The organism is Gordonibacter pamelaeae (assembly GCF_003340385.1).
Taxonomy (GTDB): Bacteria; Actinomycetota; Coriobacteriia; order Coriobacteriales; family Eggerthellaceae; genus Gordonibacter; species Gordonibacter pamelaeae.
On the sequence record NZ_PPTS01000003.1, the window covers coordinates 285,550 to 476,924 of the forward strand.

A 191,375-nucleotide genomic window follows, 5' to 3' on the forward strand; every position below is an offset into this window, starting at 1 on the left:
CTCGTCCGGTTGCTCGCGTATCGCCCGCCCGAGCTCCTCTAACGCCCGAACATCGCCGTCTCGGGCTCCTTCCAAGGTTGCGGCGAAAGCCTCGCCAACGGCGGCGGAATCGTCCGAGAGCAGGGAGAGGCCCCGGGCGGCGGTCTCGGGCTGGTGGTCTATGTCCAGGCCGACCACATGGAGCTTCTCCTGGTCGGGCAGTGTTGTGTTGTACTCACGGAGCCAATTCCAGAAATCCCGCTCCTCCAGGGTATAACCCATCGTGCCGTTCAGTTGCTCCAGATAGAAATCCAGTTCTTCTGCATCGCCCGTCTGGAGGTACTGGTCCAGCAGCAGGCCGCTGCCGAAGCCGGTCTCCCAGAGGAGGTAGCGTACGCCTTCGTATTCGTGGAAGTAGCGCACAAGCAGCTTTTCAGCTTGTTTGTCCTTTGCCTTCGTGTGGGTTTCCCCGACAAGAAACACCCGGTAGCCGTCGACGTTGCCGACGGCGCCGTTTGCGAGCGGCTGATCCAGGTCGAGCGGGTTTGCCTGGCTTTCGAGGTACTCGCGCGCGGAATCGGGGACGCCGGTTCCGCATCCGGGCAGGGCGAGCAGCGCCGCTGCGAGCGCTATTCCGACAATTGCTCTCATCTGGTCCCTCCTTAGAGGACGGGTGCAATCCGAAAGGCCATGCTTAATAATGATGGAGGGGGGGGGCGTGTGTCAATGACTGTCCGACGAATGAGGCGAGGGGGGGGGTCGCCTACCTTGCTGCCCAGGCGGAATTCTTGTTGAACAGGTTGTCGTACTGCACCGTGGCGTAGGCGCGCAGGGCATCCAGCGCGCCGGGGTTCCCGCCGTCCTCGTCGCCGAAGCCGTGCCAGGCTCCGTCGGCGGTCAAAAAGCCGTTGAGGTTGATGGCGGGGACCGCCTCGCGCACGGCCAGCAGGAAGCGCTGGTAGCCCGTCGTGGGCAGGCCCGCGGCCTCCACCAGCTTCGATCCCAGGTAGTTGAGGCTCGTGCGCCCGTTCGCGCCGCTGTCTGGCGCGTGCGCGCCCTGTGCGCGGGCGGCATCGTTCGCCCAGATGAGGTACGGCACGGTGTAGCGTTCCTGCACGGCCTCGAGCCCCAGGTCGTCGGCCGCCGAGCCGTGGGTGGCCTCGAACAGCCAGTCGCTGAAGCCGGGCTGGTGGTCGCCGAAGAAGCACAGCACCACGGGCCGGTCGAGCGCGTTCAGCCTGTCCACGAGGTAGGCGAGGTCGCGGTCGGCCTGGCGGATGACGCTCGCGTACTCGTCGAGCTCCGACGACGTGCTGCCGTCGCCGAGCGGCACGCTCACCGCCAGCTCGTCGGCGAGGCCGCCCACGTCGTAGCCGCCGTGGTTCTGCAGCGTCACGTCGAAGACGAACTGCGGGCGCTCGTCGGCCTCAAGCAGGTCGAGCACGTAGTCGTACGTCGCGCGGTCGGTGGTGAGCCCGCGCAGCGTGTCGGCGCCCTCGAACGCGGCCTGGTCGGCGAACTGGTCGAATCCCAGCTGGTCGTACACGCGGTCGCGGCGCCAGTTCGTGTTCTCGGCCGGGTGGACGGCATGGGTCGCGTAACCCAGCGCGTCGAAGTACGACACGAGGCTCTCGGCGCCGTCGAGGTCGTACAGCACGTAGGGGTACACGCCGCCGCCGAGGTGCCCCATGCTCGAGCCGGTGAGGAACTCGAACTCGCTGTTGCATGTGCCGCCGCCGAGCGCCGACACGTACGCGTCGCCCGCCTCGAGCGCTTCCGCGGCAATCTCGTAATAGTGCGCGGGGCGGGCGTCGGTGCCCGCGAGGCCGGGATAGCGCGACAGGTCCGCGAACGTCTCGTTCATGACGGCTATCACGGTGGGGGCCTCGGTCTCGCCGGCCGTCTCGGGCGCGCCGCCGCCGAGCCCGCCGATCAGCGCCGCCACGCCGTCGGCGTCATAGCCGTCCGGTTCCGCAGGGCTTAGGTCCTGCACGCGCTTGAGGAAGCAGAGGGTCGATCCCTGCTCGGCGTACGACTCCTTCACACCCCAGACGTCCACCGTGCACGCGTACGCCTCCTCCAGGTCGTAGGAGCCCAGCCACCAGCCGAAGCATGCCGCCACGGCCACGGCGCACGCCGCGTTCGCCGCGACCCGCCGCGGCGAGACCGTCGCCCTCGGCAGGAGGGAGAGCGCCGCGAGGCACAGGGCGAGCACGGCGGCAGCCTCCAGCAGCCGTGCGTCGAGCGCGAACGTGTAGCCGGATCCCACCGAGGCGGCCGTCGAGAGCGCGAACAGGTCGGCCGGCACGATGGGCTGCCCCTTGAACGCGATCACGAAATGGTTCGCCGTGCCCGCCAGGAAGCAGGCGGCCAGGAACAGGGCCACGGCCGCGCGCGAGCGCTGCCCGGCGAAGTACACGACGGCGAGGAGCAACGCGAGCACGCACAGGTTCGCCGCCGCATAGTAAGGGTCCATGGCGAGCAGGGCGTTGTTCCACGGCCGTTCCAGCAGGTAGAAGCCCGCGGGTACGGCAAGCGCCACGACAAGGGGGCGCACCGTGCCCGCCGCCCGCCCGCTCGTGCCCGGGATGCGCCCGCGCCCGAGCGACACGCAGCCGCAGGCGGCCAGCAGCAGGGCCGTGAAGGCCGTTTGCGGCCAGGGCGCTTCGACGAGGCCGGCCGCGGCGTAGAGGCACAGGCCGAGGGCCGCCAGGCAGCCGGCCAGGGCGGCGGCGAGCGCCAAGGGGCGCGGGTGCGCAGGTGCGTTGGGCGCCCGCGCGGCGGATGCGGGCTCGGTCGGGACGGCAAGGCGGGTCTGCCGCTCGGTCATAGGTACTCCTCGGTGAAAGACGGCGCTCGTCCGATACGATGCCCGTCCGCGTGCATAAGGGGATATTCCATCATACCCCTTTTCCCGCCGCCCGCACCGCGGGCTCTGGCGAGCGGTCCGCGCAGGGGCGAACCGTAACCGACGAGCAGGCCGATTGGAACGTACCTCCAGAAAACCTCGATTTCCCCTTCACATTATCTCCGAATCCCCTAGAATAAGGCAGTTGCTATCTTCCCACCACAATGCCCGGTGCGAAGGCAGCATCGTCATAACGGTCGAACCAAGGAGGAAGACACGTGACTACTGCAGTCGCATGGATGGCCCCCGTGTGCGCCTTGATTGGCATCTGCATGGCGGGCTACCTGGGTTCCTGGGTGCTCAAGCAGGACCCGGGTCCCGACAAGATGAACAACATTTCGCTGAAGATCCAGCAGGGCGCCAAGGCGTTCCTCATGAGCGAGTACAAGCTGCTCGTCATCTTCATGGTGATCGTCGCCATCGTCATGGCCGTGGCGCTGTCGCCCATCACGGCGCTCGCGTTCGTCACGGGCGGCGTCATGTCGGCCGCCGCGGGCTACGTCGGCATGCACGTGGCCACGCGCGCCAACACCCGCACGGCCCATGCCGCCGAGGAGTCGGTGGCCAAGGCGCTCAACATCAGCTTCAAGTCCGGCCTGACCATGGGCCTGTGCGTGGCGTCGTTCGCGCTGCTGGGCTTGTCGCTGTGGCTCATCGCCATGGTGTTCGGCATGGCCGCGGGCGTGGACATCAACGCCGAGCTCGCCGGCCTCATGCACACGAACATCGGCATGGTCGAGGGCTTCGCCACCGGCGCTTCCGCCGTTGCGCTGTTCGCCCGTGTGGGCGGCGGCATCTACACGAAGGCGGCCGACGTGGGCGCCGACCTCGTGGGCAAGGTGGAAGCGGGCATTCCCGAGGACGATCCCCGCAACCCCGCCACCATCGCCGACAACGTGGGCGACAACGTGGGCGACGTTGCGGGCATGGGCGCCGACCTGTTCGAGAGCTACACGGGCGCCATCCTGGCCCCCACCATCCTGGCGGCCACCTTCGGCGCGCTGGGCGGCTACTTCGCCACGGGCGACCTCGTGTGGGCGCTCGTGACCCCGGTCATCATCGCCGGCTGCGGCATCATCACGTCCATCATCGGCCTGTTCGCCGTGCGCGCCAAGGAAGGCGCCGCGCTGCACAAGGCCCTGAACCGCGGCACCTACGTCGCGGCCGGCATCGAGATCGTCGTGATCTTCTGCCTGTTCTACGCGTGGAGCACTCAGTCCGTCGACGCGCAGCCGCTGTGGCTGTTCGGCTCGGTGCTGTGCGGCCTGGTGGCGGGCCTCGCCATCGGCAAGATCACCGAGTACTTCTGCTCCGACAAGTACAAGCCGGTGCACAAGATCGCCGACGCGGCCGACACCGGCGCCGCCACGGTCATCATCGAGGGCATCGGCACGGGCATGCTCTCCACCATCGCCCCCATCGTGCTGGTGGCGCTGGCCATCATCGGCGCGTACACGTTCGGCAACCTGGCCTTCCCGCTGGCTTCGGCCGAGGGCGGCATCGCCGTGGGCCTGTTCGGCGTGGGCCTGGCCGCCACGGGCATGCTGTCCAACACCGCCATCACCATCGGCGTGGACGCCTACGGCCCCGTGGCCGACAACGCGGGCGGCATCGCCGAGATGGCGGGCCTGCCCGAGGAGGTGCGCGACCGCACCGACGCCCTCGACGCCGTGGGCAACACGACGGCCGCCATCGCGAAGGGCTTCGCCATCGCGTCCGCCGGCCTGTCGGCCATCTCGCTGTTCGTGTCCTACCAGGCCACCATGCACCATGCCATTCCGAACTTCGAGCTGACGCTCACTGACCCGCTCATCGTGGCCGGTATCTTCATCGGCGCCATGATGCCGTTCATGTTCGCCGCCCTCACCATGGGCGCGGTGTCGCGCGCGGCCCACGCCATGGTGGAGGAAGTGCGCCGCCAGTTCCGCGAGATCAAGGGCATCATGACCTACGAGGCCGAGCCCGAGTACGACAAGTGCGTGGCCATCTCCACGTCCTCGGCGCTGCGCGAGATGATGCTGCCGGGGTGCCTGGCCATCATCGTGCCGGTTGCCATCGGCTGCTTCAACCCGGCCATGCTCGGCGGCTTTTTGGCCGGCGCCGTGGCCACGGGCATGCTCATGGCCATCTTCATGTCCAACGCCGGCGGTGCGTGGGACAACGCGAAGAAGTACATCGAGCAGGGCCATCACGGCGGCAAGGGCTCCGAGGCCCACAAGGCCGCCGTCGTGGGCGACACCGTGGGCGACCCGTTCAAGGACACCTCGGGTCCGTCCATGAACATCCTCATCAACCTGATGACCATCGTGTCGCTGACGTTCGCGCCGCTGTTCATCATGATCCAGAGCCTGTTCTAGACCTTCCTGCAGAAGCGTTCTTCTCGGGGACCCCGGCGCCAAGCCGGGGTCCCCGTTGTTTTTCGGGGGCGGGGCGGCCGCCTCGCGGGCCGGAGGACCCCGCCCTGCCAGCCAGCCCCAAGGGATGTTACGGCTGCTTTACTGGGGGCAAATGCTCCGGCTTCCCCTTTGATGCATAGTTGATGATCGCGGTCGTGCCGCATGCGCAAAGCGCCTTGCGCATGCCTGCGGCGATTCGATATATGATTGAAAGGGTAAGGGACAAAAAGGCTCGGTAATCTATAGATTTCGGACGGAAACCAAGGGATGGCGAATGTGGTGTTTGCGAAACGCCTGGTAGCAGCCTCGGTGTTTCAATTATCTTTTATTCAGAATAACGACAACGGCCCCTTTTTGTCCACGGCACCGTATGCACCGTGTGTCGAGCGCCTCCTTCGAGGACCACTGCACGCAAAGGTTGTCATATTGTGCTCATCAGCCGATTGTGCGCCAAACGGGGAGTCAGAACAAATGTTTGTCCATTGCCGTATTCTATGGTATGTTCGGAGAGCACGCTGTTTCGCGGAGGAGGCTGCGCGTGATCGTCAGCGCATCGCGGCGCACGGACATACCCCGGTTCTTCATGGACTGGATGCTGAACCGCCTAAAGGAGGGGTACGCGCTCGTGCGCAACCCCATGTGCCGCACGCAGGTGAGCCGCGTGGCGCTCGGCGCAGGGGCGGTGGACTGCCTGGCGTTCTGGACGAAGGACCCCACGCCGCTGCTCGCGCAGGCCGCGCGCTTGGAGAGTGCGGCGCCCGCCCCGTACTTCGTGCAGTTCACGCTCAACGCTTACGGCGCGGACGTGGAGGCGGGGCTGCCGCGCAAGGCTGAGCTCGTGGAGACGTTCCGCGAGCTGGCACGCCTCCTGGGCCCCGAGCGCGTGGTGTGGCGCTACAGCCCGATCCTGCTCGGCGGCTCCGGCGGTCGCTACACCGAAGGGCACCACCTGCGCTACTTCGAGACGTTCGCCCGTAAGCTGGAGGGTTCCACGCGCGCGTGCCGGTTGAGCTTCCTGGACGTGTACCCCAAGATCGCGCCCCGCATGCGGGCGCTGGGCCTCTTCGGCGTGCCGGAGGGGCGGAAGGCCGCGCTCGCGCTGCGTCTGGCCGAGATAGGCGCCGCGCACGGCATGGAGGTGGGCGGCTGCGGCGATGCGGCCCTCGCGCAGGCTGGCCTGGCGGGAGCCGGCTGCATCGATGCGGCACTCGTCGCGCGCGTGGCCGGGGTGGATGCGCGCGCTGGCTCGCCGGCGGCGCCGGGGGCGTGCCGCTGCGCGCCGAGCGTGGACATCGGAACCTACGATACGTGTGCCAACGGCTGCGTGTACTGCTATGCGAACCCGGGCGCGCGACGGGAGGGCGTGGGGCGGGGGCCGGCGAGCCCGGACGGCTATCCGGGGAAGAGGGGCGACGGCGACGGCCGGGCAGGCGGATGTGCGGCGCCGGGCGGTCCGGGGGCCGTGCAGACGGGGGACGGCGCACCCTGGCGCCTCGCGCGCTACGATCCGACCGCGCCGATGCTCTGCGACGCCCTGCGGCCGGGCGACGTCGTGACCGAGCGCGCCATGCCGCCGCTGCCGAAGGCCACGCTGCCGCTGTTCTGACCCGGCGGGAGGCGGCGCGGTCGGCTGGGCCGCCCGCGGGCGCCGGGCAGGGAGGCGGGTGGATGCGCCTGCTAGCGCAGGTCGCTCACGTGCTGGCAGGCGTCGCCGTAGGGCACGTAGCGGTAGGAGGCAACGACCTCCTGGCCGTTCGCGGGATCGAGCGCCACGAAGTTGTCCAGCGTGAGCGCGTCGGGGTCTTGCGCATCGCGGTAGCCGATGAGGCAGATCCAGTGCTCGCCGTAGGGGCCGGACACGTGGGCGACCGTGGGGCGCCCGGCCGCGATCTCGTCGTAGGCCTCGCGCAGGAGCGCCGCGTCGGAGCCGAGGGAGCGGAACGACGAGTTACCGCCGCCCCAGCCGGGCCACGTGCAGCAGCCGCAGCCGTAGGCGGCGTGGTCGTTGGCCTTCCCGGTGAGCACGGCGTCGCCGTAGGCGCAGGCGTAGCCGGGGCAGCACACGGCATGCCCGCCGGCGCTTTGGTTCCCAATGGCGGCTATGAGGGCCGGGTCGTAGGCGAGCACCTTGTCGGTGCGCTGCGCGGCCGCGGCCGCCGCCCGCTCGGCCTGCTGCTGCTCGTAGACGGCCTGCGCCGTGGCGAGCACCTGCAAGTCGGACGCCGGGGACGCCGCAGCGTCGGCCCCGGGTGGGGCGGGCTCGCTTGCCGAGAGCGTTGCAGCGAGGAGCGACGAGGGCGAGGGGAGGGGCGAGGAGGAGGCCGCCGCCGACGGGGCGACCGCCGTCGCCGGGGCCGCATCTGCCCGGTCGGCAGACGGGAAAAGCAAGAGCAGCAAGGCGAGCGCCGCAAGGTATGCGGGCGCTGCCGAAAGGGCGCGCGATGCCATGGAGCAGCATCCTTTCCACGGCTGTGTCGGGTTCGTTTCGGGGGTGTTTGCAGCCGTCGGCATCCGATGGTAACGAAACGGCAACGTCCGAGGTAGCGGACCGGGTTGAAACCTGCCGAAGCATCACATCGGGCACACGTCATCCCCACAGCCCCTGCAACGATTCTCCACGGTCGCCGTGCGCCCTCGGGCGCGCAAGGGCGCTGGTCCGCCCGATCAAAGCTCGGGCGGACCGGCTTTGGCTCGGTCAGGCCGGCTCCGGCACGGCGGGCCGGTTTTTCGGCGCGGCAGCTTACGGCAAGTATGCGGCGGGCGGCCCGCGCGCCGGCAGGGGCGGGCCATGCGCTACAATGCGGGAAGGGCGCGGCCGTGCGGGCGCGGCGCCGCGCAGGGAAGCGAAGGAGGCGCGCCATGGGCGCACAGGACACCGACGTCGTCATCGTGGGGGCCGGCCCCGCCGGCATCTTCTGCGCGTTCGCGCTCGTCGAGCGCGGGTTCGCAGGGCGCATCGTCATGCTGGACAAGGGGCTGGCCGTGGAGGACCGCACGTGCCCCAAGCAGGCGGGCGGGCCGTGCCTCGGCTGCGAGCCGTGCCGCATCACCACGGGGTTCTCGGGCGCGGGCGCGTTCTCGGACGGCAAGCTGTCGCTGTCGAGCGAGGTGGGCGGCGATTTGCCCGACCTCATCGGCCACGAGGCCGTGCAGGCGGCCATCGGGGAGGTGGACGGCGTGTACCTGGCGTTCGGCGCCGACGGCCGCGTGGAGGGCGCCGGTCCCCGCCCGGAGGTGGACGGCATACGCCTGCGCGCCATCAAGGCGGGCCTCAAGCTCGTGGACTGCCCGCTGCGCCACCTGGGCACGGAGCGGGCGCGCGAGCTGTACGCGCGCTTGGAGCGCCACCTGGTCGACGCGGGCGTGGACCTGCGCTTCCGCACCACCTGCACTCAGGTGCTCGTGGACGGCGATGCCTGCACGGGCGTGGCGGCGGAGGGCCCCGAGGGCGCCTACGAGCTGCGCGCCCGTCACACGGTGGTGGCCACCGGCCGGCGCGGGGCCGACTGGCTGGAGCGCATGTGCCGCGAGCATCGGATAGCGCACGGCCCCGGTCCCGTGGACATCGGCGTGCGCGTGGAGGTGCGCAACGAGGTCATGCGCACGGTGAACGACGTGCTGTACGAGAGCAAGCTCATCGGCTACCCCAAGCCCTTCAAGAACAAGGTGCGCACGTTCTGCCAGAATCCCGGCGGCTTCGTGAGCCAGGAGAACTACGACGGGGGCCTCGCCGTGGTGAACGGCCACTCGTACAAGGAGCGGAAGTCCGCGAACACGAACCTGGCCATCCTGTGCTCGCACAACTTCTCCGAACCCTTCGACCAGCCCATCGCCTATGCGCAGAAGGTGGGCGAGCTCACGAACATGCTGGGCGACGGTCGCATCCTCGTGCAGCGCCTGGGCGACATCCTGGACGGGAAGCGCACCTGGGACAAGGAGCTGCGCCGCAGCAACGTGGCGCCCACGCTGGGCGATGCGGTGGCCGGCGACATAACGGCCGCCATGCCCTACCGCGCCATGACGAACATCCTGGCCTTCATGCTGGCCGTGGACGAGGTGGTGCCCGGCTTCGCCGCCCCCGAGACGCTGCTGTACTCGCCGGAGCTCAAGTTCTACAGCAACCGTGTGAAGATGGACGAGGGCTTCCGCACGAGCGTGCGGGGCCTGCGCTGCCTGGGGGACTCGAGCGGCTGGACGCGCGGGCTCATGATGGCATCCGTCATGGGCTATTTGGCGGGACGTTCGCTTGCCGACGCCTAGAACAGGGGAAACGCGCGCGTACTCCATCTGCATGACACGGTGCGCGCAGGCTGCATGACGAAAATCAGCCGTCTGCACGATAGCCGGGCGGCGTGCAACGGCCCATACTGCGGAGCTGTTTGAAACCGATGGGGACGATTCCCCGCGCATTGGAGGCGTACTATGAAGATCCTCGGTATGGGCATGCCCGAACTGCTCATCATCCTCGGCGTAATTCTGCTCATCTTCGGCCCGAAGAACCTGCCGAAGCTCGGCGCCGCGCTGGGCTCGACGGTGAAGAACCTGCGCGAGGGCCTTGGCGGCGACAAGAAGGTCGAGAGCGTCGACGACGACGCCGAGATCGTGGAGTCCGAGGACGAGGACGCCGCCGAGGGCGACGAGCCCAAGGCCGCGAAGAAGGTGCGCGCCCGCAAGGCCGCCTAGGCACGCAATCCCGCGCGCTGCGCGCAAGCGCATGCGCTGTTCCTTCCCTTGAGCGCGAACTCCCTCCTCGCGCTCGGCCATGCGCCTGTGCAACCGCACGGGCGCATGGCCGTTTCAGGGGAGGGGTCGCGAGCCCTCCGTCCCCCCGCGAGTCGGCCCGCTCCCGCTCTCGCGAGCCGGCGCGAATCGTGCGTGCTGGGGGAGCGATCCGGCGCATCGGGAAGTCCCCGAGGTCGACCGCATGCGCCGGGCGGCCGCCTTCGGACGCGGGCACCCGGCCGGCTGGTGCGAACGGTCGGATGCTCCCGTCTCCCAAGCCTTCTCCTTGCGGCTCGCTCCCTGGCGCGATCCCTCTCGCTTGTTGGGCTGGATCCGCTTCCCGTGCTCGTTTTGCGGGTGCGCGCGCTGCGGGGCCGGCCGCGGGCCGGCATGCGCTATCATGGTGCTTCCGATATCCGCAGGGGAAGGGAGGCCCGGGCATGGGCGCGCATCGCCGTGGCGGCAGGGCCTCCCTGCGCGCCGTCGCAGGGTTCGCCTGCAACCAGGGCTTCGTCTTCTCGCTGTTCTACATGGGCGCGAACCGGGCGTTCGGCGAGGGCATCCTGTCGTTCGAGCGGGCGGACCTGTTCGGCACGCTGCTGTTCATGATGGTTTCGTTCGGCCTCCTGCGCGTGGCCTCCCCCAAGGCGCGCGGGGCGCTGCTCGCGCGGCCGCTTCTGTGGTGCTACGCCGTGCTGCTCGTGGTGGGCTCGATCGTGCCGGCGCTCGCCGGGAATCCGGCTCCGGCGAGCCTCGCGCTGGAGAGCGCGCTCGTGGGCCTGCCCGCCGGGCTCATGCTGGCCGCGTGGGGCCGTGCGCTGGGCGGGCTGCCGCTGGACCGGGCGCTGCCGGCGGTGTTCGTGGGCTCGGCCGTGGGCGCCACGGCCTGCTTCGCCATGGCGACGGTGCCGGTGGAGGGCGCCGCCTTCTTGTTGAAGCTGCTGCCGCTGGGCAGCGCCTGGGCGCTCCAGGCCCTCGTCTGCGCGGGTGCCCGGCCCGGCAGGGGCGGCGGCGCTGCGGCGGCCGGCGCCGGCGCCCACGATGGCGAGGCCCCTGCGGTCGGCAGGGCTGCAGGGGCCTCGGCCGTGCAGGCCGCCTCGGCCGCCTGCGCCGCCGGGGCCGCGTCCTCGGCCCGCGCCCCGCAGGGCGCCGAGCCCCCGGAGTCCCCGCTGTCGCTGCGGGTGCTGCTGGCCACGCCCGCCGAGCGGGCGCAGGCGGCGCGCCTCTCGCTCAAGATGGTGGCCGGCACCGTGCTGTTCGGCTTGGCGGCGGGCTTCATGGAAACGTACGGCTCGGACCCTGGCATGGCGTCCACGCCCGCCTTCCCCGCCACGCTGCTGCTGTTCGTGCTGTTCTGCATCGCGGCCCTGCAGCTTCTGGCCACAGGAGGCCTCGACCTCGAGGCGGGCCCGGGCGCGGCATCGGGAACGGGCGCCGCCGGCGGCCCGGGCGCGGCGACCCCCGACGACGGCGCGCCCGCCGAGCCCGAGGGGCCGCTCGACGACGTGTACCGGCTGGCCGTCCTCGTGATGATGGCGGGCTTTCTGTTCGTGCCCGTGCTCGGCGACTTCGGCGTGCCGGGCGAGGCCATCGTGCTGGCGGGCTACCTGGGGCTGTCGGCCGTGCTCGTGTCGCTGTTCCTGGTCATGGCGCGCATCACGGGGCAGGATGCGGCGCAGTCGTTCGCCCGCGGCTTCACGGCCCTGTTCGCGGGCGAGATGGCCGGCGTGGCGCTGGGCAACGTCATCGACGTGGTGGCCGGCACCGAGCAGACGCCCTACGTCGTGGTGGCCTGCGCCGGCCTCGCGGCGCTCTACGCGTTCCTCTTCCTGTTCACCGAGCGCGACTTCCGGGCGCTGTCCGTCATCGCGCGCGACGCCGACCGCTTCGACGACGCGTGCTCGCTCATCGCCGCCGAGAACGGCCTGTCCAAGCGCGAGGCCGAGATCCTCCCGTTCGCGCTCAAGGGCCGCACGGGCGAGCGCATCGCCGCCGAGTTCTACATCTCGAAGAGCACGGTGTACACCCACCTGCGCCGCATCTACGCGAAGTGCGGCGTCCACGGCCGCCAGGAGCTCATCGACCTGGGCGAGCGCACCGAGCGCCGCCTGTCGGGCCGCTAGGGCCCCGCTTGGGCCCATGCCCTGCGGCAGCCGGGCCCTCCGGGCGCCCGCCCGCCGCGCCCTGCGCCGCCCTGGCGCAGAACGCGGGCCTTCCGCGCATCCCGTCCGCTCCCGCACGTCTGCGCGGGCCCGGATAGGGTACAATCGGTTGTCGAAGGTGGGGGAGCTGGCGCAGCGGGCGCCTTGGCGAGGCGAAGGCGGGAGCGTCGCATGGGACAGGAGAGAAGGCGGGGCCCCGGCCGTTGGAGCCGGGTCGACGTCCAGGTGTCGATGGTCGCGGCCGCCGTCGTCGCGCTGTCGTTTCTGTGCGTGTACGTGTTCAACTACCAGATAACCTATCGGGACATGATATCCACGCTCAAGGAGCGCTCCGACAGCATCTACGGGTACGTCGAGGACGCGCTGGACAAGTCCACGTTCCTCGCCATCGAGGGCGCCGACGACGTCGACGGCGACGACGATCCGGCCCGTCCCGCCTACCGGGAGATGAAGGAGTCGTTCAAGGAGGTCAAGGCCGCCACCGGCGTGCGCTACCTCTACACGGCGAAGCGCGCGGCCGACGGCACGCTCGTCTACCTCGTGGACGGCCTCCCCTCGGAAAGCGACGACTTCCGCAATCCGGGCGACCCCATCGAGCAGGAGATCGTCGGCGATATGGAGCGCGCCCTGGCCGACGAGGTGGTCTACCCGACCGACATCAAGTCGACCGACTGGGGGCACATCTTCGTGTCGTACTATCCCATCCACGACGAGGGGCGCGTCGTGGGCGTCGTGGGCATCGAGTTCGATGCCGAGCGCCAGTTCGAGACGTTCCGCACGGTGCGCATCGGCACGCCGCTCATAGGGATCGCGTTCTGCCTCGCGGCCGTGGCCGTGTCGGTGGTGCTGTTCAGGCGCATCTCGAACCCCGCCTACCGCGATTTGGCGAACACGGACTACCTGACGGGGCTCAAGAGCCGCAACGCGTTCGAGGTGGACGTGGCGAACTGGAACCGCACGGGCGCCAGGGTTGCCGGGGTCGTGGCCGTCGACGTCGACGGGTTGAAGGCGGTGAACGACGAGCTGGGGCATGCGGAGGGCGACGAGCTCATCCGCGCGGCGGCCGGGGTCGTGTCCTCATGCTGCGGGGGCTTGGGGCCGGTGTACCGCGTGGGCGGCGACGAGTTCGCCGTCTGCTGCTTCGAGCTGGACGAGCGCGCCGGACGCCGCATCGCCGACGACCTGCGTGCCGCCTGCGCCGCCGTGGGCGTGGCCGGCCGGCCCCTGTCGCTGTCCGTGGGATGGGCGGTGCGGGAGACGGGCGAGGACATCATGCAGGCCCACCGCCGCGCCGACGAGCGCATGTACGAGGACAAGGCGCGCGCCCACCGCGACCGCAGGTCGGGGGAGCATGCCGGGGGCTCCGGGTTCGGCGAGGCGGCGGGATCGCCGGAGCCTCCGCCGCCCGGAGGCCGAGGCGCCTGATGCGCCCCGGCACGGCCGACCCCCGTCCCAGTCCGGCCGGGGCCGCGCCGAGGCGGGGGTCGGCCCCTAGCGTGCGGGCATCTCGAAGCCTTCGAGCGCGCGGTTGAGGAAGTCGTTCAGCGGCTTCATGCGCTCGAACTCGCGTGCGGCCGCCTCGGCGAAGCCGGGCGCGGCCACGTCCTCGTCGGGCACGGGCAGCTCCAGGTACCAGCTCTTGAACTTGAGCCAGCCGGCCTGGGGGTGCGCCGCATCGAAGCCCTGCGGCACGCGCTTGAGGGCCTCGCCCTCCACCTGCAGGGGCGCCAGGCCCTCCACGACGCGCTCCCAGGCGTCGCCGTCCGCCGCGATGGCGCGCCGAACGCGGTCGGTGGCGTCCTTGAACATGGCTGCGAACAGCCCTCCTCCCAGAAACGAGCGGCCGCCCGGCCTGACCATGAGGTAGTAGCCCACGGGCACGGGCAGCTTGCCCGCCGGCCCCACATGGGCGCGCAGCGACGGGTTGTAGGGCGATTTGTCGTTGGAGAAGCGCGTGTCGCGCGTGAGCTTGAACGTGAGCTTCTTCGGGTCGTGGCCCAGCACGGCGGGGTCGAACGCGCCCACGCGCTGCTGCACGTCGGCGACGAGGACGTCGAAGGCGGCGAGGGCACCGGCGCGCTCGGCCTTCGTCTCGGCGAACCAGGCGCGGTCGTTGTGGGCCTCCAGCTCGGCCAGGTAGGCGAGCGCCGCGCCCATCCCGGCATCGGCGCCGGCGCCCTTCGCGGCGCTCATTCGGACACCGCCTGCGCGAACACGTCCGAGGCCACGAGGCTGCGGGCGAACGCGGCCGCATCGGAGGGGCAGCGGTAGCGCGGCAGCGACGCGAACACGCCCGACGCGTCGTCGAGCAGCTCCATGGCGTCGGTCCGCGCCTCGGCCGACGGGGCCCCGCCGCGCCCGCCCGCCGCAACCGGCTCGCAGGCGTCCTCGGCCAGCGCCTCGAGCGCCTGGAAGCCGGGGCGGGCGGGATCGATGCGGTGCGTGGCGATAGCGTAGTCCACGCGCCGCGCGCAGCGGCAGGGCCCGCCGGCCACGCCGCAGTAGGCCGTGAGGAACTCTGCCATGCGCGCCCGCGCGCGCGAGAGCCGCTGGCGGTACGCCTCGGGCGTGATGCCGAGCGCGTCGGCCGCGGCCCGGCTGTCCATCTTGAACATGGTGCCCAGCACGAACGCGCTGCGCCCCTCCACGTCCAGGCACTGCAGCATGCCGTGCATGCACGATACCTTTAGCTCGCGTTCCAGCAGGCTGCGGTCCGCGCCGCCGGCCAGGTCGGGCACGTCGTGCTCGCGTCCCGAGGCGATGTCCTCGCCGTACACGTCGAAGCTCACGGGACGCTGGGCGAACAGGCCCTTGCGGTAGGTGGCCAGGTGGTTGAGCGCGATGCGGAACACCCAGGTGGAAAACGCGCTCTCGCGGCGGAACCCGGACAGGCGCGTGCACGCCTTCACCAGCACCTCCTGCGTGGCGTCCTCGGCGTCGGGCACGGTGCCCAGCATGCGCAGCGCCAGGTTGAACACCTGGTCCTGCACGCTTGCCAGCAGCTTGCCCAGGGCCTTCTCGTCCCCAGCGAGCGCGGCGTCGATCAATGCGTTCTCGTCGGTCATGCGGTTCCCCTCTCGTTCTCGTCGGCCGGATGGGATGCGGGCCGCTGCGCGGGCAGCCGCAACGGCCGCCGCGGGCGCGCCCGCGCCCTCTGGTGCATTGGACGCGCCTGTGCACCCGCGTGTGACAGGGAAATCGAAAAATTCCGGGAAAGGTGCGATTCTCGCATGCCGCCAGGGCGGAACGCGGGGGCTGGCCGACGCGTTCCGGCGGCGGAACCCTGCGCGCCGCCGGGCGAGCGCACGCGGTTCGCGCCGGCATCGGCGGGTGCCGTGCCTCGCCCCGCGCCTTACCAGCCGCCTTCCGCGAGCGTCTCGCCGGCGAGCGACTTGAGCGCGAACGCCCCGTGCTCGTACACGGTGTAGCCCGCCGCGCCGTCCTTCGGGATAGATGTGCTGCCGGGGTTCGCGAACAGCACGCCGCCGCGGTCTTCGAGCGCCTTCACGTGGGTGTGGCCGGTGAGGAGCGCGCTGCCGGGCGCGAGGGCGGGCGGGTCGTCGGGCGTCATGCGCGGCACGTGGCCGTGGGTGAGGTACAGCAGGTGCCCGTCTGCCTCCACCAGGGCGTAGTCGGCCAGGCAGGGGAAGTCGAGCACCATCTGGTCGACCTCGGCGTCGCAGTTGCCGCGCACGGCCGTGATGCGCGCGGCCATGCCGTTCAGCACGCTCGCAACCTCCCGGGGCGCGTAGCCCTCCGGCAGGTCGTTGCGCGGCCCGTGGTACAGCAGGTCGCCCAGCAGGAGCACGCGGTCGGGCGCCTCGGCCTCGATGCGCGCGGCCAGCGAGCGCACGGCCGGCGCCGCGCCGTGCAGGTCGGATGCGATGACGAGCTTCATGGAACCTCCGATCAGTGGGAAGCCCCCAGTGTAGCGCACCGGCTCCCGACACGCGATACCGCCGTGCCGAGACCGTCCGGCGGCCAAGGGCCGCCTTCGGTCTTCCTCTTCCGGCTCATCCCAGGTCGGCGCAGTAGCCGCGGGTGACGGTGCGCAGGGGGCTCTCGGGGAACAGGTGGGCGAACAGCGACGTGAAGTAGCGGTCGGTCATGGACGCCAGGTAGTCCACCACGATCTGGTTCGGCTCGCCGGCCAGGTACTCCTCGGGCGTTATGGTGGCGGAGCGGGCGGCCAGGCTGCGCACGTGGTGACGGAAAACCGGCGAGCCCTCGTCGCCGCGCACGAGGTCGCCGAGCAGGCGCGCGTAGAGTTCCTCGAACATGGCGCCCACCACGTTGCCGTCGTTGCCCGCCATGCCCTCGCGCGCGTAGATGAGCTCGTAGTTCTGCCGCTTCGCCTGCTTGAGGTCGTTGAAGGCGGCCTCGGAGAGCGCGATGCGGTCGGTCCCGTAGCTCTCGTTCACGATGTCCACCGTGAGGTTGTTGATGATGCGGGCGTTGTCGCGCCCCAGGTAGTCCGACTCGAACGCGTCGAGCGAGTCCACCACGCCCAGCTCGATGGCGTCGTAGCGGTCCTTGCCCACGTAGGCGATCATGTCGGCCACGCGCACGACGCAGCCCTCGAGCGTGGAGGGACGCAGCCGGCCGATGGCGCCCTCGTCGGCCGTGCAGGCTTCCACCAACGCATCGAGCTCGTCGAAGGAGGCGGTGCTCCCCGTGCGCAGCACCTGCTGGGCGAACTCGCCGTTGTGGCAGAGCACGCCGTCGAGCGTCTGCAGGCTCACGTTGCGCCGGTACAGCTGGTCGAGCACGCGCACGGAGTGCACGTTGTGGTTGAAGAAGCGCCCCGTGCGCGCATGGTAGCACTGCGACAGGTAGCGCTCGCCAGCGTGCCCGAACGGCGTGTGGCCCACGTCGTGCCCGAGCGCGATGGCCTCGATGAGCTCGCAGTTCAGCCCCAGCAGGCTGCCGATGCCCCGCGCGATGCGGCTCACCAGCTGCACGTGCAGGCCGCGCCGGCAGATGTCGTCGTTCTCCACGAACGAGAACACCTGCGTCTTGTCGGCGTAGCGGTTGTACGCGGGCACGTTGAGGATCTTCTCGATGTCGCGCGCGAAGGCGGGGCGGGCGAGCGTGGCCTCGTCGTGGGGCTTCGGCTCGCGCCGCACGACGTCGGCGTCGTCGAAGGCGCGCGGGTGCCGCCGTCCCGCCTTCCGGTCGGCGCGGATGGCGGCCTCGACCTCGGGGTCGAGCGTGCGGTAGGGGATGCTCGTGCGTTCCATAGGCGTCCTCTGCGAAGAAGCGCCGCCGCGGCGGCGCGCGTCGTGTTCGTCGGGGACATTGTAGCGCACGGAGGCGCGTCCCGCCGCCTGAACCGCGCAGCGAACGAATGTTTCACGTGAAACAGGCAGGCGGCGAGAGGGCGCCGAACCACGATACGGGTGTTCTGACGTCCCCTTTGACGCATGGACGGTGATGCGGATCGTACCGCATGCGCAAAACGCCTTGCGCATGCCTGCGGCGATTAGATATATGACTGAAAGCATAAGGGACAAAAAGACCCGGTAATCTATAGATTTCGGACGGAAACCAAGGGATGGCGAATGCGGCGTTTGCGAAACGCCTGGTAACAGGGCCGGTGTTTTAATTATCTATTATCCAGAATGAAGAAAACTGCCCCCTTTTGTCCACGGCACCGCACACCCCGTGCATCGAGGGGGATGCTGCGAGAGGTGCGCTGCGCCATGATGATGCCGCCGAACGTGCGACCGGCCCTGCGCGGCGGGCTTCGCGGAACCCGCCGCGGCCGAACCCGGGCCTCCTGGCTCGGCGCCAAGGGGGCCGCCTCGATCAGTACCGGTACAGCGCCGCCATGCCGGAGTCTCCGGGGATCTTCTCGGGGGCGAGCTCGAACACCTCGGCGTCCTGGGCGAGCGCGGCGCGGGCGAAGGCGTCGGCCAGCTCGGGGCCTTGGAAGCGGCCGTGCGGCTCGCGTTCGAACAGGAACACCTCGCCGGTCTCCTCGTCGAAGCCGCCGGGTATATAGGCGCCCTCGGCCACGAACAGCGCGCGCACCTTGCGCTCGACGAGCGCCAGCCCGATGGCCGAGAGGTCGGTGGAGCCGCCGCCGTGCGGCGCGGTGTCGCCCAGCTTTTCCAGCAGCTCGTCCGCGCGCGCCTCGCGCACGTGCTCGATGACGGCCTTGGCGTCGGCCAGGAGCTCGGGCGCCTCCATGCCGCCGATGTCCTTCTCGATGCCCTCGTTCAGAAGGCGCGGCACGGTGGAGATGCGGCGGAACGCGGTCTGGTGCTCCGGCAGGCTCACCAGGATGACCGGCAGCTCGGTGCCCTGCACCAGGTACTCCGTCACCACCTTGTTCACGTGCTGGAAGAACTTCTCGGCCTCCTCCTTCCGCACGTCGTTGCGCGACTTGTAGCCGTGGTAGGGAGGCAGGTGGTTCTCGAGCGACGAGTAGTCCAGCGCGCCCTCGGTGCCGTCGTACACGAGGGGGAACTCCTCGCTGAACTCGTCGAGCACGTGGGCGGGCAGCTCCACGCGGTCGAGCGAGCCGAAGTCGCCGTGCACGAACGCGAAGCGGTCGGCTGAAAGCCCCAGCAGGAAGTAGCGCGAGCCGAACGCGAAGTTCTTGAGCAGCGGTCGCAGGTAGAAGCGCTCGCCGACGAAGGCGTGCGGCCCCGCCTCGTAGCCCAGCTGGTAGACGTAGGTGCGGTCGTTGCCTGCGAGCACGGCCAGGCTGCCGCCGGGCGCGGGGCTCGCCAGCTCCTCCAGGCGCGCGGCCGCCTCGTCCAGCCGCGCGTCGACGCCCGTGTGCTCGCGGTGCGCGAACTCCTGCGCGAGCTTGCCGCGCGCCTCCTCCACGAGGTTCTTGAACCCGATGCGGTCCTCCTCGGCGCCGGCGCGGCCGTGCGTGGGCAGGTAGAGCGATACCAGGGGAGGCTCCTCGTGCTCGAAAAGGGCCGAGTCGAAGTCCGCGAGTACCGAGATGCCGTCTTCCATGGGGAACCTCCCGTGTCCGTTTGCTTGTCCGTGGGCGTGCGGCGGCGCTCCCGGCCCGGACGCCGGGGCGCGACGCATCGGCCCAGCATAGCAACGCACCCGCACCCCGTCCGACCCCGCGCCCCTCTGTAAGCATCCGGTTGGCAAGCTGCTGACAACTCGGCGCGGACGCGCTTGCGCTATACTGTGCGGGAAGGGCGGGACGGACGAGACGGAAGGGCCGTGCATGAGGAACCGGGAATGGGTGTACGCGGCGATCGCGGTGGCAAGCTTCGTCCTGATGACGGGCAGCCTGGTGCTCGCGTACATGAACGCGGGCGAGGGGCAGCTCGGGCCGGGCGAGTTCGTGCCCGCCATCGGGTTCGGCCTCCTGTTCCTGGTGAACCTCGTGCTGGCCAAGCAGAACAAGCGGAGGTAGCGGGGGCGCATGGCGGGCACCATCAGCGAAGAGGACATCCAGAAGGTACGCGAGGCGTCCGACCTCGTGGCCATCATCGGCGAGCGCACGCCCGTGAAGCAGCGCGGCCGCGACTTCTGGTGCTGCTGCCCGCTGCACAACGAGAAGACGCCCTCGTTCAAGATCGACCCCGTGCTGCAGCTGTGGCACTGCTTCGGCTGCAACGAGGGGGGCGACGTGTTCGGCTTCCTCATGAAGACCGAGGACCTGTCGTTTCCCGAGGCCGTGCGGAAGCTGGCCGAGCGGGCGCACATCGACATCGCCGACACGGGCGGCCGCGGCGGCGTGCCGAGCTCCAAGAAGGCGCGCCTGAAGGCCGTGTGCGAGGCGACGGCCACGTTCTACCACACCCAGCTCATGCGCAATCCGGACGCCGACGCGGCCGCCGCCCGCAGCTACCTGGCGGGCCGCGGCCTGGGCGGCGACGTGCCGCGCCGCTGGCGGCTGGGCTTCGCGCCGGGGCGCGGGCAGCTCGTGCGGCACCTGTCCGCGCAGGGCTTCTCGGCCGAGGAGATGGTGGAGGCGAACGTGGCCATGAAGGACCGCGGCGGCAAGCTGCGCGACCGCTTCTTCAACCGCGTGATGTTCCCCATCGGCGACGCGCAGGGCGAGTGCATCGCGTTCGGCGGGCGCGTCATCGGCAAGGGCGAGCCGAAGTACCTGAACTCGCAGGAGACGCCGGTGTTCCACAAGTCGCAGGTGCTCTACGGGCTGGACCACGCGAAGGCGGCCATGGCCGCCATGGGCGTGGCCGTGGTGGTGGAGGGCTACACCGACGTCATCGCGCTGCACGAGGCCGGCATCGGCAACGCGGTGGCCACGCTCGGCACCGCGCTCACCATGCGCCACATACGCCTGCTCGCGCGCCACGCGCAGCACAAGATCGTGTACCTGTTCGACGGCGACGAGGCGGGGCAGCGCGCCGCCGACCGCGCGCTCGGCTTCATCGACGACTCCATGACGCCGGAGGCGGGGCGGGCGAAGGTGGAGCTGGCCGCCGTCACGCTGCCGGACAACCTGGACCCGGCGGAGTTCGTGGGCGCGCGCGGGGCAGACGCGCTGCGCGAGCTCATCGCGCGCGCCCAGCCCCTGCTGAAGTACGGCATCGAGCGCCGCCTGGCCGCGCACGACCTGGGCAGCGCCGAGGGTCGCTCGCGCGCGCTCGTCGACGCGCTCGCGGTGCTCGCGCCCATCAAGGACTCGCTCCTGGCGAAGGACTACGCCGTGCAGATAGCCAGTCGCTGCCGCGCACGCGAGGAGGACGTGCTCGAGCAGCTGGCGCGCCTGGAGCCGCCGCGGCGCGCCGCCGAGGCGGACGACGGCGCGCCGGGCCGTGCGGGCGCGCCCGCAGGCGACGGGCGCCTTCCCGCGGCAGGCCCGGGGGGCGGGCCCGTGCCGCCCGAGGGCGGCGCGCGGCGCGCGGGGCTGTCCCAGCCCGAGGCGAACCGGCGCCGCTTCGAGCGCGAGTTCCTAAGCCTCGCGGCGCAGCACCCCGAGCTCGCCCTGGCGCATGCCGACGCGCTCGCCAGCACGCAGTGGCACGAGCCGGTGCACGCCACGCTCGCGCAGAGCATGCTGGCCACGCTGGCCGAGGACCCCGCCGCGCCCGCGGCGCGCGTCATCGGCGATGCTGCGCGCGTGCTGCCGCAGGCGTCGGGCATCCTCACGTCCGGCTCCATGGCCGGCTCGGCCGAGCCGGAGCCGCTCGCGCGCTTCCTGGCGGAGGAGCTGGCCATCGGCGACGCCGAGGACGCCGTGGCCGCCCTGCGCGCCCAGCTGTCCGACCCGTCCGCCCTGCCCGCCGACGAGTACGAGATGCTGTTCCAGACCGTGACCGCCATGCAGAAGGACCTCACCCGCCGCCGCCTCGCGCACAAGGCCGTGTAGGCTTCTCTTTTATCGTCGGGCGGCAAGAGGGGGAGGCGGGCGCCGCCGGGCTGGTGCCGACAGGCCGACGCCGACAGGCGGGTGCCGACGAGCGGCGCGCTTCTTGCCCGCCAGGCTTTTTTTTCATCAGGCGGCCGAGGCCGTATGTGCCGGGCCGGCCTGTCCGCCGCATCGAGGCGTGCCCGAGGACGATCAGATGCGCCGGACAACCGCTATCGCCCGCACGCCCCCGACCGGCTCATAGGGGCGAGGCCCCTGGCCGACGATGGGGGTGCATGCCCTTGGTCGTCCGGGAGGTGCCGCACCTCCTCGCTTGCCTGGCGCCCTCCCGCTTTCCCGTCCGGCGCCGCCATGGCGCAGCAGGCGGCATGGTATACTCAAGCAAAGAGAAAGGAGTCGCCATGAGTCCCTTCGTCTGGCTGGGCGTCGCCGCCGTCATGGGCGTCGTCGAGATCGTCTCGCTCGGCCTTATCACCATGTGGTTCGTCGTGGGCGCGCTCGTCGCGTTCGTCGCGAGCCTGCTCGGCGCCGACCTCGTCGTGCAGCTGGTCGTGTTCCTCGTCGTCTCCGTGGCCTGCCTCGTGGGCCTGCGCCCCGTTTTCGTGAAGTACCGCGACCGCGGGAAGCTCGAGGAGCCCACCCATGTCGGCCAGACGGCCGTCGTGGTGGAGGGCGTCGACAACGACGGCATGACCGGCCGCGTGGAGACGGACAACCGCATGACCTGGGCCGCGCGCTCCGCGGACGGGCTCCCCATCCCCGCGGGCGAGGTCGTGCGCATCGTGGGCCAGGAAAGCGTCAAGCTCATCGTCGAAAGGAAACGCTGATGTTCCCCTTGAACCCCCTCACCATCGCCATCATCGTGGTCGTCGTGCTCGTGGTGCTGTTCTCCGTCACGTGCATCAAGATCGTGCCGCAGGCGCAGGCCGCCATCGTGGAGCGCCTGGGCTCGTACCTCACCACCTGGAACAACGGTCTGCACGTGCAGATCCCCTTCATCGACCGCGTGCGCGCGGGCATCACGCTCAAGGAGCAGGTGGCCGACTTCCCGCCCCAGCCCGTCATCACGAAGGACAACGTGACCATGTCCATCGACTCGGTGGTGTTCTTCAAGATCATGGACCCGAAGCTCTACGCCTACGGCGTGGAGAACCCGCTCGTGGCCATCGAGAACCTGGCCGCGACCACGCTGCGCAACATCATCGGCGACCTCGAGCTGGACACCACGCTCGTGTCGCGCGACACCATCAACGCCAAGATGCGCTCCATCCTGGACGAGGCCACCGACGCGTGGGGCATCAAGGTGAACCGCGTGGAGGTGAAGAACATCACGCCGCCGGCCGCCATCCAGCAGGCCATGGAGAAGCAGATGAAGGCCGAGCGCGAGAAGCGCGAGGCCATCCTCCTGGCCGAGGGCGAGAAGCAGTCGGCCATCACCGTGGCGGAGGGCAACAAGCAGGCGCAGATCCTGGCCGCGGAGGCCGAGAAGCAGGCCGTGATCCTGGCCGCGGAGGCCGAGCGCGAGAAGCAGATCCGCGAGGCCGAGGGCGAGGCCGCCGCCATCCTGAACGTGCAGCAGGCCACCGCCGACGGCATCCGCATGGTGCGCGAGGCCGGCGCCGACAACGCCGTGCTCACCCTGCAGGCCTTCGAGGCCCTGAAGACCGTCGCCGACGGTCAGGCCACGAAGATCATCATCCCCTCCGACATCCAGGGCGTGGCCGGACTCGCCGCCAGCCTGAAGGAGATCGTGGCGGACAAGTAGCCATTCGGCGCGCGGCGGGGCGAAGGCGGGAGCCAATCGTCCCTCCGCGCGGGCGATCCCTCGGGCGCTTGCATTCTTCCCCTTCTCACCTTGGGTTTTGTGGATGTTTCCCGCATGCTACTGGACAAGGGGCAGCCGAAACCGCACAATGTCCCCACAAGGAACTTTTCCGCGTCCCGGCCTGCGCCGGGACGCGTGCGATAAGGAACGAGAGGGACGTGTCTTCGTGATAACCATCGTGCAATCACCGAACCCGTTGCTGAACACGGTCTGCGAGCCGTGCGACCTGGGCGACAAGGGCCTGAAGAAGCTGGCCAGGCAGATGGCCAAGGCCATGTACAAGAACGACGGCTGCGGCCTGGCCGCGCCGCAGCTGGGCGTGACGAAGCGCCTCGTGGTGGTGGACTGCGACCAGGCCGAGTCCGGCGAGCAGGACCCCATCGTGCTGGTGAACCCCGTGCTCGTGGACGCCCAGGGCGACCCGGTGGTGGAGGGCGAGGGCTGCCTGTCGTGCCCCGGCATCTCCGTGCCCATCGCGCGGCCGCCGTGGGCGCGCGTGCGCTACTTCGACCTGGATGGCGAGGAGTGGGAGATCGAGGGCGACGGGCTCTTGGGCCGCTGCCTCCAGCACGAGCTGGACCATCTGGACGGCATCACCATGTTCGAGCGCTGCGACCCCATCGCGCGCATCCAGGCGCTGCGCGACTACGAGCTGGCGCGCGCCGCGGGCGCGAAGCCGGGCGAGACGTCGCTCGATACGCGGGTGCGCTGATCATGCGCGTCGTGTTCATGGGCACGCCGGAGTTCGCGGCCACCATACTGGAGGACCTGTCCCAGCAGCACGAGGTGGCGGCCGTGTACACCCGCCCCGACGCCGTGCGCGGGCGCGGCCGGAAGCTGGAGCCGTCGCCGGTGAAGCGCACCGCCGAGCGCCTGGGGCTGCCCGTGCTCGAGCCGCGCACGCTGCGCGACGAGGCCGTGCAGGCCGAGCTGGCCTCGTTCGAGCCCGACGTCATCTGCGTGGCCGCCTACGGCGCCATCCTGCCGAAGGCGGTGCTGGACCTGCCGCCCTTCGGGTGCCTGAACGTGCACGCGTCGCTCCTGCCGCGCTGGCGCGGCGCGGCCCCGGTGGAGCGCGCGATACTCGCGGGCGACGCCGTGGCGGGCGTGTGCATCATGCGCATGGAGGAGGGCCTGGACACGGGCGCCTACTGCGTGTGCCGCACGGCGCGCATCGACGGCAAGACGGCCCCGGAGCTCACCGACGAGCTGGCGAACCTGGGCTCGCATGCCCTGCTCACGGCCCTCGTGCACGTGCAGAACGGCGCGGCCGAGTGGACGGAGCAGGACGAGTCGCAGGTCACCTACGCCTCGAAGGTGGGAAAGGGCGAGCTGGACCTGGATCCCCGGGACACGGCCGAGGCGGCCGTGCGCAAGGTGCGCGCCTCGAGCGGCGCCCATCCCGCGCGCGCCGTGGTGGCCGCCCGCCCGGTGACGGTGCTCGCGCTGCGCGCCGTGGAGGACGACCGCGGGCGCGAGCTGGCCGGCGGGCTGGCGGCGGGGGAGGTGCGCTTCGCCGGCAAGCGGCTGTTCCTGGGCTTCGCCGACGGCGCGGCCGAGGTGGCCTCCGTCAAGCCCGACGGCCGGCAGGCCATGGACGCCAAGGCGTTCGCCGCCGGCGTGCAGGGCATCAAGCAGGAGACGCTTTCATGGGAGGCAGCGCATGAGTGACGACAAGACCGCGGGCCGCCCGTCGAAGGCGAGTCCGGCGCGCCTCGCGGCCCTCGCCGTCTGCGGCGACGTGCGTCGCCGCGACGCCTACGCGCAGGACGTCATCGCCCGGCGCGTCGACGGCTCGCCTATGGCACGCGAGGACCGCGCGTTCGCCACGCGCCTTGCGCTCGGGGTGGCGAGCAGCTGGGGCACCCTCGACGAGGTGCTGGACCGCGCGCTCGACAAGCCCGGCGACGTGCAGGACGACGTGCGCGACGCGCTGCGCATCGCCGCCTACGAGATACTGTTCCTGGACAAGACGCCGCACGCGGCCGTCGACCAGGGCGTGGAGCTCGTGCGCTCCGTGCAGCCCCGCGCCGCCGGCCTCGCCAACGCCGTGCTGCGCCGCGTGGTGGCCCTGAAGCGCGAGTTCCCCTTCGGTGACCCCTCCCGCGACGTGGCGGCGCTCGCGCGCCTGCATGCGTTCCCCCTGTGGCTGGCCAAGCGCCTCATAGCCGACCTGGGCCCCCAGGCGGCCGTGGACCTCATGCGCGCCTCGAACGAGCCCGCGCCGCTGTTCGTGGCCGCGAACGAGGCGAAGGCGACGGCGGACGAGGTGCGCGCGGCCCTGGCCGAGGCGGGCGCGGACGTGCGCCCGGTGTCCATCGACGGCGTGGAGGTGCCGGGCTGCCTGCAGGTTGCCGAGCCGCGCGCGCTGCAGGACGGGCGCGTGCGCCGGCTGTTCTCGCAGGGCAAGCTGCTCGTGTCGGACGCGGCCTCGCAGCTCGTGGCCGCGAGCGTGCTTCCCGCGCACATGCCCGCGTCGTTTCTGGAGATAGGGTCCGGGCGCGGCACGAAGACCATCCTTTTGCAGAGCGGCGCCCTGCGCGCCTACGGCAGCCAGATGGAGCTCGTGGCGCTGGACAACCACGCGTTCAAGACCGACCTCTTGCGCGAGCGGGCCGAGGAGTACGGCGTGCACGTGGCCGACGCGGTCACGGGCGACGCCACCATGCTCGGCGCCGTGCTGGGCGGCCGCCGGTTCGACGCCGTGTTCATCGACGCCCCCTGCTCGGGCCTGGGCACGCTGCGGCGGCATCCCGAGATACGCTGGCGCCTGACCGAGGAGCATCTGGGCGAGCTGGCCGCGCTCGGCCTGTCGCTCCTGCGTTCGGCGGCCGGCCACGTGGCGCGCGGCGGCCAGCTGGCCTACGCCACGTGCACCGTGACCCATACGGAGAACAACGCCGTGGTGAAGCGCTTCCTGGAGAGCCCCGAGGGAGCCGACTTCGAGCTGGCCCCCATCGCGGGCAAGGCGTGCGTGGCCACGCGCCTCGCGCCCGGCACCCCCGACGCGCACTTCGCCGTGCGCTTCGCGCGGAAGCGGTAGGGAGGGTTCTCGGGCGCGCGGCCGACGGCTGCCGTCTGAGGGCCTTCGGCGAGCCGAGGGCCTCTTCTTCCATCGACGTTCGAGAGAGGTGGCATGGAGCGGAAGACGACGCTGTTCGAGTACGTGTACGGCGACCTCGTGCGCGAGATAACCGGCGGCGCCCTGCGGCCCGGCGACACGCTGCCCTCCATGGGCGAGCTCGGCAAGCGCTACCGCGTGGGCGCTCGGACGGTGCGCGACGTGCTCAAGGCGCTCAAGGACGATGGCTATATTGCCACCGAGGAGCGCCGCCGCGCAACCGTGGCGTTCCGCTCCTCGGACGACGACGTCGAGCGCGCGGCGCGCTCGTTGCTGGCGCGCCGGGACGAGCTTCTGGCCTGCTACCGCACGCTCGAGCTGGTCATGCCCCCGCTCTACGCGTTCGCTGCCCGGCACTGCCGCGCAGACGAGCTCGCGGCCCTCGGCCGCGCCCTCGAGCGCGCCGACGTGGAGAACCGTTCGGGCGATTGGCGTCTGTCGCGCTCCTCCCTCGTGCTGCACGAGCTGCTGGACAAGGCGGGCAACCCGCTGTTCTCCGAGTGCTACGCCGGCCTGGAGCGCGCGAGCGCCGTGCCCGCCCTGCCCGGCTTCGCCGACCCCTACGTCCGGGCGACCGAGGAGTCGGACAACCTGCTCGGCTGGATGTTCGCCTCGCTTTCCGGGGACGATCCCGCGGAGGTCCAGCGGCGCTTCGGCCTGCTGTACCGCGGCACGGCCGAGTACGTGGAGCGTTACCTCGACGAGCTTGACGCGGCGTACCCCGGCACGGAGGGGGGAGGCCGCGGGTTCTCCTGGAACGCGCGCACCGGCCGCTCCTACGTGCATGCGCAGATGGCGCGCGACCTGGTGGAGCGCATCGCGGTGGGAGAGTTCCCCGACGGCTCGCTCCTGCCCTCCATCGCGAGCCTGGCGCAGTCCTACGGCGCCTCCGCCTCCACCGTCCAGAAGGCGCTCGGCGTGCTGAACGCCATGGGCGTGGCCTCCACCTCGAACGGGCGCGGCACGCAGGTTCGCACCTCGGATGCGCGCTTCGACCCCCGCGCGCTCGCCGACGGCTCGTTCCGGCGCGACCTGCAGGTGTTCGCGGACGCGCTGCAGATGTTCTGCATCGTGCTGCCGGCCGCGCTCGGCACCGTGGCCGACCGCATCGACGGCGTGGCAGGCGATGCCGAGCGCGCGCTCGGGCGGGAGGCGGGCCCATGGGCCGTCCCCAAGGCGCTCATGGAGGGCTTCCTGGGCAACGTGCCGCTCGATCCGCTGCGCGACGTGCTGGGAGAGCTGAACAGCCTGCTGCTATGGGGCTACTTCCTCGTGTTCTTCGGCCCCTCGGGGGCGAGCGCGCCGGTGTTGGAGGCGCTGGGGGAGCAAGGGCTCGAGGCGCTGCGCTCCCGCGACGCCGTCGGCTTCGCCCGGGCCATGGACGGGTACTACCGGCTCATGCTCGCCGCCGTGCGCACGTTCCTGGAGGCCGCCGGCATGCCGGGCACCGAGCGGCTGGCCGAGCCCGCCCCCGACGCGACCGCCCTTGCGCGCGTGTCCGCCCAACGCTCGAACTCGTCGAACGGCAAGGGCTCCGCGAAGACGTAGTCCTGCACGAGGCCGCAGCCCACGCTTTGCAGGAAGGCCAGCTGGCGCTCGTCCTCTATGCCCTCGGCCACGGTGTCCAGGCCCAGCTTGGCAGCCAGGCGCACCACAGCCTCCACCACGTCGCGGGCGCGCGGGGTGTCTTCGCGGAAGAACCGGCGGTCCAGCTTGAGGGCGCTCACGTCGAACTCCTTCAACAGCCCGAGCGACGAGTAGCCCGAGCCGAAGTCGTCGAGCGAGCAGGAGAACCCGGCGGCGCGCAGGTCGCGCACGGCGCGCTTCACGTTGTCGATAGCCTCGTCGTCGAGGAAGATCGACTCGGTCAACTCCATCTCCAGCAGCCCGCGCGGCACGCCGAGCCGGTCGGCCGTGTCGGCGAAGCGCGCGAGGAAGCGGGGGTCCTCGAAGTGGCGGCGCGAAAGGTTGACGGACACGGGCACGGGCTCCCGGCCTTCGCGCAGCCAGCGTGCCAGCCGTTCGCACACGCGCTCGAACACGTAGAGGTCGAGCGCGCGCACGGCCCCGCTGCGTTCGAGCACCGGCACGAACTCGGACGGGTAGATGGTTCCCTCGCGCGGATGGAGCCACCTGGCCAGCGCCTCGGCGCCGGCCACGGCGCCGTCTGCCAGGCGCACCTTGGGCTGGAGCAGGACGGAGAAGTCGCCGTTGGCAAGGGAGCCGTCCAGCAGGTCCGCCAGCTCCCTCTCGCGTCGGAGCCGGTCGAGGGCCGCGCCGTCGGGAGCGCCTCTGCGCGCCCGACGGTCGCAGGCGCGCAGCATCGCGCGGTCCGCCCGGCGCCGCCTCCAAGGGGCGAGGTGGGCTACCTCGTGCTCGCGCGCCATCGCTGGTCTCCTCCTGTCGCTTAGCTTACTGGTAACGTACACAGAAAGGTACACGAGAAGGGTATCAAAGAGCGGTGCGGGCCGCAAGCGTTGCCGTGGCGTTTTCACCGGCGCATGCGCACGGGGCGGGGCGGTGCGCGGTGGTTTGCGCGGCCGCCTGCGGAGATTTCGGCCTTCTGGGGGCGAAGCCGACCGATTTGCTATACAATGGGAAAACTTTTTACCAGACAAGGCAGGCCGCCCTTTATTCGAAGCGACGCTGCCGCGACGTTGAGAAGGAGGTCAAGCGACTATGGAGCCGAATATCGAAGAGGTGGCAGGGCGCATTCGGGCGCTGCGCGAAGACCTCGAGATCACCCAGCAGGAGATGGCCGACGCCACCGGCCGCACCCTCGCCGAGTACGCCGCCCAGGAATCGGGCGCGCAAGACCTGTCGTTCACGTTCCTCTACAAGTGCGCCGAGCGCCTGGGCGTGGATGTCATCGAGCTTTTGACCGGCGAGAACCCGCACCTGTCGGGCTACTCGCTCACGCGCGCGGCCGACGGGCTCTCCATCAAGCGCCGCGCGGGCTTCGAGTACCTGCACAAGGCCCCCCACTTCAAGAACAAGCTGGCCGAGCCGTTCCTGGTCACGGCGCCCTACCTCGAGGAAGAGCAGGACGCTCCCATACACCTGTCCTACCACGTGGGCCAGGAGCTCGACTTCATCCTGTCGGGCAGGATGCGCTTCGCCTACGAGGACCACGTCGAGGAGCTGGAGGCCGGCGACCTGCTCATGTACGACTCGGGCCGCGGCCACGGCATGATCGCCACCGGCGGCGAGCCGTGCACGTTTTTGGCCATCGTCATGAAGCCCCACGGGGACGCGATTATCTAGGCGCCGCCGTCCCGTCCCGCCTCGCCGCATCCGGCGGCCCGGGGCGGGCGTCCGGTCAGGCGCCGTCGCATCGATGATCGTATCCGTCTCGCGGCGGATCCGCCCGCCGCATTGCCTCCCAGGAAGAGAACACCCATGAGAAACATCAACCTCCGCTTCGTCGAAGAGACCTACGACGAGGAAGGCCTGCTCGTCGATTTCGCCGTCAAGTGCCCCGCGGGCTTCAACTTCGGCTACGACGTGGTCGACGACATTGCCGAGAACGACCCCGACCGCCGCGCCATGGTGTGGTGCAACCCCGAGGGCGAGGAGCACGTGTTCACCTTCGCCGACATGAAGCGCTGGTCTGACAAGACCGCGAACTACCTGGCCGCCCACGGCGTTGGCCGCGGCGACTACGTCATGGTCATCCTGCGCCGCCACTACCAGTTCTGGTTCGTGGCCACGGCGCTCGCGAAGCTGGGCGCGGTCATGGTGCCGGCCACCTTCATGCTCAAGGAGCACGACCTGGAGTATCGCCTGAACGGCGCGTCCATCAAGGCGATCATCGCCACCTCGCTCGGCGACATCGCGGACGTGGTGGACAACGTGGCGGGCGCGTGCCCCACGCTCGAGGTGAAGATGCTCGTGAACGGCGCGGGCGGCGGGCTCACGCCCGAGGACGCGGAGGGCAACCTGGTGTTCCCAGACGACGGGCTGCCGCTCGGCGCGGCGCTCTCCGGCCCGGACGGCGTGTGCGCCGCGCCCGTGGAGCGCGCGGGCTGGCTCGACTTCAACACGGGTGTGAGCGCGGCGAGCGCCGACTTCGCGCGCGTGGAGACGCTGGCCGCCGACCCCATGCTCATGTACTTCTCGAGCGGCACGTCGGGCAACCCCAAGATGGTGCTGCACGACTCCGAGTACGCCATCGCCCATTTGGTCACGGCCAAGCACTGGCACAACGTGCAGCCCGACGGCCTGCACTTCACCATCGCCGACACCGGCTGGGGCAAGGCCGTGTGGGGCAAGTACTACGGCCAGTGGCTCATGGAGGCGTGCGTGTTCACCTACGACTTCGACCGCTTCCATCCCTCCGAGATACTCTCGCTCATCGGCAAGTACGGCATCACGACGCTGTGCTGCCCGCCCACGATGTACCGCATGATGATGGCCGAGGACGTGGACGCCTACGACCTGCACACGCTCATGTACTCCACCACGGCGGGCGAGGCGCTGAACCCCGATTTGTTCGACTTCTGGAAGGAGCACACCGGCCTCACCATCTACGAGGGCTTCGGGCAGACCGAGACGCCGCTCACCATCGCGAACCTCACGGGATCGGTGCCGCGCCCGGGCTCCATGGGCAAGCCGGTGCCGCTGTACAACGTGGAGATCCAGCGCGAGGACGGCAGCCGCTGCGACACGGGCGAGACGGGCGAGGTGTGCATCGACGTGCACGAGAAGGCCGCCGGCATCATGCTGGAATACTACCGCGACCCGGAGAAGACGGCCGCGGCCGTGCACGACGGCTGGTATCACACCGGCGACACCGCCTGGTGCGACGAGGACGGCTACTTCTGGTACGTGGGCCGCAACGACGACGTGATCAAGTCGAGCGGCTACCGCATCGGGCCCTTCGAGATAGAGAGCGTGCTTCTGGAGCACGAGGCCGTGCGCGAGTGCGCCGTCACGGGCGTGCCCGACCCGGTGCGCGGCAAGGCCGTGAAGGCCACGATCGTGCTGGCCGAGGGCTTCGCCGGCTCCTCCGAGCTCACGCGCGAGCTCCAAACCTGGGTGAAGAAGCGCACCGCCCCCTACAAGTACCCGCGCATCGTGGAGTACGTGGACGCCCTGCCCAAGACCGTGAACGGCAAGATCCGCCGCGCCGTCATCCGCCAGGAGGACGAGAAGCCCAAGACCCCCGAGGGATTGGTGTGACGGCGCCCGCCTGGGCGCCCGCCGCGCCCGTCCTCGTGATCACCGGGCACTACGGGGTGGGCAAGACCAACCTTGCGCTCAACCTGGCGCTCGATGCGGCGGCGCGCGGGCTGGAGGTTACGGTGGTCGACCTGGACGTGGTGAACCCGTTCTTCCGCTCGAGCGACTACCGCGCGCTGCTCGACGAGGCGGGCGTGCGGACGATCGCGCCCGTGTTCGCCGGCACGAACCTGGACGGGCCGAGCCTGTCGGGCACCATCCTGCCGGCCATCGAGCAGGCGCGCGCGGGGGAGGGGCGCCTGCTCATCGTGGACGCGGGCGGCGACGACGTGGGCGCCACGGCGCTCGGGCGCTTCGCGCGCGCGGTTGCGGCCGGGCCCTACGAGATGCTCTACGTGGTGAACCGCAGCCGCAACCTCACGCAGGAGCCGGCCGAGGCGGCAGAGGTGCTGCGCGAGATCGAGGCGAAGTCGCACCTCGCCGCCACCGCCGTGGCCAACAACACGCACCTGCAGGGCGACACCGACGAGGCCGTGGTGGCCGCGGGCATCCCCTTCGCCCAGGAGGTCGCGCGCCTCGCAGGCCTGCCGCTCGCCTTCACCACGGTGCCGGCGGAGACGGCCTGCCAGGACGCTGACCGGCAATTTCCCCGCTTTGGGCGGGACGGAGGGGCGGGGGAGGCCTATCCTGTGCGAGTATATGTGAGAACTCCCTGGCAATAAGACGAGAGAGCGGCGGCGCTTCGGCGGCGCCGTATGCGCATACAGACGAGACGAGGAAGGCGGATCATGGCGAGAATCAGCGTAGACGACTCCTTCTGCAAGGGGTGCGGCCTGTGCGTGGACGCATGCCCCGTGCATATCATCGAGCTTGACGAGAACACGATCACGGCGAAGGGCTACCATCCGGCGCACTGCATCGACCTGGACGCGTGCACGGGCTGCGCGTCGTGCGCGACGATGTGTCCCGACGTGGCCATCACGGTGGAAAGGTAGGCTGCTCATGGCAGAGAAAGTGCTCATGAAGGGCAACGAGGCGCTGGCCGAGGCGGCCCTGCGCGCGGGTTGCCGCTTCTTCTTCGGGTATCCCATCACGCCGCAGACCGAGCTCGCGGCCTACATGTCCAAGCGCATGCCCAAGGTGGGCGGGACGTTCCTGCAGGCCGAGAGCGAGATCGCGGCCATCAACATGGTGTACGGCGCCTCGGCCGCCGGCGCGCGCGTCATGACGTCGTCCTCCTCGCCGGGCATCTCGCTCAAGGGCGAGGGCATCTCCTATATGGCCGGCGCGGACCTGCCGGGCGTCATCATCAACGTGCAGCGCGGCGGCCCGGGCCTCGGCGGCATCCAGCCCTCGCAGGCCGACTACTGGCAGGCCACGCGCGCGCTCGGCCACGGCGACTTCCGCGTGGTGGTGTACGCGCCCTCCACGGTGCAGGAGATGGCCGACCTCGCGTTCACGGCCTTCGACGTGGCCGACCAGTACCGCACGCCCGTCATGATCCTGGCCGACGGCATGCTCGGGCAGATGATGGAGCCCGTGGTCATGCCCGAGCCGCGCGACGAGCAGGTCGAGAAGCCCTGGGCCACCACCGGCCACAAGCATAAGCGCCCCCACAACGTGGTGAACTCGCTCTACCTCACGGCCGACGAGCTGGAGCGCCTGAACGTCGAGCGCTACGAGCGCTACGCCGTCATCGAGCGCGACGAGCAGCGCGCCGAGACGTTCCTCGTCGAGGACGCCGACGTGGTGGTCGTGGCCTTCGGCGCGAGCGCGCGCGTGGCGCGCAGCGCCGTGGTCGAGGCGCGCGCCAAGGGCGTGAAGGCCGGCCTCATCCGCCCGATCACGCTCTGGCCGTTCCCCGTGGACGCGCTCGAGGCCGCGGTGCCCACCGCCAAGGCCTTCCTCACCGTGGAGATGAACATGGGCCAGATGGTGGACGACGTGCGCCTGGCCGTGAACGGCCGCCGACCCGTGGAGTTCTTCGGCCGCACCGGCGGCGTCATCCCGACGCCGGTGGAGGTGCTGGCCCAGATCGAGGACCTGAACGAACGCATGTTGAAGGGAGGGGAGTAACCCATGGCCGATAAAGAGACCAACGTGGTGTTCGAGCGCCCGCACGCGCTCCTTCCCGTGGTGACCAATTACTGCCCGGGCTGCACGCACGGCATCATCAACCGCCTCGTGGCGGAATGCCTCGACGAGCTGGACGTGGAGGGCGATGCCGTGGGCGTGGCCCCCGTGGGCTGCTCCGTCATGGCCTACGACTTCTTCGGCTGCGACATGATCGAGGCCGCCCACGGGCGCGCGCCGGCGGTGGCCACCGCCGTGAAGCGCGTGCACCCGGGGAACGTGGTGTTCGCCTACCAGGGCGACGGCGACCTCGCCTCCATCGGCATGGCCGAGACCATCCACGCGGCCACGCGCGGCGAGAACATCACCGTCATCTTCATCAACAACGCCATCTACGGCATGACGGGCGGCCAGATGGCCCCCACGAGCCTGCCGCACCAGGTGACGCAGACCTCGCCGTACGGCCGCGACACGGACGCCGCCGGGTTCCCCATCCGCGTGTGCGAGCTGTTGAGCTCGCTCGACGGCGTGGCGTACCTGGAGCGCGTGACGGCGGACAGCCCGAAGAACGTGCGTAAGGCCAAGAAGGCCATCAAGAAGGCGTTCCAGACCCAGATCGACGGCGCGGGCTACTCGCTGGTGGAGGTGGTGGCCACGTGCCCCACGAACTGGGGCATGACGCCGCAGGACTCGTTCGCGTGGATGCGCGAGAACATGCTGCCGTACTACCCGCTGGGCGTGTACAAGGACGTGCGCGCAGACGGCTTCGCGAATGCGGCCGAGGCGGCCGCCGCGCGCGCTGCGGACTGCCCGATAGCGAACCCCGCGCCGACGGAAGGGGGTGCGCGATGAGCCGCTCCCTGAACATCGTGCTCGCCGGGTTCGGCGGCCAGGGCGTGCTGTTCGCCGGCAAGCTGATCGCCTACGCCGGCCTTCTGGAAGACCGCGAGGTGTCGTGGCTTCCCTCCTACGGCCCCGAGATGCGCGGCGGCACCGCGAACTGCAGCGTGTGCCTCTCCGACGACCCTATCGGAAGCCCGCTCGTGCTGGCGCCCGATGCGCTCGTCGCCATGAACCAGCCCTCGCTCGACAAGTTCGCCGGCGCCATGGCCGAGGGCGGCGTCGTGGTGGCCGACTCCACGCTCATCGCGAACGTCCCGGACATCCCGGGCGTGCGAATGTGCGCCCTTCCCGCCACCGCCATGGCCGAGGAGGCCGGCTTCAAGAAGCTCGCGAACATCATCATGGTCGGCAAGCTGTTCGCCGAGACGCGCTTCTGCGCCGAGGACACGCTCTGGAAGGCCATGGAGAAGTGCGTGCCGGCCAGCAAGGCCGCCATGCTGGAGATGAACAAGAAGGCCCTCACGTTGGGCATGGACGCATAAGGAGAGCGCATGGTAACCGAATTCGCCGAGATCGGCCTGCGCATCAAGGGCCTGCGCGAGGCGTGCGACGTCACGGTCGAGGACATGGCGCGCGAGCTCGAGGTGCCGGTTGGGACGTACGAGGAGTGGGAGGCCACGGGGGCGGACGTGCCCATCTCGGCCATCTACCACATGGCGCACCACTTCGGCGTGGAGTTCACGGAGATACTCACCGGCACGGCCGCCAAGCTGCAGACCTACCAGGTGGTGAAAAGCGGCGAGGGCCGCGAGGTCGACCGCTACCCGGGCTACCACTTCGAGGATCTGGCCTGGCGCTACACCGGCAAGATCATGCAGCCGCTTCTGGTGGTGCTGGACCCCTCCGACGAGCCCGCGAAGCTCGTGACCCACACCGGTCAGGAGTTCAACCTGGTCATCGAGGGCACGGTGATCGTGACCTGGGAGGACAAGGAGTTCGAGCTCAACGCCGGCGACAGCATCTACTTCAACCCCGAGCACCCGCACGGCCAGCGCTGCGGCGGCGACGTGCCCGCAAAATTCGTGACGATCATCGCAGAGTAGGAAGCACAGCCCGTGAACCACATCCTGAAAAAGTACTGTCCGCGCATCGAGTTCGACTCCTACGAGGACTTCTTCGAGAACTTCCGCATCGACGTGCCGGAGGCGTTCAACTTCGGGTTCGACGTCGTGGACGAGTGGGCGCGCGTGGAGCCCGAGAAGCGGGCGCTCGTGTGGTGCGACGACCACGACGACGAGCGCACGTTCACGTTCACCGACCTCATGCGCCTGTCGAACCAGGCGGCCAACGCGTTTTCCAAGCTGGGCATCGGCAAGGGCGACGTGGTCATGATGATCCTGCGCCGCCGCTGGGAGTACTGGGTGTGCGCGGTGGCGCTCTGCAAGCTGGGGGCCACCATCATCCCGGCTTCGTTGCAGCTCACGAAGAAGGACATCGTCTACCGTGCCAACTCGGCGCAGGTGAAGATGGTCGTGTGCGTGGACGATGCCTACGTGTGCGGCCAGATGGAGGAGGCGCTTCCGGAGTCGCCGTCCATCGAGAACCGCATCATCGTGGCGGGCGAGCGCGCGGGTTGGATGCCGTTCGACGGGCTGATCGCGGGCGAGTCCGACCAGTTCGAGCGTCCGTGCGGCCCGGAGGGCGTCACGAGCAAGGACATCATGCTCATCTACTTCACGTCCGGCACCACGGGCCTCGCGAAGGCGGTGTGCCACAACTTCGCGCACCCCTTGGGGCACATCATCACCGCGAAGTACTGGCAGCAGGTGGAGGAGGACGCGCTGCACATGAGCGTGACCGACTCCGGCTGGGCCAAGTTCGGCTGGGGCAAGATCTACGGCCAGTGGATCGCCGGCGCGACCATCTTCGTCTACGACATGGACAAGTTCGTGCCGACGAAGCTGTTGCAGAAGATCCAGGACTACCGGCTGACCACGTTCTGCGCGCCGCCCACCATGTACCGCTTCATGCTGCAGGAGGACGTGGCGGCCTACGACCTGTCGAGCGTGAAGAACTTCGCCACGGCAGGCGAGCCGCTGAACGCCGAGGTCACGCTCGCGTGGGAACGCCTGACCGGCAAGAAGATCCGCGAGGGCTTCGGCCAGACCGAGGGACCGGTGCTCCTGGCCACGTTCCCGTGGATCGAGCCGCGTCCGGGCTCGATGGGCAAGCCCTCGCCGCTGCTGAACGTGAAGCTGCTCGACGACGACGGCAACGAGGTGCCCGACGGCGAGGAGGGCGCGATCTGCGTGACCGGACTGGCGGAGGCGTACCCGCCGGGCCTGTTCGTGGGCTATTACCGCGAGCCGGAGCGCACCCGCGAGGCCGTGGGCGGGGAGTACTACAACCTGCACGACATGGCGTGGCGCGACTCGGACGGCTACTGCTTCTTCGTGGGCCGCAACGACGACGTGATCAAGTGCTCGGGCTACCGCATAGGCCCCTTCGAGGTGGAGAGCGCGCTCATCGAGCATCCGGCCGTGGTGGAGTGCGCCGTGACGGCCGCACCCGACCCCATCCGCGGCAAGGTGGTGAAGGCCACCGTCGTGCTGGCGCGCGGCTACGAGCCCTCCGACGAGCTGGTCAAAGAGCTGCAGAACCACGTGAAGCACACGACCGCGCCGTACAAGTACCCCCGCATCGTGGAGTTCGTGGACGAGCTGCCCAAGACCATCGGCGGCAAGATCAAGCGCAAGCTCATCCGCAACAACGACGGGATAGAGGACTGATCTGTTCCGGCGGCCTGACGGCCGCCGGAACTCCTTGACGCTACGAGGGGACTTCCCGCTGCCTTACTACGCCAACCTGCGCGTTTGTTTTCGCCCTGTCGCGCGAATTGCATGAACCTGCGCTATCATGGCCCTCATGGATTCCAGCCAGCCGACATACCGGGACTTCGCGCGATGGGCGCAGATGGCGCTCGAGGAGCTTGCGCGCGACTGCGATGTGCAGGTGTTCCGTGCGAGCGGGCCGGGCGGACAGTGCGTGAACACCACCGACTCCGCCGTGCGCATGGTGCACCGGCCGAGCGGCATCGCCGTCACCTCGCGCGAGTCGCGCAGCCAGTTCCGCAACCGGCAGCTGTGCCTACAGAAGCTGCGCCGCCTGTTCGAGGCCAAGGCACGCCCGCCGAAGGTGCGCCGCGCCACGAAGCCCTCGCGCCGCGCCAAGGAGGCGCGCCTGGCCGACAAGCGCCGCCGCGCCGAGACGAAGGCGCGCAGGCGGCCCGTGGACGGGGAGTGAGGGACCTGCCAGGCCGAACAGCGCCTCGGTCCTTTCCAACGATGGTGGCCTGCCCTCCGGAACCGGGAGCCCCCCTTGCCTCTGCCGGCTGACGTGGAAGGCGAGCAAGACGGCCGGGAAGCGGCTATTCCGTCTTGCTTGCTGCCTGCCCGTCGGCGGGTTGCCGTGCTTCCATCGGCTTGACCCGCCGCTCGCGTTGGATCGGTTCGACCCCTCATTGCGCACCTTGAAGCAGGCTCCAAGTCAAGCCGGCGTAAGCTGGCGGGATCGCTAGCGGCGCCTGCCGAAGCCGGTGGGGTTGCGGCGCAGGGAGCGCGAGAACGCGGCGCTGCCCCTGGTGGTCTTCGACACGAACCGGTTCGCGAGCGCTCGCTCGGCTTCCGTCGCGTCGTATCCCTCCACGGCCAGCGTGGGGATCTTCGACCCCAGCAGCTTCTCGATGTCGAGCAGCTGCGCCTTCGCCTCAGGGCTCACGAACGAGATGGAGCAGCCGGCCTCCCCGGCGCGGCCGGTGCGGCCGATGCGGTGCACGTAGTCGTCGGGGTTCTCGGGCAGCTCGTAGTTCACCACGTAGGCGATGTCCGGCACGTCGATGCCGCGGGCCAGCACGTCGGTGGCCACGAGCACGTCCACGTCGCCCTTGCTGAACGCGGCGAGCGCGCGCTTGCGCTGCGCCTGCGTCTTGTCGGAGTGGATGGACTCCGCGCGGAAGCCCGCGCGCTTGAGCTGGCCTGTGCAGATCTCCGCGCGGGTCTTGGTGTCGGTGAACACGATGACGCGCTTGCTTCCGCGCTCGGCGAGCAACAGGCGCAAAAGGCTCGCCTTCTGCATCGAGCCCACGGGGACGATGAACTGCTCGATGGTGTCGGAGGTCTCGCCCTTGTGCGCCACCTCGACGAACGCGGGATCGCGCAGGATGGCCGAGACGCTCTGCATGACCTTGCGGTCGAGCGTCGCGGAGAAGAGCAGCGTCTGGCGCGAGGAGGGCGTGGCGGCCACGATCTTCTTCATGGTGGGCCAGAAGCCCATGTCGAGCATGCGGTCGGCCTCGTCGAGCACGAGGATCTCCACGTCGCGCAGCTTCACGTCGCCGCGTTCCATGAGGTCGTGGAGGCGCCCGGGCGTGGCCACGAGGATGTCCACGCCGCGCGAGAGCTTCGACAGCTGGCCCTTGTAGGGCACGCCGCCCACCACAGTGACCACGCGCAGGCCCGAGCCCTTCGCCAGCTGCGTGCAGGCGGCGTCGATCTGCAAGGCGAGCTCGCGCGTGGGGCTCACGACCAGCGCGCGCGGCGACCCGGGCTTCTTCGCGCGGTCGATGCGCTCGATGACGGGCAGTGCGAACGCGGTCGTCTTGCCGGTTCCCGTGACGGCGGCGGCCACGACGTCGCGGCCTTCGAGCGCGAGCGGGATGGCCTGCTCCTGCACGGGGGTGGGGGCGTTGTAGCCCATCTGTGCGACGGCGGCGAGGGTGGTCTCGGACAAGCCGAGGTCTTGAAACGTCGAACTCAAAGCGCATCTCCAAGCGTTGCAGAACTTGATGGCGGGCGACCGGGATCGGTTCGCATCGTATGCGGCGCGGAAGAAAGTTGTGCCGATCACCTGCATCTATGATAGCGCATCGGAGCCGTTCGCGGGAAGCTATCGCGAACATGAAGCAAATTAGCATACGGGAAGGAGTTGTAGCGAGCTCCAGCCGATAGGGTAGCAGGAAAACGCACGCGAAAGGAGCCCCGATGGACGAGCGCGGCCTGTTCTCGATTACCTGTTCTCTAACTACTGCTTGACTTGGAGTTCGCTCCAGGAGATACGATGGGCCTGCAACCGATACGGGTAGAAGGAGCGTGCATCATGGAAAACGGCAAGAAGATCCTCGTCGCGTACTTTTCAGCAAGCGGCGAGACGGAGCGGCTGGCGCGCACGATCGCGAGCGCGACGGGCGGCGACCTCTTCGAGATCGTGCCCGAAACGCCCTACACGGCGGCCGATCTCGACTGGAACGACAAGCGGAGCCGCAGCAGCGTCGAGATGAACGACCCGGCGTCGCGCCCGGCCGTCGCCAGCCGCGTGGCGGACATGGACGCCTACGACGCCGTGTTCGTGGGCTTCCCCATCTGGTGGTACGTGGCGCCCACTATCGTCAGCACGTTTCTCGAGGCCTACGACTTCTCCGGCAAGACGGTCGTGCCCTTCGCCACGTCCGGCGGCAGCAACATGGGCGGCACCGAGGCGATCCTGCATGCGTGCTGCTCGCCTGCGACGTCGTGGAAGCCGGGCCGCCGCCTTGCCAGCCGTGCGAGCGAGGGCGAGGTGCGTCGCTGGGTGGAGGGCCTGGGGCTGTAGAAACGCCCTGCGCCGATGCGAGCGCCCCTGATGGCGGCATCGGCGCAGGCGAGCGAGCGCGTGCGTGCGGTCGGTCACGCCTTCCGCACGGGGCGCACGTACTTGCAGAAGCGGGCGGGGTCGAAGTAGAGGTAGATCACCTTGCCGGGCGTCGTGTCGAACGCCCAGCCGTTGTCGGCGGCCTCGAACGCGCCCATCGCCGCCTCGATCTCGTCCTCCATGGTGCGCATCTGGCGCTCGTAGTCGAACGGCCCGTGCTCGAACACAACGTACTCGCCGGCGGCCACGTCCATGAGCTGCAGGTTCGGCGGCACCTCGCCCTCCCAGTCGGCGGGCAGGCGTGCGCCGTGGCATTCGACGCGCGGGAAGCCCCAGGCGCACAGGCGCCCCTCCGGGTCGCTCACGTAGGCCATCACCTGGCCGCCGCCGGCGTTCGCCTTGGGGCCTCCCTCGTCGTCGAGCTTTCCCTTCACGCTGTCGAGCAGCCCGCAGACGGTGTCCCTGTCCTGCCCGGGGATCGCCGCCTGCTTCTGCCAGAAGTCCCAATAGCCGTTGCTTTCGCAGTTGCGCACGTGCAGGAACCTGTGCGCGGGCACCGTGATCAGGTACTGCTCGATGCCGTCGTCCGTTTTCTCCATGCCGATCTCTCCCATCCCTAGCACGTAGCGGTCGAAGGCGGTGATCTTCGTACGCAGCACCACGGGCCGCGGATCTTTGCGGTAGGCGCTCGGCGTCGTGCCGAACGCGCCTTTGAACGCCCGGGTGAACGCCTCGTGCGACGAGAACCCGTGGTCGAGCGCGATGTCGAGCAGGGCCTTGTCGCCGTCCCGCACCTCCTTCAGCGCGAAGGCCAGCCTGCGCGTGCGCAGGTAGTCGCGCAGCGGCATGCCGGACACTTCCTTGAACTTCCGCGTGGTGTGGAACTCGGAGTACCCGAGCCGTTCCGCGAGCGCCCGCAAGGCGAGCGCCTCGTCATCGCGGTTCGCGATGCTCTCGTCGATCGCGTCGACGATCGTCTGTACCTGCCTCCGCCACTCGTGCATGTCGTATCGTTCCTTCCTGGTAGCGCGCGCTGGGATCACTATAGGGGAAGGAGAGGGGCCGCGCTTGATCGGGCTTGCGGACGTTGCGCGCGCGTCGCCCGTGCTTTCACGCCGTGCCAACTCGAAGCGGGTCAGGGACGTGGCGCTGAAGCCCTCGCGCAGCTCATGGCGGCCTCGGTCTCGTAGACCAGCTCCCCGGTACGCGGCCTCCTGCCGCATGCGCAACTGTGCTTGCAGCGGTAAAGGAACGAGGTGCTTCATGTGAAACATATGTGCTGGAATACCTGATGTTTCACGTGAAACATCGTGTACGAAGACCGCTTTCGCGCGAAGGCCGGAGCGCGGCCTGCGCATGCGCTGCCCTCTGACCGCTGGCTTTCGTGCGAGCGAACCCGGGAAGCGCAACCCATGGAGCGAGTGCCTTGACTTCCCGACCGCCGCCGCGTATCTTATGAGTGAGAAAATGTTCATCCAACGGGAAAGCGGGCGTCCATGCCGAAGTCGGCGGAGAAGTGCGCAGCCATGCGCGACGAGATGCGGGAGCGGATACTGCGGGAGTCGCTGCGCTACTTCGCGCGCAACGGCTTCGCGGGCACGAGGATCGCCGATCTGGCACGGGGCATCGGCATCGCGCAGGGGACGATCTACCGGTACTTCGACTCGAAGGAGGACCTGTTCGCGGCCCTGCGCGCGCTGGTGGCGAACGGCGAGGACGTGCGCGAGCTCAAGCTGCTCGCCCGGCTGCCTCTGTCCGCGAAGGCGAAGATCCGCCGCCTGTCCGCCTCCGTCCTCGGGCGCCTGGCCGACGACGAGCTGTTCGCGGCGTCGGTGGTGCTGAACGCGCAGGCCATGCTGGAGGAGGAGCCGGGCGCTGACGGCCGCCCCGCCCCGTACCGCTCGGAGTTGTACGCGCTCACGGCGCGCATCGTCGCGCAGGGCCAGCGCGAGGGCAGCGTGGCGGCGGGCGACCCGTTCAAGCTGGCCGACTACTACTGGGGCGTGGCGTACCTCTACGCGCTCAAGCGGCTGTTCACCGCAGGCTACGACATGATAAGCGCGGCCGATCTGGACCGCACGCTGCTGAAGGGCGGGCGCTAGCATGGGCGCGCGCATCGCGCTGGTCACGGGCGCGACCGGCGGCATCGGGCGCGCCTTCGCCGAGCAGCTGCTGCGGGACGGCGACGTGGACGAGCTTTGGGCCGTGGCCCGCACCCACGAGAAGCTCGAGCGCCTGCGCGACGAGCTGGGCTGCCGCACGGTGCCGCTCGCGGCCGACCTCGCGACCGCCGAAGGGCTGCGGGCCGTCGAGCGGGCCCTCGAAGAGGCGCGACCGACGGTGGCCTATCCGGTGAACAACGCAGGCGCGGCGAGGATGGGCGCATGGGACGGGTTCTCCGTCGGCGAGATCGAGCGCACCGTCGCCCTGAACTGCACGGCCGTCGCCGCGCTCTGCCGCGTCTGCCTGCCGTTCATGGGGCGGGGGAGCCGCATCCTGAACGTGTCCTCCGCGTCGGCCTTCCAGCCCACGCCCTACCTCGCCTTGTACGCGGCCACGAAGGCGTTCGAGCTCAGCTACTCGCGGGCGCTCGGCGCGGAGCTGGCGGGCTCCGGCGCGACCGTGTGCGCCGTGTGCCCGAGCTGGGTGGACACCGACCTGCTCCTGCGCGAGGTCAACGGGAGGCGCGTGTCGTTTCCCGGCCTCGTGCCGCCTGGGAAAGTGGCCGCCCGCGCCCTGCGCGACGCCCGCCGCGGCCGCGCCCTCTCGGTGTTCCCCCTGTACGCGAAGTACCTGCATGTCGCCGCGAAGGTCGTGCCGCAGCGCCTCGTCATGGCCACGTGGCTGCGTATGCTCAAGCGCTACGGGGGCTAGGGGCGGCCGGCGAGGCGCCCGCCGCCCGGTTTGTGCTCAAGTCCCAACAACCGGGTGACGGTTCGCCCGCGCCGGCCCGCACCGGGTGCGACGGCCGGTAGAGTGGGCGCATACGCGAAGGCAAGGGCGCGCCGCAAGCCGCGCGATCGGGGCGGCGCGCCTGCAAACGAGGAGGCACTCATGGCAGACCTGCAAAGCCCGCAAGACAAGATCACCCTGCGCAACGGCTACGGCGTGCCGTGCATCGGGTTCGGCACGTGGAAGATGCCGGACGGCGAGGTGGGCATCGACGCCGTTCACCAGGCGCTCGCCAACGGCTACCGCCACATCGACACGGCGGCGGCCTACGACAACGAGGAGACGGTGGGCAAGGCCCTGGCCACGTCGGGCCTCACGCGCGAGGAGCTGTTCGTGACCACGAAGGTGTGGAACACCGACCGCGGCTACGAGCCCACGCTCAAGGCGTTCGAGGAATCCCGCAAGAAGCTGCACCTGGACTACGTGGACCTCTACCTCATCCACTGGCCGGCGGCGCAAGGCGCCGAGGACGACTGGCAGCGCACGAACCAGGAGACGTGGCGGGCGCTCGAGACGCTCTACCTGGACGGCCAGGTGCGCGCCATCGGCACGAGCAACTTCAAGCCCCACCACCTGGAGCCCCTCATGGGCGCCGCCGAGATACTGCCCATGGTGAACCAGATAGAGCTGCACCCCGGCTGCAACCAGGAGGCCACGCGCGACTTCTGCAACCGCAACGACATCGTGGTGGAGGCCTGGTCGCCGCTCGGCGCGGGCCGCGTGCTGGAGAACCAGCTGCTCATCGACATCGCGGCCTCGTACGGCTGCACGGTGGCCCAGCTGTGCATCCGCTGGTGCCTGCAGCGCCGCGCCATCCCGCTGCCGAAGTCCACGGACGCCGGGCGCATCTCCGAGAACGCCCGCGTGTTCTGGTTCGACATCACCGACGAGGACCTGCAGCGCATCGACGAGCTGGACCCCCTCGGCCAAAGCGGCCTCGACCCGGACACCATCGACTTCTAGGATGCCCTTCCCTCGCATCCCCGACGAGGGCGGCGGGGGCCTCCACCGCTCTCGTCGTCCGGAAAGCCCTTGTTAGCGGGGGTTTCCGCTCCTGTCCCGCTGACGGGAACTTAGCTGCCAGCTAATGTTTTGGCGGGGCGGTTTCGATACCCTTGTTCCGATGGATAAACCGGAGCAAGGAGGGACCATGAGGAAGAAGATCGGAACTTTGGCGGCGGCCTGCGCCCTGGCCGCATGCGTCGGGCTGTTCGGCTGCTCGTCGGGCGGCTCGGAGGCGCCGAGCGGCGAGAAGGCGGACGACGCCGCGCAGGCCGCGCAGAAGGAGCCCGAGCAGAAGGAGTCCAAGTACGCCGTGAGCATCGACGAGTGCACGGTGGTGCAGGACTACGCGGGCAAGGCGGCCATCGTGGTGACGTACACGTTCACCAACAACGCGGAGAAGGCCGTGCCGTTCTTCACGGCCGTGTCGGCCAAGGCGTTCCAGAACGGCGTGCAGCTCGACACGGCGATCGTGAGCGACATCGATTCCCAGAGCTCCATGAACGAGATCAAGTCGGGAGCCACCACGACCGTCCAGCAGGCCTACCTGCTTGACGACCAGTCGCAGGTGAGCGTGGAGTGCACCGAGCTCATCAGCCTGGACGACACCGTCCTCGCCGAGAAGACGTTCGACGTGGCGTAAGGCCGTGCCGGCCGCCGGAGCCGGGGCGGGCGCCCTCGCGGCGCCTTGCCCGGCCGGCTCCGGCGGCCGTCTGATACCATGAGACCGGACACGAAACGAAGAAGAAGGAAGCGCCGCGTGAAAGAGCCTTTGACCGACGAGCTGCTGCAGGAGCTGCTGGACGCGCCGGACCCGCGTGCGTTCGCCGAGCGGCACCGCATCGGCAGGCGCAGCCTGCCCGACTACCTGCAGCAGCTGCTCGACGAGAAGGGCCTCGAGCGGGCCGAGGTCGTGCGGCGGGCGGGCCTCAACGACACGTTCGGCTACCAGATATTCATGGGGCAGCGCGGCGCGTCGCGCAACAAGGTGCTGCAGCTGGCCTTCGCCCTGGGCCTCACGCTCAAGGAGGCGGACCGGCTCCTGCAGGCGGCCGGCGCCAGCGGGCTGTACTGCAAAGACCGCCGCGACGCCATCATCATCTTCTGCCTCGACCACGGCTACAGCCTGCAGAAGACCGACGAGGAGCTCTACCGCTTCGGCGAGGACACGATCTGCTGAGGCTGCGGGGAGCCCGCGCGAACCTCCTCGGCGTCCGGTGCGCCCCCGGCTCCTTCTGCTACCATGTACCTGTCATGGACGAGCTCTCCGAACATCTCGATGCACTGGCGCGCGACGGCTGCTATCGCGTGGACGCCGTCATGAAGGAAAGCGCGTTCGAGACCACGCAGCTCGTGTACTTCGTGGGGGCGAACGGCTCCGAGCAGGGACCGTACGTGCGCAAGTACCTGGACGGCGATGCGGGCCTCGGGGCGGCCTACGAGCGGCTCTGGCGCGCCCAGCGCTCGGGCCGGCGGTTCCTCCACCTGCCCTTGGTGCTCGACTGCCATGCGGTGGGCTCCCGGCGCGTCGTGGTCATGGAGTTCGTCCGCGGCGAGACGCTCGCCGACGTCGTGTACCGCTGCGACCCGTCCGTCGCCCTCGCATGCGACGTGTTCCCGAAGCTCTGCGAGGCCGTTCGCGAGCTGCACGAGGCGTTCGACCCGCCGCTCATCCACCGTGACCTCAAGCCCTCCAACGTCATGCTCACGCGCGACAACCTCACCCTCATCGACTTCGGCATCGCCCGCTCCTTCGATGAGGCGGCGGAGCAGGACACGCACCATTTCGGCACGCGGGCCTATGCGCCGCCCGAGCAGTTCGGCTACGGGCAGAGCGACGCGCGCACCGACGTCTACGCGCTGGGGATGCTGCTGTACTTCTGCCTGACGGAGAAGACGCCGGACGCCAAGGCGCGCCGTGCGGGCTACCGCGGCGCGGGCGTCCCCGAGCCGCTCCGGGCGGTGGTGGAGCGCGCGGCGGCGTTCGACCCGCGGGACCGTTACGCGAGCGTGCGGGAGCTCGAGCAGGCGTTCGGGGAGGCGGTGCGCCGCCTGCTCCCTTCCGGCGGCAACGGAGCGGCGGGGAACGCGGTGGAGGCGGCGAGGAACGCGGCGAGGACGCCTTCGGGACGATCGGCAGCGGCCGCGGGCGAGGCGAAGGGCGCGGCGTCGGCGACGGAGAGGATCGAATCCGCGGGCCCTGCGGCGGGATGGCGGCCGGCGGCCGCGCCCGAGGCTCCGGGGGCTGCGCCTTTGGCGGCTCTGCGGGCCTATCCCGACCTGCCTGCCCCGGTTCCCCCCTCCCCGCGCGCAGCGGTGCGCGGGGAGGGGGCGTTCTGGGGGCGCGTGCCGCGCTGGGCGGGCATCGTGTGGGACGCGGCGCTGGCCCTGCTCTCCGTGCTCTTCCTCTGCGTGGCCACCGACCTGGCGTTCTCGCCGGAGCCGGGGGATGTCGGCTACGGCGGCCCCCTGCCCGCGCGCATCGCGGCCTACTACGGCATCGCCGTCCTCATGTTCCTGCCCGGCTTCTTCCTGGCGAGCGACCGCCGACCGCTCGTGCGCCTCGTTCCTGCGTTGGGCCGCATTCCGCTCAAGGCGCAGGTTGTCGTCTGCCTTGCCCTGTTCGCGATCGGCTTCGTCGTCGCCGCCGTGGCCACGGGCTTCCTGCCGCGCACCTAGGGCGCCTGCCGGCCGCGAGCCCCGTCAACGACCGCGCCACGGGTCGTTGACGGCGCGTGGTTGCGCCGGGGCGGGCGCGCCGGGGACGCTAGAGTGGGACGGACGGCCGGCCGACGGGGCCGGCGGGCGCGCGGTGCGCGCGCCGTTTCCGACCTGCCGAAAGGAGCCGGCCCATGGCGAACGCCCCCTCTGCGCCGAGCAGCGCCCCCTCGAAGGGGGGCTCGGGCAAGCCGAAGCTCACGCGGGTGCTCAGCGTGCCCGACATGATCGTGTACGGGCTCATCTTCATGGTTCCCATCGCGCCGTTCGGCATCTACGGCGGCGTGTTCACCGAGTCGGGCGGCATGCCGGCGCTCGTCTACGTGGTGGGCACGCTGGCCATGGTGTTCACGGCGCTGTCCTACGGCATGCTCATCCGCGAGTGGCCGGTGTCCGGCTCGGTGTACGCCTACACGTCGCGCGGCCTGGGCAAGGGCATCGGGTTCGTGTCGGGGTGGACGCTGCTTCTGGACTACCTGCTCATCCCCGTGCTCATGTACGTGGTGGCCTCCACGGCGCTTTCGGGCATCGTGCCGGAGGTGCCGCCGTGGGCCTTCTCCATCGTGTTCGTGGTGGCGAACACGTTCGTGAACATCCGCGGCATCGCGCTCACCGACATCGTGAATCGCATCGCGCTCGTGCTGGAGGTGCTGGTGCTGGCCGTGTTCGTGGTGCTGGGCGTGCGCTGGCTCCTGTCGGACCCTGCCTCGCACGGCTTCACGCTGCAGCCCCTCTACAACCCCTCCACGTTTAGCCTCCCGCTCGTGTTCAGCGCCGTGTCGCTGGGCGTTCTGTCGTTCCTCGGCTTCGACGGCATCGCCACGCTGTCCGAGGAGGCCAAGGACGGCCGCCGCGGCCCCGGCCGCGCCATGATGGCGTCGCTGGCCATCGTGGGCGCGCTGTTCGTGCTGCAGACCTACATCGCGGGGTGCATCAGCCCCGACGGCGCCGTGTTCGCGCACGACCAGGGCAACGCCTTCTACTTGGTGGCCCAGGTGGTGGGAGGGCGGTGGCTCTACGTGGTGTGCGCCGTGGCCACGGCGCTGGCCTGGGGCATCTTCACGGCGCTCGCGGCGCAGACGGCCGTGTCGCGCATCCTCTTCGCCATGGGGCGCGACGGCGGCCTGCCGCACGCGCTCGCGCGCATCCACCCGAAGTACCATACCCCCTACGTGGCCACGCTCTTCGTGGGCGGGCTCACGCTCGTGCTCGTGCTGACGTTCGGGCAGCTGGGCACCGACACCATCTCGCTCTTCGTGAACTTCGGCGCGCTCACGGCGTTCCTCTTGCTGCACGTGACCGTCATCTGGTACTTCTTCGTGAAGAAGCGCGACGGGCGCTGGGTGGCGCACCTGCTGGTGCCGCTGGCCGGCCTGGCGGTCATCGGCTACACGTGGTGGGGGCTCGACGTGCCCGCGAAGGTGCTCGGCGTGGTGTGGATGGCCGCGGGGACGGCCTACTACCTCGTGCTGCGTTTCGTGCTCAAACGGGAGGTGACGCTGGGCGGATGAGCGCGCGGCCTCCCTCCACGCGTGAAGAGCGTAAACAGCCTTAAAATCTGCGAAATTGGCACTGGACAGCGGCGTACCCGAAGTCGGACAATAAAAAAACGTGATTGCGTATACTGGGTACACACGAGGAGGACGGGTTTGAGGATCGCGCTGTGCGACGACGACGAGGCGCAACGGGAGAAGTTGAAGGCGGCCGTCGACCGGCATCTCGTATCCCGCGGCTACCGTCCCCGCTACGAGGAGTACTCGGGGGGCGGGCCGCTCGTTGCCGAGGTGGCCGCGGGCACCGACCCGTTCGACCTCGTGTTCCTCGACGTGTACCTCGAGGGCGATGACGGCATCGCGGTGGCGCGGAAGCTGCGCGAGCACGATCCCAGCGTGCCCCTCGTGTTCCTGACCGTGTCGCGCGAGCATGCGGTGGAGAGCTACGAGGTCCAGGCTACGAGCTATCTCGTGAAGCCGGCGGAGCCGCGCAAGCTGGCCGCCGTGCTCGACCGCGTGCTGCCCGTCACCTCGCCTCGCCTGGCGTTCCGCGTGGGCTCCGCGCGCCGCTACTTCGACTACCGCAACATCGCCTACCTGGAGAGCCGCGACCACGCGGTGCTGCTGCACCAGGCCGACGGCTCCTGCCATCGCAGCCTGGCGAAGCTCGACGACGTGGCCGACGAGCTGAGCGACCCCCGCTTCCTGCGCTGCCATCGCAGCTTCATCGTGAACATGGACTTCATCGTGGACGTGCGCGACGACTTCATCCTGCGCGACGGCACCTGCGTGCCCGTGCGCGTGAAGGAGCGCCGCAAGATGCACGAGGCCTACTACCGCTACTTCACCGACGCCCTCTGCGCCGGATAGGGGAGGATCGCCCATGGCAGCGCCCTTCGATGTGCCCGCCGCCGTAGCGGCCATGACCCTTGAGGAGAAATGCGCGTGCCTCGCGGGCGAGGGCTACTGGGAGCTGGGCGGCTGTCCGCGCCTGGGCGTTGCCCCCATTACCGTGTCGGACGGCCCCCATGGCCTGAGGCGGCAGGCGGGATCGGCGGACAACCTGGGGCTTGCGGGAAGCGAGCCGGCCGTGTGCTTCCCCACGGCGAGCGCCGCGGCATGCTCGTTCGACGCGGACCTCGTGCGCACGATGGGCGAGGCGCTGGGCGACGAGGCGCGCGAGCAGGGCGTGGCCGTGGTGCTGGGGCCTGGCGTGAACATGAAGCGCAGCCCCTTGTGCGGCCGCAACTTCGAGTACTACAGCGAGGACCCGCATTTGGCCGGCGAGCTGGCGGCCGCCTACATCGAGGGCGTGCAGAGCCGGGGCGTGGGAACGTCGCTCAAGCACTTCGCCTGCAACAACCAGGAGACGAACCGGCTGATCGTGGACGCGGTCGTGGACGAGCGCGCGCTGCACGAGCTGTACCTGGAGCCGTTCCGCATCGCGGTGGAGAAGGCCCGGCCCTGGACGATGATGACGGCGTACAACCTGCTGGACGGCGCGTACTGCTCCGAGGACGCCGGGCTTCTGGCGCTCGCGCGCGACGAATGGGGCTTCGACGGCGCCTACGTGAGCGACTGGGGCGCCGAGAACGACAACAGGGCGAGCCTGCCCGCGGGCCTCGACCTGGTCATGCCGGGGCCGCGGGCCGACTACCGCGCCGACGTGGCCGCGGCCGTGCGGGCGGGGGAGGTATCCGAGGGACAGCTGGACGCGGCCGTCCGCCGCATCCTGGAACTGCACGCCAAGCATGCGGCCGCGGAGGGGACGCCCGTCGCACGGAGCCTGGACGAGCGGCTCGACGTGGCCCGCGCCGTGGCCGAGGGCTCGGCCGTGCTTTTGGAGAACGACGGCGCGCTGCCGCTCGACCCGGGCGCACGCGTGGCGGTGGTCGGGGCCTTCGCCCGCGAGCCGCGCTACCAGGGTGCGGGGTCTTCGAAGATAAACCCGGTTTCGCTCGACTGCGCCTGGGACGCGCTCGCGGCAGCCGGCGTGGCGGCCTCCTACGCCCCGGGCTACGATGCTGCCACGGGGGAGACGGACGGCTCGCTGCTGGACGAGGCCGCGCGCAATGCGTCCGCGGCCGACGTGGCCGTGGTGTTCGTCGGCCTGCCGGACGCCTCGGAGTCCGAGGGCGCCGACCGCGCCGACATGGCGCTGCCCGCCGGCCACAACGCGCTCGTGGAGCGCGTGTGCGCCGCGAACCCGAACACGGTGGTGGTGCTGCAGGGCGGCTCTCCCGTGGAGCTTCCCTGGCGCGGCCTGCCGCGCGCCGTCCTGCTGTGCTACCTGGCCGGCTGCCGAGGCGGCCAGGCGGCGGCCGACCTGCTGCTGGGACGGGCGAACCCCTCGGGCAAGCTGGCCGAGACGTGGCCGGTGCGCCTGGCGGACACGCCGTGCGCGGCGTACTTCCCCGAGAAGGGGCGCCAGGCGCGCTACCGCGAGAGCGTCTACACGGGCTACCGCTACTACGATGCCGCGGGCGCCGAGGTGGCCTACCCGTTCGGCCACGGGCTGTCGTACACGGAGTTTTCCTACCATGATCTGCGGGTTGAAGAGGCGGACGACGGCTTTTCCGTGTCGTTCGCCGTGCGCAACGACGGCGCCCGTGCCGGCAGGGAGGCCGTGCAGCTGTACGTGGCGCCGCTCGAGGCGGGCGCGTTCCGCCCGCCGCAGGAGCTCAAGGGCTTCGCGAAGGCGGCGCTCGCGCCGGGAGAGGCCCGCCGCATGACGCTTCCGCTGCCGAGGCGCGCCTTCGCCTGCTACGACGCGGACATGCGTGCTTGGGAGGTGGAGGGCGGCGCCTACGAGGTGCGCGTGGCCGCCTCGAGCCGCGACGTGCGCCTGAGCGCGCGGGTGGAGGTGGCGGGCTCGCCGCGCCGCGAGGACGGCGCCCCGGAGGCCTACCATCGCGTGCGGCCCGGCGGCTTTTCGGACGAGGCGTTCAGGCAGCTGTACGGCCGCGTGCTGCCGAAGGTGGTCGTGCCCCTGCGACCCTACACGGCCAACGCCACGGTGGGCGATCTGAAGGCGTCGCTCGTCGGGCGCGCCGTGCACTACCTGCTGCGCCGCGAGTTGAGGCTGCTCCTGCCCGGCGATGCCGGCCGCCGCGCCCAGGCCGAGCTGGCCATCATGGAGACGCCCCTGCGGACGCTGGCCATGTCGGGCATGGACATGAACCTGGTGGGTGCTGCCGTGGACATTCTGAACTACCGATTCGTGCGCGGTTTCAAGAAGCTGCGTGCGCTCAAGCCCGCCCCGCCGTCCAGCGGCGCGGCGATACCATCCGAGGGGGAAGGGGACGACGCATGACCGAAGACCGCAAAGACGAGGGGCGCATGCCCGACGGGCAGCGCGTGCCGTTGCCGCTTAAGCTGTTCGGCGCGCTGTGCGTGCTGGGGGGCCTCGCCTCGCTCGGCGACCTGGTGCCGGTGGCCGGATCGTTCGTCCAGGGGCTGGGGGGCGACGGCTACCGCACGGCCTCCGTCGTCATCTTCGCCGCGCTCATGGCGGTGCTCGCGGCATCGGCCGTGCTGTTCGTGTTCCTGGGCGTGCGCCTGCTGCGCAACCGTCGGAAGCACGCCGCGGCCACGGCGAACACGCTGGCGGCGCTCACGGTGCTGTCCATCATCGGCACCCTCATGCTCTTCGGCCTGTCGGCGCACCATATCGGGTACCTCGTGCAGCTCGTCATCCTCATCGCGGTCACGAGCTACCTGGACCCATCGCTTGCCGAGGAGTGCGCGCTGCAGCGCAAGCTGCGCAAGATGGACAAGGAGCAGCGCCGCGAAGAGCGGCGCCGAGCCGCCGAGGCTAAGCCGAAGCGCGGGTTCATCACGCTGAACTTCTTCAACCTGTTCTGGATCTTCGTGGTGTGCTGCGTGCTGGGGCTCATCATCGAGGTGCTGTTCCACTTCGCGCTGTACCACGAGTACCAGGATCGCGCCGGCATGCTGTTCGGGCCGTTCTCGCCCATCTACGGCTTCGGCGCGCTGCTCATGACCATCGCCCTCAACCGCTTCCACGACAAGCCCGTGTGGGTGATCTTCCTCGTGAGCGCCGTCATCGGCGGGGCGTTCGAGTACTTCACGAGCTGGATCATGGAATTCTCGTTCGGCATCCGCGCGTGGGACTACTCGGGCACGTTCCTGTCCATCGACGGGCGCACGAACTTCGTGTTCATGGTGATGTGGGGCGTGCTGGGCGTGGCGTGGATCAGGCTTTTGCTGCCGCAGCTGCTGAAGCTCATCAACCTTATCCCGTGGAACTGGCGCTACGGCGTGACGGCGGTGTGCGCGGCGCTCATGCTGCTGGACGGCGTCATGACCATCCAGTCCATCGACTGCTGGTACGGCCGTATGGCGGGCAAGGCGCCCGACACGCCCATCGAGCGGTTCTACGCCGAGCATTTCGACAACGACTACATGCAGAACCGCTTCCAGACCATGACCATGGACGTGGACGACGCCACCCGCATCGGCCGGTAAGGGCGTGCCCGGGGCCGCCTGTGCCTCGGGGGAAGTGCAAACAAACTGCCTCGATTTGCCAGAAGAGGAGCGAAGCTGCTTGGCGGCCTCGCTCCTTTTGCATTCCCTGGCGTTCTTCCCGGGGTGCCAAAACCCATTTTTCAACAGCATGAAATCGAACCCGAGGGTCGATCTGCCCTCGGTATTGCACGGACACCTCTTAGCCTGTTTCCCGTGATGCAAGCGACGGGAGAATCGGAGGGGCCATGGCATCGACGATGTACGGCTACGCGCGGGTGAGCTCGCGCGAGCAGAATCTGGACAGGCAGTTGGACGCGCTGCGCGCATTCGGCGTAGAGGACGGGGCGGTGTACGCCGACAAGGCGAGCGGCAAGGACTTCGAACGGCCCGCGTGGCATCGGCTGATGGGCGAGCTGCGGCCGGGCGACGTGCTGGCAGTTAAGAGCATCGACCGGCTGGGACGCGACTATGCCGAGATCTTGGACGTATGGCGCGACGTCACGAAGGCGCGCGGCGTGTTTGTCGTGGTGCTCGACATGCCGGTATTGGACACGCGCGAGGAGCGCGACGGCATAACGGGGGTGCTGATAGCGGACATCGTGCTGCAGCTTCTAAGCTACGTTGCCCAAATCGAGCGTGAGAACATAAGGCAGCGGCAGGCCGAGGGCATAGCGGCCGCCAAAGCCCGCGGGGTGAGCTTCGGGCGTCCGAGGAAGAAGCGCCCTGCGAACTACCAGGAGACGCGGGAGGCCTTCTGGGGTGGACGCATAACGCGGAAAGAGGCCGCCGCGCGCTGCAACATACGAACATCGCTCAAAAAGCTTGGGTTGGGGCCATTGGGAGCGATATCGTGACGGAAGGGGCGTAGTTCATCAGGGTACTAGGGCGAGCGAATCTTGGAAACACATTTTCTATGATAACAGAATGTTGAGACCATGCTGCTATGCATGTCCCTATACTACGACAAAGAGAAACTCCAATATAACTATAGCCGATTACTGGGGACTAAGCGGCACAGAAAACCAGGCCTTTAAAGATAGGTTGGGTGTCTCGCTCGTTTTGGCGAACAATTCTGAGGGGCTTGAATATTTGCGTTGCTGCAATGTGGATTTACGCGCATCGTCGCTTGATGAGGCGCTGTCAGGCAATCCGATGCTCTCGCATCCTTCGAGCTTTTCAGGATGTCGCAAGAATTTATGGGAACAGTTTTATTCGCATGGCTATGAGTCATTCTTGAAGAATGCCGGTTTTATCGAAGACCCTTTGCGTCATTTTTCGCATATGGCAAAGTTGCACGTTAAGCGTTTGCTGAGAAAAGCTTGAGAAGGGTGATTGATTTGAAGCGTTGTTTTGCGAAGCCAGACAACTCAATTTATTCGTATCGCGACGGTTCGCCATTGATCGTTGCCGAAGGATATCATCCGCATACATCGACGAGGTTCAAGAACTGGATGAAGGCCTTGCCGACCGCGCGGAAGACGTTGCCAGAGTTGTATTCGCGACGCCATGAGTGCTGCGGCTGTACAGCATGCGTGTTCGAATGTCCAAAAAAAAGCGATATCGATGGAAGTCGACGAAGAAGGTTTTCTGTATCCGGTTATCGATGCTATCCGTTGCATCGGATGCGGCCGCTGTCTCAAAATCTGTACGTTCAAGTTGCGAATAAAAACAGCCATCGATAATTGAGACTGATTCAGCCGTACCGAAAGAATCGATCGGCGCCCTCCCTCGAAGTGCTTCAAAGCTTAAACCTAAGTACTTTATGACAGCCTGTTAACCTCTTTGCAGGTTGAGGAGTTATCTCTGTTTGCGACCGCCTTGGTCGAGGAAAGGCGATTCGCATAGGGGATGAGGTCGATGGCGCGCAGAAGCAGGATAGGCGGCGAGTGCCGTTTATGGCGACATTGTGAGCAAACCAGACAGTTGGATAAAATTGTTAAAAGCAGGTACTTCTGAGAGTGCAAGGAGGAGTGCCCAATTTCTTGCGAATGAAAAGCGCCCAGGCCTCGGGGGAGGCGCGGGCGCTCGTGGTTTCTTTGGCGGAGATGCGTGCGAATCGAACACACCCGAGACGTTCTGCGCGCCTCACAACGGCTTTGAAGGCCGCGGGGCCCACCAGGACCCATCCATCTCCAAGAGCAAAAGAACAACGTTGACTATAATAAGACAAAACGGCCGAAAACGCTGCAAAATGCAAAAAAATCGGCATCTTGCCGGAAGGGGGCCGTTTCCGAAGGGGCCTGCCGCAAACAGGCTTCCTTCCCGACCGGGCCGAGATGGCTAGTGCGTTGTCTCAGCGGGGGGAACTCGCACAGAAATCACCGATTATTGCGGATTCGCGGGCGCAACATGCTGCCGTTGTGCAGATCCGGACGTTTGCGTCTGGCGTTTTCCCTGATGGTGAAATGATGGGTGCCCGATTTGCCGATCGAGGGCCGACGATGCGTAGAAAACCGGTAATTACTGTGCAGAAAGGCCGGTGGGGCGAGGCTCCCCGCAGGGAACCAGGCCCCCCGTAGGGAATCCGGGCGGCATTCGCCCTCAGGCCCCGCGACGGAGTGCGGCGCCGTCGCGGGGCCTGAGGCGGGGCAGGGCTTACGCGCGCTTGGGGCCCAGCACGCGCAGGTCGCCGTCGCGGCGCGTGACGCCCTGGGCGTCGAAGTGCTCCAGCAGCGGAATGGCGTACTTGCGCGTGGTTCCCATGGCGTCGCGCAGCTCGGCAGCCGTGGCGCCCCCCTGGGCGCGCAGCAGCGCGACGGCCGCCTGCTCGAGCGTCTCGTAGGCGCTCGCGTCGAAGGCGAGCTCGCCGCTCACGCGCCGGATGCGCCCGGCCTTCTCGAGCGCGCCGAGCGCGCGGTGCGCCACGGACGCGTCGACACCCGCCTGGGCTGCGAGCTCCGACACGACGGGCGGGGCGGCCTGGGCCGCCCCGAGGACGGCTGCAAGCGCCTCGGCCGCCTGCTCCTCGAGCTTGCGCGCGCCGCCGCCGGCGCGCGGGTGGCCGATGAGGCCGCCGTCCACCACCACGCGCCCGTCCGCGCGGGCGCGCTCCACAAGCGCGTCGACGCATGCGCCCGTGAGCGCGCCGGGGAGCCGCGCGGCGAGCGCTCCCTTCGAGATGCCCGTGGCCGCCGGCTGCTCGGCGTGGAAGCGCAGGAGCGCGTTCTCCAGCGCGCTGTCCAGCTTCTGCAGCAAGGCGCGCTCCGCGAAGTGCGCGCCCGCCCCGTCGCCCAGGCGCACGAGGCCCTGCTTGCAGCGCTCCTCGAGGCGCCGCTTGGCCGCCGCGGCCGAGATGCCCGCCGCCGCGGCCAGCACGTCGGCCGTGACGGGCGCCGCGGCAAGCGCGAGCGCCGCGTCGCAGGCGCCGTCCTCGTCGCCGGCGCGCAAGACGTTGAGTAGCGCCTTCTCGCCAGGCTTCAGGTTCGTGCGCCGGCGCGGGTGCGCGTGCAGCACCTGGCCGCCGCCCACCACGTGCGCGGGCGTGAGCGAGCGCACGACGAAGCGGTCGCCGCGCGACGCCGGCAGCGGCTCGTCCAGGCGGATCTGGGCATAGGCGCCCTCGCGGGCACCGAGCGCCGCGCGTCCGTCCATGAGCAGCACGCGTCCCGGCACCTCGGTGGTGCCGTGGGCCACGCGCACGCGCGTGCCTGTCTCCAACGCCTCCGGCGCGCCGGGCGCCCCCAGGTACGTGAGCCAGGCGTCGAAGCGGTCGGTGGGCTCCACCGAGCCGGGCTGCGCAAGCAGCATGCCGGGGCGCACCTCCCCGGTGTCCACGCCCGCCAGGTTGAGGGCCACGCGGTTGCCGGCCTCGGCGCGCTCGACCGGCTGGCCGTGGATCTGTGTGGAGCGCACGCGCGCCCGCGTGCCGCCGGGCAGCACCTCCAGCTCGTCGCCCGGTGCCACCTGCCCGCTCCAGAGCGTCCCCGTGACCACGGTGCCCGAGCCCTTGATGGTGAACGCGCGGTCTACGGGCAGGCGTGCCGCCGAGCCGTCCTTCGCACGCACGAGGCCGTGCGCAGCGGCAGCCAGCGCGGCGCGCAGCTCGTCCAGGCCCTCGCCCGTGCGCGCCGACACCGGCACGACGGCCGCGTCGGCGTACGGGCCGCCCGCCAGGCGCCCGCGCACCTCGTCGGCCATGAACGCGGCCCATTCCGCGTCCACCAGGTCGCGCTTCGTGAGGGCCACCACGCAGCGCGCGATGCCCAGAAGCTCCAGCACGGCCAGGTGCTCCTCGGTCTGCGGCATGACGCCGTCGTCGGCCGCTATGCACAGGAGCGCCAGGTCGATGCCTGTGGAGCCCGCGATCATCTGGCGCACGAAGCGCTCGTGGCCCGGCACGTCCACCACGCCGAGCGCGCTGCCGTCCGGCAGCTCCAGCTGCGCGAACCCGAGCTCGATGGTGATGCCGCGGCGCTTCTCCTCGGCCAGGCGGTCGGGGTCCTCCCCGGTGAGAGCCTGCACGAGCGTGGACTTGCCGTGGTCGATGTGGCCCGCCGTGCCCAGCACGACGCGGCGCCCGCCCGCGGCGGCGCTCATGCGCCCGCTCCCGCCGAGCCCAATCCCTCGAAGTAGGCGCTCACCGCGTCGGCAACCTCGGCGATGTCGTCCTCCCCGATGGTGCGCGCGTCCAGGAGCACGGCCTCGTGCTTGATGCGGCCGATGACGGGCACTGCGCGCTTCGACACGAGGAAGGCCTCGCAGCCCTGCGCATCGCCCTGCTCGAAGGCGATGCTCGCCGCGAACGTGGGGATGTCGCACAGCGGCAGCGCGCCGCCGCCGGCCCGCGCCACCTCGGGGACCACCTCGATGCGCGCGCAGCCTGCGGGCACGGCGCTGCGCAGCGCATCGGCCAGGCGCTCGGCGCGCACGCGCACGGCGTCGTCGGGTTCCGAGAGCATGCGCAGCGTGGGGATGGAGGCGAGCGCCCGCTCGGGGTCCAGGTACAGGCGCAGCGTGGCCTCGAGCGCGGCCAGCGTCATCTTGTCCAGGCGCATCGCGCGCGCGAGCGGGTTCTTCTTCAGGCGGCCGATAAGCTGCCTCGACCCCACCACAATGCCCGCCTGCGGCCCGCCGAGCAGCTTGTCGCCGGAGAACGACACCAGGTCGCATCCCCCGCGCAGCGACTCGGCCACGGTGGGTTCGGCATGCGCGCCGAAGCAGGCCAGGTTGATGAACGCGCCCGATCCCTGGTCCTCGTACACCAGCACGTCGCCCTCCGCGCCCGCGGCGCGCCGGCGCTCGTTCTCCGCGTCGGCCAGCGCGCGCAGCTCGCGCATGCCCACCTGCTCCGAGAAGCCGACGATGCGGTAGTTGGAAGGGTGCACCTTCAGCAGCATGGCCGTTTCGGGCGTGAGGGCCCGCTCGTAGTCGGCCGCGTGCGTCTTGTTCGTGGCGCCCACCTCTACCATGCGGGCGCGCGAGAACGCCATGATGTCGGGGATGCGGAACGACCCGCCTATCTCCACGAGCTCGCCGCGCGACACCACGGCCTCGCGCCCCTGGGCAAACTCGGCCAGCACCATGACCACGGCTGCCGCGTTGTTGTTCACGGCGATGGCGGCCTCGGCGCCGGTGAGCGCGCAGAGCAGGCCCTCCACGTGGTCGTGGCGGCTTCCGCGGGCCATCGCGTCCGTGTCGTACTCCAGCGTGGAGTAGCCCCGCGCCGCCTCCGTCACGGCGTGCACGGCCTCGTCGGCCAGCGGGCTGCGCCCCAGGTTCGTGTGCACTACCACGCCCGTGGCGTTCACCACGCGCCGCAGCGAGGGGCGCAGGCAGGCCAGCGCCCGGGCGCACGCGTCGTCGGCGAGGGCACCCCCGTCGACCGGGGCCCGGCTCCCGTCCAGGATGGCGCCGCGCACGGCGTCGACGGCATCGCGCACGCAGTCGGCCAGGATGTCGTGCGGCAGCAGCGGCGCCAGCGCGCTCACCTGGGGGGAGCGCAGCACCTCCTCCACGGGGGGCAGGGATCGTAGCAAGTCGCGGGCGGGCGTGGGTGCCATGGGATGCCTTTCTCGATAAGCGGGCCGGATGCTTGGTTTCCCGAGCAGTATACCAATGTCGGGCCGGGCCGCCGGCCCGAAACGGCGGCGTGCGGCGAATCCCCGCAGGGCGGGGAGGGGAGGGGAAGGGCGCATGCGTTAAAGGAATTGGAAGAAGGGAAGGAAGACGGTGGGAATTTATCCGGCGAAGCCGCCCGGAATCTGCGATAATGACACGTTTGCGGGCCGCAACGCCCGCCGAACGCGCTCCGGCGGGCGTTGCGCACAGTAAGGGAAAGCAGGGAGAAGGGGATTCGACGTGGCGGCGATGCAAGAAGGCGCGGGGCTCGGGCTGGAAGCCCTTTCGCCCACCGAGGTGGAAAAGCGGGTCGAGGACGCTGCGTGCGCGAAGGCGGCCCTGCCGACAGGCAGGTGCTTCGTCTCGGCGATGCTCGCCGGGGCGTTCGTCGCGTTCGGCGGCATGTTCTTCTGTCTGTTCCTCTCCGATGCTACGCTGCCCTTCGCCGTGCAGCGGCTCGTGGGCGGCGTGTGCTTCTGCCTGGGCCTCGTGCTCGTGCTCTGCTGCGGCGCCGAGCTGTTCACCGGCAACGTGCTCATGGTGTGCTCGAGGGCCTCGGGCCGCGTGCCGTGGCGCGCGGTGCTGGGAAACTGGGGCCTGGTGTGGCTGGGGAACCTGGCCGGCTCGCTTCTGGCCATGGCGCTCGTGCTGCTGGCGAACGTGCAGGGCATGAACGGCGGCGAGGTGGGCGCGACGTTCGTGTCGGTGGCCGCCGCCAAGGCGTCGCTCGGCCCCGTGGAACTGTTCTTCAAGGCCGTCATGTGCAACGCGCTGGTGTGCCTGGCGGTGTGGATAGGGTTCGCGTCGCGCACGGTGACGGACAAGGTCGTGGGCATTCTGCTGCCCATCGCCGCCTTCGTGGCGTGCGGCTTCGAGCACTGCGTGGCGAACATGTTCTTCCTCTCCACGGGCCTTGCGTTGAACGTTCTGGGCGGCGTGGGGGCCGCCGGGGCCGTGGCGCTGGGCGGTGCGGCGGCGAACCTCGTGCTGGCCACGCTCGGCAACGTGGCGGGCGGCGCCCTGGTGGGGCTCGCGTACTGGTACGCCTACCGGGGCAAGGAAGCGCGCTAGGGGATAGCCGTGCCCGTCTGGCGCAGGAGCCCCTCGCGCTTGGCCGTGCGCTTGCGGGTGGCGTTCCGGACATCTGCGAGGGCGGTTCGGCGTTCCATGGAATGCTTCTCTCTCGATCTGGCGATATCGCCAATCCGGCCGTCTTCTGCAGCCCGCTTCGCCTCGCTTCGCGACGGCGTGCGGCGCGGGCTCCGAGCGCCGGTGGTCGGCGGTTCCCCAGGTTCGGGCAATGCCCTGCTGGCGGGCATGCGGCCCTGCAAGATGGGGTAGGAGGTCGAGCTACGGTAATGGATTCGCAATTTTTCCCGATATATTACCGAACCTCGGGATCTCCCGTCCGAAAGCTCTCGCCCGATGCCCGATATCCGGCTTTTCGCGCTGATTTAGGCGATTATCTCACCTTAAAAGGGGGTTTCGGAACCCTCGTCGTTCGCCACGGTAATATATCGAGAATTTTCTTCGATTCCATTACCGTATCCGAAGAGACAGGGCGATGCGGGCGGGCGTCGCCGCGCGATCGCCGGCTTGCACGGCGCCGTGCCGCTCGGGATGCGCGGCGATCCGTTGCGGACCCGGGGAACCGCCGATCGACGCTCCTGCCGCGCGCGCTTCGCAGGGCGGGCGCCCCGTGCCTGCTGCCGAGTCGGGAGAACGCCGCGATCGAGCGGCAAGCCCGGGGTGCCTGCCCTGCGAAAAAGCCGAATCCGAGAATTAATCAGTGGTTCCCTAGGCGGCGCACCCGGCGCCTTCTGGCGCAAAGGCCCCTGCGTGCGGCTGCATCGCGGCGAGCACGCGCGCCCTCGAGCCGCGGGCCGCCGCCGAGCCCCCGCGCCGCCGACGGCCCGCTCGGGCGACATCTGACCGAGCGGATCATGATCGTCCCGCGCGGGGCGGGCCCCTGCGCTATACTGGTTTCCGACGGCAGCCCGCCCTCCGGACGCGCACCTTCTGCCAAAGGCGCGTCCCCCTTCTGCATCGGGGCCGCATCGCCGTCCACCCACCGCGCTTCAAGGGAAGCCGGCGGGCGCGCCTCTGCCACCGCGCCCGCTTGTTCTGCACCGCCGTTCCCGGCGGCGTTTCCGCCTGCCCGGGCACGGCCCCAACCAGACGAGAAGACAAGACGCAGGCCCCTGCGAGGAGGATTGCCCCTATGACCGACTACCGCCAGATGTGGACCGATTTGGACATGGACCTGGAGACGCACGACCAGCTGTGCGCCGTGCTGCCCGCCGCCTTCGGCGACACGTACCTCTCCCAGGAGAACCGTCCCGAGAACATGGCCTTCTACGACTTCGTGGTATCCGAGATACACGGCGTGCGCCCCGCCGAGCTCATCGAGCTGCAGAAAGAGGGCGGCAAGGTGTTCGGCACGTTCTGCGTGTTCGTGCCCGACGAGGTGGTGGTGGCCTGCGGCGGCGCCGTGACCGGCCTGTGCGGCGGCTCGCAGTTCTGGGTGCCCGAGGGCGAGAAGGTGCTGCCCAGCGACATGTGCCCGCTGGTGAAGGCGTCGCTCGGCGCGCACTTCGGCAAGACCTGCCCCTACTTCAGCGTGGCGGATATGTACGTGGGGGAGACCACGTGCGACGGCAAGAAGAAGGCCTACGAGATACTCGGCGCCGACAAGCGCACCTACGTCATGGACATGCCGCAGATGAAGCGCCCCAAGGACATCGAGAAGTGGACGGGCGAGATCGCCGACTTCGCGCACGAGGTGGAAAGCGTCACCGGGCGCGCGCTCACGCCCGAGGCCCTGGGCGCGGCCATCAGGCTGATCAACGACAAGCGCCGCGCGCTCGCGCGCGTGTTCGAGGCGCGCAAGGCCGAGGGCTGCATACCCATCAGCGGTAAGGATGCCCTGCTCATGATGCAGATCGCCTTCTTCGACGACCCGGCCCGCTGCGCCGAGATGGCGAACAAGCTGGCCGACGAGCTGGAGCAGCGCATCGTCGACGGCGTGAGCGTGTTCCCGGCGGGCACGAAGCGCATCCTGGTCACGGGCACGCCGCTGGCCATCCCAAACTGGAAGCTGCACCATATCATCGAGACGAGCGGCGCGGCCGTGGTGTGCGAGGAGATGTGCACGGGCACGCGCTACTTCGAGAACCTGGTGGACGAGTCCGCCGACACGCTGGAAGGCCAGTTCCAGGCCCTCTCCGAGCGCTACATGAAGAACAACTGCGCCTGCTTCACGCCGAACCCCGGCCGCATCGCCGACGTGGTGCGCATGGCGCGCGAGTACCACGTGGACGGCGTGATCGATGCAAACCTGAAGTTCTGCACGCTCTACGACGTGGAGAAGCCGAGCCTGGCCGCCGCGCTCGAGGCCGAGGGAATCCCCTGCCTGGCGCTGGAAACCGACTACACCGACAACGACGCCGAGCAGCTGCGCACGCGCGTGGGCGCGTTCGTGGAAATGCTGGGGGAGTAGGCCCGTGGAGCCCGTCGGCAACGAGTCCGCCGCCTCCGGGGTGGAAGGCCGGGACGGCGCCACGCAGCCGGAGGCGCCCGTGGACTGCTACGTGCTGTTCCGCAGCCACACCGACGGGCTCGCGCTGTACGGCGCGCTGAAGGGCGCCGGCGTGGGCGCGCGCATCTCGCCCACGCCGCGCGCCGCGCGCGCCGAGTGCGGCATGAGCCTGCTCGTGTCGTGCGACGACGAGGAGCGCATCCGCGCGGTCGCGCGGGGGTGCGGCGCTCACATCGAGGGCGTGGCGCGCCTGCCGCGCCAGATCAAGCCCGACCGGGACCGCTACTGCTGAGGGCGGCGCCTCGTTCGAGCGCCCGGCCCGGCTGCTGCCCGGCCGGGCGCAGGGCGGGGGCCGTGCCCGTGCCGACGGGCGGAGCCGATGCGCGGCGCCGGCGCGGGCGGGTCTTGCCCCTGCGGCGCGAAAACCGCGGCGGGCCGCGGTTCCAGAGGGTTTCAAGGACGGTTCATGGAAAGGAAGGCCATGCATTACGTGGGCATCGACGTGGGGTCCACCGCCACGAAGGTCGCCGTGCTGGACGGGGGCGGCGCGCTCGCGCGCACGCTGCTGTGTCCCACGGGGTTCAGCAGCGTGGACGCCGCGCGGCGCGTGCGCGCCCTCTTGGACGAGGCGGGCATCGACGTGGATACGGTCGCGGTTGTGGCCACCGGCTACGGCCGGGTGGCCGTGCCCTACGCGAACAAGGTGGTCACGGAGATCACCTGCCACGGCCGCGGCGCCGCGCGCCTGTTCGGGCGCGACGGGGTGGTGGTGGACGTGGGCGGCCAGGACACGAAGATCATCGCGCTGGCCAACGGCGTGGTGAAAAAGTTCGTCATGAACGACAAGTGCTCGGCCGGCACGGGGCGCTTCCTGGAGATCATGGCCGACCGCCTGGCGGTGGACCAGGACGAGCTCGCGCGCCTCGCGCGCGCCGGCACCCCCACTGCCATCTCCAGCATGTGCACCGTGTTCGCCGAGTCCGAGGTCATCTCGCTCGTGGGCGCGGGCGAGCCACGGGAGAACATCGCCAACGGCGTCATCGAGTCCGTGGTGGCGCGGGTGGCGGCGCTCGCGGCGCAGATGCCGGGCGGGGCGTACTTCCTCACCGGCGGCCTGTGCGACAACGTCTACGTGGTGGAGCGCCTGGCCGCGCGCCTGGGCAAGCCGGTGGACACCTGCCCCGAAGCCCGCTTCGCCGGCGCCCTGGGCGCGGCGCTCTGCGCGTTGGAGCTGCGGGCGGAGAGGGGCTAGCGGCGTATGGATGCGGCGCTTCCCCGCACGTTCGAGGAGTTCGACGAGGCCCGCAGGCAAGCCTTCGTCAGGGTGATGGACTACAAGCGGACGGGCGGTCGTCTGGTGGGGTACCTCTGCTCCTACACCCCGCTCGAGGTGATCGACGCCGCCGGGGCGGCCGCGGTGGGCCTCTGCGGCACGAGCCCCGAGACCATCCCGGCGGCGGAGGCCGTGCTGCCGGCCAACCTGTGCCCGCTCGTCAAGTCCACCTACGGGTTCGCCCTCTCCGACAAGTGCCCGTTCACGTACTTCTCCGACCTCATCGTGGGCGAGACCACCTGCGACGGCAAGAAGAAGATGTACGAGCTGCTGGGGGAGCTCAAGGACACCTACGTGCTGCACCTGCCGCCGGGCCGCGGCCGGTCTTGGGAGGCCGACGCCTGGCACGAGGAGGTGCGGCTGCTCAAGGAGGAGCTGGAGCGGCGCTTCGACGTGGAGATAACCGACGGCGCCCTGCGCGAGGCGGCGCGGCGGCGCAACCGCCTGCGCCGCGCGGTCGTGGAGGTGCTCGGCCTGCAGCGCCCCTGCCCGCCTGCCCTGGGCAGTACCGAGCTGCTCTCCACGCTGATGGCCGGCTCGTTCAGCCTCGACGTGGAAGCCTACGCCGCCCAGCTGGAGGCGCTCGCGGCCGAGCGGCGCGCCGCCTGCGAGGTGGGGGAGGGCCCCGTGCCTCCGGGCGCGAAGCGCCTCATGGTTACGGGCTGCCCCTTGGGCGGCGTGCTCGACAAGGTGGGGAAGACCATCGAGGAATGCGGCGGGGTGGTCGTGTGCCCCGACGACTGCGCGGGCGAGCGCGCGGCGAGCATGCCCGTTGACGAGGGCGCGCCCGACATCCTGCGCGCCATCGCCGACCGCTACCTGGCCGTCGACTGCTCCGTCATGACGCCGAACGACGCTCGCCTGGAGGGCATCCTGCGAAGGGTCGGCCAGTACCGTGTCGACGGCGTGGTGGAGGTGGTGCTCACGGCCTGCCACACGTTCAACGTGGAGAGCGCGCGCGTGGCTGCGGCGGTGGAGGGGAGCGGCGTGCCGTACCTGAAACTGGAGACCGGCTACTCGCACGGTGACGCCGGCCAGGTGGGGACGCGCATCGCCGCGTTCATTGAGACGCTGTGAGGCCGTCCAGGGGCAGGGCCCGCGAACGCGCAGCCCGGCCCTCGTGGCGTGCCGGGCGGCCTGCAGGTGCCCGGCGCGGCGGCGGGGCGCGCCGGGCCCGCCCGGCGAGCTGTCGGTTCCGTATCGGGCGCGCCGCGCGCGCGGCCGCGGAGGGGGAAACTGGTATGATGCGGTCGATGAAAGGAAGGCTCCTGCCATGATCTACTTCGACAACGCAGCCACCACGCGCGCGAAACCGCCCGAGGTGGCCGAGGCCGTGGCGCGCGCCATCGGGTCGTTCGGCGGCGTGGGGCGCGGCGTGCACGAGGCGTCCATCGACGCCGGCATGGCCGTGTACGACGCACGCGACAAGGTGGCGCGGCTTCTGGGGGCGCCCTCGGCGGCGCGCGTGTCGTTCGCGGCCAACGCCACCATGGCGCTGAACATCGCCATCGCGGGGCTTCTGCCCGACGGCGGCCGCGCCGTGACGACGGCCGCCTCGCACAACTCGGTGCTGCGGCCGCTGCACAAGGCACGCGACGAGCGCGGCTGCACGGTGGGCGTGGCGCCCGTCGGCCCGGACGGCTCGCTCGACCTCGCCGCCTACGGGCGCTTGCTCGAGGGCGGCGCGGACCTCGTGGCTGCCACGCACGCGTCGAACCTCACGGGCGACGTGTACGACGTGGCCCGCATGGCGGCGCTCGCCCACGAGGCCGGCGCGCTGTTCGTGCTCGATGCCGCGCAGACGGCGGGCGCGCTGCCGCTCGACATGGGCGCCCTCGGCGCCGACGTGGTGTGCTTCACCGGCCACAAGGGCCTCTACGGCCCGCAGGGCACGGGCGGCCTCGCGGTGGCGGAGGGCGTGGACGTGCCGCCGCTTCTGGAGGGCGGCTCCGGCACGCACAGCTTCGACGAGCGGCATCCGCGCTTCATGCCCGAGGCGCTGGAGGCCGGCACGCTGAACGCGCACGGCCTGGCGGGCCTGGCGGCCGGCGTGGCCTATTTGGAGCGCACGGGCGTGGACGACGTTGCCGCGCGGCTGCGGGCGCTCACGGGGCGCTTCGAAGCTGGTGCCGCCGCCATGCCCGGCGTGCGCGTGCTGGGCGGGCACGGCGGCATCGACCGGTGCGCCATCGTGGCCGTGGACGTGGCGGGCGCCGACTCGGCCCTCGTGGCCGACCGGCTGTCCAGCGACTTCGGCATCTGCACGCGGGCGGGCGCCCACTGCGCGCCGCTCATGCACCGCGCGCTCGGCGCGGAGGAGCGCGGCGCCGTGCGCTTCAGCTTCTCCAGCTTCACCACGGAAGGCGAGATCGACGAGGGCCTTGCGGCCCTGGAGGCCGTGGCCCGCGCCGTGCGCTGACGGCGGAGGGCCGGCCCGCGCCGCGTCCCGTCGCCGCACCGGGCGAGCCGGCGGCGCGGGATGCCCGGCACGCGGGCGGCTCCGAGTCCTGCGCGGCGCGCTGTGCAGGCTGCGAGAACGGGAAGATGAGACGAAAGGAACCTACCATGAAGATAATCGACGCCTTTGGCATGCAGTGCCCCAAGCCGCTCGTGCTGGCCAAGAAGGAGATCGACGCGGGTTGCCGCGAACTGTCCGTGCAGGTGGACAACGAGACGGCCGTGAAGAACCTCACGCGCCTGGGCGGCAAGACGGGCCTGGCCGTGGCCGTGGACGAGATCGAGGGCGGCTGGCTCGTGTCGTTCTCCGAGGGCGACGGCGTCGCGGCCCCGGCATCCGAGGCGGTCCCTGTTGCCGCGGGCGCGTCGTGCGCGGCGGGCGGCGGGTGCGGCTATGCCGTGTTCGTGGGCAAGGACCACGTGGGCGAGGGCGACGGCGAGCTCGGGCACAACCTCATGAAGATGGCGTTGTACACGCTCTCCGAATCCGACGACGTGCCGGCGTCGCTCCTGTTCATGAACGCGGGCGTGAAGCTTGTGGCCGGCGGCGAGCAGCAGGTGGTCGACAGCGTGCGCGCGCTCGAGGAGAAGGGATGCGAGGTGCTCGTGTGCGGCACGTGCCTGGACTTCTACGGGTGCAAGGACCAGCTGGCCGTGGGCGAGGTGTCCAACATGTACGATATCCTGGGCCGCATGCAGGAGGCGGCCAAGGTCATCACGCTGTAGGGGCCGGCCATGCCCCGCTACCTGCTGGCCTTCGAGTCCACCCATGCGGCCATGGCCGCGAACAAGGCGCTCGCCGCCGCGGCTCCCGCCGTCATCCCCACGCCGCGCGCCATCACCGCGAGCTGCGGCATGACGCTGCGCTTCGAGGCCGAGGGCGCTGCCGAGGCCCGCGCCCTCGCCGCCTCCGTGCCCGAGGCTCGCGGCCTGGCCGCCCTCTACGCCGACGAGGCGGGGGAGTACACGCTGGTCGAGAAGCTGTAGGCGGGCTGTCCCGCCTCATTCGGCGAAGCGGATCGCTCCCGCCTCGCCGGCCTCCACGCGCCCGATGCGCGCGGCCGGCCGTCCGGCGCGCGCCTCGAAGGCGCGCTCGAACGCTCCGGCCGCCTCGGGCGGCACGGCGGCCAGCAGGCCGCCGGAGGTCTGCGGGTCGCAGACCACGGCCAGGCGGTTGTCGTACTCCTCATCGGAGAGCGCGCCCTGCGCCACGTAGCCCTCGGCCTGGTCCATGATGGTGAACAGCCGGTTCGGCCGGCAGTAGGCGCGCGCGTGGTCCCACACGCCCTCGAACAGCGGCAGCGCCCCGAAGTCGAGCGCGGCGGCGCAACCGCTGGCCTCCAACAGCTCGTGCAGGTGCCCGGCCAGCCCGAAGCCGGTCACGTCCGTGGCCGCGTGCACGCCGGATTCCGCGAGCGCGGCGGCGCCGGCGGCGTTCAGCTCCATCATGGACTCCACGGCCGGGCGCAGGCCCGCGTCGTCCACGAGGTCGCACGCGCGCGCGGCCACCATGATGCCGGTGCCCAGCGGCTTGGTCAGGTACAGCGCGTCGCCCGGCAGCGCTCCGGCGTTGCGCACGATGCGGTCGGGGTGCACGGTGCCGAACACGGTCAGGCCGTACTTCGGCTCCGCGTCGTCGATGGTGTGGCCCCCGGCCACGAAGGCGCCCGCTTCGCGCACGGCGTCCGCGCCGCCGCGCAGGATGTCGCCGGCCACGCCCGCGCCCAGCGCGCAGTCGAGCGCCAGCAGGTTCAGCGCCACGTGCGGGGTCGCGCCCATGGCGAACACATCGGAGAGCGCGTTGGCCGCCGCGATGCGCCCGAACTCGTAGGGGTCGTCCACGATGGGCGTGAAGAAGTCCACGGTGAGCACGGCCGCGGAGTCGTCCGAGAGCCGCCACACGGCGGCGTCGTCGCACGTGTTGAAGCCGAGCAGCAGCCGCCCGGCCCCGCCGCCCGCGCCGTCGGCACCGTCCGGCCCGCCTGCGCCCGCCGCGCCGCCGGTGGCGGCGGCAAGCGCGCCCAGTATGTCGTCGAGGTCGCCCGGACCCCACTTGGCCGCTCAACCGCCCTTCGACGTGAGCTTCGTCAACCTGATGCGCTCGATCTCGTCCACGGTGCCTCCTTCCGCATACCGCGCCCCGCCGCCTCGGGCGGGCCTCTTCCGTCGTCGGACAGTATAGCAGCCCGCCGTGCGCCCCCGCGCCGCGCCCGGCAGCGGTCAGCCGCCTGTCACGTGCCCCGTCGGCGGGCAAGCGGCCCGGGGCGCTCTCCGGCTACGCCTTCTCGCTCTCGCGGCCGCGCTTGTCCGGCACGAGGAAGATGAACACGAGCGAGCTCGCCAGCAGCAAAAACGGGTAGAACAGAAACGGTATGATCTGGAACGCCGACACCGCGTAGCCCAGCTCCGCCGCCGCCGATATGGCCACGAGCATCTGCGCGCCGTAGGGGATGATGCCCTGGAACACGCAGGAGAACGTGTCGAGGATCGACGCCGTCTTGCGCCGCGAAATATCGTAGGTCTCGGCCATGTCGGCGGCGATGGGGTTCGCGATGACGATGGCCACGGTGTTGTTGGCGGTGGCGATGTCCATGGCGCCCACGAGCAGGCCCATGCCCAGCTGACCGCCCTTCTTGCTCTTGAACAGGCTCTTGATGCCGTTCAAAAGCGCCGTGAAGCCGCCGTACTCGCGGATGAGCGCGCAGATGGCGCTCACGAGCACGGCCACCATCGTGGTCTCGAACATGCCGGCCGCGCCCGAGCCCATGCTGGCCAGCAGGTCGGTAGCCGCGGTGGCGCCGGTGGCCACCATGATGAGGGAGCCGGAGAGGATGCCCAGCAGGAGCACCACGAACACGTTCACTCCCACGATGCCGCCCACGAGCACGATGAGGTACGGGACGAGCTGGATCAGGTCGTAGTCATGGCTCACGGTGCCGTTGATGTCGGAGCCCAGCGACAGCGCCAGGATGATGGCGAGCGTCGCCAAGGCGGCCGGCACGGCTATCTTGAAGTTCTCGCGGAACTTGTCCTTCATCTGGCAGCCCTGGCCCTGGCACGCCGCGATGGTGGTGTCGGAGATGAACGACAGGTTGTCGCCGAACATCGCGCCGCCCATGACGCTGGCCACGCACAGCGGCAGGTCGAAGCCCGAGGCCGCCGACACCGCCACGGCGATGGGCGTGATGAGCGTGATGGTGCCCACCGACGTTCCCATGGCCAGCGACACGAAGCAGCTCACCACGAACAGCACCAGCACGGAGAACTCCGCGGGGATGACGGAGAGCATGAGGTAGGCCACGCTCTCGGCGCTGTCGCGGCCCACCGTGCCCACGAAGATGCCGGCCGCCATGAAGATGAGCACCATGGTGACGATGGTCTTGTCGCCTATGCTGCGCCCCATGACGGCCAGCTTGTCGTCGAAGGGCAGCTTGCGGTTCTGCACGCACGCCACCAGAAGCGCCACCAGGAATATCACCACGATGGGTATGTTGTAGAAACCCATGGGGATGCCCATCCCGTATTCGAACAATACGCCCAGCCCCAGATACAGCACCAAGAACACCCCGATGGGCAGAAGCGCCTTGACGTTGCCCTTCTCCATTGAACTTCCCCTTCCTTCGAACCAGCAACCCGCCTATTGTAGCGCAATGCGGCGCACGTGCGTCCCCGACCCGCTCATCGACGTTTCGCGCCGCCTGCGTGTTTCCGCTTGCCGTGCAACCGGCTCCCTTTACCTGCACGGTAGGAGCCGCTCGCCCTGGGTTGACTGCCGTTCGCCCTGATGGGAATGGGTTCGTGCGCCGTTCGCCGAAAGGCCTGCAAAGGAGCCGCGGCGTGCAGGGAGGGCCCCGTGCAACCTCTATGGTACGATCGGCGCGCCGGGCGACGAGGGCATTTCCCCGGTGTCACCACCGGGATCACGCAGCGGGGCCGGGCGCCCTCCCATGCCCTCGGGCTCCCCGCCCTGCCGCGCGATCCGCTGCACGTTTCCATAGGACGAGAAGGAAGGAGAGAGAGGACATGAACCTGTCACGCAGGGGCTTCTTCAAAGCCGCCGGTGCTGCGTTCGCCACGTCCATGGCGTTCGAGCTGTCCTCGAAGTCGGAGACGCTCGCCGTAGAGCCGTCCGCCGACTGGAAGCTCGTGAACACCGAGGAGTACACGAACATCTGCTGTTATTGCTCGGGCGGATGCGGCGTGATCTGCTCCACGCGCGACGGCGAGCTCGTGAACATCGAAGGCGACCCCGACCACCCCATCAACGAGGGCGGCCTGTGCCCGAAGGGCGCCACCATGTTCCAGCTGCGCAACGTCGTGGATCCCGAGACGCGCGAGATCATCAAGAACACCAACCGCAAGACCCGCCCGATGGTCCGCCGCCCCGGCGCCTCCGAGTGGGAGGACATCACCTGGGACGACGCCGTCGCCGAGATAGCGCAGTGGGTCAAGAAGACCCGCGACGAGACCTTCGAGACCATGCACGACGGCATCACCGTGAACCGCTGCCACGGCATAGCCAGCCTGGGCGGCAGCCAGCAGAACTCCGAGGAGGAGTACCTCATCAACAAGATGATGAGGTCGCTAGGGGTGATAGCCATCGACAACCAGGCTCGTGTTTGACACAGCCCCACGGTTGCCGGTCTGGCAGCAACATTCGGTCGCGGTTCCATGACGAACCACTATTGCGACATGCAGAACGCCGACGTCATCATGACCATCGGCTCCAACAACGTCGAGAACCATCCCGTGTCGTCGAAGTGGGTGCAGAAGGCCCTCGACCGCGGCGCCACGTGGATCGTCGTCGACCCGCGCTACACCCGCTCGGCCGAGATGGCGGACATCTACTGCCCCATCCGCTCGGGCACCGACATCGCCTTCTACGGCGGCCTGTTCAACTACATCATCGAGCACGACCTGTGGCAGCACGAGTACGTGCTGAACTACACGAATGCCTCCTACCTGCTGGACGAGCAGTACTCCTTCGACGTGAACGAGGGCATCTTCTCCGGCTTCAACGAGGAGACGGCCACCTACGACAACCACTCCTGGCACTACCAGGTCGAGTCCACGAAGACGTGGGACACCTCCGAGGGCGGCGCCTACGCGTGGGCTGCAGCTCCCGGCGTGCCGGAGTTCACGCCCCCGACCGTCGAGGTGCCCAAGCGCGACATGACGCTTCAGGACCCGATGTGCGTGTTCCAGCAGATGAAGAAGCACTACTCCCGCTACGACCTTGACACCGTGTCCAGCGTGTGCGGCATGGACAAGGACCTGCTGGAGAAGGTGTACGCCACCTACGCCTCCACGGGCGCGCCCGACAAGTCCGGCACGATCCTCTACGCCCTCGGCCAGACGCAGCACACCTACGGCGCGCAGAACTGCCGCTCCATGGGCATCCTGCAGCTGCTGCTCGGCAACGTGGGCGTGGCCGGCGGCGGCGTGAACGCGCTGCGCGGCGAACCCAACGTCCAGGGCGCCACCGACATGGGCATGCTCGTGGCGAACCAGCCCGGCTACCTGAACTGGCCCACCGAGTACGGCACGCCGTCTTTGCGCAAGTGGTGCGAGAAGGAGACCTACTCCGACGGCTACTACACCAACAAGCCCAAGTTCGTCGTCTCCGCGCTCAAGGAGTGGTTCGGCGACGCGGCCACGGTGGACAACGACTACGGCTACGACTGGTGGCCGAAGGTGCCGAAGAGCCCCGACTACTCCATCATCGGCTCGTTCGAGCTCATGAGCCAGGGCGTCATCAAGGGCTACTTCAACTGGGGCATGAACCCCTGCCATTCCGCGCCGAACGCGAGCAACGTGCGCAAGGCCATGGCGAACCTCGACTGGCTCGTGGTGGCCGACTGGGTGGAGACGGAGTCCGCCTGCTTCTGGAAGGCGCCGGACATGAATCCGGCCGACATCGACACCACGGTGTACTTCCTGCCGGCCGCGCTCATCTACGAGAAGCCGGGCATCATCCTGAATTCGGGCCGCTGGCTGCAGTGGCGCTACCAGGCCGTCGAGCCGTGGGACGAGGCCAAGCCCGACTACGAGATCTGCGACGTGCTGTGGACGGCCATCGTCGACCTCTACAAGAAGGAGGGCGGCGTCGCGCCCGAACCCATCGTGAACACGAAGTGGGACTACTACGTGGACGGCAAGATCGACCCGCGCCCCGTGGCCTGGGCCCTCAACGGCTACGTGTACGACGGCACCGAGTGCGACACCACCTCGGCGGCCCCGAAGACCGAGCTGCTCTCGTCGTTCGCGAACCTCAAGGCCGACGGCTCCACGGCCTGCGGCATGTGGATCTACACCGGCTTCTGGGCCAACAACGACGCGCCGCTCGACCCGGCCGAGCAGGCCGTCGGCAGCCGCGTGGCCGACGACCCCACGGGCCTCGGCCTGCATCCCAAGTGGTCGTTCGCCTGGCCGCTCAACCGCCGCATCATCTACAACCGCGCCTCGGCCGACATGCAGGGCAAGCCCTGGAACCCGGACCGGGTGCTCGTGGAGTGGACGGGCGAGAAGTGGGTGCAGAACGACGTGGGCGACTTCGTGGCCGTGTCCAACGGCACCCCCGTGCCCCCCAACGACAAGGCGTTCATGATGCTCTGGGAGCAGAACGCGCGCCTGGAGAGCTACGGCATGGGCGACGGGCCCTTGCCCGAGCACTACGAGCCCTTCGAGAGCCCGTCCGACAACCAGATGAACGGCCGGCAGAACTCGCCGTGCGTCCGCTTCGCCGAGTTCGAGTCGGTCAAGCGCGGCGACCGTTCCGAGTTCCCCATCGCGGTGACCACGTACTCCGTCACCGAGCACTGGCAGACCGGCGGCCAGACCCGCACCTGCCCGGCCCTGAACGAGGCCATGCCCCAGCAGTTCGTGGAGATGTCGCTGGAGCTGGCCGAGGAGAAGGGCATCAAGAACGGCGAGAAGGTCCGCGTGCGCAACAACCGCGGCGAGGTCGAGGTCATGGCGCTCGTCACGCCGCGATTCAAGCCGTTCACGGTCAACGGCGAGACGGTGCACCAGGTGGGCATGACGCACCACTTCGGCTGGGCGGGCGAGTACGCCACGGGCGACATCGTCAACGACCTGCCGCCGAACGTGGGCGACCCGAACTGCTGGGTGCCCGAGTACAAGGCGTTCCTCGTCGACATCGAGAAGATCTAGGGAGGTGTTGAATCATGAGTGACAAAGCCATACTGTTCGACACCTCGCGCTGCAGCGCATGCCGCGGCTGCCAGGTGGCCTGCAAATGCTGGAACGATCTGCCCTCGACGCTCGAGAAGAACGGCAACCCCCCCACGGGCTCCTACCAGAGCCCGATGGACCTGAACGGAGACACGCGCATCCTGATCTCCTTCAACGAGGAGGCCGGCGGCAGCAAGGGCGTGAAATGGGCCTTCGGGCGCCGTTCGTGCCAGCACTGCACCGATGCCGCGTGCGCGACCATCTGCCCGGCGGGCGCCATAACCAAGCACGAGGCCACGGGCCTGGTGACGGTGGACGACTCCAAGTGCATCGGCTGCCAGTACTGCTCCACGGCCTGCCCGTTCGACGTGCCGCGCTACCAGGAGGGCCTGCGCACGACGGTGAACAAGTGCACGGGCTGCGTCGACCGCATCGAGCAGGGCCTGGAGCCCGCCTGCGTCACCACGTGCCAGCCGGACGCCCTCGTGTTCGGCGACCGCGACGAGATGATCGCGCTGGCGCACGAGCGCGCCGACTTCCTCAAGGCCCGCGGCTACGAGGACGCGGTGGTCTACGGCGAGGACGAGATGGGCGGTTTGCACGTCATCCAGGTGCTGAAGTACGGCGTGGCCGCGCACGGCCAGGTGGAGAACCCGCAGGCGAACCCGGTGGTGGGCCTCACGCAGATCATGAAGCCGGTCACGGGCGCGGTCACGGGCCTGACGGTGGCGGGCTTGGCGGCCATGTTCGTGCTGGGCATCGGCTACAAGCGCGACAAGCTGGCGTACAACCCCGAGACGGAGGACACGATCTCCGTCGACACCGGCCAGGTCGTCAAGCATGGCGACGGCCAGGACGAGGAGACGGTGATGGAGCATATCACCGAGAACCTCCCGGGCAAGAAGGGAGGCAACTGATGAGCAAGGGACCCGTCATGGTTTCCGCCGAGGAGACCGCCAAGAACAAGGCGTTCATGGAGCAGATGGCGGCAAGCGGCACGGAGCGCTACATCCGCCGCCACTCCAAGCAGGCGCGCTGGACGCACGGCATCACCATCATCGCGTGCATCCTGCTGTGCATCTCCGGCTTGTTCGTGTTCGTTCCGGCCCTGGCGGCCGCGGTGGGCGCGGACACGGTGTTCGCCATCCGCATGTCGCACCGCGTACTGGGCGTCATCTTCGTGCTCGTGCCCTTGATCAGCGCCATCATGGCACCTAAGGGCGTGAAGCACATCTTCAAGAACCTGTTCGACCGGTGGGATTCGGACGACAAGAAGTGGATGATGCTGTTCTTCCCCTATCTGTTCATGGCCAAGTGGATCCACATGCCCGACCAGCGCGAGGTCAAGAGCGGCCAGCGCTTCGCCGACGGCATGCTGTGGTTCTCGGGCGCGCTCATGGGCATCACGGGCGTTTTCCTGCTCCTGGGTACGACGCTGTTCGATTTCGGCGGCGGCGTGTACGGCGTGATGCTGTTCCTGCACGACATCGGCTTTTTGCTGATCGCCGTGTTCGGGCTGGCGCACATCTTCCTGGGTGCGGGCATCTTCCAGCCCTACCGGGGCACGGCCAAGCTGATGTTCGGCGACGGCACGGTCTCCGAGTCCGACGCCCTGTACCACTGGGGCCACTGGGCTCGCCAGGAGATCGCCTCCGGCGAGAACGTGATCGAGAAGAAGGCTTAAGGGAGCTGCTTTTGCGGGGCTGCCGGGGCGGATCGTGCCCCGGCGGCTCCGCTGGCCGTTCGCAGGGGCGCTTGGAGGAGAGCCCCTGCGAACGGCCAGCGCCAAGGGCGCGCCGAGGAAAGGCCTGACAGCGCGGGCGGGTGAAACAACGCCGGCGGCTCGGGCGGCATGGTTCGATGCAACTGACTGACAAGGATACGGCATGAATTTGAAAGCGATCGACGCGGCCTTGGCCGCTTACCGCGAGAAGCTCGACGAGGGCGATGTGGCGCGCCTCGAGTTCTTCCGCAAGCTCTGGGGCGCCCTGGACGAGGCGGCGGCCGATGCGCCCGCCGCGGAGGGCTGGGACGCGCCGCGCGCGGAGGATCTGCGCACCTGGTTCGCGGCGGGCGAGCCGGTGCTCGCGCACGCGCCGGCAACGGTGGGGGCCGCCCCGTTCGCGGCGGCGCTCGAGCGCGCGTCCGCCTGCGCGGCCGCGCACGGCGGCTTCGCCGCGGGCACGGCGGAGGCGCTCGGCCGCACGAGGTGGGACCGCATCGTGGCCGCGAGCCCGCTCGAGCAGGCCGGAAGCGACCCGGCCGCCTACCTGGGGGCGTTGGCCGAGCTGCTGGTGGACGACGGCATGACCGAGGACCAGGCGCGCACGGCCGCGCTCGTGGCCGCGCTCGCGCTGCGCTCTCAGCTGGAGGAACCGGCCCGTGCGGCGGCCCGCGCCCTCGAGCAGGCAGGCTGCGACGCGCCGCATCCCCTTGCGTGCCCGGTATGCGGCGGCGCCCCGGTCGCGGGCCGCGTGGGCGGCGAGAGCTTCACGCAGGGCCGCGGAAAGACGCTCTGGTGCGCGCAGTGCGGCACGTCGTGGGAGGTCGAGCGCGTGCGCTGCGCCCGCTGCGGCACGCAGAACCAGGCGCACCTGCACTACTACAACGTGGAGGGCGACGACGCCCACCGCATCGCCACCTGCGACGAATGCGGCGGCTACCTGCGCACCGTGTACGCGGACGACGCGCTCGCGCCGTTCTCGTTCGAGGTGGAGGACGTGATCATGGCCCGGCTCGACGCCATCGCGGCCGAGCGGGGCTAGGGAAGGGGGGACGCATGGCCGTCATCGAGTACCGGGCAGCGGCGCCGCGCACGACGGCCGAGCGGCCCATCCGCATATTCCTGAACGACGCGCCCGTGGCGGTGAGCCAGGGCAGCCCATACGACCTGGCGGAGCTCGCCGTGGGCTATCTCCTGTCCGAGGGCCTCATCGCCGACCGCGAGCGCTTCGTGGAGGTGACGGCCGACCCGGAGGCGGCGGCCGTGTACGTGGCCAGCGGCGAGCGCGCCGCGGAGGGCTACGTGCCGCTGCACCGGGTGACCTCGGCCGGCTGCGCCCGCTCGGCGCTGCTCGCCGCGGGCGACGGCGTGCCGGCGCCCGCGCGCCTTCGCACGGAGGCGCGCTTCGACGCCGACGCCCTGCTCGCCCAGATGGACGAGCTCTGCGAGCGCAGCCCGCGCCGCAACACCGGCGAGTGCGTGCACGGCTGCGGCCTGGGCGACGGCCGCGCGGGCGGCCTCCTGCTCGTGCGCGAGGACATAGGGCGGCACAACGCCATGGACAAGCTCATCGGCCAGGCGTGGCTCGACCGCGTGGCGGTGGGCGACAAGGCCCTGTTCATCACGGGACGCATCAGCTGCGAGATGGCCCTCAAGGCCCACCGCGCCGGCTGCCCCGTGCTCGTGAGCCGCAAGTCCGCCACCGACGAGGCGGCCCGGCGCGCCGAGGAGCTGGGCGTGACGCTGGTGTCCCACTGCCGCGACGGCTGCCTGCGCGTCCTGTCCTGCCCCGACCGTATCGCGGGGTAGGCTTCGGCGGATGGGGCGCCCGGCAACGCTTGCGTGCCGGATTCCCTGCGGGGACGCGCAAGGCTCGCGGGGCGCGGCCCGGCGTTGTACAATGGCGGAAAAGCGCCCGCCAGCCTCCGAGCCGGACGTGCCGTGCGGCGGGTCGAGCCTGCAAGGTTAGGAGCCGCCCATGAGCATCGTCGCCGCCTACGTCGTACCGCATCCCCCGCTCATCGTGCCGGCGGTGGGGCACGGCCAGGAGCGCGCCATCCAGGCCACCGTCGACGCGTACGAGGAGGTGGCCCGCCGCATCGCCGCGCACGCGCCCGACACCATCGTCGTGGTCTCCCCGCATGCGCCGCTCTACTACGACTGCTTCCACGTCTCCACCGGCGACGCCGCCCACGGGGACATGGGGCGCTTCGACGCGTGGGAGGCCGCCATGAACGTGCCGTGCGACCCCTCCTTCTCGGCCGCGGTGTCGGCCTGCGCCCGCGCGCGCGGCGTGCCCATCTGCGGCAGCGGCATGCGCGACGGCGAGCTCGACCACGCCACGTTCGTGCCGCTCCACTTCGTGAACGAGCGCTATGCCGGCTACCGCCTGGTGCGCGTGGGGCTCTCGGGCCTGACCCCGGCCGACCACCGCGAGGTCGGCCGCTGCATCGCCGAGGCGGCTTGCGACTTGGACCGCACCTGCGTGCTCGTGGCCTCGGGCGACCTGTCCCACAAGCTCAAGGAGGACGGCCCCTACGGCTTCGCGCCCGAAGGCCCCGTGTTCGACCGCACGGTCACGGGCCTCCTCGACGAGGGCGACCTCGAGGGGCTCTTCTCGATCGATGCGGCGTTCCGTGACGCAGCGGCCGAGTGCGGCCTGGGATCGTTCCAGATCATGGCCGGCGCCTTGGACGGCGTGCCCGCCACCCACGAGCTGCTGAGCTACGAGGGGCCGTTCGGCGTGGGCTACGCCGTGGCCGCCTTCGAGGTGCAGGGGCCGACGGGCGACGGTGCGGTTGCCGCGGGCGTGGACGCGGAGGCCGACGCGCGCGGGACCGAGGACGAGGCCGCCGCGGAGCAGGACGGGGCCGACCCGTTCGTCGCGCTCGCACGCGCCGCGGTGGAGGGCTTCGTGCGCACGGGACGGCCCCTCGCGCGCCCCGACGGCCTGCCGCCGGAGCTCGCCGACGTGCGCGCCGGCGTGTTCGTGTCGCTGCACGAGGGCGGCGACCTGCGCGGCTGCATCGGCACCATCGAGCCCGTCACCGGCTCGATCGCCGACGAGATCATACGCAACGGCACGGCCGCCGCGAGCGAGGACCCGCGCTTCCCGCCGGTGGGCGCCGGCGAGCTCGATGCGCTGTCGTACTCCGTGGACGTGCTGTTCCCGCCGGAGCCCGTTGACTCGGAGGCCGCGCTCAACCCGGCACGCTACGGCGTCATCGTGACGCTCGGGCGCCGGCGCGGCCTTCTGCTGCCGAACCTGGAGGGCGTGGACACGGCGACCCAGCAGGTGGCCATCGCCCGCGCAAAGGCGGGCATCGCGCCCGACGAGCGCGGCGTGCGGCTCGAGCGCTTCCAGGTCGTGCGCCATGACCGCGGCGGGGAGGCCCGTCATGGGTGAGTCCGCGGCCTCGAGCGCGGCCATGCCCGCAGCAGCCCCCGAGGATGCACCGCGCGGCGGTCGGGCCGTGTGCGGCGTGTGCCCGCACGCCTGCGCGCCCGCCGAGGGGCGGCGGGGCCTCTGCCGCGCCCGCGTCGCCCGCGGCGGGCAGGTGGTCTGCGAGAGCTACGGCCGCGTCACCTCGCTCGCGCTCGACCCGGTGGAGAAGAAGCCGCTCGCGCGCTGGCGTCCCGGCTCCCTCGTGCTGTCGGTCGGCTCCTACGGCTGCAACCTGCGCTGCCCGTTCTGCCAGAACGCCTCCATCGCCTGCGCGGGGCCCGACGACGTGCCGTGGCGGGAGATGGCCCCCGTCGAGCTGGCCGACCTCGCGCTCGAGGCGCGGGGACGCGGCTGCGTGGGCGTGGCCTACACGCACAACGAGCCGCTCGTGGGCATCGAGTTCGTGATCGACGCCGCGCGGCTCGTGCGCGAGCGGGGGATGGCGAACGTGCTCGTGAGCAACGGCATGGTCAACCCGGGCCCGCTCGCCGGGCTCGTGCCGCTCCTGGACGCGGCCAACATCGACCTCAAGGGCTTCTCGCAGGCGTTCTACGAGGTGGCTGGCGGCGACTTCGAGGCCGTGAGGCGCACCATCGCCACGTTGGCCGCGGCTCCCGCCTGCCACCTGGAGGTGACAACGCTCGTCATCCCCGGCCTGAACGACGACGGGGCGACCATCGACGCGGCCGCCGCCTGGCTCGCCTCGCTCGACCCCGCCATCCCGTACCACCTCACGCGCTTCTTCCCCTGCCATCGCATGGCCGACCGCCCGCCCACGCCCGTGGCCGACCTGCACCGCCTCGCCGCCGTGGCCCGCCGGCACCTGGGCGACGTGCTGCTGGGCAACTGCTGAGCGCCATCCCCGCGGTTCCGCTATACTGGCTCCTAACCTGCGAACCGAGGAGAGCCATGCTGCGCTATTTCAAGAAGTACGTCTGGGCCGCCTACGCGCTGTCGGTGCTGATACCCGCGGCGTCGCTCGCCGCCTTCTCCGTGGTGATGGGCGGCAACGTGGTCAAGACGCTGCCGGGGCTGTTCTCGTCGCTCATGTTGTTCTTCGCGTGCCTGTACGTCATGCCGCGCCTCATGGGGCAGCTGGCCGACCGCAAGGCCGAGCAGCTCGTCTCGCTCTACAACGACGGATGCGACCCGGACGCCTTCCGCGCGCAGGCCGCCGCGCCCGCCCGCGCCATCGGGGAGCCGTATACGGAGGCGGGCTCGTGGTTCCTGTCGTTCTACGCGCTGGCGCTGGCCGATGGCGGCCAGGTCGAGGAGGCGGCGCGCATCGGCGAGGGCTTGAGCGCGAGCGCCGCGCAGGCCGAGGGCGAAGGCGAGCGCGCGGCGCTGCTCGTGAACATGGAGCCGGTCGTGCAGAGGCTGCTGGGCGAGCGCCCGGCGCTCGGGGCCGTGGAGGAGGCCGAGCGGCTGCTGGAAGGCGACGCGTCTGCCGAGGCCGTCCAGCGGCGCAAGTTCCTTGCCTGGGAGCGCGGCGTGCTGGAGGCCCGCCTGTCCGGCGACGACGGCCTGCTGGCCTCGAAGCTCGCGCACGTGCGGGAGACCGACGGCTACCCGCTGCGCATGCGCGTGCTGGCCGCGGCCGACGAGGCGGCCGCCTGCCGCCGCCAGGGCGACGGGGCGCGCGAGCGGGAATGCCTGCGGTTCGTCGTCGGGCACGGCGAGCGCCTGCCCGCCGTGCCCGCCGCCCGCGCCCGCCTCGCGGAGCTGGGGGAGTGACGGGCGCCCGCACGCCGCACATGCCCGGATAGCCTCCCCTGTCCCGGTGGCCCCCGCTCCTCCCGCCGCCCCGCCGCCCCCGCCCCGTCGCGCCGCGCGCACGGGGCGGGGGCCGGTGTGCTAAACTGGGGGCATCGAATCGTCGAACGAGACGGGGCAGGGCGAAAGGGCGTCTGCAATGGAGCTCGACAAGACGGGGTTGAACGACCGGGCCTTCGAGGCCTTCGCGCGCACATCCGATCGCGAGTACTTCTACCTGTGCAACATGCAGACCGACGTTTCGCGCTGGTCGCGCAACGCGGTGGAGCGCTTCGGGCTGCCGGGCGAGTACCTGCACGCCGCCGGCGCCGTCTGGGAGCAGCACATCCACCCCGACGACCGCCCCCTCTACGTGGCCGACATCGAGGCCGTGTTCGCGGGCCGCAAGCTGCGCCATGACCTCCTGTACCGTGCCCGCGACCGTCACGGCGACTACGTCACCTGCAGCTGCCGCGGAGTGGTGCTGAAGGGGGAGGGCGGCGAGCCGGACCTGTTCGCCGGCATGATCACGAACCACGGCATCGTGGAGAGCATCGACCCGGTCACGGGACTCTACAACGGCTACGAGTTCCTCCGCGCCCTGAGGGCGTCCATGCGGCTTAGGCGTCGCCAGCTCGTGCTGCTCGTGGGGGGTGAACGAGTTCGGCAACGTCAACCAGATACACGGCTACCCGTTCGGCAACCGCCTGCTGCGCGCCTTCGGCGAGCGCTTGGCCGACGAGGTGCGCGGCCGCGGCATGGCCTACCGCATGGACGGGACGAAGTTCGCGCTCGTCGTGCCCGAGGCCGACGAGGCGCAGGCGGCCGAGCTCTATGCGCGCGTGCAGGAGATCGCCCGCGCCGACCTCTCCGTGGACGGCGCCTTCGTGCCGCTGGGCGTGTCGGGCGGCGCGGTGGTGGTGCGCAACTTCAGCGGCGACGAGCACGCCGTCCGCTCGTGCGTCGTGTGCGCCGTGGCGCAGTCGAAGCGCGTGCGCCACGGCGAGCTCGTGTTCTTCGACAACGAGGACGAGGGCGACAGCCGGCGCAACCTGCAGCTGCTCGACGCCGTGCGCACGAGCGTGGCGAGGGGCTTCGCGGGGTTCTCGCTGCGCTACCAGCCCATCGTGGACGCCCGCGACGGCAGCCTCGTGGGCGCCGAGGCGCTTCTGCGCTGGAGCGGCGAGCCCTACGGCGAGGTGCTGCCCGGGCGCTTCGTGCCGTGGCTCGAGCAGGACCCGTGCTTCTACGATTTGGGCAACTGGATCATGGGGCGGGCGCTCGAGGACGGCGTGCGCATGGTGCGCCGGCATCCCGGCCTGCGGCTCAACGTGAACGTGTCGCACACGCAGATCGGGCGCACCGGCTTCCGCGATGCGGTGGTGGGCGCGCTGGGCAGGACGGGCTTCCCGCCGGAGAACCTGTGCATCGAGCTCACCGAGCGCTGCCGCGCGATCGACCGCGACACGCTCATGGCCGAGATGGCGTTCTTCCGCGCCCGGGGCATCAAGGTGGCGCTCGACGACTTCGGCACGGGCGCGGCATCGCTGAACCTGGTGCGCAACCTTCCCATCGACCTGCTGAAGATCGACCGCTCCTTCGTGTCGAACATCCGGGAGAGCGTGGCCGACCAGGCCATCGTCGACGCCGTGGTGAGCTTCGCCGGGCGGCTGGGCATCGAGGTGTGCATCGAGGGGGTGGAGGACGCCGGCATCGTGGAGTTCATCGCCGGCCTTCCCGTGGCGAGCCACCAGGGCTTCCACTACGCCCGCCCGCTCGACTTGGAGCACCTGCTGGCCTTCGGGGACTGAGCTGCCGGCCGCGCCCCGGCCGCGCGGCCCGTCGGTTCTTCCGTCCTCCCCACGCGCCCTTGCCGGGCCGAGCCTCCCCGCCCCTTTCGCTGCGCAGCGCCCCGGTTTCGCCCCGCTCGTTGACGGCGGCGGCCGTCGACGTCTAGGATAGGTCGGATTGCGTCCGATGCGCGCCTGTTCGCGGCGTGCCGAGTGGGAGGATGTTCGGTGGAGAAGCGTCCGGCGCGGCCACGGGCCGCCGTTGTCCTGGCCGTCTTGCTCGTCGTGCTGCTGGGGGCGGCGGCGTGCGGCTTCGGCTTCCTGGTGTGGCAGCAGCGGCAGATAGACCGCGCCGTGGCGGAGGTCGCCCAGACGCCGCTGCCCGCCGTCGAGCCCACGGTGGAGGCCAAGGAGGCCGAGCCGCAGAACCCCATCGACTTCGCCGCCCTCCAGGCGGAGAACCCCGACCTGTACGCGTGGATCTACGTGCCGAACACGAACGTCAACCTGCCGGTGGCCCAGCGCACCGGGGACGACTTCTTCTACCTGGACCACGACCGGCGCGGCGACTATGCCGTGGAGGGCACGGTGTTCTCCCAGACGGCGAACGCCCTCGACTTCTCCGATCCCGTCACGGTGCTCTATGGGCATAACATCGTGGACGACGGCATGTTCGCCACGCTGCACCGCTTCGAGGACCCGTCGTTCTTCGCCGAGAATGGGGAGTTCTACCTGTACACGCCGGGGCACATCCTCGTGTACCAGGTGGTGGCGGCCTACGAGTACGACGACCGCCATATCCTGAACTCGTTCGACTTCGCGGACCCCGCGGTGCGCGAGGCCTACTTCGCCTCGGTGCTGGCTCCCGACGACCCGCAGGCGAACGTGCGCGACGGCGTCGTGCTGCACGCGGACAGCCGCCTCGTGCAGCTGAGCACCTGCCGCTCGGCCCTCACGAGCGATCCGGTGCGCTACCTCGTGACCGGCGTGCTCGTGGAGGATCGCCCCACGGCGTAGCCGCCGCAAGGCGCCGCGAGCGGCTGCGGCGCCGCATCCGGTTTCGCAGGGGAGGAGCCCTCTTTCGCCCAGCGGGTTGCGCCGGGCGCGGGCGTGCCGCAGCATGGGAGTGCTGTGGTTTGCCCGAGCGCTCTTTTGCGGGGGCGCGACGACGAGAGAGGTTATCATCATGAAGAAGAGACTGGCGGCGCTCCTGTGCGCCGCGATGCTGACGGCCGCCCTGCCCGTGCTCGCATGGGCCGACGAGACGCCGACCGCGGCGCCGGGTGCGACCGGTGGCGACGGGGGCGCTGCCCCGGTCGCGGGGACGGCGGACAAGCCGATCGAGCCTCGGCAGATGAGCGCCTCCGCGAACAGGTCCGAGCTGCACGGCGAGACGACTGCGTCGGACTTCGGCATCGCCTGGGTCACCGAATCGATCGACGATTCGCTAAGCGAGCAGGACACGTACCGGGTCGTAGCCAAGCAGGCGACCAAGAAGATCGCTTTCGCCGTTACCCCCTCGGGCGAGTTCGCCGATTGCGCCAAGATCGAGGTGCACGTGAAGCCGGACAGCAGCACCGCGGGCGTCGCCAAGACGTTCGAGGTGACGAGGCCCTCCAAGGATGCGCCCTTCAACTTCACGTCCGAGATCTTCAACCTGGGCGACCAGACGGGCGACAATACCTACAACGCCGACTTCCTCGTGGCGATCGTGCCTTCCGAGGGCGGCTTCGACGAGCCGGCCCCGGATGCCGCCTCCGGCATCGACACGGGCGCGAAGTCGCCCAAGACCGGCCTTGCCACCGGGGCCGTCGCCGCGGGCTCCGTTTTGCTGCTGGCCGCTGCAGGCGGCGTCGCCGTCGCCCTGCGCAGGAAGCTTGACGCGTAGCGCGCAGCCAAGCGATCGCAGCCGCCTGCACCATGCAGGCGGCTGCGCCGTTCTTTCGGGAAAGAGGCACCCTTTTCCCGATTTCTGCATAAAAGGGGTTACCAAACTGTTTCAAACCGCCTATACTGCCCCCAGTCCTTTAAAAGCGGTACAGAGAGACCGACAAGGTAACACCCAGCAAGCGCTCACCTGAACAAGAGCGCGCGCACGATGTGAGCCTTTGTCTGTCGCGGAGGCTTTTTTCATGCCCGGCGACGGACGCCCGCGAGGCGGGGGAGCGCGAAGGCGCGAGCCGGCAAGGCGGGACAGGGTCGCCTGTACCATCCCGAACGGAAGGGGTGGGTGCATGACCGAAACAGGCACGGTCAAGACCGTCTGCATGGATGCGGACGAGATCGAGCGGTCGTTGACGCGCATAGCGCATCAGATCCTCGAGGCGAACAAGGGCGCGGGCAACATTGCGCTCGTCGGCATCGTGACGCGGGGCGATCTGCTCGCCAAGCGCCTGGCCGAGAAGATCGAGGCCATCGAGGGCACGAAGGTGCCGCTCGGCAAGCTCGACATCAGCTTCTACCGCGACGACTTCGCGACGCACTTCGCCCCCGAGGTGCACTCCACCGACATCTTCTTCGACCTCGACGGCAAGGACGTCGTGCTCGTGGACGACGTGCTGTACACCGGCCGCACCATCCGCGCCGCGCTCGACGCGCTCATGGACATCGGCCGCCCCCGGACGGTGCAGCTGGCCGTGCTGGTGGACCGCGGGCACCGCGAGCTGCCCATCCGCGCCGACTTCGTGGGCAAGAACGTGCCGTCGGCCTCCGGCGAGAACGTGCGCCTCTTCCTGGAGGAGACGGACGGCAAGTCCGAGGTCGAGATTCTGGAAATCGCACCGGGTTCCCGCGCGGGCTCGGCGCCGCTGGGAGGTGAATAGGGCATGGCCTTCAACCACAAGCACCTGATCGATATCACGGAGTACTCCGCCGACGACATCATGACCGTCCTGGAGACCGCCGTCCGCTTCAAGGAGGTCAACGAGCGCCGCATCAAGCAGGTGCCCACCTTGAAGGGCGTCACCGTGGTCAACATGTTCAACGAGCCGTCCACGCGCACGCGCTCCTCGTTCGAGATCGCCGAGAAGCGCCTCTCCGCCAACAGCCTGAACTTCGGCGGCAGCTCCACCTCCACGGTGAAGGGCGAGAGCCTGGTGGACACGGTGGAGACGCTCTGCGCCTACAAGATCGACATGATCATCGTCCGCGACAAGCACGCCGGCGTGCCGCGCAAGATCGCCGACGTCTCCGGCGCGCACGTCATCGACGCGGGCGACGGCAAGCACCAGCACCCCACGCAGGCGCTGCTCGACCTGTACTCCATCTGGGAGGTCAAGGGCGACCTCGCGGGCCTCAAGGTGGGCGTCGTGGGCGACATCGGCCACTCCCGCGTGTGCGGCTCGCTCATCCCCGCGCTCAAGATCATGGGCTGCGAGGTCACGGTCATCGCACCGCCCACGCTCCTGCCGGCGCGCCCCGACGTCCTCGGCGCGGACCACGTGACCACGAAGCTCGACGAGGCGCTGCCCGAGCTCGACGTGGTGTACATGCTGCGCATCCAGCGCGAGCGCCTCGAGGGCGCGCCGTACCCGAGCTTGCGCGAGTACAATATGCTCTACGGCCTCACGAAGGAGCGCGAGCCCCTCATGAAGCCCGACGCCCTCATCTGCCACCCCGGTCCCATCAACCGCGGCGTGGAGCTCGACAGCTACATGGCCGACCACCCGAAGCGCTCGGTCATTCTCGATCAAGTCTACGCCGGCATCCTCACGCGCATGGCGGAAATGTATCTTCTTTTGGGAGGGAGCGAAGATGGCCTTACTGCTTAAGAACGCCCACGTGATCGACCCGCAGGTCGGTCTGAACGAAACGGCCGACATCCTCGTGCGCGACGGGAAGATCGTCGAGATCGGCCAGAACCTGACCATGGAGAAGGGCGTCGAGCGCGACCTGGCGGGCAAGATCGTCGTGCCCGGCCTCGTGGACATGCACGTGCACCTGCGCGAGCCCGGCTACGAGCAGAAGGAAGACATCGCCTCCGGCACGCGCGCCGCGGCCCACGGCGGCTTCACGGCGGTGTGCTGCATGCCCAACACGAAGCCCATCATCGACAGCGCCGTCGGGGTGGAGTACGTGAAGTCCCGCGCGGCGGCGGTCGGCAAGTGCCGCGTGCACGTGGCCGGCTCCTGCTCGCAGGGCCTGGCGGGCGAGACCCTCTCCGAGATGGGCGACATGGTGGCCCACGGCGCCGTCGCCTTCACCGACGACGGCCGCGGCGTGCAGGGCGCGGGCATGATGCGCCGCGTCATGGACTACGCCGCCCAGTTCGACCGCGTGGTGATGAGCCACTGCCAGGACGAGGACCTCGTGGGCGCCGGCCAGGTGAACGAGGGCGTCGCATCCACGCGCCTGGGGATGCTCGGCTGGCCGGCCGAGGGCGAGGAGATCCAGATCGCCCGCGACATCGCCATCTGCCGCCTCACCGGCTGCCCGCTGCACGTCCAGCACCTCTCCACCGCGCGCGGCCTGGAGCTCGTGCGCGCCGCGAAGGCCGAGGGCCTGCCCGTCACCTGCGAGGTCACGCCGCACCACCTGTTCCTCACCGAGGACGCCATCGGCGACGACTACAACACCTTCCTCAAGGTGAACCCGCCGCTGCGCACGGCCGAGGACGCCGCCGCGCTTATCGAGGGCGTCGTGGACGGCACGGTGGACGCCATCGTCACCGACCATGCGCCGCACACCGAGTACGAGAAGAACTGCGAGTTCGAGCTGGCGCCCTTCGGCATGACCGGCTTGGAGACGGCGCTCGCGCTCGTCATCACCAACCTGGTGGCGCCCGGCAAGATCACCTGGGAGCGCGCCGTGGAGCTCATGGCCGTGCGCCCGCGCGCCATCCTGCGCGTCGAGCGCGTGGCTCTCGAACCGGGCGCCGTGGCCGACCTCACGGTCGTCGACCCGGAGGCTGCCTGGACGGTGGAGGCCGACGGCTTCCTCTCGAAGGCGACGAACTCGGGCTTCATCGGCGCCGAGCTCACCGGCCGCGCCACCGACGTCTACGTGGCCGGCTACGCCACCCTCGAGGACGGCGCCATCGTCGAGTAGGCGCGTGCGCGCGCAACTATGCGCTGCCTGTCTGCACTGCGAGCGGGGAGTTGGGCGATCGCCCAACTCCCCGCTTCATTATGGTTTCGCACCAGGTGCTTCTCGCGGATTGGGTGCCGGTTGGGGATGGGCGGTTCGGTTAGCTGTCTATCAGGTAGGGAATGGTGACCATGGCGACATTTCGGCGTCCTACCAGGGCTGATTCAAGCATGAGCGTCGTCTGGTTGTGCAGGGGCATCTGCCATATTTTCGTCACGAGCTGGGGTATCACGATGGTAAGGGTCTCGTGTTTTTCCAGCTCGCCCAACTTCTCGTCGATGTGGTCGAGGAGCACTTCGTTCACGTTACGGTAGGGTGCCTTCTCTATAACCAGGGGAATGGAGATCTCCAGTTTCTGATAGTCGGCTTTGAACCGCCTTGTAGCCTGGGCGCTCACTTTTACATGGTAGACCTCGATGTTGTCGCTCAGCCCGCGCGCGTAGTTGAGGGTCTTTATGAACGGCTTGTTGATGGCGTAGGCGGGTATGATGATGCGTGCCTTCGGAGCCTCGGCTAAGAGCAACCGCTTAGCTCTTTCGTTGTCGTTGAGGCCGAGCGCTTTCTTCACGTTTTGATAGTGGTGGAAGATTGCGTTCATTGCCCACGCAGCGCAGCCTATAGCAAGCAAGGATATCCAGGCGCCGGCCAAGAAGTTCGATGACACGATGATCGCGAATACGAGGGCAGTTACCGCGGCGCCTGCACCGTTGATGAGCGCCTTGCGCATCCACGATCTACAGCGCTTGCGTCGCCAGTGAATTACCATGCCTCCTTGCGCAAGGGTGAACGAGAGGAAAACGCCTGCTGCGTACAGGGGTATGAGCAGGTGGGTGTCGCCGTTGAAGGCGACAACGAGCACGATGGCGAACGTCGAGGCGAACACGATGCCGTGTGAGTAAACGAGGCGGGATCCTTTGTCCGCGAAGCGCTTGGGGAGGAAGCTATCCTGTGCCAAGAGTGACATGAGCTGGGGCAATCCGTTATAGGCGGTGTTGGCGGCAAGCAGGAGGATGAGCGCGGTGGTTGTTTGGATAAGATAGAAGCCAATACTGTCGCTGCCAAATACCCCCGCTGCAATCTGGGCTATCACGGTCAGGTTGTCGGCAGGCGCGGCGTGGTAGAGCATCGCGAGGGCGCACGAGCCCCCGAAAATGCACAGGACTATCAGGCCGAGCGCGACGAGGGTCACCTTTGCGTTGCGGCGCGAGGGGTCGGAGAAGTTCGGCACGCTGTTGCTGATGGCTTCCACGCCGGTCAGTGCGGAGCATCCTGATGAGAAGGCGTGCAGGAACAAGAAGAGGGTTAGATCTCCGGTTGTTTGAGAGAGCTGGGCTGCCTGCTCGGCGGGCTCGACCTGGCCGAGCGCGGCCTTGACCGCGCCAATGGCGATCATCGCGAGCATCGACGCCACGAAGAAGTAGGTCGGCAGGCCGAACGCTTTGGACGATTCGCGCAATCCCCGCAGGTTCCCCACGGTGAGAAGCAAGATAAACAGGACGATCAGGGGCACCCTGAGGGGTTCGACCTGCGGGATGGCCGAGACTATGGCGGCGGCCCCTGAGCACGAGCTTACGGCGATGGTCAGCATGTAGCCTATGATCAGCCCCGATGCGGCAATAAGGGAGGGGATGCGCCCGAGGTTCTCCCGGGCAACGCTGTAGGCGCCTCCCCCTTGCGGGTAGGCGTCGATGACCTGTCGGTAGCAGAGTATGAGCATGAACAGGAGCCCGATGATAACCCCTGCCACACCGAGCATGGGTGTATAGGCCGCCATGCCCAGCACGGGCACGAGCACAAGAAGAATTTCCTCGGTGGCGTAGGCGACAGAGGAGATGGCATCGCTTGACAAGACGGGCAGACCCCATAAAACTCCGTATCTCTGGGCCTGGAGCTCGGAGCTTCGTAGCGGCTTGCCTATCAGGCGGTACTTCAGCGCGTTAGCGTTCATCTTCGTCCCTGTTGAAAGGCTTCTCAACTCGGCGCTGGCGATGTCGAATCAAGAGCGGATGCTCCCATATCGGAATCAATGAAGGGTTTACTCCTCCTTATTCGGAAGGTCAAGAGAAAAGCGGTTGACGCACTGAAAACCAAGTCTACGGTCTTTTAATCGCAATTTTCCCTTGTCGGGCGAAGGGTCCGACAAGTGTTCCGGGTGCAAAGGCCAAGGCGCTCAACCCAGAACGGCATTCTACGCCTCCTCGCCGCCCGCCCCGGAGCCCTTGCGCGCGAGGTCGATGAGCTCCTGCTGCGAGTGCACGCCGCACTTGGAGAAGATGCTGCGCACGTGCGAGCTCACCGTGTTGATGGACACGGTGAGCTCGTCGCGGATGTAGGGGCGGCTGCGCCCGGCCAGGAGCAGCGCCGCCACGTCCGTCTCGCGGCTTGTCAGGTCGAAGGACGCCTGGAGCGCGCGGGCCTCCTGCTCGAACAGGGCATCCAGGTTGGGCCCCGCACCGTCTGCGCCCGTCGCGCCCGCCGCGCCGTCCTCGCCGCGGCTGCGGGTGCGGTTGAACACCCACTGCGGGTTGAAGCCCGTGACCATGATGGCGAACGCCACGGCCGTGAGCAGCACCGACGACAGCACCATGAGCCCCTTCTCGTCCAGCGAGAGCACGGCGTAGAGCCCTGCGAGGCAGCCGAGGAAGATGCCGAGCCCCTCGCCGAGCGCGTACACGCCGAACACGGTGAGCGCCGGGGAGCCGGTGCGCCGCAGGTACTTGCAAGCGCCCAGCCAGCAGCCGAACTGCACGCCGAACATCCCCAGGAAGTTGATGGCGTAGGCTGCAAGGCGCAGGGTGGGGTTGCCGTAGTCGATGAAGATGGGCACGTAGCTCAGCATGAACAGCGGCAGGATCCAACGGTAGGCGAGCGAGATGTTCAGGTAGCGCGACAGCCGCAGGCACAGTGCCAGCATGACGAGCGACAGCACGCAGGCGCACGTGAACGGTATGAGGAAGTGGGCGATGCGGTCGCCCATGATCTCCGGCGTGGCCACCACGCGGAAGAACGCCACCTGCACCCACGACACGCATGCGAGCACGCCGAACGAGAGCAGCCCGCGGTGCGCGCGCGGCCGCGGGCGGGCTGCCGGGGCCGGAGGGCGCCCCTCGCCGCGGCGTCGGCAGGCGAGCCAGAACGACAACGCTATCATGGCGAGCAGCAGCACGAGGAAGGGGATGGAGCCCCGCTTCGTGAGCAGCAGCACGAAGTAGAGCGCGAAGGCCACCGTGAACGACAGGGGTATGGCGAACTCGACGTGGGCCTCGTCGTAGGAGCCCAGACGGTCGCTCCACAGCATGGCGAACAGCGCCACGGCGATGCCCGTGAGGGCGCCGCCCGGCACATGGAACGCCCAGACGGTGCCGAACCGGTCGGTCCAGGCGAGCCAGGTGAGCATGTTGCCCGCCACGGCGCAGGCGAGCGCGGCGGCCCCGAAGCCGCGCCGGCGCACGAGCGCCGCAGGGTCGGGCACCAGGCGCGCCGCCACGATGCCGCCCAGCCCGCCAAGGCCCTCGAACAGGCCGCTCACCATCCAGATGCGCTCCAGGTTGTAGTTCGTCAGCGTACCGTCGATGGCGGCGTCGTGCGTGGCCAGCCCGCAGCCGAACAGCGTGCAGAACACCCAGCCCAAGAAGAGCGCGAAGCCGATGGTCTCGCGCCGGTACAGCGGAAGGTTCCGCCGATAGTACTCTCTCAAACGCCCTCACCTCCCAGCGGCTGATTATAGTACAGGCGTGCCTGCGATCCGCGCGCAACCTGCGGGCCCTACTCCACCCAACTAGAGTCCAAGCAGGCAAAACGGAAACATCACCTGGATCAGGTGAGGGGTTTAGGCGGGATTGTCCAGCCAAAACGCCTCGATAAGGTGATGAAGTGCGCCGGCCCGGCGCCTAGGCTTGAAAGCTGTTGTGTTCGTTCTCTGGCATAAGGAGGAGGAGAGTATGGGATCTATGGACATCGACCGGCGCACGTTCGTCGGCGCGATGGGCGCCCTGGGCGCGCTGTCGGCCGCGCTCGGCAGCCAGCCGCGCGCGGCCGTTGCGGCCGAGTCGGCGTTCCCGGCACCGGCCAAGGGCAAGCCCGTCGAGGCGAGCGTCGACCCGAAGACCGGCGACGTGACCGTCAACGAGGACGTGGTCGTGCGCTATTCCGGCTGCGTGGGGTGCTACTGCTCGTGCGGCAACCGCGTGAAGCTCGACCGCGAGACGGGCAGCGTGCTGGGCGTGGGCGGCAACCCCTACAACCCGGCCGATGCGTACCCGTTCCTGGACTTCGAGGCGCCCCTCACCGAGGCGTACCAGTCCTTGAGCTACGCCAACGGCAAGGGCAACCAGCTGCGCGGCACCGTGTGCGGCCGCGGCAACGGCACGTTGGACGGCTACACCCAGCCCGACCGCATCACCGTGCCGCTCAAGCGCGCCGGCAAGCGCGGCGAGGGCAAGTGGAAGGCCATCGGCTGGGACCAGCTCATCAAGGAGGTCACGGAAGGCGGCAAGCTGTTCGCCGAGATCGGCGAGGACCGCGAGGTCATGGGCTTCAAGGAGCTCCATGACACGAAGACGCCGATGAACCCCGACGAGCCGGGCCTCGGCCCCGTGTCCAACCAGCTGGTCATGCTGGGCAGCCGCTCGGACGGCCGCGGCAACTTCAGCAGCCGCTTCGCCTCGACGTTCGGCACGATCAACGCCTACGGGCACGCCAGCAGTTGAGCGGTCGCCAACTCAGCGAGTTCGCTGGCACAAGCAGGTAAGAACGGCCTCACCCCCGAGCCGGAGGAGGCCGAGTACGCAATCTGGCTGGGCGCCTTCCCGGGCGGCAGCATGATCAACTTCCAGAGCTCCGGCAAGCGCACGCTCAAGAACCTCGCGGCCGGGAAGCTCAAGATCGACGTGCTCGACTGCACGCTCGCCAACGGTTCCGTGACGCCCACCATCCCGGGCATCAACTGGATACCCATCAAGCCCGCCACGAACGCCGCGTTCTGCGCCGCGCTCGTGCAGAAGATCATCGCCGACAAGACCTACAACGCCGACGCCATCTCCTTCACCACCCAGAAGGCGGCCGTCGAGGGCGGGTACGGCGCCTACACGAACGCCACGTACCTGGTCATCGTCGACGAGAACCATCCGAACTACCGCAAGCTCATGCGCGCGGCGGATGCGGGCATCGACGCGCCCGAGGAGAAGGACAAGGACGGCAAGGCGGTCGAGCAGTACGTGGTCATCGACGCTGCCACCGGGCAGCCGGCGCTGCACTCCGCGTGCAGCAAGGGCACGCTCGAGTTCGAGGGCGAGGTGAACGGCGTCGCGGTGCGCACCGGCTTCTCGCTCCTCACCGAGACGGTGAACGAGTACACCATGGACGAGTACGCCGAGATCACCGGCGTGTCCGTGGAGGACCTGGAGCGCATTGCCCGCGAGTACACCTCGCACGGCACCCGCGTGGGCATCTGCCACAAGGGCGGCTCGGCTGCCTCGGTCAACGGCATCGACACGGTCATGGGGGCCGCGGTGCTCCATGCCATCGTGGGCGCGAACCAGATGATCGGCGGCAACGCCCCCAACAGCCCGGCACCTACGACGACGGGCAACGGCAAGCGCTACAAGCTGGGCGCCATCGAGGGCAAGCCCGACGTCTCCACGAAGAACGCGTGCTACATCTCGCGCACGGTGAAGGCCTGGAAGAAGACCGACGAGTACAAGAATCGCGTGGCGGCCGGCGAGAAGGACCCCAAGCCGCTCATGCCCTGGTTCGCCAACGGCGCGGCCTCCGACAGCCAGGCGCTGCTCTCCATCGTGAACAAGTACCCCTACCAGGCGAAGATCCTCACCTCCTTCATGTGCAACACGATCCAGGCCACGCCGGGCGCCATGCGCGACGAGGTCGTGGAGCGTTTGTGCGACCCCGAGGTGCTGCCGCTGCACATCGTGTGCGACGTGTTCGTGGGCGAGCACGCCCAGTACGCCGACTACATCGTGCCCGACGTCACCCCCTACGAGAGCTTCGGCCTGCCCACCACGGGCACCACGTTCACCGGCTACGGCACCACCGTGCGCTGGCAGGTGAAGGAGCCGGAGAGCATGAAGCTGGCCGACGGGCGCCATGCCAGCTGGGAGACGTTCCTGGCCGACGTGGCCGAGGCGTGCGGTCTGCCCGGATGGGGCGAGGGCGCCATCAAGGATGTGGACGGCAAGGCGTGGCCGCTGCGCGATGCCGCCGACTTCTACCTGAAGGCGGTCGCGAACCTGGCCTACGCCGAGGAGCCGGTGGCCGACATCGACGCGCAGGAAGCGCACCTCCAGGGCCTCGACGAGCTGCCCGACAGCTTCAAGGCGGCCGTGTCCGACGAGGAGTGGCCCAAGGTGCAGAGCGTGCTCTCGCGCGGAGGGCGCTACTGGCCCATGTCCTACGTGCACGACGCCGACGGGAGGCGCAGCCGCGGGTACCAGGACGAGAACCAGGCGTACTTCTACAGCGAGAAGCGCGCGACGAACAGGAACTGCTACTCGGGAAAGCAGCTGCCCGGCACGCTGCGCTACAACCCCGAGACGTTCACCGACCTGTCGCCCATGGAGGACCACTTCTCGCGCGAGGAGTACCCGTTCGGCGCCTCGGAGCACAAGCCGCGCTTCCGCTCCATCTCCATGCTGTCGAACAGCCCGGTCATGCGCGACCTGTGCAGCCACAACTACATCGAGCTCAACCGCGAGGACGCGGCCGAGCTGGGCATCAAGGACGGCGACTTGGTACGCGCCACCACGCCGCTCGGCGACGTGAGCGAGGGCGTCGCCATGGTGCGCGCCGGACAGGTGAAGGGCGCGTTCGCCCTCGCGTTCGGCTACGAGCACCAGAACTACGGCGCCCAGGACATCGAGGTGGACGGCAAGGCCACGAAGGGCGACCCGGCCATCGCGGCAGGCGTGCGCATCCACCAGATGCTCGACCCCACGGTCACGGGCGTCACCGGCGACGACGTCATCAGCATCATCGCCGAGAACGACGCGGCGTCGCCCGGCCGTTGCGGCGGCATGTTCAAAATCGAGAAGGCTTAAGGGGGTAAGCGATCATGAACGAGAAAAAGCTTGGCATGCTGATCGATCTCTCCCTGTGCATCGGCTGCAACGCGTGCACCGTGGCCTGCAAGCGCGAGAACGACGTGCCCCTGGGCGCGTTCAACACCTGGATCGAGAGCTTCGACGTGGAGCGTCCCGACGGGCGCATCGCCCGCGCGAACGTGCCCAAGCAGTGCAACCACTGCGCCGACGCGCCCTGCGTGAAGGTGTGCCCCACGGGCGCGAGCTACCGCGCCGAGGACGGCACGGTGCAGATCGACCAGGACAGGTGCATCGGCTGCAAGTACTGCATGGCGGCGTGCCCGTACCAGGTGCGCTACCAGGTGGAGACCGGCGAGGTGCAGAAGTGCACGTTCTGCCATCACCGCACGGGCGTGGGCCTGCTGCCCGCCTGCGTGGGCACGTGCGTGGGCTACGCCCGCACCTTCGGCGACCTGAACGACCCGGAGAGCGACATCTCGAAGCGCCTGGCCGAGGCGAACGGCGGCGACGTCCTGTACGAGGACCTGGGGCTTAACCCCTCGCTGTACTATATCGGACTCAAGGAAACCGAGGCCATGCCGGTCGCGTCCGCCATCCACCGCGGCGGCAACGTCATGAAGCCGTACGAGGGGTGATGAAGATGGTTTGGGATGCATTCATAGCTGTTTACCTGTTCCTGGCCGGCCTGGGTGCCGGGGCGTTCGTCCTAGGCGCGCTCACGAACTGGGCCAAGACCCCGGCGCCGCGCATGAAGAGGATCGCGTTCGTCATCGCGCCGGTGGCCGTGGCCGTGGGCACGCTCGTGCTGGTGGTCGATGCGAAGGCCGGGTTCGCCAACCCGCTGCGCTTCTTCCTGCTGGTTTCCAACCTGAACTCCGTCATGGCCTGGGGCGTCATCATCTTGAGCGTGTTCTTGGCGGTGAGCGTGGTGGACTTGGTGCTGCTGCTCGTGCGCAAGAAGACGCCGAAGGCGCTCGACGTGGTCGGCATGGTGCTGGCCGTGTGCGTGGCCGCCTACACGGGCGTGCTGCTGGGCGACGCGGGCCTCGCGTTCCCGCTTTGGAACATGGCCATCCTGCCGTTGCTGTTCGTGGTGTCGGCCGCTTCCACCGGCATCGCCGCGGTGCTGCTGGTCACGTACCTTGCGGCGCCCGACGAGGTGGAGGCTCTGCCGTTCCTGCCCAAGGCGGGGCTCGTCCTGCCGGTGCTGGAGCTGGTGCTCGTGGCCGTGCTGCTGGGCGTGACGGCCGGCTCGTCGGGCTCGGCGGCTGCAGCCGGCGCGGCCTCGGTGGCGAATCTCGTGTCCGGCGCCTACGCCGTGCCGTTCTGGCTCGGGTTCGTGGTGGTGGGCTTGGTGCTGCCGTTCGCGCTCGAGCTCGCGCGGCATCGTGGTGCAGGCGCGCCGAAGGCTGCTGCGGTCGTTGGCGCTGCCGCACCGGGCGCCGGTTCGGACGGCTCCGCTGCCGCCGCAGCGGCCGGCTCGGGCAAGGCGCTCGCCCTCGTGGGCGAGGCCGGCGTGCTCGTGGGCGGCTTCATGCTGCGCTACCTGGTGATCATGGCCGCGCTGGCGGTCGTGTTCGCCTAGCGTATGCTATGCTGGGGGCGGGGGCCTGCGGGCCCTCGCCCCCGCCCGTCTTGCCCGGCACGGCCGGCGGACGCTCGGGAGGGCGCCCGCCGGCCGTGCCGGACGGACCCGTTTTCCCCAAGGCAATGGAGGTACTTCCCGTGGACGATGCAACGCCCCTTTCTTCCGATGAGCTGCGCGGCTTCGCCGTCATCGCCGAGGCCTGCGCCGAGGCGTTCCTGAACGAGCCCTCCGCGCAGATCGTGGACGACGTGGCCCGCGTGGCGCAGGCGCTCGGCGACGGCCGCTTCGACGGCGTCGTGGCCGACGAGGCGCTGCGGCAGCGCTACAGCGAGCGCTTCTTCGTGCCCACGAGCCCGCTCTACGTTCCGCTCTCCGAGTGCAGCGTGCGCGGTGCGGCCGGAGAGGGGGGCCGCGTGCGGTACGCGCCCGCCTCGGGCGCCCAGGCCGACCACGTGCTGAAGTGCTACCGGGCCGTCGGCTTCGACTACCGGGCGCTTGCGGGATTCGGCCCGGCCGTGGGCAGCCTGCACCCCGACTCGCTGGCCGCCGAGCTCGCGTTCATGGCGTTTTTGGCCCGCGCGGCCTCCGAAGCGGCGGGGGATGACCCGGCGGCGTCCGGGCGCGCGGCGGAGCTGCTGTGCCAGTTCGCCCGCGAGCATGCGAACGCGTGGCTGCCGAAGGCCGCCCGCCTGCTGGCGGCCGGCGACGACGACCTCTACGCCCGCGCCGCCGCCCTGGCCGCCGATGCGGTTGGGTCGATCGCCGGGTAGGCTTGCCCTTCGCGAAGGGTTCCCTTCCGGCGGCTCGCCGCGTGACGGCAGGTCGCCGGCAGGGGAGGGGGCTCAGTCCTCGCTGTCGCTGCGGGCATTGCGTGCGAGCACCATGAGCTCCTGCTGGGAATGCACGCCGCATTTCGCGAAGATGCTGCGCACGTGCGTGCTCACCGTGTTGATGGACACCACGAGCTCGTCGCGGATGAACGGCCTGCTGCGGCCTTCGAGCAGCAGGGCGGCCACGTCCGTCTCGCGCTCGGTGAGGCCGAACCGGTTTTGCAGGTCGACGGCCTCGTCCAGGAAGATCGCCTCGGGCGCGGCCCGCGAGGCGGACGCGGCCTTCGGGTCCTCGGGCGCTCGGCCGCGTGGGGCGTGGCTGCCGTGGAACACCCAGTTCGGGTTGAATCCCGTGGCCATGGCCACGAACACCACGAGCGACATGAGCGCGATCGACAAGGCGACGATGCCCTGCATGTCGAGCGACTTCACGGCGAACAGGCCGCCGAGGCTGCCGAGGAAGATGCCCGCGCCCTCGCCGAGCGCATAGCGGCTGAACAGATCCACCGTGCCGCCGCCCTTGCGTCGAAGGTACTTGCATGCGCCGATCCAGCATCCGAACTGAACGCCGAACATGCCGAGGAAGTTGATGGCATAGGCCAGGATGCGCAGATCGACGTTGCCGTAGTCGATGATGATGGGCACGTAGCTAAGCATGAACAGCGGCAGGCTCCACCGGTACGCCAACGACACGTTCAGGTAGCGTGACATGCGCATGCACAGCAGCAGCATGACGAGCGACGTCACGCAGGCGAACGAGAACGGGATGAGGTAGTGGGTGAACCGGTTGCCCGACAGCTCGGGCGTGGAGAGGACGCGGAAGAACGCGATCTGCACCCATGAGGCGAACGCGAGCAGGGTGAACGATCGCAGCCCGCGATGGCCCGCCGCGCGGCCCTCCGCCCCGGCGTCAAAGGGAGGGCATGCATCGCCGCCGCGCGCAAGGTGCATGGAGCCGAAGCACATGGCGGCCACGAGCAAAAGCACGACGAGGCCGCTTTCCTTCGTGAGGAGGATGACGAAGTACAGCAAGAACGTGCAGCAGGCGATCGACTCCGGGCAGCTTGCGCGCGATCAGCATGCCCGCGATGCCGCCGAGCGCCTCGAACAGGCCGCAGGTGAGCCAGATATGCTCCAGGTGGTACGTGGTCGGCACGCAGGCGATGGGCTCCTTGGCCGAGGACAGCCCGCAACCGAACAGGGCGCAGTACACCCACGCAAGAAAAAGCGCGAAGCCGATGGTCTCGCGCCAATGGGCCGATAGATTTTCACGGAAACGATCGATCATGCGCCCCTCCCTCGTATGGCGTAAGTATACCGGAGCGCCCTTGCCTGCCACTGTCGAAGTTGCGCACCAACAAGTTCCCGATCAGGTAAAACGATAATTTCACCGGATTAGGTGAGGCGTTCACGTTCAGGGTTCCGGACTTCTCGATCCGCAAAACACCCCGATCAGGTGATGATCTGCGCCTGATTAATCCGTAGACTCCACTGCGTCGTATCCAAGGACAAGGAGAGAGGCAAGGAGGAGGATATGGTTCAAGCGAACATGGATCGAAGGACGTTCGTCGAGGCGCTCGGCGCCTTGGGAGCCCTGTCGATCGCCGGCGTGGGGATAGGGTCCCAGCCGTCCGTGGCGGTGGCTGCGGAATCGGCGTTCCCGCCGCCGCAGACCGGCAAGCCCGTCGAGGCGAAGGTCGATCCCAAGACGGGCGACGTGTCCGTCAACGAGGACGTGATCGTGCGCTACTCGGGATGCGTGGGATGCTACCAATCGTGCGGCAACCGCATCAAGCTCGACCGCGCTACCGGCCGGGTGCTCGGCGTGGGCGGCAACCCCTACAATCCGTCGGGCGCCGTCAAGCCGCTTCCGTTCGAAGCGCCGCTCGAGGAGGCGTACCGTTCCATGAGCTACGCCAACGGGGCGGGAAACCTCACGCGCGGCACGATCTGCGGGCGCGGGAACGGCACGCTCGACGCGGTCAGCCAGCCCGGGCGCATCACCACGCCGCTCAAGCGCGCCGGCAAGCGCGGCGAGGGCAAGTGGAAGCCCATCGGCTGGGACCAGCTTCTCAAGGAGGTAACCGAGGGCGGCAAGCTGTTCGCCGAGATCGGGGAAGACCACGATATCGAGGGCTTCAAGGCCGTGCACGACACCGTCACGCCCATCAACCCCGAGCAGCCCGACCTGGGCCCGAAGTCCAACCAGATCATCATCTGGAACACGCGCGCCGACGGGCGTCGCCAGCTGAACGCGCGCTTCGCGCAGACCTTCGGCACGGTGAACAACTTCAGTCACAACTCCAGTTGAGGCGCTGCCGGCGGAGCGAGTTCGCTCTACAAGAACAGCAGCAATGGTTGCGGCCTCGATATCGACGAGTCCGAGTACATCCTTTGGAGCGGTGCCTTCCCCGGGGGCAACGGCGGGCTCCAGACGAACAGCAAGCACCTGATCCCCCGACTGCTCGACGGCTCTCTGAAGGTAGACGTTCTGGACCCGACTTTGGCGAACGGGCTCGTGACGCCCACGATGCCCGGTATCAACTGGATACCCATCAAGCCGGCGACCAACGGCGCGCTCTACGCCGCCATCGTGCAGATCATGATGCGCGACAAGACCTACAACGCCGACGTCCTGTCCTTCCCCCAGCAGAAAGCGGCCGAGGCCGCCGGGTACGGGGCGTTCACCAACGCGGCCTATCTCGTCATCGTCGACGAGAACCATCCGAACTACCGCAAGCTCATGCGCGCGGCCGATGCCGGCATCGACGTGCCGGAGGAGAAGACGGCGGACGGCATGGCGGTGCAGCACTACGTGGTCATCGACGCCGAGACGAACGAGGCGGCGGCCCACACCTCCTGCGACAAGGCCGTCTTCGACTACGAGGGCGAGGTGAACGGCGTGAAGGTGCGCACCGGCTTCGCCATGATGCGCGATACGGTGAACGCCTACACGCTTGAAGAGTATGCCGAGATCACCGGCGTTCCCGTCGCGGAGATCGAGCGCATGGCGAAAGAGTACACCTCCCATGGCGTGAAGGTGAGCGTCAACGCCGGGGCGGGCTCCACCGCCGGCGTGAACGGGTTCGACACCCCGAACGGCCGCGAGGTGCTCCGCGCGCTGGTCGGCTCGAACCAGATGACAGGCGGCTCGTTCCCGTCCGGCATGCCGAACGTCGAGGGCAAGGGCGCGGCCCGGTACGACCTGACCACGGTCAAGGGCCAGCCGGGCGTCACGACGAAGAACGCCACCATCCTGTCGCGCGGCGGCAAGGCATGGGAGAAGACCGACGAGTACAAGAACCGGGTGGCCAAGGGCGAGAAGGACCCCAAGCCGATGCTGGAGTGGTTCACGACCGGCACGCAGTCCGACTCGCAGGCGCTCATGTCCGTGGTCAACCAGTACCCCTACCAGTGCAAGATCATGATGACCTGGATGTGCAACGTCATCCAGGCAACCCCGGGCGCCATGCGCGACGAGGTCGTCGAGCGTCTGAAGGACCCCGCGGTGCTTCCCCTGCACATCGTGTGCGACGTCGTCATCGGCGAGATGGCGCAGGTGGCCGACTACATCGTGCCTGACGTGACGCAGTACGAGAGCTTCGGCCTCCCCTCGGGCGGCGGCAGCTACGGCGCCGAGGTGCGCTGGCAGGCGAAGACGCCCGAGACCCCCGAGCTCGAGGACGGGAGCTACCTGTGCTGGGAGACGCTCCTGATCGACGTGGCGAAGGCGTGCGGCCTGCCCGGCTGGGGCGAGGACGCGATCCCCGATGCCGAGGGCGCCATGCACCCCTTCAACAATGCGGCCGATTACTATTTGAAGGCGGTGGCGAACCTCGCCTACGCCGACACGCCCGTCGCCGACATCGACGAGGCCGAGATGAGGCTGCAGGGGCTCGACGAGCTCCCCAGGAACTTCAAGGCCGCGGTGAGCGAGGAGGAGTGGCCGAAGGTCCTCAACGTGCTCTCGCGCGGGGGCCGTGCATGGCCCGACGAGTACGTCCGGGGCGCGGACGGGCGGTACCGGTTCCTGAAGCCCTTCGAGACCTACATCTACAACGAGAAGCGCGCGCTGATGACGAACTGCTACTCCGGCAAGCGCCTTCCCGCCACGCTTGGCTACAACCCCCCGATGTTCAGCGACCTGTCGCTCATGACGGACCACTATTCCGTCGAGGAGTTCCCGTTCACGAACTCCGAGCACAAGCCCCGCTTCCGTTCCATCTCGATGCTCTCGAACAGCCCCATCATGCGCGATATCTGCGCGCACAACTACCTCGAGATCAACAAGGAGGACGCGGCGGAGCTCGGCATCAAGGACGGTGACACCGTGCGCGCCGTCACCCCGCTCGGGGACGTGTCCGAGGGCGAGGCGATGGTCCGCGGCGGCCAGGTGAAGGGCGCGTTCAGCGTGTCGTTCGGATACGGGCACAGCAATTACGGCGCGCAGGACATCGACATCGACGGCCAGGTGGCCAAGGGCAACCCGGCGATCGCCGCCGGCGTGCGCACGCACCAGATGCTGGACCCGCTCGTGTCGGTGGACGGCGTGCTCGGCATCCTCTCCGACCATGACGCGTCGAGCCCTGGGCGTTGCGGCAGCATGTTCAAAATCGAGAAGGCGTAAGGGGGTATGCGATCATGAGCGAAAAACGACTCGGCATGTTGATTGACCTTGCCCTCTGCATCGGCTGCAACGCCTGCGTGGTTGCGTGCAAGATGGAGAACGACGTGCCGCTGGGCTGCTTCAACACGTGGGTGGAGAGCTGGGATGTGGAAGACGGGGAGAGGACCCGCCGCGCCAACGTCCCCAAGCAGTGCAACCATTGCGAGAATCCCCAGTGCGTGAAGGTGTGCCCCACGGGCGCGAGCTACGTGGCGGACGACGGTACCGTGCAGATCGACGCCGAGAAGTGCATCGGATGCAAGTACTGCCTGGCCGCATGCCCGTACCAGGCGCGCTACGCGACCGAGTCCGGCGAGGCGGGGAAGTGCTCCTTCTGCCACCACCGCACCACGGAGGGAATGCTTCCGGCCTGCGTGGGCACCTGCGTGACGAGCGCCCGCTACTTCGGCGACCTGAACGACCCGGACAGCGACATCTCGAAGAAGCTCGCCTCCGGCAGCGGCGAGGTGCTGAACTCCGACCTGGGCCTGAGCCCGTCGCTGTACTACTTCGACCTGTCCGCTGCCGAGGCCATGCCCGTCGTGTCCGCCGTGCACCGCGGCGGCAACGTCTACAAGCCGTTCGAGGGGTGATCCAGATGGTATGGGATGGATTTGTCGCGTTTTACCTGTTCCTCGCCGGGCTCGGCGCAGGGGCTTTCGTTCTGGGGGTGCTCGCGGGCTGGGCTAAGAACCCGGCGCCGCGCATGAAGAAGATCGCATTCCTGGTCGTGCTCGTAACGGTGGCCGTCGGCACGCTGGTCCTGGTGTTCGACGCGAAAGCCGGTCTCGGCAACCCGATGCGCTTCTTCCTGCTGGTGACGAACCTCTCGTCGGTCATGGCGTGGGGCGTCATCATACTGAGCGCGTTCCTCGTCGTCGCCTTCGTCGACCTCGTCATCCTCATGGTGAAGAAGAAGACGCCGAAGGCGCTCGATATCGTCGGCCTGGCGCTGTCCGTTTGCGTGGCCGCCTACACCGGCGTGCTGCTGGGCGACGCGGGCGTGGCGTTCCCGCTGTGGAACATGGCCGTCCTGCCGATCCTCTTCGTGGTGTCGGCGGCTTCGACGGGTTTCGCAGCCGTGCTCCTGGTCACCCGCCTCGCGGCGCCGGACGAGGCGGCCGGCCTTCCGTTGTTGGCGAAAGCGGGCTTGGTCCTGCCTGTTCTCGAGCTTGTTTTGGTGGTTGTCCTGCTGGCGGTGACGGCGTCGGTGCAAGGCTCGGCGGCCGAAGCGGCGGCGGCTTCGGTGGGTGCCTTGGTGAGCGGCGCCTACGCCGTGCCGTTCTGGTTGGGCTTCGTCGGCATCGGCCTGGTCCTCCCGTTCTGCCTCGAGCTGCTGGGCCGCAGGAAGGCCGGCGCCGGCGAGGCAGCCGGTTCCAGCAAGGCGCTGGCCATAGCCGGCGAGCTGGGCGTGCTGGTGGGCGGCTTCATGCTACGCTACCTGGTGATCATGGCCGCTTTGCCGGTCGTCCTGGCTTAACGGCCGATTGTTGAGAGGAATGTGCTTTGAACGACGTATCGACGTTTCATGACGAGGTCCGGCGCGTGCACGGCTGCAGCGTGCTTTTGAGCGCATGCGCCGCCGCGTTGCTCAACGAGCCGACCGAGCAGGTTGTTCAGGACGTGCGTCGCGTTGCAGAGGCGCTGGGGGATACCCGCTTCGACGGGGTCGAACCCGGCGCCCCTCTCACCCAGCGGTACTACGACCGGTTCTTCGTTTCCGCAAGCCCCTTCTTCGTGCCTTTGAGCGAAAGCAGCGTTCGCGGCGCATTCGACGAGGATGGCCGTACCGTCTACGCTTCCACCCATAGCTCGAAGGGGGACCACGCGTTTCTCTGCTACGAGGCCGCGGGCTTCGACTATCGCGCGCTGGGCGGGTTCGAGCCGGCGGTCAAGGCCCTCAAGCCCGATTCGCTCGCTTGCGAACTGGCGTTTCTCGCTGCTTTAGGCTTCCATGCCGCACAGGCGGACGACGAGGCGTGCGCCTGTGCGAGCATCAGGCTCTTCGAGGAGTTCGCTCGCGAGCACGTAGGGGCTTGGATCTCGCAAGCGGCGCGTTGCCTGGCGGCGGCGGATGACGACTTCTATGCCCGCGTCGTCGCCTTCGCGGCCGAAACCTTGCAGGCGCTGGCGGCGCGGCGCTAGCAGACGCAGGCTGTCCGGTCGCCCGGGCCGCCATGTGCTGAAGTTCGGTCCGGCCATGGGCAGGCGCCCCTTTGCGGGCGCGGAGCCGCCGCCCGCGCCCGCCTCCTTTTCGGAACTGCATATTTCTTGCCGAAACACCGAAAATAATGCAAACTGCGCTCATAAACCTCGCAAAAGTCGTATACTAGCCCTCGACCTTTAAGGCGGTACGGAGAGACCGACAAGGTGCGCAGCATAGCTTTCCCAGGATCACGTGCGCCTTTGTCCCCGACGAAGGCGTTTTTTCGTATATGCTGCCCGAGCGGAAGGAAGATTTTGAGCGAGATTGCGAACAAGCTCTTGGAGGGCACGTCGAAGCCGGCGCCCCGGCCGGCGATGCTCGTGCTGGAGGACGGCGCGGCGTTCCGCGGCACGTCATGCGCCGCCGAAGGCGAGGTGTACGGCGAGATCTGCTTCAACACGTCGCTCGAGGGCTACCTTGAGGTGGTGACCGACCCGTCGTACGCCGGTCAGATCGTCACCATGACGTATCCGCAGATCGGCAACTACGGCGTGAATCCCGATGACGCCCAGGCGGGCGAGCCTGCGCTGCGCGGCCTGGTGGTGCGCGATATGTGCACGGCGCCTTCGAACTGGCGCAGCGTCCTGAGCCTGCCCGACTACCTGCGCGATCACGGCGTGGTGGCCGTGGAGGGCGTGGACACCCGCGCGCTCGTGCGCCACGTGCGCGATTGCGGCGCCCAGCGTGCCGTGCTCTCCACCGTCGACGTGGACGAGGCGAGCCTTTTGCGCAAGGTGCGCGCGAGCGAGCCCCTCGTGGGGCAGAACCTCGCCGCCACGGTGTCGTGCGAGAAGCCGCACGCCGTGGGCGCAGGCGACCTGCCTGCGAGCCATGCGTTCGCCGTCGCGCCCGCCGTTCCCGCGTGCCACCGCGTGGTCGCCTACGACTGCGGCGCGAAGCGCTCCATCCTGCAGAACCTCGTGCGCTCGGGCTGCGAGCTCACGGTCGTGCCGTGGGACACGCCGGCGGAAGAGGTGCTGGCCATGGCCCCCGACGGCGTGTTCCTGTCCAACGGTCCCGGCGACCCCGAGGCCGTGGAGGGCACCTACTCGCAGGTGGAGAAGATCTTGGGCCAGGTGCCCGTGTTCGGCATCTGCCTCGGGCACCAGATGATCGCGAAGGCCGCCGGCGCCGCCATCGAGAAGCTCAAGTTCGGCCACCGCGGCGGCAACCACCCCGTGATGAACCTGCTCACCGGCCGCGTGGAGATCACGGCGCAGAACCACGGCTTCGGCCTGGTGTTCCCGAGTCTGGGCGAGCTCGTGCCCGAGCTCTCGGGCGGCTTCAAGGGCCACGAGGACGACCTGCGCTTCTGGGCGCGCGCCGGTATCGCGCCGGTCGTGGACAACCCGCGCTTCGGCCGCATCCGCCTCACGCACGTGAACTTGAACGACGGCACGGCCGAGGGCGTCGCCTTCCTCGACATCCCCGCGTTCAGCGTGCAGTACCACCCCGAGGCCTCGCCCGGCCCTACCGACGCCCACTACCTGTTCACCGCCTTCGGCCGCCTCATGGACGGCCGCGAGGACTACCTCGACATCGACATCGCCGCCGACCGCCTCGCCGGCTGGACCTTCGGCGAGCAGGCCGCCACCGTGGCGGGGGCGGAAGGAGGCTCCCATGCCTAAGCGCGACGACATCAAGACCATCCTCGTCATCGGGTCCGGACCCATCGTCATCGGGCAGGCGTGCGAGTTCGACTACTCGGGTGCGCAGGCGTGCAAGGTGCTGAAGGCCGACGGCTACCGCGTGGTGCTGGTCAACAGCAACCCCGCCACCATCATGACCGACCCGGGGCTGGCCGACCGCACCTACGTGGAGCCCATCACGCCCGAGTTCGTGGAGCAGGTCATCGTGAAGGAGCGCCCCGACGCGCTTTTGCCCACGCTCGGCGGCCAGACCGGCCTCAATACGGCCGTCGACCTCGCGCGCGCCGGCATCCTGGACAAGTACGGCGTGGAGATGATCGGCTGCGACCTGGCCGCCATCGAGCGCGGCGAGGACCGCAAGCTCTTCAACGAGTGCATGGCCGAGCTCGGCATAGAGACGTCGAGAAGCGGCTACGCCTACTCCCTGGCCGACGCCGAGGCCATCGTGGCCGAGCTCGGCTATCCTGTGGTGCTGCGCCCCTCGTTCACGCTCGGCGGCGCGGGCGGCGGCATCGCGCACGATCAGGCCGAGCTGCACGAGATCGTGGGGCAGGGCCTGGAGCTGTCGCCGGCCGGAGAGGTGCTCGTGGAGGAGAGCATCGAGGGCTGGAAGGAATACGAGATGGAGGTCATGCGCGACCATGCCGGCAACGGCATCATCGTGTGCTCCATCGAGAACTTCGACGCCATGGGCGTGCACACGGGCGACTCCATCACGGTGGCCCCCGCGCAGACGCTCTCGGACGTGGAGTACCAGCGCATGCGCGCGGCGTCGCTCGCCATCCTGGAGAAGATCGGCGTGGAGACGGGCGGCTCCAACGTGCAGTTCGCCGTCAACCCCGACAACGGCCGCATGATCGTGATCGAGATGAACCCCCGCGTGTCGCGCTCCTCGGCGCTTGCGTCGAAGGCCACGGGCTTCCCCATCGCGAAGGCGGCGGCGAAGCTGGCCGTGGGCTACACGCTCGACGAGATCGTGAACGACATCACGAAGGCCACCCCGGCGTGCTTCGAGCCCTCCATCGACTACTGCGTGGTGAAGGTGCCGCGCTTCGCGTTCGAGAAGTTCCAGGGCGCCGACGACACGCTGTCCACGCGCATGAAGGCCGTGGGCGAGGTCATGGCCATCGGCCGCACGTTCGAGGAGGCGCTCGGCAAGGCCATGCGCTCGCTGGAGAACGGACGCTCGGGCCTGGGCGCGGACGGGAAGGACGCGGGCCTGCCGGACGGCGAGGCGTTCGACGACCTCGTGGCACGCCCCACGGCCGACCGCGTGTTCTACCTGGCCGAGGCGCTGCGCCGCGGCTGGACGGTGGAGCGCGTATGCGCGGCCACCGGCATCGACCCCTTCTTCATCTCGCGCATGGCCGACATCGTGCGCGTGCAGGAGAACCTGCGCGGCATGCACCTCGATGAGCTGGATGCCGATGCGTTCCGCCTGCTCAAGCGCATGGGCCTCTCCGACGCGCAGATCGCGCACCTCACGGGCGCGGACGAGCTCACCGTGCGCACGTGCCGCAAGCTCTTGGGCGTGAAGCCGGCGTTCAAGACCGTCGACACCTGCGCGGCCGAGTTCCCCAGCTCCACGGCCTACCACTACAAGACCTATGACGCCGACGAGACCGAGGTGGCGCCCAAGACGCGCCGCCGCGCCATGATCCTCGGCGCGGGCCCGAACCGCATCGGCCAGGGCATCGAGTTCGACTACTGCTGCGTGCACGCGTCTTACGCGCTCGCCGAGGCCGGCTTCGAGACCATCATGGTGAACTGCAACCCCGAGACCGTGTCCACCGACTACGACACCTCCGACAAGCTGTACTTCGAGCCGCTCACGTTCGAGGACGTCATGGACATCGTGGACGTGGAGCGCCCGGACGGCGTGGTGGTCACGCTCGGCGGCCAGACGCCGCTCAAGCTGGCGAACGCGCTCGCGGAGGCGGGGGTGCCCATCATGGGGACCTCGCCGGAGGCGATCGACCTGGCCGAGGACCGCGACCGCTTCAGCGCCATCCTCGACGAGATGGCCATCACCTACCCGGCCGCCGGCATGGCCTCCACCTACCAGGAGGCCTGCGTCGTGGCCGACCAGATAGGCTTCCCCCTGCTCGTGCGCCCGAGCTACGTGCTGGGCGGGCGCGGCATGGGCATCGTGTACGACGGCGCCCAGCTGGAGAAGTACATGGCCGAGGCCGCGAAGATCTCGCCCGACCACCCGGTGTACCTCGACCGCTTCCTCGAGGGCGCGGTGGAGGTGGACCTCGACGCGCTCTGCGATGGGAGCCAGGTGTACGTGGGCGGCGTGCTCGAGCACATCGAGATGGCCGGCATCCACTCGGGCGACTCGGCCTGCTGCACGCCGCCGTTCGCGCTGTCCGAGGCGCTCGTGTCGCAGCTGCGCTCCGTCGCGCGCGATCTGGCGCTGCGCCTGGGCGTGGTGGGGCTCATCAACATCCAGTTCGCCATCAAGGACCAGGTCATCTACATCATCGAGGCCAACCCGCGCGCCAGCCGCACCGTGCCGTTCGTGTCGAAGGCCACGGGCGTGCCGCTGGCGAAGATGGCCGCGCGCATCATGGCGGGCGAGAAGATCGCCGACCTGGGCCTGCCGCCCGACGACCGCCGCCTCGAGCACTACAGCGTGAAGGAGGCCGTCATGCCCTTCGGCCGCTTCCCGGGAGCGGACACGGTGCTCGGCCCCGAGATGAAGTCCACCGGCGAGGTCATGGGCATCGCCGGCAACTTCCCGGCTGCGTTCGCCAAGACGCAGCTGGCCATCAGCTACGCGCTGCCCGAGGGCGGCACCGTGTTCATCAGCGTGTGCGACCGCGACAAGCGCGCCATCGTGTCCATCGCGCGTGACATCGTGCGCCTAGGCTTCAAGGTGGTGGCCACGGGCGGCACGGCCCGCACCCTGCGAGCGGCCGGCGTGGACTGCGAGGAAGTGAAGAAGGTGCACGAGGGCGCGCCCAACGTGCTCGATCGCATCGCCGCCGGCGAGATAGCGCTCATGATCAACACGCCGTTCGGCCACGCCACGCGCGCCGACGGCTACGAGCTGCGCCTGGAGGCCGTGAAGCACGGCGTGACCCACGTCACGAACCTGGCCGGCGCCCAGGCCATGGTGGCCGGCATGGAAATGGCCCGCGCGAACGGCCTCACTGTGGTGGCCTTGCAGGACCTTCCCCAGTGGGGGTAGGCGTTCAAGGCGGGCGGCGATCCTTCGTCGCCCGCCTGTCGTCTGCCATCTGAAACGTCGCCGCCTATTACAGTCCGAAGATCGAGGCAACGTACGACAGCACGAGGCCCATATCGTCCTCGCTCGCCTGCGCGAGCCGTTTGCACCTTCGATTCGACAGGTCGACCGTTCTCACCTGCTCGACGCACACGAAACCGCGCACCTCCTCATGGTCGATGCCCACATGCAGGGGGTACCCGTTGTTCACGGAGGTGATAGGGCAGACGGCTGTTAGGCTGGAACGCGCATTGAACGTGTTCGAGCTGACCACGAGGGCGGGACGGTACTTGTTCGGCTCATGCCCTACCGACGGCTCGAAGTCGACCGCGATGATATCGCCTTGCTCGCAGATCATCACCATATCTCCTTGCCAACCGGTTCGCCCCAGTCGATCTCGTCGCCAACGCACGGCCAATCCTCGGGCGGTTCGTACGTGCCCGTCCAACCTTCGAACAGCTCGTCGAGATCGACCGGATGCGTCGCGAACCTTCGGCGCTGCGGCTTCAGCTCGATGCCCGCAGCTCCTTCCTCGATAATCAGCTTGTCGCCGACGGACAGCCCGTATTTGTCGCACAGGCTTTTCGGAATGAGCACCCCTTGGCTATTGCCCCATTTCGTCAGAGTCGCGTATACCATGGCACTCCTTTCATGTATAAACATCGTATAAACATTATAGCATGCACTATGGGCCATGCCAATCACCGCAGCGGTCAGCCGTCCAGGAACTCCGCGAGCAGGCGGTCGGGGTCTTCCAGGAAGCGGTGGAGGGCGTCCCATTCCATGGTCTGCTCAAGGCCCACGCGGCGCACCTCATCCTCGAACTGGTAGATGACCGCCCCCGGCGCCGAGAGCAGGATGGGGGAGTGCGTGGCCACGACCAGCTGCGAGCCCGCGTTCGCCAGCCGCAGTATCTCGGCCAGGAGCGCCACCTGCCCCAGCTGCGAGAGCCCCGTCTCGGGCTCGTCGAGCACATAGAACCCCTCGCCGCCGAAGCGGCGCGACACGAGCGCGAGGATGCCCTCGCCATGCGAGCGGGCGTGCAGCGACCGTCCACCGAAGTAGCGACGGTCGTCCTCGAGCGCGTCCATCTCCGATATGAGGTTGAACAGCGTGTCCGAGCGCACGAGGAAGCTGTCGCGCGGCCGGCAGATGCCCCTGAGCAGGCGCACGTGGTCGCAGAGTTCGGAGTGGTCGTCGTGCACGGAGAACGTGTAGTTGCGCGAGCCGCCCTCGGGGTTGAGGCCGTAGGCGATGCCCATCGCCTCCAGCAGCGTCGACTTGCCCGTCCCGTTCTCGCCGCAGAAGAACGTGATGCGCTGGGCCAGGTCGAGCTCATGCAGGCTCGCGATGGCCGGCACGTCGAACGGGTACGCGTCCCGGCGGGGAACGCCTGCCCAGTCGATGGCGAGCGAGGTGACGAAGACGTTGTCGCGCATCAGGACGTCCGTGGCTCGTCCACGCGTTTCATCAGGTGAGCGGCCACCTCGGGGAAGTCGCGCACGACGCGCATGAGCGTGTCGGCCGTGCGGTTCTGGAACACCGAGCCCCTCTCCCAGCGCACGACCGTCTTCGGCCCCGCGCCGATGAGCTTCTCGAACTTGGCCTGCGAGAGTCCCAGGCTCTGCCGAAGCTCTCGCACCTCGTCGCCCGAGAGCAGCCCGTTGTCACGCTTGTACTGGTCGACCGCTCGCCGGTGGATATCGCCGTCCATTCCGCTCTCAAGGTAGATCTCGCCGCAGCTTGCGCATAGGCAGTAATCAGCGTCGTCGACGATGATTTGCTCGCCCTTCACATCCCATTCGATAGGTCCATGGATGTCCATGATCTTTCCGCCGCATACTGGGCATTTCGTCATCATCACCATGTATAACCCCATTCCTTGCACGACATCAGCATGACGGTGGCCACATCGCCTTCGACGATGAATTTCACGTAAAAACAACCGCAAACGCCGTCTTCGTCGTAGTCGCAGCAGTACACGTCAGCCCAAGAACCATCGTTTCGTCTCGGTTCGAGTGATTTTACGAACTCGTTGTCCTGAAGAGAAAGCATTATGCGTCGCGCGAGGATTGGGCTGAAACCGTGGTTTCGCAGCCATGACGTCCCCTTCTTCGAAGCGCTGTACCGTCCTTCCCGCACCAATCGTTTCACTTCAGCGAGATCGTAACGTGGTCCTTTTCCGTTCATGGTAGCACCACGCTACCATCTACAGTATACGGAACGGACACGTGGAATGCAAGAGGGCAAAGCATAGTCGCCACCTCCTTGTCGATCACGGCTGTCCCCGAGAGGGTTAGGAGGTCGCTCCAGCCACTACTAGAACTTATGTACGTATAATAGCATAGCGTGCTCAATAATAGAACATGTGTTTGCAAAAATTCTAGAGATGGTCTTGGTGCGAGACGTCTTCAACGGGATTTGCTACACTGACCGAGCCGCGCCACGACGAGCCGAGGAGGCCTGCCTCATGGAGGAAGAGCTGACGTTTTCAACCCGCGAGAAGTTCCGCGCTTGGCTGCGCGCCCACGGCGAGGCGGGCGGGGGCGTGTGGCTCGTGTTCGGCAAACCGGGCGGACGCAAGACGCTCAAGGCGTCCGAGGCGCTGGAGGAGGCGCTCTGCTTCGGGTGGATCGACGGGCGCATGCAGCGCATCGACGACGCGTCCTACCGCAAGTACTTCGCGCCGCGCCGCGCGAAGAGCGTCTGGTCCGACAAGAACAAGGCGCTTGCGGTCGAGCTCGAGGAGCGGGGCCTCATGACCGATGCGGGCCGGCGCGCCATGGAGGCCGCCAAGCGAAACGGCTGCTGGGATGCCAAGAAGGCCCCGGACGTCACCGAGGACGACACCGCCGCCCTCGAAGCGCTCATCGCCGGCCACGAGCCGGCGGCCTCGAACTTCCAGGCCATGTCGCCCTCGGTGCGGCGCACCTACACGCGCGCGTACTTCGACGCCAAGACCGACGCCGGCCGCGAGAAGCGCCTCGCCTGGATGCTCGACCGCCTCGACCGCAACCTCAAGCCCATGTAGCAGGGGCCGCGCTCGCCGTGTCTTCGGCGTGCTTGGGGGTCTTCGGCGATCAATCCTTCTTCGCTCTCGGCGGGCGGACGGACCCGCGCTTGATCCCGATGTCGAGCGCGGCCAGCGCGTCCAGCGCCTCATGGGCGGCGGCGTCCGCCTGCGCGGCGTCGAGGCCCCGTTCGTCGACGACCTCGCGCACGGCCGCCGCATAGTCGCGCCTGTGCCGCTCGTTCAGCTTGGTCCAGTTCACGTGCGCGAATCCGTCGGCCATCGCACGGTCGAAGGGCAGCCGCCCCTGCGCCATGAGCACGGCGATCACGGGGTAGCCCGCGTAGCCCTGCCAGTACGTGGCGCTGTCGTTCGACGAGTACACGGCGCCGTCCTCGCTCCATGTCACCGTGTAGGCCTTCTCGCCGTTCGACGAGGCCACCGACGCGCGCCGCTTCTCGGCGTCGAGCGCCACGCGCCCGTCCGCCAGCGCGCTCCACGCCTCGAACACCTTCGCTAAAGGCGGCAGCTTCTCCATCATCGCTCCTTTTCTCGCTCCTACTCGACGTATCCTGCCGAGGCAGTATACCCCGGCTTCCGAGGTGTGACGCCGAAACAGGGTCGGCATGTCGAAAACGGGTTGGTTTGGCAATGGTCAACTTTGGATAACTTCGAAGGAGAAGAAGATCATCAGGGGTTTTGCTGGCGTTTGGGTTTTGAAGCAGGATTCAGGCCATGCCGAATTTGCCAAATCGTTCGTTTTTTGACACCTGGGCAAGAATTCGCGGGCACCGCGCGAAACCCCCCCCCATCCCTCTACGACGACCTGCGCGACCTCATGGCGCCGCACGCGCTCTCACGGCGGCGGGGGTCGCATCAGAGCTGGAAGCGCCGGCTATCCAACGGAAACTCCGCACCTGCTCGACGCTCGTCTCGTCCACGAAAGGTCGTTTCTCTGCCGAAGGGCTTCGCTCCTAATTCTGCTTATTGCAGTATAATGCGTTCGGTTCGCAGGGGGCGGCAGGGGGAAGCGGGAAGGAGGCCGAGCACGTGAAGGTTGCCGTCGTCGGATACGCCGGTTCGGGGAAATCCACGTTCGCCCGCAGGCTGGGCGATGCGCTCTGCATTCCGGTGCAGCATCTCGACCAGGTGTTCTACACTTCGAATTGGCAGGAGCGTGTTAAGGGGGAGGCGCGGGACCTTGCCGAGGCGTTCCTCGACGTCAACGACGCCTGGGTCGTAGACGGGACCTACCATAGGCTCGCCCTCGCGCGCCGGCTGGAGGCGGCGGACGTCATCGTGATCTTCGCTTTTCCGCGTCGCACCTGCTTGGCTCAAGCGTGGCGCCGCTCCCGCCGCTATGCGCATCGCGTTCGCCCCGACATGGCCGACGGCTGCATTGAGCGGCTCGACGCGGAGTTCGTTCTATGGCTGGTTTGGAAAGGCCGCACGCGCTCGCATCGAAAGCGCTTCGAGGAGATCCGCCGCGACTATGCGGAAAAAACGGTCGTCGTGAGGAGCCGCGACGAGGTGGAACGGCTTTTCTGCCGCCTCGCCGCATCGCCGTCTTCGAACTGAGGCTGCGAAACGGGCTGGGCTCCCATGGTCTTTTCCTTGGCATTTCGGCCTGTCAGATGCGTGCCCGGCCGCGCAGATGCTACAATCGGCCATCGGGAGACGAAGAACGCGCGCCGTCGGGCACAACCGCGGCGGCGCACAACCGAAAGGACGAACGTGGCACTCGTCAACGAGCGGGCGCGCATCCTCGCCAACGGGGAAGTCGGCCCCAACCTCTACCTCATGGAGCTCGCGGCCCCGCGCATCGCGGCCAGCATCGAGCCGGGGCAGTTCGTGCATATGAAGGTGCCGAACATGGAGGCGCACATCCTGCGCCGCCCGTTCTCGGTATACGCGCGCGACACGGCTGCCGGGACGCTCGAGATACTCTACCAGGCCGTGGGCTTCGGCACCGACCACATGACGCGCATCGAGCCCGAGCGCTGCGAGCACGTCTCGGGAGCAGAGCTCGTCGGCCCCGTCGGGCGCGCTTGGCAGCCGCCCGCGGACGCGCGCCGGGCGCTCCTCGTGGGCGGGGGCGTGGGCGCGGCCCCGCTCTTCATGCTGTGCGAGCAGCTGGTCGGCGCCGGCGTGCGCACCGACGTCGTGCTGGGCGCGCAGACCGAGGCCGCGCTCACCTGCCGCGCGCGCTACGAGGCCCTGCTCGACGCGCCGCCGCGCTGCGCCACCGACGACGGCAGCTTCGGCCGCGAGGGCTTCTGCACCTCGCTCGTGGACGAGGCGCTGGCTGAGGCCGCCGAGGCGGGCGAACCCTACGGCTACCTGGCCGTGTGCGGGCCGGAGCCCCTCATGAAGATCGTGGCCGGCATGGCCGCCGAGGCGGGCGTGCCCTGCGAGGTCTCCCTGGAGAAGCGCATGGCGTGCGGTGTCGGGGCCTGCCTGTCGTGCGTGGTCGACACGGTGGACGGAAAGAAGCGGGCCTGCGTCGACGGCCCGGTGTTCGATGCGCGGAAGGTGGTGTGGTAGATGGCCGGGATCGAGAACGCGCTGCCACTCGCGACGGCTCCGACAAGCGTCAAGATGGCCGTGAACCTGGGCGGCCTCAAGATGAAGAACCCGGTCACCGTGGCGTCGGGCACGTTCGCCGCCGGCCGCGAGTACGGCGACTTCGTGGACGTGGCCTGCCTGGGCGCCGTCACCACGAAGGGCGTGTCCCTGAACGGCTGGGAGGGCAACGCGAGCCCCCGCATCGCCGAGACGCCCTCGGGCATGCTCAACTCCATCGGGCTGCAGAACCCCGGCGTCGCGCACCTGAAAGAGCACGACCTGCCGTGGCTGGCCGAGCGCGGCGCGACGACCATCGTGAACGTGTCGGGCCACAGCTTCGACGAGTACGTGCAGGTGATCGAAGCGCTCGAGGACGCGCCGGTGGACGCCTACGAGGTGAACATCTCGTGTCCGAACGTGGACGCGGGCGGCATGACCATCGGCACGTGCACCGATAGCGTGGAGGCCGTGGTGTCCCGCTGCCGCGCGGCCACGAAGCGCCCGCTCATCGTGAAGCTCACCCCCAACGTCACCGACGTCGCCGAGATCGCGCGCGCCGCCGTGGCCGCCGGCGCCGACGCGCTCTCGCTCATCAACACGCTGCTCGGCATGGCCATCGACGCGGAGCGCCGCCGCCCCGTGCTCGCGCGCGGCGTGGGCGGCCTGTCGGGCCCGGCCGTGAAGCCGGTGGCGCTGCGCATGGTGTGGGAGGTGCGCAAGGCCGTGGACGTGCCGCTGCTCGGCATGGGCGGCATCTCGTGCGCGACCGACGCGGTGGAGTTCATGCTGGCGGGGGCCACGGCGGTGGCCGTTGGCACCGCGAATTTCGTGAATCCGCACGCCACGGTTGAAATCATCGACGGAATAGCGCAGTATTGCGAGAGACACGGAGTGAAAGACGTGCAGGAGCTGATAGGAGCGTTGGAATGGTGAATTCGTTCGAGGATATCCCCGCGCGCGACCGCGTGATCGTGGCGCTCGACTGCGGCATCGAGGAGGCCTTCGACCTCGCCGACCAGCTGCAGGGCAAGGCTACGTGGATGAAGGTGGGCATGACGCTGTTCTACGCGAACGGCCCGGCCATCGTCTATGCCCTCAAGGAGCGCGGCTTCAAAGTGTTCCTCGACCTCAAGTTCCACGACATCCCGCACCAGGTGGAGGGCGCCGCGTACGCTGCCGCCGGCAGCGGGGCCGACATGCTCACCATGCACACGGTGGGCGGCGTCGACATGATGGCGGCCGCCCAGAAGGGCGCCGAGCGCGCGGCCGCCGAGTACGGCCACGAGGTTCCGGCAACGCTCGGCATCACGGTGCTCACCAGCATGAACGACGCGGCGCTCGCCGAGACGGGCGTGAGCCGCGCCATGGCCGACCAGGTGGTGGTGCTGGCCGAGCAGGCCAAGCGCGCCGGCATCTCCGGCGTGGTGGCCTCGCCGCAGGAGGCTGCGCGCCTGCGCGAGATCCTGGGGCCGGACGCATACATCGTCACGCCGGGCGTGCGCCCCGCCGGTGCCGCCAAGGGCGACCAGAGCCGCGTGGCAACGCCTGCCGAGGCGTTCGCCAACGGCGCCTCGCACATCGTGGTGGGCCGTCCCATCACGCAGGCCGACGACCCTGCCGCCGCGTTCGAGGCCATCGCGGCGGAGCTGTAGAACCGTTCGCGCACGGTGGCGGGGGAGCGTTTCCCCCGTTCGACCTCGGCGAGCGACCGTTCGTAACGGTTGTGCGACGAAACGGGTCCGGCGCGCGGGCCTGCTCCTACAATGTGTGGCATCGCGCGGGAATTTTTTGGAATTACGGCGATTGACAAGGCAAGACGGACGAAGGCGTGATAGTATCACGGAATCGCTTTTGAACAAGAAGGAGAGATACACGATGGCTATTCCTCAACTCAGCCCGGAAGAACGTCAGGCGGCTCTGGAGAAGGCGAAGGCGGCCCGCATCAAGCGCGCCGAGGTTCGTGACGAGCTGAAAAGCGGCAAGCTCACCTTGGCGAAGGTTCTCGAGATGAAGAACGATCCCGTGGTCGGCCGCATGAAGGTTTCCACGCTCATCGAGACCATGCCGGGCTACGGCAAGGCCAAAGCCGAGAAGATCATGAAGGAGCTGCAGATCGCCGAGAGCCGCCGCCTGCGCGGTTTGGGCGAGCGCCAGCAGACCGCCTTGCTGGAGCGTTTGGGCTAAACGCTGCATGCGACACGGTAATCTGTTCGTTATCTCTGGGCCATCAGGTGCCGGCAAGGGCACGCTGGTGGCCCGTCTGTTGCGCGAGGTGCCCGACGCCTGGGTGTCGCGCTCCGTCACGACGCGCGCCCCGCGCGAGGGCGAGGTGGACGGCGTCCATTACCAGTTCGCGTCGGCCGAGGAGTTCCAAGACCTCGTGGACACCGACGGGCTCTTGGAGTGGGCGACCTATGCGGGCAACCGCTACGGCACGCCCCGCGCGACCGTCGAGGACCACATGGCCTGCGGCGAGCAGGTCATCCTCGAGATCGACGTCCAAGGCGCCTTCCAGGTGCGCGACAAGATGCCCGCCGCCCGCCTCGTGTTCATCGAGCCGCCGTCGCTCCAGGTGCTCGAGGAGCGCCTGCGCGGACGCGGAACCGAGAGCGACGAGGTGATCGAGGCGCGCATGAAAGCGGCCGAGGTGGAGCTTTCGCGCAAAATGGAGTATGATATGCGGCTGGTAAACGACAACCTTGACGAGGCGACCGATGCCCTGGTGCGCTACGTCAACGAGCAAGCCGAGAAAGCACGAGGTTAAACGCTCTATGAGTATCATCGAACCCAAGATCGACGTACTGCTGGACAGGACCGACAACGACCGCTTCCTGCTGTGCGCCCTCGCTTCGAAGCGCGCGCACGACATCAACGACATGATGCGCGGCCAGCGCGACCGCGCCATTCAGCTGCAGACGGCGGTCGAGATCGCCCGCGCGGCCGACAAGAAGCCGCTGTCGCTCGCCTTCAACGAGATCGCCCGCGGCGAAGTGTCGTACGACCCGAACTCCATCGACATCAAGAACCATTAAGGTTCCGCCGTTCTCCGAACGGCGGAACCTGTCGACGCTGCGAAGCCCCGAAGCGCCCGATCTTGCCGCTCCAAGCATTCCTCGCGTACCGCGAAGTATGCTTTGGAATGCTTTCGCGGCAATCTCGAGCGCTTCGGGGCTTCTCGCTGACTTACTACGCCAACCGGCACGCTTGTTTTCGCGCTTTGCGCGAATTGCGCGACCTGCTAGGTTGGCGACCGCGCCCGCGCGGACCGTTCGAACCTGCGAACCCGGGGGACTCCCATGACTGACTTCCAACGCATCATCCTCGTCCATTACCATGAGATCGGCCTCAAGGGCCACAACCGCGCCTCGTTCGAGACACGGCTTCTGAAGAACCTCGAGGCGCTGCTCGCGCCGTTCCCCGTGGTCACGATCCATCGCATCTCGGGGAGGCTGTGCGTGTTTTTGCGCGAGGGCACGGATTGGGACACGGCCGTCGAGGCGTCCGAGGTCGCAGGGCGCGTGCCGGGCGTGGCGCGCGTGTCGAGCGGCTTCAAGTGCGAGCGCGACCTGGACGAGATGGCCCGCGCGGCCGTGCTCGCGCTCTCGGAGGCGGGCGAGTTCTCCACGTTCAAGGTGGCGGCGCGGCGCAACCACACCGACTTCGCCACCGGGTCGATGGAGATGAACCAGATCATCGGCGGCGCGCTCTGCGAGGCATGCCCCGACAAGGGCGTGCGCATGAAGAACCCCGACGTCACGGTGGGGGTCGAGGTCGTGCAGAACGCGTCGTACGTCTACGCGCGCTCCGTGCCGGGCGTCGGGGGCTTGCCGGTGGGCAGCTCGGGCAAGGTGGTGTGCCTGCTGTCGAGCGGCATCGACTCGCCGGTGGCCACGTGGAAGCTGGCGCGCCGCGGCGCGGTGTGCATCGGCGTGCACTTCTCCGGTCGCCCGCAGACCTCGGACGCGAGCGAGTACCTGGTGGACGACATCGCGCGCGTGCTGGAGCGCACGGGCTGCATCGCGCGCGTGTACACGGTGCCGTTCGGCGACTACCAGCGCGAGATCGCGCTCACGGTGCCGCCCGAGCTGCGCGTCATCATGTACCGCCGCCTCATGTTCAAGGTGGCCGAGGCGCTGGCTGCGCGCGAGCGCGCCGGGGCGCTCGTGACGGGGGAGAGCCTGGGGCAGGTGGCCTCGCAGACGCTCGACAACATCCGCGCCACGGACGACGCGGTGGACCTGCCCGTGTTTCGGCCGCTCATCGGCACGGACAAGCTGGAGATCATCCGCGAGGCCGAGCGCCTGGGCTCCTACGAGATATCGTCGCAGGACGCGCCCGACTGCTGCACGCTGTTCATGCCCCGCAGTCCCGAGACCCACGCGAAGCTCCCGGTAGTGCGCGAGGCGGAGTCCGTGCTGCCCGTGGAGCGCTGGGTGGCCGAGCTGGTGGAGGCCGCCGAGGTGCGCGACTACGCCTGCCCCGCCTACAAGCCGAAGCCGCGCCGCGATGCAGGCGGGGCGGGGCAGGGCGGCGCCGAGGATACTGCACGCGCCTGACGCAGGGGACGGGCATCGAGGAGGCGGCAGCGGCTTTCCAGTGACGGCTCTCCGTCGGTTTCTTCCGGAATCCCCTTTCCGCGCATTCTGAACGGTCGGGCGCCGGGCGCCTTGCTTTGCGGCAGGAATCGAAGGTTATTCGTCGCTGGAGGTGGCCTGCCAACCGCTTGCGTGCTTTCTTGAGGATGAGTCCCTGCGTTACCCCTGGTGGCGCGTCGGCTTTTTACGCAAGCCGCCGGCTTTGCGCCCGGGGACGACGAATAACTTTCAAAAGCTGCCACGAACCGCGGTTCTCCGCGCGCGGTCTCATGCGGTCCCCGAAAACGGGTTGCCGTGCCATGTCCGGACGACGCTCCAAGGCGACCATTTCACCCCTTCCGAATTTATCCCTCCTTTTCGCTGGATCCGTGTTGGAAACGGGCAAGCTTCTGCCGGTCGCCGCGCTGGATCCGCGTCAGATCCGCGTCAGCCCTGCGTGGTGCTCCCGACGGTTCCCGTGCAAGGTTGCGGCGCTATGATCGGGGGGGCGGGCGAAGGGTGCCGCCGCCTAACTCGGGCGGCCCCTTCCCGCCTACATCCGGTCGAGGACGGGAGGGGCCATGTCGTTTCAGCGGAGCGCGCAGTCGTGGCGGGCACGGCTGCACCTGTCGGGCGCGCGCCTGCCCGTGCTGGTGGGCGTGACGGCCGTGGCCATCGTCGTCATGGTTTGCGCGGGCAGGCTGCTGCTCGACGCCGCGTCGTCGGAGGGCTTCGCGGTCGTGCAGCCGGGCGATGCGGAGCAGGCGGCCGGCGACGGGGATGCCGAGGCTGCGGCCGATGCGGGCGCTTCGCAGGCCGCCCCCGCGCCGCTGCGCGTGCACGTGGGAGGCGCGGTGGCCGCACCCGGCGTGTACGACCTGGCCGAGGGCGCGCGGGTGCTCGATGCCGTGGAGGCGGCGGGCGGCTTCGCCGAGGGGGCCGCGCGCGACGCGCTCAACCTGGCGCGGGCCGTGTCCGACGGCGAGCAGGTGGTCGTGCCGAGCGAGGCGGACATCGCCGCGCAGGAGGCGGTGTCGGCGGGCGCAGGCGGTGCTGCAGCGGGCGCAGGCGCCTCCGCTGCTGCGGGCGGGGCGGGCGGGAAGGTCAACATCAACACGGCCTCGGCCGCGCAGCTGGACACGCTCCCCGGCGTGGGCGCCTCCACGGCCGAGAAGATCGTCGCCGACCGCGAGGCCAACGGTCCCTTCAAGACGGTCGAGGACCTGAAACGCGTCTCCGGCATAGGCGACAAGAAGTTCGCGGCGCTCGCGGACGCGATCTGCGTCGGCTGACCCGTGTCGCCGCGCCCCGCGCCCCCGCTGCCCCCGCGCCCGGCCCTGCCGCCGGTGCTTGCGTGCGGCCTGGGCCTTTGGGCGTCCTGCGCCGCCGTGTGCGCCGCCGCGCAGTTCTGGGAGGCGGGGGCGTGCGTCGCCGTGGGCGCAGCGGCGCTCGCGGCTGCGGTGCTTGCCGCCGTCGCGCTGCTGCGCTGCGGGCGCGGCACGCTCGCACGATGCGCCCTGCTGGGCATCCTCGTCGGCGCCGCGTGCGGCTGCGGTGCCGGGGCGTCCCTGCATGTCGCCTGGCAGGAGGCTGCCGGCGAGGCGCCGGGGCGGCTGCGCTTCGAGGCGGTGGAGGATGCGGATGCGGGCCTCTACGGCGCCCAGTGCGTCGCGCGCACGCGCCTGGCATCGGGGCGCGCGGTGGACGTGCGGCTGCGCTTCGCCGACGGTGCAGACGTGCCGCGCTACGGCGACGTGTTCGAGGCGGAGGCGTCGCTGGCCGCCCCCGCCGAGCGCTCGGCGGCCTGGTGCTGGCAGCGGGGCGTCGCGGCCGTCGCAACCGTCCGGCAGGCGGCGCCGGTCGCGCGCCACGATGCGCTCGGGGTGCTGCTGGGCGTGCGCGCACGCGCCCTGGAGGTTCTCGGCCGCCTGGACGGCGACGGCGGCGCCGTGCTGCAGGCGCTCGTCTGCGGTGCGCGCGGCGCGCTGGACGAAGGGGACGTCTACGCCGCCTTCAAAGCCTCCGGGCTCGCGCACCTTGTGGCGGTGTCGGGCGCCCACCTCGTCATGGTGTGCGCGTTCGCCGGTGCCGCGCTCAGGGCGCTGCGAGCGCCGCGCGCCGTGGCCGTGGGCGTGCAGGCGGCGCTGCTCGCGTGCTACCTCGTGCTGTCGGCCATGCCGATATCGGCCGTTCGCGCGGCGCTCATGACGCTCGCGGGCACGACGTCGTTCCTCGCGCGGCGGCGCCCGTCCAGCCTGAACGCCGTGGGCCTGTGCATCGCCGGCGTCGTTGCCGCCTCTCCCGCGGCGGCGCTCTCGGCGTCGTTCGCGCTCTCGGTGCTCTCCACGCTGGGCATCGTGCTGTTCGCGGGCCTCGCCGCGGCCTGGATCGGCCGCCTGGCGCCGCGCCTGCCGCGCTTCGCCGCCGAGGCGCTTGCGCTCACGGCCGCCTCGAGCGTGCTCGCCCAGCCGCTGTCGGCCGCCCTGTTCTCGCAGGTGCCGCTCGTCTCCCCGTTGGCGAACGTGCTGGCGGCGCCCCTCTTCCCGCTCGCCTGCGCCGGAGGGCTCGTCGGCGCTGTCGCGGCCCTGGCCGTGCCGGCCGCCGGATCGCCCCTGCTGGCAGGCGCCGCGCTCGCGTCCGAGGCGCTTTGCGCCGCCGCCCGCGCCTGCGCGTCGCTGCCCTGCGCGGGCGTGCCCGTCGACCTGCCCGTCGTGCCCGCGCTTGCCGGCGCGGCCGTCCTGGCCGCTGCGCTCTGGGCGCTCTGGCCCCCGCCGAGCCCGCGCACGGCCGCGCTGGTCGCAGGGGCCTCGGCGGCGGCCGCCCTCGCGGTCGTGCTCGTCGCCCCGCGGCTCGCGGGCGACGAGATCGTCATGCTCGACGTGGGCCAGGGCGACGCGTTCGTCGTCCGCAGCGAGGGGGCGGCCGTGCTCGTGGACACCGGCAACCAGGAGCGCCTCCTGCGCGAGGGCCTCGCGCGCCACGCCGTGCTCCGCCTGGACGCCGTGGTGGTGACCCACGGCGACGACGACCACATGGGCGCGCTCGCCTCGCTCAAGGGCGTGGTGCAGGTCGACCGCGTGCTCGTGGCGGCCGATGCGCTCGCCTGCCCCTGCGAGGCCTGCGCGCGCCTGCGCGGCGACGCGGCGGCGCTCGTGGGGGAGGGGGCCGTCCAGGGGCTCGCGCAGGGCGACCGGCTGCACGTGGGCGCCTTCGACCTGGAAGCGGTGTGGCCCGCCCGCTTCGCCGACGGGGGCGGCAACGCCGACAGCCTGTGTCTGCTGGCGCGCGCCGACGCCGACGGCGACGGGGCGGCCGACTGGACGGCGCTCCTCGCCGGCGACGCGGAGCACGAGCAGCTGGCCGCCATGGAGGAGCAGGGCCTCGTGGGCCGCGTTGACGTGCTCAAGGTGGGCCATCACGGCTCGAAGAACGCGCTCACGCCGGAGCTCGCGGCCGCGCTCTCCCCGCGCATCGCGCTCGTGAGCGCGGGCGCGGGCAACCGCTACGGGCACCCGGCCGACAAGACGCTGCGGGAGCTGGCCGACGCGGGGGCGCAGATATGGCGTACCGACGAGGCGGGGGATGTTTCGTGCAAATCCACCGCGCAGGGCATCGCGGTCGCGTCGCTGCGGTAGAATGCGGGGCATGCCGACTAACAAGAAACAAGAAGCACCGCTCCTCCCCGTCTACCTCATCGTGGGGGAGGACGCGCTCAAGCGCGACGCCGTGATGAAGCGCCTGCGTGCCCGCCTTTCCGCGCTGGGCGACCTGTCGTTCAACGCCGACGAGTTCAACGGCGAGACCGCCCTCGGCGGCGACGTCGTGGCGGCCTGCAACACCGTGCCGTTCGCCAGCCCCGTGCGCCTCGTGGAGGTGCGCGCAGCCGACAAGCTCAAGAAGGCCGATGCCGAGGCACTCGTGTCGTACCTGTCCTCGCCGAGCGGGTCCACCGTGCTCGCGCTGGTGGCCGAGAAGCTGGCGAAGAACACGCGCCTGTACAAGGCCGTGGCCGCCCATGGCAAGACGGCCGTCATCGACTGCGCCCCGCTCAAGCGCAACGAGCTGCCGAAGACGGTGCGGGCCATGGCCGCGGGCCACGGCGTCACGCTCACGGAGGGGGCAGCGCGCGCACTGGTGGACCTGGTGGGCGAGAACACCGTCCACCTGGACAGCGAGCTCAAGAAGATCGCGCTGGCGCACCGCGGCACCGATGCCGTGAACGAGCACGAGATCATGGGGCTGGTGGCGCGTACGGCCGAGGTGAAGCCCTGGGAGTTCGTGGACGCCCTCGCCGCCCGCGACGCCCGCAAGTGCCTGCTTTTGCTGGGTCGCATGGAGTCCGTGTCGCCCCACGCCCTGCTGGCCATGTGCACGACGCGCCTGCGCGAGCTGGTGTGCGCCCGCGCCCTGGCCGACCGCGGCAACCCGCGCGGCGTGGCCGCAGCCCTCAAGATACCCGACTGGCGCTGCAAGAACCATGCCGCCTGGGCCCGCGGCTTCACCGCCGCCGAGCTGCGTCGCGCCATCGTCTCGGCGCGCGACACCGAGCGCGCCATGAAGAGCGGCGCGGACGCGCAGGCCGCCTTCCTCGACTGGGTGCTCTCCGTCACCGCCCGCTAAAGGCCGCACCGGCGCCGTCGTCGTTCGGGAAGCACGCGCAGAGGCGCGCGATCCGCTTTTCCGGCACTAACGCGAGGAAGCCCCCTTCCGGGGGCTTCCTCTTCCTTGATATGCGGACGGATCGCGGGCGATCCTGAGAGCATCGAGCCTATTCGGCGGCCTCTTCGGCTGCAGCGGCCTCGGCCTCGGCCTTGGCGGCCTCCTCGGCTTCCTTGGCCTTGCGCTTCTGGGCGGCGGCCTCCTCCTTCAGCGTCTTCTCGCGGCGCTTCGCCTTCTCCTCGGAGGCGGCCTTCATGGCTGCCTGGCGCTCGGCCTTGGCCGCGGCCTTCTTGGAGCCGGTCTTCTGCTGCTCCTTCTTGGCCGGCTTCACGTAGGCGGCGCGGTCGGCGTCGGTCACGACGTCCTTGATGAGCAGCATGATGCCGCTCTTGCGGTTGGCGGCCTGGTTCTTGTGGATGACGCCCTTGCTGGCGGCCTTGTCCATGAGGCGGCAGGCGGCGAGCGCGGCGGCGTAGGCCTCGGCGCCGTTGCCGGCGGCCACGGCGTCCTTCACGCGGCGGGTCGCGGTCTTGAGCTCGCTCTTGACCGCGCGGTTGCGCATGCGGGCCTTCTCGTTGGTGATGATGCGCTTCTTCTGGCTTTTGATGTTCGCCATGTGGTTCGTTCCTCCAAAAAAATCGTTTTACCTTGTCTTGCGATACGAATCGCGCTGCGCCTCCAGCGATACGGGCGGGCGATGCCCTCCGCGTGGCCGCAAGGTGGCCGATTGCCTCGCAACAAGGCCCCGGAGGAGCCTCCCGCGCCGGGCGCGGGCGTTGGCGATGCGATGGAAACAGGCGGGATTTCTCTGTTTCGCAGACCAATCGGTCACCAGCGAGGACGAATCCGTAATGCAGCCACGTCTGCAGATTTGGCGATAAGATCATCGCACGCACGTATCGCTGGATACACAATGCGATAGAATACCAAACGTTGACCCTGTTTTCACGGGGAAATTCCCGAAAACACGTTTTTCGCCCGTGCACCGCCCGAAGAAGAAAGCTACTATGACCACCGACCCGAACCTCATCCGCAACTTCTCCATCATCGCGCACATCGACCACGGCAAGTCGACGCTGTCCGACCGCATCCTCGAGCTCACCGGCACCGTGGCGAGCCGCGACATGCAGGAGCAGCTGCTCGACAGCATGGACATCGAGCGCGAGCGCGGCATCACCATCAAGAGCCAGGCCGTGCGCGTGGACTACACGGCCGACGACGGCCAGACCTACCAGTTCAACCTCATTGACACGCCGGGCCATGTGGACTTCACCTACGAGGTGTCCCGCTCGCTGGCCGCGTGCGAGGGCGCCGTGCTCGTGGTGGACGCCACCCAGGGCGTGGAGGCGCAGACCGTGGCCAACGCCATGATGGCCATGAACGCGAACCTGGAGATCATCCCGCTCATCAACAAGATCGACCTGCCGGCCGCCGAGCCCGACCGCGTGCGCGAGGAGATAGAGGAGGGCCTCGCCATACCCGCCGACGACGCCGTGCTCGCCTCCGGCAAGACCGGCGCGGGCGTGCACGACCTGCTCGAGGCCGTGGTGTACAACATCCCCGCGCCCGAGGGCGACGCGCACGCACCCCTGCGTGCGCTCATCTTCGACTCGTACTTCGACCCCTACCGCGGCGTGGTGGCGCTCATCCGCGTGGTGGACGGCTCGCTCAAGAAGGGCGACCGCGTGCTCATGATGGCCACCGGCACCGAGGTGCTCGTGGAGGAGGTGGGTGCGCGCCGCCCGGCGGAGACGGCCATGCCCGAGCTCTCGGTGGGCGAGGTGGGATACCTGGTCACGGGCCTCAAGGACGTGCGCCAGGTGAAGGTGGGCGACACGATCACCGCCGTGCGCGGCGGCGTGGAGAAGCCCCTGCCCGGCTACCGCGACGCCAAGCCCATGGTGTTCACGGGCCTGTTCCCCATCGACGGCGACCAGTACGAGCCCTTGAAGGAGGCGCTGGAGAAGCTCTCGCTCAACGACCCCGCGCTCATGTGGGAGCCGGAGAAGTCCCACGCGCTCGGCTTCGGCTTCCGCGTGGGCTTCCTCGGCCTTCTGCACATGGAGGTCATCAAGGAGCGCCTCGAGCGCGAGTTCGGCCTGGACCTCTTGGCCACGGCGCCCTCAGTGGAGTACCACGTGTACCGCGCCGGCGGCGAGATGATCAGCCTGCACTCGCCCCAGGAGATGCCCGACCCCGGCGAGATCGAGCGCATCGAGGAGCCCTACCTCAAGGCGAAGATACTCATCCCGCCCGACTACGTGGGCGCCGTCATGGAGCTCACCACGGCGCGGCGCGGCACGTTCGTCACCATGAACTACCTCTCTCCCACGACGGTGGAGATGATCTGGGAGATACCGCTGTCGGAGCTCATCATGGACTACTTCGACAAGCTCAAGTCCAACACGAAGGGCTACGCGAGCCTCGACTACGACTTCGACGGCTACAAGCCCTCCAAGCTGGTGAAGCTGGATATCCTGCTGTCCGGCAAGCCGGTGGACGCGCTGTCGTTCATCATCCACAAGGACAAGGCCTACGACCGCGGCCGCGTGCTCACCGAGAAGCTGCGCGGCATCATCCCGCGCCAGATGTTCGAGGTGCCCATCCAGGCCGCCATCGGCGGGCGCGTGCTGGCCCGCGAGACGGTGAAGGCGAAGCGCAAGGACGTGCTGGCGAAGTGCTACGGCGGCGACATCAGCCGCAAGCGCAAGCTCTTGGAGAAGCAGAAGGCCGGCAAGAAGCGCATGAAGAACATCGGCAACGTGGAAGTGCCGCAGGAGGCCTTCATGGCCATTTTGAAGGTGGACGATTAGGATGGGCACGACGGCTATTGCGATGGCCGCACTAGCCGTCGTCGCCTTTTTAGTCCTCGCCGTGGTGTTGTGGAGGGGTAATGTCGAGATCATCTCGGGGTTTCCCGAAGAAGCGGGTTCGCTCAAGGAGGCCGACCGAAAAAGCATGGGCCGCGGCCTGGCTGCCCTGGTTCTGTTCCTCATGTTTGTGGCGGTTTTGATGATATTCGCATTATCGCAGTTCGAAGGTTAGGAACGATATATGGCACGGAAAGGCAAGGAAGAGTTCGACTGGCTGGACGACCCGTTCGACGAGAAGAAGGCTGCGCGCGAGCAGGTGCGGTCCTCCACGTCGGGCGGCACGAAGATGGTGCTCGGCTGTGGCTGCCTGCTGGCCGTGGCGGGCATCGTGGTGCTGCTGGTGCTCGCAGGCGTCAGCATGATCGACCTGCTGGCCGCCTAGCGCCGGGATGTGCCTGCGCCCGGCCGCCCTCGAACCGGCATGAGAAGGAGGAGCCCCGTGAGAGAGAACCCCGTCATCGAGAACATCCTGTCCCGCCGCTCCGTGCGCGCGTTCCGGGACGAGCCGGTCGCGCGCGAGGACCTGGAGGCCGTCGTCGCGTGCGGGCAGTGGGCTCCCTCGGCGAACAACCGGCAGGAGTGGACGTTCGTGGTGGTGGACGACCGCGCCCGCATCGCCCGGCTGTCAGCGGTTGTTCGCGAGGCGCTGGGCCGCGACGCCTACGACATGTACGGCCCTGCGGCCATCGTGATCGTGGCGCACGAGAAGGGCGCCCCGTTCGGCCGCGAGGACGACGGCTGCGCGATGCAGAGCATGATGCTGGCCGCCCACAGCCTGGGCCTGGGCAGCGTGTGGATCAACCAGCTGCAGGGCATCTGCGACGAGCCCGCCGTGCGCGCGGAGCTCGACGCGCTCGGCGTGCCGGCCACCTCCGAGGTGCACGGCGTGTGCGCCCTCGGCCACGCCGCCGCCGAAGGGACGGCGCACGACCGCAAGAGCCGCGTGGTGTGGGCGTAGCGCGCCGGCTGCCATCCCGGCCCGGGACGGGCGCGACGGCGAAGCCGGAAGGTCGCACGCAGCGCTTTCTCGCGACGCCTGCGCGCTTCCAACGTGGGCGCTCGGGCCGCGGCGACGAAGCCGGGAGCATGCCGCGCCCGAACGCCCTTCCTGCCAAAAAACGCGCGGTTTGGCAATCGGAAAGCGCGTTTCGGAGCGTGCTTGCCACGGGTTGCCGCTATAATCCCAGGTCGGCGTTTTTCACCGCTCGACCGTAATTGCCAAACCGCGCGTTTTTTGACCTGTCGTGACGAAAACGCGTGCAAAGGAAGCAGAATATGCACGAGTTCTTCCAAAAGCACCGCCTCCTCCTCGCGCCCATGGCGGGCGTGAGCGACGAGGCGTTCCGGGCGCTCTGCCGCGAGCAGGGGGCCGACCTCGCCTTCACCGAGATGGTCTCGGCGAAGGGGCTCTCCTACGCCAACGAGAAGACGCGCCATCTGCTTGCCCTCGCGCCCGGCGAGGACCAGGTGGCCGTCCAGCTGTTCGGCCACGAGCCCGACACCATGGCCGCGCAAGCCGTCTGGATCGAGCAGGAGATGGGGGAGTTGCTGGCGTACCTGGACGTCAACATGGGATGCCCCGCGCGCAAGATCGTGTCGAAGGGCGACGGCTCGGCGCTCATGAGGGAGCCGGAGCTCGCGGCCTCCATCGTGCGGGCGATCCGCGCGGCGGTCGCGCATCCCGTGACCGTGAAGTTCCGCCGCGGCTGGGCGATGGGCGCGGAGACGGCGCCGGACTTCGCGCGGCGCATGGAGGATGCGGGCGCGTGCGCCGTCGCGGTGCACGGCCGCTTCGCCGAGCAGCTCTACCGCGGCAGCGCCGACTGGGACGTCGTCGCGCGCGTGAAGGAGGCCGTGGACGTGCCCGTCATCGGCAACGGCGACGTGCGCTCGGGCGCCGACGCCGTGGCGCTCACGGCGCGCACCGGTTGCGACGCCGTGATGATCGCCCGCGGCGCGGAGGGCAACCCCTGGGTGTTCGCCCAGGCCAAGGCCGCGCTCGCGGGCGTGCCCGAGCCGCCGGCCCCCGATGCCCGCGAGCGCATCGCCATGGCGCGCCGCCACGCGCGCCTGCTCGCGCGGCGCGAGGGGAAGAACATCGTGCGCATGCGCAAGCACGCCATGTGGTACCTGGCGGGCCTGCCGGGCGCCGCCGCGGCGCGCGCGAAGATCAACGCCTGCGTGTCCGTGGAGGACTTCGACCGCGTGTTCGACGAGCTGCTCGCCTTTTTGGGCGGGCATGAACAGGAAGGCTAGACCATGCCGCACGACCCTTACCGCGCCCTGTACCTGCACCTGCCGTTCTGCGTGAGGCGGTGCGGGTACTGCGACTTCGCGACGTCGGCGGTGCCGGCCGATGCGCCGGAGATCGACGCGTACGTGGAGGACCTCTGCCTCCAGATCCGCCGCAAGGCGAAGGAGGGCGAGCTCGGCGCGCTCGAGACGGTTTACTTGGGCGGCGGGACGCCGAGCCATATCGGCCTGGCGCGTCTGTCCATGCTGCTGTACACGCTGTCGCTGTCGATGCACCTCACGCCCGAGGTGGAGTGCACGATGGAGGCGAACCCCGAGAGCCTGACGGAGCGCATGGTGCGCGACGTGTGGGCGCTCGGCGTGAACCGCCTGTCCATCGGCGTGCAGAGCTTCGACGACGAGGTGCTGGCCGTGCTCGGGCGCGCCCATTCGGCCGATGACGCGCGCCGCGCCATCGAGGCGGCGCATACGCGCTTCGAGAACGTGAGCGTGGACCTCATGTGCGGCATCCCCGGCCAGGGCGCCGAGAGCTTCGAGGCGAGCGTGCGCGAGGCGGCGGCGCTCGGCGCGGCGCACGTGAGCGTGTACCCGCTGACCATCGAGGCGCACACGCCCTTCGACGCCGCCGTGCTCGCCGGGGACATGGAGGAGCCCGACGACGACGTGGAGGCCGCGCACATGGAAATCGCCGCGCGCGTGCTGGCCGAGGCCGGCTACGAGCGCTACGAGGTGGCGAGCTACGCCCGCCCCGGCTTCGAATGCCGCCACAACATCGCCTACTGGACGGGCGTGCCGTACCTGGGGCTCGGCCGCTCGGCGGCCACGATGACCCAGAACGCTGAGCGCCGCATGCGCGTGCAGGACGGGCGGGTGACCGACGACATGGACGCGCGCGGCATGGCCGCCGAGGACCTCATGCTCGGCATGCGCATGACCTGCGGCGTGCCCGACGAGCTGGTGGAGGCCGCCGCCGTCCTGCTGCCCGACGCCCCCGCCGTGCTCGCGGAACTGGAAGGGGAGGGCCTCGTGGCGCACGCGGACGGGCGCTGGCGCCCCACCGACCGCGGCTGGCTCTGCGGCAACGAGCTCTACGGGAGGCTGTTCGACTTGGCATAGGGAACCGGCGCACGCGCTCCTCCTATGCAGTAACCGTCAAGTTTCTCCATAATTTCCCGCTGTTGTTAGCACTCTCGGCTTTCGGCTGCTAATATGATGCGTTACTATGGTTCGGGTTCGGGGAAAGCCGACGGGCGAGAGAGAGGAAGGTGGAGAGGCGTGCTATCCGATCGCAGGCAGCGGGTGCTGGCCGCGCTCATCGAGGAATACGTCGCGCGCGCCCTGCCGGTGGGTTCGCGCACGCTGACGGAGCGCTACCAGCTGGGCGTGAGCCCGGCCACCGTGCGCAACGAGCTTTCGGTGCTCGAGGACGGCGGCTACATCACGCAGCCCCACACCTCGGCCGGGCGCATCCCCACCGACCACGGCTACCGCGCGTTCGTGGACAACCTGCTGGCCGCCGACTTCACGGGCGAGGACGAGCGCTACCGCCCCGTCGTGGACGAGCTGCGCCGCAGCGCGAGCGAGCTCGATGCGCTGCTCGAGCAGACGTCGTCGGCCCTCACGCGCCTCACCGACTGCCTCTCCATCGTGCTGGCGCCGTCGGTGCTGAACCTGCACATCAAGCAGCTCTCGCTCATCTCGCTCAACGCGTACCGCGCGCTCGTGGTGCTCGTCACCGAGGACGGCCAGGTGTTCAACCGCCAGATGGAGTTCGCCGAGGAGGTGTCCTCGGACGAGCTGGCGCGCGTGCAGGCGTTTCTGGGCGACGTGTTCACGGGCAAGTCGCTCCAGCAGATCGAGGACGGCCTGGGCCAGGGCATGGCCGAGGCGTTCCGCGACCCGCTCGTGCGCATGGCGCTCGACGAGGTGCTGTCGTGTTTGCAGGAGAGCGAGCTGTCGCGCGCCCACCGGCTGGGCGTGAGCTCGCTTCTGACGAAGCCGGAGTTCAGCCAGTCGCAGGCGCTGCTGCCCGTCATGCAGGTGCTCGAGGACGACACGGTCATGCTGCATATCCTGGACGATGCCGTGCGCCAGGGCGACGGCACGCCCAGCGTGCGCATCGGGCGCGAGAACGACGCGGCGGAGCTGGCGGGCGTGTCCGTGGTGGCCAGCCGCTACGGGCGCGGGGAATCGGCCGGCGTCGTGGCCGTCATCGGGCCCACGCGCATGGACTATTCTAAGGTATTGCGGGCGGTGCGCATCGCGAGCGCGGCGCTTCAGGACGTATAGGGCTTGCACGGCGCCAGCACGAGGGGGCGCCGTCAAACGAGGAAGGTACTGCAAGAGCAATGGCCAAGGATCTGTACGAGGTTCTGGGCGTTTCCAAGAACGCCACGGAGGACGAGATCAAGAAGGCGTTCCGACGCCGCGCGCGCGAGCTTCACCCCGACGTGAACAAGGCGCCCGACGCCGAGGACCAGTTCAAGGAGCTGAACGAGGCGTACGACGTGCTGAGCGACCCGGGCAAGCGCGCCCAGTACGACCGCTTCGGCACCATACCGGGCGCCGCGGGCGGCGGCAGCCCCTACGGGGGCGGCGGCTACGTGGACTTCGAGGACCTGTTCGGCGGCGGCTTCGGCATGGGCGACATCTTCAGCTCGTTCTTCGGCGGCGCCGCGGGCGGGCGGCAGCAGCAGCGCCGCGAGGGCCGCGACATGGGCGTGGGCCTGCGCGTCACGCTGGAGGAGGTGGCCGCGGGCGCCAAGAAGGAGATCGTCTACGACCGCCTGGCGCCGTGCCCCGACTGCGACGGCACGGGCCTCGGCCCCGACGGGCGCGAGATCACCTGCCCGGACTGCGGCGGCCAGGGCCGCGTGGTCTCGGTGCAGCATACGTTTCTGGGCGACATGCAGACGGCCACCACGTGCAAGACCTGCAACGGCACGGGCCGCTCGGTGGAGAACCCGTGCCCGGAGTGCGAGGGGCAGGGCCGCGTGCCCGACCGCCAGCGCGTGACCGTGGAGGTGCCGGTGGGCATCCGCGACTCGCAGCAGCTGCGCCTGTCCGGCTTCGGCGAGGCGGGCATGCAGGGCGCGGCGCCGGGCGACCTCATCGTCACGGTGCGCATCCAGCCGCACGAGTTCTTCGAGCGCGACGGCGACCACCTGCACGCGCGTGCGAACGTGTCCATCGTGCAGGCCGCCCTCGGCGCGGAGATCGAGATCGACGGCATCTTCGAGGTCGAGAAGGTGCAGGTGCGCATCCCCGAGGGCTGCCAGAACGAGCAGGTGGTGCGCGTGAAGGGCTTCGGCATGCCGAAGTTCCGCAGCGACGCGCGCGGCGACATGTTCGTGCACGTGAACGTGGTGGTGCCGAAGAAGCTCACGAAGAGGCAGCGCGAGCTGTTGGAGCAGCTGGCCGAGGAGCTGGGCGAGGACGTTTCCGACGAGCGCACGCCCCTGCAGAAGCTGCGCGACGCCTTCAACTAGCGGGCAAGCGATGTCCCTGCAGCATTTCTACCTTGACGAGCAGGTGCTCGCCGACGAGGTCGGCGGGCCCTTCCCGCTGCGCCTCGCGGCCGACGACGCGAAGCATGCGCGCGTACTCCGGCTGGCGCCGGGCGAGCGCATCGCGGTGGTGGACGCCGCCCTCGACTACTTCGCGTGCGAGATCGTCGCCTTCGACGACGCGCTCCCGGTCGTGCGCATCGCGCAGCGCTTCGAGCGCGCGGACGCGGGGCCGTCGGTCGTGCTCGTGCAGGGCCTGGCCAAGGGCGACAAGATGGAGACGGTCATCCGCCACGCCACCGAGCTGGGCGTGGCGGCGTTCGTGCCGCTGGCGTGCGAGCGCTCCGTTGTGCGGCTTGACGCGAAGAAGGCGGCGGCGAAGGCCGATCGCTGGCGCGCCATCGCGAAGAGCGCGGCCATGCAGTCGGGGCAGCCGGCTGTTCCCGACGTGCGCGAGCCGGCGGGCCTGCGGGAGGCGTGCGCGCTGCTCGCCGACGCGGACGCCCTGCTCGTGTGCTGGGAGGAGGCTCCCGGCGCGTCGCGGCTCGACGTCGCGCTCGACCGCGCGCTCGGCGGCGGCCGGGCGGCGCAGGGCGCCCGCGTGGCCGTGGTCGTGGGCCCCGAGGGCGGCTTGGCCGAGCGCGAGGTGGAGGCGCTGCTGGCCTGCAACCCCCGCTCCTCGCTCGTGTCGCTCGGCCCGTCCATCCTGCGCACGGAGACGGCCGGCATCGTGGCGCCCGCGCTCGCGCTCTACGAGCTCGAGCGGCGCGCGAGGGCGGGGGCGCTGTGAACTTCGCCGTCGTCAACCTGGGCTGCAAGGTCAACCGCGTGGAGTCGGACGACGCTTCGGCGCGCCTGGCCGCCCGCGGCACCGAGACGGCGGAGGCGGACGCCGACCTCATCGTGGTGAACACCTGCACCGTCACCGGCGAGGCCGAGAAGAAGACCCGCAAGGCCGTGCGCCGCGCCCTGCGCGCGAACGACCGCGCCCGCGTGCTCGTCACCGGCTGCGCCGCGGCCGTCGACGCGGCGTTCTACGAGGCGCTCGATCCCCGCGTGCGCGTGGTGGGGAAGGCCCGGCTCGCCGAGGAGATCGAGGCGTGGTGCGATTCGGAAGGCGTTTCCGCCGCGCCGCCGCTCCTTCCCGTCGGCCCGGGCTTCCGCACCCGCGTGGGGGTCAAGGTGCAGGACGGCTGCGACAACGCGTGCACGTACTGCATCGTGCACGTGGCGCGCGGCCGCGCGACGAGCCGCGCCGCCGATGGCGTCGTGCGCGAGTGCGCGGAGTACGCCCGCGCTGGCGCGGGCGAGATCGTGCTCACGGGCATCAACCTGGGATCGTACTGCGACGGAGCGAGGCGCGACCCGTCCGCCACGCGCCTCGCGGGCCTGCTGCGCCGCCTGCTCGACGCGACGGCCGACCTGCACGCGCCGGGCGCGTTCCCCGTGCGCTTCCGCATCTCGAGCATCGAGCCGCGCGACGTGGACGACGCGCTCGTGGACCTGCTCGCCGCCGCCGACGGCCGCGTCTGCCGCCATCTCCACCTGCCGCTGCAGGCGGGAAGCTCGAAGGTGCTGCGCGAGATGGCGCGCCCCTACGACGCCGACCGGTTCCGCGCGCTCGTGGAGCGCCTGTACGCCGCCGTGCCCGGGCTCGCGCTGTCCACCGACGTCATCGCCGGGTTCCCCGGCGAGACCGACGCCGAGTTCCAGGAGACGCTCGAGCTGGCGCGCGCCTGCCGCTTCGCGAAGATGCACGCCTTCCCGTACTCGCGCCGCGCGGGCACGCCCGCGGCCGAGCGCCCCGACCAGGTGCCCCCCGATATCAAGGCGGCCCGCGCCGCCGCCTTGCGCGCGCTCGGCGACGAGCTGCGCGCGGCCGAGCGCGCGCGGCGCGCAGGCACCGTCGAGCTCGCCTTGGTCGAGGAGGGCGGCGTCGCCATGTCGGAGAGCTACTTCGAGCTTGCCGCTTCCGCAGACGCGCCCATCGGCTCGCTCGTCAGGATGACGCTGTAGCGTTCCCAAGGAAGCGCACGACCGCGCCCCGCATCCCGAAACATGGTAGGTATGGGGGAGAATCCCTCCCCTTGGTATCAGGTATGATATGGTTTCCAGGGTAGGCGGAGACGGACGGGAGGCGCCGGTGGCAGACGACGAGGCGCGCGAGCGGGCGCGCAGGAGGCTCGAGGAGCGCCAGGCCCGCATGCGCGGGGAAGCGCCCGCCGGCTGCGACGCGCATAAGGCGCCGTGCGCCCACGAGCCCCACGAGGCGCGCAGGCCGATAAGCTCGGGCCGTCTCCGTTCGAGCCGTCCCGGAACGGGCAACCGGCACTCGTGGGAGGCGCGCGGCCCGGAGCCCCTGTTCGCCCTCTCCGAAGCTGCGACGAACCTCGTGCGCGCCGTCGGGCCCAAGCGCCTCGCGATCGCGGTCGCCGCGATCGCGCTGGTCGTCGCGCTCATCGCGGGCATCCGCGGCTGCATGGCCGCCGACGCGGGCACGCCGGCACCGGACGAGGCGGACCAGGCCCCTGTCCAGCAGCAGGCGCAGCGCGACCCCATCGACGAGGACGGGCTCACGGCCGTGCTCGGCGACGACCTGGCCGCCCAGCTCGTCCAGGCGGCCGGGACGAGCGACGACGCCGCATGGGTCGCCGCCCATCCGGACGCCTACGCCGTCGACGGCGCGGCCGTGCAGTACAAGCTGCTCAAGCTGGCCGCCGTCGAGCCCGAGGCCCGGTCCTTCGTGCGCACGTTCCCCGACGCCTACCCCGCCGAGAGCGCGCTCGGCACGGACGACCCCGAACCCGGCCAGGTGCCGCGCCTCTACCAGTGGGATTCCCGCTGGGGCTCCACCGTCTACAGCTCCACGGCCTTTGCGCTGACGGGCTGCTGCCCCACGTCGCTTTCCATGGTCTACCAGGGCCTTACGGGCAAGGGCGACCTCTCGCCCTACGACATGGGCAGGCGCGCGAGCGAGGGCGGCTACGAGACGCAGTTCGACGGCACCGACGCGGCGTTCCTCGTCAACGAGGCTGCCTCGCTCGGGCTCTCTTGCGCGGCGCTCGCCGCCGACGCCGACAGCGTGCGCGCCGCGCTCGAAGGCGGTGCGGTGCTCATCTGCAACGTGGGCCCCGGCGACTTCACCGACAACGGCCATTTCCTCGTCATCACGGGCATCGACGACGAGGGGAACCTCGCCATCAACGACCCGTACTCGGCCGAGCGCTCGGGCAGGACGTGGAACGTGGACACGGTGCTCGGCCAGACGAAGGCGCTGTGGGCCTACCGGCTTGCGTGACGCGCCCGCCGGCGGACGGCCGTCGCCGCCTCGCCGTTCCGTCGCAAAATTGGGCACCTGCACTATATTCCCTTGTCGGTTCGATGACATCGAGGTCGGCCGCAGCGGCACGTGGTACAATGCCCTCATGACAGACCAGACGCAAATCACCCTCACGGCCCCGCAGAGCGTGAACATGGCGCTCATCGTGGGACCGGCCGACGAGATCCTCCATGTCGTGCAAGACGCCTTCGCCGCCCGCATCACCGTGCGCGGCGACACCATCGTGCTCGAGGGCGACCCGCTCGAGGTGCAGTCGCTCACGGCGCTGTTCTCCGATCTCATCAAGCTCGTGGAAGGCGGCGGCGAGCCCACGCTCGAGTACGTGCGCCACGCCATCGACCTCTTGCGCACGGCTGAGTTCAGCCCGCAGGCGCTGCGCGAGGACATCCTGCTCACGTACCGCGGGCGGGCCATCCGCCCCAAGACCGCGGGCCAGAAGCGCTACGTGGACGCCATCCGCGAGCACACCATCACCTTCGGCATCGGGCCGGCGGGCACCGGCAAGACCTACCTCGCCATGGCCATGGCCGTGGCCGCGCTCAAGCGCAAGGAGGTCGGCCGCATCATCCTCACGCGCCCCGTGGTGGAGGCGGGGGAGAGCCTGGGCTTCCTGCCCGGCACCCTCACCGAGAAGGTGGACCCCTACATCCGCCCGCTCTACGACGCGCTGTTCGACATGACCGACATGGAGCGCGCCACCCAGCTCATCGAGAGCGGCGTCATCGAGATCGCCCCGCTCGCGTTCATGCGCGGGCGCACCCTGAACGACAGCTTCATCATCCTCGACGAGGCGCAGAACACCACGCCCGAGCAGATGAAGATGTTCCTCACGCGCCTGGGCTTCGGCTCGAAGATGGTGGTGACCGGCGACGTGACCCAGCTCGACCTGCCGCGCGGCATCTCGGGGCTCAAGGGCGTGCGCGGCATCCTCGAGGGCATCGACGATATAGCGTTTTGCGACTTCACCGGCAAGGACGTGGTGCGCCACTCGCTCGTGGCGGCCATCGTGTCCGCCTACGACGAGGCCACCAGGAAGGCATAGCAACATGGACATCCAGATCAACTACGACTACCGCAAAGACGAGCTGGAGAAGCTGCCGCTGCACGAGCTGGCCCAGTTCGTGCTCGCGCGCGAGGACAAGCCCTTCAACACGGAGGTGTCCGTGAGCTTCGTCACCGACGAGGCCATCGCCGAGCTCAACGAGAGGTACCGCCACAAGGAGGGCCCGACCGACGTGCTGTCCTTCGAGTGCGACGGCGTGAACGACGACCTGTCGGCCATGACGCTGGCCGAGGACCCCGTCTACGAGCTGGGCGACGTGATCATCGCCCCCGACGTGGCCGCCCGCCAGACGCGCGAGTTCGGCACGTCGTTCGAGGAGGAGATCAGCCTCTTGCTCGTGCACGGCCTGCTGCACCTGTGCGGCTACGACCATATAGCCGACGACGAGGCCGAGGTCATGGAGAAGCGCGAGGCCGAGATCCTCGAGGCGTGGTCGAAGCGCACGGTGTAGCGGAGAGGCGGGGAGGCGGCGTGGCTGCGGAAACGGCGGTGGAGGACGATCTCGTGGACGTTCCCGACAGGGGCGGGAGCGGCGCGCGCAACGAGCCCCCCTGCTGCGGCGAGGGCTTCGTGCGCAACGACGCCGACAAGGGCGCGCGCTCGCGCTTCTCGCTCGTCTGCGCGTTCAGGTGCGCATGGGACGGCATCGTCTACGCCGTGCGCACGCAGCGCAACATGAAGATACATCTGGGCATCGCCGTGCTGGCCGTGGCGCTGGGATTCGTGCTGCGCATCGACGGGGCCTCCTGGGCCGCCGTGATCCTCTGCATCGCCGCGGTGTTCGCGGCCGAGTGCGTGAACACGGCCATCGAGAGCGTGGTGGACCTCGTGTCGCCCGAGTACCACGAGCTGGCCCGCCGGGCGAAGGACTGCGGGGCGGGCGCCGTGCTCGTGTTCGCCATCGTGGCCCTGGTCGTGGCCGCCGTGGTGTTCGGCCCGCGCGCATGGGCGCTCTTCTTCGGCTAGCGCGCGCCTGCTTTCCCCTTGCTGGAACGGACGACCGGGGGGTTGTCCCGAATGTCGATCATAAGGATGCACGCTATGGATTTCCAACCGCACGCAGAAGGCTTCAAGTCCGGCTTCGTCACGCTCGTGGGCAGGCCGAACGCCGGCAAGTCCACGCTCATCAACGCCATCATGGGCAAGAAGATAGCCATCACGTCCGACACGGCGCAGACCACGCGGCACCGCTTCCGCGCCGTGCTCACGCGCGAGGACTTCCAGCTCATCTTGGTGGACACGCCGGGCCTGCACAAGCCCCACGACGCGCTGGGCGAGGAGCTGAACACCTCGGCGCTCAAGGCGCTCGAGGACGTGGACGTGGTGGCCATGCTCATCGACGCCTCGCAGCCCATCGGCCGCGGCGACGAGTGGGTTGCCGAGCAGCTCTCCCGCGTGCGCTCGAAGAAGATCTGCGTGCTGTCGAAGCTGGACCTGGCAACGGAGAAGCAGATCTCCGCCCAGCGCGAGGCCGCCGAGGCCCTGGGCGCGTGGGACGCCATGGTGGGCCTGTCGTCGGCCACCGGCAAGAACGTGGACGCCTTCGTGGAGGAGGTCGTGTACCTGCTGCCGGAGGGCCCCGCATGGTTCCCGGCCGACATGGAGACCGACCAGCCCATCGAGGTGGTGGTGGCCGAGTTCATCCGCGAGAAGATCCTGCGCTCGTTCCACGACGAGGTGCCCCATGCCATCGGTGTGCGCGTCGACGAGATGGAGTACGACAAGAAGAAGGACCTCCACCGCATCTTCGCCACCGTCTACGTGGAGCGCGACAGCCAGAAGGGCATCATCATCGGGAAGAAGGGCGCCGCCATCAAGCAGATCGGCACCGAGGCCCGCGCCGACCTGGAGCAACTGCTGGGCACGCGGGTGTATCTGGATCTCTCTGTGAAGGTGAAGAAGAACTGGCGCCGCGACGCGAGCCAGATCCGCCGCTTCGGCTACGGCGAGGGCGCGTAGGGGGCGGCCGCCCCCGCTGGAAGCCGCCTGCGGCTTCGGCGTGCGCCGGGCATCGCCGCCCGTCACGGCGTCCTCTTGCAGGTATTGTCGCGAAACCGGCTATCGCCCGGATACCCTGCCGCGCCCGCTGATTTTCCGTTACAATACGCAGCGGAGTTGACTTCGCGAGGGAGACGCATGAGCATGATCTGTCCGAACTGCCGATCAGAGAACAAAGAGGGCGCGAAATTCTGCAACGAGTGCGGGTTTCCGCTGACCGGGCGCATGGCGGCCGTTGCCGCCGCGTCCACGAGCGACGACACGCTGCGCTCGATCGCCGCCGAGGGGGCCGCCGCGCCCCCGGACGATGCCGCGGTGGCCGAAGGGGTAAGGGGCGGGGCGCCCGCGGAGGATGCGTCTACGACGGAGGAAGCCGCCGAGGCCGGCGACCCCGCAGACCCCGCTGCCGCTGCCGACGCCCAAGCGCTCACCGGCAACAGCTTCGAGCCCTCTGCCGCCCCCACTGCCCGCCCGCAGGGCTCGGGCCCTCTCGACCCGGCGAAGCTGCCGGTCATCGGGGTGGCGGGCGTCGACGTGGACGAGGACGGCAACGAGTTCGACTTCGGCGACATCGACGACGCTCCCGCGGCGGGCAAGGGCCGGCAGGCGGCCGCGCCGAGCGCCGCAGTCACGGCGGATCTCTCGGGCCTGGACGAATGCCTGGTGGATTCCGGCTACACGCCGCCCGCGGCCGCATGGCGCTCGGGCGACACCATGGAGATGCCCCGCGTCGAGGGCAAGGCCGCGCCGAAGCAGAAGGAGTTTCGCGCGCCCGACCCGCGCGAGAAGAAGCACGGCCGTGGCCGTGTGGTCGCCATCGTGATCGTGCTGCTGGTGGCCGCGGCCGCCGCCGCGGCGGGCATCACGTACCAGATGGAGCTCTGGGGCGGCAAGGTGGTCCCCGACGTGGCGGGCATGACGCAGGCCGATGCCACCTACCAGCTGGAGGGCAAGGGCTTCACCGTCCGCGCCACGCAGGTCAAGTCCGACGAGACGGAGGGCCTCGTGCTGCTCACCGATCCCGGGTCCGGCGGGCGCGCCGAGGAGGGCTCCGAGGTGGTCATCCACGTGGCCGTGCCGCGCATCGTCCCCGGCGTGGTGGGCAAGACGCGCGACGAGGCGGCGAAGCTGCTCGAGGCCGAGGACTTCGCGCGCGTGACGTTCGCCGAGGAGAAGTCCGACACGGCCGAGGGAACGGTGTTGTCGGTGACCCCGGAGGCTGGCGAGAAGGCGAAGGCCTCCACGGACATCACCGTGACGGTGGCCGTGCCTTTCACGGTGCCTGACGTGGCCAACCAGCCGCTCGATGCCGCGAAGGCCGCCCTGCAGGAGGCCTCCTACGTGCCCGAGGTGGCGTACTACTACACCGAGGACGTGCCCGAGGGCACGGTGGTGGGCACGAGCCCCGCCGCGGGCGAGAAGCTGGCATCGGGCTCCTCCGTCACGGTGAACGTGGCCATGTCGCGTGCGAGCGTGCTCGTGCCGGCAGCGAAGGACTACCTTTCCAGCATCGGCACGATCTCCCTGGGCGGCACGACCTACGAGATCGTCTCGGTCGACGACGTGAAGTACACCGGTTACAACCAGACGTCGTTCACCGTGACGGCGGCGGCCGTGACCACGCTTGACGGCGAGACGGTGCGCGGCTCGGCCAAGCAGAAGAGCGGCACCATCGTCTGGGACGACAGCGACAACGTCGTGAGCATCTCCTAGGCACGATGGCCAGCGCGACGTACACGGCGCGCGCCATCGTGCTGCGCAAGACGAAGCTGGGGGAGAGCGACCTCATCGTCACCCTGCTCGCCCAGGACGGCTCGCAGGTCCGCGCCGTGGCGAAGGGAGCCCGCAAGCCCTCGAGCCCGTTCGCCGCGCGGCTGGAGCTGTACTCCTCGGTCGACCTGCTGTGCTCGGAGGGCCGCAGCCTCGACATCGTGAAGGAGGCGCGCATCGCCTCCTCCCACGAGCGCCTGCGCCGCGACCTGGAGCATGCGGCCTGCGCCGCGCCCATGGCCGAGCTCTTGGACCGCGTGACCCAGGAGGGGCTTGCGAACCCCCGCCTGTTCGCGCTCACCGAGGCGGCGCTCGACGCGCTCGACGGTGCCTTGGCGCCGCAGGCCCCCGCCGTGTGCGCGGCGCACCTGCTGAAGGCGCTCGCATTCTCGGGGCTGCGGCCGAGCCTGTCGTCGTGCGCCGTGTGCGGGGCCGACGTGCCAGGCGGTGCGGATGCGGGGACGGTGGTGCCCCTGTCCTTCTGCGAGGGCGGCGTCGTGTGCCCCGCCTGCCGCCCGTCCGTGGAGGCCCAGGGCGTGCCGGCCGCGGCCGTGGCCTGGTGCAGGGCGCTCATGGGGTCGACGTTCGCCGAGATCGCAGAGCTCGACGTCCCCCCGTCCGCATCGTTCGCCGTGCTGCGCTTCTGCCAGCAGTGGGCGCACGAGCACGTGGGTGCGAACCTGAAGTCGCTTAACTTCCTGTTCACCTGCGGCCTGTTCTGAACCGCGAACGCGTTACCCGGCACGGCCGCCGCCGGGGCGCGCACCTGCAAGGCGGCGGCCTGCGAAGAAGGAGAAGGAACCATGCATACCTACACCCCGCGCGGCGTCTGCTCGCGTGCCATCAGCGTGGAGCTGGACGGCGACCGCGTGTCCCACGTGGAGTTCGCCGGCGGCTGCGACGGCAACCTCAAGGCCGTCTCGAAGCTCGTCCGCGGCATGGCGGTGGACGACGTGGCGGCCCTGCTGGAGGGCAACACCTGCGGCCGCCGGTCCACGTCGTGCGCCGACCAGCTCGTGCGCGCGCTGCGCTCCGCTCAGGCGGCCGAGTAGGCCCAGAGGTTGCGGCACTGACGCAGCACCGTGTCGAAGTCCCAGGTCTTGGCCGTGCGCTCGGGGCTGTTCGGGTCGCGTATCTCAAGGCGGCCGTGCTCGTCGATCCCCGCGAGCACGATGAAGTGGCCCGTGCTGGTGAAGTCGCCGGGTCCCATGCTGCAGATCACGGGCCGCCCCGCCACGAGAGCGCGGCGCACCGACAGCTCGTCGGCGGGCAGCTCCTCGGCGGAAAGCCCCAGCTGGGCGGCGCCTTCGGTCATGAAGGCCCAGGCCGTGCCGTCCGAGGAGGCGCATCCCATCCGCTCGGACAATGCGCCGGCGTCGGCAGGGGAGAGGTCGCTTCTGCCCGTGAGCGCCACGTACGCCATGGCCAGGCACGTGGGGCCGCAGCCGGTCACCCCGAACGCGTCTCCGCCGTAGAGGGCCTGCGACCAGGCGGGGTCGCGCTGGTAGAGCGCGGGGACCTCGCCTGCGCGCCAGGCGCTGCGGGGCGTGCTCTGCGGGGCGTCCGGGGCGCCCGCGCCGGCGGCCGTCCCGCCGCCCGCGAGGGCCGAGAGCGTGCCGACGGCGTACCAGCCCGCCCCGGCGAGCGCGGCCGCGAGCGCGACGGCCAGCGCCGCGCGCACCGCGAGGGAGCGGCGCCTGCGCGCCGCGGAGGGGGCCGGTGCGCGGTAGGAGGTGCGCGAGTAAGCGTGCGCGCCCTTGCGCCCCACGGGCGGCATCGGCGCGGTGGCGGAGGCGCGCACCGCGCGGCCCGCCGGCCGCCGATGCGCCGTGCGGTACGAGTTCGTGTACGTCATGGGCGCTTCCTTTCCTCGGTTCCTCCCTCCCAGTATCCCCAAGCAACGCCCCCGCGTCCCTTGAGAACCGTCTACGGATCCCTTATGTTTTCCTTAATAATGCCTCTCCTTGCGCCGTGGGCGGGGGCGGGGCGATACAATGGCCGCAAGGAGAAGCGAGGGCCGCGCGGCGGCCCGGCGCCCGGGAGGGCGCGGGACGGCGAGGAGCGGGGCGTGGCGGAGAAGAAGCTCATAGCGGTGTGCGACGACGAGGCGGCCATCGCCGATCTGGTGGCCCAGCTGCTCGCCCAGGGCGGCTTCGAGGCGCGCACGTTCTACGCGGGCGCCGACCTCGTGGCCGCGGCCGGGCGCGAGGCGTTCGACCTCGTCGTCCTGGACATCATGATGCCGGGCATGGACGGGTTCGCCTGCTGCCGCGAGCTTCGGCGCACGAGCTCGGTGCCCATCATCTTCCTCACCGCCAAGGACGAGGAGATCGACAAGGTGGTGGGCTTCGAGCTGGGGGCGGACGATTACGTGGTCAAGCCCTTCAAGCCGCGCGAGCTCGTGGCCCGCGTGCGCGCCCGCCTGCGCCGCAGCGCGCCGCCGGCAGAGGGCGGCCGTGCGACCGGCGCCCAGCTGCTCGAGGCGCGCGGCGTGGCGCTGGACGAGGAGGCGTACGCGGCCACGCTCCACGGCGAGCCGCTCGCGCTCACGCCCAAGGAGTTCGCCATCCTCGCGTGCCTGCTGCGCGCGGCCGGCCGTCCGGTGGCGTCGCGCGATTTGTTCGAGGCCGTGTGGGGCGAGGAGGCGAACGCCCAGTCCAACAACACGGTCATGGTGCACATACGCCACTTGCGCAAGAAGCTGGCCGCCATCGACTCCTCCCAGGAGTTCGTCGAGACGGTGTGGGGCGTGGGCTACAAGCTGGGATAACGGCGACGACGCCGCCTGGACGGCCGGCGGCGGGTGCGGCGGATGAGAGGGAAGGGACGCGCGATGGACGCGAGCGGATTCAGCCAGGCGAAGCAGGACCAGACGAGACGGTTGTCGAACAGCGTGCTGCGGCGCACTCTGGTGAACGTGGTCGTGTTCGCCGTCGTGTACCTGGCGCTGTTCCTCGGCTTCATGAACACGCTGGGATCGAGCCTGTCGAACCTCGCGTACAACCTCGTGGGCCAGAGCTACTGGATGCACACGGCCATCGCGAACCTGTTCCTCGTGTGCGTGGCCGTGGGGTTCATCGTAGGAATCGTGCTGGTGGTGCGCTCGGGCATCAACCGGGCGCTGCGCTACTTCGACCTGCTGCTCGACTCCGTGACCGATGTGCTGGCCAAGAGCGAGGGCCCCGTCGTGCTGCCGAGCGAGCTCGCGCCCACGGCGCTGTTCTTGAACGGCATCAAGGCCGAGGGCGAGCGCAGCGAGCGCGCGGCGAAGGCGGCCGAGGAGCGCAAGAACGAGCTCGTGGTGTACCTGGCCCACGACATAAAGACGCCGCTCACGTCCATCATCGGCTACCTGACGCTCCTAGAGGAATCGCCCGATTTGCCGGTTGACGTGCGGGCGCGCTACACGGGCATCACGCTGGCGAAGGCGTACCGCCTGGAGGAGCTGCTCGACGAGTTCTTCGAGATCACGCGCTACAACCTGCAGACCATCCCCATCGAGCGCTCGCGCTTCGACGGCGCGCTGTTCGTGAGCCAGGTGATCGAGGAGTTCTACCCGCTGGCCGAGGGGCGCTCCCTCTCGCTCGTCTTCGACGGGCCGGACGAGCTGCCCGTGTTCGCCGACGCGGGGCGGGTGGCGCGCGTGCTGAACAACGTGCTGAAGAACGCCGTGGCCTACGCCGACGCGGGCACCGAGGTGCGCGTGCGCACGGGGCTCGTCGTCGCGCCGGACGGGTTCGTGTGGTGGGAGCTCACCGTCACCGACCGCGGCCGCGAGCTGTCGCCCGAGCACCTCGAGCGCATCTTCGAGAAGTTCTTCCGCGCCGACGCCGCGCGCGGCTCGGACGGGGGCGGCGCGGGGCTTGGGCTCGCCATCGCGCGCGAGATCGCGCGCGCCCACGGCGGCGACATCTACGCCACGAGCGACGCGGGCCTCACGTCGTTCACCGTGTGGATCCCGCAGGGACCGAGCGTGGGGAAGTGAGGAGCGCTATGCCCGCCATCGAACCCTACCAGCCCCATCTCGCCGCGCCCCTGCGCGCCTTCCTCGCGCGCTGCCTGCCCGAGTCGGGGCGCACGTTCGACCCGGAGGGACGCCATGCGCACCTGCTCGACGTCGAGGCGGCCTACGAGGCCTTCTGGTGCCTCGTCGAGGACGGCGCCGAGGTGGTGGTCGGCTGCGTGGGCGTGCGGGCGCTTTCCGAGGACGTGTGCGAGCTCAAGACGCTGTTCGTCTACGAGCGCCTGCAGGGCCAGGGCTGGGGCCGGCGCCTGGCCGAGCAGGCCATCGGCCTCGCACGCTCCCGGGGCTTTCGCGCCATGCGCCTCGACACCATCTCCACGTCCGCGAACGCCATCGGCCTCTACCGGCGCCTCGGCTTCCGCGACTTCGACCGCTACGACGACAACCCGCAGGCCGACGTGTTCATGGAGCTGGACCTGGCGCGGTAGCGCCGCGGGCGCACCGCGGGCGCGCGCAATGTGGGAAACCTGTGGGTGAGGCCCCGGGCGCTTGCCCGCCCCTGCGGCATCGCCTACAATAGGCAGGCTGCGAAAACGCAGGCACTCTTCGCTTGGTCCGCATGTCTCACCGCATGCCCACCCAGAGGGGAGCGCAACGAGCGCAACCGCCCAGGCCGGGCGGGGGCGATGACGAGGCGGCGCGCGAGCGCGCCCAAGGAAAGGTGGAACCATGGCCGACAAGCTCAGCATCACGAAGGAGCGCACCGCGGAGCTCATCAAGGAGTTCGGCAAGGGCGAGGGCGATTCCGGCAGCCCCGAAGTGCAGATCGCCATCCTCACGGAGCGCATCCGCAACCTCACCGAGCACCTGAAGGTGCACAAGAAGGACAAGCACACGCAGCGTGGCCTCATGATGCTCATCGGCAAGCGCCGCGGCCTCTTGAAGTACGTCAAGAACCGCGACATCGAGGAATACCGTGCCCTTATCAAGAAGCTCGGCATCCGCGACAACATCTAGCACGAACCGGGAGCCCGCACACGCGGGCTCCCGCGCATAGGTGGCGGCGGGGACCTGCCGGACGAGCCGCCCGCCGCCCTCCGCGTGCCGGAGGGACGCCGTCCTTCGAGGACGGCGGGGAAAGGACAGCCGGAAGCGCTCAGCTTCCTTCTGTATAGAGCGGTCGGAAGCGCAAGGGCGCTTCTGCTCGCGGCCCGCCCGCAGGGAGCGGACGGCGCCGAAGAAGCTTGGCCGCACTAGGGCGTCCAAGGCGAAGAGAAAGAAATGTGCATATGGAGAAAATCGTCGAATCCTTCGAGCTGTACGGGAAGCAGTACCGCTTGGAGACGGGCGAGCTGGCCAAGCAGGCGACCGGTTCCGTGGTCGTCACGCAAGGCGACACCACCGTGCTGGTCACGGCGGTCATCGGGCAGGAGAAGGACTACGACTTCTTCCCGCTCACGGTCGACTTCATCGAGAAGATGTACGCCGTCGGCCGCATCCCGGGCGGCTACCTGAAGCGCGAGGCGCGCCCGTCGGACAAGGGCACGCTCACGGCCCGCATGGTGGACCGTCCCATCCGCCCCGGCTTCGTGGACGGCTTCAAGCGCGAGGTGCACGTGGTGTGCACGACGCTCGTGGTGGACAGCGTGAACCCGCCCGACACCATCTGCGTCATGGGCGCGAGCGCCGCCCTCATGCTGGGCGCGGCCCCCTTCGACGGCCCTGCCGCCTGCGTGCGCATCGGCCGCGACATCGAGACGGGCGAGTTCATCGTGAACCCGACGTTCGAGGAGTCCGAGCACTCCGACCTGGAGCTCACCATCGCCGGCACGGCCGACTACATCTCCATGGTGGAGGCGGGCGCCGACGAGATCTCCGAGCAGGACATGCTGGCCGCCATGGCGTTCGGCCAGGAGGCCATCGCCGCGTTCTGCGAGGTGCAGCAGCGCTTCCTCGACCGCGCGAACATCCAGCCGGTCGAGTGGCCCGTGCACGTGGCCGACCCGGCCATCGCGGAGCGCGTGGCCCCGTTCATGGACGAGATGTCCGCCGCGCTGCACGACGCCGACAAGCTGTCGCGCATGGGCAAGGTGGAGGAGCTCAAGGAGCGCATCAAGGCCGAGCAGTTCTCCGACGAGGAGCGCGCCGCCTGGAAGGGCGACATCGCCGCCGAGCTGAAGAAGCTGGAGAAGAAGGCCATGCGCGCCATGGTCATCGCCACCGGCGAGCGCGCCGACGGCCGCACGCCCGAGGAGATCCGCCCGCTCTACATCAAGCCCGGCTACCTGCCCCGCGTGCACGGCTCGGGCCTGTTCCAGCGCGGCCAGACCCAGGTACTGTCCGTGGTGACGCTCGGCATGCTCAACGAGTGGCAGCGCCTCGACACCATCGACCCCGCCGAGGGCAAGCGCTACATGCACCAGTACAACTTCCCGCCGTACTGCACGGGCGAGGCGGGCCGCATGGGCGCGCCGAAGCGCCGCGAGATCGGCCACGGTGCGCTCGCCGAGCGCGCGCTCATGCCGGTGCTGCCGGACGAGGACGAGTTCCCCTACGCCATCCGCGTGGTGAGCGAGGTCCTGGAGTCCAACGGCTCCTCGTCCATGGCCTCCACCTGCGGCTCCACGCTGGCCCTCATGGATGCCGGCGTGCCCATCAAGGCGCCGGTCTCCGGCATCGCCATGGGCCTCATCAAGGAGGGCGACGACGTGGTCATCCTCTCCGACATCCAGGGCATCGAGGACTTCCTCGGCGACATGGACTTCAAGGTGTGCGGCACGGAGAAGGGCATCACCGCCCTGCAGATGGACAACAAGGCCCGCGGCCTGTCCGTCGAGATCCTGGCCCGCGCGCTCGCCCAGGCGAGCGAGGGCCGCGCCCACATCCTGGACGCCATGCTGGAGACCATCGAGGCGCCGCGCGAGGAGCTTTCCGAGTTCGCGCCGCGCATCGAGACGATCCATATCCCGGTGGACAAGATCCGCGACGTCATCGGCAGCGGCGGCAAGGTGGTCCGCGGCATCCAGGAGGAGACGGGCGCCCAGATCAACATCGAGGAAGACGGCACCATCCACATCGCCGCCATCGAGGGCCCGGCCGGCGAGGCCGCGAAGGCCATGATCCTGGGCATCGTGAAGGAGCCCGAGGTGGGCGAGCAGTTCGACGGCGAGGTCGTGGGCATCAAGGACTTCGGCGCGTTCGTCAAGCTGACGCCGGGCAAGGACGGCCTGCTGCACATCTCCCGCGTGGCCAACGGCCGCGTGGCCTCCGTGGAGGACGTGCTCGCGCTGGGCGACGTGGTGAAGGTGGAAGTGCTCGAGGTGGATCCGAAGACGGGCAAGATCTCGCTCGACCGCCTGGACAAGCCGGACGCGCCCGAGGGCGCGGGCAACGGTGGGGAGCGCCGCGAGCGCAGCGACCGCCCGCGCCGCGAGGACCGCGGCGAGCGCAGCGAGCGGGACAACCGCCCCGGCCGCAGCAACCGCAGCGGCAATGGCAACGGTGGCAACGGCCGCACGCCGCGCCGCCGCCACGAGGGCTAGCAACGACAAGGAGGCCGCAGCGATGCGGCCTCTTTTTTCCTCCGGGGGCGAGGCGGGGGGGGGCGTTCCCATCCCCCCGCCTCGCCCCTCCTGCCGTCCGCCAAACGGTGCCGCCGGGGTAACGATGCGCCTTTCGGTCGGGTTCGCGTGGTAGGATGTTCCAAACCGTGAACGAAAGGCAGGAATCGCATGATCAGAGTAGCAGTGTCGGGGTGCGCGGGCCGCATGGGCGCCACCGTCGTGGAGGCGGTGGGCGCCGCGCCGGACATGGAGGTGGCCTGCGGCATCGACCCGCACGGGCAAAGCGGGGCGTTCCCCGTGTTCGCCAGCGTGGCCGAGGCGCTCGAGGGCGCGGAGTTCGACGTGCTCGTGGACTTCACGCAGCCCTCCGTCGTGGCGGGCAACCTGCGCGCGGCGCTGCCGGCGGGCGTCGACTGCGTGGTGGGCACCACCGGGCTCTCGAACGCCGTGCTCGAGGAGCTGGCCGCGCTCGCCCCTGCGGGCACGTGCCTGTTCTACGCGCCGAACTTCACCACGGGCGCCGTGCTCATGATGGAGTTCGCGAAGGCCGCGGCGCCCTACTTCCCGGAGGCCGAGGTCATGGAGTTCCACCACTGCAACAAGAAGGACGCCCCCTCGGGCACCGCGGTGCGCACCGCCGAGATCATCTCCGCGGCGCGCGGCGGGCGCGCGAGCGAGGCCCCCGGGCGCGAAACGGAGATCGAGGGCGCCGAGGGCGCGCGCGGCGCGCTCGTGGAGGGCGTGCCGGTGCACTCCATACGCTCCATGGGCTACGTAGCCAGCCAGGAGGTCGTGTTCGGCTCGCTCGGCCAGACGCTCTCCATCCGCCACGACTCGTGGGACCGCGAGTCCTACATGCCGGGCGTGCTGCTGGGCATCCGCAGCGTGGGCGAGCGGTCGGGCCTGATTGTAGGTTTGGAGAACTTCATGGCATGAGCGCGGCGCGAGCTTCCGCACATGGCATAATAAACGTTTGTACGATAGGCAAGGTTCGGCGCGGCGGATGCCATCCGCCCGCCGCCGTGCAGTGAGATGAGGAGTCAGCATGTCGCAAGAGCCCCGTTTCGGCCGCATGATCCCGGCCATGGTCACCCCGTTCGACGAGAACCGCGAGCTCGACGTGGACAAGGTCCAGGCTCTCGCCGCGCGTCTTGTGGACGGCGGCAGCGACTCGCTCATCATCAACGGCACGACGGGGGAGAGTCCGACCGTGTTCTATCCGCAGAAGATCGAGCTCTTCCGCGCCGTGGTGGAGGCCGTGGGCGACCGCGTGCCCGTCATCGCGAACGTGGGCGACAACTGCACGGCCGACACGGTGGACTTCGCGCGCGAGGTGGCGGAGCTTGGCGTAGACGGCTTCATGTGCGTGGTGCCGTACTACAACAAGCCCCCGCAAGAGGGTATCTACCAGCACTTCCGCACCATCGCGAACGCGGTGGAGCTGCCCATCATCCTGTACAACATCCCGGGCCGCTGCGTGGTGAACATGGAGGCCGAAACCACGCTGCGCTTGGCGCGCGAGTGCGCCAACGTCGTGGCCGTCAAGGAGGCGTCGGGCAAGCTGGACCAGGTGAAGGCCATCGTGGAGGGCGCGCCGGAAGGCTTCGCCGTGTACTCGGGCGACGACGCCGCCACGTTCGACATCATGCGCCTGGGCGGCGCCGGCGTCATCTCCACCATCGGCAACGTGGCTCCTGCGCGCATGAAGGAGATCGTGGATTTGTGCGCGGCGGGCGACTGGGAAGCGGCCGCGGCCGCGAACGAGGCGCTCATGCCGCTTATGAAGGGCCTGTTCGAAACGTCGAACCCCATTCTCGTGAAAGAGGCGCTCAAGCTCTTGGGCTTCCCGGTGGGAGGCGTGCGCCTTCCGCTCGTGGACGCGACCCCCGCGCAGTCCGAGCGCTTGGCCGCCATCATGAGGGAAGTCGGCGTGCTGGACGCGTAAGGCGCGTCCGAGACTGACAACGCAAGGTTGCGTCGCCCCGAGGGCGGCGCTGCAAGACAAACCGCGACGAGCGGGCGCGCCCCTATCGGAGCGCCCTGCCCGCAGGACCGTCCGTTCGGGCGGCTGCGGCAGAAGCGGAGCCGAGGCGAAGCCGGGACCCCCGGCTCTTCGTCTATGCGCACCCGATCGCGCAAGACCGGAAAGACAAGGTATTTATGGAACAGCAGAACAACCAGCGCTCCGAGCGCCGTTCGCAGGAGCAGTCCCGCAACGGCCGCGGCGGGGGCAACGGCAACGGCGCCAAGGGCGCCGCGCGCGGCGACGAGAAGAAGACGCGCTCCTACAAGCACGTGCAGCTCGAGCATCGCCGTCCCCAGCTCTCGAAGGCGGGGCAGGGCCAGCAGCGGCAGGGCGGCCAGCAGAACGCGCGCCGCGCCAACTTCAGCTCGCCGAAGAAGGACCCGAACGCCACGCTCAAGATCATCCCGCTCGGCGGGCTCGATGCCATCGGCAAGAACATGACCGTGTTCGAGTGCAAGGGCGACATGATCCTGGACGACGCGGGCCTCATGTTCCCCGATGACGACCATCCGGGCATCGACCTCATCCTGCCCGACTACACCTACGTGCTGGAGAACGCCGACAAGCTGCGCGGCATCATCATCACGCACGGCCACGAGGACCACACCGGCACGCTGCCGTACCTCATGAAGGACCTTGACCGCCAGATCCCCATCTACGGCACGAAGATGACCCTCGGCCTCATCGAGGGCAAGTTCGCCGAGCATAAGATCAAGAACGCGAAGCTCATCGAGATCAAGCCGGGCGACCAGGTGAAGCTCGGCTGCTTCACGGCCGAGTTCTTCGCCGTGAACCATTCCATCCCGGGCGCGGTGGGCGTGTTCTTCCAGAGCCCGGCCGGAAACGTGCTGCACACGGGCGACTTCAAGCTGGACCAGACGCCCATCGACGGCGTGACCACCGACTTCGGCGCGCTCGCCAAGTTCTCCAAGACGGGCGTGGACCTCATGATGAGCGACTCCACGAACGCCCAGAACCCCAACTTCACGCCTTCCGAGGCGGAGGTGGGCAAGGAGCTGCGCAAGATCATCTCGCAGGCGCGCGGCCGCGTGATCATCGCCTCGTTCGCCAGCCACATCCACCGCATGCAGCAGATCTGTGATGCCGCGCGCGACAACGGCCGCAAGGTCGTGGTCACGGGCCGCTCCATGATCCAGAACACCGACATCGCGCGGCGCCTGGGCTACCTGAACATCCCCGACGAGGACATCGTGGACGCCTACGACCTGAAGGGCATCCCGCCCGAGCAGGTGGTCATCATGTGCACCGGCAGCCAGGGCGAGCCGCTCTCGGCGCTGGCCCGCATCGCCAACGGCGAGCACAAGACCATCGACCTGGAGCAGGGCGACACCGTCATCATCTCGGCCACGCCCGTGCCCGGCAACGAGAAGGCCGTCACACGCGTCATCAACTCGCTGGCGAAGATCGGCGCCGACGTCTACGACAAGAAGCGCGCCATGGTGCACGTCTCCGGCCACGCCGGCGCCGAGGAGCTGAAGCTGGTGCTGTCCATCGTGCAGCCGAACGCGTTCATGCCCGTGCACGGCGAGGCCACGCACCTGCGCGCCCACGCCAAGCTGGCCGAGGCGACCGGCGTCCCGGCCGAGAACGTGTTCATCTGCGAGAACGGCGAGGGCCTGGAGCTTTCGAGCAGGGGAGTGAAGCGCGGCGAGACCGTGCAGAGCGGCATCGTGTTCGTGGACGGCCTGTCGGTGGGCGACACGTCGCAGGACGTGCTCGACGAGCGCAACGCGCTCGGCTCGCAGGGCTTCGCCTCGGTGGCAGCCGCCATCTCGTCCAAGCGCAAGGACGTGGTGGGCGAGGTGCAGGTGGAAATGCACGGCATCACGGGCGGCGACGACGACTACCTCGTGCGCGAGGCGCGCTCGACGGTGAAGAACGCGCTCAAGCGCCAGCTGGGCAAGGGCGGCGGCCAGAAGGAGCTCAAGAAGGCCGCGCGCGACGCGCTGCTCTCGCTTCTGTGGGAGCGCACGAAGCAGCGCCCCATGGCCATCGTGAACTTGCTCGAGATTTAGGCTATAATGGCCGCATGCGCCCGCGCGCATGCGGCTCTCCGGCCGCGCAACCGAACCAGAAACGCACCCTAAACGCAGCAAAAGGAGCTGGGCCGTGGCCCGTCAGTCAGCACCCGCATCGAACAAGTCGAAACCGTCCTCCTCCGCCAAGCCGAAGGGCAAGGCGGCGTCGCCCGCCGAGAAGAGCGCCCGCAAGGGGGGTGGGAAGGCCGCCCAGGCAGCCCCCGCCGCAGACGGGCACCTCATCGACGAGCGCACGCGCCGCGACATCACGGGCGTCGCGTTCGCCGTGGCGGCCGTCGTGCTGTTCGTGGCGGCCGTCATGCCCACGAGCGCCGTGGTCACGTCGTTCGTGTCGACGGCGCTGCACCTGACGCTCGGCCTGGGCGCCTACCTGCTGCCGTTCTTCCTGCTCGTCATCGGCGCGAGCTTCCTCGTCCGTTTCGATCGCGAGCGCGTGCCGGCGCGCGTGTCGGTGGGCCTCGTCATGATACTGGTCGCCGTGCTCGTGCTGCTGGCGCTGTTCACGCCCCTTGCGCCCGGCGAGGAGGGCGCGCCGGCGGCGCTCTTCGAGCCCGCCCAGCTCTCCGCGCGCGGCGGCTACGTGGGCGCCGGCGTCGCCTGGGTCGGCTTCACGCTGTTCGGCCAGGTCATATCGTGCATCATCATGTTCGGCGTCATGGCGGCCGGATTCGTGGTCATCGGGTTCTCGCTCTCGAAGCTCATCGAGCGCGTGCAGGACAAGCGCGCCGAGGCCGAGGACGGCGCGGAGGTGCTGGGGGCCCCGGCCTACGCCCGCGTGAAGAAGGCCGGGGAGGCGGGCGGCTTCGTTCCGCTCACGGCCGGGGAGGGCGCTGCGCCCACGAGCGTGCTGCCCCGCGCTAAGAAAGGACGCCGGGGCGGGGACGCCGCATCCGGCGACGAGGCGAAGGGCAAGCCGAAGCGCGCCTCGTCCTCGCTCGACACCCAGGTCATCGGCGGGCGGCGCGCACCCTTCGATGCGCCCGACGCCGTGGAGCAGCCCCTGACGCGCAAGCTCGGCCGCGCGCGGGCCGCGGCCGACGCCGAGAAGAAGGCCCCCTCTCCCAAGGCGTCGTCCGCGGCCACGCCGCTCGCCACCCCCCGCCCGGCGGATGGCTTCGAGCTGCCCCCCTTCGACATCCTGGCCACCAGCACGTCGGCCAAGAAGGACAAGGCCACCGACGCCGAGCTCACCGAGACGGCGGCCTGCCTCCAGGAGACGCTCGAGAGCTTCACCATCATGGCCGAGGTCGTGGGCTGGGTGGCCGGGCCCACGGTGACGCTGTTCAAGGTGGACCTGCCCGCCGGCGTGCGCGTGAGCCGCATCACGGCGCTCGAGCAGGACATCGCGCTCGCGCTGGCAGCGCCCGGCGTGCGCATCTTCGCGCCCATCCCCGGCACGAACTACGTCGGCATCGAGGTGCCGAACCGCACGCGCCAGACGGTGCTTCTGGGCGACGTGCTGAAAGACGCCCCGGCCGGGCCCTTGCAGGTGGCCATCGGCAAGGACGTGGAGGGACGCTCCATCGTGTCGGACCTAGCCAAGATGCCCCACCTGCTCATCGGCGGCACCACGGGATCGGGCAAGTCGGTGTCGGTGAACGCCATGATCATGTCCATCCTCATGCGCGCCACGCCCGCCGAGGTGCGCTTCATCATGATCGACCCCAAGCGCGTGGAGTTCACGCCCTACAACGGCATCCCGCACCTCTACGTGCCGGTGGTCACCGAGGCCCGCGAGGCCGCGAGCGCGCTGTCGTGGGGCGTGGCGGAGATGGAGCGGCGCTTGAAGGTGTTCTCGAAGGTGGGCGCCCGCAACATCGGCCAGTACAACGCGAAGGTGCAGGCCGAGCAGGCCACCATCGAGCAGGCCGAGCAGGCGGGCAAGGAGCCGCCGGCCGCGGAGCTGGGCGACGAGCTCCCCTACATCGTCATCATCATCGACGAGCTGGCCGACCTCATGATGAACGTGGGCAAGGAGGTGGAGTTCTCCATCAGCCGCATCGCGCAGCTCGCGCGCGCGGCCGGCATCCACCTCATCGTGGCCACGCAGCGCCCGTCCACCAACGTGGTCACGGGCCTCATTAAGGCGAACATCACGAACCGCATCGCGTTCAACGTGGCCAGCGGCATCGACAGCCGCGTCGTGCTGGACACGCCGGGCGCCGAGCGCCTCATCGGCCTGGGCGATCTGCTCCTGTCGAAGCCCGAGTACGCCAAGCCCCAGCGCATCCAGGGCTGCTACGTGTCCGAGGACGAGATCAACGCCGTGGTGGAGCTGCTCAAGGCGCAGGGCGAGCCCGAGTACCACTCGGAGATCCTGCAGACGAACCTCATCACGCTGGGCGCGTCGCAGCCCGACGGCAGCGGCGGCTCGTGCACGTCTGACGACCCCCTCGTCTGGGAGGCGGCCGAGATCGTGGTGTCGAGCGGCCTCGGCTCGACGTCGAACATACAGCGGCGCCTGAAAGTTGGCTATTCGCGCGCCGGGCGTATAATGGACATGCTCGAGGAAAAGGGCGTCGTGGGACCGCCGAACGGCAGCAAGCCCCGCGAGGTCCTGGTGGACGCCATGGAGCTGGAGACGTTGAAGGCGTTCGAGGCGCAGGACTCAAGCGAGGAGTGACGACGTGGCACAGATGACATTCGGAACGGTTTTGCAGGAGGCCCGCGAACGGAAGGGCCTTGATCTGTCCACGGCGGCCCGGCGCCTGCGCATCAGGCCCGACATCCTGCGCTCCATCGAGGAGGACGACTTCGCGCGCATGCCCCCGCGCGGCTACACACGCAACATGGTGAACGCCTACGCGCGCCTCCTGGGGCTGAACCCCACCGAGATCACCCGCATGTACCTGGACGAGGCCTACGCCTACCAGGTGGGCCGCGCCCGCTCGGACGTGCGTCCGAGCGGCTTCGACATGGGCGGCACGTCGCGCACGAAGCGCTCCGGGGCCGCGCGCCCGGCACCGCACGAGGAGCCCGAGGAGCGCGTGCCGCGCCAGAACGCGTTCGGGCGCACGCTCTACGACGACCGCACCTCCTACACGCGCCCCGACTGCGGCCGCGGGGCGGCCCCGGCAACCGGGGCGCGCCTGTACTCGGAGGACCGCACGCACACGAGCCGCCACTCGGCGCTGCCGAACGGCCACTACACGAACTTCTACGCAGGCCCCAAGGCTCCGAGCGGCGTGCAGTCGAAGCTGCCGTTCGTCATCGCGGGCGCGGTCATCCTCGTGGTGCTGATCGTCGTGCTCGTGTTCGCGTTCGGGGGCAAGGGCGGCGGCGAGGAGGACCTGCCGGCCGTGCCCGTGACGGGCATCGACGACACCACCCAGGGCGAGGGCGACGAGGGCTCCCAGGAACCCGTCGCACCGCCTGCGCCGGTGGCGCCCACGAGCGCCAAGGTCGTCTACGAGGTGGCGTCGGGGCAGTCGGTGTACATGGATATCTACGAGGACGGAAGCATCACCTCGGGCGGCACCGTCGACGGGCCTGCCAAGAAGGAGTTCGACGTCACCGGCACGTTCAAGATCGTCACCTCGAATCCTGGCGGCGTGACCGTCACCGTTGACGGGACGAAGCTCGAGCCGACGGGCGACGAGAGCACCGGCATCAACTCGTTCAGCGTGGACTTCCCGGCCATCCTCGAGCAGTGGAAGGCCGACCACCCGACCGCCGGCACGACGGGAACAAACGGCACGACGGGAACGGGCGCATCCGGCACCGGCGCGACGGACGGCACGGACACGCCGGCCGCCTAGCCTCCCGGCCAACCGCAAACCAGCTTGCCGGCCTCTCCAATCCAGCCGGCCGAGGACGCTCGCCCGATGGCGGCCGCCCCGGCGCATTCGACCAACCTCCAAGGTTGACCGCGTGCGCCGGGGCGGCCGTCTTTATTCTCACGCCTTCGGCCGGCTGATGAAGAAGAGAGAACCGCATGTTTTTCGCGCTTCGCAATTCGCCGGCCGGCAAGAAGAGAACCGCTCCCTTCGCGCTCTGTGGAACTCGCCTGCAATCGCTGCGCGGGCGGGACGAAATAGGGTATGCTGGTCGGAAACGAAAAACGAGGCGGCCCGCGCGCTTGGCGGGCCGATGAGGAAGGGAGCACCCATGGCGAAAGAGTGCAGCTTCGACGTCGTGTCCACGGTGGACATGCAGGAGGTCGACAACGCGTTCCAGCAGGCGAAGAAGGAGCTTGCCCAACGCTACGACCTGAAGGACTCCGGCGCCGAGATCACGCTCGACAAGGCGAACAAGGCCATCACGGTGGCCGCCCCGGCGGAGTTCGTGGCCAAGCAGGTCATCGACGTCATCGCCTCGAAGCTCGTGAAGCGCGGCATCGATTTGGGCTCCGTGAAGTGGGGCGAGGCGCAGCCGGCCGCCGGGCAGAGCGTGCGCCAGACGGCGAGCATCGTCGAGGGCATCGACAAGGACACGGCCGGCAAGATCAACAAGGACATCAAGGCCACCAAGCTCAAGGTGAAGGTGCAGATCGAGGGCGACAAGCTGCGCGTGTCGAGCACCTCCCGCGACACGCTCCAGGAGGTTATCGCCTTCCTGAAGGGCCAGGACTACGGCCAGCCGCTCCAGTACGTCAACTACCGCTAGGCCGCGCGGTGGGCAACGAGAGGGCGCGCGGGGGCGAGGGCCGGAAGTCCGTGGCGTTCGTCACGCTGGGATGCGCCAAGAACGAGGTGGACACCGAGCACATGCGCGCCCGGGCGACCGCGGCAGGCTACGCGCTAACGGACGACCCCGAGGCGGCCGACGCCATCGTGGTGAACACGTGCTCGTTCATCCAGGCGGCCACCGAGGAGAGCCTCGAGGCGATCTTCGAGGCGGCCGACCTGCCGAACGTGCGTGACGGGGGTGCTGCGCTCGTCGTGGCCGGCTGCATGCCGGCGCGCTACGGCGAGGACCTCGAGGCCGAGCTGACCGAGGCAGGCGCCTTCGTGCCGTGCTCGCACGAGGACGACATCGTGCTCGTGCTGGCCGACGTCATCGGCGAGGCGTCGCCCGGGGCGGAGGGCGCGCCCGCGCGCGGCGTGGCAGGCGAGCGCGGCCCCGTGTCGGCCTATGTGAAGATATCGGACGGCTGCGACCGCTTCTGCTCGTACTGCACCATCCCGTACATCCGCGGGCGCTACCGCAGCTTCCCGCTCGACGACGTGCGCGCCGAGGTGGCCGCCAAGGTGGCGGCCGGCGTGCGCGAGATCGTGCTCATCGCCCAGGACACGGGCCGCTGGGGCACGGACTTCGAGGAGCCCTCGACGCTGGCCGCGCTCGTGGGTGCGCTGGCCGAGGAGCATCCCGGCACGTGGTTCCGCGTCATGTATTTGCAGCCCGAGGGCTTGACCGACGAGTACCTGGAGGCCGTGGCCGCGCACCCCAACGTGTGCGACTACTTCGACATCCCGCTGCAGCACGTCGACGCGGGCATCCTCCGGGCCATGAACCGCACGGGATCGCGCGGCGAATTCGAGGAGCTGCTCGCACGCGTGCGCCGCCGCATCCCGGACGCCACGCTGCGTACGACGCTCATAGCGGGCTTCCCCGGCGAGACGGACGGCCAGTTCGAGGAGCTGTGCGCCTTCGTGGAGGATGCCGGGTTCGATTACGTGGGCGTGTTCCCCTACTCGCGCGAGGAGGGAACGCGCGCGTTCGACCTGCCGGGCCAGGTGGACGAGGACGAGAAGGCCGACCGGGCCCAGCGCCTGCGCGACGTGGCGGACGCCGTGTGCGCGCCGCGCGTGGCCGAGCGCATCGGACGCACGCTCGACGTGCTCGTGGAAGGGCGCGAGGAGGACGGGCAGCTGTTCGGCCGCGCTATGTGCCAGGCCCCCGAGGTGGACGGCGTCACCTACCTCGAGGACGGCGAGGTGGGGCAGGTCGTGCGCGTGACGATCGGGGACACGCTGCTCTACGAGATGGAAGGTGCGTGACCAGGCCCATGGCCCCAACCGACCAGGCGAAGCCGACGTCGACCGACAAGCTCATGACGCCCGCCAACATCGTCACGCTCGCGCGCATCTGCCTCGTGCCGGTGTTCGTGGTCGTGCTCATCAGCCCTTGGCCGCAGTGGCTGGGGCTGCCGCAGGTGGCCGACGACGCGAAGAGCCTCATCGCGGCCGGCATCTTCATCCTCATATCGTGCACCGACTGGCTCGACGGCTACCTGGCCCGCAGCCGCGGCGAGGTCACGGACTTCGGCAAGTTCATGGACCCGCTGGCCGACAAGATACTCGTGGCCGCGGCGCTGCTCGCGCTCATCGAGCTGGGGTCGCTGCCCAGCTGGGTCGCGCTCGTCATCCTGGCGCGCGAGTTCATCGTGTCGGGCGTGCGCATGGTGGCCGCCAGCGAGGGCGTGGTCATAGCGGCCAGCTGGTACGGCAAGTTCAAGACCGTGTTCCAGATGGCCGCCATCGTGCTTTTCTGCGTGAAGGACTCCTACATGGTGGGCAGCTTGAACGCGGCGCTCTCAGACTGGCTGTGGCTTCTGAGCTGGGGGGTGATGATAATCGCGCTCGTGCTGACCGTGGTGTCCATGCTGGACTACATCGCGAAGGCCCGCCATCTCATCGGGTTCGGGCGCAAGCCCAAGGGCGCGGCGGCGGACGGCCTCGGAAGCATCCCCACGGCCGAGGGGACGGCCCCTGCGGAGGACGCGGCGGGGGAGCCCCGGCCGCTCACGGGCGCCGAGGCGGCCTCCATCGAGCCCGAGGCCCTCGATGCCCTGGCGCGCCGGGTGCTCGGGTCCGCGCGGCGGGCCGGGGTGCGGCTCGGCACGGCCGAGAGCCTTACCGGAGGCCTGGTGGCCGCCGCGCTCACCGGCGTGCCGGGCAGCTCGGAAACGGTGCGTGGCGGCGTGGTGAGCTACGTGAACGACGTGAAGCACGGGGTTCTGGGCGTGCCGCGCGAGACGCTCGAGCGGCATGGCGCGGTGAGCGCGGAAACGGCCCGCGCCATGGCTCAGGGCGCGCGGCGCGACCTGGGGGCCGACATAGCGGTGTCCGTCACCGGCATCGCCGGTCCGGGAGGCGCCGAGCCGGGCAAGCCGGTGGGCACGGTATGGGTCGGGCTGGCCGATGCGGAGGGCGCCGAGGCGCGTCTGCACGAGTTCCCGGGCGATCGCGCCCAGGTGCGCCTGCTGACCGTGCGCGCCGCGCTGGAGCGCCTGGAGGAGGCCTTGGAGGGCGCGGACGCGTGATCGGGGCCGGGCGTGCGGACTTGCCGCGTTTCCGCTGGATTCGCGCTGGAAACGTGCAAGGTCCCCGCGGCGGGCGCGCAAGGTTCCGGCAAGGTTCGCACGGTTGCCGCGTATGATCCGCGCAAGGTTCCGGAGGCTTCCCGACGGTCTTTTTCCGGTTCCCGCGCAAGGTTGCGGCAGTATGCTTTTCCCGCAGCGAATCGCGCTGCAAGTCTTGACAGACAAACATATGTACGCATAATAGAAGAATGACGAAAAGCCGCTACGCCGGGGGAAGAAGGACCATGAACGACGAAAAAGCGAAGATGCTCAAGCTCACGACCGACCAGATCGAGTCGAAGTTCGGGCAGGGATCCATCATGAAGCTCGGCGAGGACGGCAAGGAGCTCAACATCGGCGTGATCCCCACGGGAGCGCTGCCGCTCGACGCCGCGCTCGGCATCGGCGGCGTGCCGCGGGGCCGCATCATCGAGGTGTACGGCCCCGAGTCGAGCGGCAAGACCACGCTCGCCCTGCAGATCCTCGCGGAGGCCCAGGCCATGGGCGGCATCGTGGCGTTCATCGACGCCGAGCACGCGCTCGACCCGGTGTACGCGGCGCGCCTGGGCGTGGATATCGACGAGGTGCTCATCTCCCAGCCCGACACCGGCGAGCAGGCCCTCGAGATCTGCGACATGCTCGTGCGCTCGGGCGCCATCGACGCCGTGGTCGTGGACTCCGTGGCCGCGCTCGTGCCCCGCGCCGAGATCGAGGGCGAGATCGGCGACACCACGGTGGGCCTGCAGGCGCGCCTCATGTCGCAGGCCCTGCGCAAGCTGGCGGGCTCGCTCTCCAAGTCGAACACCACGTGCATCTTCATCAACCAGCTGCGCGAGAAGATCGGCGTCATGTTCGGCAACCCCGAGACCACGACCGGCGGCCGCGCCCTCAAGTTCTTCTCCAGCGTGCGCATCGACATCCGCCGCATCGACTCCATCAAGAAGGACGGCGAGATAACGGGCAACCGCGTGCGCGCCAAGGTCGTGAAGAACAAGGTGGCCCCGCCGTTCAAGCAGGCCGAGTTCGACCTCATGTACGGCGAGGGTATCTCGCGGGAAGGGTGCATCGTCGACATGGCGGTGGAGGCCGGCGTGGCCAAGAAGAGCGGCGCGTGGTACACCTACGGCGAGGAGCGCCTGGGCCAGGGCCGCGAGGCGGCGAAGCAGACGCTCAAGGAGAACCCCGACCTGCGCGAGGAGATAGAGCTCAAGGTGCGCGAGGCCTTCGAGATCCCCGTCATCACCCGCACCGCCGACGAGGCTGACGCGATGTCCCCCGTGGCGAAGCCCGCCAAGAAGAAGTAGCATGCCCGACGCCGCCGAGGTGAGGGCGCGCCTGCGCGCCCAGATAGCCGCTATCGAGGCATCGCCGTCCGCCTGCAAGGGGGATGCCGGCCGCGAGACCCCCTGTCCCTCCCCTGAGGATGCGCAAGTCTTACGTGGGGCGCTCCACCCCTCCTGCGAGGCGCTCGATCCCTTGCAGGAGGAAGATGACCTGTGCGCCGCATCCGGCAGCCTCGCGCGCTCGCGCGGAGGCGGAGTCCCGCCAGCGGCGTCGGTTGAAGCCTTGGCTGCGGACGACGCCGAGCGCGCCTTCCGCAAGATCGAGCGCCTCGCTCTCGCACGCGAGCAGGCCTCGGCCGCGCTGCGGGCACGACTCGTACGCGAGGGGTTCCCGCCCGAGGCGGCGGATGCCGCCGTGGGCCGCGCGCTCGCCTGCGGGCTCGTGAACGACGCCCGCTACGCCGAGGTGCTCGTGCGCAGCCGCCTGTCCCAGGGCCGCGGCGCCCAGGGAATCGCAGCCGAGCTCGAATCCCTGGGCATCGACGCGTCCGTCGTGCCCGGCTGGCCCGAAGAGTTCGCGGTCGACCACGAGAGCGAGGTGGCACGCGCCCTCGCGCTGCTCGACCGCAAACCTCCCCGCGCGAAGAACAAGCGCGACGCCGCGTACCGCCGCCTCGCCCAGAAGGGCTTCGGCGCCTCGGTCGCCTCCACCGCCGCCCGCATTTGGAGCGAGGGGAAGGAGCGCCAGTAGCGGTGGCATCACTCCGCGCTTTCACGCTTGACACCATAAGGAATACCTTATACTATACGGTTGATCTTATACGGAGGATCGATGGGCTGGCATGTTGATATCGACTTGACAAGCCTTGGCTCGATACCCAAGATCTCGTCACGGTTTCCTGCATAGAAGCGGCGATCGAGGAACTTGAACGTAAGGGCCCGAGTCTTGGCAGGCCGCTGGTGGATCACATCAAGGACTCCAAGCTTTGCAATATGAAGGAGCTTCGCCCTGCATCACCCGGGAGATCGGAAGTCCGCATTCTGTTTGCCTTCGATCCGAAAAGACATGCGATCATGCTTTTCGCCGGCGACAAGTCGTCCGGAGAGAAAAGCCGCGAGAAATGGAATGGATGGTACCGATCCGCCATTCCCTTGGCGGAGAGACGGTATCGCGAGCATCTGGGACAATTGGAGTGAACGATGGACATTCACGAGTATGCTATCAAGCGCGGTGTCACCGAGGAGATGCGCGATCAGGCTCGTCGTATTACTCAGGCCAAGGTCGATGCATACGACCTTGCCCAGGCGCGCAAGGAGCGCGATCTGACCCAAAGGGAGGTTGCAGCCAAGATGGGCGTCTCCCAATGCCGCGTATCTGAGCTCGAGGCCGGTCGGCTGGCTACGATGCGCGTCGATACGCTGTCGCGTTACATTGCAAGCCTTGGCAGAAAACTTGTTCTCAGCGCTGAATGGCCCGACAAGACCATTCCCTTGACTCTCTAAAACTCCAAAATCCGACACTCTATTGCGGACCTCGCTACGTTGTGTGCATGCAACGAGGTCGGCAGAACTCAAAACCGCCTATCGACCTCGTTTTCCGCTATTTTTCTGACAGGACTTCACCAAATGGGGAACAAGCCTTATCATGTGGTATAGCTTGAGTGAGACGTACCCGATAGGGTATTTCATATAGATACAATTCCATATGATCGCCCCCGTATTGCGTGCTCTTCGCTCATGCCCGGTTCATGGAACCGGCCTTTTTATGTAAACCGAGCAATATGAACAACGCATATCCGAACCAAAACGAAAGGGGGAGGCATGCCCGAGATCATCTGGCTGCTCATCGGTGCCGTGATAGGCATCGCCCTCGGCTTCGTCGGTGCCCGCTTCCTGGCCAGCTCGTCCGCGAAACGTGCGGCGCAAGAGGCCGAGACCGTGGTGGCCGACGCGAAACGACAAGCCGAAACACTGCGCCGCGAGGCCATCGTCGAAGCCAAGGACGAGGTCCTGAAGCTGAAGCAGGAGGCCCAGGCCGAGAACAAGGAGCGCATGCGCGAGGTGCGCGCCGCCGAGAACCGCGTGTCGCAGCGCGAGGAGTCGCTCGATCGCCGCGTGGAGTCGCTCGATGCCCGCGAGCATCAGATATCGTCCCAGCAGGGCCAGCTCGACCGTCGCGAGCGCGACCTCGAGGAGGCCGCCCGGGAGATCAACCGCCGCCTGGAGCGCGTGGCCGGCATGACGCCGGAGGAGGCGAAGGCCGAGCTGCTCGACACCCTCAAGGACGAGGTCGTGCACGAGTCCGCTGCCATCATCCGCGACTCCGAGGCCCGCACGAAGGCCGAGGCCGACAAGAAGGCCCGCTCCATCCTGAGCCTGGCCATCCAGCGCGTCGCGGCCGACCACTCCGCCGAGAACACGGTGAGCGCCATCCATATCCCCTCCGACGACCTCAAGGGCCGCATCATCGGGCGCGAGGGCCGCAACATCCGCTCGTTCGAGCAGCTCACCGGCACGAACCTCATCATCGACGACACCCCGGAGTGCGTGACCATCTCGTGCTTCGACCCGGTCCGCCGCGAGATCGGCCGCGTGACCATGGAGAACCTCGTGGCCGACGGGCGCATCCATCCGGCGCGCATCGAGGAGATGTTCGGCAAGGCCGAGGCGTTCGTGAACCAGCGCGTGCAGGAGGCGGGCGAGCAGGCCGCCTTCGACACGGGCATCCACGACCTGCATCCCGAGCTCGTGCGCACGCTCGGCCGCCTGCGCTACCGCACCTCCTACGGCCAGAACGTGCTGAACCACTCGCTCGAGGTGGCCTACCTCTCGGGCGTCATGGCCGCGGAGCTCGGGCTCGACCCCATCCCGGCCAAGCGCGCGGGGCTCTTGCACGACCTGGGCAAGGCCGTCGACCACGAGGTCGAGGGCAGCCATGCCGTCATCGGCGCCGACCTGGCGCGCCGTTTCGGCGAGAAGCAGGACATCGTCCATGCCATCGAGGCGCACCACAACGACGTGGAGCCCTCGAGCGTGCTCGCCGTGCTCGTGCAGGCCGCCGACGCCGTGTCGGCCGCCCGCCCCGGCGCCCGCAAGGAGACGCTCGACGCCTACATCAAGCGTCTCGAGAAGCTCGAGGAGATCGCCAACTCGTACAAGGGCGTGGAGCGCACGTACGCCATCCAGGCCGGCCGCGAGGTGCGCGTGATGGTGGAGCCCGAGGTGGTCGACGAGGCCGCCACGACCGTGCTCGCCCATGACATCGCGCACCGCATAGAGAACGAGATGCAGTACCCCGGCCAGGTGAAGGTCGTGGTCATCCGTGAGAGCCGCGCGGTCGGCGTCGCGAAGTAGGGCGACCCCGGCATGGCCAACGGCTCGCTGGAAGCCTTCATAGAGAACGTCAGTGGCGACAGCCATCTCCGGGTCGAGGCGGACCTCGGAGATGGCTTCGTCCGTTTGAGGAGCGCGGAGGCCGAACGGCGCCAAGCCGCCCACGATATCCGCTCCACGGAGGACATCGTCATCGAGATGCTGCGCAACGCGCGCGATGCCCATGCCAAGAGCGTGTTCACTGCCGTGTCGCGCGAGGGCGGCCGCCGGCGCATCGTCATGGTGGACGACGGTGACGGCGTGCCGCCTGCCCTGCACGAGCACGTGTTCGAGCCGCGCGTCACCTCCAAGCTCGACACCATGCACCTGGACAAGTGGGGCGTGCACGGCCGCGGCATGGCCCTGTACTCCATCGCCGTGAACGCCGAGACGGCGCGCATCGCCGCCTCGGATGCGGGACGGGGCTCCTCGTTCGTCGTGGAGACGGACCTCGCGCGCGTGGGGGAGAAGGCCGACCAGTCGAGCTTCCCCGTGTTCGAGCGCACCGATGCGGGTACCGTGGCCGTGCGCGGCCCGAAGAACATCCTGCGCACCGTGTGCGAGTTCGCCCTCGAGTGTCGCCGCGACTGCACCGTCTACCTGGGCTCCGTCACCGACGTCGTGGCCACGCTCTACGCGTTCGGCCTCTCGTCGCTCACGGCGGCGTCGCGCGCGTTCGGGCGAGCCGACGAGCTGCCCGTGTGCAAGCGCCTGGCCCTCGCCGCCGACCCGGCGGAGCTCGCAGGCCTCGCCGGGTCGCTGGGGCTCGCCCTGTCCGAGCGTTCGGCGCGCCGCGTGCTGGACGGCGAGATAGCGCCCCTGTCCCCGCTGCTCGACCGCGTGCGCATCGGCAACGACGCACCCGAGCCTGCAGCCCCGCGCACCGCCGCCCCGTGTGCCTCCCAGGACGCACGGGGTCTCAAGCTGGCCCGCGAGGATCTGGACGACTTCGCTGGCCGGGTGGCCGCTGCCTACCGCGACGTCGCTCAACGCTACTACCTGGAGCCCGACGTGCAGCCCGAGGTGCGCGTGGGCAAGGACGGCATCCGCATCCATATCCCCGTGAGCAAGCTCCGCTAAGTTCCGCATAAGCTGCGCCATCTGGTCGGCGTACTGCCATATCCGCAGGTTGCGCGCCATACCATTAATAGCTAGAATAACAATACCTAGAAATGCGGCGCCCGCGCGCCGCGCGCATATTGAACGTACGCCAAACGCACGAGCAACGTACTCAAACGACGAAGGATATGCATGACCGCACCCGAGCACAAGCCGGAGATCGGCTGCCTGAAGGTTTCATCGAAATCGTCGCCTGCTTCCGTGGCCGGGGCCATCGCCGGCATGGTGAAGGACGGCGTGGGCGTGGAGATACAGGCTGTCGGGGCCGGAGCGGTGAACCAGGCCGTTAAGGCCATCGCCATCTCGCGCGGCTTCCTCTCGCCCGTGGGCATCGAGATCGCCTGCGTGCCCTCCTTTGCGGACATCGTCATCGAAGGCGAGTACCGCACGGCCATTCGCTTCGCAGTCGAGCCGCGCTACACGCGCGGCGTGTCCATGCCTGTTGTCGACGGGGAAGCGGAAGCCCACCCGTCCGACCTTGCACACTGAGGATACCCATGCACACCCATACCCCTTTCACGAACCTCGCGTTCTGCATCCGCACGTTCGGCTGCCAGATGAACAAGCACGATTCCGAGCGCGTCGCCGGCATGCTCGAGGGCCTGGGCGCGCTGCCCGTCGATGCCATCGAGGACGCCGACCTTGTCGTGTTCATGACGTGCTGCGTGCGCGAAGCCGCCGACACGCGCCTCTACGGCCAGGTGGCCTCGCTCAAGAACACGCCGCTGCGCGCCGGCACCCCGCTGTCGAAACGCGTCGTGGCCGTGGGCGGCTGCATCGGGCAGCGCGACGGGCAGAAACTCGTTGACGAGCTGCCGCATTTGGACGTGGTGTTCGGCACGCACAACCTGGGCTCGCTGCCGCGGCTGTTCGAGGAGGCGCTCGACGAGGGCGGGCACCACGTGGAGGTGCTCGACGCCGGCTCTTCGTTCGCCTCCGAGCTGCCGACCGCGCGCGAGCACGCATGGGCCGCCTGGCTTCCCATCGCGCAGGGCTGCAACAACTTCTGCTCGTACTGCATCGTGCCCTACGTGCGCGGCCGCGAGAAGTCCCGCCCGCTCGAGGATATCGTGGCCGAGGCGGAGGGTTACGTGGCCGCCGGAGTGAAGGAGATCACCCTTCTGGGCCAGAACGTGAACTCCTACGGTCGCGACCTGTACGGCTCGCCCCGCTTCGCGGCCGTGCTCGATGCGCTCGACGCCACGGGCATCGAGCGCTTGCGCTTCGCGACGAGCCATCCGAAGGACCTTACCGACGAGGTCATCGGCAGGTTCGGCACGCTGCGCTCGCTCATGCCGGCGCTCCACCTGCCCGTGCAGTCGGGCTCCGACGCCGTGCTGGCCGCCATGAACCGCCGCTACACGCGCGCCCACTACCTGGAGCTCGTGCGCAAGCTGCGGGACGTGCTGCCGGAGATCGCGCTCTCCACCGACATCATCGTGGGGTTCCCCGGCGAGACGGCGAAGGACTTCGAGGACACGTACCGCCTTGTGGACGAGGTGGGCTACCACCAGGTGTTCACGTTCATCTACTCCAAGCGCGAGGGAACTCCTGCCGCCTCGGTCGACGATCCCACGCCGCGCGACGTGATCCAGGGGCGGTTCGACCGTCTGGTCGATTTCGTGCAGAAGCGGGCCTTCGAGGCGAACCAGGCCGACTTGGGAAGCACGGTCGACGTGCTGGTGGAGGGCGCGTCCAAGCGCGATGCGGGCCTGCTCGCGGGCAAGAGCCCGAAGAACCAGACCGTGCACGCGCCGCTGCCCGAAGGCACCTCGATCGAGGAGCTGGCCGGCACCACGGTGCGCGTGCGCATCGACGAGGCGAAGACGTGGTATCTGGCAGGCGAGGTGGCGGAAGGCTCCGAGCCGCCCGCGGAGGCGGCGGATGGGCGCTGACCCCGTCGTCTGCATCGTCGGCCCCACGGCCTCGGGCAAGTCCGCCCTCGCGCAGGCCGTCGCCCTCGCGCTCGACGGCGAGGTGGTGAGCGCCGATTCCATGCAGATATACCGGGGCATGGATATCGGCACGGGAAAGCTCGCTCCCGAGGAGCGGCTCGTTCCCCATCACGGCCTCGACCTTGCCGACCCCGGCGAGCCGTACTCGGCGGCCCTCTTCCAGGAATACGCCCGCGCTTGCTTCCGCGACATCGCCGCGCGCGGGAAGCGCGCCGTGCTGTGCGGCGGCACCGGCTTGTACGTGCGCGCAGCCATCGACGCCTACGAGTTCCCGAAGGGCGAGCAAACGGGCAATCCCGTGCGGGAGCATTACAACCGCCTTGCCAACGAGCAAGGTTCCGACGTCCTGTGGGAGCTGCTGCGCGAGCGCGACCCCGCAAGCGCCGCCATCGTGCCCGCCGCCGACGTCAAGCGCGTCGTGCGCGCCTTCGAGCTGCTGGAGGAGGGCACGAGCCTTGCCGAGCAGCGCGCGAAGCTGGCGGACATCCCGCAGCTCGTGCCGGCATGCTTCGTCGGGCTGTCCGTGGAGCCGGCGGTGCTCAACGCGCGGATAGACGCGCGCGTGGACGGCATGTTCGACGCCGGCCTTGTGGACGAGGTCGCGCGCCTGCTGCAGGGCGGGTTCCGAGACGGCATCACGGCCCCCCAGGCTATCGGGTACAAGGAGGTCGTCGCCGCCCTGGACGGCGAGACGACGATGGAGGAGGCCGCCACGCGCATCAAGACAGCCACGCACCGCTACGCGAAACGGCAGCGCACGTGGTTCCGCAAGGATAGGCGCATCCGCTGGATCGACGCGAACGAGCCCGACGTCGCGGCGCAGGCGGCCGAGGCGCTGGACGTGCTGGGAGACGCTGTTGCCTGAGCGTTTCCGTGACAGGGTGGACTTGTGGTATGATACGGTTCCGCAGGCCGGCCCTGCCGAAGAGCCTTCAAGATCGGAGCACCTATCATGCAGACAGCACACGCGTTTCTCTAGCGGTTGCGACCGCGCCCGACTGTCTTCGCACGCCGCCGTCAGTACCGGTGTGCCTGTTCCTGCCTCGAAAGGTTGGCTCCATGTCTGAATTCGAATCCGTTATCACGCGGGGCATGACCCCTGTATCCGAAGAGCGCCGCGAGAAGGCCGTGCTCGTGGGCGTCGACCGCCCCGGCGCCTCCTGGCCGCTGGCCTCTTCTCTCGCCGAGCTCGAGCGCCTCGTGGACACGGCGGGCGCCGACGTTGCGGCCGTCACCACGCAGAAGCTCGACGCGCCGAACCCGCGCACGTTCGTCGGCTCGGGCAAGGCCGAGGAGGTAGCCGAGCTGGCACGCGCCCACGCGGCCGACCTCGTGGTGTTCGACGACGAGCTCACGCCCTCCCAGCAGTCGAACCTCGAGAAGGTGGTGGGCAAGGACGTGAAGGTCATCGACCGCACGGCGCTCATCCTCGATATCTTCGCGCTGCATGCCACCAGCAAGGAGGGCCGCCTGCAGGTGCGGCTCGCCCAGAACGAGTACCTGCTGCCGCGCTTGCGCGGCATGTGGGCCCACCTGGCCTCGAACCGCATGGGCGGCGGCGTGGGGTCGCGCTTCGGCGAGGGCGAGAGCCAGCTCGAGGTCGACCGCCGCATGGTGCGCAAGCGCATCACGTCCATCAGGCGCGAGCTCAAGCATCTGGCCGAGGTGCGCGCCATCCAGCGCGAGAGCCGCTACGAGAGCGGCATGTTCAAGGTGGCGCTGGCCGGCTACACGAATGCCGGAAAGTCGAGCCTGCTCAACCGCTTGACGAATGCGGACGTGCTGGCCTACGACAAGCTGTTCGCCACGTTGGACTCCACTACGCGCAAGTTCGAGCTGCCTGAAGGACGCGAGATCACCGTCACTGACACGGTCGGGTTCATCCAAAAGCTGCCGACCACGCTCATAGAGGCGTTCAAGTCGACGCTCGACGAGATAACGGGCGCCGACCTGGTGCTGCACGTGGTGGATGCGTCGTCGGACGAGTACGAGGCTCAGATCGCCGCAGTCGAGGACGTGCTCGGGCAGATCGAGGCGCAGGACCTGCTCCGCGTGCTCGTGTTCAACAAATGCGACCTGCTCGACGGGGAGCAATGCGGCGCCCTCAAGGCGCGCCACCCGCAGGCACAGTTCGTGTCGGCGGCGACGGGGGAGGGCATTGCCGAGCTTGTCGGGCATGTCGCCCGCGTCGCCTCGGCGCAGGACGAGCATCTCGACGTGGTGATCCCCTACAACCGGGGCGACCTCGTCTCGGTGGCGCACGAGCGTTGCCATATCCTGTCCGAGAAGCACGAGGAGGACGGCACGCACCTCGTCATGCTGGCAGCTCCGTCCTTTGCCGGCCTGTTCCGTCCCTACGCGGCGGAGAAGGACCGTTAGGCGCGTCCCTTCCGGGAAGCTGCGAACTGCTTGGTTAGAGTAACTCTAACCAAGCAGTTCGCGACCGAACGACGCGATCTCGGATCGCCGGCCAGTCCTGGGACGAACGGGCTCCCTCTTTCCAAGGCCGGCGTTTCCCCTGCAGGGGCCGTACCCCGACAGGGCGCGGCGCTTCTCCGGCGGAGCACCGCAAGGCGCCGCCTACAGGCGTCGGAACACCGCCACCACTTTGCCCGCGATGGAGCAATCGGTGGTGATGATGGGCTCCATCGTCGAGTTCTCCGGCTGCAGGCGGATGTGGTCGGATTCCTTGTAGAAGCGCTTGACCGTCGCGCCGTCGTCGATGATGGCCACGACGATGTCGCCGTTGTTGGCGACGGGCTGCTCCTTCACCACCACGTAGTCGCCGTCGTTGATGCCTGCCTCGATCATCGATTCGCCCCGCACCGACAGCAAGAACGACGGCGCGTCGCCCACGATGTCGGTGGGGAGCGAGATGGTGTCGGTGATGTTCTCCTCGGCCAGGATGGGGGAGCCGGCCGCCACGTTGCCCACGAGCGGCACGTTCACCACCTTGTTGAAGCTGGGCTTGACGACGTTGGAGGCGCTTTCCGTGTCGCCGAGCGGGTAGGTGAGCGCGATGGAGCGCGACTTGAGCGGATCGCGCTTGATGAGCCCCTTCTCCTCAAGCGCCTTGAGGTGCACATGGACCGTCGAAGGGGAGGAAAGGCCCAGGCTCTGGCAAACCTCGCGCACGGTGGGACCGTAGCCCTTCTCGCGGATGCACTCCTCGATGCAGTCGAGCACTGCCTTCTGACGCTTCGTCACTTTGTCGGACATGCCCCGTCCTTTCCCTTGAACGAACAAATGTTTTAATTACGTATTGACATGAACTTTTGTTCGTCCTATTATATATGCGAACAAAGGTTCTACGCAAGGGCTAGGAGGCAGAAAGATGAAGAATTTCGAGATGCGGTACCCCCTCGACGGCACGTCGGCCCTGCAGCCGGAGTTCGGGCATGTGCCTGCAGCTGGGGCTATCATCGAGTTTCCCGGGGACGTTTCCCAAGGCGCTTGCGCGTCGTCTGCGCACGCGCAGAGACCATCGTCTGCAGCGCATCGTGCGCACGCCCACTACGGCGCTCCGGAAACGGTGCGGGCCCTTCACCGCGGCAGCGTAGCCGGGTGCGCCTACGGCCGCGTGAGGCCGTGGCAGGGCGCCCTGGCGGGATGCGTCTTCTCCCTCTTTGCCTTCGTCAGCATTTTCATCGGCCTCTAACGGCCTTGGAATACCCACAGATGCTGCGTTTCTGTGGCTGCGAGGCGCCCCCGCCACCCCGGGGGCGCCCCCATTCCGTCGGAGGGGCCTTCCTCCCTGCGGGTCCGTGTGGTAGACTTCCGCTTAGATCGATAGTCCAGACAGGCTGCCGCAGACGGCGCCTTCGAAAAGGAGACAAGGAACATGAGGTTTTAACGAAAGCCTTCGGACACCCGACAGGTCATGCAAGCTATGCACCGGGTGCGCTTTCGTTGCCGTTCCTTGATGTTCCCAGCCCTGCCCTCGCTGCCGCGTCGGCATGCGGGCGACCAGCGCGAAAAGCATCGCTTCCGGTGCCTCTCAAAGGGAGGCCCCTCCATGTTCGTTTCAGCCCACCATCTTACCTATGCCTACGATGGCGCCGATGCCCTGGCGCTCGATGACGCGTCTGCCGTGTTCGCCCCCGGCTGGACCGGCGTGGTCGGCCCGAACGGGGCCGGCAAGAGCACGCTGCTCAAGATTGTCTGCGGGGTGCTCAAGCCGCAGAAGGGGAGCGTTTCACCGCAGGTCGCTGGCTTGTTCTGTGCCCAGTCGACGGATGCTGCGCCCGCGGGCCTCGAGGAGTTCGCCTGCGACTACGGGCCCAAGGCCGTGCGCCTGCGCTACCTGCTCGGCATCGACGACGCGTGGCTGTGGCGCTTCGACACGCTGTCGCACGGCGAGCGCAAGCGAATCCAGATAGCATGCGCCCTGGCGGCCGATCCCGTGCTCCTTGCGCTCGACGAGCCCACGAACCACCTTGATGCCGACACCCGCGATCTGGTGGCGCGCACGCTCGCCGAGTATCGGAGGACGGGCCTGCTCGTATCGCACGACCGCGCGCTGCTCGACGGTTTGGCCACCTCGTGCGTGTTCGTGGACCAGGGGCGCGCCGTTACCGTGCCCGGCTCGTACTCCCAGGCGAAGGAGCAGATAGACCTGCGCCGGAGGACCCTGGCAGAAGAGCGGGCCAACGCCCGCCGCGAGCTGGGCCGCCTCAAGGCGGAAACCACCCGTCGGGAGGGAGTGGCAGCCCGCTCGGCCGCACGGCGATCGGCCCGCCATCTCGACCGGCACGACCACGACGGGCGCACGAAGGTCAAGCTGGCCATCTATTCCGACCAGGATGGCAAGGCCGGGCGGCTCTCGTCGCAGATGGGGAAGAAGCTCGAGCGCGCCGAGAAACGGGTGTCCGAGGCGCATACCGCGAAGGTGTACGAGGGCGCGCTCTGCCTCGACGCCGAGCCCTCCCCACGCAAGGTTCTCGTTCACCGCGAGGCCGGGTCCTTGGCGCTGGGCGGGGGGCGCATGCTGCACCATCCGCAGCTGTACGTGGGCAACACCGACCGCATAGGCCTGGTCGGCAGGAACGGCGCGGGCAAGTCTACGCTGCTCGCCGAGGTGCTGCGGCAGGTGCCGGAAGAGGGCGTGGTGCTCGTTCCCCAGGAGATAGGGTGCGACCAGGCGCGCGACCTGCTTGCCTCCGTGAAGGTCCTCGAGCCTGCCAGCCGCGGGCGCCTGCTCTCCATCGTCGCCCGGCTCGATTCGCCGCCGACGCGCATCCTGGAGGGAGACGACCTTAGCCCCGGCGAGATGCGCAAGCTCCTGCTGGCTTAGGGCCTGATGGGGCGTCCTCATCTCATTGCCATGGACGAGCCGACGAACCATCTGGATATCCGCTCCGTCGAGGCCCTGCAGGACGTGCTGGCCGACTGCCCCTGCGCCCTGGTGCTCGTATCCCACGACGAGCGCTTCCTGGACGCGCTCACCGCAACCCGTTGGATGTTCGACGTCGACTGCGCCGAAGGGGGAGGGCTGGGCGACACCCACGTGAGGGTGAAGCTGTGACCCTTTCCCCGCTGCTTGGCTGCAGGTGAGGTTGCAGGCTCGTGCAGCTTCGGAACCGCCCCCTGATTCTGCAGGGGGCGGTTTTTTTGCAGGGATCGACGATGCGGATTGAACCACAATATCTTGTATGCTAGGCTGAGCCAAAATCGAGCAAAGGAGCCTTTCATGCGCTGTCCTTCCTGCGGAAACCTCGAATCGAAAGTGGTGGACTCGCGCCCTTCCGAGGATGGCACGGCTATCCGGCGACGTCGCGAATGCCTCGATTGCGGTCGCCGCTTCACCACCTACGAGCGCTTGGGCGAGAACCCGCTCATCGTCATCAAGGCCGATGGGTCCTCAGAGGCCTACGACCGCCAGAAGCTCATGCGCGGCCTGCTCATCGCCTGCGGGAAGCGGCCTGTCTCGCCCGAGCAGATAGCGTCGCTCGTCGACAGTATAGAAACCGAGCTCCGCAACGCCTCCTGCAACGAGATCAGGTCGAAGGAACTCGGGGACATGGTGCTCGTGCGCCTGGCGAAGCTCGATGACGTGGCCTACGTGCGGTTCGCAAGCGTCTACAAGGATTTCCAGAATGTGGAGGAGTTCGCCGCCGCCCTCGAGGGGCTGCGCTGATGGAGCGCCTTGCGATCCCCCTCAAGGCGCTCGACGCCGAGCTTACGGTGCCTGCCTGCGCCTACGCGGGCGATGCCGCCGTCGACCTGCGCTCGACGGTCGACGAGACGCTGCAGCCCTTCGAGCGCAAGCTCGTGCCCTGCGGCATCGCCGTCGCCATTCCGGCCGGCTACGCCGGTTTCGTGCTGCCGCGCAGCGGTTTGGCCGCGAAGCACGGGATCTCCCTCGTGAACGCACCGGGGCTCATCGACAGCAACTACCGTGGCGAGATCAAGGCCATCCTCGTCAACCTCGACCCGCGTGAGCCTTTCGAGATCAAACGGGGAGACCGCATCGCGCAGCTGGCCATCATGCGCGTGGCCGAGGCCGTGTTCGAGCCGTGCGAGGATCTGCCCGCCACCGATCGAGGGACCGGCGGGTTCGGCAGCAGCGGCATCGGCGCATAGCGGCTCCGGGTAGGCCGAGGCTTTCATATTGCACTTAGAGTTACTCTAAGTTAAAATCATTTTTAGTTAGAGTAACTCTAAGCACGTACTCAAGTCGACTTCCGAGGAGGCCTATGGGCGACGAGGGGCGAAATAGCCGGATCGCCGACGTTCCGGCAACGCAAGCCGATCCGATCTACGGCATCGGCGACGTTGTCGCCTTGACGGGAATCTCGGCTTTCACCATCCGCTATTACGACAAGTGCGGGTTCTTTCCGAACCTTCACCGCGACAAGCGCGGCGTGCGGACGTTCTCCGAGGCCGACGTTGCCCAGCTGCACCTGGTCGAGGCGCTCCGCAAAAGCGGCCTGTCCATCGAGGGCATCCAGTACTTCGTGCGCCTCTGCAGGCGTGGCGACACCACCCGGGCCGAGCGCCTGTCGATCTTGCGGGCGCAAGAGACCGTGCTCGAGTACCAGCGCGAGGAACTCGACGAGAGCCTGAAACGGCTCCATGCCGCTACGGTGGATTTGGAGGCCGCGGAACGCTCCCAAGAACACGGCATGCTATAGTGCGTGGGCGAAGCGCAAGAAAACGCCCTGTTTCCATGACCTAGGACTCATCGAAGGACAAGATGGGGCCTTAGAACGGCTCTCAGAGCCTCGTTTATAAAACCGCAGGTCAGAGACGCGAAATTTTGATAGATTGGACGCAATCGACTATGGATGACCAAAATCAGCCCCCCAAGCCGCCCGGATACCCCGAACCGCCCAACCAAGGCCCGAGGCTGCGGCCCAACGAGCGCGACGTTCGCGACCTGAAGGTTGCCCAGAACCTCGTCATGGTGGCAAGCATTGCCGGACCCGTGTCTTTGTTCGTTGGAGGCGTGTTCCTCGCAACTGCCGGACTGGTGTGCGCCGTCATCGCGCTCAAGAAGCTGAACGCCTTGTCTACCAGGTTGACCGATGTCGCCGCGCCAGCGAAGCGACTCAAGCGGTCTTGCATAATCGGCATCGTCGTATGCAGTATCGCGCTGGTGTTGAACGCGGTTTCCGCGTACCTTATGTACCCGGCCGTGCTCGAAGCCCTCGAATCCGGCGATTACGGAAACCTCGCACCCGGCACCGACCTGTGCACAACCCCCAAAGGCAACTCAACCTGGGGCTAACACCGACAGCACTACCCCACGTCAACCTCGACCCGCGTGAGCCTTTCGAGATCAAACGGGGAGACCGCATCGCGCAGCTGGCCATCATGCGCGTGGCCGAGGCCGTGTTCGAGCCGTGCGAGGATCTGCCCGCCACCGATCGAGGGACCGGCGGGTTCGGCAGCAGCGGCATCGGCGCATAGCGGCTCCGGGTAGGCCGAGGCTTTCATATTGCACTTAGAGTTACTCTAAGTTAAAATCATTTTTAGTTAGAGTAACTCTAAGCACGTACTCAAGTCGACTTCCGAGGAGGCCTATGGGCGACGAGGGGCGAAATAGCCGGATCGCCGACGTTCCGGCAACGCAAGCCGATCCGATCTACGGCATCGGCGACGTTGTCGCCTTGACGGGAATCTCGGCTTTCACCATCCGCTATTACGACAAGTGCGGGTTCTTTCCGAACCTTCACCGCGACAAGCGCGGCGTGCGGACGTTCTCCGAGGCCGACGTTGCCCAGCTGCACCTGGTCGAGGCGCTCCGCAAAAGCGGCCTGTCCATCGAGGGCATCCAGTACTTCGTGCGCCTCTGCAGGCGTGGCGACACCACCCGGGCCGAGCGCCTGTCGATCTTGCGGGCGCAAGAGACCGTGCTCGAGTACCAGCGCGAGGAACTCGACGAGAGCCTGAAACGGCTCCATGCCGCTACGGTGGATTTGGAGGCCGCGGAACGCTCCCAAGAACACGGCATGCTATAGTGCGTGGGCGAAGCGCAAGAAAACGCCCTGTTTCCATGACCTAGGACTCATCGAAGGACAAGATGGGGCCTTAGAACGGCTCTCAGAGCCTCGTTTATAAAACCGCAGGTCAGAGACGCGAAATTTTGATAGATTGGACGCAATCGACTATGGATGACCAAAATCAGCCCCCCAAGCCGCCCGGATACCCCGAACCGCCCAACCAAGGCCCGAGGCTGCGGCCCAACGAGCGCGACGTTCGCGACCTGAAGGTTGCCCAGAACCTCGTCATGGTGGCAAGCATTGCCGGACCCGTGTCTTTGTTCGTTGGAGGCGTGTTCCTCGCAACTGCCGGACTGGTGTGCGCCGTCATCGCGCTCAAGAAGCTGAACGCCTTGTCTACCAGGTTGACCGATGTCGCCGCGCCAGCGAAGCGACTCAAGCGGTCTTGCATAATCGGCATCGTCGTATGCAGTATCGCGCTGGTGTTGAACGCGGTTTCCGCGTACCTTATGTACCCGGCCGTGCTCGAAGCCCTCGAATCCGGCGATTACGGAAACCTCGCACCCGGCACCGACCTGTGCACAACCCCCAAAGGCAACTCAACCTGGGGCTAACACCGACAGCACTACCCCACAACGATAACAAAATTATTGATAACATATGTTATGTAAAGTTAAGGATGAAAGAGCTCGTTGATCGGTGATGGTTAATTGCAATCCGAAAAGCGGAGAATTATGGAAATGACCTGCTGATTTGCATTTAGTCTCGCAACAGCGAGTTCCAGCCCCTGTTTTCCTTTGCGTTTAATCTCGCAACGCTCGCGGCTCACTATTGAATTGTGAAGATCCATGCGTTTTAGGGCACACCTGTTCAAACCCCAATTTTGGTAATTGCGAGACTAAACGCAAAACGCTGGGGTGAATCAAGCCTCGCCCGTGCAAGTGAAATGCCTGCGTCTATCCGATGCGGGACCCGGAGTCCCGCGCGCATCGTCTTTACTTTCCGGCTATCGCATGGGAGAGGAGATAGGGCTTCAGCGTCACCTCCTCTGCGGGGATCCGGCCGATGCTCAATCCGTCGAGCAGGTTGGTCGGCAGCGTCAGCTGCGCAAGATCGTACGGAGCGGCCCATCCGAGCGCTTCCCGCCCGTAGGAGTTCACATGGGACATCAGGACCGCCATGTCGGGCTTGGAGAGCGCGTCGAAGTCGCTCTCCCCTTTCGGCAGCACCTTTCGGATCTCGACGTGGTTCTTCTCGCATTTGGGCTTCTGCTGCGATTGCAGCGGGTCGCAGAAATACACTTTCGCACGGGGCTTGGCGTTCCTCGAATGCTCTATCCGCTCAGGGTCCGAGAATTCGCTTCCCCTGTCGCAGAGGAATATCGGGAAGACCTTCGGGAACAGCTCTCCGCACAGCGATTCAAGCATGTCTATGGCTGTCTGCGGTGGAGATGGACTGCGTCGTGGGGCGCCAGGGCGTGGACAAACAGGCGATCCTCACGATCCTGTTCAGGCGCACCAACTTCCAGCTCATGCTCCTCCTCGAGGAGAAGACCTCCAAGAACGTGGTCACAGCCTCTGCTGCTCGGTGAGCTTCTCGAAGTCGTCGTACGTGCGGCCCACGAGAGCCTCTCTGGGGATGCCGCGCTCCTGCCCCCCGCCCTTCTTGCGCTTCCTGTACCTGACCTTCCTCGGCAGATGGATGTTCGAGACGTCCTCGATGAGGCCGTCTTCGACGTAGTCGTAGTAGGTTCGCCACGAGCAGCACATCTTTCCCTCGTTGGCGGCGAATATGTGGCGTATGCTCTGTCCTTGGGCAAGGCCTTTCTTCACGATCGCCGTGGTCGCCGCCAGCTCCTCGGGCGTGCAGTCTATCCCCATCCGGGACGCCACTTTCCTGTCCGTGGCCTTTTCGTGGGCGGCCTTCGCGTCGTAGAAATGATAGGGGTGCGTGCACCCGTAGCCGTATAGTTCGATGCATCCGTTGCAGCAGTACGGCGGCTTCTCGAGAAGCGGGCACGGAACTGCCTCGAATTCCGGGCAGAGCCTGTTGCAGAGGAAGTCTTTGCATTTACGGCAGGGCGTCAGGCACCCCTTCCCGCACAGGTCCACCCGTGCGCAGGCGTTCTGGTGGACGCATATGCTCCGCGTCGTCACGGCGAGCTTGCCTGCAGGGGAGTCGGTGCCGTTCCTCTTTATCTCGCGCTCCACGGTCGAGGGCGATCTGCCGATGGCCCTCCCTATCCCGGAGATGCTTTCCTTGCGCATGATGAGCCTTTCGATCGTCTCGCGCTCGCCATAACCGAGCTGCCCCTTTCCCTTTCCGGACATTTTCATCACTTCCTTCCGTCCTCGCATGTATGCGCCGCATGCTAAACTTCCCATATAATGGCAGTTGACATCGCCGTACGCACGGCGATATAGGAGAACGGGCGATGCCGAAGACCAGCACGTGGATAGACCCGAGGATCGTCGACGAGATGATGGAGCGCTCGCGCATGGTCGCCGCGTCCCAGAGGAACGTCCGCTACCATCTTCGCCTATATGCCGACCACCTCGAGTCGCGGGGTGTCCCGTTCGAGGATGCCGGCGCCGACGACGTCCTCCTCTTCTACGACGAAATGCGGGCATCGTATTCGAGCAGCACCGCCAGCCAAGCCCTCAACACCGTCAAGCGCCTGCACAGGTGGGTCAGCGAGGGGGAGGTGGAGAAGGCCGGGAAGGACGTCGCAGTGCCCAGCCGTGCGCCCGGAAAGGGGATGAGGAAGGCCCTTTCCCCCGCCGAGGCGCGCCTGGTGATGGCGGCGTGCGAAACGGACAGGGACGCGGCGCTCATAGGCGTCCTGATGGAGGGCGCCCTCAAGCCATGCGAGGCTCGCGCGGCAAACGTAGCGGACGTGGCCTTCCTCGAGGACTGCGCCGTCGTGCTCGTGAACGCGTCCGACTCCAGGCCGGAATCCGTTCTGAGGCTCCCGAAACCTCCGGCCGACAAGCTGAAGAGGTGTCTGGATGCCAGAAAGCCGCGATCTTCGGACGAGCCCCTGTTCGCGTCGGAGTCGACAAGGTCGTTCGGAGCCAGGCTTTCAGACAGGAGCATCCGGGAGATCGTGCAGAGGGTGTTCTCGAGAGCCGGGATCCCAGGCACTGCGGGCGGCTACGACATGAGAAAGACGGCGCTGCTGCTGGCAAGGGAAGCTGGCGCCGACGACGAGGACCTGGTCAGGTTCGCGCGCCTCCGCAGCATGGCCACGGTAAGGGACGCCGACGGGCAGTACCGCTACGCTTCCGACGGCCCGCAGGAGCGCCTTTCGCGGGCCTTGGCGGGCTTCGAGCCCGAAGAGAGGAGCTGTCTCATGACCGCGTCTGCCGTGAGGGACCTGCTGGAGGGCTTCGGCGACGAAGACCCCGTGATCATGTCGATCGACAAGCTCGGAAGGCTGGCCGTCGAAGGCGTGTGAGCTCTGATGCCGGCGCCGGTTCTTCACTAGGGCCGAGCAGGTCGGCCGTCCCGTGCTTTTCCGGACTCCTTTGCTATTGCGAGACTAAAAGCGGAGTTTTTGCAAGTCAGATTTCAATTAAGGGTTGATCGGTGATGGTTGGCCGGTGATCGGTCGATGGTCGGTTGATAGGGATCGGGGATGCGGGGTTGTTATGCTCGGCTATTATTTCAAAATATGGCAGAATATCGAAAGAGATGAGCGCGGCTCGATATGGCGGCGTTTTGCGACCAATGCACCGTTCTCTGCGAAGGTTTTCCTGATAGTGCTGATTCTGTGCCTGTTTGGCATTGCTGCTTCAACGCTGCTGCCGAGCGATTTTGCCTTTAACGTTCAAAGTGCCGTCTTGGCGTTCACGCTCGTTCTTTCCTTTTTCTATTCGATATTGTTGAACAGGCTCAAACGTAAAAGCGCGCTGGACGATCTCGGGAGCGCCATCGAGCAGGTTGAGCGGATCAGGCGAAAGTTCGTTGCCCAAACCGGCCTGACTCCCGATGCTCTCGGTTTCGTGCAGGAAGAAGCCCAGCGGTTCTTGCTGCTCCGGCGCGAGGCGCGCAAGACGTTCACCGACCGCGCGTATGCGGCGCTGGTGGTGGGTGTGTTCGTATCGTTTCTGATGAGGCTGGCAGATCCGTCAGGAGACTCCTCCAGCATGAGCCTTGCAGCGGCTCTTTTCGTGATAGTCGGGTTCGCGACGATCGTCCTCATGTCCCTAGCCGGCCCCTTGTGGGATTTGGCGGACCGGAAAAACGAAATGCCTGTCGAAAGCGTCGAGCTGTTCTCGAGAGACATCGAGCTAATGATATTGATCGCGCGAGGCTGCAGGCCGCAGGCGAAAAGGATTCCAGCACCATAGCCGCAGATGCTTGCTCCGCCCATATTCGCGCCAGGGCGCATTCGCCGTCAGGTTCCGATGGGCGAACGTTTCCGTTGATGCGTTGAACGGAAACGTTCTTAGGGAACGTCCCTCCCCTTTCTATAATGGGCTTGCGGAGCGGCAGGCGACGATCTTTAGGGGAGGTACCTTATGAATCGCGAGGAGTTCATGGCTCTGGAATCACCGAAGAAGGCGGAGGAGCTGAACGGCTTCATCGAGGCGGGGATGAGCCAGAAGGAGGCCATGGCGCAGATCGGGGTCAGCTTGAAAGACCTCATGGCAGCGCAGGTGTTCTTCTCCAAGGGCGAGGGCAGGTTCGTGTCCAACGCGGTCGGCGGCTTCTCCAACTTCCACAGCGACACCACCGCGAAAGCAGCGAAGTAGGTCTGCAGGTCTGGACCATCGAAAGATGAAGGCGCACAGGCGGGTCGCAGCGTAGCGACCCGCCTGATGACGCATCGCCCCCTGCCCCGCCCAGCGGCAGACCCCGCTCCTTGGGCGGCGCGCCTAGCAGCGCACCCCGCTCGATTCCGCCTCGTCACCCTTCTTGACCAGGCTTTCCACGAAATCCGTGATCATGGCGGCAGACTGCCCGCACACGAAGATGCGCTCCCTGCCGTCGACCGCCACCTCCCTGACGATGCCCGCGCGGGCCAGCTGCCTTATGGCCTCGTTGGTGGCACCGTAGCTCTTCCCGATCAGCTCGGCGGCGCGTATGGTGGACAGCCCGGGATTTCCCAGGAGTAGGTCGAGCAGCTTGTCCAGTGCGGAATGGGCCGGTATGCGCAGGTTCTGCGACCTCCATTTCGCGCTCAGCTTCTCAGCCTCGGCCAAGAACGAGTCCGCGACGACCACCGACAGGTACGTGTTCTGCGCATTGTAGACTGCCCAGTGCTCCCTTAGGTCCTCCCCCTTCCCCGGCGGGCGGTCGATGCGCGAGGAGTCCTTCAGCTTCCGACGGTATTCCCTCCCGATCGAGGCGCCCCAGCATATGGGCGCCATGTAGCCGCTCGCAAAAAGGCCGCGTCTGAACATGGGCATGAAGGCCAGTATCAACCCCGTCCGGTCGATCATCGTGTCGAACGGGACGATCCTCTCGAAAGCCCAGTGGATGATGGACGCCTGCCCGAGCGGCGAGTACGCCTCGCTGCTCGCAAAGGCGCAGAGGTCGCTGATTTCCAAAGGGATGGCGGTGGGGTCGGACCCTTTCTTGTGCGGCAGGAAGTTGCTCCTGAAGCCGTGGTAGCGGTTGTCGCCCGTCTTGCCGCTTAGGAGTATCTCGTGAAGGTGCAGGACGGTCTCCATGGTGATGGCGGCATCCTGCCTGCTCACAGCAGAAGCCCACTCTATGGCCTGCATATAGTGAATCGCCTGCAGGGCGGCGTTCAGGCAGTCGTCGGGGAGCCGGAACTCCGGCCTTTGCATGCGTATGCCCTGCTCGGCATCGCCACGGTACTTCCCGTTCGACAGATCGAACGCAGTGATCAGGGGAACGGCCGGAAGCGTCATGTCGTGCGACATGCGTATGGCGAAGATGGCGTCGATAGCCAGCAGCGTGTCCTGCAGGTACTTGGCGCTGGGGCTGTGCGCGAGCCGTTCGCCGAACCGGATCAGCTCGGCCTCCGCCTTGTAGAACTCCGCCTGGGTCAAGGCCGAATAAGAGTAGCCGGAGTATCCCATCTCACCCCTGTCCTTCCCCTGAAAGCTCCCGGCCGGCAAAGGCGCCCGCCCTGCCCCGCGCCGGCGAACGACTTCCGCACCCGGCAACCTTTTGGCCGGCGTGCCGTATCCGGGAATTCTCCGTTCATTTTAGCATCTGGATTTTCCGGGTCGCCTCATCCTTCGCAATGGCGGGAATCCGCAAAATTCGGGTCATGCGATATTCCCGAATAAGGGAAAAGCAGAAACTACCTTGCGAACCCCCTCCCATGCTCAGTAGCCTGCAGGCAAGCGGGTTGCGCCAACGGGCGCGAGCGCGTTCTTTCGAGCGAGTCGCTCAAACGAAAGGGGGCACGATGTCAAGGGAATCGGTAGTCGAGAAACTAGGCGAGCGTCACGAAGGGGTCGACTTCTTCTACACCACCTGCCATAACAACGGCTGTTGGGACGCCACCTGCCTGATCAAGTGCAGCGTGAAGGATGGGAAGATCGTCGCCATCGAGCCCGACGACTCGGTCAATCCGGGTATCGCACGCGAGGATGACAACGAGGATGCCGTCCAGACCGGCATGCTCCAGGCCCGCGCCTGTCCCATGGGCCATGCGTGGCGCCAGGAGCTCTACTCGGAGAACCGCCTGCTCTACCCCATGAAGCGCGTGGGCGGGAAAGGCTCCGGCAAGGGCCGTTTCGAGCGCATATCCTGGGACGAGGCGCTCGACACCATCGCAGGCAAGATGAAGCAGATGGCCGAGGAGAATCCCGACAACCCCTGGCTGTACTACTGCTACTACGTGGCGTTCGAGAGCTCGGACTTCCCGTTCGCCTCCTATATGCCGGGCACCATCACCGGTTGGGGCGACCATTCCACCTCCGGCAGTGCCGCCGCCGAGGACTTCCACCTGGGCGTGCGCCTCACCGACTGCCTTATCAAGGGGACGTCCGACGCATTCCCCGGTTTCGAGGCCCCCGACCTGCTGAACTCCAAGCTCGTGGTGCTCTGGGGATTCGATCCCATGGTGTCGTGGTTCGGCCACGTGCCCTACTACATGAAGCTGGCCCAGGAGCGCGGCTGCAAGTTCATCCTCATCGACCCGGTGTACAACGTGAGCGCCGAGGCCCTGGGCGCCCAGTGGATACCCATCCGCCCCGGCACCGACACGGCGTTCGGCCTGGCCGTGGCCTACGTGCTCTACACCGAGGACCTCTACGACCACGAGTACGTGGCGCAGTGGGTGGAGCCCGAGGGCTTCGAGGAGTGGCGAAAGTACGTCGTCGGCGAGGTGGACGGCGTCGCGCACGACCCCGCATGGGCCGAGCCGATCACGGGCATCCCGGCCGAGACCATCGAGGCCTTCGCCCGCTACTACGCCTCCATGAAGCCCGTCCACCTGCAGCAGATGTACGGCGTGTCCAAGCGCAACCTGGGCGACTACGCCGCCGCCGTGGCCATGCTCCTGCAGGCCATGACCGGCAACCTGTCCATTCCCGGCGGCTGCGAGGGCGGCGGCGCCAACCTGGTGACCCAACCCCGCCTCTTCGCCCCCGTGCCTGATACCGGCCAGATCAAGGGCGACGTGGTCAACCCCATCACCAATAACAACAACAAGGTGACCGAGGTCATGCACTGCCAGAAGCTCTACGCCGCCGGTGAGATCACCGAGGACGAGTTCCGCCGCCGCATCGGCTGCCCGGCCGACAGCCCGCTGCCGAACCTGAAGATGGCCATCATCCCGAACAACTACATCAACAACCAGCATCACGTGTCCAAACGCATGCAGGGCTTCGCGGACATGGAGTTCTCCTGGGGCTGGCAGTACTTCCACGATCAGCCGTCCATCGAGTTCCTCGACATCGTGCTGCCCTCCCCCGTCATCCAGTTCGAGTCGACGGACATGCACTTCTTCGGCATCAACCGCTTCTGGAACTCGCCCTCCGGCATGATGAACTACTTCCTGTTCGCCGGCAAGGGCGTGAACCCTCCGGGCGAGGTCCGCTCGAAGGACTGGGTCTGGATGGAGCTGGCCCGCCGCCTCGGCTTCGCCGACAAGTACTGCCCGAAGATGCTCGACGTCACCGACTGGCACGACTGGGACGACCAGGTCATCGAGCGCATCTACAAGCCGGCCTACGAGAAGTGGGCCGAGGACGAGAACGGCCTTCTGGGTTACTACGAGATTGAGCCGCCCTCGTGGGAGGAGTTCCAGAAGCTGCCCATCGTCCGCGTTCCCGGCGAGCCGGGCGAGTGGTTCTACCCCTTCAAGAACACGGTCGAATGGGGCCGCTCGCCGTTCAAGACGCCGTCCGGCAAGATCGAGTTCGAGAGCTCCTACGTGAGGGACACCGACCTGACGAAGACCCGCTACGGCGGGCAGATGGATGCCTACCCGCGTTGGCAGCCCACCTACCAGGACCTACCCGCGAACGACAGCTACTACCACCCGTGGACGAGGAACTTCCCACTGTCCATGGTCACGCCGGTGTCCACGTACCGCCAGCACTCGTCCAACGACCAGAACCCCTGGCTCAAGGGCGACTGCTACGAGCACATGGTGCGCATGTCCCCCGCCGACGCCGCCGACCGCGGCATCAAGACGGGCGACCGCGTGCTGGTGTACAACCAGTTCGGCGAGGTGGAGATCACCGCGTACGTCTCCTCTAAGCTGCTTCCCGGCACCGTGTCCATCGGGCATGGCGAATGGTCCAAGTTCGACAACGTAAGGAAGTCCAAGCTCATGCCCTACGGCATCGACGAAGCCGGCAACTGCAACCTCCTCATCGGCGACACGCACCTGCCGCATGTGGTGGGCGCGCTGCTGACAGCCGGCCTCGTGGAGATCAGGAAGGTGGGAGAATAACATGGCCCAGTACGGATTCTTCTTCGACCAGGGACGCTGCTACGGCTGCAAGGCCTGCTCGGTGGCCTGCAAGGACTGGTACGACATCGCCCCCGGCCCCGAGAAGTGGATGAGCGTCTACATGTGGGAGAAAAACGCGTTCCCGCTCACGTCTATCGGCATCCTGGCCTTCAGCTGCGGCCATTGCGACAACCCCGTGTGCGTCTCCGCCTGCGAGCACGGCGCCATCTTCAAGGAGGACCGGTACGGTGCCGTGCTGGTTGACCAGGAGAAGTGCCAGGGCGACCGCAACTGCTTCCAGGCCTGCCCCTACGGCGCCCCGAAGTTCGCGAGCGACGAGCTCGGCACCAAGATGAGCAAATGCACCCTGTGCATCGACCGCTTGGAGAAGGGCCAGCTGCCCCTGTGCGTGGCCTCCTGCCCGATGCGCGCCCTGGACTTCGGCCCCATCGACGAGCTGGTGGAGAAGTACGGCGACGTCCGCAAGATAGAGACCATGCCCGACCCCGAGCTGACCATGCCCAACTGGGTCGCCAAGGCGAACCCGCCCAAGGAGCAGCTCATTCCCTACGATGCGGAGAAGGCCGTCCAGCTCACCAAGCGCCGCACCGCCACCGACGACGTGTACGCGGGCGACTGCGGCAGCGTCACGGAGCTCGGCGGCGACGTCATGTGCCTCCGCGAGCTGCGCATGAAGAACGCCACTGCGGCCGAGGTCATGGCCGCCACGTCGAGCGACCAGGGCTAGCGTCGGCGAGGCATCGCCTTGGGATGCGCGGCGACCAGGCTCGCACGCCGCGCATCCCGATTTTTCACCGAATGCATGCGAAGGAGGGGAACCATGGAATCGGTCTTTCATCATGTGGGGATCTACTGCCGCGATATCGAGGAATCCATCGCGTTCTACGAGGATGTGCTCGGCTGCAGGCTCCTGTTCGAGTCGGACGCCCAGGAGGGCGACAAGCCGCTCAAGATGGCATGGCTCAAAAGAGGAGACCTCGTCTTCGAGCTGCTGGAATGCGAGGACAAGGCCACGTGCGAGGCCGCCGGGAGCTGCCTCAACCACGTGGCGCTGCGCGTGGACGACATGGACGGCTTCGTCGCGCATCTGGCCGAGCGGGGCGTCGCCGTCGAGGCGGGCCCGTTCGACCCGCCCCTGGAGTTCGACCGTCCTCTGGCAGGCGGCGACTCCGACGTTTTCGCCGTCTGCGGCGATGCCGGGGCGCAGCTGCGGATCATGTTCTTCCGCGGCCCCGGAGGGGAGCGCTTCGAAGCCGTCCAGGACAACATAAGGGCGCTCTAGGCCGAAGGGGTTGCAAGGTTCCGGCCTGGGCTCGTGCATGCGAAACACCAAAGGAGGAGGTTCCTTATGAGCACCAGCAAGAAATACGGGAACTGGGCGCTGATCGCCGTTGCCATGCTCCTGTTCGGAACGGCTATCGCGACGATCCAGTTCAAAGTCCCCGTCGTCATGGGCGACATCATGGCGAACATGGACATGGATGCAAGCTCCGCGTCGTGGCTCATGTCCATCTTCACGTTCGTGGGCATTGTCCTGGCGCTTCCCACGGGCGCGCTCGCGAAGAAGTTCGGCCCGAAGACCATGCTGCTCGCCGCTGCCGCCATCATCGCCGCCGGCTCGCTGCTGGGGGCCTTTGCGGGTAACGGCATGGTCCTCATCGTCTCCCGCGCCATCGAGGGCGTGGCGTTCATATTCGTGACCATCTGCGGCCCCTTGGCCGTGCAGAAGTACGTCGCCCCCGACAAGATCGGATCGGCGACGGGCATCTGGGCGCTTTGGGTCTGCCTCGGCTCGGTGGTCGGCGGCGTGCTGACCCCCACGCTGTACGCATCGACCGGCTTCGTGGGCGTGTGGGTCATCTACGCCGCCGCAGCCGTGGTGTTCGCCATCGTGGTCGCGGTGATCGTCAAGGCCCCCGGCAAGGCGCTCGAGGAGGCTGCGGAGCCTGCCGCAGGCGGGAAGGTCGGCTACGGCGAGTTCGTGAAACCCAACATCCTACTGTTCTTCGCGGCCTTCCTCGTCTTCAACATGACGCTGATGGCGGTGCTGAGCTTTGGCCCCACCTTCTTGCAGCAGCAGGGCGTCGACCCGACGCTGTCCGGCTTCGTCAGCACGCTTCCCATGCTGCTTGCCGTCATATCGTCCCCGCTGTTCGGCGCCTTGTCCGACAAGCTGGGCCGCTGCAAGCCGCTGTACCTGGCCGCGATGCTCGTCATGGGCCCCTGCACGCTGATCCTGCTCACCCAGACCGGTCCCTTGATGTGGGTCGGCGCCATCGTCATGGGCCTCGTCGGCTTGGGCGGCCCGGTCATGTGCCTGACGTCGTACATCAACGTCCTCGGTCGCCCCGAGCTCATGTCCATCGGCATGGGCGTGCTCATGCTCATCCAGAGCCTCGGCCAGTTCCTGGGTACCTGGCTCGTTCCCCTGCTGCTCGGGCCCGACGTGTCCGCCTGGATGTTCACCGGCATCGTGATGTGCGTGATCGGCTTCGCCGGCACCGCAGCGCTTGCCCTGTGCAAGTTCAAGTAGGGACTGGGCTCGGAAGGGGCCCTGCCCTGCATCCCTCCGCTCAAGGCTCGGGCGCCGCAACGGTGCGGCGCCCGAGCTGATCCGAAAGGAAGTGCCAACCATGTGCTTCAGGCCCGCCGATGCGTCGGCCGACGCAAGCTCGAGCAAGTGCCCCGAGTGCGGCCAGGATATCCAGGTTCTAAGCGGCATCGCCTTGAAGAGGTGCCCGCACTGCCGATGCGATCTCGTACCCTATCTGAAGGGCGAGAAGCCGATTCCCGCAGCTCCTGCCGCTCCCAAGCCCCCCGCTTCCCCCACGGCCCCGAAGGCCCCCGGCGCCCCGAAGGCCTAGGGAAGAACCGCCGCGTACCGGTTTTGCAACGGAAACCGCAGGGGCCTGCCGCGAGCGCCTATGCTGGCCGCATGGACGGCGAGGTGCGGAAAGGCAGGCGGTGCCATGAACATCGGGTACGCATCGAAGACGCTCGGGCTTCCCGAGGGGCGCATGCGCTCCCTGGCCATGCGGAACGCGAGCGACGAGCGGCTGGCGGAGGCCATCGGCGCCAACCTGTCGGCGCTGGAGGCGGTCATCCGCTACTGCGGCGCCAACGGCATCCGGCTCTTCCGCGTCGGCTCGGACGTCATCCCGTTCGGGTCGAGCCCGGCGAACCGCCTGGACTGGGCGCATGCGTTCGGGGAGCGGCTCGCGGCCATCGGGGCGCTGGCCGCCCGGAACCAGGTGCGGCTCAGCATGCACCCGGGGCAGAACACGGTGCTGAACTCCCCGGACGACGATGTCGTGCGCCGGGCCGTGGCGGATCTGGCCTACCACGCGGCCTTCCTCGATGCGCTGGGCACCGGCGCCGAGGCCAAGGTCGTCCTGCACGTGGGCGGCGCCTACGGCGACAAGGAGGCCGCCCTGAAACGCTTCGTCGCGCGCTGCCGCGAATTGGACGCGGGCGTGCGCCGGCGGCTGGTCGTGGAGAACGACGACCGCCTGTTCACGGCCGAGGACGCGCTGGCGGCGAGCGAGGCCTGCGGCATCCCGATGGTGCTCGACGTGCTCCACCACCGGCTGAACCGCGGTCCGGGCGGCCGGGACGGGCTCGAGCTCCTCGATGCGGCGGCGCGCACGTGGGGGCCGCAGGACGGTCCGCAGAAGGTGCACTACGCCCAGCAGGCGCCGGGCAGGAGGCCCGGCAGCCACGCCGACACGATCGGCCTCGACGGGTTCCTCGCCTTCGCCGCGTCGCTCGAAGGGCGGGCGCCCGACGTGATGCTGGAGGTGAAGGACAAGAACGTCTCGGCGCTGAAGTGCCTGAACGCGTTGGACGCGCACGGCACGACGGCGGTGCTCGAGCGGGCATGGGCGGCGTACAAGTACAGCGTGCTGGAGCACGGCCAGGCGGCCTACCAGCAGGTGAGGAACCTGCTCAAGGACAAGGCCGCCTATCCGGTGCGGGAGTTCTACCGCCTGGTGGACGGCGCGCTCGCCCGCCCAGCGCCGCCCGGCAGCGCGCGCAACGCGGCCCAGCACGTTTGGGGCTACGTGTCGGGGGCCGCCTCCGCGCGCGAGCGCGCCTCGTTCGCGCGCCTCATGGAACGCTACGAGGGCGGACAGGCGGACCTCGTAGCGGTGAAGCGGCACCTGGCGAAGCTAGCCGGCCGCTACGGGCAGGAGTACCTGCTGCACTCGTATTACTTCGACCTCTGAGCGGCATCCTTCGCAGGCGCCTCCAGCCGCACGAGGGCGAGGAGCGCCGTGCCCACGAGACCCAGCACGAGCGCGAAGGCGCCGGCGGCGGCCCATCCCCCGGCGCCGAGCACCGCGGGCATGATGGACGAGCCGAGGAACTGGCCCAGGCTCTGCGTGAGCACGAGGAAGCCCATGGCGATGGGCATGGCGTCCTTGTTCGCCACCACCGACGGGTACACGATCAGAAACATCGTGGGAGCGCCGAGGCCCACCACGCCCATGACGAGCGCGGCCGCCCACAGGGCAGGCCCGGCCGTGGTGAGCAGTACGGCCGCGCAAGGCCCCATGACCAGCATCGACGCCACCATGAGCGCCTTGAGCCTGCCGGTCTTGTCGGCCAGCACCCCGAAGAGCGGCGACGACGCCACGGCGACGAGCATGGGCAGCGTGCTCGCGAACCCGGCGAGCGTCGCGTCCATCCCCTCGCCCTGCAGAAACGTCGGGCTGAACGACAGGAACGAGATGAGCACCATGTTGAACATGAGGAACCCGCCGAGCACCAGCAGCACGTTGCGGCCGAACAGGCCCGCCATGCCCATCTTCTCGCGAGGCGCGCCGTCCTGCGCCCGCGGGACGCGCTCGAGGAAGCGCCCCCCGCCAACCGGCCGCACGAACAGCAGCATGAGCCCGCCCGCCGCGAGCGCGATGCCCGCCATGACGCACCACGTTCCCTGGAAGCCCACCGCACCGAACACGGTCGGCGTAAGCACCCCGCCGAAGAACGAGCCGAGCGAGAACCACAGCGCCCAGATGCCGCTCGCGAAACCCACCTTGTCCGGGGCGACGTAGGCCCTGATGGCAAACGGCGCGCTCACGCCGCAGAACACGAGGGCCACGCCCTCGACGGCCCGCGACAGCACGAGGACCTCAGCCGAGGTGGCCAACGCGCCTGCGGCCGTGCCGGCCACCATGACGACGACGGCGGCCACCATCATGTTCTTGGCGCCGAAGCGCCGCGCCAAGAAGCCCGTGGGAAGCGACAGGAAAATGCCTGCCAGCGTGAACACCGACATGAGCATCGAGGCGGAGCCCACGTCCATATCGAACTGCTCCATGATGGCCGGCATGATAGAGGGCACCTTGAACCGCCCGAGCGCCACGGCGATGCCGGCGAGCACGAGCAGCACCGACACGAGCACATGGTTCTGGTACGCGGAACGGGGACGAGCGCTGGTCTCCACGAAAAGGCTCCCTTCGCCGCAGGGGAAGCGCCCCCGCGGATCGTCGCAGTTGAAAAAGGCTCCCCGGACCTCGCCGGGGAGCCCGCATGAAGGCGCCGGCCATCCGGCGCCGAGCGTGGCGGAAAGTCCTACAGCCCCAGGACGCCGCAGATGAACGGCACCCAGAGCACCATGCACACGCAGAAGATGACGGCGGGTATCACGCCGGCCTTGAACATGTCGCCGAACGTGTAGTACCCCTCGCCGTAGGTGACGATGAGCGTGGGGTTCACCGGCAGGAGGAAGTTGCCGGCCACGATGAAGGCGAGCAGCATCGTGGGGATGGCGGGCGACACGCCGAGCGTCGTGCAGATGCCGATGAGGATGGGCAGAAACAGGCTGATGATGGCCGCGCCCACCGGGGCGATGGTGTGCAGCAGGTAGATGAACGCAACGGTGATCAGCAGGAACACCGTGAAGTTAAGGTCAGCCACGCCGCTGCCCATGAACAGGTTCGTGACGAACTTGTCGGCGCCCGAGGCGCTGAAGATGTTGCCGAGGGAGAGCACCGAGCCCATCATGAGGATGATGGTCCAGGGCACCTGCTTGCTGAACTCGTCCCACGTGAGCAGGTTCAGGCCGGGGAGCATCATGATGGCCAGGCCGATGATGGCCACGGTCGTGACGTTCAGCAGCGGGACCCACGTGCCGGCGATCCACAGCACGGGCAGCGCGAGGATCATGACGAGCGCGCGCACCTCGAAGCCCGTGGGCTTGCCGGCGTCGGCGGCCGCCTGGCGCAGGCTGTCGTAGGCGCTCGACTCGAGCTGCTCGGGCTTGAGGATCTTCACGATGGAGATCCAGCACAGCGGGATGCACAGGACGGCGATGGGCAGGCCCACGATGATCCAGTCCAGGAAGCTGATGGTCTGGCCGGTGGCGCCGGTGAGCACGCCCATGGCCACCATGTTGAACGAGCTGCCGGCCGGCGTGACCACGCCGCCGATGACGGCTGCAATGGGTATGGCGATCATCATGCACTTGCCGAGGCGTGACTTGCCGGGCTCGGCGCCGGCCGCCTTGAGCACGACGTAGGAGATGCCCATGAAGAGCACCGCCGCCGGCACGTCGGACATGATGGTGGAGATGAGGCACGTGCCGATCATGAACGCGAGGATGAGCTTCTCGGAGCTCTCCCCCGTCAGCTTGAACAGCTTGGCCACGAGGCGCACGCCCCACTGCGTCTTGAGCAGCAGCGCGGGCAGCGCGAAGATGGCGATGACGTAGAACACCACCGACACGCCGAACCCGCTGAACACGGCCTTGTAGTCGGTCGCGCCCATGACCACGGCTATGACGAGGGCCAGAATGCCCGTCACGCCCACGGAGAACGAGCCGCACACCCACAGCGACACCGCGAACAAGAGCGATGCGATGGCCATGATCCCCTGGTGCGACAGGTCGGCCGACTCGGGCACGAACGACGCGACCACGAGGATGGCCACGGCTATGACGATGCCCAGCCCCCTCTTGTTCACGAACCCCTCTTTGCTGAAGAACTTCGTTAACGCTTCTTGTGCCATTTGCCTCTCCTCCTTAAAGAAAGAACGTGGCAGATCCCCTGTAAGCTACCGCGCCTGGCGCCTCCTTCCCCTGGGCGCGGCCGCGTCGTGGTATACGGGCTCGCATCCGCCGACGTCGCGCAGGCGAGCCCCCTTTGACGACGGCCCCTCGTGGAGGAGCCGTCGGTCTCCAGGCTCTTCCCCTCATGCCGCCAAGCGGCGGCACGAGGGCGTGCGTCTATCCGGCCCGGTACAGCTCGATCGGGCCCATGTTGCGGTCCTCGTCCACGGTCGAGGCCTCCAGCACGCGCGTGAGGTAGCCCTCGGCCTCCGCGTACACGCGCCAGCCGGCGGCGCCCACCTGGTGGAA

The 191,375-nt window shown here is 68.6% G+C and carries 174 protein-coding genes, 1 tRNA gene and 3 pseudogenes (1 of these 178 running past the window's edge); 144 read left to right on the forward strand and 34 right to left on the reverse strand.

Annotation, left to right across the window (positions count from 1 at the left end; all coding sequences use genetic code 11):
* Nucleotides 1–630 carry the 5' portion of an erythromycin esterase family protein gene (locus tag C1877_RS06285; RefSeq protein ID WP_114568703.1) on the reverse strand. It extends 567 nt beyond the left edge of the window, so only the first 630 of its 1,197 coding nucleotides appear in the window; it begins with the start codon at nucleotides 628–630; the stop codon falls past the left edge of the window.
* 112 nt (nucleotides 631–742) lie between these two features.
* Nucleotides 743–2,809: an LTA synthase family protein gene (locus C1877_RS06290; RefSeq protein WP_114568704.1), complete on the reverse strand. Its 2,067-nt coding sequence runs from the start codon at nucleotides 2,807–2,809 to the stop codon at nucleotides 743–745.
* A 317-nt stretch (nucleotides 2,810–3,126) separates the two neighbouring features.
* Here C1877_RS06290 and C1877_RS06295 point away from each other — a divergent pair, with 317 nt between their 5' ends.
* Together C1877_RS06295 and C1877_RS06300 are read left to right on the forward strand one after the other, a co-directional pair.
* A complete protein-coding gene (locus tag C1877_RS06295) occupies nucleotides 3,127–5,244 on the forward strand; it encodes a sodium-translocating pyrophosphatase (RefSeq protein WP_154248501.1) in 2,118 nt (705 codons plus the stop codon).
* Between the two features lie 577 nt (nucleotides 5,245–5,821).
* Complete coding sequence (locus tag C1877_RS06300) at nucleotides 5,822–6,889, forward strand: DUF1848 domain-containing protein (RefSeq protein WP_114568706.1); 1,068 nt, start codon at nucleotides 5,822–5,824, stop codon at nucleotides 6,887–6,889.
* A 71-nt stretch (nucleotides 6,890–6,960) separates the two neighbouring features.
* Here the strand turns inward: C1877_RS06300 and C1877_RS06305 are convergent, their stop codons facing one another.
* The gene (locus C1877_RS06305; RefSeq protein ID WP_227155068.1) at nucleotides 6,961–7,731 is read right to left on the reverse strand and encodes a cysteine peptidase family C39 domain-containing protein; all 771 of its coding nucleotides are present in this window, start codon (nucleotides 7,729–7,731) and stop codon (nucleotides 6,961–6,963) included.
* A gap of 411 nt (nucleotides 7,732–8,142) precedes the next feature.
* On the opposite strand from C1877_RS06305, the gene C1877_RS06310 reads away from it, so the two are divergent.
* The 4 genes from C1877_RS06310 (at nucleotide 8,143) to C1877_RS06325 (ending at nucleotide 13,592) form a co-directional block, all read left to right on the forward strand.
* A complete protein-coding gene (locus C1877_RS06310; protein ID WP_114568707.1) occupies nucleotides 8,143–9,543 on the forward strand; it encodes an NAD(P)/FAD-dependent oxidoreductase in 1,401 nt (466 codons plus the stop codon).
* A gap of 162 nt (nucleotides 9,544–9,705) precedes the next feature.
* A complete protein-coding gene (locus C1877_RS06315; protein WP_015540211.1) occupies nucleotides 9,706–9,966 on the forward strand; it encodes a twin-arginine translocase TatA/TatE family subunit in 261 nt (86 codons plus the stop codon).
* Nucleotides 9,967–10,445: 479 nt separating this feature from the next.
* Entirely contained in the window at nucleotides 10,446–12,128 is a 1,683-nt protein-coding gene (locus C1877_RS06320) for a helix-turn-helix transcriptional regulator (protein WP_244909804.1), read from the forward strand.
* Nucleotides 12,129–12,338: 210 nt separating this feature from the next.
* Complete coding sequence (locus C1877_RS06325) at nucleotides 12,339–13,592, forward strand: GGDEF domain-containing protein (RefSeq protein WP_114568708.1); 1,254 nt, start codon at nucleotides 12,339–12,341, stop codon at nucleotides 13,590–13,592.
* A gap of 66 nt (nucleotides 13,593–13,658) precedes the next feature.
* Here C1877_RS06325 and C1877_RS06330 read toward each other — a convergent pair whose 3' ends face one another.
* The 5 genes from C1877_RS06330 to C1877_RS06350 form a co-directional block, all read right to left on the reverse strand.
* Complete coding sequence (locus C1877_RS06330; RefSeq protein WP_227155065.1) at nucleotides 13,659–14,360, reverse strand: DUF2461 domain-containing protein; 702 nt, start codon at nucleotides 14,358–14,360, stop codon at nucleotides 13,659–13,661.
* Complete coding sequence (locus C1877_RS06335) at nucleotides 14,357–15,232, reverse strand: RNA polymerase sigma factor (protein ID WP_114568709.1); 876 nt, start codon at nucleotides 15,230–15,232, stop codon at nucleotides 14,357–14,359. Before C1877_RS06335 ends, C1877_RS06330 begins: the two co-directional genes overlap by 4 nt.
* Nucleotides 15,233–15,519: 287 nt before the next feature.
* Nucleotides 15,520–16,065, reverse strand: a complete 546-nt coding sequence (gene yfcE, locus C1877_RS06340) for a phosphodiesterase (protein ID WP_114568710.1) — start codon at nucleotides 16,063–16,065, stop codon at nucleotides 15,520–15,522.
* A 115-nt stretch (nucleotides 16,066–16,180) separates the two neighbouring features.
* Entirely contained in the window at nucleotides 16,181–17,407 is a 1,227-nt protein-coding gene (locus C1877_RS06345) for a deoxyguanosinetriphosphate triphosphohydrolase family protein (protein WP_015540210.1), read from the reverse strand.
* Between the two features lie 568 nt (nucleotides 17,408–17,975).
* The gene (locus tag C1877_RS06350; protein WP_114568711.1) at nucleotides 17,976–19,142 is read right to left on the reverse strand and encodes a baeRF8 domain-containing protein; all 1,167 of its coding nucleotides are present in this window, start codon (nucleotides 19,140–19,142) and stop codon (nucleotides 17,976–17,978) included.
* Between the two features lie 226 nt (nucleotides 19,143–19,368).
* Here C1877_RS06350 and C1877_RS06355 point away from each other — a divergent pair, with 226 nt between their 5' ends.
* The 8 genes from C1877_RS06355 to C1877_RS06390 all read left to right on the forward strand — a co-directional run bounded on the left by C1877_RS06355 (nucleotide 19,369) and on the right by C1877_RS06390 (nucleotide 27,980).
* Complete coding sequence (locus C1877_RS06355; RefSeq protein WP_015540209.1) at nucleotides 19,369–19,560, forward strand: hypothetical protein; 192 nt, start codon at nucleotides 19,369–19,371, stop codon at nucleotides 19,558–19,560.
* 9 nt (nucleotides 19,561–19,569) lie between these two features.
* A complete protein-coding gene (dnaG, locus tag C1877_RS06360; RefSeq protein WP_114568712.1) occupies nucleotides 19,570–21,486 on the forward strand; it encodes a DNA primase in 1,917 nt (638 codons plus the stop codon).
* Between the two features lie 401 nt (nucleotides 21,487–21,887).
* Complete coding sequence (locus tag C1877_RS06365; RefSeq protein WP_015540208.1) at nucleotides 21,888–22,313, forward strand: NfeD family protein; 426 nt, start codon at nucleotides 21,888–21,890, stop codon at nucleotides 22,311–22,313.
* Complete coding sequence (locus C1877_RS06370) at nucleotides 22,313–23,251, forward strand: SPFH domain-containing protein (RefSeq protein ID WP_114568713.1); 939 nt, start codon at nucleotides 22,313–22,315, stop codon at nucleotides 23,249–23,251. The genes C1877_RS06365 and C1877_RS06370 overlap by 1 nt, the downstream gene beginning before the upstream one ends.
* Nucleotides 23,252–23,477: 226 nt before the next feature.
* Nucleotides 23,478–24,023: a peptide deformylase gene (gene def / locus C1877_RS06375; protein ID WP_041239659.1), complete on the forward strand. Its 546-nt coding sequence runs from the start codon at nucleotides 23,478–23,480 to the stop codon at nucleotides 24,021–24,023.
* 2 nt (nucleotides 24,024–24,025) lie between these two features.
* Complete coding sequence (gene fmt, locus C1877_RS06380; protein WP_114568714.1) at nucleotides 24,026–24,982, forward strand: methionyl-tRNA formyltransferase; 957 nt, start codon at nucleotides 24,026–24,028, stop codon at nucleotides 24,980–24,982.
* Nucleotides 24,975–26,354 (forward strand): transcription antitermination factor NusB, encoded by a 1,380-nt coding sequence (locus C1877_RS06385; RefSeq protein WP_114568715.1) that lies wholly within the window; start codon nucleotides 24,975–24,977, stop codon nucleotides 26,352–26,354. Before fmt ends, C1877_RS06385 begins: the two co-directional genes overlap by 8 nt.
* A 93-nt stretch (nucleotides 26,355–26,447) precedes the next feature.
* Entirely contained in the window at nucleotides 26,448–27,980 is a 1,533-nt protein-coding gene (locus C1877_RS06390; protein WP_114568716.1) for a GntR family transcriptional regulator, read from the forward strand.
* 41 nt (nucleotides 27,981–28,021) lie between these two features.
* On the opposite strand, the pseudogene C1877_RS15665 reads toward C1877_RS06390, so the two are convergent.
* Nucleotides 28,022–28,819 (reverse strand): annotated as a pseudogene (locus tag C1877_RS15665) (EAL domain-containing protein); the annotation flags it as partial.
* A gap of 292 nt (nucleotides 28,820–29,111) precedes the next feature.
* Here C1877_RS15665 and C1877_RS06400 point away from each other — a divergent pair.
* The 10 genes and pseudogenes from C1877_RS06400 to C1877_RS06445 form a co-directional block, all read left to right on the forward strand.
* The gene (locus C1877_RS06400; protein WP_015540206.1) at nucleotides 29,112–29,696 is read left to right on the forward strand and encodes a helix-turn-helix domain-containing protein; all 585 of its coding nucleotides are present in this window, start codon (nucleotides 29,112–29,114) and stop codon (nucleotides 29,694–29,696) included.
* Nucleotides 29,697–29,831: 135 nt separating this feature from the next.
* The gene (locus tag C1877_RS06405; RefSeq protein ID WP_114568718.1) at nucleotides 29,832–31,613 is read left to right on the forward strand and encodes an AMP-binding protein; all 1,782 of its coding nucleotides are present in this window, start codon (nucleotides 29,832–29,834) and stop codon (nucleotides 31,611–31,613) included.
* Nucleotides 31,610–32,335, forward strand: a complete 726-nt coding sequence (locus C1877_RS06410; RefSeq protein WP_114568719.1) for a nucleotide-binding protein — start codon at nucleotides 31,610–31,612, stop codon at nucleotides 32,333–32,335. The genes C1877_RS06405 and C1877_RS06410 overlap by 4 nt, the downstream gene beginning before the upstream one ends.
* Nucleotides 32,336–32,401: 66 nt before the next feature.
* A complete protein-coding gene (locus C1877_RS06415; RefSeq protein ID WP_015540205.1) occupies nucleotides 32,402–32,608 on the forward strand; it encodes a 4Fe-4S binding protein in 207 nt (68 codons plus the stop codon).
* Nucleotides 32,609–32,615: 7 nt separating this feature from the next.
* A complete protein-coding gene (vorB, locus tag C1877_RS06420) occupies nucleotides 32,616–33,689 on the forward strand; it encodes a 3-methyl-2-oxobutanoate dehydrogenase subunit VorB (protein ID WP_114568720.1) in 1,074 nt (357 codons plus the stop codon).
* Nucleotides 33,690–33,692: 3 nt separating this feature from the next.
* Nucleotides 33,693–34,538 (forward strand): thiamine pyrophosphate-dependent enzyme, encoded by an 846-nt coding sequence (locus C1877_RS06425; RefSeq protein WP_015540204.1) that lies wholly within the window; start codon nucleotides 33,693–33,695, stop codon nucleotides 34,536–34,538.
* Entirely contained in the window at nucleotides 34,535–35,071 is a 537-nt protein-coding gene (locus C1877_RS06430) for a 2-oxoacid:acceptor oxidoreductase family protein (protein ID WP_015540203.1), read from the forward strand. The genes C1877_RS06425 and C1877_RS06430 overlap by 4 nt, the downstream gene beginning before the upstream one ends.
* 9 nt (nucleotides 35,072–35,080) lie before the next feature.
* On the forward strand, nucleotides 35,081–35,632 hold the full coding sequence (locus C1877_RS06435) for a helix-turn-helix domain-containing protein (RefSeq protein ID WP_015540202.1): 552 nt from the start codon (nucleotides 35,081–35,083) through the stop codon (nucleotides 35,630–35,632).
* 12 nt (nucleotides 35,633–35,644) lie between these two features.
* The gene (locus C1877_RS06440) at nucleotides 35,645–37,318 is read left to right on the forward strand and encodes an AMP-binding protein (protein ID WP_114568721.1); all 1,674 of its coding nucleotides are present in this window, start codon (nucleotides 35,645–35,647) and stop codon (nucleotides 37,316–37,318) included.
* Between the two features lie 208 nt (nucleotides 37,319–37,526).
* Nucleotides 37,527–37,832, forward strand: a pseudogene (locus C1877_RS06445) (peptide chain release factor-like protein); the annotation flags it as partial.
* A gap of 270 nt (nucleotides 37,833–38,102) precedes the next feature.
* Here the strand turns inward: C1877_RS06445 and C1877_RS06450 are convergent.
* Nucleotides 38,103–39,317, reverse strand: coding sequence for a DEAD/DEAH box helicase (locus C1877_RS06450; protein ID WP_244909805.1), 1,215 nt, complete (start codon nucleotides 39,315–39,317; stop codon nucleotides 38,103–38,105).
* Between the two features lie 366 nt (nucleotides 39,318–39,683).
* On the opposite strand from C1877_RS06450, the gene C1877_RS06455 reads away from it, so the two are divergent.
* Complete coding sequence (locus C1877_RS06455; RefSeq protein ID WP_015540200.1) at nucleotides 39,684–40,175, forward strand: flavodoxin; 492 nt, start codon at nucleotides 39,684–39,686, stop codon at nucleotides 40,173–40,175.
* 74 nt (nucleotides 40,176–40,249) lie between these two features.
* Here the strand turns inward: C1877_RS06455 and C1877_RS06460 are convergent, their stop codons facing one another.
* A complete protein-coding gene (locus C1877_RS06460) occupies nucleotides 40,250–41,218 on the reverse strand; it encodes a helix-turn-helix transcriptional regulator (RefSeq protein ID WP_114568722.1) in 969 nt (322 codons plus the stop codon).
* A gap of 492 nt (nucleotides 41,219–41,710) precedes the next feature.
* Here C1877_RS06460 and C1877_RS06465 point away from each other — a divergent pair, with 492 nt between their 5' ends.
* From C1877_RS06465 to C1877_RS16020, 12 genes are all read left to right on the forward strand, one after another.
* Entirely contained in the window at nucleotides 41,711–42,316 is a 606-nt protein-coding gene (locus C1877_RS06465; protein ID WP_114568723.1) for a TetR/AcrR family transcriptional regulator, read from the forward strand.
* A gap of 1 nt (nucleotide 42,317) precedes the next feature.
* Nucleotides 42,318–43,088 carry an SDR family NAD(P)-dependent oxidoreductase gene (locus tag C1877_RS06470; RefSeq protein WP_114568724.1) on the forward strand — a complete coding sequence of 257 codons (771 nt, stop codon included), beginning with the start codon at nucleotides 42,318–42,320 and terminating at the stop codon, nucleotides 43,086–43,088.
* 180 nt (nucleotides 43,089–43,268) lie between these two features.
* Complete coding sequence (locus C1877_RS06475; RefSeq protein ID WP_114568725.1) at nucleotides 43,269–44,129, forward strand: aldo/keto reductase; 861 nt, start codon at nucleotides 43,269–43,271, stop codon at nucleotides 44,127–44,129.
* 187 nt (nucleotides 44,130–44,316) lie between these two features.
* The gene (locus C1877_RS06480; protein ID WP_181813805.1) at nucleotides 44,317–44,811 is read left to right on the forward strand and encodes a DUF5067 domain-containing protein; all 495 of its coding nucleotides are present in this window, start codon (nucleotides 44,317–44,319) and stop codon (nucleotides 44,809–44,811) included.
* A gap of 117 nt (nucleotides 44,812–44,928) precedes the next feature.
* Nucleotides 44,929–45,348: a helix-turn-helix domain-containing protein gene (locus C1877_RS06485; RefSeq protein WP_041239651.1), complete on the forward strand. Its 420-nt coding sequence runs from the start codon at nucleotides 44,929–44,931 to the stop codon at nucleotides 45,346–45,348.
* A gap of 74 nt (nucleotides 45,349–45,422) precedes the next feature.
* On the forward strand, nucleotides 45,423–46,847 hold the full coding sequence (locus C1877_RS06490; RefSeq protein WP_114568727.1) for a serine/threonine protein kinase: 1,425 nt from the start codon (nucleotides 45,423–45,425) through the stop codon (nucleotides 46,845–46,847).
* Nucleotides 46,848–47,020: 173 nt separating this feature from the next.
* Nucleotides 47,021–48,397: an APC family permease gene (locus C1877_RS06495; RefSeq protein WP_015540198.1), complete on the forward strand. Its 1,377-nt coding sequence runs from the start codon at nucleotides 47,021–47,023 to the stop codon at nucleotides 48,395–48,397.
* Between the two features lie 138 nt (nucleotides 48,398–48,535).
* The gene (locus tag C1877_RS06500; protein ID WP_154248429.1) at nucleotides 48,536–49,249 is read left to right on the forward strand and encodes a LytR/AlgR family response regulator transcription factor; all 714 of its coding nucleotides are present in this window, start codon (nucleotides 48,536–48,538) and stop codon (nucleotides 49,247–49,249) included.
* 13 nt (nucleotides 49,250–49,262) lie between these two features.
* Nucleotides 49,263–51,692 carry a glycoside hydrolase family 3 C-terminal domain-containing protein gene (locus tag C1877_RS06505; protein WP_220149901.1) on the forward strand — a complete coding sequence of 810 codons (2,430 nt, stop codon included), beginning with the start codon at nucleotides 49,263–49,265 and terminating at the stop codon, nucleotides 51,690–51,692.
* On the forward strand, nucleotides 51,689–52,867 hold the full coding sequence (locus tag C1877_RS06510; RefSeq protein ID WP_015540197.1) for a putative ABC transporter permease: 1,179 nt from the start codon (nucleotides 51,689–51,691) through the stop codon (nucleotides 52,865–52,867). The genes C1877_RS06505 and C1877_RS06510 overlap by 4 nt, the downstream gene beginning before the upstream one ends.
* 245 nt (nucleotides 52,868–53,112) lie before the next feature.
* On the forward strand, nucleotides 53,113–53,721 hold the full coding sequence (locus C1877_RS06515; protein ID WP_015540196.1) for a recombinase family protein: 609 nt from the start codon (nucleotides 53,113–53,115) through the stop codon (nucleotides 53,719–53,721).
* A gap of 709 nt (nucleotides 53,722–54,430) precedes the next feature.
* Complete coding sequence (locus C1877_RS16020) at nucleotides 54,431–54,553, forward strand: 4Fe-4S binding protein (protein WP_197533105.1); 123 nt, start codon at nucleotides 54,431–54,433, stop codon at nucleotides 54,551–54,553.
* 351 nt (nucleotides 54,554–54,904) lie between these two features.
* Here the strand turns inward: C1877_RS16020 and C1877_RS15310 are convergent.
* The 3 genes from C1877_RS15310 to selA form a co-directional block, all read right to left on the reverse strand.
* Nucleotides 54,905–55,001 (reverse strand) — tRNA-Sec (locus tag C1877_RS15310).
* Between the two features lie 461 nt (nucleotides 55,002–55,462).
* Nucleotides 55,463–57,403: a selenocysteine-specific translation elongation factor gene (selB, locus tag C1877_RS06530; RefSeq protein ID WP_114568729.1), complete on the reverse strand. Its 1,941-nt coding sequence runs from the start codon at nucleotides 57,401–57,403 to the stop codon at nucleotides 55,463–55,465.
* Nucleotides 57,400–58,866, reverse strand: coding sequence for an L-seryl-tRNA(Sec) selenium transferase (gene selA / locus C1877_RS06535; protein WP_114568730.1), 1,467 nt, complete (start codon nucleotides 58,864–58,866; stop codon nucleotides 57,400–57,402). The genes selB and selA overlap by 4 nt, the downstream gene beginning before the upstream one ends.
* A 307-nt stretch (nucleotides 58,867–59,173) precedes the next feature.
* On the opposite strand from selA, the gene C1877_RS06540 reads away from it, so the two are divergent.
* From C1877_RS06540 to C1877_RS06575, 8 genes are all read left to right on the forward strand, one after another.
* On the forward strand, nucleotides 59,174–59,995 hold the full coding sequence (locus tag C1877_RS06540) for a formate/nitrite transporter family protein (RefSeq protein WP_114568811.1): 822 nt from the start codon (nucleotides 59,174–59,176) through the stop codon (nucleotides 59,993–59,995).
* A gap of 1,150 nt (nucleotides 59,996–61,145) precedes the next feature.
* Nucleotides 61,146–62,423: a double-cubane-cluster-containing anaerobic reductase gene (locus tag C1877_RS06545; RefSeq protein ID WP_015540195.1), complete on the forward strand. Its 1,278-nt coding sequence runs from the start codon at nucleotides 61,146–61,148 to the stop codon at nucleotides 62,421–62,423.
* A 4-nt stretch (nucleotides 62,424–62,427) separates the two neighbouring features.
* Entirely contained in the window at nucleotides 62,428–62,754 is a 327-nt protein-coding gene (locus tag C1877_RS06550) for a putative Se/S carrier protein (protein ID WP_227155885.1), read from the forward strand.
* Between the two features lie 174 nt (nucleotides 62,755–62,928).
* Nucleotides 62,929–63,714, forward strand: coding sequence for an acyl-CoA dehydratase activase (locus C1877_RS06555; protein WP_015540194.1), 786 nt, complete (start codon nucleotides 62,929–62,931; stop codon nucleotides 63,712–63,714).
* Nucleotides 63,715–63,720: 6 nt separating this feature from the next.
* The gene (locus C1877_RS06560; RefSeq protein WP_114568731.1) at nucleotides 63,721–64,872 is read left to right on the forward strand and encodes a double-cubane-cluster-containing anaerobic reductase; all 1,152 of its coding nucleotides are present in this window, start codon (nucleotides 63,721–63,723) and stop codon (nucleotides 64,870–64,872) included.
* Nucleotides 64,873–65,068: 196 nt separating this feature from the next.
* Entirely contained in the window at nucleotides 65,069–66,214 is a 1,146-nt protein-coding gene (locus C1877_RS06565) for an aminotransferase class V-fold PLP-dependent enzyme (protein ID WP_114568732.1), read from the forward strand.
* 146 nt (nucleotides 66,215–66,360) lie between these two features.
* The gene (gene yedF, locus C1877_RS06570; RefSeq protein WP_114568733.1) at nucleotides 66,361–66,978 is read left to right on the forward strand and encodes a sulfurtransferase-like selenium metabolism protein YedF; all 618 of its coding nucleotides are present in this window, start codon (nucleotides 66,361–66,363) and stop codon (nucleotides 66,976–66,978) included.
* Between the two features lie 9 nt (nucleotides 66,979–66,987).
* Nucleotides 66,988–67,239 (forward strand): putative Se/S carrier-like protein, encoded by a 252-nt coding sequence (locus C1877_RS06575; RefSeq protein ID WP_114568734.1) that lies wholly within the window; start codon nucleotides 66,988–66,990, stop codon nucleotides 67,237–67,239.
* A gap of 15 nt (nucleotides 67,240–67,254) precedes the next feature.
* Here C1877_RS06575 and selD read toward each other — a convergent pair whose 3' ends face one another.
* Entirely contained in the window at nucleotides 67,255–68,367 is a 1,113-nt protein-coding gene (gene selD / locus C1877_RS06580) for a selenide, water dikinase SelD (RefSeq protein ID WP_114568735.1), read from the reverse strand.
* Between the two features lie 160 nt (nucleotides 68,368–68,527).
* Nucleotides 68,528–69,856, reverse strand: coding sequence for a Na+/H+ antiporter NhaC family protein (locus tag C1877_RS06585; protein WP_015540420.1), 1,329 nt, complete (start codon nucleotides 69,854–69,856; stop codon nucleotides 68,528–68,530).
* 419 nt (nucleotides 69,857–70,275) lie between these two features.
* Here C1877_RS06585 and C1877_RS06595 point away from each other — a divergent pair, with 419 nt between their 5' ends.
* From C1877_RS06595 to C1877_RS06665, 15 genes and pseudogenes are all read left to right on the forward strand, one after another.
* The gene (locus C1877_RS06595) at nucleotides 70,276–73,425 is read left to right on the forward strand and encodes a molybdopterin-dependent oxidoreductase (RefSeq protein ID WP_220149902.1); all 3,150 of its coding nucleotides are present in this window, start codon (nucleotides 70,276–70,278) and stop codon (nucleotides 73,423–73,425) included.
* A 14-nt stretch (nucleotides 73,426–73,439) separates the two neighbouring features.
* Nucleotides 73,440–74,363 (forward strand): 4Fe-4S dicluster domain-containing protein, encoded by a 924-nt coding sequence (locus C1877_RS06600; RefSeq protein WP_015540423.1) that lies wholly within the window; start codon nucleotides 73,440–73,442, stop codon nucleotides 74,361–74,363.
* Entirely contained in the window at nucleotides 74,363–75,130 is a 768-nt protein-coding gene (locus tag C1877_RS06605) for a cytochrome b/b6 domain-containing protein (protein ID WP_015540424.1), read from the forward strand. The genes C1877_RS06600 and C1877_RS06605 overlap by 1 nt, the downstream gene beginning before the upstream one ends.
* A gap of 202 nt (nucleotides 75,131–75,332) precedes the next feature.
* Nucleotides 75,333–76,211 (forward strand): formate dehydrogenase accessory protein FdhE, encoded by an 879-nt coding sequence (locus tag C1877_RS06610; protein ID WP_114568736.1) that lies wholly within the window; start codon nucleotides 75,333–75,335, stop codon nucleotides 76,209–76,211.
* Nucleotides 76,212–76,225: 14 nt separating this feature from the next.
* On the forward strand, nucleotides 76,226–76,978 hold the full coding sequence (locus C1877_RS06615) for a formate dehydrogenase accessory sulfurtransferase FdhD (protein ID WP_114568737.1): 753 nt from the start codon (nucleotides 76,226–76,228) through the stop codon (nucleotides 76,976–76,978).
* A gap of 169 nt (nucleotides 76,979–77,147) precedes the next feature.
* Nucleotides 77,148–78,575 carry an AmmeMemoRadiSam system protein A gene (gene amrA / locus C1877_RS06620; protein ID WP_114568738.1) on the forward strand — a complete coding sequence of 476 codons (1,428 nt, stop codon included), beginning with the start codon at nucleotides 77,148–77,150 and terminating at the stop codon, nucleotides 78,573–78,575.
* Entirely contained in the window at nucleotides 78,568–79,467 is a 900-nt protein-coding gene (gene amrS / locus C1877_RS06625; RefSeq protein ID WP_244909806.1) for an AmmeMemoRadiSam system radical SAM enzyme, read from the forward strand. The genes amrA and amrS overlap by 8 nt, the downstream gene beginning before the upstream one ends.
* Nucleotides 79,468–79,523: 56 nt before the next feature.
* Nucleotides 79,524–80,348, forward strand: coding sequence for a hypothetical protein (locus tag C1877_RS06630; protein ID WP_114568739.1), 825 nt, complete (start codon nucleotides 79,524–79,526; stop codon nucleotides 80,346–80,348).
* A gap of 265 nt (nucleotides 80,349–80,613) precedes the next feature.
* Nucleotides 80,614–80,880, forward strand: a pseudogene (locus tag C1877_RS16025) (PAS domain-containing protein); the annotation flags it as partial.
* A gap of 139 nt (nucleotides 80,881–81,019) precedes the next feature.
* Nucleotides 81,020–82,177, forward strand: a complete 1,158-nt coding sequence (locus C1877_RS06640; RefSeq protein WP_114568740.1) for a GGDEF domain-containing phosphodiesterase — start codon at nucleotides 81,020–81,022, stop codon at nucleotides 82,175–82,177.
* 207 nt (nucleotides 82,178–82,384) lie between these two features.
* Nucleotides 82,385–83,173, forward strand: coding sequence for a class B sortase (locus C1877_RS06645; protein WP_114568741.1), 789 nt, complete (start codon nucleotides 82,385–82,387; stop codon nucleotides 83,171–83,173).
* Between the two features lie 169 nt (nucleotides 83,174–83,342).
* Nucleotides 83,343–84,044 (forward strand): hypothetical protein, encoded by a 702-nt coding sequence (locus C1877_RS06650; RefSeq protein ID WP_114568742.1) that lies wholly within the window; start codon nucleotides 83,343–83,345, stop codon nucleotides 84,042–84,044.
* A 346-nt stretch (nucleotides 84,045–84,390) separates the two neighbouring features.
* Nucleotides 84,391–84,978, forward strand: coding sequence for a bifunctional pyr operon transcriptional regulator/uracil phosphoribosyltransferase PyrR (gene pyrR, locus C1877_RS06655; protein ID WP_015540426.1), 588 nt, complete (start codon nucleotides 84,391–84,393; stop codon nucleotides 84,976–84,978).
* Between the two features lie 3 nt (nucleotides 84,979–84,981).
* A complete protein-coding gene (locus tag C1877_RS06660) occupies nucleotides 84,982–85,926 on the forward strand; it encodes an aspartate carbamoyltransferase catalytic subunit (protein WP_015540427.1) in 945 nt (314 codons plus the stop codon).
* Nucleotides 85,910–87,202: a dihydroorotase gene (locus tag C1877_RS06665; RefSeq protein WP_114568743.1), complete on the forward strand. Its 1,293-nt coding sequence runs from the start codon at nucleotides 85,910–85,912 to the stop codon at nucleotides 87,200–87,202. The genes C1877_RS06660 and C1877_RS06665 overlap by 17 nt, the downstream gene beginning before the upstream one ends.
* Nucleotides 87,203–87,341: 139 nt before the next feature.
* Here the strand turns inward: C1877_RS06665 and C1877_RS06670 are convergent, their stop codons facing one another.
* Together C1877_RS06670 and C1877_RS06675 are read right to left on the reverse strand one after the other, a co-directional pair.
* A complete protein-coding gene (locus C1877_RS06670; RefSeq protein WP_015540428.1) occupies nucleotides 87,342–89,189 on the reverse strand; it encodes an APC family permease in 1,848 nt (615 codons plus the stop codon).
* A 240-nt stretch (nucleotides 89,190–89,429) separates the two neighbouring features.
* On the reverse strand, nucleotides 89,430–90,938 hold the full coding sequence (locus C1877_RS06675) for a response regulator transcription factor (RefSeq protein WP_114568744.1): 1,509 nt from the start codon (nucleotides 90,936–90,938) through the stop codon (nucleotides 89,430–89,432).
* Between the two features lie 244 nt (nucleotides 90,939–91,182).
* Between C1877_RS06675 and C1877_RS06680 the strand changes: the two genes are divergently transcribed.
* From C1877_RS06680 to C1877_RS06700, 5 genes are all read left to right on the forward strand, one after another.
* Nucleotides 91,183–91,950: a molybdopterin-binding domain-containing protein gene (locus C1877_RS06680; protein WP_147274523.1), complete on the forward strand. Its 768-nt coding sequence runs from the start codon at nucleotides 91,183–91,185 to the stop codon at nucleotides 91,948–91,950.
* 111 nt (nucleotides 91,951–92,061) lie between these two features.
* Nucleotides 92,062–94,293, forward strand: coding sequence for a molybdopterin dinucleotide binding domain-containing protein (locus C1877_RS06685; protein ID WP_015540429.1), 2,232 nt, complete (start codon nucleotides 92,062–92,064; stop codon nucleotides 94,291–94,293).
* Nucleotides 94,294–94,307: 14 nt separating this feature from the next.
* Nucleotides 94,308–94,931 (forward strand): 4Fe-4S dicluster domain-containing protein, encoded by a 624-nt coding sequence (locus C1877_RS06690; protein WP_114568746.1) that lies wholly within the window; start codon nucleotides 94,308–94,310, stop codon nucleotides 94,929–94,931.
* Between the two features lie 5 nt (nucleotides 94,932–94,936).
* Nucleotides 94,937–95,881, forward strand: a complete 945-nt coding sequence (gene nrfD / locus C1877_RS06695) for an NrfD/PsrC family molybdoenzyme membrane anchor subunit (RefSeq protein ID WP_244909807.1) — start codon at nucleotides 94,937–94,939, stop codon at nucleotides 95,879–95,881.
* 140 nt (nucleotides 95,882–96,021) lie between these two features.
* Nucleotides 96,022–96,654 carry a molecular chaperone TorD family protein gene (locus C1877_RS06700; RefSeq protein ID WP_173014845.1) on the forward strand — a complete coding sequence of 211 codons (633 nt, stop codon included), beginning with the start codon at nucleotides 96,022–96,024 and terminating at the stop codon, nucleotides 96,652–96,654.
* A gap of 72 nt (nucleotides 96,655–96,726) precedes the next feature.
* On the opposite strand, the gene C1877_RS06705 is transcribed toward C1877_RS06700, so the two are convergent.
* Nucleotides 96,727–97,701, reverse strand: a complete 975-nt coding sequence (locus C1877_RS06705; RefSeq protein WP_147274524.1) for a response regulator transcription factor — start codon at nucleotides 97,699–97,701, stop codon at nucleotides 96,727–96,729.
* The gene (locus C1877_RS15145) at nucleotides 97,625–98,002 is read right to left on the reverse strand and encodes a hypothetical protein (protein ID WP_147274525.1); all 378 of its coding nucleotides are present in this window, start codon (nucleotides 98,000–98,002) and stop codon (nucleotides 97,625–97,627) included. Before C1877_RS15145 ends, C1877_RS06705 begins: the two co-directional genes overlap by 77 nt.
* A 246-nt stretch (nucleotides 98,003–98,248) precedes the next feature.
* Here C1877_RS15145 and C1877_RS15905 point away from each other — a divergent pair, with 246 nt between their 5' ends.
* From C1877_RS15905 to carB, 7 genes are all read left to right on the forward strand, one after another.
* Nucleotides 98,249–99,025 (forward strand): molybdopterin-dependent oxidoreductase, encoded by a 777-nt coding sequence (locus tag C1877_RS15905; RefSeq protein ID WP_015540430.1) that lies wholly within the window; start codon nucleotides 98,249–98,251, stop codon nucleotides 99,023–99,025.
* Between the two features lie 192 nt (nucleotides 99,026–99,217).
* On the forward strand, nucleotides 99,218–101,341 hold the full coding sequence (locus tag C1877_RS06720) for a molybdopterin dinucleotide binding domain-containing protein (RefSeq protein WP_041239770.1): 2,124 nt from the start codon (nucleotides 99,218–99,220) through the stop codon (nucleotides 101,339–101,341).
* Between the two features lie 14 nt (nucleotides 101,342–101,355).
* Nucleotides 101,356–101,973: a 4Fe-4S dicluster domain-containing protein gene (locus tag C1877_RS06725; protein WP_173014844.1), complete on the forward strand. Its 618-nt coding sequence runs from the start codon at nucleotides 101,356–101,358 to the stop codon at nucleotides 101,971–101,973.
* 5 nt (nucleotides 101,974–101,978) lie between these two features.
* Nucleotides 101,979–102,860 carry an NrfD/PsrC family molybdoenzyme membrane anchor subunit gene (nrfD, locus tag C1877_RS06730; protein ID WP_114568751.1) on the forward strand — a complete coding sequence of 294 codons (882 nt, stop codon included), beginning with the start codon at nucleotides 101,979–101,981 and terminating at the stop codon, nucleotides 102,858–102,860.
* 26 nt (nucleotides 102,861–102,886) lie between these two features.
* Nucleotides 102,887–103,525: a molecular chaperone TorD family protein gene (locus tag C1877_RS06735; RefSeq protein WP_041239772.1), complete on the forward strand. Its 639-nt coding sequence runs from the start codon at nucleotides 102,887–102,889 to the stop codon at nucleotides 103,523–103,525.
* Nucleotides 103,526–103,840: 315 nt separating this feature from the next.
* Nucleotides 103,841–105,214 (forward strand): glutamine-hydrolyzing carbamoyl-phosphate synthase small subunit, encoded by a 1,374-nt coding sequence (gene carA / locus C1877_RS06740; protein ID WP_041239773.1) that lies wholly within the window; start codon nucleotides 103,841–103,843, stop codon nucleotides 105,212–105,214.
* On the forward strand, nucleotides 105,207–108,431 hold the full coding sequence (gene carB / locus C1877_RS06745; RefSeq protein ID WP_114568752.1) for a carbamoyl-phosphate synthase large subunit: 3,225 nt from the start codon (nucleotides 105,207–105,209) through the stop codon (nucleotides 108,429–108,431). The genes carA and carB overlap by 8 nt, the downstream gene beginning before the upstream one ends.
* A 67-nt stretch (nucleotides 108,432–108,498) precedes the next feature.
* Here the strand turns inward: carB and C1877_RS06750 are convergent, their stop codons facing one another.
* The 5 genes from C1877_RS06750 to C1877_RS06770 form a co-directional block, all read right to left on the reverse strand.
* Nucleotides 108,499–108,825, reverse strand: coding sequence for a type II toxin-antitoxin system PemK/MazF family toxin (locus tag C1877_RS06750; RefSeq protein ID WP_114568753.1), 327 nt, complete (start codon nucleotides 108,823–108,825; stop codon nucleotides 108,499–108,501).
* Nucleotides 108,825–109,106 (reverse strand): AbrB/MazE/SpoVT family DNA-binding domain-containing protein, encoded by a 282-nt coding sequence (locus tag C1877_RS06755; protein ID WP_041239774.1) that lies wholly within the window; start codon nucleotides 109,104–109,106, stop codon nucleotides 108,825–108,827. Before C1877_RS06755 ends, C1877_RS06750 begins: the two co-directional genes overlap by 1 nt.
* A gap of 74 nt (nucleotides 109,107–109,180) precedes the next feature.
* Nucleotides 109,181–109,906, reverse strand: coding sequence for an AAA family ATPase (locus C1877_RS06760; protein ID WP_114568754.1), 726 nt, complete (start codon nucleotides 109,904–109,906; stop codon nucleotides 109,181–109,183).
* Nucleotides 109,906–110,346 (reverse strand): type II TA system antitoxin MqsA family protein, encoded by a 441-nt coding sequence (locus tag C1877_RS06765; protein ID WP_315970798.1) that lies wholly within the window; start codon nucleotides 110,344–110,346, stop codon nucleotides 109,906–109,908. Before C1877_RS06765 ends, C1877_RS06760 begins: the two co-directional genes overlap by 1 nt.
* The gene (locus C1877_RS06770; RefSeq protein WP_083809180.1) at nucleotides 110,328–110,657 is read right to left on the reverse strand and encodes a type II toxin-antitoxin system MqsR family toxin; all 330 of its coding nucleotides are present in this window, start codon (nucleotides 110,655–110,657) and stop codon (nucleotides 110,328–110,330) included. Before C1877_RS06770 ends, C1877_RS06765 begins: the two co-directional genes overlap by 19 nt.
* Before the next feature lie 280 nt (nucleotides 110,658–110,937).
* On the opposite strand from C1877_RS06770, the gene C1877_RS06775 reads away from it, so the two are divergent.
* The gene (locus C1877_RS06775) at nucleotides 110,938–111,498 is read left to right on the forward strand and encodes a YdeI/OmpD-associated family protein (protein WP_015540436.1); all 561 of its coding nucleotides are present in this window, start codon (nucleotides 110,938–110,940) and stop codon (nucleotides 111,496–111,498) included.
* 49 nt (nucleotides 111,499–111,547) lie between these two features.
* On the opposite strand, the gene C1877_RS06780 is transcribed toward C1877_RS06775, so the two are convergent.
* Nucleotides 111,548–112,015, reverse strand: coding sequence for a hypothetical protein (locus C1877_RS06780; RefSeq protein WP_041239775.1), 468 nt, complete (start codon nucleotides 112,013–112,015; stop codon nucleotides 111,548–111,550).
* A 512-nt stretch (nucleotides 112,016–112,527) separates the two neighbouring features.
* Here C1877_RS06780 and C1877_RS06785 point away from each other — a divergent pair.
* From C1877_RS06785 to holA, 11 genes are all read left to right on the forward strand, one after another.
* A complete protein-coding gene (locus C1877_RS06785) occupies nucleotides 112,528–113,055 on the forward strand; it encodes a P-loop NTPase family protein (protein ID WP_114568755.1) in 528 nt (175 codons plus the stop codon).
* Between the two features lie 156 nt (nucleotides 113,056–113,211).
* Entirely contained in the window at nucleotides 113,212–114,021 is an 810-nt protein-coding gene (locus tag C1877_RS06790; RefSeq protein WP_114568756.1) for a dihydroorotate dehydrogenase electron transfer subunit, read from the forward strand.
* Nucleotides 114,022–114,975, forward strand: coding sequence for a dihydroorotate dehydrogenase (locus tag C1877_RS06795; RefSeq protein WP_114568757.1), 954 nt, complete (start codon nucleotides 114,022–114,024; stop codon nucleotides 114,973–114,975).
* The gene (pyrF, locus tag C1877_RS06800; protein ID WP_114568758.1) at nucleotides 114,969–115,694 is read left to right on the forward strand and encodes an orotidine-5'-phosphate decarboxylase; all 726 of its coding nucleotides are present in this window, start codon (nucleotides 114,969–114,971) and stop codon (nucleotides 115,692–115,694) included. The genes C1877_RS06795 and pyrF overlap by 7 nt, the downstream gene beginning before the upstream one ends.
* Nucleotides 115,695–115,917: 223 nt before the next feature.
* Nucleotides 115,918–116,226 carry an integration host factor, actinobacterial type gene (gene mihF, locus C1877_RS06805; protein WP_041239777.1) on the forward strand — a complete coding sequence of 103 codons (309 nt, stop codon included), beginning with the start codon at nucleotides 115,918–115,920 and terminating at the stop codon, nucleotides 116,224–116,226.
* Nucleotides 116,227–116,233: 7 nt separating this feature from the next.
* Entirely contained in the window at nucleotides 116,234–116,806 is a 573-nt protein-coding gene (gene gmk, locus C1877_RS06810) for a guanylate kinase (protein ID WP_041239778.1), read from the forward strand.
* A gap of 7 nt (nucleotides 116,807–116,813) precedes the next feature.
* Nucleotides 116,814–117,074 carry a DNA-directed RNA polymerase subunit omega gene (locus C1877_RS06815; protein ID WP_015540438.1) on the forward strand — a complete coding sequence of 87 codons (261 nt, stop codon included), beginning with the start codon at nucleotides 116,814–116,816 and terminating at the stop codon, nucleotides 117,072–117,074.
* Between the two features lie 264 nt (nucleotides 117,075–117,338).
* Entirely contained in the window at nucleotides 117,339–118,598 is a 1,260-nt protein-coding gene (gene thiI, locus C1877_RS06820; RefSeq protein WP_015540439.1) for a tRNA uracil 4-sulfurtransferase ThiI, read from the forward strand.
* A gap of 599 nt (nucleotides 118,599–119,197) precedes the next feature.
* Entirely contained in the window at nucleotides 119,198–119,908 is a 711-nt protein-coding gene (locus C1877_RS06825) for a ComEA family DNA-binding protein (protein ID WP_114568759.1), read from the forward strand.
* 3 nt (nucleotides 119,909–119,911) lie between these two features.
* On the forward strand, nucleotides 119,912–122,251 hold the full coding sequence (locus tag C1877_RS06830) for a ComEC/Rec2 family competence protein (protein ID WP_244909809.1): 2,340 nt from the start codon (nucleotides 119,912–119,914) through the stop codon (nucleotides 122,249–122,251).
* Between the two features lie 10 nt (nucleotides 122,252–122,261).
* A complete protein-coding gene (holA, locus tag C1877_RS06835; protein WP_114568760.1) occupies nucleotides 122,262–123,236 on the forward strand; it encodes a DNA polymerase III subunit delta in 975 nt (324 codons plus the stop codon).
* A 148-nt stretch (nucleotides 123,237–123,384) separates the two neighbouring features.
* Here the strand turns inward: holA and rpsT are convergent, their stop codons facing one another.
* Complete coding sequence (gene rpsT / locus C1877_RS06840; protein WP_114568761.1) at nucleotides 123,385–123,891, reverse strand: 30S ribosomal protein S20; 507 nt, start codon at nucleotides 123,889–123,891, stop codon at nucleotides 123,385–123,387.
* Between the two features lie 391 nt (nucleotides 123,892–124,282).
* Between rpsT and lepA the strand changes: the two genes are divergently transcribed.
* From lepA to C1877_RS06930, 18 genes are all read left to right on the forward strand, one after another.
* Complete coding sequence (lepA, locus tag C1877_RS06845; protein WP_015538741.1) at nucleotides 124,283–126,088, forward strand: translation elongation factor 4; 1,806 nt, start codon at nucleotides 124,283–124,285, stop codon at nucleotides 126,086–126,088.
* Nucleotide 126,089: 1 nt separating this feature from the next.
* A complete protein-coding gene (locus tag C1877_RS06850) occupies nucleotides 126,090–126,320 on the forward strand; it encodes a hypothetical protein (protein ID WP_015538742.1) in 231 nt (76 codons plus the stop codon).
* A gap of 9 nt (nucleotides 126,321–126,329) precedes the next feature.
* Nucleotides 126,330–126,530 carry a hypothetical protein gene (locus C1877_RS06855; RefSeq protein ID WP_015538743.1) on the forward strand — a complete coding sequence of 67 codons (201 nt, stop codon included), beginning with the start codon at nucleotides 126,330–126,332 and terminating at the stop codon, nucleotides 126,528–126,530.
* 57 nt (nucleotides 126,531–126,587) lie between these two features.
* Nucleotides 126,588–127,106 carry a nitroreductase family protein gene (locus tag C1877_RS06860; RefSeq protein ID WP_220149903.1) on the forward strand — a complete coding sequence of 173 codons (519 nt, stop codon included), beginning with the start codon at nucleotides 126,588–126,590 and terminating at the stop codon, nucleotides 127,104–127,106.
* A gap of 317 nt (nucleotides 127,107–127,423) precedes the next feature.
* Nucleotides 127,424–128,404: a tRNA dihydrouridine synthase DusB gene (dusB, locus tag C1877_RS06865; protein ID WP_114568763.1), complete on the forward strand. Its 981-nt coding sequence runs from the start codon at nucleotides 127,424–127,426 to the stop codon at nucleotides 128,402–128,404.
* A gap of 3 nt (nucleotides 128,405–128,407) precedes the next feature.
* Nucleotides 128,408–129,517, forward strand: a complete 1,110-nt coding sequence (gene hemW, locus C1877_RS06870; RefSeq protein ID WP_114568764.1) for a radical SAM family heme chaperone HemW — start codon at nucleotides 128,408–128,410, stop codon at nucleotides 129,515–129,517.
* Between the two features lie 159 nt (nucleotides 129,518–129,676).
* Nucleotides 129,677–130,690 (forward strand): heat-inducible transcriptional repressor HrcA, encoded by a 1,014-nt coding sequence (gene hrcA, locus C1877_RS06875; RefSeq protein ID WP_181813806.1) that lies wholly within the window; start codon nucleotides 129,677–129,679, stop codon nucleotides 130,688–130,690.
* 59 nt (nucleotides 130,691–130,749) lie between these two features.
* Complete coding sequence (gene dnaJ, locus C1877_RS06880; RefSeq protein ID WP_114568766.1) at nucleotides 130,750–131,889, forward strand: molecular chaperone DnaJ; 1,140 nt, start codon at nucleotides 130,750–130,752, stop codon at nucleotides 131,887–131,889.
* Between the two features lie 10 nt (nucleotides 131,890–131,899).
* Complete coding sequence (locus tag C1877_RS06885) at nucleotides 131,900–132,697, forward strand: RsmE family RNA methyltransferase (protein ID WP_114568767.1); 798 nt, start codon at nucleotides 131,900–131,902, stop codon at nucleotides 132,695–132,697.
* Nucleotides 132,694–133,923 carry a MiaB/RimO family radical SAM methylthiotransferase gene (locus C1877_RS06890; protein ID WP_114568768.1) on the forward strand — a complete coding sequence of 410 codons (1,230 nt, stop codon included), beginning with the start codon at nucleotides 132,694–132,696 and terminating at the stop codon, nucleotides 133,921–133,923. Before C1877_RS06885 ends, C1877_RS06890 begins: the two co-directional genes overlap by 4 nt.
* 127 nt (nucleotides 133,924–134,050) lie before the next feature.
* A complete protein-coding gene (locus tag C1877_RS06895) occupies nucleotides 134,051–135,205 on the forward strand; it encodes a C39 family peptidase (protein WP_114568769.1) in 1,155 nt (384 codons plus the stop codon).
* Between the two features lie 127 nt (nucleotides 135,206–135,332).
* The gene (locus C1877_RS06900; RefSeq protein WP_015538745.1) at nucleotides 135,333–136,289 is read left to right on the forward strand and encodes a PhoH family protein; all 957 of its coding nucleotides are present in this window, start codon (nucleotides 135,333–135,335) and stop codon (nucleotides 136,287–136,289) included.
* 4 nt (nucleotides 136,290–136,293) lie between these two features.
* Nucleotides 136,294–136,761, forward strand: coding sequence for an rRNA maturation RNase YbeY (gene ybeY, locus C1877_RS06905; RefSeq protein WP_015538746.1), 468 nt, complete (start codon nucleotides 136,294–136,296; stop codon nucleotides 136,759–136,761).
* 20 nt (nucleotides 136,762–136,781) lie between these two features.
* Nucleotides 136,782–137,276 (forward strand): diacylglycerol kinase family protein, encoded by a 495-nt coding sequence (locus C1877_RS06910; protein ID WP_244909810.1) that lies wholly within the window; start codon nucleotides 136,782–136,784, stop codon nucleotides 137,274–137,276.
* Nucleotides 137,277–137,351: 75 nt separating this feature from the next.
* Complete coding sequence (gene era / locus C1877_RS06915) at nucleotides 137,352–138,269, forward strand: GTPase Era (RefSeq protein WP_015538747.1); 918 nt, start codon at nucleotides 137,352–137,354, stop codon at nucleotides 138,267–138,269.
* 177 nt (nucleotides 138,270–138,446) lie between these two features.
* Nucleotides 138,447–140,021, forward strand: coding sequence for a PASTA domain-containing protein (locus C1877_RS06920; protein ID WP_244909811.1), 1,575 nt, complete (start codon nucleotides 138,447–138,449; stop codon nucleotides 140,019–140,021).
* A gap of 5 nt (nucleotides 140,022–140,026) precedes the next feature.
* Nucleotides 140,027–140,800 carry a DNA repair protein RecO gene (recO, locus tag C1877_RS06925; RefSeq protein ID WP_114568770.1) on the forward strand — a complete coding sequence of 258 codons (774 nt, stop codon included), beginning with the start codon at nucleotides 140,027–140,029 and terminating at the stop codon, nucleotides 140,798–140,800.
* Nucleotides 140,801–140,881: 81 nt separating this feature from the next.
* Nucleotides 140,882–141,130 (forward strand): TIGR03905 family TSCPD domain-containing protein, encoded by a 249-nt coding sequence (locus C1877_RS06930; protein WP_015538748.1) that lies wholly within the window; start codon nucleotides 140,882–140,884, stop codon nucleotides 141,128–141,130.
* On the opposite strand, the gene C1877_RS06935 is transcribed toward C1877_RS06930, so the two are convergent.
* Complete coding sequence (locus tag C1877_RS06935; protein ID WP_227155804.1) at nucleotides 141,115–141,933, reverse strand: C39 family peptidase; 819 nt, start codon at nucleotides 141,931–141,933, stop codon at nucleotides 141,115–141,117. The two genes, C1877_RS06930 and C1877_RS06935, sit on opposite strands and share 16 nt — an antisense overlap.
* Before the next feature lie 213 nt (nucleotides 141,934–142,146).
* On the opposite strand from C1877_RS06935, the gene C1877_RS06940 reads away from it, so the two are divergent.
* The 23 genes from C1877_RS06940 (at nucleotide 142,147) to hflX (ending at nucleotide 169,042) form a co-directional block, all read left to right on the forward strand.
* Nucleotides 142,147–142,848: a response regulator transcription factor gene (locus tag C1877_RS06940; RefSeq protein WP_227155802.1), complete on the forward strand. Its 702-nt coding sequence runs from the start codon at nucleotides 142,147–142,149 to the stop codon at nucleotides 142,846–142,848.
* 63 nt (nucleotides 142,849–142,911) lie between these two features.
* On the forward strand, nucleotides 142,912–144,063 hold the full coding sequence (locus tag C1877_RS06945; protein ID WP_114568772.1) for a sensor histidine kinase: 1,152 nt from the start codon (nucleotides 142,912–142,914) through the stop codon (nucleotides 144,061–144,063).
* 8 nt (nucleotides 144,064–144,071) lie between these two features.
* On the forward strand, nucleotides 144,072–144,530 hold the full coding sequence (locus tag C1877_RS06950; RefSeq protein ID WP_015538749.1) for a GNAT family N-acetyltransferase: 459 nt from the start codon (nucleotides 144,072–144,074) through the stop codon (nucleotides 144,528–144,530).
* A gap of 241 nt (nucleotides 144,531–144,771) precedes the next feature.
* Nucleotides 144,772–145,059, forward strand: coding sequence for a 30S ribosomal protein S15 (gene rpsO / locus C1877_RS06955; RefSeq protein ID WP_015538750.1), 288 nt, complete (start codon nucleotides 144,772–144,774; stop codon nucleotides 145,057–145,059).
* Between the two features lie 272 nt (nucleotides 145,060–145,331).
* Nucleotides 145,332–147,584, forward strand: coding sequence for a polyribonucleotide nucleotidyltransferase (gene pnp / locus C1877_RS06960; RefSeq protein WP_114568773.1), 2,253 nt, complete (start codon nucleotides 145,332–145,334; stop codon nucleotides 147,582–147,584).
* 189 nt (nucleotides 147,585–147,773) lie between these two features.
* Complete coding sequence (gene dapB / locus C1877_RS06965) at nucleotides 147,774–148,541, forward strand: 4-hydroxy-tetrahydrodipicolinate reductase (protein WP_114568774.1); 768 nt, start codon at nucleotides 147,774–147,776, stop codon at nucleotides 148,539–148,541.
* Nucleotides 148,542–148,650: 109 nt separating this feature from the next.
* Nucleotides 148,651–149,550 (forward strand): 4-hydroxy-tetrahydrodipicolinate synthase, encoded by a 900-nt coding sequence (gene dapA / locus C1877_RS06970; protein ID WP_015538751.1) that lies wholly within the window; start codon nucleotides 148,651–148,653, stop codon nucleotides 149,548–149,550.
* A 215-nt stretch (nucleotides 149,551–149,765) separates the two neighbouring features.
* Nucleotides 149,766–151,667 (forward strand): ribonuclease J, encoded by a 1,902-nt coding sequence (locus C1877_RS06975; RefSeq protein ID WP_114568775.1) that lies wholly within the window; start codon nucleotides 149,766–149,768, stop codon nucleotides 151,665–151,667.
* A 94-nt stretch (nucleotides 151,668–151,761) separates the two neighbouring features.
* On the forward strand, nucleotides 151,762–154,314 hold the full coding sequence (locus C1877_RS06980) for an FtsK/SpoIIIE family DNA translocase (protein WP_114568776.1): 2,553 nt from the start codon (nucleotides 151,762–151,764) through the stop codon (nucleotides 154,312–154,314).
* A gap of 13 nt (nucleotides 154,315–154,327) precedes the next feature.
* On the forward strand, nucleotides 154,328–155,449 hold the full coding sequence (locus C1877_RS06985; RefSeq protein ID WP_114568777.1) for a helix-turn-helix domain-containing protein: 1,122 nt from the start codon (nucleotides 154,328–154,330) through the stop codon (nucleotides 155,447–155,449).
* A gap of 349 nt (nucleotides 155,450–155,798) precedes the next feature.
* Entirely contained in the window at nucleotides 155,799–156,296 is a 498-nt protein-coding gene (locus tag C1877_RS06990) for a YajQ family cyclic di-GMP-binding protein (protein WP_015538753.1), read from the forward strand.
* Between the two features lie 8 nt (nucleotides 156,297–156,304).
* A complete protein-coding gene (rimO, locus tag C1877_RS06995) occupies nucleotides 156,305–157,630 on the forward strand; it encodes a 30S ribosomal protein S12 methylthiotransferase RimO (protein WP_114568778.1) in 1,326 nt (441 codons plus the stop codon).
* 8 nt (nucleotides 157,631–157,638) lie between these two features.
* A complete protein-coding gene (gene pgsA, locus C1877_RS07000; protein ID WP_114568779.1) occupies nucleotides 157,639–158,895 on the forward strand; it encodes a CDP-diacylglycerol--glycerol-3-phosphate 3-phosphatidyltransferase in 1,257 nt (418 codons plus the stop codon).
* Between the two features lie 284 nt (nucleotides 158,896–159,179).
* Nucleotides 159,180–160,238 (forward strand): recombinase RecA, encoded by a 1,059-nt coding sequence (gene recA / locus C1877_RS07005; protein WP_015538754.1) that lies wholly within the window; start codon nucleotides 159,180–159,182, stop codon nucleotides 160,236–160,238.
* Between the two features lies 1 nt (nucleotide 160,239).
* On the forward strand, nucleotides 160,240–160,968 hold the full coding sequence (locus C1877_RS07010) for a regulatory protein RecX (protein WP_114568780.1): 729 nt from the start codon (nucleotides 160,240–160,242) through the stop codon (nucleotides 160,966–160,968).
* Between the two features lie 164 nt (nucleotides 160,969–161,132).
* Nucleotides 161,133–161,414 carry a type II toxin-antitoxin system RelE/ParE family toxin gene (locus tag C1877_RS07015; protein WP_231847689.1) on the forward strand — a complete coding sequence of 94 codons (282 nt, stop codon included), beginning with the start codon at nucleotides 161,133–161,135 and terminating at the stop codon, nucleotides 161,412–161,414.
* 3 nt (nucleotides 161,415–161,417) lie between these two features.
* Nucleotides 161,418–161,720 carry an XRE family transcriptional regulator gene (locus C1877_RS07020; protein ID WP_015538755.1) on the forward strand — a complete coding sequence of 101 codons (303 nt, stop codon included), beginning with the start codon at nucleotides 161,418–161,420 and terminating at the stop codon, nucleotides 161,718–161,720.
* Nucleotides 161,721–162,038: 318 nt separating this feature from the next.
* Nucleotides 162,039–163,571: a ribonuclease Y gene (gene rny, locus C1877_RS07025; RefSeq protein WP_015538756.1), complete on the forward strand. Its 1,533-nt coding sequence runs from the start codon at nucleotides 162,039–162,041 to the stop codon at nucleotides 163,569–163,571.
* Nucleotides 163,572–163,583: 12 nt separating this feature from the next.
* Entirely contained in the window at nucleotides 163,584–164,669 is a 1,086-nt protein-coding gene (locus C1877_RS07030; protein ID WP_114568781.1) for an ATP-binding protein, read from the forward strand.
* Nucleotides 164,670–164,840: 171 nt separating this feature from the next.
* On the forward strand, nucleotides 164,841–165,197 hold the full coding sequence (locus tag C1877_RS07035; protein WP_015538757.1) for a stage V sporulation protein S: 357 nt from the start codon (nucleotides 164,841–164,843) through the stop codon (nucleotides 165,195–165,197).
* An 8-nt stretch (nucleotides 165,198–165,205) separates the two neighbouring features.
* Nucleotides 165,206–166,603, forward strand: coding sequence for a tRNA (N6-isopentenyl adenosine(37)-C2)-methylthiotransferase MiaB (miaB, locus tag C1877_RS07040; RefSeq protein ID WP_114568782.1), 1,398 nt, complete (start codon nucleotides 165,206–165,208; stop codon nucleotides 166,601–166,603).
* On the forward strand, nucleotides 166,593–167,528 hold the full coding sequence (gene miaA, locus C1877_RS07045) for a tRNA (adenosine(37)-N6)-dimethylallyltransferase MiaA (protein ID WP_015538758.1): 936 nt from the start codon (nucleotides 166,593–166,595) through the stop codon (nucleotides 167,526–167,528). The genes miaB and miaA overlap by 11 nt, the downstream gene beginning before the upstream one ends.
* A gap of 194 nt (nucleotides 167,529–167,722) precedes the next feature.
* Complete coding sequence (gene hflX, locus C1877_RS07050; protein WP_049783973.1) at nucleotides 167,723–169,042, forward strand: GTPase HflX; 1,320 nt, start codon at nucleotides 167,723–167,725, stop codon at nucleotides 169,040–169,042.
* Between the two features lie 201 nt (nucleotides 169,043–169,243).
* On the opposite strand, the gene lexA is transcribed toward hflX, so the two are convergent.
* Entirely contained in the window at nucleotides 169,244–169,882 is a 639-nt protein-coding gene (gene lexA, locus C1877_RS07055; RefSeq protein ID WP_015538760.1) for a transcriptional repressor LexA, read from the reverse strand.
* A 796-nt stretch (nucleotides 169,883–170,678) separates the two neighbouring features.
* Here lexA and C1877_RS07065 point away from each other — a divergent pair.
* The 9 genes from C1877_RS07065 to C1877_RS15315 all read left to right on the forward strand — a co-directional run bounded on the left by C1877_RS07065 (nucleotide 170,679) and on the right by C1877_RS15315 (nucleotide 175,721).
* A complete protein-coding gene (locus tag C1877_RS07065) occupies nucleotides 170,679–171,956 on the forward strand; it encodes an ATP-binding cassette domain-containing protein (protein ID WP_244909812.1) in 1,278 nt (425 codons plus the stop codon).
* A gap of 6 nt (nucleotides 171,957–171,962) precedes the next feature.
* Nucleotides 171,963–172,187 (forward strand): P-loop NTPase family protein, encoded by a 225-nt coding sequence (locus tag C1877_RS15680; protein ID WP_231847542.1) that lies wholly within the window; start codon nucleotides 171,963–171,965, stop codon nucleotides 172,185–172,187.
* Between the two features lie 165 nt (nucleotides 172,188–172,352).
* Nucleotides 172,353–172,799: a transcriptional regulator NrdR gene (gene nrdR / locus C1877_RS07070; RefSeq protein WP_015538764.1), complete on the forward strand. Its 447-nt coding sequence runs from the start codon at nucleotides 172,353–172,355 to the stop codon at nucleotides 172,797–172,799.
* Nucleotides 172,799–173,245, forward strand: coding sequence for a dUTP diphosphatase (gene dut, locus C1877_RS07075; protein WP_015538765.1), 447 nt, complete (start codon nucleotides 172,799–172,801; stop codon nucleotides 173,243–173,245). Before nrdR ends, dut begins: the two co-directional genes overlap by 1 nt.
* 113 nt (nucleotides 173,246–173,358) lie before the next feature.
* The gene (locus C1877_RS07080; RefSeq protein WP_015538766.1) at nucleotides 173,359–173,796 is read left to right on the forward strand and encodes a MerR family transcriptional regulator; all 438 of its coding nucleotides are present in this window, start codon (nucleotides 173,359–173,361) and stop codon (nucleotides 173,794–173,796) included.
* A gap of 149 nt (nucleotides 173,797–173,945) precedes the next feature.
* The gene (locus tag C1877_RS15685) at nucleotides 173,946–174,392 is read left to right on the forward strand and encodes a hypothetical protein (RefSeq protein WP_015538767.1); all 447 of its coding nucleotides are present in this window, start codon (nucleotides 173,946–173,948) and stop codon (nucleotides 174,390–174,392) included.
* A gap of 86 nt (nucleotides 174,393–174,478) precedes the next feature.
* Nucleotides 174,479–174,574 carry a dCTP deaminase/dUTPase family protein gene (locus C1877_RS15690; RefSeq protein ID WP_244909813.1) on the forward strand — a complete coding sequence of 32 codons (96 nt, stop codon included), beginning with the start codon at nucleotides 174,479–174,481 and terminating at the stop codon, nucleotides 174,572–174,574.
* Between the two features lie 113 nt (nucleotides 174,575–174,687).
* Nucleotides 174,688–175,125, forward strand: coding sequence for a MerR family transcriptional regulator (locus C1877_RS07095; protein ID WP_015538766.1), 438 nt, complete (start codon nucleotides 174,688–174,690; stop codon nucleotides 175,123–175,125).
* Nucleotides 175,126–175,274: 149 nt separating this feature from the next.
* Nucleotides 175,275–175,721, forward strand: coding sequence for a hypothetical protein (locus C1877_RS15315; RefSeq protein WP_015538767.1), 447 nt, complete (start codon nucleotides 175,275–175,277; stop codon nucleotides 175,719–175,721).
* A gap of 381 nt (nucleotides 175,722–176,102) precedes the next feature.
* Here C1877_RS15315 and C1877_RS15695 read toward each other — a convergent pair whose 3' ends face one another.
* Entirely contained in the window at nucleotides 176,103–176,534 is a 432-nt protein-coding gene (locus C1877_RS15695; protein ID WP_015538768.1) for a hypothetical protein, read from the reverse strand.
* A gap of 17 nt (nucleotides 176,535–176,551) precedes the next feature.
* Between C1877_RS15695 and C1877_RS15320 the strand changes: the two genes are divergently transcribed.
* Entirely contained in the window at nucleotides 176,552–176,698 is a 147-nt protein-coding gene (locus C1877_RS15320; protein ID WP_181813807.1) for a hypothetical protein, read from the forward strand.
* Here C1877_RS15320 and C1877_RS07110 read toward each other — a convergent pair.
* On the reverse strand, nucleotides 176,676–177,437 hold the full coding sequence (locus C1877_RS07110) for a helix-turn-helix domain-containing protein (RefSeq protein ID WP_181813808.1): 762 nt from the start codon (nucleotides 177,435–177,437) through the stop codon (nucleotides 176,676–176,678). The two genes, C1877_RS15320 and C1877_RS07110, sit on opposite strands and share 23 nt — an antisense overlap.
* 104 nt (nucleotides 177,438–177,541) lie before the next feature.
* Here C1877_RS07110 and C1877_RS07115 point away from each other — a divergent pair, with 104 nt between their 5' ends.
* The 3 genes from C1877_RS07115 (at nucleotide 177,542) to C1877_RS07125 (ending at nucleotide 179,864) form a co-directional block, all read left to right on the forward strand.
* A complete protein-coding gene (locus tag C1877_RS07115; protein ID WP_114568786.1) occupies nucleotides 177,542–178,564 on the forward strand; it encodes a tyrosine-type recombinase/integrase in 1,023 nt (340 codons plus the stop codon).
* A gap of 193 nt (nucleotides 178,565–178,757) precedes the next feature.
* Nucleotides 178,758–179,459 carry a hypothetical protein gene (locus tag C1877_RS07120; protein ID WP_015538772.1) on the forward strand — a complete coding sequence of 234 codons (702 nt, stop codon included), beginning with the start codon at nucleotides 178,758–178,760 and terminating at the stop codon, nucleotides 179,457–179,459.
* A 189-nt stretch (nucleotides 179,460–179,648) separates the two neighbouring features.
* Nucleotides 179,649–179,864 (forward strand): hypothetical protein, encoded by a 216-nt coding sequence (locus C1877_RS07125; RefSeq protein WP_147274526.1) that lies wholly within the window; start codon nucleotides 179,649–179,651, stop codon nucleotides 179,862–179,864.
* 123 nt (nucleotides 179,865–179,987) lie between these two features.
* Here the strand turns inward: C1877_RS07125 and C1877_RS07130 are convergent, their stop codons facing one another.
* Nucleotides 179,988–181,160, reverse strand: a complete 1,173-nt coding sequence (locus C1877_RS07130) for a winged helix-turn-helix transcriptional regulator (RefSeq protein WP_114568787.1) — start codon at nucleotides 181,158–181,160, stop codon at nucleotides 179,988–179,990.
* 335 nt (nucleotides 181,161–181,495) lie between these two features.
* On the opposite strand from C1877_RS07130, the gene C1877_RS07135 reads away from it, so the two are divergent.
* The 6 genes from C1877_RS07135 to uvsE all read left to right on the forward strand — a co-directional run bounded on the left by C1877_RS07135 (nucleotide 181,496) and on the right by uvsE (nucleotide 188,241).
* Nucleotides 181,496–183,994, forward strand: coding sequence for a molybdopterin-containing oxidoreductase family protein (locus C1877_RS07135; protein ID WP_015538775.1), 2,499 nt, complete (start codon nucleotides 181,496–181,498; stop codon nucleotides 183,992–183,994).
* A gap of 1 nt (nucleotide 183,995) precedes the next feature.
* On the forward strand, nucleotides 183,996–184,742 hold the full coding sequence (locus C1877_RS07140) for a 4Fe-4S dicluster domain-containing protein (RefSeq protein WP_015538776.1): 747 nt from the start codon (nucleotides 183,996–183,998) through the stop codon (nucleotides 184,740–184,742).
* A gap of 93 nt (nucleotides 184,743–184,835) precedes the next feature.
* Nucleotides 184,836–185,297, forward strand: coding sequence for a VOC family protein (locus C1877_RS07145; RefSeq protein ID WP_049783975.1), 462 nt, complete (start codon nucleotides 184,836–184,838; stop codon nucleotides 185,295–185,297).
* 66 nt (nucleotides 185,298–185,363) lie between these two features.
* The gene (locus tag C1877_RS07150; protein ID WP_015538777.1) at nucleotides 185,364–186,548 is read left to right on the forward strand and encodes an MFS transporter; all 1,185 of its coding nucleotides are present in this window, start codon (nucleotides 185,364–185,366) and stop codon (nucleotides 186,546–186,548) included.
* 100 nt (nucleotides 186,549–186,648) lie between these two features.
* Nucleotides 186,649–186,879: a hypothetical protein gene (locus C1877_RS07155; RefSeq protein ID WP_041238779.1), complete on the forward strand. Its 231-nt coding sequence runs from the start codon at nucleotides 186,649–186,651 to the stop codon at nucleotides 186,877–186,879.
* A 60-nt stretch (nucleotides 186,880–186,939) separates the two neighbouring features.
* Nucleotides 186,940–188,241, forward strand: a complete 1,302-nt coding sequence (gene uvsE, locus C1877_RS07160; RefSeq protein WP_114568789.1) for a UV DNA damage repair endonuclease UvsE — start codon at nucleotides 186,940–186,942, stop codon at nucleotides 188,239–188,241.
* Here uvsE and C1877_RS07165 read toward each other — a convergent pair.
* Nucleotides 188,226–189,464 carry an MFS transporter gene (locus tag C1877_RS07165; RefSeq protein WP_181813809.1) on the reverse strand — a complete coding sequence of 413 codons (1,239 nt, stop codon included), beginning with the start codon at nucleotides 189,462–189,464 and terminating at the stop codon, nucleotides 188,226–188,228. The genes uvsE and C1877_RS07165 overlap by 16 nt on opposite strands.
* Nucleotides 189,465–189,592: 128 nt before the next feature.
* The gene (locus C1877_RS07170; RefSeq protein ID WP_015538780.1) at nucleotides 189,593–191,026 is read right to left on the reverse strand and encodes an SLC13 family permease; all 1,434 of its coding nucleotides are present in this window, start codon (nucleotides 191,024–191,026) and stop codon (nucleotides 189,593–189,595) included.
* Nucleotides 191,027–191,375: the final 349 nt, after the last annotated feature.

Bases quoted from the DNA above. Each gene is read 5' to 3' on its own strand.
- C1877_RS06290 (WP_114568704.1), bottom strand. From the start codon at position 2,809: ATGACCGAGCGGCAGACCCGCCTTGCCGTCCCGACCGAGCCCGCATCC.
- C1877_RS06295 (WP_154248501.1), top strand. From the start codon at position 3,127: ATGGCCCCCGTGTGCGCCTTGATTGGCATCTGCATGGCGGGCTACCTG.
- C1877_RS06305 (WP_227155068.1), bottom strand. From the start codon at position 7,731: ATGGCATCGCGCGCCCTTTCGGCAGCGCCCGCATACCTTGCGGCGCTC.
- C1877_RS06310 (WP_114568707.1), top strand. From the start codon at position 8,143: ATGGGCGCACAGGACACCGACGTCGTCATCGTGGGGGCCGGCCCCGCC.
- C1877_RS06315 (WP_015540211.1), top strand. From the start codon at position 9,706: ATGAAGATCCTCGGTATGGGCATGCCCGAACTGCTCATCATCCTCGGC.
- C1877_RS06320 (WP_244909804.1), top strand. From the start codon at position 10,446: ATGGGCGCGCATCGCCGTGGCGGCAGGGCCTCCCTGCGCGCCGTCGCA.
- C1877_RS06325 (WP_114568708.1), top strand. From the start codon at position 12,339: ATGGGACAGGAGAGAAGGCGGGGCCCCGGCCGTTGGAGCCGGGTCGAC.
- C1877_RS06330 (WP_227155065.1), bottom strand. From the start codon at position 14,360: ATGAGCGCCGCGAAGGGCGCCGGCGCCGATGCCGGGATGGGCGCGGCG.
- C1877_RS06335 (WP_114568709.1), bottom strand. From the start codon at position 15,232: ATGACCGACGAGAACGCATTGATCGACGCCGCGCTCGCTGGGGACGAG.
- yfcE (WP_114568710.1), bottom strand. From the start codon at position 16,065: ATGAAGCTCGTCATCGCATCCGACCTGCACGGCGCGGCGCCGGCCGTG.
- C1877_RS06345 (WP_015540210.1), bottom strand. From the start codon at position 17,407: ATGGAACGCACGAGCATCCCCTACCGCACGCTCGACCCCGAGGTCGAG.
- C1877_RS06350 (WP_114568711.1), bottom strand. From the start codon at position 19,142: ATGGAAGACGGCATCTCGGTACTCGCGGACTTCGACTCGGCCCTTTTC.
- C1877_RS06355 (WP_015540209.1), top strand. From the start codon at position 19,369: ATGAGGAACCGGGAATGGGTGTACGCGGCGATCGCGGTGGCAAGCTTC.
- dnaG (WP_114568712.1), top strand. From the start codon at position 19,570: ATGGCGGGCACCATCAGCGAAGAGGACATCCAGAAGGTACGCGAGGCG.
- C1877_RS06365 (WP_015540208.1), top strand. From the start codon at position 21,888: ATGAGTCCCTTCGTCTGGCTGGGCGTCGCCGCCGTCATGGGCGTCGTC.
- C1877_RS06370 (WP_114568713.1), top strand. From the start codon at position 22,313: ATGTTCCCCTTGAACCCCCTCACCATCGCCATCATCGTGGTCGTCGTG.
- fmt (WP_114568714.1), top strand. From the start codon at position 24,026: ATGCGCGTCGTGTTCATGGGCACGCCGGAGTTCGCGGCCACCATACTG.
- C1877_RS06385 (WP_114568715.1), top strand. From the start codon at position 24,975: ATGAGTGACGACAAGACCGCGGGCCGCCCGTCGAAGGCGAGTCCGGCG.
- C1877_RS06390 (WP_114568716.1), top strand. From the start codon at position 26,448: ATGGAGCGGAAGACGACGCTGTTCGAGTACGTGTACGGCGACCTCGTG.
- C1877_RS06400 (WP_015540206.1), top strand. From the start codon at position 29,112: ATGGAGCCGAATATCGAAGAGGTGGCAGGGCGCATTCGGGCGCTGCGC.
- C1877_RS06405 (WP_114568718.1), top strand. From the start codon at position 29,832: ATGAGAAACATCAACCTCCGCTTCGTCGAAGAGACCTACGACGAGGAA.
- C1877_RS06415 (WP_015540205.1), top strand. From the start codon at position 32,402: ATGGCGAGAATCAGCGTAGACGACTCCTTCTGCAAGGGGTGCGGCCTG.
- vorB (WP_114568720.1), top strand. From the start codon at position 32,616: ATGGCAGAGAAAGTGCTCATGAAGGGCAACGAGGCGCTGGCCGAGGCG.
- C1877_RS06425 (WP_015540204.1), top strand. From the start codon at position 33,693: ATGGCCGATAAAGAGACCAACGTGGTGTTCGAGCGCCCGCACGCGCTC.
- C1877_RS06430 (WP_015540203.1), top strand. From the start codon at position 34,535: ATGAGCCGCTCCCTGAACATCGTGCTCGCCGGGTTCGGCGGCCAGGGC.
- C1877_RS06435 (WP_015540202.1), top strand. From the start codon at position 35,081: ATGGTAACCGAATTCGCCGAGATCGGCCTGCGCATCAAGGGCCTGCGC.
- C1877_RS06455 (WP_015540200.1), top strand. From the start codon at position 39,684: ATGGAAAACGGCAAGAAGATCCTCGTCGCGTACTTTTCAGCAAGCGGC.
- C1877_RS06460 (WP_114568722.1), bottom strand. From the start codon at position 41,218: ATGCACGAGTGGCGGAGGCAGGTACAGACGATCGTCGACGCGATCGAC.
- C1877_RS06465 (WP_114568723.1), top strand. From the start codon at position 41,711: ATGCCGAAGTCGGCGGAGAAGTGCGCAGCCATGCGCGACGAGATGCGG.
- C1877_RS06470 (WP_114568724.1), top strand. From the start codon at position 42,318: ATGGGCGCGCGCATCGCGCTGGTCACGGGCGCGACCGGCGGCATCGGG.
- C1877_RS06475 (WP_114568725.1), top strand. From the start codon at position 43,269: ATGGCAGACCTGCAAAGCCCGCAAGACAAGATCACCCTGCGCAACGGC.
- C1877_RS06480 (WP_181813805.1), top strand. From the start codon at position 44,317: ATGAGGAAGAAGATCGGAACTTTGGCGGCGGCCTGCGCCCTGGCCGCA.
- C1877_RS06490 (WP_114568727.1), top strand. From the start codon at position 45,423: ATGGACGAGCTCTCCGAACATCTCGATGCACTGGCGCGCGACGGCTGC.
- C1877_RS06495 (WP_015540198.1), top strand. From the start codon at position 47,021: ATGGCGAACGCCCCCTCTGCGCCGAGCAGCGCCCCCTCGAAGGGGGGC.
- C1877_RS06505 (WP_220149901.1), top strand. From the start codon at position 49,263: ATGGCAGCGCCCTTCGATGTGCCCGCCGCCGTAGCGGCCATGACCCTT.
- C1877_RS06510 (WP_015540197.1), top strand. From the start codon at position 51,689: ATGACCGAAGACCGCAAAGACGAGGGGCGCATGCCCGACGGGCAGCGC.
- C1877_RS06515 (WP_015540196.1), top strand. From the start codon at position 53,113: ATGGCATCGACGATGTACGGCTACGCGCGGGTGAGCTCGCGCGAGCAG.
- C1877_RS16020 (WP_197533105.1), top strand. From the start codon at position 54,431: ATGGAAGTCGACGAAGAAGGTTTTCTGTATCCGGTTATCGATGCTATC.
- selB (WP_114568729.1), bottom strand. From the start codon at position 57,403: ATGAGCGCCGCCGCGGGCGGGCGCCGCGTCGTGCTGGGCACGGCGGGC.
- selA (WP_114568730.1), bottom strand. From the start codon at position 58,866: ATGGCACCCACGCCCGCCCGCGACTTGCTACGATCCCTGCCCCCCGTG.
- C1877_RS06540 (WP_114568811.1), top strand. From the start codon at position 59,174: ATGCAAGAAGGCGCGGGGCTCGGGCTGGAAGCCCTTTCGCCCACCGAG.
- C1877_RS06545 (WP_015540195.1), top strand. From the start codon at position 61,146: ATGACCGACTACCGCCAGATGTGGACCGATTTGGACATGGACCTGGAG.
- C1877_RS06555 (WP_015540194.1), top strand. From the start codon at position 62,929: ATGGAAAGGAAGGCCATGCATTACGTGGGCATCGACGTGGGGTCCACC.
- C1877_RS06560 (WP_114568731.1), top strand. From the start codon at position 63,721: ATGGATGCGGCGCTTCCCCGCACGTTCGAGGAGTTCGACGAGGCCCGC.
- C1877_RS06565 (WP_114568732.1), top strand. From the start codon at position 65,069: ATGATCTACTTCGACAACGCAGCCACCACGCGCGCGAAACCGCCCGAG.
- yedF (WP_114568733.1), top strand. From the start codon at position 66,361: ATGAAGATAATCGACGCCTTTGGCATGCAGTGCCCCAAGCCGCTCGTG.
- C1877_RS06575 (WP_114568734.1), top strand. From the start codon at position 66,988: ATGCCCCGCTACCTGCTGGCCTTCGAGTCCACCCATGCGGCCATGGCC.
- C1877_RS06585 (WP_015540420.1), bottom strand. From the start codon at position 69,856: ATGGAGAAGGGCAACGTCAAGGCGCTTCTGCCCATCGGGGTGTTCTTG.
- C1877_RS06600 (WP_015540423.1), top strand. From the start codon at position 73,440: ATGAGTGACAAAGCCATACTGTTCGACACCTCGCGCTGCAGCGCATGC.
- C1877_RS06605 (WP_015540424.1), top strand. From the start codon at position 74,363: ATGAGCAAGGGACCCGTCATGGTTTCCGCCGAGGAGACCGCCAAGAAC.
- C1877_RS06610 (WP_114568736.1), top strand. From the start codon at position 75,333: ATGAATTTGAAAGCGATCGACGCGGCCTTGGCCGCTTACCGCGAGAAG.
- C1877_RS06615 (WP_114568737.1), top strand. From the start codon at position 76,226: ATGGCCGTCATCGAGTACCGGGCAGCGGCGCCGCGCACGACGGCCGAG.
- amrA (WP_114568738.1), top strand. From the start codon at position 77,148: ATGAGCATCGTCGCCGCCTACGTCGTACCGCATCCCCCGCTCATCGTG.
- amrS (WP_244909806.1), top strand. From the start codon at position 78,568: ATGGGTGAGTCCGCGGCCTCGAGCGCGGCCATGCCCGCAGCAGCCCCC.
- C1877_RS06630 (WP_114568739.1), top strand. From the start codon at position 79,524: ATGCTGCGCTATTTCAAGAAGTACGTCTGGGCCGCCTACGCGCTGTCG.
- C1877_RS06650 (WP_114568742.1), top strand. From the start codon at position 83,343: ATGAAGAAGAGACTGGCGGCGCTCCTGTGCGCCGCGATGCTGACGGCC.
- pyrR (WP_015540426.1), top strand. From the start codon at position 84,391: ATGACCGAAACAGGCACGGTCAAGACCGTCTGCATGGATGCGGACGAG.
- C1877_RS06660 (WP_015540427.1), top strand. From the start codon at position 84,982: ATGGCCTTCAACCACAAGCACCTGATCGATATCACGGAGTACTCCGCC.
- C1877_RS06665 (WP_114568743.1), top strand. From the start codon at position 85,910: ATGGCCTTACTGCTTAAGAACGCCCACGTGATCGACCCGCAGGTCGGT.
- C1877_RS06670 (WP_015540428.1), bottom strand. From the start codon at position 89,189: ATGAACGCTAACGCGCTGAAGTACCGCCTGATAGGCAAGCCGCTACGA.
- C1877_RS06680 (WP_147274523.1), top strand. From the start codon at position 91,183: ATGGGATCTATGGACATCGACCGGCGCACGTTCGTCGGCGCGATGGGC.
- C1877_RS06685 (WP_015540429.1), top strand. From the start codon at position 92,062: ATGATCAACTTCCAGAGCTCCGGCAAGCGCACGCTCAAGAACCTCGCG.
- C1877_RS06690 (WP_114568746.1), top strand. From the start codon at position 94,308: ATGAACGAGAAAAAGCTTGGCATGCTGATCGATCTCTCCCTGTGCATC.
- nrfD (WP_244909807.1), top strand. From the start codon at position 94,937: ATGGTTTGGGATGCATTCATAGCTGTTTACCTGTTCCTGGCCGGCCTG.
- C1877_RS15145 (WP_147274525.1), bottom strand. From the start codon at position 98,002: ATGATCGATCGTTTCCGTGAAAATCTATCGGCCCATTGGCGCGAGACC.
- C1877_RS15905 (WP_015540430.1), top strand. From the start codon at position 98,249: ATGGTTCAAGCGAACATGGATCGAAGGACGTTCGTCGAGGCGCTCGGC.
- C1877_RS06725 (WP_173014844.1), top strand. From the start codon at position 101,356: ATGAGCGAAAAACGACTCGGCATGTTGATTGACCTTGCCCTCTGCATC.
- nrfD (WP_114568751.1), top strand. From the start codon at position 101,979: ATGGTATGGGATGGATTTGTCGCGTTTTACCTGTTCCTCGCCGGGCTC.
- carB (WP_114568752.1), top strand. From the start codon at position 105,207: ATGCCTAAGCGCGACGACATCAAGACCATCCTCGTCATCGGGTCCGGA.
- C1877_RS06750 (WP_114568753.1), bottom strand. From the start codon at position 108,825: ATGATCTGCGAGCAAGGCGATATCATCGCGGTCGACTTCGAGCCGTCG.
- C1877_RS06755 (WP_041239774.1), bottom strand. From the start codon at position 109,106: ATGGTATACGCGACTCTGACGAAATGGGGCAATAGCCAAGGGGTGCTC.
- C1877_RS06760 (WP_114568754.1), bottom strand. From the start codon at position 109,906: ATGCGCGACAACGTCTTCGTCACCTCGCTCGCCATCGACTGGGCAGGC.
- C1877_RS06765 (WP_315970798.1), bottom strand. From the start codon at position 110,346: ATGGGGTTATACATGGTGATGATGACGAAATGCCCAGTATGCGGCGGA.
- C1877_RS06770 (WP_083809180.1), bottom strand. From the start codon at position 110,657: ATGAACGGAAAAGGACCACGTTACGATCTCGCTGAAGTGAAACGATTG.
- C1877_RS06775 (WP_015540436.1), top strand. From the start codon at position 110,938: ATGGAGGAAGAGCTGACGTTTTCAACCCGCGAGAAGTTCCGCGCTTGG.
- C1877_RS06780 (WP_041239775.1), bottom strand. From the start codon at position 112,015: ATGGAGAAGCTGCCGCCTTTAGCGAAGGTGTTCGAGGCGTGGAGCGCG.
- C1877_RS06795 (WP_114568757.1), top strand. From the start codon at position 114,022: ATGGCCGGGATCGAGAACGCGCTGCCACTCGCGACGGCTCCGACAAGC.
- pyrF (WP_114568758.1), top strand. From the start codon at position 114,969: ATGGTGAATTCGTTCGAGGATATCCCCGCGCGCGACCGCGTGATCGTG.
- mihF (WP_041239777.1), top strand. From the start codon at position 115,918: ATGGCTATTCCTCAACTCAGCCCGGAAGAACGTCAGGCGGCTCTGGAG.
- gmk (WP_041239778.1), top strand. From the start codon at position 116,234: ATGCGACACGGTAATCTGTTCGTTATCTCTGGGCCATCAGGTGCCGGC.
- C1877_RS06815 (WP_015540438.1), top strand. From the start codon at position 116,814: ATGAGTATCATCGAACCCAAGATCGACGTACTGCTGGACAGGACCGAC.
- thiI (WP_015540439.1), top strand. From the start codon at position 117,339: ATGACTGACTTCCAACGCATCATCCTCGTCCATTACCATGAGATCGGC.
- C1877_RS06825 (WP_114568759.1), top strand. From the start codon at position 119,198: ATGTCGTTTCAGCGGAGCGCGCAGTCGTGGCGGGCACGGCTGCACCTG.
- holA (WP_114568760.1), top strand. From the start codon at position 122,262: ATGCCGACTAACAAGAAACAAGAAGCACCGCTCCTCCCCGTCTACCTC.
- rpsT (WP_114568761.1), bottom strand. From the start codon at position 123,891: ATGGCGAACATCAAAAGCCAGAAGAAGCGCATCATCACCAACGAGAAG.
- lepA (WP_015538741.1), top strand. From the start codon at position 124,283: ATGACCACCGACCCGAACCTCATCCGCAACTTCTCCATCATCGCGCAC.
- C1877_RS06850 (WP_015538742.1), top strand. From the start codon at position 126,090: ATGGGCACGACGGCTATTGCGATGGCCGCACTAGCCGTCGTCGCCTTT.
- C1877_RS06855 (WP_015538743.1), top strand. From the start codon at position 126,330: ATGGCACGGAAAGGCAAGGAAGAGTTCGACTGGCTGGACGACCCGTTC.
- dusB (WP_114568763.1), top strand. From the start codon at position 127,424: ATGCACGAGTTCTTCCAAAAGCACCGCCTCCTCCTCGCGCCCATGGCG.
- hemW (WP_114568764.1), top strand. From the start codon at position 128,408: ATGCCGCACGACCCTTACCGCGCCCTGTACCTGCACCTGCCGTTCTGC.
- dnaJ (WP_114568766.1), top strand. From the start codon at position 130,750: ATGGCCAAGGATCTGTACGAGGTTCTGGGCGTTTCCAAGAACGCCACG.
- C1877_RS06885 (WP_114568767.1), top strand. From the start codon at position 131,900: ATGTCCCTGCAGCATTTCTACCTTGACGAGCAGGTGCTCGCCGACGAG.
- C1877_RS06900 (WP_015538745.1), top strand. From the start codon at position 135,333: ATGACAGACCAGACGCAAATCACCCTCACGGCCCCGCAGAGCGTGAAC.
- ybeY (WP_015538746.1), top strand. From the start codon at position 136,294: ATGGACATCCAGATCAACTACGACTACCGCAAAGACGAGCTGGAGAAG.
- era (WP_015538747.1), top strand. From the start codon at position 137,352: ATGGATTTCCAACCGCACGCAGAAGGCTTCAAGTCCGGCTTCGTCACG.
- C1877_RS06920 (WP_244909811.1), top strand. From the start codon at position 138,447: ATGAGCATGATCTGTCCGAACTGCCGATCAGAGAACAAAGAGGGCGCG.
- recO (WP_114568770.1), top strand. From the start codon at position 140,027: ATGGCCAGCGCGACGTACACGGCGCGCGCCATCGTGCTGCGCAAGACG.
- C1877_RS06930 (WP_015538748.1), top strand. From the start codon at position 140,882: ATGCATACCTACACCCCGCGCGGCGTCTGCTCGCGTGCCATCAGCGTG.
- C1877_RS06935 (WP_227155804.1), bottom strand. From the start codon at position 141,933: ATGACGTACACGAACTCGTACCGCACGGCGCATCGGCGGCCGGCGGGC.
- C1877_RS06945 (WP_114568772.1), top strand. From the start codon at position 142,912: ATGGACGCGAGCGGATTCAGCCAGGCGAAGCAGGACCAGACGAGACGG.
- C1877_RS06950 (WP_015538749.1), top strand. From the start codon at position 144,072: ATGCCCGCCATCGAACCCTACCAGCCCCATCTCGCCGCGCCCCTGCGC.
- rpsO (WP_015538750.1), top strand. From the start codon at position 144,772: ATGGCCGACAAGCTCAGCATCACGAAGGAGCGCACCGCGGAGCTCATC.
- pnp (WP_114568773.1), top strand. From the start codon at position 145,332: ATGGAGAAAATCGTCGAATCCTTCGAGCTGTACGGGAAGCAGTACCGC.
- dapB (WP_114568774.1), top strand. From the start codon at position 147,774: ATGATCAGAGTAGCAGTGTCGGGGTGCGCGGGCCGCATGGGCGCCACC.
- dapA (WP_015538751.1), top strand. From the start codon at position 148,651: ATGTCGCAAGAGCCCCGTTTCGGCCGCATGATCCCGGCCATGGTCACC.
- C1877_RS06975 (WP_114568775.1), top strand. From the start codon at position 149,766: ATGGAACAGCAGAACAACCAGCGCTCCGAGCGCCGTTCGCAGGAGCAG.
- C1877_RS06985 (WP_114568777.1), top strand. From the start codon at position 154,328: ATGACATTCGGAACGGTTTTGCAGGAGGCCCGCGAACGGAAGGGCCTT.
- C1877_RS06990 (WP_015538753.1), top strand. From the start codon at position 155,799: ATGGCGAAAGAGTGCAGCTTCGACGTCGTGTCCACGGTGGACATGCAG.
- pgsA (WP_114568779.1), top strand. From the start codon at position 157,639: ATGGCCCCAACCGACCAGGCGAAGCCGACGTCGACCGACAAGCTCATG.
- recA (WP_015538754.1), top strand. From the start codon at position 159,180: ATGAACGACGAAAAAGCGAAGATGCTCAAGCTCACGACCGACCAGATC.
- C1877_RS07010 (WP_114568780.1), top strand. From the start codon at position 160,240: ATGCCCGACGCCGCCGAGGTGAGGGCGCGCCTGCGCGCCCAGATAGCC.
- C1877_RS07020 (WP_015538755.1), top strand. From the start codon at position 161,418: ATGGACATTCACGAGTATGCTATCAAGCGCGGTGTCACCGAGGAGATG.
- rny (WP_015538756.1), top strand. From the start codon at position 162,039: ATGCCCGAGATCATCTGGCTGCTCATCGGTGCCGTGATAGGCATCGCC.
- C1877_RS07030 (WP_114568781.1), top strand. From the start codon at position 163,584: ATGGCCAACGGCTCGCTGGAAGCCTTCATAGAGAACGTCAGTGGCGAC.
- C1877_RS07035 (WP_015538757.1), top strand. From the start codon at position 164,841: ATGACCGCACCCGAGCACAAGCCGGAGATCGGCTGCCTGAAGGTTTCA.
- miaB (WP_114568782.1), top strand. From the start codon at position 165,206: ATGCACACCCATACCCCTTTCACGAACCTCGCGTTCTGCATCCGCACG.
- miaA (WP_015538758.1), top strand. From the start codon at position 166,593: ATGGGCGCTGACCCCGTCGTCTGCATCGTCGGCCCCACGGCCTCGGGC.
- hflX (WP_049783973.1), top strand. From the start codon at position 167,723: ATGTCTGAATTCGAATCCGTTATCACGCGGGGCATGACCCCTGTATCC.
- lexA (WP_015538760.1), bottom strand. From the start codon at position 169,882: ATGTCCGACAAAGTGACGAAGCGTCAGAAGGCAGTGCTCGACTGCATC.
- C1877_RS07065 (WP_244909812.1), top strand. From the start codon at position 170,679: ATGTTCGTTTCAGCCCACCATCTTACCTATGCCTACGATGGCGCCGAT.
- C1877_RS15680 (WP_231847542.1), top strand. From the start codon at position 171,963: ATGGGGCGTCCTCATCTCATTGCCATGGACGAGCCGACGAACCATCTG.
- nrdR (WP_015538764.1), top strand. From the start codon at position 172,353: ATGCGCTGTCCTTCCTGCGGAAACCTCGAATCGAAAGTGGTGGACTCG.
- dut (WP_015538765.1), top strand. From the start codon at position 172,799: ATGGAGCGCCTTGCGATCCCCCTCAAGGCGCTCGACGCCGAGCTTACG.
- C1877_RS07080 (WP_015538766.1), top strand. From the start codon at position 173,359: ATGGGCGACGAGGGGCGAAATAGCCGGATCGCCGACGTTCCGGCAACG.
- C1877_RS15685 (WP_015538767.1), top strand. From the start codon at position 173,946: ATGGATGACCAAAATCAGCCCCCCAAGCCGCCCGGATACCCCGAACCG.
- C1877_RS15690 (WP_244909813.1), top strand. From the start codon at position 174,479: ATGCGCGTGGCCGAGGCCGTGTTCGAGCCGTGCGAGGATCTGCCCGCC.
- C1877_RS07095 (WP_015538766.1), top strand. From the start codon at position 174,688: ATGGGCGACGAGGGGCGAAATAGCCGGATCGCCGACGTTCCGGCAACG.
- C1877_RS15315 (WP_015538767.1), top strand. From the start codon at position 175,275: ATGGATGACCAAAATCAGCCCCCCAAGCCGCCCGGATACCCCGAACCG.
- C1877_RS15695 (WP_015538768.1), bottom strand. From the start codon at position 176,534: ATGCTTGAATCGCTGTGCGGAGAGCTGTTCCCGAAGGTCTTCCCGATA.
- C1877_RS07110 (WP_181813808.1), bottom strand. From the start codon at position 177,437: ATGTCCGGAAAGGGAAAGGGGCAGCTCGGTTATGGCGAGCGCGAGACG.
- C1877_RS07115 (WP_114568786.1), top strand. From the start codon at position 177,542: ATGCCGAAGACCAGCACGTGGATAGACCCGAGGATCGTCGACGAGATG.
- C1877_RS07120 (WP_015538772.1), top strand. From the start codon at position 178,758: ATGCTCGGCTATTATTTCAAAATATGGCAGAATATCGAAAGAGATGAG.
- C1877_RS07125 (WP_147274526.1), top strand. From the start codon at position 179,649: ATGGCTCTGGAATCACCGAAGAAGGCGGAGGAGCTGAACGGCTTCATC.
- C1877_RS07130 (WP_114568787.1), bottom strand. From the start codon at position 181,160: ATGGGATACTCCGGCTACTCTTATTCGGCCTTGACCCAGGCGGAGTTC.
- C1877_RS07135 (WP_015538775.1), top strand. From the start codon at position 181,496: ATGTCAAGGGAATCGGTAGTCGAGAAACTAGGCGAGCGTCACGAAGGG.
- C1877_RS07140 (WP_015538776.1), top strand. From the start codon at position 183,996: ATGGCCCAGTACGGATTCTTCTTCGACCAGGGACGCTGCTACGGCTGC.
- C1877_RS07145 (WP_049783975.1), top strand. From the start codon at position 184,836: ATGGAATCGGTCTTTCATCATGTGGGGATCTACTGCCGCGATATCGAG.
- C1877_RS07150 (WP_015538777.1), top strand. From the start codon at position 185,364: ATGAGCACCAGCAAGAAATACGGGAACTGGGCGCTGATCGCCGTTGCC.
- C1877_RS07155 (WP_041238779.1), top strand. From the start codon at position 186,649: ATGTGCTTCAGGCCCGCCGATGCGTCGGCCGACGCAAGCTCGAGCAAG.
- uvsE (WP_114568789.1), top strand. From the start codon at position 186,940: ATGCTGGCCGCATGGACGGCGAGGTGCGGAAAGGCAGGCGGTGCCATG.
- C1877_RS07170 (WP_015538780.1), bottom strand. From the start codon at position 191,026: ATGGCACAAGAAGCGTTAACGAAGTTCTTCAGCAAAGAGGGGTTCGTG.